The following is a 230,686-nucleotide window of genomic DNA, read 5'->3' as shown; positions in this document are numbered from 1 at the left end:
GCCCATTTTACTATACCTCTTTGACTTCCAATTCCCTGAATGTTCTCGTCATTCATCATTATTTTGTTAGCTGGCGTAACTGTAAGACCTAAACCTTTTGCAAGATCAGCAAATGGTTTGGTTTCAGCGTCCATTTCCATTTTAGATGCTTTAGTGAAAACTTCATCAGTAGTACCTTCAGACGGCTCAATTTTTTGAGCAATTGTAGCAAGTTGTACCGCTTCGTTTTTACCAGTAACTTTAATTACGTGGTAACCAAATTCTGTTTCTACAACACCTGTAGTTCCTATAGGATTATTGAAAACGAAATCGTTAAATGGCTTAACCATTTGTCCAGGAGCGATATTATCGTACTCTCCACCTGTTTGTGCAGATCCCGGATCATCTGTATTTGTTCTTGCAAGTTCTGCAAAAGCAGATGGATTTGCATTAACTTGTTTTAAAAGGTCATCAGCTTTAGCTTTAGCTTCTTCTTTAGTCCTTGTAATTGCAGGGTTTGGTGCTTTACCACCTTTGTAAGCAATTAGTATGTGACTTGCTTTTGCAGAAGCATTTCCTTTTTTGTTCATCATTTTAGTAAGCTTGTAGTAACCATCCTGAATGTATGGCCCAAAAACCTGACCTTTTCCAAGGTTGTAGATTTGCTCAGCATATTCTAAAGGAAGATCTTTTTTAGTTACATAAGTAGTATCATACTTAACATCTGAATGTTTGTTTACATACTCCTCAACGTTAGTAACGTTTGCAAAACCAGGAACAGTATCATTGGTTTTAGTAGCTTCATTAAACTCAACTTTAGCTGAAAGTAATGAATTGATCTCATTTTTCATTTCAGCCTCATCAGCAGTAGACGGCTTATTTTCGATCAATACAAATTCTAAATCACGTGATGCTTCAGACTTGTACTTCTTTTCGTTTTTCTTCATGTAAGCAGTGATCTCTTCATCAGAAACCTTAACCTGGTCATCATTGATAGTACTGTAAGGAACAAATACATAATCAAATGCAGCTTTGTCAGCATCCATTTGGTATTTAGCTTTTCCATCAGCATCAGTAGCGAAAAATGCTGCTTTAAGCATAGTTACATACAACTGTTTTTTAGCTGCATCTTCAACTAAACCTTTATTTTTTTCAATCATCTGCCATTGTGCAGGATTGGTTGTTTTCATGTTAACAAGGAACTCATTGAATTTAGCCTTATCAAATTTACCCAATGCATTTAAGAATTGAGGATTTTGAGCAACTTGAGGATCCTGAGCATATACATTGAAGATGTGATCTCTACCAACTCTTAGGCCAGCTTTATCATATCTTTCTTCAAAAAGTATGTTTTCAACTTCCTGACCCCATACTGCATTTGCTGCCTGAGAAGGACTGATTCCCTGCTGCCTTGCCTGAACTTCATTCACTTTTTGTAAAAATTCCTGTACTGGAATATCTTTACCGTTTACGCTTCCTATGTTTCGGGTAACCCCAAAACCACCGCTATTTATAATATCTCCTACTATAAAAGCCAATAAGCAAAAGCCGATAACTAGTATCAGAAGTAGCGAACGCTGCCTAATTTTTGATAAAACCGCCATGTTTATGTTTGTTAAAATTTTATATCAGTGGGCGAAAATACAATTATCTATTTAATAATAAAAGCAGTGGAGATATATTTTCGAAAGAAGATGCATTTTTTTTTATTTATTCTGCAAAGGCTCAATCTTTACTAGCTCTATCTTTTTATTTGAAGCCTGCTCAATGTAAATTTCAAAGTTCACAAAAGTCAGTTTTTCGCCTGTTTTGGGTATTTCTTTCGCATTATGCACTATAAATCCTCCTAAAGTAGCATATGAATCACTCTCCGGAATGCACAAATTATATTTTTCATTTATATACTCTACATCCAATCTTGCAGAAAACAAATAAGCGCCTCCTTCAAGCTGCTGTTCTATCATTTCTTCTTCCTGGTCATGCTCATCTTCAATTTCACCAAAAAGCTCTTCGATGATATCTTCAACTGTTATAATACCTGATGTACCGCCATACTCATCAAGTATAACCGCCATACTTTTACGCTTACGGGTAAGTATGTTTAAAAGTTCTTTAATGTAAATTGTTTCGGGCACATACTCTATCGGAATCATTACCGAGCGAACTGTAGCAGGTTTTTTAAACAATTCAAATGAATGGATATAACCAATGATATTATCTACACTTTCCTGATAAACAATCACTTTTGAGTACCCTGTTTCGATAAACAGCTGCCTTAGTTCAGCCACTGGATCATTGATATCGACAGCACTGATTTCTGTACGTGGCGTCATGATATCCCGTGCTTTTAAGTCGGAAAAACCTAATGCATTTTGAAATATCTGTATTTCAGAATCCACTTCTTCCTGTTCATCAGCACCATTCAACTGTTCTGTTATATAATTCCCTAATTCACCTCTGCTAAAAAAAGCACGATGACTATCGCCTTTGGTGCGCAACACTTTAACCAGTATAAAATCTGATATTAAGATAACAATTTTTGACACCCGGTTAAACAGGCAGTAAAAGGCATAAGCCGGCAGTGCAAAAAACTTGATAAGTGTATTTGCATAGACCTGAAAAAATATTTTGGGGAGAAACTCTGCTGTGAGCAACAGCACAAATGAGGAAACAACAATTTGAAGCAATAACTGATAAAAGACAGGCAAAGCAAAATCTGACGGATACAACCACTCTAACACCACATTACCCATGTAGTAAGAATAGATAACAAGGACTATTGTATTACCAACCAACATTGCTGTAATAAACTGCGTTGGCTTCTCTGTTAAGCGTGTAAGAATTCTTGAAATTAAAGTAGATTGCTTTTTTTCTACTTCGAGATAAACCTTATTTGAGGATACATAAGCTATCTCCATTCCTGAAAAAAAAGCAGAAAGAAGCAAACAAACTATGATCATCGCTGCTTCCATGATAAATTAGTTATCTCTTTTTTTATCCTGCATTTTTTTTGCAAACCTCATTCTGAAGAAAAACATAAAAACAGCAAGACCGGCAAACAGAAAGCTTAAAACATAACTTTCTTCGGTCTTTATTTTCATGACACCATCATAAATAAAGAAAACCGCTACAACCAGATATAAATATGATACAATTTTTAAATAACCCATTTTATTAATTTATTCAACATTATTAATCTCACCTTCACCCGAATTACGCTGCATGTTAAAGATTTTAAAGTCTTTACTAAAATCTATGCCGGGCCCCTGAATGAAACCGCCTGCACCATCTGTAAATTTAAAGTTTTTTTCGGTATAAAACCATTCGTTTTTTTGATCATAAAATAACTGGTCCGTTTCCAGCTTTTTTCCGTCGTTAGACGTGATTTTTACATTACCCTGCAAATCGATAATATCGGTCTTTGCATAAGTAATTGCATAATCAGAAACTACATGGCTTTCTTTACCTTTTTCATCAAATAGTGTTAGATGGATACCTTTAGGAAATTCATTAAAACCATATTCCAAATTGGAATAATCCAGCATAAGGGGACTTACAAGAATCGCTTTAACCCTGCCGGAATCGGTATACTTTAAATTAAGATTTTCGGTTTCTCCTGACGGACTAAAAGCAACACTATTGATGCGCTGCACATCTTTAAAATTGCTTTCGCATGAGCACAACAATGCTATAAAAACCAGTGATACTATGCCAATACTTTTATGCACTCTCATGTATTAAAAGTTAGGAACGGTAATTTTTTCATTAATCCAACAGCCATAGGCTATAATATCACCTTTCTTTTTACCTGCAGCTTTTGCCTCTGCTTTAGTAGGTAGTTTTTTAGTATATCTTTCTACTATTTTTGCAACAGTAGCTTTATATTTTGGCTCAGCCTTTTCCGCTTTTTTTGCTGCATCTATAGCAAGCCATCCAAGAGCTTTGCGATCAAAATCATTTATTTCACACTCTTTTGCTACATTACCATACATTTCTGCAAGCAATAAATAAGGCTTCCCTGATTTCGGATTAAAATCTGCGGCCTTAAGCGCGTATTTTTTAGCTTCTGCTTTATCTGAATAATTATAAGCAGACGCTATTTCATAATAAATATCCCCTCTTTTTTCAGGAACCATTTCAAGAGATGCTGCCTGTTCCAGATACTTTACTGCATCTTTTTTATTATTCTTTTTTAAAGCCAGATACCCTAAGCGATAAGCAGACTGTTTTGTTGGCTTTAAAGTATTAATAGCTAAAGCCCCTTTATTCATAACAGGAGAATTATAACACTTTTTACCATACAAAGCACTTACCATTGCTTCGAGCCATGCTAGATTAGCCTTATTTGCCTCATAACGATCGCTATAGTATGCTTCCATTTTATCGCAGGAAAGATAATCCCTGCTTGCACTGCTGATATTGTCATTTACAGCATCAAAAGAATCATGTGTCGATTGAGCATCTGCCAGAAACTGCTTTTCCTCATCGGTTAGCAATGCTGTTTCCTGCTTTAACAATAACGCCTCTTTATCGGCTCCTAATTTATTTTGAGCATAAACAATCTGGCCGCTTACCTCACCAAATTTTTCAATATACTGCTCATCTGTAATTCCTTTACCTGATTTGTACTCTTTTAAAAACAAATTGAAATAAGTCTCTAATGCATTAAAATCTGTAAAAGCCTGTCTGTTTTTAACAAACGATGCACTAAAAGCTTTGTAAGCATCATTTTCAGAAATCAAATTATTTTCCAGCTGCAATTGCGTCTTTTTAATATCTGCACCAGTTCCCGGAAAGTATTTTTCCTGTTCACCATACAATGCTACCAAATCATCTACAGCAAGCTGTCTTTCTTGAGGACTTAATGCGCCCTCAATTAAATATTTCAGTATCGCTTCACCATATTTATAAAGTTTACTATCCACTTTAGGGCATGACTTTCTAAGCTCAGGCAATAAAGCATAAGCTTCGCTGTATTCTTTAACTACAACTTTTCCTTCAAACACTTTGAAATTATCTTCGCATTTATAAGCCACCTGCGCCTGTACTGTTAAGCCAAGTGCGCATATAAAAAGAACCCATAGTGTTTTCATAGCTACAAAAGTTTTTAGTTAATCGTATTTCCTTTTTATAAACCATTTGTCATTTAAGGATAAACTTACCATTAAATTCACATAGTTTTCCTGAATAAGGTTTGCTTTAGTAGTACCTCTGCGTCCCAGCTCTAAACCAAAGTTAAGATTAGATCCACGAGTGGTACCACTTCCTAATGGCAAGCCTACACCAAATGTAAGCCCCATATCGTTAATGTCCTGATTATTTACAACAAGACCCGTTTTTTCAAACTTAAGTCCGGCTCTGTAAGTAATCCTGCTCAAATAACTTGTAAAGGACATGTATTTTGGTATGTAGTACCCTCCAAGCGATATTTTATGTGATGATTCAAAACCTGCTTTAGTAACTGCATCAAAACGGTTACCTAATGTATTAGCGCCCTGAAATGTGTATTCTAAACCGGCGAACCATTTTCTTGCCTCACCAACACCACTTCCTACACTAAACTTTGAAGGCATTTTTATATCATCATTAGCATAAACCTTATCAAGCTGATCCATAACTATTTCATTACCTTTAGTCGTAAGTGTAATTGTAGCTATTTGTCTTTCTGTAGTACTTTTAAGAGTGCTTTCAGGTGTAAAAGTTGCACTGGTATATAAATTTAATTTTTCGCTGACTTTCGTTTGGTAAGTTGCTCCAATATTAAATGATGCACCGCTATAATCTGATTTATTTATTTCACGTGTTGGATACTGCACTCCCAAATCCGGCACACCCACAATTGATTTTGTTTCGATGTTACCAAAATTATACTGGAAATCTGCCCCTATGCTGAATTTTGGCGTTATTTGATAAGCACCACCAAAAAACACACGGTTAACCCCTCCGCTTCCTTCAAATTGCCTGTAATAATTAACATTGTTTATTACTTTTTCATTTTGAATTTTATACCCTACAGATGTATAAGGCATCAATCCAAAAGCAAAACCAATTTTATTAAACGGCAGCGCTACTGCAACATAGTCTACGGTTGTTCTGCTTGCGCTGTCATCTGCAGATGATGTTTTAAATTTTGTACCACTATTACTTCCCGCAACAGTAAAGGTCGTTAGTTTTAGCGAACTGTATGTTGCTGGGTTTTGCAGATTGATATGGATACTATCAGGTAAGATCCCTACACCTCCCATAGACCTGTTTTCTACAGTACCTTTAAACTTTACATCTCCAATACCATAATAAGAATAGGGTGATGCATTATTTTCCTGGGCAAAACCAACGGTTGAGAAAATCAGGCAAGCGCCTGCAATAATTTTTTTAATCATTTGTGATCGTATATAAATATAAAAGATTCAAACTTTCTAATAAGAAATTTGAATTGGCAAATATGGTGTTTTTTAATCTTTTAGCCAAAAAATCAGCATCTCCACCTGTTAATATTATTGTTAACTCCTGATACTGTTCACTATACTGTTTTACAAACCCTTCCAGTTCATGCAGCATCCCGTTTACTACCCCCGAATGCATGGCCTGTTCTGTAGAGCTCCCAATGTAATGTAACGGTATTTCAGGATATAACAACGGAAGTTTTGCTGTAAAATTATGCATTGCATCATACCTTAATTGCAATCCGGGAGATATGGCACCTCCTAAATAATTATTATTACTATCCACAAAATCGTAAGTAACGCATGTTCCTGCATCGATAACCAAACGGTTTACGGACGGGTATTGTAAGACTGCTCCTGCCGAAAGTACCATCCTGTCTATCCCTAAAGTAGCCGGTGTTGCATACTTATTATGAAAAGGAAATGATGAATCACGATCTATTGTAACCAAACTGCTCTGTCTTTCTAATAAAGATAACAGCTCAAAATCGTCTTCCCCTACCGAAGCGAGTATACTTTTACTTATTGAAGGATATTTTTCGAAAATTTTTTCAATCTTTTTTTTTGCCTCAATTTTATCTAAAACAAATTTCTCCAAAAACGCAGTTCCCTCAAAAACAGCAGCTTTAATTTTTGTATTACCTATATCGACAACTAGATGCATTTTCCTTTTATTAGTGCTGCAAAGATAGTAATTGATTTTTTTTATCTTTTGTTTTGGATAATATAAAAATGGCTCTATATTTGCACCCGCAATGACACGGTACCTTAGCTCAGTTGGTAGAGCAATGGACTGAAAATCCATGTGTCCCTGGTTCGATTCCTGGAGGTACCACAAAAAAACCCATTCAAAAAGAGTGGGTTTTTTATTCCGAATTATTGAAAATTAATTCTATATTTGCGCACCGAAACAAAACGGTACCTTAGCTCAGTTGGTAGAGCAATGGACTGAAAATCCATGTGTCCCTGGTTCGATTCCTGGAGGTACCACAAAAAAGCCCACTCATAACGAGCGGGCTTTTTTTATGTAGAAAATTCAACCTTTGAATTGAATTATTATAATGACAATATAATTTTTCCTTGTTTTCATGTAAATTTATAGATCACTTAAAAAAACATCATGGCATCTATATCCGCTAACATTGAAAAAGAACTTTATCGAATTGAGATAAAAACACCAACCGGTAATATACTATTTGCCGACGAACCGATTGAAAAAGGCGGAAAGAACAAAGGTTTTTCTCCTAGAGAACTATTAGCTTCGTCATTAGCCGCATGCACTTGTGCCACCGTCCGTATGTATGCCGATCGCAAAGGTTGGGTTCTCGACAAAGTAAATATCACTATCGAACTTACTGAAGAAGACGGACAAACAAAATTTACGCGAAATCTGGAATTTATTGGTCAATTAGACGAAACACAACGCGCACGACTGCTAACTGTTGCTAATGCCTGCCCTATTCATAAAATACTTACCGGCAGTATTGTTATCGAAACTACATTGAGATAATCAAGTATTAAAATTTCCTGAATACTAATTAACAGATAAAACAATCTGTTTTTGTTTTACTAAATGCTTTTGCCGACGCTTTTGGTTTTAGTAATTTCGCATTCTTTTAGAAACGCATTATGAACGAACTTCACTTAGAAACCAGCCCCTACCTACTGCAGCACGCCAATAACCCAATATACTGGAAAGCCTGGAATGAACAGGCACTTGCTAAGGCAAAACAAGAAAACAAACTTATCATTGTAAGCATAGGTTATTCTGCCTGCCACTGGTGCCATGTTATGGAACACGAGAGCTTTGAAGACGATGAAGTGGCTGCAGTAATGAACAAACATTTTGTATCTATAAAGGTAGACCGTGAAGAACGCCCAGATGTAGACGCTACCTATATGAAAGCTGTACAATTAATGACCGGACAGGGCGGCTGGCCTATGAATGCTGTACTTCTCCCCGATGGGCGACCTGTTTGGGGAGGCACCTATTTTAAGAAAGACAACTGGATCGCCACATTAGAGCAGTTACAGGAATTATACTCAACGCAACCTGAAAAAGTAATAGACTATGCCGAAAAACTACTGGCAGGCATACAGTCACTCGTCTTATTAGGAGAAAACACTACCGACGAAATCGCATCAACCTCCAGTATAGAGCCCATTATAGAAAAATGGTCTAAAAGTTTTGATTGGGAGTTTGGCGGTTATGCCCGAGCTCCTAAGTTCATGATGCCAAACAATTACCTGTTTTTACAGCGTTATGGCTTTCAGGAAAAAAGACAGGACATTCTTGACTTTGTAGACTTAACCTTAACCAGAATGGCGTATGGCGGTCTCTTTGACACTTTAGACGGCGGTTTCTCCCGCTACTCTGTAGACATGAAATGGCATGTGCCTCATTTTGAAAAAATGCTGTATGACAATGGTCAGTTAATGAGTTTGTATGCTGAAGCTTATAAACGCACAAAAAACACATTATATAAAGAGGTTATCGAAAAAACACATCGTTTTATTCAGAAAGAACTAACCGACAGCAGTGGTGGTTTTTACAGTGCTCTGGATGCCGACAGCCTTAATGAAAAAGGCCATCTTGAAGAAGGTGCCTTTTATGTTTGGGAGAAACAGGAATTGAAAGATCTGTTGAAAGAAGATTTTGAACTTTTCTCAACCGTATTCAATATTAACGAATTTGGCTATTGGGAAGACGGACATTTTGTACTTATCCAAAATGAAACTATAGAGAAACTAGCGGCAGATGCCGGTATTACAACAGCAGCTTTACATCTGAAGAAAAAACGATGGGAAGAGTTATTGTATGAAATACGTGAAAAACGTGCCAAGCCGCGCCTTGACGACAAAACCTTAACTTCATGGAATGCCATTATGCTCAAAGGCTATGTTGATGCTTATAAGGCACTGAATAATAGTGAATACCTAATGGCAGCACATCGAAATGCCCAGTTTATAACCGATAATTTATGGCACAGTGATGGGCATTTATGGCGTACTTACAAAAATGGCACTGTAAAAATCAAAGGCTTTTTAGAAGATTATGCCCTTACTGCAGATGCTTTTACTGCCCTGTATGAAGCTACTCTTGAAGAGAAATGGCTGCTTTATGCAAAACAACTTACCGATTACTGCCTTGAAAACTTTTATGACGGGAAGCAGCATTTTTTTGCTTACACCTCTGCAAAAGAAGAACAACTTATTGCGGCTCATTTTGAAACCGAAGATAATGTTATCCCAGCATCAAACTCGATCATGGCAAATGTGCTGTACAAACTGAGCATACTTTTTGAAAACAGCCACTATGAAAAAACAGCACTACAAATGCTGCATCTTATCATACCTAATCTTGATTATCCATCAGCATTTTCAAACTGGCTGAATTTGTGGATGAACCTTTCGCCTCAAAACAGAGAACTCGCAATATGCGGAGCGAATGCGTCTGAAGAAATAAAAAAAATAAACAACCATTACCTTCCTCATGTTATTATAGCAGGTAGTACAAGAGCATCTGGCATTCCGTTTCTTGCCAACCGTTTTGTACAGGATGAATTGTTGTTCTATATTTGCCAAAATAAGGCGTGCGGCCTGCCTCTAACTACAACTGAGGAAACTTTAAACAATTTACAATCACTATGATTTCATTATTTTCAATAAATAAACTTGACAAGTTTATAGATACGCTTATTGACTCTTTAATTAATTACATCCCAAACGTAATTGGAGCAGCAATAACATTAATTATTGGTATAGTTATAATAAAAGTTTTTAGAAAAATTATAACCGGATTAATGGCCAAAAGGAACATGGACCCAACTTTTTTAAAGTTTGTGCTCGATGTTTGTACCTGGATATTCAGGGCAATACTCTTTATTACAGTTATAGGTCAGCTTGGAGTGCAAACTACCTCCTTCATGGCTGCCTTGGGTGCGGCAGGTATTGCAATAGGGCTTTCGCTACAAGGGTCGCTTTCTAACTTTGCGGGTGGATTGCTTATTATACTATTCAAACCTTTCCGTGTGGGTGATACTATTGAAGCCCAGGGACAATCAGGAACCGTTAATAGCATCCAGATATTCAGTACCCGAATTATTACATCAAACAACCAAGTGGTTTACCTGCCTAACGGTACACTATCTAACAACACTATAAAGAACTATTCGCAGGAGCCACTGCGCCGCGCAGAGATCATTTTAAGCGTAGCTTACACCTGTAATCTTAAACATGTAAAGGAGGTATTACACGATGTTATAGAGAGTGATCCAAAAATATTAAAAACGCCCGTTCCCGGAATTGAAGTGAAAAATCTTGCCGAAAATGCTGTTACTTTAGCTATACAAATATGGGCTGAACGCGGTAATCACGGTGCTATGGTATCTGATTTTTATGAGAACACTAAAATCGCTTTTGAAAAAGCAGCTATAGAGATTCCATTTCCGCAACGTGATGTACATTTAAAGACACTTCAAAAAGTATAATTGAGCTACAATAATACAACACACTGACCGTTACTAGATATGGCATGTTTTTTGGTTAATTATTTTTTAACTAAAAACATTTACTATTATTTTTTAAAAAGTATCTTTACCCCCTATTTTTTAGTCACACAAAAAAACTATTGAAAACAAAAAGAAAATGAAAAAAGAAAATTTAATTTACACGGCAGCACTTGCCTTTACGTCGCTGATTGCTACAGCACAGGTAAACCAGACACCAGTACACAGTAGTGGTGGTCAGATCATGGTAATGAAAGAGAAAAGTCAGGCTGCAACAGGTTCTATGTATGTTAACGAGAAATACATGCCTGCTAAAGCATCTAATAACGAGAAAACAATTTTAGCACGTTATAATGCTTATGGCGATAATTTTGAAATTAGCGAGCCTCAAACAGGATCATTTAGTGTTTTACCAAAGCAAGATGGTGTAACAGTAAAATTTGTAAGTACTGGAGAAGCTTATTCTTTACAACAATACAGAACAAGCAAAGATGAGACTATAACAGGATACCTTAACATTGTAAGCGAAACTCCTAATGTAAAGATCTTTAAGAGACAGAGAATATTCCTTCAACCTGAAGTATTCCCGGCAAGCAGCTACCAAACATACAAAGCCGCTAACTACAAAAAGACAGATGATGAATTCTACATCAAAATAAAAGATCAGGATGCTGTTTATTTTTCAAGCAAAAAAGACCTTGCTAAACTAGTACCAGCAAAAAGCAAAGAAATCCTTGAGTTTATCAAAAAAGGAAAACTTGATGTTGAAAAAGTAACAGATCTACAACAAATTGGTACTTATATCGACACTATCCTGTAATTATTTACCGGCAATAAAATCTTTCAAATAAAAAGGTTCAAAATAAGCGACATCAACAGTGTCGCTTTTTTTGTACTTATCAAATGACACTGCTGCCATTTGTGCTGCAGATGGGTATATTATTTCCTCATGATATACAAATCTTTCGGCATTTAAGAGTTCACGGCATTTTGCAGCACCATCTCCCACAAGATGTATTGTATCCTCAATTTCTTCAAAAGAAGTTTCGATAATAATCTCTGCTTTAGTATCTCTTAGCTTATTGTAATTTTTATCAAAAACAGCTGTATATACTTCCATACGGCGGGCATCAATCATTGGGACAATAACACCTTCGGCAACGGCTGTATTGCGCGCTAAAAGCTCAAGAGTATCTATAGCCAGCAAAGGTATATTAAGCGAATAGCAAAGCCCTTTCGCTGCCGAAACACCTATGCGAAGCCCGGTATATGAACCGGGGCCCATACTTACAGCAACAGCATCCAGCTGACTGAATGCAATGCCTGCTTTTTGAAGTGCTTCTTCTATAAAAACGTGTAATTTTTCGGCATGGCTGTAGCCTTCGCCTGCATGTTCTGTTAAAACAACAGCCTTACCATTTTCTGCCAGGCAAACCGAGCAGTTTTTTGTAGCTGTTTCAATATTTAAAATAAAACCCATTCCTTATTTTTATTTAGCACTCTTAGGTTTTACCTGTACCTTATCATTAGGGTTAAGCTCTTTAGAGACCACATTATAAGGTCCGGTAATTACTTCATCTCCTTTTTTAAGCCCTTTTATTACCTCGATATTTGTATCATCCTGAATTCCGGTAGTAATCACTCTTAATACCGCTTTGTCTCCAGATTTTACAAATACACATTCGAATTTCTTCTTAGTAGTACCCGTTTTATTTTCCTGTTCTTTTTCTTCAAGTTCTTTAACCACATCTTTTTTAACAGAAGTAGTATCTGCCTTTACTACCACAGCACTAATAGGCACAGAAAGTATATTTGCCCTACTCTCAGTAATAATATCAACTGTAGCCGTCATTCCGGGTCTGAATGGTGAATAGTTTTCAGGTTTACCTTTAGTCATATCTTCATATGACTCTTTAAGTATTCTTACTTTCACTTTAAAGTTTGTAACCTGATCGGCAGTAAGGGCGCTGCTTGCCGAGTTTGATATACTGGTTACAGTTCCTTTAAACTGTCTTTTCAGATAAGCATCTACTTCAATATTTGCAGCATCGCCTATTTCTATTTTAACGATATCATTCTCGTTAACATCTACTTCGACTTCCATATTGTTTAGGTTTGCGACCCTCATAATTTCGGTACCTGCCATTTGCTGTGTTCCTACAACACGCTCACCTAACTCTGCATCAAGTTTAGAAATTGTGCCGTCTACAGGGGCATAAATGGTTGTCCTGTTCAGGTTATCTTTTGCTTCAGTTACCGAAGCATTAGCACTTGCTACATTATAATAAGCCGATTGTTTTCCTGCAACAGCTACCTCATAGGCAGATACGATTTTATCCCATTCAGATTTTGATATCACTCCTTTTTCAAACAGGCGTTTGTTACGGTCATAATTTGCTTTAGCCTCTTTTAACTGCGCTTCAGCCTGGTTAAGACCCGCCTTAGTCGTAGATAATGATGCGGCACTTCTTGTTACACTCGACTCATAAATATCAGGATTGATGCGTACTAAAAGGTCACCTTTTTTAATAGCCTGTCCTTCTTTAACAGGAAGCTGAATGATCTCACCTGAAACCTCAGATGATATTTTGACTTCAATTTCGGGCTGAACCTTTCCGGTAGCCGATACAGTTTCTGTAAGGGTTATCTCTTTAACAATGGCTGTTTCTACTTCTTTCCCTTTATCATTATTACCTACTGCGCCGGTATTTTTAAGTACAACCAGAAGTACTATAATAAGAATTACTCCACCTAATAAAAAGTAAATTGTTTTTTTTGACATGGCTATTGTTTTTGATAAATTGGGATTCCAAAGTAAAATTCTAAGATCTTCACTTTAAAGATATAATCATATTTAGTACGCAAAACTTCAGATTGTGCGTTTACTGATAATGTTTGTGCCTGATTAAGGTCGAACACATTGATAAGTCCTACCTCATATCTTTCTTTTGCATAAGACAGTGATTCTTCTCTGGCATGCGCAGCAGATACAGCAGCATCATATGCTTTTAACGCACCCTGTGCATCAGTATATGCCGTGTAGACGTTTCTTTCAAGATCAAGTTCTTTTTGCTGAAGTGTAATTTGTGTACGTTCAAGATCGATTTTAGATCTTTGTACATTATTTCTAACCGTGAAACCGTTAAGTATCGGAATGTTTAATGATATACCAAAAGAGTGACCTTTGTTATCGTTAAACTGATCCAGGATAGGGTCTCTTTTCCCAAGTATCGGTTTGAAATTATTCTGAACTACATTTTGATTTGTACCTTCTACAAATCCAATTACCGACGTAGGATTGTTTACATCAGGACCCACCCCAACAACTTTATCAGAATAAGCAGCACGGGTAGCGAAGCTGTAAAAACCGGTCAATCTTGGCTGGTAAGCACCTCTGGCAATCTTAACATCTTTTTCTGCGACTTCAACATCGGCTCTTGCTGCTTTAAGATCTGTTCTTGTTTCTTTTGCTTTGGTATATATTGTAGATGGCTGCTCCAGTAAGACACTGCTTTGATCAGGATAATCGCTGTCTGTGGTGTCAAAATTCTGGAAGTCTTCCAACTGCATTAATTGCGCAAGGCTTAATTTTGAAATAAGTAATGCGTTTTCGGCTGCAATTTTCTTTTGCACATCGGCTGCAATTGTTGCTTTAATGTCAAGGAGATCGCCTTTTGGCACAGCTCCGCCTTCAACCAATTGCTCTGTACGCTCCATCTGTTTGTTATCGAATGCCAACTGCTGTTCCTGCACCTTAAGGTTTTCTTTATTAAAAAGAATCTGCAGGTAGGCATTTGCCACGTTAAGCGCAATATCTTCCTGCATTTTAACCAGTTTATATTGTGCTGCAACAATTGCCAGATTAGCTCTTCTAAGTCGGTTTTGGTTTTGCAAACCATTATAAATATCGATACCAACATTTAATCCCGCAGATGTAAACTGAGTCGTTTGGTTTTCAAGCAAACCTGTTGTGATATTCTGGTTCAAACCTATATTCCAGGAATGCGAACCCTGAACATTTGCTGTTGGCAAAAATGCTCCAATAGCATCACTCTTGGACACTTTTGTAGTTTGAGCATCAAGGCCTGTTAGCTTTATGGATATATTATTCTTGATAGCATAATCAACACATTCCTCCAATGTCCACTTTTTAGCCTGGGCATTTACCTGCCCTGCTGCGAGTGTTATAACAAAAAGGAATAGAGTACAAAACTTATTTTTCATAGGCTCCAATTGGAAAGTTTACAAATTTACCTAAATTATCTAACGTAAGTAATCGTATTATATTTTTATTAGACTTATTCCTGCTAAATTTGTTACAAATTAATCTTAATTTTGCGTCGTTATTTTTTCAACACAACAACAAATGAGAACCTTACTACTTTCGGGTGTTTTATTTTTTTCTGTTTTACTAACAGGATGTTCCACTACAAAGAGGATCGATGCACTAAAACCTGAGCCCGGCAACAACTCTCCGCTGGTATATCAAAATACTACTTCATTTATAAACCTGCCTGTTACTATGACCATTGCCGACGTAGAAACCCAGGTAAACAAAATCCTTACCGGACTTATATATGAAGACAAAGCGATAGAAGATGATAATATAGCCATGCAGGTTTGGAAAACTGCACCTATTAAATTTACAGAACAAAAGGGGAAACTCCAATCTATAGTACCCATAAAAATAAAAGCAAATATTAGATACGGTACTTCTGCCCTTGGCATGAACCTGTATGATACCCGCGAGGTTAACCTGGATGCTGTTGTTACCTTTAACAGTAAAGTAGGTTTATCTAACTGGAAAATGACAACCGATACTACTATCGAATCATTAGAATGGACTGAAAGTCCTACCATTACTATTGCCGGCAAAAAAGTAGCTATAACCTACCTTATAAATCCGGCAGTAAAATTATTCAAGTCAAAAATAGAGAAAGAACTTGATAAAGCCTTAGTAAAAACTACTGATTTTAAACCTCAGGTACTTGCTGCTTTAGAAAAATTGAGCACACCGTTTTTAACCAACGAAAGTTATCAGGCCTGGTTTAAACTAAATCCACTTGAACTTTATGTTACCGATGCCGTGCTTTCTAAAAAACAAATAACCATGGAAATGGGACTTAAATGTACTATGCTTACTATGGTGGGACAAAAACCGGCAAACAACTTTAAAAAAGAAGACATTACTTTAAAGCCGGTAAGCAAAATGCCCGACAATATAAGTGCTGTTGTAGCCGCTGTTTCTACTTATGAAAGTGCATCTAAGGTTATTACCAAAAACTTCCAGGGCCAGGAGTTTGGATCGGGAAGCCGAAAGGTTACTGTACAAAAAGTAGATCTATGGAATAAAGACGGTAAGATGGTCGTAGCGTTAGACATGACCGGAAGCATTAACGGAACCATATACCTTACAGGATACCCTAACTACAACGCTGTAACAAAAGAAATTTACTTTGACCAGATGGATTATGTACTTAATACCAAAAGCGTATTAATGAGAACAGCCAACTGGCTTGCTGAAGGTATCATCTTAAAGAAAATCCAGGAAAGCTGCCGTTACTCTATTAAACCAAATCTAGAAGAAGGCAAGAAAAACCTACTTCCTTATTTAAACAATTACTCACCAATGCCGGGTATCTATGTAAATGGCTCTCTTAACGATTTTGAGTTTGATAAAATTGAACTTACAGACAAAGCGATCATTGCCTTTATAAAAGGAACCGGGAAAATGGATCTTAAAATAGACGGAATGAAATAATAATCATTCTTATAGCTATAAAAAAAGCATCTGCCAAGGCAGATGCTTTTTTTATAGTCTTAAATTCCAGTTAACTATTATATTTATTCTGTTGCAGTCGCTGCCTGCTTTTTCTTCTTTCTAAGCCTGTACACTGCAAAGCCAACTAAAGCTACAAGCAGATAAGGAAATATCATAAGGTAAACAATACCATCGTTTACTGCTTCTGCTTTAATGTTTCCGTCGCTGCTTTCAAGCGCCGCACGACACATAGCGCATTGCGCATTTGCTCCTGCCGAAACAAGAAACAAAACCGCACCAAAAAAGACCTGTTTTATTTGTAAGCTCATAGCTGTAATATTAATGCGAGTAATAAGGAGAAATCATTAAGTATACAATTACACCGGTAACTGCAACATACATCCATATTGGATAAGTAATCCTGGCTAATTTTTTATGTTTATCGAAACGCTGTGCAAGCGCTCTAACATAAGTCACCAATACAAAAGGAATAATGATAATAGAAAGCAGGATATGCGTTATAAGGATAAAAAAGTACACATACTTAATTGCTCCTTCTCCGCCAAACTTAGTAGAATCAGCCGTCATGTGATAAGCAACATACATAGCAAGAAAAGCAATAGATAAACCTATCGCAAACTTCATCAGGTTCTCATGCAGCTTTCTTTTACCATTTTTTACTGCCCATACTGCCGTAAATAAAACAACAGCTGTAAGTCCGTTAATGGATGCATAAATAGGCGGTAGGAACGATAAAGGTTCTACATTGTATCCAAAGTCTTTTAACTTAACCCCAAACAGAATGGCAACTACTAATGGTATCGCAATAGAAACAACAACGATCCATTTGTTATACTTTGTCTCAATATTATTTTTAGCTGTATTCTCCATTATTCTTCCAGTAATTTTTTAATATCTTCTTTTATTGCCTTAACACCACTTTCTTCAAGACCATCATAATACAAAATCGGGTTCCCGTATTTATCTTTCCTACATCGGATGTTACCATCTTTATCAACTAAAGCAAAAGATCCTGAATGCTCAAAACCGCCCGCTACATTTTTGTTTTCTCCTGCATAAAGGTTAAATCCTTTTTTTGCCAGGTTAAGTATATAATCCTGATCTCCGGTTAAAAAATGCCAATTGTAATGTTTAACTCCAAGATGAGCTGCATGTTCTTTTAAAACCTGAGGCGTATCATGACTAGGATTAATCGTTATTGAAGCAACACCAAACTGAGGATTACCATAAAATTCCTTTTCAATTTTCAGCATATTCTCATTCATCTTTGGACAAATGGTTGGACATGTACTAAAAAAGAACTCTACTACATATACCTTGCCTAAATAATCTTTATCGGATATTTTTTTACCATCTTGATTGGTTAGTTCAAAAGCCGGAACAGGGCCAATTTCAACAAGATCTGATTTTTGGAATTTAGCCACAATTTTAGGCACTGCCCAGATACCAAATATCAATACGATAAATGATATCCCTATATATGAATATGATTTATTTTTCACGTTATATCTTTCTTTTATTGTTTTTCTTAAGCGCTAAACGATATTCTGCCAATACAACTTTTACATCATCGCTCATATCATTATGAAGATCGGCTGCAGAGAAGGTATTGTAACCTTCCTTATATTCTTCTTCACCTTTTCTATTAGCCCCTTTACGGCCTCTAAGGTTTCTGTCTTTATCAATGATAAACACGTTTGAAGTTCCCTTTTTATCATCAAGCTTACCAACAAGATTAAAAGAGTCGTAATATTTTTGGATTTCATCTGCAGGTGCAAATACATAGTGCCATCCTTTCATATCAGTAAGTCTGCTAAGCTCAGTTACAAGTTCCTTGGTTTGTGCTTCACTACCTTCAGGCACAAGCATTACCATTTGGAAGTCCTGGAACTTCATGTTCTTATTATAGATCTTCTGGCTTAGGTTAAAGGCATTTCCTTTATTGTGTAAAACATCCGCACCGGGAAAACCAAGTATGGTTATTTTCTCGGCTAGTTTTACATTTTCTCCCGAAAGAGATTTCCAGTCGGAGAACTCTTTCACATTAGGCGTTACAATAGGGAGCTTAGCAAAACTGTTAACTCCGGAGGCAAAAAAGAGGTAACAAACAATAGGAAGTGCGAACAAAACAAAAAGTACAATTGTCTTTTTCATAGTGAGGAAAATTTCAGGTACAAAATTAAAAAAAGGCGGTTGAAAAACCGCCTTTTTTATAATTAATATGTCTTAGAATATCCACTTATATTGTGCATCTCTAAAGACTTCAAAAATATAATTACCTTCTATCAGCAAGATGAACACTAAATAGATAATTAAGAACACTAAAGGCGCCACAATAGACCACCTTAAGCTGCTTTTTTCTCCTTCAAGGTGCATGAATGCCCACATGATATAATAGGCCTTAACAACTGTAAGGATTATAAATATCCAGTTCAATAAATTCATCTGGAATAAATTGCTCATGTATAATGATTCCGGTTTAGCTATACCTAAAATAACCTCTACGATAGTTATTACAGATAATAGTCCAAAAACGTACCATATTCTTTTTGTATTCGATTCGTGTGAATGTGCCATGGTGCTATTTTTTAATAATTAAACTAGGTAGAAGAATGTAAATACAAACACCCAAACTAAATCTACAAAGTGCCAGTAAAGACCAACTTTCTCTACCATTTCATAACTTCTTCTTTTTTCGTAAGTACCAAGTATTACATTAAGGAAAATAAGGATATTAATCATTACCCCAGAGAATACGTGGAAACCGTGGAAACCTGTAATGAAGAAAAAGAAGTTGGCAAATAATTTATGACCATACTCGTTTCTTATAAGGTTAGCGCCTTCTACAACATAATGAGCTTCAGCAAGTCTTTTGATAGACTGATCTCTCGTTAATATTGTTTTTTGTTTTTTATCTGTAAGGAATTCAGTTCTTACAAGAAGATTAGGATTCGCTTTGAAACCTTCAACTACTTCTTCTACAGTATATGTAGGTAAAGTAGCTCCATCCTGAAACCATATTCCGTTGCTTTTCTTCTTCTGAACCTGATTAGTTGGTAAATGTGCTGCAAAATCTGCAAGTTTCACTCTGTTTCCGCTTGTATCAACAAACTGAAGTATAGCTCCACCTTTAGTTTCGATTGCACCATATTCTCCTTTAATGAAGTTTTTCCATTCCCAAGCCTGAGAACCAAGGAAAATAAAACCACCTACAATGGTTAGCAGCATATATACAGCAACCTTTGTTTTTTTCATGTGGTGACCTGCATCAACTGCAAGAACCATCGTTACCGATGAGAAAATAAGTATAAATGTCATCAATGCCACATAGTACATTGGTGCATCTACACCATGCAAAAACGGAAAGTGATTAAACACTTCGTCCGCTATCGGCCAAGTTTCAATGAATTTAAATCTCGAAAAGCCGTAAGCTGCAAGAAATCCTGAGAAAGTAAGGGCATCTGATACGATAAAAAACCACATCATCATTTTGCCATAACTTGCCCCCATAGGCTCGTTTCCTCCGCCCCATGTTTTGCCTGTAGTAGCTGTTGTAGTAACTGTCGCTGCCATATAAAGTTATTGGTTAAAAAGTTTCCAAATTTACATTTTTTTTCTTTTAATAGAAATAGAAAAAGAAAAACAAATAAACCCACAAAATATCAAGAAAGTGCCAAAACATTGCACCCAACTCTATTCCAAGGGTTTGAGACGAATTGTATTTTTGTTTAAAATGATTATAAATTACAACCAGCAGCACAATAAGTCCTGCAAAAAGGTGAGCAAGGTGAAGCATCGTAACAATATAAAGGAACGAAGTAGTTACAGTACTCTCTGGTCCTGTAAAATAATAACCGTTCTTTATAACCTCACTAAAGCCATAAAACTGAGCTACAACAAATGCAATACCTAAGCCTAATGTAACTAAAAGCCACATTGTAGTTGCACTGCGGTCGTTCTTTTTCATGGTCACTTTTGCCATATGAAATGTAATACTACTCACAACAATAAGCACTGTACTTATTATAAAAGCCTGCGGTAAAACAAAATCATTTAACCAGTCCGGCCTTGAAGTACTCACAACATACGCACTGGTAAGTCCGGCAAACATCATAAACATGCTTACCATTGCAAACCATAACAACATTTTTTTAGACTTAGCATTCCTTTCGTTATGCTCTTCGAGTGTCATTTTCATACTATTATCTAATAAATTTATCTAAAACATATATTACCTGCAGCAATGAAATGTAAGAAACACTCACCAGCATTAACTTCCGTGCGGCAGGCGCGTCCATTTTTTTATATAACTTAACTGCATAAACCAGCATCCATAAGCCCAGCAGGAATACTATAACCGCAGATACTATGCTTAACTTTAATTCTCCTGTAAACCCGGTTACAGGCAGTAATGATGCTATAATTAACCATACTGTATATAATATGGTCTGCAAGGCTGTTTTTTTGTCCTTCTTACCTGTAGGAAGCATAAAGAAACCTGCTTTCTTATAATCGTCAAACAAAAACCAGCCAATAGCCCAAAAGTGGGGGAACTGCCAGAAAAACTGTATAAGAAACAATGTCCCCGCTTCGATACCAAAAACATCTGTAGCAGCTACCCAGCCTAACATAAATGGTATAGCACCCGGAAATGCACCTACAAATACAGACAATGGTGTCCTCGTTTTTAAAGGTGTGTAGATGCTTGTGTATAAGAATATAGATATTGCCCCAAACATTGCCGTTTTAGGATTAATACTATATAGTATACCAATACCTATAACAGTCAATATAGCTCCTACGACAAAAGCAGTTCGCACAGACATTTTTCCTGAAGGAACGGGACGTTTTTTTGTCCTGTCCATTAAGGCATCGAGGTCTTTTTCTATAATTTGGTTGAAAACGTTAGAAGCCCCTACCATACAATAACCGCCAAGGGCTAAAAGGAAAAGAGTCATCCAGCTAAAAGCATGTTCTTCTGACACGCCAAGGAGGTATCCGGCCACAGATGAAAACACAACACTAATAGCAAGTCTAGCCTTTGTTATTGCGATAAAATCTGCAAAAATGGATTTAAAAGAAAGTGGGTCTTGTTGAGCGTTCAAAATGATTTTCATTGGGGTTTACAAAACTTGCGCAAAGATACTCCAAAATTACATTTACTCAAAAGGATATTGGAAAAGAAGCAGTAAAATAAAAAATACTAAAAAAAATAACATTTCGACGCAACCTTTTTAATTTGTATGCATCTACTAGTTGTAGTTCCTTTTTAAAATCACTTCCCGAATCTTAAAAAGCTATTACAGAAAAGAAAATTTCGCTGGGAATAATTGCTATGAAAAAGAAATAAATCTCAAAAAGAAATTTGCTATGTGAAGAAATAACCTTCCCCAACCCGGGAAGGTTTTTTCATTTAATAACCTCCCTCTGCTTTACTTCCATCAGCTATAGATTTGGCAGACGACGTACCTATACGCTTTACACCTAATGCTATCATTTGCTGCGCTTCCTGCAATGTACGCACGCCTCCTGCAGCTTTAACAGGCAACGGAAAAGAATTTTCCAACATTAATTTTATTGCCGATAATGTGGCTCCGTTTGGCATACCGTCACGAGTTTTATAAAATCCGGTAGATGATTTCACGAATACTTTAGAATATTTATTCTCTTCAAAATTGGACAAAACGACATTCTTCACTAAAGCACTTAACTGCACAATTTCATGATCATTAAGTGCTGCCACCTCGATTATCCATTTTACAATTTTATCATTTTGAAGTCCTAAGTAGGTACATTGTAATACCTGTTCTTTTACAGTATCAACCTTTCCTGCTTTGAATCCTTCATAATCCAAAACAAAATCAAGATCATCAGCACCATCAACAATTGCTTTTTCGGCTTCAGCAAGTTTATTTTCCAGCGAACCTTTACCCTCCGGAAAGTCGATAACTGTACCGATACTAACTTTAGAGTTTGCGGCAGTGATTAGTTCTTTAGCCATTTTAACCATTTCAGGGCGGATCATGACCAGCTTGAAATTTTCAGCCATCGCTTCTACGATCGCACTAACAACCACTTGGCGGTTTTCTGCTTCAGAGATCCCTGCCTGTTCGGCAGTTTTTAAATATGTCGAATCAAGATATTGCTTTATGTCCATATTATTTTAAATAAAAAATCCCCTGCCTAAGCCGGGGATTATATAACTATTGTTTCTTTTTCTTTAAAAACCATAAAACCAAAACTGCCAAAGCACTTCCGGCTGTATTGGCCAGCACATCCATAATGTCAGCACTTCTATCGGCAGTAAATGCTCCCTGGCATACCTCAATGATGATACCATAAACTACTGCCATAAAAAAAGTCAATACTATTGTTTTACTGTAACTGTAATTCTTTTTTGACCAAAAATACAGACACCACAATAATGTAAAGACAAAATAAAAAATAAAATGAACCGCCTTGTCTTTATTTGGAATATTCAGCCAATTTGCCTGTGGAATCTGTGAAGACCCGGTTAGACAGAAATAGGTTAGAAATAATGTCCAGACGATAGCCGCCCAAAGAAATTTATTATGCACCTATTAGCTCTTTGTACTGATCGCTGCTTAGCAATTCACTTACTTCAGAGTCGTTCGATATTTTAATTTTAATCATCCATCCGTCTCCGTAAGGATCAGAGTTTACTTTTTCCGGAGTAGTTTCAAGAGAATCGTTAAATTCAATTATCTCTCCAGATAATGGAAGGAAAAGGTCTGATACTGTTTTAACAGCTTCTACCGTACCAAAAACTTCATCTTTATCAAGAGTCTGATCAAGAGTTTCTACTTCAACGTATACTATATCACCCAATTCTTTTTGAGCAAAATCAGTAATGCCTACTGTAGCTACATCACCTTCTATCTTAACCCACTCGTGGTCTTTTGTGTACTTTAAATTTGCTGGAATATTCATGTTACTTTGTTTTTCGCAAATGTATGTTATATAAAAATAACTCTAAAATGTTTTTCGATTAATTTCCGAAATTATACCTGATGGTAAATCCGGAACGTATATTAGTTAACGGATAAGAAGTAGATATTACCGCTTTCGAGAACGAATGGTCATAGTAGAATATCGCTGTTAAGTTTTTACTGAACGAATAATCTGCTGTAAACTTAACTGTCCAGATGTTCTGTCCACCACCTAACTGGTTGTTATCATAATCCAGGTAACGTATTATCGTTTCATTCTTCCTAAGTGAGAAATCCGTCTTAATGTTAATATCACTTCTAATAGTATTAGTAGGATTATCTGCTAGGCTGGAATTAATAATAACATCCTTGATACGGTAACCAAGCCCTACAATATATTCGTTTCCTCTAACCTCTGTAAGAAGGTTGTTATCAAAACTCATGTTCAGGGTTCTGTCTTTTCTTATCTCTGCTAATATTTTTATAGAGTTCTTCATCTCAAAATCTACACGGATAAGCGGACTGAACTGCTCTGTAAGGTTGATGTTTGATATAATATTTCTATTAATGAAGTTACCTTCACCGTTATTATCACGTTTTTCTGTATTACCCGGATCATAGTCTAAGTTAGAACGGAATGCATTAATGTTATAACTTGATTTATAACCGTGCTGTAAAGAGAAACGCTTAAACCTGTCTTTAAAGAATTTGTAACGCATAAGTCCGGTATACTTAACTACCCAGTTAGGCAGTGGTATATCCCTAAATGCACTTGTAGAAACTTTAGAAGCATCCTGTCCTGAATAAGCAGCAAGGAAAGACGGTAATAATACTGCCTGGCTGTTACGGCCATACCCTACCGGATAGCCAACATTTGCCTTAGCAAAATCACTGGCACCAGCTCCACCTTCATATCTAGGGAAAGCAGTTCCACCATAATGCTGTTCTGCAAGCCTGTTTGCAATATCCAGCCTGTTGCTTCTCATTTCGTCAAATGCTGCAGATCCATTTACATCGCTTTGGCTGAATGCCGTTTTGATAAGAATGGTAGATATCTGGAAATTACCAAATGAATATGGTGATAAGCTATTGTACCATGGCTGGTCTGAACCATCCGGTCTTGCAATAACTTCATACTGTTCAGAATAATTCTTAGCATAATTTCTGTCTGCTGTTAGATCTATTTTAAGATCAGGGAATAAATCTACTGCCGCAGTAAGGTTAAGCATTCTTGTATTAACCTGTGTATAGTTCTGATTGAACTTGTCGTATGTAGTTAAATATCCATGTCTCGCAGCTTCTTCCCTAATATCGTCCTGGTTACCAAACACAAATCCCATTGTAGGTTTTGAAGAGCCAAGGAAACCAATAGTAGGTAAATAGCCCGGTAATACAGTACCGTTTGTTTCTGTATAATTTATTTGTATGTTCTTAATACTGGTAGCTATACCAATAAGCCCATTCACGAAAACATTATCATTTGTTGTTGCAGTTGGCGCAGCAGCAATTTTCTCACCTGGTTTTGGAGCTGTTTTTGGCGGTGCATTTTTAACCGGCTTTTTAGCTGTAAGACCAACGTATTTGTACAACAAGTCCATATTTAATGTTGTATTCAATACATGCTTGTTTGAGTTTTGAACTGTGTTACCTAAATTATATACTCCTGTTTCGTCTTCAATTACAGAAAGTGCATCTGTAGAACGCTGCCAGTTATAATTACCTGTATAACTGTAGGTAGACTTAACAAAACTAAAAATTGGCAGTTTGTTTATCGGTATATCATAGTTTACTACAAACTGCTGAGTATGTGTATTAGGTTCTCCCGTATTCCAGAAATCTTCCCAGATAGTATAATCACTCTGTATCGTTTCATCTCTTGACATTGGATAATTTCTCACAATATTACTAGTCGCAACAGCATAGTTGAACTTAAGTGACTTTGTAATGTTATAGTTGAAACCATACTGATAGTTAAAGAAATAATTTCTTCTATACAATGGACTAATTGGAATACCTTCTACATCAATATTTCTAAATTGCTGTCTGTTAAACTGCCTGATGATATCTGTACTAAATGAAATATTAGTTGGCAGATAATTAAAATTAAAGTCGCTAAGCAGTTTCCAATACTGGCTTTTTTTCATGAAAGCAGTATTTTTTAACGGTTCAATAGGCTTTGGTTTAAAGGCATAACTATAATTCGCCGTAGTTCTTACCTGTTGATCCAGTAAGCTTTCAACCTCAAAATCATGGTGTTCTGTTTGATTAAATGAATACGAAAGTGTTATATTTTCCGGGTCATAAACATGTTGTTTTTGCTCCGCTCCTCTTTCTTTTTTAACCCCAATAAAGTTTATACTCTTTCTTTTTGTATAATCAATAGCCCTGTCACGCAGATTGTCTTTCTCTGCCTCACTTGCGGTAACATCTATAAGCTGCTGTAATTTAACATCCTGTTGGAAAGGGTCATACTCCGGAGTAATGATCTCTTCACCTACACCATAGTTAAATGGCAGGTTTATACCCCATTTCTTAGGAAGTAATTTACCTAAACTAATATTTGTAACAATGTCATATTGCTTTACATCTTCCCTGCTTCGTTCGTTAGGACTTTGTTCGATTGTTCCGAAACCAATCGTACTCATTCTACCGGTAGCAGATAGTGTTGCAAAATCGGCAAAGTTAGTATCCATACTTGCTACAGCTGCCATACCACCTTTATTGTCCATGTCAGACAGGCGAAGCTCATTGAACCACACTTCTCCTCGAATGGTTTTAGCACCGGGCTGCGTTAGACTGTAACTGTTCTTTACACCTAACATTAAGGTTCTTACATTACCAAAGTTAGGATTACCTTTAATACCTATTATCATATCCGGACTCAAAGACGAGTCTAATGATTGAGCCGTTACAAACACAATTCCATTTACATCCGGCGGTGGTACATTACCTCCAAGTTTCATGATCTTAAGCTTGGTAAGTGCGGAAAGTGATAATACGACCTCATTAGCATCCGGCCATACCTCTTCGGCTGTAACCTGATTTTGTCCTGTAACCTTAAGCTTCATCTCTACCTGATAGAAGTTATCTGTAAAGTCGTTACCAAAACGCAGGAAAGCCCTCATCTCATCGTCAAGCAATGGTACACCGTCTGTTGGTAATGCTTCAGCATGAAGGAACATTCTTAGTTTTTTAAACTGACGCATATCCACATTCACGTTTTTAAATACCGCACGTGAATCATCCGGTTCTAAACCGCCGTCTGTACCCAATGCAGAATAAGCTCTTAATGAAAGTGACTGCTCATTTTGATTAATTACTGCATTGTTACTATATAGCTGTTCTCTTCTTACACCCGGAGGTGAAACATATTTTATAGGTTTTCTATCGCCATTTTCCTGTACATTAAGTGATACAACATCAAAGCCTGTATTATCGTCCGTAAGTAATGGATCATTAGCGTCAAGTGTATTTGCAAAACGTCTCCATTCACCTCTTACAAGATCCAGTGCTCCAAAACGAAGTGTAACATCATTTTTAAAGCCTGTCATTAACAATCTCATAAAACGAATAGAACGTATACTACTTATACCTCCAACCGCTACAGCTCCCGGTCCTTCTACAGGTACTTTATACAATAGCCATCTACCTGTCAGCCTTGGGCCTGCATCTGTAGCTACGTCAAATTTTCTTTCATCTACTACATATCCTTCACCCGGTTTTACGCCCGGAGTAATAGGAATTTGATATCTAAAATAGGCATCAATAGTATTCATAGTATTGTCCCTGTTGATATCTTCAGTATCAGGCAGTGTAGTCGAACCTCTGTTTGTATTACCTACATCAACCGGTGAATTTCCCTGAGTACCGTTATAGTTTTTATATCTATCTAATATACCTCCTGTAGCAGATAAATAAAACTGGTAGTTATCTCCCGAAGGGTCATCAAGACCACCATATCCATGATCTGCAAATTTTGCACGTTCTTCATCATCCGTTAAACCATCAAAACCTACATCCTGAATGGCACGGTTTGCGTTATTTGTATCAAACGCATAGATAAGGGACTGCGAAACCGGAACATCTCCCCATACTGTAGAAAAAATTGCTTGGTTCGCATTTGCTTCAGGAAGTCCATTCTCGTACTGTTTCCTGTTATCTTTTAATATATCTTCAGATAATTCTCCAAGATTTATTTCAAGCATACCTGTATTATCCTGAGGTATAACATCATCAGGGTTACCCGAAAACGGGTCCATTATCCAAAACTGAATATATTCAACGTTTGTCTGCTCAAAATTGGTTGAATTGATCGCACGCATAATACCTGCCCAGTTTTGCGGAGCATCGGCCTCAGTAAATGTGAAATTATTTCCGGCATTTAACTCAATGTTATTAAAGTTATACGGGCCTCTTTCACGCGGGTAGTAACTAAGATCCAGTGTATTTACAACTCTTGTCTGACCAGGAGCAACATCTGTTACAGGATAAAGCTCATCATAATAAACACGTCTTGTCTTGTTTGAAGCCAAGTCTTGTTTACTGATTCCTGAAGGCTGTGAATTTGAAGCATAAAATATAGGATCAATACTGTACCAAGATAATTTTGATCTTCTAAATCCATATGCCAAATCGTTTGTAGGTGATATTTCACCTGGAAACAATGTTGCCGGTGCGCTGGAAAGTGTCCAACCCAAAGCAGAACGCATATCTATATTTGTTTGTGATCCTTCAAAATCGTCAATGTAGGTCGTTGCCTCACCATTGAACTGGTCAGCTTTAGAAGCTCCCGGCTGCAGGTAAGCAACCTCACCTCTAAAGGAGAAATTAGAAGGTACGTCTGTATCTAAATTTGGAAGTTTATTTACCATTCTTGTAAAGAAAGGTACTTCGGTAGAAAAAGTAGTATTTAAACCATAAATGGTATTGTTTACCGATTCCTGTCCGTAATTTGTTTTTTGGGTAAACGGCCTTTCAGACATATTAAGCAATGTACCGCCAATTAAAAACTTATCGCTGAATTTATGTTCGATGTTAAATCCTGCAAAACGTCTTGTCTGCTGTCCAAAAACAGAATTGTTTTCTACAGAGACTTCGATAGGCGTATTAGACGCCTGTAAAGAAGGGTCTATAATCTGTACTCTTCCTAATTGATAGTTTACCGTATAGTCTGTACCTTCTACAAGTACACGTCCTCCTGCTGTTACAACAACCGATCCCTGCGGAACGTTAAAAGCGCCTAAAGGTATGCCATCGCCTCCTGTAGATTTAAACCTACCTCTTAACTGGAACTTATTTTTCTCACTTTGTTGTAAAGCGTCAGCCTGTGTACTTTTGTACATACTACGATATACATATCGCTTTTGGTTAGGGTTAAATAATGTTTCAGGGTCAGTGTTATAATCCCCTGTTGCACCTTCTGCCTGTAGTTTATCGTATAAAAATTCTCCAAAAGGTTCTGCAGTAGTAAATATGACTTTTCCAAACTGCGGATCGATCGTCATTCCCGGTACAAAGTCAAAAAAACCATCTCCTCCCGGCTGAGGGTCACCCGCATAGGTTAGCCTGTCTACATTGAAAACATTTAGAAGCGGCGTATCTGCTACTGCTACATCAGGATCATCTCCACCCGGTAAAGGGAACCCATCAACCGGGCTAATGTAATTTAACGGTGACGGATCTGTATATAATATATTAAATCTAAAATCTTCCTGTGCTAATTGGAACGCTCCCGGTATCTGGTAAACGTTTTTCATCATCAAATCCCAAACCGGCTCCTCTACATTTACCAGGTTGCTCTTAAGCATTTTTAATATAAGACTCTGAGTAACCGGAATTGGCGGCGGTCCGCCCGGAGTATTTCCTGCCTGATTGTCTATCACAGTAGCCTCAATACCATCTGTACCAAATTCACCAACCTGGTGTACTTCCCTACCATCTGTATATTGATAAGCAACAGCAAGAACTTCGTCGTTATTTAACCTTTGATTTAAAGAGATATATCCTAACTGAGTATTAAAAGTATACTCACTAGGTGATAATTTCCTTGCATTTTCAAGTTTAGAATAATCCCGTCCTTCTTTTGCAACAAGACCATTTGTAAAACTTCCGTCATTAACCGTTACAATTTCTCTTATACTTGAAGCAAGCCAGCTTCCTGCATTAATTTTTTCAGGATCCAGTTTATTATTTTCGTTATCAGGCAGCGAGTTTGCCGGTACATTAAAGAATCCCGGAAGAGCTGGAGAAAAACCAATAATCTGGTCTGTAATATCAACTGACACGTTACCCGCTTTTGTAAGCGGTGCCTCACCTAAATCCTGTATTGCTATAATGTTCCTGGAATTGTTCTCGGCTGCATTTATCCTGTTCTGCCTGTTAGTTACCCATACCTCCATACGGGTAATCTGAACCCTGCTGGCAACAAGTGGGTATTTTTTTAACGCAAGATCATACCTTGTCCTAAAATATTGTGACAGGAAGAAGTGTTTATCTGCATCATAATCAAGCGCAAAAAGCTGGAAGTCCTGAATAGTACCTCCGCCCTGAGCCGTTACTGTTTTAGTTTGTGATTTTTGTTCAGAGAATACTCCTGTGAAAGTCGTTTTACCAAATTGTAATGCCAGCTTCACACCAAAAAGACTCTGAGCTCCCCTAACAAGGGAGTTAGATAGCGGGAAACTTACGTTACCTACTTCTATCTTCTGAATAATATCGTCTTCTGTAGGGGTATATTCCAGTTTTATAAGGTTCTGGAAAGCAAATGTAGATTCTGTATCATAGTTTGCCGTTACATTAAGCCTGGTACCTACTTTACCCTGAAGTCCCATCGAAATACGCTGATCGAAATCGAATGTAAATGTTTTACGGTTTCGTGGTGAAAGTGAAGGATTATCCTGTTTTGTGAAACGCACACCAAGATCTAACTCTACCGATCCCTGAGGTTTAATATCTATTGTATTCCCGCCAAAGAGAGTTTCGAAAAAGCTTGAATTTACATAATAACGAGGCAGCAGGTTTTTCTGCTGTTCTTCGGTACCTTTTCCATCTATTGCATTGGATTTTTCCTGAAAATAGGTACGCATCGATTCCCTTAATGCTAACTCCTGATACTGTTCAGGCGTAAGGATTATTGGATAGGTAATATTAAAACCGTCAAACTTATGGGTATAGATATAACGATTTGTAGCAGCGTCATAGGTATATGCCTCGACGATGCTTCTGGGGTTAGCTATTTCTACCTTACCTGTGTTATATCCCTTAATGGTATCTCGCGATTTGTCCTCCTCTTCATCTACCTGTGCCTGCGCTACAAAACCAAAAATTAAAAATACTACTGATAGGACGTATTTTAGTTCACTGCAAAAATCTTTAGAGTATTCTGTTTTCAAGGACTATAAATTTTTTAATGCTTGTTTTATAATTGTCTCTACACTGGCCGACGGATTTTCTTTAACAATTTTTTCGATCGCTTTTTCTGCTAACTTTTTGTTAAAGCCTAATACCTCCAAGGCAGATAACGCTTCATCTTTGTTTGTATTGTAACCCGCACCCGAAACTTCGTCTAAATCGTATAGTTTTAACACTTTATCCTTTAAATCGAGTATTACCCTCTGGGCAGTTTTAGTACCTATTCCCTTTATAGACTGTATAGTAGCTACATCTCCCGTACCTATAGAATGTATAATCTGTTTTGGGTCTAACGATGATAACATAGTCCTTGCGGTACCTGCTCCTACCCCTGAAACAGAAAGCAACAGCTTAAAAAGTTCCCTTTCGGCCTTTTCCACAAAGCCAAAAAGCGTGTGGGCATCTTCCTTTATTTGTAAGAAAGTATACAGCTTTATGTTTTCAAAATCAGGCAATAAGGAAAATGTATGCAGTGATATATTAACCTGGTATCCTACACCATTACATTCTATAATGACATCGGTAGGTGTTTTCTCTACTAATCTTCCCTGAAGGTGTGCTATCATATTATTTTTTTAAGCCGTTCCCAAAAATAGTAAAATTCTTTAACCTTGCGCCAAAAACTATTTTTTTGCCATTTTTAGGCGTTTTTCTTTCTCCTGAGCGTCTACAACCACGACTGCAGCCATATTTACCATCTCTTCAACACTGGCACCAAGCTGAAAAACGTGCACCGGTTTGTCCATACCAAGCATAATTGGGCCTATGGAAACAACTTTATCAAGTTCTTTTAGAAGTTTATACGTTATGTTCGCCGCATCCAAGTTAGCGAAAATAAGTGTATTTACTTTCTTACCTGCTAATTTAGAAAATGGGAATTTATCTTTAAGCATTTCTGAGTTTAAAGCGAAGTCGGCCTGGATTTCACCATCAACAATAAGATCCGGATGATTTTTGTGCAGATATGCTGCTGCTTCCCTCATTTTCACCGCACTTGGATCTGTAGACGACCCAAAGTTAGAGAAGGAAACCAATGCTAACACCGGTTCCATTCCAAACATACGTACCGTACGTGCTGTCATCAATGCAATTTTTGCAATATCATCTGCAGATGGATTTGGATTGATTGCCGTATCCGAAAGGAATATTGGCCCTCTCTTAGTAAGCATCATGTTTGTTGTTGCTATCTTAGTAACACCAGGTGCCCTGTCGATAAGCTGCATAATTGGCTTAACAGTAGATGGGTAACTTCTTGAATACCCTGTAAGCATACCATCAGCTTCGCCTTCATTCACCATCATCGATGCAAAATAATTACGCTCCCTCATCCACTTTTGAGCATCCAGAAGATTCACTCCGCGACGTTGTCTTGACTCCCAGTATGCTTGTGCATAACGCAGCCTTCTTTCGTCTTCTTCTTCTGTTTTAGGATCTATAATAGCAACTTCGGCATCAAAGCCTATTTCTTCTTTTAATTCGTTTATCGTCTCTCTGTTTCCTAAAAGTATTGGCGTACAGATACCTTCTTCCATAGCGATTTGAGCCGCTTTTAGTACCGAAAGGTGGTCTGCTTCAGCAAAAACGATTCTTTTAGGTTCTGTTTTAGCCCTGTTTGTAAGCAATCGCACCATTTTGTTATCGTTACCCAAACGTTCCAATAGTTCCTCCACATACTTATCCCAATCCTGAATAGGGTTTTTTGCAACGCCGCTTTCCATTGCAGCTTTAGCGACAGCTGGTGCTACAACAGCAATAAGCCTTGGATCGAAAGGTTTTGGGATAATATAATCACGCCCAAAGTTAAGTTTCGTCTCACCATAAGCAATATTAACCTGCTCCGGAACCGGTGCTTTTGCCAGTTCTGCCAAAGCCCTAACGGCAGCCATTTTCATAGCTTCGTTTATTTTAGTAGCACGTACATCGAGTGCTCCTCTAAAAATGTATGGAAAACCAAGTACGTTATTTACCTGGTTAGGATGGTCAGACCTTCCTGTTGCCATAATAATATCAGGACGTGTAGCTATTGCTACGTGGTAATCAATTTCCGGTATTGGGTTTGCCATTGCAAAAACAATAGGATCATTGTTCATGGTTAAAAGCATTTCTGATGAAAGTACATTCCCTACCGAAAGACCAAGAAAAACATCGGCTCCTTTTACCGCTTCGCCAAGCGAAAGGGCTGCACCGTCTTTAGCATATTTTCGTTGTAGGTCAGATATATCTGCACGGCTGTTTACCAGCATACCGTCTTTATCAAACATAATGATATTTGACGCCTTAACACCTAATAACAGGTAAAGGTTAGCGCAGGCAAGTGCAGCAGAACCGGCTCCTGAAACTACTACCTTAATGCTCTCCATTGTTTTTCCGGCAAGGTCTACAGCGTTTAATAATGCTGCCGATGAAATGATCGCCGTACCGTGCTGATCGTCATGCATTACCGGGATATCAAGCTCTTCTACCAGTCTTCTTTCAATTTCGAAAGACTCCGGTGCTTTGATATCTTCAAGGTTAATACCTCCAAAAGTAGGAGCTATATTTTTAACGGTTTCAACAAATTTGTCGATATCCTTAGTATCTACTTCAATATCGAATACATCGATATCAGAGAAGATCTTAAATAGAAGGCCTTTACCTTCCATAACCGGTTTAGAAGCTTCCGGGCCAATATCACCCAGGCCTAAAACGGCAGTACCGTTAGATATTACAGCTACAAGGTTACCCTTTGCTGTGTATTTATATACATTATTAACGTCTTTTGCAATTTCAAGGCAAGGTTCTGCCACACCCGGAGAGTAGGCCAATGACAGGTCTCTCTGAGTAGCATAAGGTTTTGTAGGCACTACCTGAATTTTACCTGGGTGTGGTTTCGCATGGTATAGCAGCGCTTCTCTTCTCTTACTGTATTGATTCATTCTGATTATTTATTTTCTGGAACCCACAAAGGTAACCCAATCAGAGAAATTGAGAAATTTTTAACGCTATTCTTTTACCAAAGGTTTTTCCCACGAAAAATGTATCTTTAAACAAATTTTAATGCCACATCAATCATGAAGAAAACATTTTTATTTCTTTTTGCACTAACAACGATCCTGCAATCGTGCGGTAAAAAAGAGCCTGTTACCACTGATAATAAAGAACTGGGCGAAACACTTCAGCATTACTATGAGGAAAGAATGAAGCTTTTCCCTATGGAAGCTACCATGGCAGGCGATAGCCTTTACAACAACATCCTGCCTAATACGCTTACGGATGATTATACCCAAAATGTAAAATCTTTTTTCACGAAGTACAAAGAATCACTGTCTAAATTTAAGGAAGATGATCTATCTGAAAATGACAAATTAAGCATATCGCTATTGAAATGGGAATGTGACATTAACCTGGAACAACTGGACTTTAAGGAGAACTTAATGCCACTTAACCAGTTCACTTCACTACCATTAACCATAGGGCAATTTGCAAGCGGTTCCAGTGCCCAGCCTTTTAAAACGGTTAAAGATTATAATAACTGGCTGCAACGCCTTGATGCTTTTAACGACTGGCTGATCACTGCCCAACAACGTATGAAAGAAGGCGTATCGAAGGGGTATGTTCTACCAAAATCGCTTACGGCAAAGTTATTACCACAGTTAAAAGACCTTGCTGAAACCGACTTAAAAAACCATTTATTTTACAGCCCGGTAAAAGCCTTCCCTGAAAGTTTTACCGATGCCGAAAAGAAAGATCTTACCGATAAATTCACTAAAATACTTAGCGACAAACTTATCCCGTCTTTTAAAAACCTTTACAATTATACCAATACCGATTATTTGGCAGCAAGCCGTACAACAAGCGGAATTTCTGCTATGCCGGATGGTGATAAATATTACAAGCATCTTATAAAGCGCTATACTACTACGAATATGACTGCCGATGAAATTCATCAGTTGGGATTAAAAGAAGTAGCCCGTTTATCATCTGAAATGGAAAAAGTAAAAACGCAGGTTGGCTTTAAAGGTTCTTTAAAAGAGTTCTTTGATTATGTGCGAAACAAAAAAGAGCTTATGCCTTTCACTGATCCGCAGCAGGTTATTGACAACTTTAATGCGATCCATGAAAAGATGAAGCCTAACTTAGATAAACTGTTCGATTTAAAACCGAAAACTCCTTTTGAAGTAAAGAGAACAGAAGCTTTCCGTGAGGCATCGGCAAGTGCAGAATACAATCAGGGTTCTTTGGATGGCACACGTCCTGGTATTTTTTATGTACCAATTCCTGATGTAAAGAAATATAATGTGTTTGCTGATGAAGATCTTTTCCTTCACGAAGCGATTCCGGGACATCATTACCAGATCTCTCTTCAACAGGAAAACACAGGACTTCCTGCCTTTAGAAAAACCATTTGGTTTAATGCTTATGGAGAAGGATGGGCTTTATATACCGAATCATTAGGTAAAGAACTAGGACTGTATACAGACCCTTACCAATACTTCGGAATGCTAAGTGCCGAAATGCACCGTGCGATACGCCTTGTTGTAGATACCGGAATCCATACCAAAGGATGGACAAGGGAACAGGCTATCAAATATTCTATGGAAAATGAAGCAGAGCCGGAAGAAAGCATTGTTGCCGAGATCGAGCGTTATATGGCAATACCAGGCCAGGCACTTTCTTATAAAATAGGTCAGCTTAAAATTCTAGAATTACGTGCAAAAGCCGAAAAAGAATTGGGAAGCAAATTCAGCATTAAAGAATTCCACAATCAGGTACTGGATGCAGGATGCCTGCCGTTAACGGTACTTGAAGATAAAATAGATACTTGGATAACCAGTAAGAAATAACACTTTTTAATACTGTTTACTAAAACAAGAAGTCCGGTTATATTGTATAATCGGACTTCTTGTTTATATACACTTTATCGTATATCCTTATGCTGTTTCGCAACTTGGATTATGAAGGATTGGAAAATTACAAGAATTTGCAATAAAGCACAATTGATTCGCTTTTTTGTGCAGGGCTAAAGCTTCTTCTTTTCTTTCAATATCTGCGATAATTACTTTCGGATTCAATACTACTTCTGTAAAGCGTCCTGATCCATCCAGTGCTACTTCCAGTGTGGCCACAGCATCATCAGAATATGCGAGCACTTCAATCCCATTTTGGGCACATACATATAAGTAAGACATCATATGGCAGGAGACTAAACTCCCCAACAGCATATCTTCCGGATTGTACAGCAATGGATCACCTTTAAAAGCTTTTGCTGCAGATACATTTAAAACCGGCTTCCCTTCTATAACTATAGTATGGCTTCTACTATAGCTTTTTATATTTTTATTTTTCTTCTCTGAAGACCAGAAAGCTTTTGCTTTAAATAAATGTTTAAATCCCATAATCTTATTCTGCATTAAGGTTTTAGGAAATCCAGATTCCTTTTAAGCCCCTCAAACTTCGTTCGTTTTACTGCCGAATTTTTAAACACGGCCCTAAAGGTATCTTCGGTTATCTCTTCCCAATCCTTTTTTGTCATCGATAACAAATCAGGATGTGGGTTAAAAAGTGGTTCGTTGTGTGGTTTCGAAAAGCGGTTCCACGGGCATACATCCTGGCAGATATCGCACCCAAATGCCCAATCGTCCATTTTACCTTTCATCTCATTCGGCATATTATCCCTAAGTTCAATGGTAAAATAAGAAATGCATTTGCTGCCGTCTACCACATAGGGTTCAATAATCGCCTCCGTAGGGCAGGCATCAATGCAGGCCGTACAGTTTCCGCAATGATCGGTTACTGCATGATCGTATTCTAGGTCAATATCAACAATAAGTTCGGCAATAAAAAAGAAAGAACCCACCTGTTTAGTTAACAGGTTACTGTTTTTCCCCCTCCAGCCCAAGCCACTTTTAGCCGCCCATGCCTTATCCAGTACCGGTGCCGAATCTACAAATGCCCTTCCTCCTACTTCACCAATATTTTCCTGCATGGAATGCAGCAGCTCTTTGAGTTTCTCTTTGATTACAAAATGGTAATCCTGCCCGTAAGCATATTTCGATATTTTATAAGAAGCATCCGTTTGGGTTTCGCCCGGGTAATAATTCAGTAGTAATGAGATCACGCTTTTAGCATCCTCAACAAGAAGTGTTGGGTCCAGACGCTTATCGAAATAATTTTCCATATACTGCATCTGGCCGTTACGGTTTTCATTAAGCCACTTTTCAAGACGGGGTGCTTCCTCTTCTAAAAATCCTGCTTTAGAAATACCACATGACAAAAAACCGAGGCGTTTGGCCTCGGCTTTTATAAACGCTGTATATTTTTGTTTGTTATCTATCACAATAACTTATCACTTTCATTTAATCAAATAAACCACCTTGTGGCCCTAACTTCATTTTACCAAGATGCTTATAAGCTTTCTCGGTTACTTCACGCCCTCTTGGCGTTCGCATTATAAAACCTTCCTGGATTAGGAAAGGTTCGTATACTTCTTCAATTGTTTCGCTGCTTTCAGAAACTGCAGTTGCTAAGGTAGATAAACCTACAGGTCCTCCTTTGAATTTATCGATAATCGTAGTAAGTATTTTGTTGTCCATTTCATCAAGACCATGTGCATCTACATGCAGTGCTTTTAACGAATAACGAGCGATTTCGATATCGATTTTACCATTCCCTTTTATCTGGGCAAAATCCCTCACACGGCGCAATAGTGCATTTGCAATACGCGGTGTACCACGGCTGCGACCTGCAATTTCTATTGCAGCTTCCATGGTTATAGGCATTTTTATAATAGCAGAACTACGCTCAACAATAGTTGTAAGCAATTCTGTGGTATAGTATTGTAAACGGCTTGAAATACCAAAACGCGCACGCATAGGTGCAGTTAAAAGTCCGGAACGAGTTGTTGCTCCTACCAGTGTAAATGGATTAAGTCCAATTTGTACCGATCTGGCATTGGGACCCGATTCAATCATTATATCGATCTTAAAATCTTCCATTGCAGAATACAGATATTCTTCTACGATAGGACTAAGACGGTGGATTTCGTCTATAAAAAGGATATCCCTTTCATCAAGGTTGGTAAGCAGTCCGGCTAAATCACCCGGCTTGTCCAGTACCGGTCCTGAAGTTATTTTGATACCTACACCCAGCTCATTCGCTAAAATGTTAGCCAGTGTTGTTTTTCCCAATCCCGGAGGACCGTGAAAAAGTGTATGATCCAAGGCTTCACCACGCATGTTTGCTGCCTGCACAAATATCTGCAGGTTTTCGAGTACCTGGCTCTGACCTGTAAAATCGTCGAATGAGAGGGGCCTCAATTTCTTTTCAAGGTCCAGTTCTTCGGCATTATAATTTGTGTTGGTAGGATCTAAATTCTCATTCATCCTGCAAAGATAATCGATTTTCCCTTTGCATTACATCTGGTATCCTTCAGATAAGATCTCACTCCATTCGGGATGCTCGTTTATATAATGTGCCACATACGAGCAGGACGGCACTACGGTAAGTCCGTTCTTCTTGGCACATTCTAATGTACGCTTTACGAGTTCCGCAGCAACACCTTTTCCGCGCAAAGCTGTTGGTGTTTCTGTATGAGTCAGATATATTTTCTCTCCTTCGCGGTAATATTCTAAAAAAGCCATACCTCCGTCTACATACAGTTCAAATTGTTTACCATCTTCGTTAACCTTAAAATTGTCTTTTGAATTTTCATTTTTCATGAGAAAGGATTTTTAATAAAGGTAAAATTATTATGCTCAACCTCCAATTGATATTGTGATTTCCTTATAACACTTTACAAACCGCAATAATTTAACACATAACCTAAACAAAGGATATTTTAAATATCTTTAACGCATCAACCAAACACCAATTATGGAAAAAGAAAACGAAGAAAAACACTTAAAACGTGAACTAGGCCTGCTCGACGGCACCATGCTCGTGGTAGGCTCAATGATAGGATCGGGTATTTTTATTGTGAGCGCGGGTATGACACAAAATGTGGGGAGTGCCGGATGGCTAACATTCATCTGGATCTTGTCCGGAATTATGACAATAATTGCTGCAGTAAGCTATGGCGAACTAAGTGCCATGTTCCCAAAAGCCGGCGGACAATATGTCTATCTAAAAGAAGCCTATAACAAACTTATTGCCTTTTTGTATGGTTGGAGTTTTTTTGCCGTTATCCAGACGGGAACTATCGCAGCTGTAGGTGTGGCTTTCTCCAAATTTACCGCCTATCTCTATCCACCAGTAAGTGATCAGAATATACTTTATGAGATGGGAGCGTTTAAACTGAATGCAGCACAATTGGTTTCTATTGCTACCATAATACTGCTTACCTATATTAATAGTAAAGGCGTAAAAAATGGAAAGTACATTCAAACCGTTTTTACAATTACCAAGATCGCTTCACTATTTGGACTTATCATCTTCGGATTCATCCTCGCTGCAAAAGCAGATATTTGGAATGCCAACTGGACGGATGCCTGGGCTGCTAAATCATTCAATAAAGACACCAACTCATGGGGGTCGATTGGAGGTGCTGTCCTGCTTTCAGCAATTGCAGCATCGATGGTAGGTTCATTATTCTCAAGTGATGCGTGGAACGGAGTAACTTTTATATCGGGAGAAATCAAGAATCCACAGCGCAATGTAGGGCTAAGCCTCTTTTTCGGAACGCTGATCGTTACTGTAATTTACATCTCCGCAAATATTATGTATGTTGCTGTAATGCCAATGGAATCAATTGCTTTTGCACCTTCTGAGCGGGTTGCTGTAGAAGCATCGCAGCATATCTTTGGTAATACAGGTACTTACATTATTGCTGTTATGATCATGATATCGACTTTTGGATGTAACAATGGCCTTATTATGGCTGGGGCACGTGTTTATTACACCATGGCAAAAGACGGTTTGTTCTTTAAAAAAGCTGCACATCTTAACGGATCGAGTGTTCCGGGTTGGGGATTGTGGTTTCAATGTATATGGGCATCGGCACTTTGCCTTACCGGCAAATATGGCGATCTGTTGGATTATGTAATGATCATTGTAGTGATCTTCTATATCCTTACCATATATGGTATCTTTATACTAAGAAAGAAAATGCCTAATGCAGAGCGTCCCTATAAAGCTTTTGGTTATCCAATACTTCCGATAATCTATATCATCCTTGCAGCAGCATTTTGCTTTTTCCTGCTTAAAGACAGAACAAGTACCTGCGGATGGGGTGTTTTGATCATGCTGGCAGGTATACCGGTTTATTACTTGACAAAACCAAAAGAAGCTCCTGAAAGCCAAGATCAGGAATAACATAAAACTTATCTGAGTAGAATATAAAACCCGAAGTAAACTTCGGGTTTCTTTTTACCTTTTACTATCAGGTCTCATTTAAATCTTAAACAGAGACCAAATTCATATTAGTTGAATGTTGTCAGATTGGAATATGTCAGCATGAAAACAACCTACAGTGGACAGTTAGCAACAATATTCCACTTATTCCACTCGATATAAACTAAAAGTGGAGCATTAGGATTAATCCACCACTTAAGCACTGGTTATCACCACTATAAAAAACTTAATTATTCCACCCCAAAATGTACAGATAGTGGAATATTAAAAACTGCTATAAAGCAAAAGAGGATGTCCTAACGGACATCCTCTTTTGCTTTATATATGGAGACGATATTAATGGTGTAAAACCTCTTCGCCTTCTTTCATTGGTACCGTTTGCATAACGAAATCTTCGTCATGACCTGGTTTACTGTAGTCATAAGGCCATCTGTAAACTTCAGGAATTTCACCTGGCCAGTTACCATGGATATGTTCTACAGGAGTTGTCCACTCAAGTGTGTTAGCTCTCCAAGGGTTTTGTGGAGCTCTTTTACCTTTGAATATACTATAGAAGAAGTTCCATAAGAATACGATTTGGAACGCAGCACCTACAATAGCAAATAAAGTAATAAGAACGTTAACATCAGCAAGATCATCAAATAATGGGAATGCTGTGTTAGTATAGTAACGTCTTGGTAATCCTGCAAGACCTATAAAGTGCATTGGGAAGAATACTCCGTAAGCACATACTGCAGTTACCCAGAAGTGGATATAACCAAGATTTTTGTTCATCATTCTACCAAACATTTTAGGGAACCAGTGGTAAATACCAGCAAACATTCCATAAAGTGCAGAGATACCCATAACAAGGTGGAAGTGAGCAATAACGAAATATGTATCGTGAACGTTGATATCAAGTGTACTGTCCCCAAGAATGATACCTGTAAGACCACCAGTAATGAACGTAGATACCATTCCGATAGAGAACAACATTGCAGGGTTAAGCTGCAGGTTACCTCTCCAAAGTGTCGTTATCCAGTTGAATGCTTTTACCGCAGATGGGATAGCAATCAATAATGTTGTAAATGTAAATACAGAACCTAGGAACGGATTCATACCTGATACGAACATGTGGTGACCCCAAACGATAGTTGAAAGGAAAGCAATTGCAAGTATTGAAGTAATCATCGCACGGTAACCAAAGATTGGTTTACGTGAGTTAGTTGCCATGATCTCTGAAACAAGACCCATCGCAGGTAAGATTACGATGTAAACTTCAGGGTGTCCAAGGAACCAGAAAAGGTGTTCGAACAATACCGGAGATCCACCTTGGTAATGTAAAACTTCACCAGCGATAAAGATATCAGAAAGGAAGAATGAAGTACCAAAGCTTCTGTCAAATATAAGTAGTAATGCTGCAGATAATAATACCGGGAACGAAACGATACCGATAACAGCAGTAATAAAGAACGCCCAGATAGTTAAAGGAAGTCTAGTCATAGACATACCTTTTGTTCTAAGATTGATAACTGTAACTACATAGTTCAATGAACCCATAAGTGAAGACGCAATGAAGATAGCCATAGAAACTAACCAAAGAGTCATACCTGTACCAGAACCAGGAATTGCTTGTGGCAATGCACTTAATGGTGGGTAGATTGTCCAACCTGCAGATGCAGGACCAGCTTCTACAAATAATGACATGATCATTATAACAGCTGAAAGGAAGAACAACCAGTAAGAAATCATATTCATGAATCCAGATGCCATATCTCGTGCACCAATCTGTAACGGAATAAGAAGGTTACTAAATGTACCACTCAAACCGGCAGTTAATACAAAGAATACCATTATAGTACCATGTATTGTAACTAATGCAAGGTAAATATCATTACGCATAACTCCGTCCGGAGCAAATTTATCACCTAAAAGAATTTCAAAGATTTTGAAAGATTCTTCCGGCCATGCGATTTGCATACGGAATAATAATGACATTCCCACTCCGATAACTCCCATGATAATACCCGTAATAAGGTATTGCTTGGCAATCATTTTATGGTCAATACTAAAGATGTACTTTGTTATAAAAGTATCTTTATGGTGGTGTTCATGTGCATCATGCCCGTGATCGTCGTGACCGTGTACTTCGTGTCCTACTGCTGACATATTTCTTTAATTTGAATATATTTAAAAAGAATTATTTTTTTATTACCTGTGCTACCATTGTAGAATCCGGTTTAGCAGCTGCAGTTGAGTCAGCTCCTTTTACAGGAACCGCTTGACCTGCTGGTTCAGCCGGTTTCGCTGCATCTTCTTTAGATTTCTTTACAGCAGAAGCAAGAGTTTCTTTATCGCTTAACCATTTTTTGAAATCAGCATCATCTTCAACAACTACCTTCATTTGCATGTTATAGTGAGAAGCTCCACAAATTTTGTTACACAATAGTAAGTAATCAAATGTATAAGGATCAAGAGCTGTTTTACCTTCAGCTACTAGCTGAGCACTTTTCTTAGATCTAATCTCATTAATGTTAGCCACTTTTTTCATAATACCTTCATCCTGACGCATGTCGTCAGTATTCACAGTAGGTACAAAAGCAAATTCTGTAACCATACCAGGAACAACGTTCATCTGAGCTCTGAAGTGAGGGAAATAAGCAGAGTGCAATACGTCCTGAGAACGGAATTTAAATACTACCTGCTTACCTTTTGGAAGGTGAAGCTCAGTAGCAACGATATCATCTTGTGCATTTGGATCAGACATATCAACACCTAAAGTGTTAACTCCCTCTATGTATCTAACGTTAGCTTTACCAAGAACTCCGTCCGGTCCTGCATAACGCACTTCCCAGCTAAATTGCTTCGCATAAACTTCTACTAATACTGTATCTTCTTTCTCCTGATCAATAAACATAATGTTTGTCCAAGCATACAATCCGTAAAGGATAAGACCTGCCAAAACGATTACCGGGATAATAGTCCAGATAAACTCAAGTTTATCATTATCTGCATAGTAAAATGCTTTATTACCTTCTTTACCTCTGTGTTTAAACGCAAAGTAGTGAAGTAAAAACTGAGTTAAGCCCTGAACGATAAAGATAAGCCACATAGAGATGGCCATAAGATTATCATAATCCGGTCCATGCTCAGAAGCTGGTGTACCTAATACAAGGTGACCCCATTTTAATAAAGAATAGATAGTGCCAATGTAGATAAAGCCTATGAAGCCAAACATTAGGTAACCATTTACATTATTATCTCTGTCGTTAGCTACTTCTGAAAATTCATCATTATTAGCTGCGCCAACCTGTGTAAGGTGAAATATTTTAGTTAATTGCCATATTGCAATGCCTAATAAAACTAAAACTATAATTACCAATAAACTTGTCATTTGTTTATTTCTTTAAATATTAATAATGAAAATGTTTACTTTCCTCAATCAATGGGTTGCGTTTAGCTAAAAGAGGTGCTTTTGCTAAAGTTGTAAATACAACAAATATAAATAATCCAAGGAAGAACATAATTGCACCTATTTCACCTGCTCCAATAAACCACTGGTCACCTACGGTAGCCGGCATAATCATGTTGAAGAAGTCTACATAGTGACCACAAAGGATTATGATACCTGCCATAACAACGATCCAAGATAAACGTTTGAAATCTGTGTTTAAAAGGATAAGTATCGGCAACACGAAGTTCATTACTACCATACCAAAGAATGGAAGGTTATATTTTTCAATACGTGTTATAAAGTAAACAATCTCTTCCGGTATATCAGCATACCATATAAGCATGAACTGAGAGAACCAAAGGTACGTCCAGAATACACTGATACCAAACATAAATTTAGCTAAATCGTGTATGTGGCTTGTATTTACATACTCTAAAAGACCTAATGACTTTAAGTATAATGTAATCATTGCAATAACAGTAATACCACTTACGAAGAAACTCGCAAATACATACCATCCAAATAATGTACTGTACCAGTGTGGGTCAACCGACATAATCCAGTCCCAAGACATTATAGATTCTGTTATAATAAAGAATACTAAAAATGCAGCTGAAGCTTTAAAGTTTTTCTTGTAAAAACGATTATCTGTAGCGTCATCCTGTGCTAATGAATTTTTTCTAGAATATTGACGGTAGAAAATCCATCCGCCCATAAATATTGCAGCTCTTATAAGGAAGAAAGGACCATTAAGGTATCCTGTCTTAGCCTGGATCAAATGATCTTTTGCAACAACTTCAGGATCCATCCATACAAAAAGGTGGTGCCATCCCATTACACCTGCAACTAATAATAAGAATACTATTATAGCGCCCGGTATAAGGTAGCTCGATACACCTTCCATTACCCTGAATAATACAGGAGACCATCCAGCCTGAGCGGCATATTGAATAGCATAGAAAGCAAGAGCTCCTAAAGATATAAGCATAAAGAATAATGCAGCAACATAAACAGCAGCCCAAGGCTTATTTTGCTGTTGATGTAAAACGTGCTCTAAATGTTCCTGGTGAGCAGCATGTGCATCATCATGGCCTTCGTGAGCAGCGTGTGCATCTTTAGCATGTGCATCATGATTATGATCATCATGTGCAGCTACTGCAGCGGCACCATGAACAGAATCATGAGCAGTTACAGCCGTAGTATCATGCGCTTTAACGGCATCATGAGAATGAGTCTCTTCGGTTGCAGAAGCGTGAGCATCATGAGCAGCGTCACCATGGTGTGCTGCATCAGCATGACCACCACCGTGATGGCTGTCTGCTGCTAATATTCTCTCTACGTCTTCAACGGTTTTGGGTGCAGTGAAAAAACTATAGCCTACCCCAAGGATACCTAATATCATCAGGACGAATGCAATTGTTTTTAATCTACTTGAAAATGTGTACATATATTTATGCTTTCAGTGTTCTACAATTATAATTCACTCTTAAGTTTCATCACATAAGCGGCAACTTGCCAACGCTCATGCTGAGAAAGTTGATTAGCATGCGAGCCCATAGAGTTTAATCCATAAGTTTCTACATGGAATACACTTCCTTCTGTAATAACTCTGTCTTTATAACTAGGTACCCCAAGGAATTTCTCTCTTTTAACAAGGTTTCCTTTTCCATCTCCCTTTTCACCGTGACAAATAGCGCAGTAAATATTGAAAAGTTTTGTTCCTTTTTCAAGGTTTACTTCTTCTGGAGTAAGTGGTGATTTTAAGTTTGCTTTAGCAAGCTCATATCCTTCAGTTGTATTTGGATACTCATAAGGAACAAATCCTCTTGGTATAGATCCTTTAGCCGGAAGCTGACCTTCTTTACCATTAGCAAAAGCTGCTGATTCAGAATATGTCTCATAAGCTACCGATTCGTACATGTTTGGGAAATACTGGTAATTGGGCTTTGATTTATTAAAGCAGGCAGTAAATACTGTAGATACAGTTACCAATAATGCTATTTTATATAACGCTTTCATAGTTCTGTTAATGCTTATCAATTACTTTTACTTCCACTGCTCCTGTTTTCTCAAAGAAAGCAACCATTTGGTCTTCATCGCCATGAACTGCAACTTCCATTAAGAAATGGTCATCTGTAGTTCTCACATCTGGATTTTCTGCCTCTTTAAATGGCCATAATTTACTTCTCATATAAAAAGTAATAACCATTAAGTGAGCTGCAAAAAATACAGTCATCTCAAACATTACCGGTACAAAAGCCGGCATATTTTGAATATAGCTAAAGCTTGGTTTTCCTCCAATATCCTGTGGCCAGTCTTGGATCATGATATAATTCATCATTGCCGTAGCAACAGATAATCCAACTAAACCATATAAGAATGATGTAATAGCTATTCTTGTAGGAGCAAGGCCCATTGCCTTATCAAGCCCGTGAACCGGGAATGGCGTGTAAATTTCTTCAATGTGATGATGCGCAGCACGAGTTTGCCTTACTGCATCCATAAGGATATCATCGTCATTGTATAGTACATGTATAACTTTATTACTCATGATCTTAGTGATGATTTTGTTCTGAATGTGAATGATTGTCGTGACCTCCCTGTTCTCTTAATTTTTTGTAAGTCTCACTTGAAGTCTTCATGATCGATTTAACCTCTGCCTGTGCAATTACAGGGAAACTCCTAGAATAAAGAAGGAATAATACAAAGAAGAAACCAATTGTACCAATGAAGAAACCTGCATCTACAAAAGTAGGCTGGAACATTGTCCATGATGATGGTAGGTAATCTCTGTGAAGTGATGTTACGATAATTACGAAACGTTCAAACCACATACCTATGTTTACAACAATTGAAATAACAAAAGAAACGAAGATGCTTGTTCTGATCTTTTTGAACCACATTACCTGCGGAGAGATAACATTACAAGTCATCATCAGTGCATAAGCCCACCAGTAAGGACCTGTAGCCCTGTTAAGGAAAGCATACTGTTCGTATTCTACACCTGAATACCAGGCAACGAATAACTCAGTAATATAAGCGATACCTACGATAGAACCTGTAATCATGATTACAATATTCATCAGTTCGATATGCTGTACAGTGATGTAAGCTTCAAGATTAGAGACTTTTCTCATGATGATAAGCAGGGTATTTACCATTGCAAATCCAGAGAAGATTGCTCCCGCAACGAAGTAAGGCGGAAGAATCGTTGTATGCCATCCCGGTATAACCGAGGTAGCAAAGTCAAAAGATACGATTGTGTGTACAGAAAGTACAAGAGGCGTGGCAAGTCCGGCAAGTACAAGAGATACTTCCTCAAAACGCTGCCAGTCTTTAGCTCTACCACTCCATCCAAAACTTAGGATAGAATAAACTCTTTTTGTAAAAGGAGTTATAGCTCTGTCTCGAAGCATTGCAAAATCGGGTAACAAACCTGTCCACCAGAAAACCAGTGATACTGAAAGGTAAGTTGAGATTGCAAATACGTCCCAAAGCAGCGGGGAGTTAAAGTTAACCCAAAGCGAACCAAACTGGTTAGGGATTGGCATTACCCAGTATGCTAACCATGGACGACCCATGTGGAATACCGGGAACATAGCTGCCTGGATTACAGAGAAGATGGTCATTGCTTCCGCAGAGCGGTTAATAGCCATTCTCCATTTTTGGCGGAATAATAAAAGTACTGCTGAAATTAGGGTTCCTGCGTGACCGATACCTACCCACCAAACGAAGTTGGTGATATCCCAGGCCCAGCCAACGGTTTTATTTGAACCCCATGTTCCGATACCTGTTCCAACTGTATAGGCGACACAAGCTATTCCCCAAAGGAAAGCAGCAAGCGCAATTGAAAATGCGATCCACCATTGCTTGTTTGCTCTGCCTTCAACAGGCCTTGCAACATCAACAGTTACATCATGATAATTTTTATCACCTATAATTAAAGGTTTTCTAATGGGTGCTTCGTAATGAGACGACATAATCCTTTATAGTGTTTCTTATTAATATTACTTGTTATTATGTATTTCTAACTTTTACGTGGTAGAATACATTTGGTTGAGTTCCAATCTGGCTAAGCAGGTGGTAAGCTCTCTCATCTTCTTTAAGGGCCACAATAGGATCCTCTTTTTCGTTTACGTCACCAAATACCATTGCTCCGCTGCTGCAGGCTGCAGAACAAGCCGCGGCATTGTGAAACTCACCTTTTGCAACCACTCTACCTTCACGTTTAGCCTTAAGGATAACCGCTTGAGTACCTTGGATACAGAATGAACATTTTTCCATAACACCTCTTGAACGAACGTTCACATCAGGGTTAAGAACCATACGGCCCAGATCATCATTCATATGATAATCAAATTCGCTGTTTTTATTATAAAGGAACCAGTTAAAACGACGTACCTTATATGGACAGTTGTTTGCACAGTAACGAGTACCTACGCAACGGTTGTAAGCCATTTGGTTTTGTCCCTGACGTCCGTGAGACGTTGCAGCAACTGGACAAACAGTTTCACATGGCGCGTGGTTACAGTGCTGACACATTACCGGCTGGAATGCTACCTGAGGGTTTTCTGACGGATCTTCCATTGCATTGAATGTAGACACTGAATCAAATAATCCTGAAGCACCTTCTTTACGCGTAACGTCTCCTGCAAATGTTTCTTCAGAAGAGTAATACCTGTCAATACGCAACCAGTGCATATCACGGCTTCTTCTTATTTCAGATTTTCCTACTACCGGTACATTGTTTTCAGCGTGACAAGCGATAACGCACGCTCCACAACCGGTACAAGCATTAAGATCGATAGAAAGGTTAAAGTGATGTCCTGTTGTTCTGTCAAAAGACTCCCAAAGATCTACCGATGCAGCAGGAACTTCTTTATGATCTAAAGACACAACCGGCATGATGTTCCATTCTGAAGCATCTTTAGTGTTGAAATCTTTAAGAACAGTTTCTTTAATGATATCTCCTCTACCCATTAATGTTTTTTGAAGCTGAACGCAGGCAAACTCGTGGTCACCGGCAGTTTTAGTCAGTTTCGCAGACTGGAATGAGTTAAGATTATTATATAATGTGTAAGCATTAACACCTACGATCATTTCTTTTTTCATGGCAGCTTTACGGCCGTAACCTAAAGCAAGACCTACAGTACCTCTAGCCTGTCCCGGTTGAATAATTACCGGTACATTTTCAAGTTTTTTCCCATTAACTTCAATAGTTACATAGCTACCGTTAAGACCACCGTTTGCAACATTGTAGTTTTCAAGATCTAATTTCTCTGCATCAAACTTAGATACAGTTGCATAGTTATCCCAAGATACTCTTGTAATTGGATCAGGGAATTCCTGAAGCCATGGGTTATTAGCCTGTTGACCATCTCCCATACCAACTTTAGTATACAATACCAATTCTAATCCGGCAGCTGGTTTTGCAGCAGCAAGTTTAGAAGCAGCTCCACTATAATCAGCAGCAGAAGCAGAAGCAGCAGGAAGCACTTCAGAAACATGAACACCGTCATGCACTAATTGTGTCCACGATTTTCCGTTTGCACTTGTAGCAGCAACAGCTCTTAAGTAATCGTAATACGCTAAACCATTACCCGCCCAGGCAAGTAACGCATCCTGGAATTGTTTTGTTTTAAACAACGGACGAATTGTAGGCTGCATGATACCATAGTATCCTTTAGCTACACTAACATCACCCCAAGCCTCTAAGTAATGAGGAGCAGCAGCAGCAACCGTTGTTAAAGAAGCAGTTTCATCTTCTTTAAGAGAGAAAGAAACCGATAATTTTACTTTTTTAAGACCCTCAGCGAAATCAGTACTGTTTGGCAAGGTATAAACTGGATTCACACCACTCATAATAAGCGCATGTACTTTACCAGCTTTCATATCGCTTACAAGTTGAGCAACCGCTTTTGCATCACCTTTTCTTGTAAGACGTGCAGCACCAGGATTGAAAGCCTGAGACTGTAATGTGTTATTAATAGCAAGCACTAATAACTGAGCATTAACATCATCAAGACCTGAAACTACTACTCCACGAGCACCAGCAGCCTTAACTTGTTTTGCAGCAGCCATAACTGCCTCACCGTATGCAGCATTAGCGAATTTTGGCACGCTAACAGATGCACCTGTAATAACATTATATATTGTAACAAGAGCATATTTTTGCTCAGTAACCGTCAATGGAATACGCTTGTCTGCATTAGAACCAGCTAAAGACATATTAGCCTCGATCTGGATATGCTTAGACATTTTACCTTGCTTAGGAATACGACCCGCAGAATAACCTGTATCAAACCCTCCACCTTGCCAGTCTCCTAAGAAATCAGCACCAACAGAAAGAATAACATCAGCTTTACCAAAATCGTAATCCGCAAGAGCTCTTTCACCATAAACCGCCTGGAAAGCATCCAATGCTTCTGATGAAGATACTGCATCATACACCACGTGTTTAAAACCTGGATATTTTGTACCGAATTCAGCAATTAACTTATCAGTTGAAGGACTCGCCGTAGTACCCGTAAGCACTACTACACTACCCGCACCTGCCGCTGCTTTAGAAAGACCATCCTTAACTTTAGCATCCACATCTTCCCAAGAAGCTGGTTTACCAGAAATTAAAGGTTCTTTTAAACGCATACTGTCATACAAAGATAATACCGATGCATGTACTCTCGCGTTAGCCGCGATTTTAGCCCCGGCAAGAACGTTGTTCTCAACCTTAATAGGACGACCCTCACGGGTCTTTATTACTATGTTAGCGAAATCGAAACCATCATTCATGGTTGTTGCATAGTAATCAGCAACACCCGGTACGATTTCTTCCGGCTGTATTACGTAAGGAATAGACTTGATAACCGGGCCCTCGCAAGCTGCCAATGATGCAGCTGCAGTACTGAACCCTACATATTTCAAAAAGTCACGACGGCTTGTAGATGAAGATGCTAGCGCTTCCTTGTCACCAAGAAATTCGTCAGTAGGAATCTGCTCTACAAATTCGTTGTTTCTTAGCGTCTCAACAATAGAGCTGTTTTCATTAAGCTCTTCAACACTTTGCCAGTATTTTTTGTTTGATGCCATGTTGTATATAGATATTAGCTTCTTAAAAATTGATTAATAGTGACATTTACCACACTCAGTACCACCCATATTAGCAGCAGTTAGCTTTTGTACGCCATATTTTTTGGCAAGCTCATCGTGGATTTTCTTGTAGTAATCATTACCTTCAACCTTAACATCGGTTTCACGGTGACAGTTAATACACCAGCCCATTGTTAATGGTGAATGTTGTCTCATTACCTCCATAGTCTCAACAGGACCGTGGCAAGTTTGACACTCTACACCAGCAACCGAAACGTGCTGTGAATGGTTGAAGTAAACGAAATCCGGAAGATTATGTACTCTAACCCATTTAACAGGTTTTTGTTTTCCTGTATATTTTTGAGCAGCTGCATCCCAACCAACTGCATCATATAATTTTTTGATTTCACCCGAATAGAACTCTTTTGAATGATCTACATACGTAGAATCTTTATCCCCTTGGAATTCAGAAACATTCTTATGACAGTTCATACACACATTAAGTGACGGTATACCTGAAGTTTTACTTACTCTCGCAGATGAGTGACAGTATTTACAATCAATACCATTATCACCAGCGTGAATTTTGTGAGAGAAGTGAATTGGCTGTATCGGCTCATACCCTTGGTCTACCCCTATTTGCATAAGATATCCGTAAAGGAAGTATGAAGAAGAAAGCATCAGCAATATAACAGTCACAAACACAAGGAACTGATTTTTAGCATAAGCCCTCCATAAAGACACCGAAGAATCTTTACTCACAACCTCTACACCATTAGCCGCAGATACTCTTTTTAATGTTCTTGTCACTAAAACAAGCATTATAATTAGTACCGCAAGAACTAATACAAGCGCAAAAAGCACAAGATCATTAGACACTCCTGTTTTACTTGTTTCACCAGCTGCAGCTGCGCCCGCCGGTTTTTCAACTACCGGTGCCGGTGCAGATGTATACGCAAGGATATTATCAATATCACCATGCGACAACTGCGGAAACGGAGTCATTACTGATTTGTTATTTTCAGCAAATAGTTTTACTGCTGCAGGATCTCCTGCCTTTATCATTTCACTGCTGTTTTTCACCCATGAATACAACCATGTACGAGCATGCCTGTCAGCAACACCTCTTAATGCCGGCCCTGTAGACTTGGCATCAAGTTTGTGACATGCAGCGCAAAGAGTATTAAACAACTCTTTACCCTTTACAGGATCACCTGCGCCCTCAGCCGGGGCAGCTGCCGCTGCATCAGCCGGAGCTGTTGCTGCCGGTGCCGCAGCATCCTGTGCATAAGATGTAATGGAGAATGACAGCGAAAACGCCAGACAAAACAATAAAATCCTTGAAAACGAATTATGGTTACCCACTTTTTTCATATTAAAAATGATTATCGACTTAATTAGGTAAGGTTTTTACATGCGTAGTGAGCAAACACCATGCTTTTTAAAAACTCCCACAAAAATACGACTTAAGAATTATTCTCAAACCCTAAACAAACCTTATCTCATAATTTATAACAATTCTAAATAAATTACTCTTGGAGGCATATAATAATTAGTCGTACTTTTGCGTTAAATACAGTTCATTATGAGAATTTTAAACCTCAGGTCTTACAATGCGGCCTTTATATTACTTACTTTTTTCGGGGTCGAATGTATGGCCCAGGAGTCCAATATTTCTGTTAATCAGGACCCACGATTCGAACAACTACTAGCAGAAAAGCGCAAAATCAACTCATCTATAACCGTAAATGATCGCTATAAAGTTCAAATATTCTACGGTGACAACGATAAAGCGAGAAAAACACTAGCTGAATTCAGAAGAGAATTCAAAAATTTAGATGGTACTATAATTTTCGAAAGCCCTACCTATAAAGTATGGGTTGGAAATTTTAAATCGCGTATTGATGCCGAAAGAAAACTAATCGACATCAAGAAAAAATACCCTTATGCACTGCTTATAAAACCAAATAAATAAGCAAAAATCAAACAATAAAATCCCGCAATTGCGGGATTTTTACATTATAAACACTTTTTATTTCAGCTATTTTTCATTTAGAATAATCTAAAACCAAATCAAGACTTAATTCAGCAAAGATTACTTTCCTCATCTAAGCCAATTGAAGACCTCCAAAAGCTTTTCCGCTACACATCCACCCAATGCCACGAATATTCTTCCCAACCCGGCAAAAAAGCTTCTAAACCCTCCCTGTTTAATGAACCAGGATCTTTCATTCAACAAAATTCATATAAAAAGAAAATCCCCGACTGCAATTACAGTCGGGGATTTTTATAATATTAAAAACTTAAATTATTTAAGCTTTTTCTTCACTTCTACTTCCTGGTAAGCCTCTATAACGTCAAGCTGTTGTATGTCGTTATAATTCTTGATCTGAATACCACAGTCATAACCTTTAGAAACCTCTTTAACATCGTCTTTAAAACGCTTAAGTGCCGTAAGTTCTCCAGTATAAATTACCACACCTTCTCTAATAAGACGGATTCTCGAGTTTCTGTAAATCTTACCATCAGTTACCATACATCCTGCAATAGTACCAATTTTAGATATTTTGAATGTTTCACGAATCTCTGCTGTACCAGTAACTTCTTCTTTCATTTCCGGAGATAGCATACCTTCCATTGCATCCTTAAGATCATCAATCGCATCATAAATGATAGAGTAGTTTCTGATATCGATCTCTTCTTTGTCGGCAAGTTGTCTTGCACTAGCAGAAGGACGAACGTTAAATCCGATAATGATGGCATCAGAAGCTGATGCAAGCAATACGTCAGATTCAGTAATAGCACCTACACCTTTATGTATAATGTTTATCTGGATCTCTTCAGTTGATAATTTAGAGAATGAATCTGAAAGCGCCTCAACTGAACCATCCACGTCACCTTTAAGGATAATATTAAGTTCTTTAAACTGTCCAAGAGCGATCCTTCTTCCAATCTCTGCAAGTGTAATGTGTCTTTGTGTACGTACAGACTGCTCACGCATTAACTGAGTACGTTTAGCTGCAATTTGTTTAGCTTCTTTCTCATCCTGGAATACACTAAACTTATCACCTGCTGTTGGAGCACCATCAAGACCTAAGATAGATATCGGCGTAGATGGACCTGCAACTTTAATACTGTTACCACGCTCATCATGCATTGCTTTAACTTTACCGTGGTGTTTACCCGCAAGTACATAGTCACCTAATTTAAGTGTACCACCCTGTACAAGCACTGTAGAAATATAACCTCTACCTTTATCAAGGAAAGCCTCTACTACAGTTCCAACCGCAGCTTTTTCAGGATTAGCTTTAAGATCTAAGATCTCTGCCTCTAACAATACTTTTTCAAGTAAGTCTTTAACACCAAGTCCTGTTTTTGCAGAAATATCATGCGACTGTATTTTACCTCCCCAATCTTCAACAAGAAGGTTCATACCGGCAAGTCTTTCTTTTATTTTCTCTGGATTAGCCGTTGGCTTATCCACTTTGTTAATTGCAAATATAATTGGCACACCCGCTGCCTGAGCATGGTTGATAGCCTCTTTTGTTTGTGGCATGATATCATCATCCGCCGCAATTACAACAATAGCAATATCTGTAATCTGAGCACCACGTGCACGCATCGCGGTAAACGCCTCGTGACCCGGTGTATCAAGGAATGCAATTTTCTGTCCATTATCAAGTGTTACACCATAGGCACCGATGTGCTGTGTAATACCACCCGACTCACCAGCAATTACATTTTCTTTACGAATATAATCCAGTAACGATGTTTTACCGTGGTCAACGTGACCCATTACAGTAACGATCGGGGCTCTGTGTACAAGATCTTCTTCTTTATCTTCTACTACCTGAATAGCTTCTTCAATATCAGTAGTAATAAATTCTACCTCATATCCAAACTCATCTGCAACGATAGTAAGTGTTTCTGCATCTAAACGCTGGTTCATGGTAACCATGATACCAAGAGACATACATACCGATATTACTTTAGTAATTGGCACATCCATCATGGTAGCAACTTCACCTACAGTTACAAACTCAGTAACTTTAAGTGTTTTACTTCCTTCATCAAGCATTCTTTGCTCATCATCAGATTTCTGACGGTGGCTATCTCGCTTGTCTCTTCTATACTTAGCTGCTTTCGATTTATTTCCTTTACCCTGTAATTTCTCAAGAGTCTCACGGATTTGGTTTTTAACCTCTTCTTCAGTAGGCTCAACTTTAGAAACAATTGCAGGACGTTTGTTAGGTCCGAATTTGTTAGCAGCAGGACCATTTGTATTTGGTCTTATCTGATTACCCGGAGGTCTTGGTCCGCTATTTTGCGTTTGCTGACCACCACCCTGACCCTGAGGCTTAGGCGTAATTCTTTTCCTTTTGTTCTTATCCTGGTTTTGCTGATTTGCAGCAGCAGTACCCGGCTTCGGAGCCTCTTTCTTAAACTCTTCTTTTTTCTTTTTCGGTTTATTGAACTGAGAAAGATCTATAGTTTGCCCGGTGAACGTTGCACCGGTAAGTTTTTGATATTGCGTTTTGATCTTCTCTTCTTCCGGAGCCGCTACTTCAGGGGTAGCTGCCGGTGTTACAGAAGGTGCCGAAGCAGCAGCTTCAGGCTGTGCTTTAGGCTCAATAACTGGCTTCTCTTCTTTTGCTTTTGGCTGTATAGCCGGCTCAGATTTTTTCTGAATCGGTTTAGATGTTTCAGCTTTTGGAGCTTCCGCAACTTTAGGTGCTTCAACCTTTGGCGTTTCAGCTTTTGGAGCCTCAACAGCTTTAGGTGCTTCAACAACCTTTGGTGCCTCAACTTGTACCTTTGGCTCCTCTACAACAGGGGCAGCTTTAGGCTCCTGCGCTTTTGCAGGAGTATCTGAAGAGGGTTCAGCTTTTTTAGCATTAAGGTCAATTTTGCCTACAGAAACCGGGCCAGATAGTGTAGCTCTCGCTTTGATCACTTCCTGTTTTTGTCTCTCTTCGTCCTGCTTCCTTTTTTCTTCAATTTCTTTTTCTCTCTCAATGCGAAGCGCTTCTTTTTCTTTGCGTTTCTCTTCACTTACTTCGAGAGAAGCAGCTTTCTTACCTTTGTCAGCAGAAAATTGATTGTAAAGGGCATTATATTCCTCATTGGATATCTTAGCGTTAGGACTCGATTCAATAACGTGCCCTTTGTCCTTAAGATACTCCACGGCCCTGTCCAGCGAAATATTTAATTCCCTTAATACTTTGTTTATTCTTATTGCTCTTTCTTCAGACATACAATCTTATTAATTTTATCTTCTTTGTTGTGTTGCGCTGTACCGTGTGCTAAACCTGTTTAATCCTCAAATTCTTCTTTAAGTATCCTCATCACCTCAAGCACCGTCTCTTCTTCAAGATCTGTTCTTCTTACTAGATCCTGTACATCCTGGTTTAGTATACTTCTTGCAGTGTCAAGGCCGATTTTTGCAAACTCAGCGATAATCCATGCTTCAATCTCATCCGAGAACTCTGTTAATTCAACATCCTCATCTTCAGCAAGTGTACCTTCACGAATAACATCTAACTCATAGCCTGTTAAAAGACCTGCCAGTTTAATGTTGTGACCTCCTCTACCGATAGCCTTAGAAACTTCTTCCAGCTTAAGGAATACTTCTGCCCTATTATTTGCCTCATCAATTTTAATCGACGATACTTTTGCAGGACTTAGTGCTCTTGATATATACAACTGTGTGTTTGTTGTATAATTGATTACATCTATATTTTCATTACCCAGTTCGCGAACGATACCATGGATACGTGAACCTTTCATACCTACACAGGCGCCCACCGGGTCAATCCTGTCATCATAAGAATCTACAGCTACTTTTGCTTTTTCGCCTGGAATTCTTACAACTTTTTTAACCATAATAAGTCCGTCAAAAACTTCAGGTATTTCCTGTTCAAATAATTTCTCAAGGAACAGTTCTGATGTTCTTGACATTATAATTTGAGGTTTGTTACCTTTAAGTTCAACGCTTTCTATAATTCCACGAACGTTATCACCTTTCCTGAAAAAGTCAGATGGAATCTGTTTTTCTTTAGGAAGAACGATTTCATTTCCTTCATCATCCACCAAAATTACAGCTTTTGGCCTAACATGGTGCACTTCTGCAGTATAAATATCACCTACTATATCTTTAAATTGCTTATATAGGTTTGTATTATCGTGTTCGTGTATCTTAGAAATAAGATTTTGACGCAGTGCTAATATAGCTCTTCTTCCTAACTGAATAAGTTTTACTTCTTCAGAAACATCTTCTCCAACTTCAAAATCCGGCTCAATTTTTCTTGCCTCAGAAAGGGATATCTCCTGGTTAGGATCCTCTACCTCACCATCTGCAACTACCACACGGTTCCTCCATATCTCCATATCCCCTTTATCAGGGTTTATGATGATATCAAAATTATCATCCGAACCGTATTTCTTTTTCAGTGCATTCCTGAATACATCTTCCAAGATCGCCATAAGCGTAACTCGATCTATAAGCTTATCATCTTTAAACTCTGAAAACGAATCGATTAATGCGAGATTTTCCATGCCAACTTTCTATTTTTTTAAAATTTTATTACAACAACTGCTTCTTTGATTTCCTTATAAGGTATTTCTACTCTTTTAAGTACTGTCTCTTTCCCTTTGCCTATTTGCTTAGGTTCGCGGGCACTCCACTCCAGCACGATGAAATCATCATTCGCTTCTGTAATTTCTGCCTCAATTTTCTCTGTAGCGGTTTTTACGCTAAGGGTCCTGCCTAGATTTTTTCTGTATTGCCTAGGAAAAGTTAATGGGCTTGCTGCTCCCGATGAAGCTACTTCAAGTCCAAAATCATATTCATCCTTATCAAGGTTATGTTCTATGGCCCTGCTTACGTCAATACAATCCTGTAAATTCACCCCGTTATCACCATCCAGTGTTACCAGTATCCTGTTTGCACTATCTATCGTGAAGTCAATAAGAAACAACGATGGCCGCTCCTCAAGGGCTTTATTCAACAAATCTGTAACTATTTCTTTAAATGTCATATCTGTATAAAAAGAGGGGACTCCTGTCCCCTCATTATTTAGTATTTATTAAATAACGGTGCAAATATACTATATTTTTTTATATCTTGAAAATCATTGGATAATGTAAAATTAATTCTTATCTTTATTATATAGATATTACAACCAAATTCTTGTTAATTACACACACAATTTATGAAGAAAATCTTAGTCCCAACCGACTTTTCAGACCACGCCGAATATGCCTTAAAGGTTGCAGCACAAATTGCACGCAAAAATAATGCTGAAATATACCTGCTTCACATGCTGGAATTACCATCACACGTTAGTGATGACGGAATAGGTGAAAGCAAAGCTGTAGGCGCAAGCGCAGGCGTACCGGAAGTTATGTTCTTTATGGAGAAAACCCGTGAGCGTTTTCAGGAAGTTCTTAATGAACCTTACCTACAGGGAATAACCATAGTTGAAGCAATACAATTTGAAAAAGCTTTTGACGGTATCATAAAACACAGCAAAAAACACGACATAGACCTTGTCGTTATGGGTTCTCATGGCGCCAGCGGCTTCCAGGAAATGTTTATTGGATCGAACACTGAAAAAGTAGTAAGAACCTCAGACATCCCTGTGTTAGTTATCAAAAAAGAACAAGGAGAATTTAATCCTCAAAAATTTGTTTTCGCCTCTGACTTCTCTGATGAAATAAAAAAACCTTTTGCTAAAGTGGTTGAATTCGCTAATAGCTTTGACACACACCTGCATTTAGTATTAATAAATACTCCAAGTGATTTTAAATCTACTCACGAAGCAGAAAAAACAATAAAAAACTTTGCAGCATCGTTCGATATAAAAAACAATTATACTGCTCATGTATATAATGACGTAAATGTTGAAAAAGGAATTTTACATTTCGCAAACAGTGTAAATGCCGATTTAATAGGAATGTGTACTCACGGAAGAAAAGGATTAGCTCATTTCTTTAACGGAAGCGTTAGTGAAGATTTGGTAAATCATGCCGTAAGACCGGTTATCACCTTTAAGATATAAATTACTCATAAAAACAAAAAAGCGGCTCTTGGGCCGCTTTTTTTATACCCTACAACAACTCATTTCGCAAAACAAAGTCCAGAGCCCCAATACAAACACAGAATTAAAACCATCAACTCCCAAGTAAAGTACCACCCAGAAGATCTAAAACCTTAAAGAAGATAAAAAAACCGCTTCTTATAATCAAGAACTCAATGACACGTATAACTTAGCGTTAAAAAACGCCTAATTCAAGTAAAAAACACTCTTTTTGAAATAGTTATAAACACAAAAAAGCCTCTCATTTCTGAGAGGCTTTTTCTGTTGGTCCACAAGGACTCGAACCTTGAACGACTGCACCAAAAACAGTAGTGTTACCATTACACCATAGACCATTATATCTTAATCTACCCCGAAGTCTCCTTGATATCAAAAACAACCACAAGATGTACTTACACACTCAATAAACAACAAATAACCTATTCCTAAACCAAAACACCTCTTCAAACCCAAAACCACACATCAAAAGATGCAATTTGATTTAAACTTAGCAAAAAAGCGATCTTTTTGAAACGGTTATAAATAAAAAAAGCCTCTCATTGCAGAGAGACTTTTTCTGTTGGTCCACAAGGACTCGAACCTTGAACGACTGCACCAAAAACAGTAGTGTTACCATTACACCATAGACCATTGTTCCTTCATTGCGGGTGCAAATTTAGCACATAATTTCAGTTTTACAAACTTTTTAAAGAAAAAATATTAAAATATTTTTTTTCGCGTTCTACATTCAATAAAGCTATTACTTTTGTAAGACATTTAAACCTTTCCGTACCAATTACATGACAGAATTTAACTTTAAAAAATGGAATACCATTTTAGGATGGTCGGCATTTGCCGCTGCGTTCATTATTTACTCTTTAACCGTAGAACGTACCCTTAGTTTTTGGGATTGCGGTGAATATATTGCTACAGCCGCAAAGCTGGAAGTAGGACACCCTCCCGGTGCTCCGCTATTCCAAATGGCAGGCGCTTTCTTTGCAATGTTTGCCACCAGCCCTGATAAAGTGGCACTTATGGTAAATATGCTGTCAGTAACATCGAGCGCCTTTACTATATTGTTCATGTTTTGGTCGTTAACCATACTTTTAAAGAATATGGTTTCAGGATTCACCACATTTAATCGCGATAACGCTATAATGGTACTAGGGAGTGCTTTCATTGGCTGCCTTGCCTTCACCTTCTCTGATAGTTTTTGGTTTAATGCCACAGAAGCCGAAGTATATGCTATGGCATCACTCTTTATATCTTTACTGCTATGGACGGGTTTAAAATGGGGAGAAGAAATGCATCAGCCAAGAGGCAACAAATGGCTATTAATTATCTCATTATTAATAGGTTTATCGTTTGGAGTACACTTTATGGCACTCCTTACCATTCCTTCTATAGGATTGATATATTACTTTAAAAACTACAAAACGATTACAATAAAGAACTTTATCATCGCTAACATGGTAATGATCGCAATATTGTTTTTTGTTTTTAAATTCCTTCTTCCTTACACACTGGCCCTTTTTGGAAAAACAGAGATCTTTATGGTAAACAGCCTTGGTATGCCATTCAACTCAGGGACAATTTTTATAACATTATTAATAATTGCTTTCTTTTATTTTGGACTGCGCTACACAAAAAAGAAAGGATTTGCTGTTTATAACACGTTATTGTTATGTATGCTATTTATATTAATTGGGTTCTCTACCTGGTTAATGCTTCCTATACGAGCAAATGCTCACGTAGTAATTAATGAAAACAGCCCTACCGATGCCGCAGAGGTACTTGCCTACTACAACCGTGAGCAGTATGGTGAACAAAAAACGTTCTATGGCCCGTTATATACTGAGAAGTATGCCAATCTTGACGAAGAGAATCCTTATAAAGATTCTAAACCCAACTATGAACGTGATTACAAAACTGGTAAATATGTAATTGTAAACAATTACAAAAATGCCCGACAAAATTCTGACTCCAATCACAATGGCTTTATGCCAAGAATGATAAGCAGCGATCATGCCGCTAATTATATGGCATTCAGTACACCTCCAAAATTCAGATTAAACCCTAATTATGATTATGAAAGGGAGTTAAAGAATTATGGCGTAGACGTTAATACACTTAGTGAACAAGAAGCCATGCAGGCTGTAGGTCAGATTAAAGGCGAACTGGAAAATATTATAAAGCAATTTAGGGATGGTTATAAAAAAGGTGAATTAGGTAATGAAGAGTATGATAAATTCCTGAAATCATATAAGCAATACCTTATTATCGAAAAACCAAGCTTTGGAGAAAACATGGCCTTTATGTTTGAATACCAGTTTGGTTATATGTACTGGAGATACCTTATGTGGAACTTTACAGGCCGCCAAAGTGACGTACAGGGTAAGTATGACACTATAGATGGCAACTGGATAAGCGGTATTTCTTTTATTGACGAAGCAAGACTAGGCCCACAGAACAGTCTTACCTCTGATATGAAAAACAATAAAGGCAGAAACACCTACTTTTTTCTTCCTTTCATTCTGGGGGTAATCGGAATGATATTCCATGCAAAAAAAGACCTTAAAAGCTTTTATATACTCCTAACATTATTCCTATTTACAGGTATTGCATTAAAAATATTCCTTAACGAAAGACCGTTTGAGGTTCGTGAGAGAGATTATGCTCTTGTAGGTTCATTTTATGTGTTTGCAATATGGATCGCCTTTGGAGTTTATGCCCTTTTTGACGGAATTAAAAAATACTTGCAGCCAAAGATTGCAATTCCGGTTGTATTGGGAGTAACCTTATTGGCGTGCCCACTATTAATGGCAAAAGAAAACTGGAATGATCATGATCGCTCGGGCAGGTATACTGCCTTATCTATGGCAAAATCATATCTGGACTCCTGTGAACCTAATGCCATATTATTTACCATAGGCGACAACGACACCTTCCCGCTATGGTATGCTCAGGAAATTGAAGGTTACCGTACGGATGTAAGAATTGTGTGTTCTACACTACTTCCTACTGACTGGTATATCGACCAGATGAAACGTCAGGCTTATGATTCGGCTCCTGTTCCAATTTCATTTACACACAAGCAATATGTAGACGGTACAAGAGATTTTATTTTTTATGCTCCAAAAACCGAAGAGCGTATGGATATTACCGACTTTATGAATTTTGTAAAGCTGGAAGACGAAAGAGCAAAGATCGAATTTAACAGTGGCCAAAAATGCAACTATTACCCTACCAATAAAGTTAGAATGATGGTAGACAAAAATGCAGTAATCAAAAATAAAGTTGTTGCACCGCAATACTATGATTCTATTGTACCGTATATCGACATTGACCTACCGGAAGAAGCAATATATAAGCACAACCTGATCATGCTGGATGTTATCCGTAACAACAACTGGAAACGTCCAATATATTTCTCGGGGGGCAGCATTGACCCGGAAGATTATGCCTGGATGAAGGATTACCTGGAACTGGACGGCCTGGTATATAAACTGGTTCCTATAAAAACAACTCCTCCTAAAAACAACCGTATGGATATGGGATATATCAATACAGATAAAATGTATGATATTGCTATGAAATGGGATTGGGGTAATAGTGGCAGCACTACGATCTATCACGATCCGCAAACGCTTAAAAACAGCTTTAATTACAGAAAAAACCTTGCCCGCCTAATGGAAGCTCTATTGAACGAAGGTAAAAAAGACAAAGCAGCAAAAATTATCGACCTGGTCATGACAAACATGCCGGTAGACTATTATGGCCTTTATTTCTTAACCGAACCATTTGCTGACGGCTATTATAAAACCGGGAACAAAAAAGCTGCAAGAGAACTCATTGCTAAACTTATTCAAAAAAGTAAAGAGAGCATTACTTTCTACAAATCATTACCCAAAGTAGATCAAAATGCACTTTTTAATGATATTTACAGAGAGATCGAAGGCTACAGAAGACTGCTTCTTATCATGAAAGATAATGGAGATACAGATCTTTATAATTCAGGCAAAGAAGATTTCAATAAACTGAACCAGGCTTTCAGGCGATTTGAAATAGAAGACGAATAAGACATCTTTTCAACACACCAACCAAACCACTTATGAAATATTTTTTTACTTTCATTCTCTTTCTCTTCACCATTATGGTGTCGACAGCCCAAACCGATAAACGACTGAAAGGCATCGAAAAAGAGCTTAATGCATTACTGAAAGCGACAAAAACTTCGGGATTTGCCGTAGCTGTGATAAAAAAGGATAAAGTGATCTATAGTTCAGGTTTTGGCTACAGGGATTATGAAAACAAAATTCCTGTAGACTCCAATACCCTTTTCGCTATAGGCTCAAGCACAAAAGCCTTTACCTGTGCTATACTGGGACAATTAAAAAATGAAGGCAAATTAACTTTTCAGGACAGTCCCCTTAAATATGTTCCGAATCTTAAATTTTACAACAACAGTCTTAATGAGAATATCATTATAGAAGACCTGATGTCCCACAGAACAGGGCTTCCGCGCCACGACATTTCGTGGTACCTATTCCCTACACACAGTAAAGATAGTCTTATCCAAAGGATACAATATATGGAACCCAGTACAGGGCTAAGACAGCAATGGCAATACAACAACTTTATGTTTGTGCTTCAGGGTGTAATCGCCGAAAAAATAACTCAAAAAAGTTGGGAAGACAATATAAAAGAACGCTTTTTCACTCCGTTAGGCATGACACGCTCCAACACAACCATACAGGAAATGAAGCAGGCATCTAATGCCGCTTTTGGCTACGGCCTCAAGGACGATGCTATCACTAAAATGGACTATTATGATATTGCTGGAATGAGTCCGGCGGGAAGCATTAACAGTAGTGTAAACGACATGGGAAAGTGGCTAATCTCGTGGGTAAATAATGGAAAATTCAACAATCAGGAAATCCTCCCTGATTCATATATTTCTGAAGCCATTAGTTCTCACGCTGTAGTAGGCAGTGACCTGCCAAGCAAAGAAATGCCAAATTCTTTTATGTCTAATTACGGTTATGGTTGGTTTATTTCATCATACAAAGGGCAATACAGTGTAGAACATGGCGGTAATATCGATGGTTTTTCAGCCAATGTAGCGTTTTTCCCGGCAGATGATATTGGCATAGTAGTACTTACCAACCAAAATAGCTCATCTCTTCCAACATTAGTAACGAACACTGTTGCTGACAGGTTACTGAATGTAAAACGCACAGATTGGGTAACATACTACAAAGAAAAACAGGAGAACCGCAAAAAGAGAAAAGAAGAGGCTGAGAAGAATGACGATAAAAAAGCAAACGAAGAAAGCCATACACCTTCGCATGCATTATCATCTTACACCGGACTGTATTCAAACCCTGGCTATGGTACCTTAGAGCTAATCATTAAAAACGACTCACTATTTGCTATACTAAAAAACACCAAATGCTACCTCAAGAGTAAATATTATGACATTTTTGATTCTTATGAAATTAAAAACAATAAGGTAGAAATTGATGAAAGTCTTTGCTTTAATTTTTCTACAAACGACGCCGGCGAGATATCGGGCCTTGCATTAAAATTAGAACCTACACTGGATCATCCCATACAATTCAAACGCAAACCAAAAGAAATCACCGTAGATGCCGAAACTTTAAACAAATATACCGGTGAGTATGCTATTAAAGGAATAACGATAAAAGTATCAGTAAAAAACAATAAGCTCAGAATGCTTGTTCCCGGACAACCTGAATACGAACTTATTGCAACGGAAAAAAACATGTATAAGATAACGACACTCGATGGTTTTAATGTTGAATTTATTACCAGTGAAGACGGGGCCGTAAAAGAGGTAAAGCTGCATCAGCCAAACGGTAAATTTACCGCTGTTAAAAAATAAACAGATTACTCCTAAAACAAGGCTGCCAAAAATGGCAGCCTTGTTTTATTTTAAGGAAGACTATAAAACAAAATCCTTAAAATTCACTTTTTGCAAAACTTTAGCCATTCCAGCTTGATAAAAACGGTTTTTAAACCCTTCCCTTTTGTAAAAAAATAGTTTCTTTGCATTAAGTAATAATCCCGAACAACGAATCATTACATGATAACATTCGATTTCAAAAAATGGAATACCATCTTAGGATGGTCTGTTTTTGCCATTGCACTACTGGTTTATTCATTAACAGTAGAACCTACCCTTAGCTTTTGGGATTGTGGCGAATACATCTCTACCGCTGCAAAACTAGAAGTAGGACACCCACCGGGAGCTCCCCTTTATCAAATGATGGGCGCTTTCTTTGCCATGTTTGCAACAGCCCCTGATAAAGTGGCACTTATGGTGAACATGATGTCGGTATTTTCAAGTGCCTTCACTATTCTTTTTATGTTTTGGTCATTAACTATAGTGCTTAAAAACATTGTAGCCAAAACTTCAGAACTAAACAATAATAATGCTGTTGTAATATTAGGTGCTTCGGCAGTGGGCAGTCTTGCTTATACTTTTACCGATAGTTTTTGGTTTAACGCTGTAGAAGCCGAAGTTTATGCTATGGCATCCTTATTCATTGCTTTACTGCTTTGGCTGGGTCTTCGTTGGGAACAGGAAATGCATACGCCAAGAGGAAACAAATGGCTGCTTATCATTTCGTTAGTTATTGGTTTATCGTTTGGTGTTCACTTTATGGCTTTATTAACCATACCGTCAATCGGATTCATCTACTACTTTAAGAATTACCAAAAGATCACTGTTAAAAGCTTCATTATTGCTAATGTGGTTATTGTAGCGATACTTCTGTTTATCTTTAAACTGCTATTGCCTTATACCATGGCATTATTCGGGAAAACCGAAATATTCATGGTAAATTCATTAGGGATGCCCTTTAATTCAGGAACTATATTCATAACACTTTTTATTATAGCGTTCTTTTATTTCAGCCTGAACTTTACAAAGAAGAAAAACCTTCCTTTTTACAATACCCTGATACTTTGTATACTTTTCATTTTTATAGGTTTCTCTACATGGATGATGCTACCTATTCGTGCCAATGCAAATGTGGTGATCAATGAAAACAAACCTTCGGATGCCGCAGAGGTACTTGCTTACTATAACAGGGAGCAGTATGGTGAGCAAAAGCTGTTTTATGGTCCTATGTATTCTGACGTATATGCCGGCCTTGATAAAACAAGACCCTATGAGGATGAAAAGCCAAACTACCAGAGAGATTACAAAACAGGTAAATATGTTATTGTAAACAATTATAAAAATGCAAAACAGAACACAGATGATAACCATAAAGGCTTTTTGCCTAGAATGTGGAGTACAGATCATGCCGTAAACTATATGCGTTTTACAAAACCCCTTGGATTTAAATTAGATCCGGGTTATGATTACGATAAAGAGCTTATGAAATATGGCCTTCCTATTGATCAAATGACTGAGGAAGACTATAATACTGCTATAATTCAAGTTAGAGGCGAAATAGAAAGTGTTGTATCTGAATTTAGGAACGCTTACCGTAAAGGTGATGTTGATCTTGACCAATACAATAAGTTCCTTAAAACCTACGGCGACTACCTTATTGTAGAAAAACCTTCTTTTGGAGACAACATGCAATACATGTTCGAATACCAGTTTGGTTATATGTACTGGAGGTACCTGATGTGGAACTTTACCGGAAGGCAGAATGACATTCAGGGTAAATATGACAATATTGATGGTAACTGGCTGAGCGGAATAACCCCGATTGATGAAATGCATTTAGGATCGCAGCAAAACCTGCCATCTGATCAATTAAATAACAAAGGGCGTAATATGTATTACTTCCTTCCATTCATACTGGGGCTTATAGGGCTTGCTTTCCACGCAAGAAAAGACCCGAAGAGCTTCTATGTACTTTTAACGCTATTCCTGTTTACCGGGATCGCGTTAAAAATATACCTTAATGAGCGTCCGTTTGAACCGCGTGAAAGAGATTATGCCCTTGTAGGCTCATTCTATGTGTTTGCCATGTGGATCGCATTTGGCGTATATGCCATTTATGACGGAATTAAAAAATACCTGCAGCCTAAAATTGCCGGACCGGTTGTTATAGCCGTTTCATTACTGGCAGCGCCTGTATTAATGGCAAAAGAAAACTGGGATGACCATGACCGTTCAGGTAAATACACAGCAATTGCAATGGCAAAAAGTTACCTGTCATCATGTGAGCCTAATGCTATATTATTTACTATTGGTGATAACGATACATTCCCGTTATGGTATGCACAGGAAATTGAAGGCTACCGTACTGATGTAAGGATCGTAAATACAAGTTTATTAATGACCGACTGGTACATTGAGCAGATGAAAGCTAAAGCTTATGAATCGGAGCCTATGCCGATAAACTTTACTTACGACCAGTACAAACAAGGTACCCGTGACTACAGCCTTTATGTTCCTGAAAGTAAAAATCGCTGGCCGCTTAAAGATCTTTTAGCTTTTATAGCATCGGATGACCCAAGGGTTAAAAAAGAGCTGAATAATGGTCATTTTGTTAATTTCTACCCTACAAACAAAATAAGTATTCCTGTAAACAGGGAAGAAATTATTAAAAATAAGGTTGTTTCACCTCAATTGTATGACTCCATTGTACCGTCTATAGATATCGATATTAAAGGGGATGCTATTTATAAAAACCGCCTAATGATGCTTGACATCATTAGCAATAATAACTGGAAAAGACCCGTTTACTTTACAGGTGGAAGCTTTGGTGATGACGATTACCTATGGATGAAAGACTATCTTGAATTAGATGGTATGGTATATAAACTTATCCCTGTAAAAACAGCTATACCTAAAGATGGCAGCCCGCTTGATATGGGTTATATTGATACTGAAAAAATGTACAGCCTTGTAATGTCATGGGATTGGGGCAATAGCGAAAGTCCTAAGATCTACCATGATCCTGAGACACGCAAAAACAGTATTACTTACCGTACCAATTTAGCAAGGCTTATGGAAGCCCTTATTAAAGAAGGTAAAAAAGATAAAGCTAAAAAAGTAATAGACCTGGCCATGACAAAAATGCCGGTAAAATATTATGAGTATTACACTTTAGTTGAACCATTTGCAACAGGGTACTATGAACTTGACGAAAAACAAAAAGCACGTGAGTTGTTAGACGAATTGTCTAAGAAGTACCAGGAGAACCTAACCTATTATGAAGGGCTGTCTATGGCAGACAGAAATGCGATCAATATGGATATTATCACAGCAATAGAGCGCTACAGAAGCCTTTTATGGATAATGAAAGACAGTGGTGATACTGAGTACTACAATAAGGCTAAAGTTATATTTAATAAATATAACAGTAAGTTTCCAAATCATAAAAGAGATAATGAATAGTTAACTTACTATTCTTAACTTTGAGATGCAGTACTTTTTTATATAGTACTGCATTCTTTTTTAAAAGTAATAGTATGAAATTGTATTGGGTAAAAACACGATGGTTTATAAAGAGATTCTTTTCCGGCTACGTTTGGGATATTCCTAATAACAACAAAACGGTTTATCTTACTTTTGATGATGGCCCAACCCCTGAAGTCACCGAATGGGTTTTAGGACAGCTAAAAACCTACAATTGTAAGGCTGTCTTTTTTTGTATTGGCAGCAATATAGAAAAGCACCCTGATATTTTCCAGAAAGTAATTGATGAAGGCCATACCATAGGCAATCATACCTATAATCATGTTAATGGCTGGAATACTGAAAACATGTCTTATTTAGAGAATATGGAAGCCTGTGAACAATCCATTACCAACAGAGCAAGCAACAGTAATGCAAAGCTATTTCGCCCGCCCTACGGCAAAATAAAAAAGCAGCAGGCAAAAGAAATTAGAGAGAAAGGCTATAAGATAATTATGTGGGATGTGCTTAGTGCAGATTTTGATACCTATATAACGCCAGAACAGTGTCTGCACAATGTTATAGATAATGTTACCGAAGGCAGCGTAATTATATTCCATGACAGCGTCAAGGCATTTCCCAATCTGGAATACACCCTTCCCAAAGTTTTAGAATATCTAAAAGAAAATGGATTTAGTTTTAGTACGATAAATTAGATCTGCTCCTGCACAAGTCCGATAATGGTATTGGCATCCAGTTCGCCCGACTGCCTCCATACCATTTGACCGTCTTTATAGATCATCAGAGTAGGAAGTCCTTTAATCCTTAACGCATCAGCCAACTCCTGGTTTTTGTCAACGTCAATTTTTATGACTTTTGCCCTATCACCAAGCGCTGCCGCAACATCCCTTATAACGGGGTGCATTGATACGGAAGGCTCATTCCACTCTGTATAAAAATCAATCAGTACAGGTACCTGGGAGTTTATAAGTTCTCCAAATTTTGACATAAAATTGAAATTTTAAAACTGACTTTAAAACTTTTTTGTAAGTAATTATTATACAAATATAACATTTTTACGAAATTAGCCTACTCTTTCGCCTTTTTTTAGTTCGATAACAGTAATTTCCGGCCAGATCCCTACACGACCAGGATAGGCATGAAACCCAAAGCCACGGTTAACATAAATATATCTACCTAAATTTTCATACAAACCAGCCCATTGTTTGTAGCGGTATTGAACAGGGCTCCATTTTATAATTCCCGGAATTTCTATACCAAACTGCAAACCGTGTGTATGCCCGCTAAGCGTTAACTGATAATTGTTTACATTGCTTTTAACCTCATATTCCCAATGTGATGGATCATGGCTCATTAGTATTTTAAAGTCTTCCGGCTTTACTCCTACCGATGCTTTAGAAAGATCGCCCGCCTGTTTAAAGCCTTCACCCCAGTTCTCTACTCCAACTAATGTTATTTGCTGTCCGTCTCTTTCCAGTTTTATATTTTCATTAAGCAATAGCTTAAAATCAATCTGCCTGTGCAGGTCTTTAATTGCATCAAAGTTGTCCTTCTTGTCTTTTTCCGATGGCCAGGTAACATATTCGCCATAATCATGATTACCTAATACCGAATATTTCCCCATAGCCGGAGTTTCAATACGTTTAAAAGCATCGATCCAGGGGTGCATTTCGGTAGCATGAGTGTTTACAATGTCTCCTGTAAACAATATAATGTCTGACTTTTGGGCATTGATCATATCAATAGCATGATTGATCTCTTCATGATCATCAAAACTACCACTATGAATATCTGAAATCTGAGTGATGGTCATTCCATCAAAATTATCTGGAAGATCCGGGAAAAATATAGTCTGCTTAATAACCTTGAAATTGTACTTCCCTTTTGTCATACCATAAAGCAATGATAAAAACGGAATAGCCGCCAGTCCTAATGCTGCCTGGCTTACAAACTTTCGCCTGTCGGGCAGGAACGATTCATTACTGTTACCCAAAAACTCTTTCATAAAGCCATCGAATACCCTAATCACATCTTCACCAAACATTACAACTGTAATGATTATTTTAGGCAGGAACGTTATAAGCAGCAAACCCAGTGTAAGCATGGTTTGTTTTGTCTGCCCTACACTCCTGTCAAACTGAGTAAACTGATAAGCAATATAAATAATGATGAGTAGTGAAACGACAAGATAAGTATACTGAACCCATCTTATTTTTGTGAGTGTTTTTACAGCCTGAAAGGTATAGATTTCAATAAGAGCAACAAAAACAATGAATAATATCCAACGAAACATAATGTCTTTTTTTTATTAACGAATAAAGCAAAAAATTGTTACAAATAATCTATTTGGCGGTAACACCATTAATAATACGTTGCCTGTGCTGTATGCCCCAGTTACGCAGTTCTTCTATCACTTTATCCAATGAGTATCCATATTCTGTAAGCGAATATTCAACCACCACAGGAATAGTGTCGTAAACAGTACGCTTCACGAGTCCATGCATCTCAAGGTCACGCAATTCCTTAGAAAGCATCCTGTCGGTTATTTTAGGTATTTCTTTAGCCATTTCGCCAAACCTCTTTTTACCTAAAGTAAGAGAAATTAATATCGGCAGCTTCCATTTACCATTCAACACATCGAGGGCATCTCTAACGGGAAGTATCATCCCCATGCATTTCCCTATTTCCAAATGTTCTGTATCTCTTCTCATCACTATACCGGTTGATAGCACTATACACAGGTATAGTACTTACTTTCGTATAGCAAATGTAAATACATTTGTTTCAACAAAAACACTAAAACCCAAAAAAATGAAATACACCCTTTTAGCAGGGAGAATATTATTCTCTTTAATTTTCCTTTTATCGTCTTTTGGTCATTTTTCCGAACCTTCAATAGGCTACGCAGCTTCAAAAGGTGTACCAATGGCTTCGTTCCTTGTTCCTTTATCAGGAATTATAGAACTAATTGGTGCACTAAGCATAATCTTAGGCTATAAAGCAAAATATGGCGCATGGCTTATTATCCTGTTTTTACTACCTGTAACAGTTATGCTTCATAATTTCTGGACAATCTCAGACCCAATGGCGCAACAAATGGATATGGCGGCATTTATGAAAAACATTTCTATGATAGGCGGCGCACTAATTATAGTCCATTTCGGTTCAGGTCCACTTAGTCTTGGCAACAGGAATAGCAGTCGTGCTTCCGTTTAATACTTATTCTTTCTTATTCACTTTTAAAGCCGCATCAAACGATGTGGCTTTTGTTTAAAGTTTCATTATACAGGTACTTCTTATTCTGCATCGGTTTGCTTATTTTTACACCAAATTGATTTTACATGTCACAGAAAAGACTCTTCCTACTTGATGCATATGCCTTAATCTTTCGTGGTTATTATGCCTTTATAAAAAACCCAAGGATCAACTCTAAAGGAATGGATACCTCGGCTATTATGGGGTTCATGAACTCGCTTCTCGATGTTATAAAACGTGAAAAGCCCGATCACCTTGCCGTAGCATTTGACAAACAGGGAAGTTTTGTGCGTACCGAAATGTTTACGGCTTACAAAGCTAATCGTGACGAAACACCCGAAGCCATAAAAATTGCAGTTCCTTATATTCAGGAACTATTAAAGGCAATGCACATACCTGTTATTGAATTAGCAGGATGTGAAGCGGATGACCTTATTGGTACAATTGCAAAACAGGCCGAAAAAGAAGGCTATAAGGTGTTCATGGTAACACCCGATAAAGATTTTGCACAATTGGTTAGCGAAAACATATTCATGTATCGTCCGGCACGTATGGGTAATGGTATCGAAATTTGGGGTGTTCCGGAAGTTCTGGAACGTTTTGAAATTGAAAGACCGGAGCAGGTTATTGACTTTTTAGGAATGATGGGAGATGCTGTAGATAACATTCCCGGATTACCGGGTGTAGGTGAAAAGACTGCTAAAAAACTGCTTAAAGAATATGGCTCAATGGAAAATCTGTTGGCCAATACCCATGAATTAAAAGGTAAAATGCGTGAGAACATTGAAGCAAATGCCGAACAGGGTATTATGTCAAAAAAACTTGCTACCATTATAATTGATTGTGACGTTACCTTTAACGAAGAAGATTATGAACTTACAAAGCCAGATACCGAAAAGGTAGAAGCTTTATTCAACGAACTTGAATTCCGCCGAATGGCAGAACAGTTTCATAAACTGTTTGTAGATGGCGAAAATAGTAGTGATACTCCTGTATTGACTCACGCTCCATCTAAAGCTGCTGCAAAAAATGACCAGCAATTTGATTTATTTGGAGGAGACAGTACCGATGAAACTGCTGCTGCAACTACATCCGGCTTTTACAATACTATCGAGAACACCGATCATTTTTACCAGGCCGTACAAGGCAATATTGCTACCGGACTATTACTGCGTGATCTGCAAAAGCAAACCAGCGTTTGTTTTGATACCGAAACCACAGGTGTTAATGCCCTTACTGCCGAACTGGTAGGAATGTCATTTTCATGGGAGAAAGGCAAAGGATTCTATGTTCCATTCCCTGCAGACCGCGACGAGGCACAGGAACTGATCAATAAATTCATTCCGTTTTTTGAAGATGAAGCTATTGAAAAAATAGGCCAGAACTTAAAATACGACCTTGAGATACTAGCCAATTATAACATCACGGTAAAAGGTAAATTATTCGACACCATGATCGCGCATTACCTTATAAATCCGGATATGCGTCATGGAATGGATATATTAGCAGAGACTTATCTAAAATATTCTCCTGTTGCTATTGAGACCCTTATTGGTAAAAAAGGTAAGGGACAAAAATCGATGCGTGATGTAGAGATTGAACTGATAAAAGAATATGCTGTTGAAGATGCCGATATAACACTACAATTAAAAGAAGTATTTGCTCCAATGCTGGACGAGACAGATACCAAAAAACTTTTTGACGAAATAGAGATCCCTCTTATGCCGGTACTTGCTGCCATGGAACAGGAAGGTATCAACCTGGACACGGCCTATCTTAAAGAGTTATCAGCAGAATTATCCAGTGACATTAAAAGGCTGGAACAAAAAATATATGAAACTGCCGGAGATCCTTTTAATCTTGCTTCGCCAAAACAATTGGGTGAAGTATTGTTTGACCGACTTAAAATAGGCGGCAACAAACAAAAGAAAACTAAAACAGGTCAATATGCTACAGGTGAAGAAGTACTTTCTTACCTGGCAAATGACAATCCTATTGTACAGGAGATACTGGAATGGAGACAGCTTGTTAAATTACAAAACACCTATGTAGAAGCATTACCATTACAGGTAGAGCCAAAAACAGGGCGTGTACATACTGACTATATGCAGACAGTAGCTGCGACCGGACGTTTAAGTTCTAACAATCCTAACCTGCAAAATATTCCTATCCGTACTGAAAGAGGAAGACAAATTCGAAAAGCATTTATAGCACGCGATGAAGAATACACGATTGTATCTGCCGATTACTCGCAAATAGAATTACGTATTATTGCTGCATTGAGTGGTGATCCGGAAATGGTCCGTTCGTTCCAGAATGGTGAAGACATTCACGCAGCTACAGCAGCAAAAGTATTTAATGTACCCTTAGCCGAAGTAACCCGTGAGCAGCGTAGCCATGCAAAAACGGTAAACTTTGGTATTGTATATGGTGTATCGGCATTTGGACTGAGTAACCAGACTTCATTAAGCCGATCTGAATCTAAAGATCTTATTGACGCTTACTACCAAACGTACCCAAGGCTTAAACAATATATAAGCGAACAGGTAGAAATAGCAAGAGAGCAGGGTTATGTACAAACTATATCGGGCAGACGCCGTTATTTAAAAGACATTAACTCTCAAAATATGGTCGTTCGAGGCGGAGCTGAGCGTAACGCCGTTAATGCCCCTATACAGGGAAGCGCTGCCGATATTATAAAAATAGCCATGATCAATATCCAAAAAAGGCTTGTAAACGAGAACTGGAAAAGTAAAATGTTACTTCAGGTACACGATGAGCTTGTTTTTGACGTTCATAATAGTGAGTTGGAACGCATCAAACCAATGATAAAAGAAGAAATGGAAAGTGCTTTTGTACTTGATGTTCCTTTGGAGGTAGATCTTGGAGAAGGCCGAAACTGGCTGGAAGCGCATTAATTCCAATCGATTATACTCGTTTTATCGTCAATTTTACTGATCATGAAAATACCATTTTTAACCTTATTTACTTTATTATTTGCCCTCACTGGCTTTGCTCAGCATGAGGGTGCAAAATTTGAGAAGATAGACAGTCTATTAAACTACCTGTATCAAAACAACAAGTTCATGGGCTCTGTTGCCATACAGGAAAAAGGAGAGATTGTTTTTGAAAAAGCATATGGCTTTGCTGATGTCGAAAACGGTGTTGCTGCCACTCCGGTAACAAAATACAAAGTAGGTGCTGTTACAAAAATATTTACTTCTTCTATTATTTTTCAGTTGGTCGAAGAGAAAAAACTAAAGCTGGACACTAAACTTTCGGAGTTTTTCCCAAAGATTAAAAATGCAGGCAAAATTACCATTGCTGATATGCTAAACCACAAAAGCGGTATTTTAAACTATACTGCCGATGCACAGTTTTTGGTTTATCGAAACAAACTGCAAAACAGGAAAGATATGGTTACAAGGCTGGAATCTTACAATGCCGCTTTTGAACCGGGAGAAAAAAGCGATTACAGTGATTCAAATTATCTTCTTTTAGGATACATTATACAAGACATCACTAAAAAATCATACAAAGACAATGTAATGGAAAGGGTGGTAAAACCTGCCGGACTAAAAAATACGTACTACTTTACAAAAATAAACCCTAAAAAGAATGAGGCCTACTCCTACTCTTTTGTGAATGGAAAATGGGTTAAGGCAGACGAATGGCACGAATCGGTTATCGGAGCATCCGGTGCTTTAGCGTCTACCGCCAGTGATATGACTAAATTCATTAAAGCGCTGTTTGATGGGAAGATCGTTAAAAAAGAATTACTGGATATCATGACCCGTACTGATATGGCTTATGGCAGTGGCATCTTTGCTTTCCCATTTATCGAAAGAAAGTTCTTTGGTCATAATGGAGGGATAGAATCATTTAATACAGTAGTTGGATATTACCCTAAAGACCAGCTTGGCTTTGCGCTTTTGGTAAATGGCGATAATTACAACTATAATGATATTGTCATGGGTGTTTTGAGCTGCTATTACAAACTGCCTTATCTTTTCCCTAACCTCAACAGTGCAAAGATCGACGAGACAGTTTTAAAAAGTTACGAAGGTATTTACAGTACACCATCACTGCCTTTTAAAGTAAATATCAAATTAGTGAATGGAACACTTATAGCCCACGCTACCGATCAGGGATCTTTCCCTTTGAACCCGCTTAGCGAAACAATATTTAATTTTGATCCTGCCGGGATTACAATGACCTTTAGCAAAAAAGGATTCATTTTAAAACAAGCAGACGGTATGATTACCGAATTTAAGAAAGAATAAAAAAAGGACTCGATTGAGTCCCTTTTTTGTTATAGTTTACGTGTGGATTCACGTTGTCTTAATTCTGTTTTAATCACCTTGGTTATGTATGGTGCGGGTTCTTTCGATTTATCTTCCAGTCGATTGATAAGCATTTCGGCAGCTGTTTCACCAATCTCAGGTGCGTGCTGGCTTACTGTAGAAAGACTCGGCGTTAATCTTTTTGACCATACGCCATCGGCAAAACCAATGATCTGTAATTCTTCAGGAATTTTTATTCCTTTCTTGATCGCTGTTTTCATAGCCATTACAGAGGCATGCTCATCTAATGCAAAAACACCATCAATTTTTTTAGTATCAAACATTACCTTAAGTTTTTCATCAAATTCATCAGTATTGTCTGTACACAGTATTATATCTTGATTCACGGTATAGCTATTATCCTTAAGTGCTTTCTTATACCCCTGAGCACGAAGCTTACCTACACTCAAATTATCTATGGTAGATACCAATGCAATGTTTTTACACTTTAGTTTTATAAGGTGGTTTGTTCCATTGACTGCAGAATCAAAATCGTCAACAATTATTTTATCACAGTTTACCTCATCGGAAATCCTATCGAACATCACAATAGGCAGATCATCGGCAATAGCCTCTTTGAAATGTTTAAAGTTCTGTTCTTTTTGAGTTTCTTCAGATATTGAAAGTATAAAACCATCTATAGTACCATTACTAAGAACTTCCATTGCATGTATCTCCTTTTCAAGCGATTCGTTAGATATACACGTAATCACATTATACCCTCTGTCATTAGCCGCTTTTTCAATACCGCTAAAAACCTTAGCAAAAAAAGGGTTAAGTATATTAGGAATTATTACCCCAATGGTCTTAGAACTTTTATTCTTAAGGTTTACAGCAATATTGTTTGGCTTATAATTTTTAAGCTTAGCAAATTCCTGCACTTTTATTTTTGTAGGCTCACTTATTTCCGGGCTGTTACTTAGCGCTTTAGACACTGTAGATATAGATACGTTAAGTTCTTTTGCTATCTGTTTTAATGTAGCTTTTTGTTTCATGGCCTTCTATAAAATTTATACCGTAAAGTAACGAAAAAAATGAAAGTTTAGCCTGGCTATTGAAAACAAAACATTTTATCAAAAAATAAAGCTCTAAAAACCAAACAAATACAAACGCCCAAATGTTAAAGGAATTCTAAATTTATATAGGTTAACCTACATAAATTCCATAATTACAAAAACAGCATCATTTTAGTTAAAACAACACTACACAAGCTACCCCATGAATTACCAAGTTGATGTTTTCATAAAATATACTTAAAAAACATAACAACTTGCTATTTACAAAAAACCATAACAAACTAATTAGCGTAAGTAAAAGTATATTTTATAAAAATCAACGAATCAAGCTGCCACACCTATCACATTATTAACCTATTAATTTTCTTAGATTATGAAAAAAGTAAAAGTAGAGGAAGTACGATCTAACCTGCAGAACAGGCGAAACTTCCTTAAAATTAGCGGGCTTACCATTGCAGGTGCAGGGCTAATAATGGCCGGATGCAGCAGTGACGATGATGGCGGAAGTAAACCGGACAATCAGCTTCCCGGCGTTAGAAACGGCATCTTTGATCTTGGGGGAGGCGACTTGGGCATACTTACTTATGCTTATGCATTAGAGCAGCTGGAAGCCGATTTTTATACCAGAGTAGTAAATGGCAACAATTTTGGAAATGTATTTAACAGTGAAGAACAAGCTGTACTTACTGATTTATACAGACACGAAGTAATTCATAGAGAGTTTTTTAAAACAGCAATATCAGGAGTTATTACAAGTCAGGATCAATTGCTTCCTAACCTGCAATTTGATTATGGCCAATTGAATTTTAGCAGCAGAGATCAGGTTCTGGGCACTGCTAAAACACTTGAAGATACAGGAGTAGCGGCCTACAATGGTGCAGGAAGATATATTACCAGTGCTAACTACTTATTAATTGCCGGTAAAATTGTTTCTATAGAAGCAAGACATGCATCGGCAATAAGGAGCCTACTTAATCCGGGATCTGGAGATTTTGCCGGAGATGATGTTGTTACAGTAGCAAATGGTTTGGGCCAGGCCAAAAAACCATCGCAAATTATTACTGCAGTATCCGGACTGGGTGTTATCAAAACAGCATTCTCGGCTCAATTCTTACCATAACCAAACCCTTAAAAACGCGACATCATGAATATTATAAAATTTATAGAGTCATTTACTAACGAAGGCATGATAAACAGCCTTGCAAATAAAGGCTCAAGAAGAGATAGCTTATTACAGTTCCAAAAAATGGGATCTACTGCTGCAATGGCGGCCGTACCACTTGGACTGGCAGCATTATTAACTCCAAATAAAGCGAATGCATCTATAACTGCATTTTTTGGACCTACAGCAACGCCTACATCTGCGTTACAACTGGCGCTAACACTGGAATACCTGGAAGACGAATTTTACGATATAGCACTAAGTACAGCTGGACTAATCCCTACTGCTGACCGTGATATTATTGCACAGATATCCAAACACGAAAATGCTCACGTAGCATTCTTAAAATCGGCACTTGGTGCTGATGCTCCGGCAAAACCTACATTTGACTTTACAGGAGCAAAAAGCGTAAATGGCGGAGGACCATTTGATGCATTTGGAGACTACCCAACTTTCCTTGCCCTATCACAAGCTTTTGAAGATACAGGAGTACGTGCCTATAAAGGACAGGCAGGTAATCTTATCTCTAACGGAGACCTTCTTACTGCTGCATTGCAAATACATTCTGTAGAAGCGATGCACGCATCACAAATAAGAAGACTTAGAGGCCAAAAAGGATGGATTGTAGGTAATGACCGTGGTGGATTACCCGTACAGGCTCAAGCTGTATATAATGGTGAAGAAAATGCAATACAGGCAGGATTCAATACTTCAGGAGTAAACGGTATACCTGCAGGAGCAGGACCGGAATCTTTTGACGAACCGATAACAGGAGACGAAGCAGTTACTATTGCAAGTCTGTTTATAGTTGGATAATACTAAAATTGGTTTATGTTAAAACAGCCCGGGGTGTTGGTTCCCGGGCTGTTTTTTTATTTTATTCTCTTATACTTGTTTTATCTTCAAGTGTCATTTTAGCGATCTCATCTTTTCTCTTAAAACTAACACCAGTATGTGTTTGGATATACTTAACAATATCCTGCGTTGCTTTTACCATTTGAGGTGATCCGCCTATACGATCATGAAAACTAATAGACATCTGCCTGCGCTTAAATTCTGATTCTGCATACAACTGATCGAATTCCATTTTAACCTGATTCACAAATTGATCTGTCGAAAAGTTTTTACCTTCGATAAGCAGGATATCATTACAGCGCAAAGTATAGGGTACAACTGCAAAATCTTTATTATTGACTTTAATAATAAAAGGCTCGTCGCGGCTCAAATCGTCTATATGGTATAAAAAGCCTAACTCCTGCAATATTTTAAGTGTGTTCTCACCCCTGCGCAGCCAGTTAGCATTATATCCAACAGGTGTAAAACCTGTTATATTTTTTACCGCATCTACCCCATCTTTAATAAATTTCTTCTCAGCTTCATAAGACAGATTATACTGTGATGACCAGTCCATACCATGCGCTGCAGCTTCATGTCCTCTCAGCACAATTTCTTTCGCCAGCTGAGGGTTTTTTAATACTGCCGACCCTACCATGTGTGATGTTACCTTTATACCCAGCTTATCCCAACTATCCAGCATACGTGGAATACCTTCTTTATACCCATAAGCATACCAGGTAGCCGAAGGAAGATCTTTATATCCTTTTTCAAGGTTTTGAGGAAATGGGCTTTCGGCATTATCAGGCTGACCACCCGCTTCAAACTGCATGGATACTGACACCACCATTCTTGAACCATCTGCCCATTTTGTTTTTTCTGAGAACAATGGTTTAGTATTATTATTCTCCGAAACAAAAAGCGATGTATTAGGTAGTATCATTCCGGCAACACCAAGAGTCCCTGCTTTTTTTATAAAATTCCTTCTATCGGTCATGGTTTATTTTTTAATAAGGTTATCTAACGCAAATGAGTTGTTTCGAATAAAATGAATGAGCACTGCAAAAAATGCTGCATGTATAAGTTGCGAGGGTACTGCCTCCCAATTCTCTGTAAGGCAGCTGCCAAAAACGAGCAGTACCATAACAAAACCACCCGCAAGACCTACCCGTTTTATGAACAAACCCAAAATCAGCATTATACCTATAGTAAACTCTGCTACTGGTAAGACATAACTAAAAGGCATTACAATTTGCTGTGGCAGCATAGAATTTCTAAAACTATCAATCATCCACTCACTAAAAGCAGTTAGCTTAGGCAGGCGTACTAAACCGTGCCCCAGCATACTAACGCCAACAGCAAGCCTTATAATCAGAAAGCTATAAGCATTCATATTATAAAGTTACTACTATTTTACCCACAGTCCTGCCGCTTTCTATATACTGGTGAGCTTCATGCATTTTATCAAAAGGAAACGTTTTAGAAACATGCGATTTCAGTTCGCCTCTTTCAAGCTGTCCTGCCAGGGTTTCCATATCCTTCCCATTTGAAGTTACCATAAACTGGTAGCCATTAATACCTAAAGCTTTTGCTTTATCCATAACTTCTCCATTCAAATTGGACGGAAGACTAATTATACTCCCTCCATTCTTAATAACTTTTAAAGAACGGTCAATGTTATCACCTCCAATAGTATCATACACAAAGTCAATATCGCTTACTACATCTTCAAAACGATTTTCTTTATAGTCGATATGTTCATCGGCACCAAGCCCAAGCACGAAATCCCTGTTTGCAGAAGATGATGTACCTATAACATAAGCTCCCAGGTTTTTAGCGATCTGAACAGCATAGTGTCCAACACCTCCCGCTGCCGAATGGATAAGTACTCTGTCTCCTTTTTTTATTTTAATGAGATGGCTGATCGACTGCCATGCCGTTAATGCTGCAAGTGAAGCAGCGGCAGCCTCATTATGAGAAACGGATGCCGGCTTTAGAGCTAATTGATCTTCTGGTGCGGCAACATATTCTGCATAAGCTTTTCCATGTCCCGGAAAATTTACCATTCCAAAAACAGCATCGCCTACTTTAAACTTTACAGCTTCAGGTCCGGTTTTAGTAACAATCCCCGAAACATCCCAACCCAATATAAGCGGCATAAATTCTTTAATCTTTCCCGCAATACCAATACCTGCTCTTGTTTTTGCCTCTACAGGATTAATACCAATTGCTTTTACCTCTATCAGTACTTCGTTTCCATTTAATTCTGGCAAAGGCAGTTCTGTATATTCCAGGTTCTCAACGCCTCCAAATTCTTTTATTATAATTGTTTTCATGATTTATATTATTTTATAAAGCAAATTTATACCGTAAAAAAAACAAATAATGGTATTATTTTTCTATAATATTGTACTTTTGTGCCATGAATAAAGAACATCTATACCAGCCGTTTGAGATTGTTTATAAATCGCTGGACGAATGTCCTAAGGGAGAACATAAACATATGTTTTTTGAATTAGTATATATCATATCAGGGACGGGAAGACAGTGTATTAATAAAAATAAATTTGATTACCGCGCCGGACATATGTTCCTCATTACACCTGAAGATTGTCATTCTTTTGAAATAGATACCACTACAGAGTTCTTTTTCCTGAAGTTCAATGACATTTACATTAAATCAAAAGCCTTTCATTCTGAAGATATAGAAAGACTGGAATATATACTAAACAATGCTAACCATCAGCCCGGATGTATTTTAAAGAACATTTCCGATAAAACACTGGTGAAACCAATTGCAGAAGCTATTATTAGAGAATATGTTAATCGCGACATATACAATAAAGAACTGATACAGCAGCTTGTAAATACTTTGATAGTAGTTGTTGCCCGTAATATTGCTAAATATTTACCTGCGGCCGTAGACGAAAAGACAGAAGAAAAAGCACTGGATATAATTAATTATATCCAAAAGAATATTTATTCTCCAGCTCAGCTTAGAACAGATATAATGAGTAGCTATTTTGGTATTTCTGAAACATACTTAGGTAAATATTTCAAGAAGAATACAGGCGAGACCATACAAAAGTATATAATCAACCATCGTATGAAGCTTATAGAAGCACGCCTTAAATTCAGCGACAAGCGAATTAATGAAATATCGGGTGAGTTTGGCTTTACCGATGAGAGCCATTTTAATAAGTTTTTCAGGAAGAATAATGGTGTAAGCCCCTCTGTATACAGAAAAGAAGCCGCACAGTTACTAACAGCATAAACCTAAAAGCTTATCGGCGTAGTTTATCTTTAAGGAAATCCAGCCAAACCGATTCCAGTTCATGAACAAGATCAGGTTTAATAGCAATGCCTGATGATTGTGTAGACCAATGCTGCGAAGCTAAAGCACCCGACTTTAATACATCTAATGCCAATATTTCTTCTTTATAAGGATCTAGCAGCCTGTCAAAATTCACTAATATTCGCATCCTTGGCTGGCCACGATGATTTTCACCTATAAATGGCTCTGATGAAATAAATCCGGATCCCATAATTCCTTTAGGCTCTTTTCCCAATTTAATAAGGTAGGCTTTATCTCCTTCGCGTACTGCTTTATGACTTGCACAGCTCCAGGCATCCACAAATATACCGGTTTCAGCAAGGTCTTTAACATCTTGTTCCAAATCAGGCCATTCCCATTTATCAGGATTCCAGGCAAATAAAAAAGCACGCATATTGTATAATTTTAATCCTGAAGATACAAATTATACAAGGTTACAGCAAAACACTTTAAAAAAATCAGGGAATAAAAAAGCCTCTGAGACATCAGAGGCTTTTGAGTTGTGCGGGTGAAAGGACTCGAACCTTCACACCGTGAGGCACCAGATCCTAAGTCTGGCGTGTCTACCAATTTCACCACACCCGCAGGCAGATAATAAAACCGATAATTTGTTTCATTATGAGAGTGCAAATATACAACTACTTTTGTAATTTCAAAGCAAACAAAGGCTGAATTATCTCAAAAAAGTAAAAAAATTATTAGCGAATATTGAGGGGATATAATAGAAAAAGCCTCTGAGACATCAGAGGCTTTTAAGTTGTGCGGGTGAAAGGACTCGAACCTTCACACCGTGAGGCACCAGATCCTAAGTCTGGCGTGTCTACCAATTTCACCACACCCGCAGGTCGATAATAAAACTGATATATTCGTTTCATTAATACGGGTGCAAATATACGCATGTTTTCTTATCATCAAAGAAAAAATTCAATTTTTTTGCACTTAATTTTTTCGTAGTTTTGACCTACAACCGTATATCATTAATTTAGAATGGATAACATAAAAAACTATGTCCAGGAAAACAAGGACAGATTTATAAATGAACTAATTGAACTGTTAAAAATACCATCTGTAAGTGCCGACAGTGCTTATTCACAAGATGTAATTAATACTGCCGACGCTGTAAAAGCAAGTTTAGAAAAAGCTGGATGCGATTTCGTTGAAATTTGCGAAACTCCGGGCTACCCTATTGTATATGCAGAAAAAACAATAGACAAAAACCTGCCTACTATATTAGTATATGGACATTATGATGTTCAGCCTGCCGATCCAATAGAACTATGGACTTCCCCTCCTTTTGAACCGGTTATCAAAAAAACCGAGCTTCACCCGGACGGTGCCATATTTGCCCGTGGTGCCTGTGATGATAAAGGTCAGATGTACATGCACGTAAAAGCACTGGAGTACATGGTTAAAAACAACACTTTACCATGTAACGTGAAGTTTATGATTGAAGGTGAAGAAGAAGTAGGATCACCAAGCCTTGCATGGTTTGTAGAACGCAACCAGGAAAAACTTAAAAATGATGTTATCCTTATCTCCGATACAGGAATGATATCTAATACCCAGCCTTCTATTACTACAGGACTAAGAGGTCTTAGCTATGTAGAGGTTGAAGTTACAGGACCAAATCGTGACCTACACTCAGGTTTATATGGTGGTGCTGTGGCAAATCCTATAAACATACTGGCTAAAATGATTGCTTCGCTACATGACGAAAATAATCATATTACCATTCCTGGATTCTATGACAGGGTTGAAGAACTTTCCCGTGAAGAAAGAGATGAAATGGCTAAAGCTCCGTTTTCACTTGATGCTTATAAAAAAGCTCTTGATATCGAAGACGTATATGGTGAAGCTACTTACACAACAAACGAAAGAAACTCTATCCGTCCTACGCTTGACGTAAATGGCATTTGGGGTGGTTATACAGGTGAAGGTGCTAAAACAGTTATTGCAAGTAAAGCATTTGCTAAAATATCGATGCGCCTTGTTCCGGATCAGGAATGGAACGAAATTACCGAACTGTTCACAAAACACTTTGAAAGTATCGCTCCTAAAGGCGTTACTGTAAAAGTAAAACCTCATCACGGAGGTCAGGCTTATGTAACTCCTATTGACAGTATTGGTTACCGTGCTGCTGCCAGTGCTTATGAAGAAAGCTTTGGCATCAAACCAATCCCTGTGCGTTCAGGAGGCAGTATTCCTATCGTAGCCCTATTCGAAAAAGAATTGAAAAGCAAAACCATCATGATGGGCTTTGGTCTTGATAGTGATGCCATCCACTCCCCTAACGAACATTTTGGTATATTCAACTACCTGAAAGGGATTGAAACTATCCCATTATTCTACAAATATTTTACAGAGATGTCTAAATAATTTTAGGCTTTATGATATTAATCCGCCCATGTGGCGGATTTTTTTGTACCCGTTCCAACCATCTACTACTTAATCTGCATCTTTACTATAAATACCCTATTTCATTTTAAACAACTTGTTAGGAAACAGAACCATTTGCATATTTGATAAAACACACGTCTAAAATTAATTAATGACCGATAAAGAACTCATTTCAGGATGCCTGAAACAGGATCGATTAGCTCAGCACCAGGTGTATAAAAACTATGGCACTAAAGTTATGGGCATATGCAAACGCTACATGAAAGACAGAGAACGGGCAGAAGAAGTAGCAATGAATACTTTTATTTTGGTTTTTCAAAAGATAGAACAATACAAAACGGAAGGTAGCTTTGAAGGATGGATTTTAAAAATAGCGGTTAACAGCTGCCTGATGGAACTGCGGAAGAAAACCCGCTTTAACCTTGAAGTATCTCATGATGATGTACAGCTATCAACTAGAGATGAGGGTTTGACAGATGCGTATAATAATGATATCGAAGCAATGCTTAAAACCTTACCCGAAGGCGCACGGATTGTTTTTAATCTCTATGCCATAGAAGGATACAAGCATAGCGAGATAGCCAAACAGTTAGGTGTTTCTGAAGGAACATCGAAATCACAATTGCATTATGCCAAAGAGAAATTGAAAAGAACTTTTTTTAGTTCGGCTAACTTTAATACAGTAAATCATGGAAGATAAAGAACTCTATACTTTTTTTAAAAACCAAAAGCAGGTATTTAACGAAGTACCGAGCGATTCGCTTTGGGAAAAAATAGAATGCGGACTTGATACTAAAATACAACAAAAACCGAAGCCTAATTCTTTAGTGTTATTTATAAAAGTTAGTGTTATTGTTGCTGCACTTGTGATCGTTGGCATAGCTTATAATGTTTTTACACCTAAAAAAGAGCATACAGCCCCTATTAAACAGATTGTAGAACAGAACTTACCTATTAAAAAAACAGAGAACATAATCCGTACTATACCAGTTACCACACACCAAAAAGAATTACAAAGTGTGCAGCAGAATGCGAATGACACTGTAAAGAGAAAGAAAATTAAACCTGAAACTGTTAAGGCAATACATTTTAAAGCTTTTACTGCTATACTATCGCCAGAAACAGACAGTATCATGAAAAGCCGCACTACTGTTATTACCCCTCTTATTACAACAACAACTTCGCCAGGACGTATAATAATAACAACAAAAGACAAGATCTCAAAAAACCAGTTTGACGAGCTTACTTTAAAAGCATTAGAAAACAATAAAAATGCATCGGGTACTATGATTATTGTTAGAGCTCCGGGACATAAAATATTCAGGAAGGTGATACAAATACCTACAAGTAATTTTAATATTCAAAATCAGGATACGGTATTGAATGGTATAACTCTAAAACGATATTACACTAGCGGGGAGACGCTATTAATAGGCGAAAAAAATAAAATTTTAGAAACTAAGGAAGCTAAAACACCTAAAAACGATACGCTGAAAATTTCATTCGAAAACTGAAAACAGACACAAAACCTATAAAAAAACCCAAATAAACAACCTAATACCAGTTAGTTACTCCGCCCTTAGTGGCGGTTTTTTTATTTATATTTATAAAATTTTTTACTAAAAAGTTGCACATGTTATTTTTAACTCTACATTTGTAGAAACAATTCTAATATTGTAGAGCATGCAACTTACAAAAACCGAAGAACAGCTAATGCAATTTCTGTGGAAACAGGAAAAGGCATTCATGAAAGACCTGCTGGATTTATTTCCAGACCCGAAACCTGCAACCACAACTGTAGCCACACTTTTAAAAAGAATGACCGATAAAGGGTTTGTTGGCTATAAAGAATATGGTAAATCGAGAGAGTACTTTCCTTTAGTAGAAAAATCAGATTATTTCTCTAAACAGGTAAACGGAATGATAAAAAGTTTCTTCAACAACTCGGCATCACAATTTGCTTCCTTCTTTACTCAGGAAACCAATATGTCATCCGCAGAACTGGAAGAACTCAAAAAAATCATCGACAAGGAGATCCAAAAAAAGAAAAAATGATGGAATTTCTTTTGAAATCATCACTGTGCCTGATGGTATTGCTTGCCATATACCGTCTCTTCCTGGAAAGGGAGAAAATGCACCGGTTTAACAGATTCTATCTGTTGTTTGCATTAGCTTTCTCACTAACAGTTCCTTTTGTCACTATCGAAATTGAGCCTAATGACGTGATAAATCCAATTGCAGCGACTGGTATGATTTTAGAAAAAGCTACTGTGCCGTCTCAACTAACTATAGTAGCGGAAACATCAACAAACTATATCGCTATTACAACATGGTCACTATATAGCTTAATAACAATTTTACTGCTTGTTAGATTTATTATAAATATAAATCATTTTATAAAAAAGAGAAATAAAAACCCTTTACTAAAATATGGTCCGGCAACATTAGTTCTCATTCCTGAAAAAGTTCTCCCACATACTTTCCTTAGTTATATTTTTATAAACATAGAGGATTATGAAGCGAATGCTATTGAAAATGAATTATACGCACATGAGCTAACCCACGTAAAACAAAAGCATACTATAGACATACTATTCATTGAAATACTAAAAACAGTCTTCTGGTTTAATCCATTATTGTATTTCTATAAAAAAGCAATACAGCTTAATCATGAATTCCTTGCCGATGAAAAAGTTGTTAGTTCTTTTGATAATGCTGTTTTCTACCAACAACTTTTATTGGAGAAAGCAGCAATCGGCAACCCATTTTACCTTGCAAGCAATCTGAATTTTTCATTAACCAAAAAACGATTACTTATGATGACTAAATCCACCTCAAAAACTAAGTCGACCATCTTAAAAGCAGTACTTATACCCGTAGTAGTAATTGGCCTTTTATTTATATCAGCATTAAAAACAATAAATACAGAGAATAATAATCCTGAAACAATAAGTAAAGCGAATTATTATAAAAATACAAACTTTAGTTACACTGCCTCAAATGGCGATGTAAAAGTTAAAAAATATAATGATTTCACTGAAACCGAAAAGAAAAATCTACCTGCTCCTCCACAATCATCTGAAGGAAATCATCCCTCATTAAAACAATGGAATGAGTGGAAAAATGACGCGAATATGAGTATTTGGGTAGACAACAGAAAAATAGAAAAATCTGACCTGGATAGCTTTAACCCTGCAGACCTTACTTCCTATTCCGGTAACGATTTTGTTTACCGTGAAGTAAATAACAATTATGCTAAACCGCAGGTTTTTCTTTATACAAAAAAAGGTTTCGAAAATCAATACAACAGCCTCCAATGGCCTAAACCAATAGAATATAAAGAACTGGCTCGCTATAAGCCTGCAAATACAGATTGTTAACTCCATAGATAACCATTTTAAAAGAACAGATCATGATTGAATTCCTTTTAAAATCGACAATTACTATGGCTGTTTTATTGGGCTTGTATTACCTATTGTTTGAAAGGGAAAAAATGCATCAATTTAACAGGTTCTTCCTGATTTTTGCCCTGGTATTTTCATTAGTACTACCTTTTATAACACTGCCTTTATATAATGAGGTATTTGCCCGGCCGCTATCTGTTATTTCACTGCCTTCTCTTAAGTTAAACAGTGAAAACAATGAAGCATCGGCGAATTATTTACCATTCATATTATGGAGCATTTATGGATCTATCACCCTTTTACTGGCAATACGATTTATACATAACATAAGAGCATTTATAAAACGGGCAGCTTCAGGCGAAATAATAGATCATGAAACAGCTAAACTTGTGCTTCTTGATGAAAAAATACTTCCTCACACATTCTTGCAGTATATCTTTTTAAATAAAGAGGACTATGAAAACAGGACCATCGAAGAAGAATTATACACCCATGAACTGGCACACGTAAACCAGAAACACACATTAGATATATTATTTATAGAAACCCTGAAAGTATTCTTCTGGTTCAATCCTTTACTTTATGCATACAAAAAAGCCATACAGCTTAACCATGAATTCCTGGCCGATGAAAAAGTAATAACGTTATATGGCGATGCTATTCCTTATCAAAATATATTATTACAAAAAGCCTCTTTTGGGCATACTGTTAATCTTGCAAGCAACATAAACTTTTCAATAACAAAAAAAAGATTCATTATGATGACAAAGAAAACTCCCCGCTTTGAAATACTAACAAGGCAAATTACATTAATTCCGGTTTTCGGTGCCCTACTATTGATTTCATGTTCTGGGAACAATGAGCCAAACCAGGATACAAATTCAACCAACGTAGAAACTACTACTCCGATAAAAGAAGATAGCTCTGTTTATTCCTCAGAGAAACTAAGTACCCAGCCCGAATTTCCGGGGGGGATAGCGGCATTTTACAAACACGTGAATACTAACTTTAATATCCCGGAAATAAATCAGGATCTAATTGCCAAGATCCATGTATCGTTTGTGGTAGAAAAAGACGGAACACTGTCTGACATTAAAGTACTAAGAGATCCCGGACATGGATTGGGTGACGAAGCGGTGCGCGTACTTAAATCAATTAAAGATAAGTGGCAGCCTGGAACAATGAATGGTAACCCTATAAGAGCTTCCTATACACTTCCAATTACAATTAATATAAAAGCATAACCTACTTCTCTTTTTTAATCCGCCCATCGTGGCGGATTTTTCTTACCTAAAAGAAAACATATCAGCACTTTATACCATTTTATTAAAAAACGCGTTATTTTTGTACCATCAATCATCATCAAAAATCAAATCACTATGTTAAAGCGTTTTTTTATTATCTGTTCGGGGGCAGATAAAGACCTCATCTACAGCTGTTCGAATGGAGAACAGAACAAGTATGCAGGTATCGGTGCCACGGTATTCTTTACTGCAATTATGGCTTGGATAGCTGCGAGCTATGCTCTTTACACTGTTTTCGACAATGTATTTATGGCTACATTTTTTGGACTGGTTTGGGGGCTGCTTATTTTTAACCTTGACCGTTTTATTGTTTCTACCATCCGAAAAAGAGACCGTATAGGTCAGGAATTCCTTCAGGCTACACCGCGTATTCTTTTAGCCATGATCATTGCTATTGTTATCTCCAAACCGCTTGAAATTAAAATTTTTCAAAAGGAGATCGACACCGTGCTGCTTAAAGAAAAGAACGATATGGCACTGGCAAACAAAAAGCAGGTTGCCAATTTTTTTCAGGGAGATCTTGCTAAGAACAAAGCAGAAACTGACAGCTTAAAATCGGCAATCACCAAAAAAGAGAAAGAAGTTAACGAACTATACGGCACCTATATTACCGAAGCTGAAGGCACAAAAGGCACACTGAAATTAGGCAAAGGGCCCGTGTATAATGAAAAGCGTCAGAAACATGATGCAGCGCTACTGGAACTGGAAGCGTTGCGTAAAACCAATCTAGACAAGATCGCGGCTAAAGAGAAACAAGGCGAGACATTACAGGCCGATCTTGATAAAAAAGTAATCGATAGCCAGCCTATTATTGATGGCTTTGATGGACTTATGGCACGAATTAATGCGCTTAACAAACTGCCATGGCTGCCATCGTTTTTTATAATGCTGCTGTTCCTTGCTATAGAGACATCGCCTATTATAGCCAAATTGCTTTCTCCAAAAGGTGAATATGACTTTAAGCTGGAAGACAGCGAAATGGCTATTAAAACAAACCTGGCTCAGAATAACTACCAGCGTGAATTAATGCGTACTACCGATGCCGGCATCTATGATGACGTGTATGGAGAGATAAGGGAAGACAGGGAACTCTACAATTACAAAAAGAAAAGAGCCATTGAACTTCTTGAAATGCAGGCTGACAGCTTCTCGAATAAACAAAAGAATGTTATGTAATAAAAAATCCCACGCTAAGCGTGGGATTTTTGTTTTCTGTTATTTCGTTTCTTCCGGCGTTTGCGGAGCTTCAATCCTTATACTCATCCATGAAGCTTCTAATACAACATCATCTCCAACATAAGCTTTACCCTGCTGTTTGATGATCTTTTCGCTAAGGCGTAAGTTCTTTATTATATATTTTACCTGTATACCATACTCAACTCCTTTAAGAAATTGAGCCGTCTCTATATGTGCCAGTGCAAAAACACCATTGGTAATTCCAAGAAGCCTTACTCCTGCTCCACCACATTGTGCCATCGATTCTATAAGGATTGTACCCGGTATAAAATTAAATCCCGTAAAACTTCCTTTCAGTAAATCGTTCTCTTTATCATCGAATGTATTTACAGCAACAATCTCTTCATTACTTACAGACAATATTTCATCTACAAACAAAAATGGTGCTCTGTGCGGAATAAGTTCTTCAATAGCTTTACTCATAACACCTATCAAGATTATAGGTAAGCCAATATCTCTCTTTTCAAGGCGTCATATTCGCCTTGCAGGATCAGGCCATTATCCAGCAGTTTTTTATAGTTCTGCAATTTATCAAAAAGCTCTTCTTTACTAAGTTCGCTCAATGTTTTGTCTTTACCACTTTTTTCCTGTGCAGGTGCAGCAGGTTGCGCAGGTACTTCATTGTATACCGGTGCAGCAGGCTGCATTCCAGTATTGTTTATTATTTCGGCAAAGTCGTTCACTTCTTCTGTCTCTACTTCCTCAATTTCTTCAGCCTCTTCTACTACAGCAGCAGGTTCAGGAGTAACTTGTGGCTCAGTGTAAACAGATTCAGGCTGAGCAGGTACATGGACTTCTTTTAAAAGCTCCAGCTGCTCTTTAGCAAACGTATTTATTTTTCTTGCCTGTATCTTTGGTATGTAATCTATAGAAACTGTAAGATCTGTTGTTGTTGTGAAAGAGAATTCAGATCCCAGTATGTTTTCTTTTACAAATGTTGCCGAAACCTGCGTCCACGGAAAATCTGTAAAGTCCATTGACAATCCAAGATTTTTTGGCTTACAAATAATAATCCTTTTATTAGTAAGCACAATACTATCAGGAAAAACATTGATCGCCGGCTTTTTCTGAACGCCTATATAGCCGATCTCTTCACCTCTCATCAAAATATCATTAAGTTTTGATGTGATCTTTTCTACTGCTTTAGGGTCCTGCTCTTCGTTAAGGAAGTTTTTTATATGCTCTTTCATATTGATTTACAAAGTAATTAGGGAGTCAAAGTTACAAAGTGATTGCCTAATTTGCTAATTATTAATTTCCATTATTTCTGCCTGTATCTTTTTTGTGAGGCTTTTAAAAACAAGATCATACGAATGGTCTATCAGTTCTTTAAGCAGCGACAGCGATACATCGCCATGAACCGTTACTGTGTTCCAGTGCACTTTACTCATGTGGTAGCCCGCCTCAATAGCTTCATACTCTGCTCTTAACTCTAAAGCCCTTTCGGGATCGCATTTAAGGTTTATAGATGGTTCTCCTTTTTCCCATTGCTTAAGGGATGATAAAGCAAACATCTTTCCGCCTACTTTAAATACCAGTGTTTCTTCATCAAACGGAAAATGCTCGGTTACTCCCTTCTTGGATAAACAGTAATCATAAAAGGCCTGTATGTTCATATTTAAATTGATAAGGTTCTACAAAGCTACAGCATAATATTAAGCAATAACAGATGAATGAAATTTATCAGAAGAAAAGGCTCACATTACATCAAAATATTGTTAATTTACTTACAAGATTTTGATAAATGGAAAAGCTAAAAGGTAAATATGAAATCATTCTAGGATTTGTCACACTCGTGTTATCCTTTAGTGCATTTAAAGAGGAAATCAGTAAAATAATATTAGATTTTGGATATGTACAATTGAGTCTTGCTGACATTTGTTTGGCATGTATTATTGGTTTTTCAATATCTTTATATTTCTATGTGTTGGAATTAGCACTAAGAGATACTAAAATTGGAGGGTGGAAACTTTGGAACATACTTATAAAAGTCGGATTTATAATTTTTTGCGTCATATTATTATCGCCTATTATAATTGGATTATGTTTTTTAGTAAGTTTTATTATTAAAAATAGCCAGTCAGATATATACAAGATATCTATAACAACATTAAGTTTCATATTAATAATTGTCCAATTATATAGAACCATATTGCAAATTAGCGAAGCAAGAAAACAACGCACAGAAGAACAAAAAGCAATTAGCGAAATTGACCATTTAGAACGTGCTAAGAATTTAATTAACGATAGCTATTATCATCATGCTATTCTTGAAATGTATAATGTTTTGATCGCTTCTATTAAAAGAAATTTAGAAAAGAAAGGTCATAGAGCTTCTGAATATAGATATAATGAATTCATGTCTTTTATATTAAAAGAAGGTATATTAGACATAAGTGAGGTTCAATTTCTTTCTGCTCTGAGAAACCAAAAGAATAAGGTGGTACATGCAGAAGGTAGTACTGAATTTGAAGTTTCTGATGCTACCAAAGTACTTGTACAAGTATCTCAAATATTACAAAAATTACAATGATAGGCAAGAATCTGATTTTTAACAGACTGGAAGGAATGGGATTGTGTATTGCACTTATTATTGCAGCGACACCAGCAATTTATTTCTTTCCTGCCACTGATATTCCTCTTGATAGCAAACAAAAATTTGAATTTGGTGTCAACATCGCACAATTAATAGCTCCACTATTTACACTTATTGGCTTCATATTAGTTTATGTTGCTTTTAAAGAACAAATAAAAGCTAATAGACTCACCCAGAATCAATTTATACATAGTCAGGTAGCTGGGATGTTTGAAAGCCTTAGAAACAACATATCAAATTTTGTAATTGATAGAGGAGGTGAGGAAATCAAGGGGTATCATATTTTCAGATATATTCTAAAGGAATATATAATGAATCAAAAAGAAATTATCTACAGAGAAAATTATGTTTTTTCAATATTATCAAGCATACCAGAAGAGGTTAGTGATTCAGATTATGCACAATTCATTAGTTTATATGATAAAAGGGTATATAATGAAGAAGAGCGAATTATAAAAGGAAGAGAGTTAAGAGAGTATTTGATTGCCAACAGGAATGATAATTATTTGTATGATAATTTTGGAAATGAAGAATACACAACGGAAGAAACTGATATGGCGAGAAGTAAGTATTGGAAAAGAATTGCCAATATTTATTTTTATTTTTTAGATTTTGAATCTAAAATAGATGTTTATGAAAGAGCATACAGAGTAATTTACAAAGAATACGAAATATTTTTGGATGCCTATTTCAATCAGGTATATGCGATTTTTGATTTATTATATCATTCTCAACCAGAAGAAATTAATACACAGCGATATATTAAAAATGCATTCACCAATCAAGAAAAAGTTCTCTTATATAACAAATTAATGACTGGAACATCTACAAGAGAATTTGGCCAATATTTATTGGAGTTAAAAGTATTCAATTTTGTAATGACAAAAGAGTTATTTTTAACAGGCATGAATGTAATCCAATGTAACAAAGAAATCGAAAATATTAAACTATTAATATATAAAACAGATCAACAAACCAATTAAAACCACCAACTATGAGTTACGATGAATACTACGAAGTAAAAAAAAGCCAGTTCAAGGCTTTGATTAAAAAAGATTCTGATGAAAATGTACAAGAGTTTTTGATATTTGTACAAATTGAAATGATGAGAGAAATGACAGGAACAATGAATTCTCTCAAGTTCCGTTTAGGTGAGTTGGAACAAGCAATATACAGTCAGCAATAAGAAAAGCCAGCAGTTGCTGGCTTTTATAATATTATCTTATCTGCTTTTTCGGCATTGGTATTCTCATGGACATTCTAATAGCACCCACCCCATTTTCTACTAAGTTACCAGCGTTTCTTCATCAAACGGAAAATGTTCGGTTACTCCCTTCTTGGATAAACAGTAATCATAAAAGGCCTGTATGTTCATATTCTTTTAAAATTTCTTAGTTAATGAGATGTCTAAATCTCCTTACTTAAAATCTATTTCCCGATTTCGCCTAAATGGGTAAACTTAAACCCTTTTTCATATTTAAGTCCATATCCCAGCATCCTGTCGAAACAGGAATGCGAAAATAAAATGACCCCTGCTAGCTGTAAAGCAGTATTGTTTAGATAGATCCCGACAAGGTACATGATTACAGCAACGCCTCTATGGTGTACAATATTGTATGTCCATGCCCCTGCTCTATTCCCAAAAGCATAACCTATCATAGAAAGATCAGGCACAAGCAGTAATGCAGGAAACCACCACCAGGTATAATCCAGCAGGCTGAATAAATAGATACCCAAACCAAACAACATTGCTTCTTCGAGCTTTATTATTGTGTTCATTATAGTTTGTATAATGTAGGTTTACTTGGACTTGCATCGTTTTCAAAAGAAGCGATCTGTAAATTAAGCAGGTAACTACCATCTTTAACCTCATCTTTTATAAAAACCATTTCGGTTATTGTAGCATCATGTCGAGCATCGGCATTAAGACTGTTTACATCTTTAACATTCCAAAATGCTTTGTGTGCTAACAACTTACCTTCATCCTGTTCCCTGTCTACACTTGGCAGGTCGATCAGTAAATGTTTTATGCCGCATTCGCGGATGTATACAGCTCCAGCCTCTTCAATGTAAGGCGGATTGGTATTACTGTAATTCTTTGATTTTTTGTCTAACGTATTAGGAAGTGTTTGGATGACCAAAGCTTCAGGTGTTTTACCGTTCAATGCCTTTTCAATTTGTAATTTGGTAATTACAAGATCTTCACCCTGTTCTTCCGGTTGTACCGATACAAGTTCTGCTATAAAAAAAAACTGTTTCAGTGCCTGATTGATACTGTAAAAATCGCGGGTAATATGCCCCAGGCATTCGGTATGCGTACCGTGACCGTGCGGGTTAAAGAAAATATTATTAAAGTTGGTCGACGAGCCTTCACTAACCTTTCCTATCCAATCACCCATTTTTACAGGCTCTATAACCGGCTTATCAATGTACCAGGCAATAGGATTCTGCTCATTATTCGTGAGAGGGATCGATATATCTATGGGCTGAGAAAGGTCAACAGTGAATGTTGCCCCATTATGTTGTATGGTTGCTTTCATTGGAATGTGTTTCAGTCCAAATTTATAAAAAACAGGTCACTTGCAATCCCATCGGCTAAAAACTTTCCTTTTTTAGTTGTTTTTATAATACCCTCAAGATTCTCTAATAATCCCTGTTCAATAAATCGTTCTGATTCTGCTATCAGATAATCCTTGTACATTTTACCCAATTCAGTTGCTACACGTTCTACAGATACACCCCATATCGTTCGGAGTCCAGTCATAACGTATTCGTTATAGCGATCAGCAATGGTTAATTTTTCGGTTTCGGCAGGACGCATTCCTTCGTCCATACCTTTAAGGTAAAGCGCGTTATTGGCAACATTCCAGCTTCTGGAGAAGCCATCATAACTATGTGCCGACGGACCAATGCCTAAATATTTCTTACCTAACCAGTAGGCGGTATTGTTGCGTGAAAAATAACCTTCCTTACCAAAATTAGATAACTCATAATGCACAAAACCATTAGCTTCTAGAGTATCAACCAATAACATAAAATGCTCCTGGGCTGCCTCATCACTGGGCTGTGCAATAACTCCTTTTTTTACGAACTTATCCAGTGCCGTTTTAGGTTCTACGGTAAGTGCATAACTCGAAATATGAGGGATTCCAAAAGACAATGCCTTTTGTACATTGTGCAGCCAGCGCTCGTTTGTCATTCCGGGAACACCATAAATAAGGTCGATAGAAATATTATCAAAATACTTGACAGCTTCAGCAAGACAAACTTCTGCTTCCATGGCATTATGAGCACGGTTCATCATTTTAAGGTCATCTTCAAAAAAAGACTGAACTCCAATACTAAGTCGGTTAATTGGCGAACTTGCTAATGCTGAAATCCTTTCTATGGATAGATCGTCAGGATTAGCTTCTAAGGTAATTTCCGGGTTATGAGCAACCGTAAAATTAGAATATACCGCGTTGATAATAAATTCTATTTCGTCGTTAGACAACACCGATGGTGTTCCTCCTCCAAAATAAATAGTATCTATCATTTCACCTGCTAATTCGTCTTTTCGCATAGCGATCTCTTTGGCAATAGCCAAAACCATCTCGTCTTTCTTTTTCATCGATGTAGAAAAATGAAAGTCGCAATAATGGCACGCCTGCCTGCAAAAAGGAATATGAATATAAATACCTGCCATTGAAATTCTATACGGCTGCTGCCTTATTTTTTTACCCGCTCTTCATTTTGCTTTACAAAAGCATCCCAACCTGTGTAATTTTTACCAACAGTTACCTTACCCGAATTAAAGAAATGGCATACAGCTGCTGCCAAGCCATCTGTACTATCTAGGTTCTTAGGTAATTCTTTAAGCCCAAGAAGCTGCTGAAGCATTTTTGCCACCTGTTCTTTACTAGCATTACCGTTTCCGGTAATAGCCATTTTAATTTTTTTAGGTTCGTATTCTGTTATGGGTATCTGGCGTGACAAACCAGCTGCCATAGCAACACCCTGTGCCCTGCCTAGTTTAAGCATCGACTGCACATTTTTCCCGAAGAAAGGCGCCTCGATAGCAATTTCATCAGGGTGATGGGTTTCAATAAGTTCTATTGTACGCTCAAAAATGATTCTAAGCTTTACATAATGGTCGTCATACTTGCTGAGTTGCAATTCATTGAGCTGCAGGAATTCCATCTTTTTATTAATGACTTTTATAAGGCCAAAACCCATAATGGTCGTACCCGGATCTATACCTAATATAATGCGTTCGTTTGCCAATGTATTTTCTTTACTTTTGCAGCATGTCTGCCACTACCCGCAAAGCTAAACAATTCCTCGTTGTCATTATCAAACTTTTGATAGTGGGTGGGGCTTTTTATTTTATATACGACAGGATCGCTAATAATGAACAGCTGGACTGGGTACGTTTTACCGATGCACTACAGCAAAAGCATTCCTTTTGGATCGTTTTCCTGATACTGCTGCTCACCTTCCTTAATCGTTTCCTGGAAATATTAAAATGGCAGAATCTGGTTTCTTATATTCAGCCGCTTACATTAGGAAAAGCTACTGAGCAGGTGCTTGCTGCTGTTACCGCAGCACTGTTTACACCAAACGGTATAGGCGAATATGCCGCCAAGGCCATGTATTACAGTAAAAAACAATCCAAGACTATATTAATGCTAAACCTGGTTTGCAATGGCATTCAGCCAATATATACTGTCGTATTTGGATTGTTCGGATTGTTTTTCTTTAATTTTCTTTACAATGCGATACCAGCTAAAGTGCTGTTTCTCATTTTTGCTATTGTATTCACCCTACTATTTGTTTTTTTCTCAGCCCGAAAAATGACTATTAAAGGATATTCGCTACATAAACTTTTCCAGAAGATAAACGAAGTACCAAAATCAATACATCGTAAAAATATTCTTTTGGCGTCAGGACGTTATCTAAGCATGATACACCAGCATTACCTTTTGTTTCTAGCCTTCGATGTAGCCTTGCCCTACCCTATAATGATAAGCGTTATTGCCTGTGTTTACTTTTTAGGATCCTCATTGCCATCCTTCCAGTTTTTGGATTTTGCGGTAAGAGGAAGCGTTGCTGTGTATTTCTTTGGGATACTTGGGGTAAACGAGTGGATCGTAGTTTTTGCTGCAACACTACAGTGGCTGCTTAATATCGTCATACCGGTAACTATAGGAAGTTATTTTGTGTTCCGATTCAAATCGGCAAGGACAGATAGTGATGAAGACATCACTATTTCACATCCAGAATAACCGGTAGTATAAATTGGGTTGTTACGGGAACCCCTTCTTTTTGCGCAGGCTCTATTGCAGGGAAATCAACCAAACGCGCTTTGATTATACTATCCACCTTTTCTTTATCATATTGCACACTATCCTTTGGCATCTCTGGCTCAAATTTCAATGTAGCATTAGAAAACACTGTAACCTTAACCTGTATGGTATCTATTTCGGGATAAAGCATAGCAATAGTATCTACACCCAGTTTTTCCTGTACCAGCCGTGCCATACACGAGAAAAAGCATTCTTTTTTCATCTCCTTATCTGTTATGGCGTCACATTCTCCAATAGATGGGTAAGTACTCACCTCTTTCCAGTTTATTTCCTGTAAGCGCTTTTTAAGCAACTCTTCTTCGTCAGGCACCTGACCTTCGAAGAACCGGCAGGAGCTTAATAGTAAGAGAGAAAATAATACCACAAATTTTTTCATTAATAACAGAGGTAATCAGAGTGAAAGATCAAAAATAAGGAAAATATTTAAGAAGGAATAATATACGTAAAATCTATGGAGGTTATACGTTTTCACATCGTTTAGCCTCTTATTTGTACTACATAACATTAACTACACTATTCCTTAAATAATATAAACAAAAAAAGTCACGCTATTAACGTGACTTTTCCCAATTTAAGCGGTCTGGACGGGACTCGAACCCGCGACCCCATGCGTGACAGGCATGTATTCTAACCAACTGAACTACCAAACCAGTGCTTTATTGCGGGTGCAAATATACAACACATTTTTCATTTTCAATACATTTTTTTGAATAAAAATCATTAAATATTTGAATCAACTAAAAGACAAGTCTTTACAAATAATAATAATTTTCGTTTTAAATATAAAGTAGTTTTAAATCAAAAAAGCCCCCCAACTAAATGGAAAGCTTTTCATTGGTCTAACTACTAAACCGTATCACGTCAAGCGTGATTTAAACAACACAACTATCTTAAATATTTTAGGCGAAAAAAGCCCCGCGATATGCGAGGCTATTTTTTCCTTTACTGGCGGTCTGGACGGGACTCGAACCCGCGACCCCATGCGTGACAGGCATGTATTCTAACCAACTGAACTACCAAACCAGCGTTTTAAACTTAGCAATAATGCTTCGTTATTACGAGTGCAAATATACCACTGTTTTCAATATTTCCAAACGTTTACGGATATTTTTTAAAAAAAACTCACAACCTATCAGCCAAACTTTTGTTTCTCAACAAGGTATGTCGTTAAAATTTTTTCAAATTTTTCATCTACCGATACAGGAACATACTTAATTCTATACTGTATACAGGTTTCCGCTACTTTTTTAAAGTAAGCATCTACCAATTTTTCATATTCGCTTTTTACATTTTCAGCAAAAAGGTTCACTTCTTCACCCGTTTCTACGTCTATGAACTTTCGCGGAGCGTTGTCAAAATCAAAGTTAAGTTCAGTCTTCTTGTCGATAACATGAAACAAAACCACTTTGTGCTTATTATGTTTTAAATGCTGCAACGCATTAAAAAGTGCTTCATCATTACCCGGCTGGAACATATCTGTAAACAGTATAATCATAGAGCGGCGATGCATCTTCTGGGCTATCTGGTGTAAAAAGGTTGTAGTATCAGTCGCTTTATCGCGCCCAGGAGTATCCAGTATACTTTCCAGCTTGCTCAACAGCATCCTATGATGCCTGCCACTACCCTTCTCGGGCGCATAGAACTCATAATCGTCAGAATACACACTAAGCCCTACTGCATCACGCTGGTGCTTTAAAAGCTCCATAAGTACAGCAGAAGCCAGCACCGAAAAACCTATTTTGTTTTCATAAAACTGCTGCCCTGCTTTTAGCTTGGGATAGTGCATAGACGATGAATTGTCTACAATTATATGACAGCGCAGATTCGTTTCCTCTTCATAACGTTTTGTATAAAGCCTGTCTGTACGTGCATACAGCTTCCAGTCAATATGCTTGGTACTTTCACCTGCATTATACACCTTATGCTCAGCAAATTCTGAGGAAAACCCATGAAACGGACTTTTATGCATACCCGAAATGAAACCTTCCACAATTTGGTTGGCTAACAGTTCAAGATGCGAAAAACTCGATATTTTTTCTAATTGACCTTCAATCTTCATATTTCAAATGTAAGGAATTGACTTAAATTAAACTAATAGATTGACAAGTTCAAAATGCCATTAAAACAGAAAGATCTGAATGGCCATAACCACACAGATCTTTACAAACTGATATTTAATATAACGACTGAAGACTCGCTGTATCAAAAGCCTTTAATTCATCAAAACGCTGCATTTTCACTTTCTGAACCCATTCCGGATCCTGAAGCAAGGCGCGTCCTATAGCTACCATATCAAAATCGCCACGTTCAAAACGGCGAAGCATATCGGTCATCTCGGCAGTTCCTGCACCTTCACCACGCGTAAACAATCCCATAACATCACTGCTTAGCCCTACAGATCCAACTGTAATAACCGGCTGTCCTGTTACTTTTTTAATCCATCCTGCGAAATTCAGGTCACTACCATCAAATTCGCTTTCCCAATACCTGCGCTGCGACCCGTGGAAAATATCTACTCCTGCCTCTACCAACGGAAGTAACCATTCTTCCATCTCTGTTGGATTTGCTGCCAGTTTTACATCAAAATCCTGTTGTTTCCATTGCGAAAGACGCAATATAATAACCATGTCAGGACCTACTGCCGCGCGCATAGCCTTTACTACATCTACTGCAAAACGGCTTCTTTCTTTTAGTGTCTTTCCTCCATATTCATCAGTACGGTTATTGGTTGTCTGCCAAAAGAACTGATCGATAAGATATCCATGTGCGCCATGTATCTCAAAAGCATCAAACCCTAAAGCCTTTGCATTTCGTGCGGCATCTGCAAATGCTTTAATCGTATCTTCTATATCCTGCGATGTCATTGTATCCGGACTTTCAAATGGAGCGGGAGCATCCCATCCCATAGGCGTATTTCCAACATGCCATAATTGTGGTGCAATTTTACCATTAACAGCATGCACATCTTCAACAACTTTTTTCCAGCCATTTAAAGCGGCATCACCATAAAAATCAGGAATATCTTTTTGATTTTTAGAGGATGGACGATTGATAACCGTGCCCTCGGCAATAATAAGGCCAACCTCAGCAGCAGCTCTTCGGGCATAATAATCGGCTACAAGTTGTGTCGGCACACCATCAATAGAGAATGTACGTGTCATAGGAGCCATTACAAACCTGTTTTTCAGGTTAAGGCCTTTGTATTGAAAGGGAGTAAAAAGCGATTCGAAATTCATTTTTATAGCTTATTAAATTAACGACAGCATCCTGCTATCTATCTTATATCATTTTATATTGCCAAAGTTAAAACATAATAGTCTACATTTGTAACTATTAATAGTATATAGTGGTAACCTCTAAGTAACCTAAAATGAAAAATGACGTATTTAGATACAGTAACTGCCCCATGCACCGCTCTATGGCGATACTGGGCACCAAATGGAAACCTATAGTTATTTATGTTTTGAGAGCACGCACAGCGCGGTTCGGACAAATTCACGCCTCCATAGGCTCTATCTCTAAGAAAGTACTTACCACAACCTTAAAGGAACTGGAATCTGATGGCATATTACTAAGAGAAGAATTTAAAGAACTTCCGCCAAGGGTTGAATACAGCCTGACCGAAAAAGGAAAAACGCTTTTACCCATCATTATCGAACTCGCCAAATGGGACAACGAGCACTATGACCATAAAAAAGCATCACACCCTAAAACAGAAGAAACCGTTACAGCAGATGTATAATAAAAAAGTCCCGCAAAAGCGGGACTTTTTTATCTTGTTGCAATGCGTCGATTATAGTAATGCGTCGATTGCGTTAGTATACGTTTGTTTTTGAGCAACACCTACTTGTCTGCCAACAACTTCTCCATTTTGGAAAACCAATACAGTAGGAATGTTTCTTACACCGTATTTTGCAGCAAATTCCTGGTTAGCATCTACGTCTACTTTACCAACGATAGCTTTACCTTCGTACTCAGCTCCAATTTCATCAATGATTGGTCCTACCATACGACATGGTCCACACCATGCTGCCCAAAAGTCTACTAATACCGGTTTATCTGATTTTAATACCACTTCTTCAAAAGTAGCATCAGTTATTGCTTGTGCCATATTCTAATTTCGTTTGATTTTTAGATAACAAAAATAATCATTATTTATTGAAAGACCGTTAAAGATATATTAGTTTTCCCTATGCCCGTATAGACGAAATTTATTTGCAAAATTAATTCAGTTTAAAGTTAACCTGAAGCTTATCCAGCTCCTGCAATAATTCATTACTTATTTTCACCTTTAACTTCCTGCTTGGCATAATAAGTTTAGTAACCACCTGTATGTCTTCTACATCTGTTATAACAGCCTGCGAAACCTCCTGATCGAATTCATTCTCTTCACCATCATCTGTAGGTTCTTTTAAAATCGGGCTTGCAGCGATCTCTACCTTTTTCATTACTTTTTGCAGTTCCATAACTTCAAAAGTTACTCCGTTATCTCCGGCATTATTGCGGAATAACTCACTTAGCGATGCTATAAGCCGCTCCTGCAAATCGACCACATTAAACTGAATGATCAGTTTTTTAGCAAATGTTGTTAATACATCCTGTAGGTATTGAATAGCAACAAATTGAATTCTAGGCTCCCCTTTCTTACCTTCCTGGTTTACCCAGCCTTCTTTTATCAGTACCCTCATAAACGTAAAATTATTCCCTATAAGGAAATGCCTGAACTTAAGATATTCTTCACCATATATCCTGAATTCATAACTTTCGTCATAGCCTTCCAGTACAAACGATGCCCAGCCTTTACCATTCTTGGCAACCCTGTGCTGCACGTTTGATATAATACCGCCAAAACTAAGATTCTTGGTTACATGCTGCTCTAAATTTTTAAGTGCTTCAAGTTTTGCATTGCAAAAATATTTCATCTCAAACTTATAGTCATCCAGTGGATGCCCTGAGATATAAATACCTACAACCTCTTTTTCCTTGGCTAATTTTTCCATCGTGCTCCATTCTTCACAAGGCGGAACAACAGGCTCAGGAATCTGTACTTCGCTGGCTTCACCAAAAAGACTTACCTGCGATGAGTTTTCATTCTCCTGAAATTTCGATCCATAACGCATTGCTTTTTCAAGAAATGAGATATTTTCACTGTTGTCCATATGGAAATACTGCCCTCTATGAGTCGTTGTAAAACAATCAAATCCTCCTGCAAGAGCAAGATTCTCAAAAGCTTTTTTATTGGCCGCGCGCAAGTCTATACGCTTGGCTAGATCAAAAATCGACTTATATCTTCCGTCTTTTCTGTTCTCTACTATCGTTTGTACCGCGCCTGATCCTACTCCTTTTACCGCACCCATACCAAAACGAACGGCGCCCAGATCGTTTACCGTGAATTTATAGAATGATTCATTCACATCAGGCCCCAAAACCTGTAAACCCATTCGCTTACATTCCTCCATAAAGAAAGTAACCTGTTTGATATCATTCATGTTATTGGATAGTACTGCTGCCATATATTCTGCCGGATAATGCGCTTTTAAGTAGGCCGTTTGATAGGCAATCCACGCATAACAGGTAGAGTGGGATTTATTGAAGGCATAACTCGCAAAGGCCTCCCAGTCTTTCCAAATTTTTTCCAATGTCCCCGGATCATGACCTTTTTCGGCAGCTTGCGCTACAAACTTAGGTTTCATTTTATCCAGTACATCCTTTTGCTTTTTACCCATCGCTTTACGCAAAACGTCGGCCTCACCTTTAGTAAAACCCGCCAGCTTTTGCGACAGTAGCATCACCTGCTCCTGGTATACGGTAATACCATAGGTTTCTTTTAGGTATTCCTCACAGGCATCAAGGTCATATTTTATTTCTTCTTCCCCATTTTTTCTTCTAACGAAACTAGGAATATACTCCAAAGGTCCCGGACGGTATAAAGCATTCATGGCAATAAGGTCTCCAAAAACCGTAGGCTTAAGGTCCTTCATATACTTTTGCATTCCAGGCGACTCATACTGGAATACTCCTACAGTTTCACCGCGCTGGAAAAGTTCGTATGTTTTTACATCATCTATCGGAAATGCTTCCGGATCGAGTTCTATATTGTGCTTGTATTTTACAAGCTTAACGGTATCTTTTATAAGGGTAAGGGTCTTCAACCCCAGGAAGTCCATCTTAAGCAACCCTGCACTTTCTACGACCGAGTTATCAAACTGGGTAACATAAAGATCAGAGTCTTTTGCTACCGATACCGGAACGAAGTTGGTAATATCATCCGGTGTAATAATTACACCACAGGCATGGATACCCGTATTTCGCAACGATCCTTCAAGCACTTTCGCTTGTTGAATGGTTTCAGAACTAAGATCATTCCCTTCAGCCAAAGCAATAAGCTCCACCACTTTTTCATACTCCTCAGCACGCATTGCTGCTTTAAGCGCAGCGGGATCAAGACTGAATATTTTAGCCAGCTTAAGATTTGGAATCAGCTTAGCAATTTTATCGGCTTCAAATAACGGTAAATCCAATACCCTTGCCGTATCACGGATAGACGATTTTGCCGCCATGGTACCGTAGGTAATGATCTGAGCTACCTGGCTTGCGCCATATTTGTTAATTACATAATCCATAACACGACCACGGCCCTCATCATCAAAATCGATATCAATATCGGGCATGGATACACGGTCCGGATTCAGGAAACGCTCAAAAAGCAAGTCGTATTTGATAGGGTCTATATTGGTAATCCAAAGACAATAAGCCACAACTGATCCAGCAGCAGATCCCCTTCCCGGCCCTACCGATACATCCAGTTCACGAGCCTTGGCAATAAAATCCTGTACAATAAGAAAGTATCCCGGGTATCCACTATTCAGGATAGTATTAAGCTCGAAGTCAAGACGTTCCCGAATGGCATCGGTAATTTCGCCGTAACGCTTTTCTGCACCTTTATAAGTAAGATAAGCAAGATATTTATTTTCACCACGCTTACCTCCGTCTGCTTCATCTTCTGGAACAAGAAATTCATGCGGAATATCAAATTTCGGAAGAAGTACATCTCTGTATAAAGAGTAAATTTCCACCTTATCTACAATCTCCTGAATGTTGATAATAGCCTCAGGTGTATTGGCAAAGAGTTTTTTCATCTCTTCACCTGTCTTAAAATAGTATTCGTTATTTGGAAGTCCGTAACGGAATCCTCGACCACGGCCAATAGGTGTTGCCTGTTTTTCTCCGTCTTTTACGCATAGTAAAATATCATGGGCATGAGAATCTTCTTTATTAACGTAATAAGTATTGTTTGTAGCAATAAGTTTTACATTATTCCTCCGCGCCAGCGCTATTAGTGTCTGATTTACACGGTTCTCATCTTCCTGACCATGGTTCATCAACTCAATATAAAAATCATCACCGAAGGTTTTAGACCACCATTGCAATGCTTCTTCGGCCTGATTTTCCCCCATGTTAAGCACCTTATTAGGCACCTCTCCAGACAGGTTCCCGGACAATACCATGATATCATCCTTGTACTGTTCTATGATCTTTCTATCTATCCTTGGCACATAATAAAAACCTGCCGTATAAGCGATAGATGACATTTTTGCCAGGTTATGATAGCCCTTTTTGTTTTTAGCCAAAAGTACTATCTGATAACCGTTGTCTTTTCTTGTTTTATCTTTATGATCTTCGCATACAAAGAATTCACATCCTACAATAGGTTTCATAATCACCTCTGTAGGCTCTTCACCATTTTCTACCGCTGCTTTGTTTTTAGCTTCAGCTGCTTTGTTATGGTTAAGCACATTACTCACAAAATGAAAGGCCCCCATCATGTTCGCATGATCGGTCATCGCAACAGCAGGCATTTTATATTTTGCAGCAGCCTTAACCAAATCGGGCACCGAGATGGTAGATTGCAGTACCGAAAATTGAGTATGATTGTGCAGGTGCACAAAATCCAGATCGGCAAGATCCTGCTGTACAGAAGGTGTCTGTGTATGTAAAACTTCGGCAGTTTTCAGTTTTTCAAGACGCTTTCGCACCTCTTCTGAAGCCTGTTTTAAGTTGATATGTTTTAACCCTATCAGTTGTATTGGCTGTGGGTTTTGGATATTAAATTCTTCGAAATAAGATGGTGAAACATCAAGTTCCTGTGGCGTAAAAATTTGTTTTTTAACCAATTCAAGGAAACAACGTGTAGTAGCTTCAACGTCGGCAGTAGCATTGTGCGCCTCAGAAAATGGCACTCCAAAAAGATACTGGTGCAACTCTGTAAGTGTAGGTAGTTTAAACCTTCCGCCACGTCCACCCGGAAGCTTTAAAAGATCTGCAGTAACCTCGGTACAGGTATCCAATACTTTCATTGTAGAAAGATCAGTCTCTATACCCATGCGGTAAAATTCAGACCCCATGATATTAACATCAAAGCCTACATTCTGACCAACAATAAATTTAGATTTAGACAGTGCTATATTAAACTTCTCTAATACTTCATCCAAAGAGATACCTTGTTCAGCAGCAAGTTCTGTAGAAATTCCGTGAATACGCTCTGCGTCATAGGGTATATTAAAACCATCCGGCTTAACCATATAATCCTGATGCTCAATAAGCCCACCCATTTCATCATGCAGCTGCCATGCTATTTGTATACAGCGAGGCCAGTTATCGGTATCTGTAATTGGGGCATCCCATCGTTTGGGTAATCCGGTGGTTTCAGTGTCAAATATCAGGTACATACCAACTAAGGATTTTGGAAGTTAAAAAAAGAAAGCCTGCCCTAAAAAGGTAGACTTTTCAAAAATACGTTATTTTGAGGTATAGAAAAAATAGATTTATGAACAAAAAAAAACCACCCGATGGGTGGTTTTCTGTAACTAAAGCCTTTATATTAGTAACGGCTGCTTCCGCCACGGTTGTATCCGCCACGGTCACCACCTCCACCACCACCGCGGTTGTTGTCTCTATTGAAACCTCCACCACCGCTACGGTTGTTGTTAAAAGTCCTTCTCTCACCTTCCGGTCTTGGCTCGCTTTTGTTTACAACGATAGCTCTACCTTGAACAGTTGCTCCGTTAAGCTCGTCAATAGCTTTTTGAGCTTCGTCATCGTTTGGCATCTCAACAAAACCAAAACCTTTACTTCTGCCAGTAAATTTATCTGTAATTATTTTTACAGACTCTACAGCACCATAAGCCTCAAAAGACTCTCTTAAATCTGCCTCCTCAATACTGAACGGAAGGCTTCCCACGAATATATTCATAAAAAAAAATTATTTGTTCGGTGTTTATACCATACAAATGTAAACTTATTTCGTTATAAAACAACTTATTATTTTTTTTTAATACAATTTTATCAACCTATCTCCCTGATAACCATAAAAAAACCGCCTTAAAGGCGGTTTATATATAATTCGGTTTACTTATGGCGCAACCTTAATTGGCACTTTGTAAAACACACCTTCCTGAAAATTAATTGTAACCCCTGCATCACTCACAGCGTTAAATCGAAAAAAGCCCGATATATACCCTTTAGTTGTATCGGTATTATCTGCAGAAATAGTTATAAGCCCATTACCCAGATCTGTACCTGTTTGATAAAACTCTTCAATTCCATCTACAGATAAAGCATATGTTGCCTTATTTGCCACTCCTGTTCCAAGTACATACTCACCAGGTGTTACAGATGTTGTTTTTAATATCACTGTTTCAAAACCATTTGTAGCTGTCAGCGTTAATGCATTGCCTGTTCTAACTGCAGAAAACTCTGTAGCTTTCCACAATACTTTCTCTGCACCTGTACCTTTAATAGACTGCACTGCCGGGGTGTTGAACTTTACATCTTCTTCACATGAGGTAAACGCAACCAACAATACTAAGAGTGATAAAATTTTTTTCATTATTAAAAAGTTAGAAGGGGTAATTCAAATTTTACAACGACAAAAATAGTTTTTTATGGAATATATCCTAATCAAAATAAAATAAATCACAATAAAAATTAATTAATCAAGAAATCTATGCCGTAAAAATCATAAAAAACGACACACAAAGCATTTGTTTGCTAAACTTTTATATCTTTGCACCCTTAATTAACAGAGGTCGTGTACCTCAAAACTAATCTTAAAGATTATGCCTGTAAAAATTAGATTACAAAGACACGGTAAAAAAGGAAAACCTTTTTACTGGGTAGTAGCAGCGGACAGCCGCTCTAAAAGAGATGGTAAATTCCTTGAAAAAATAGGAACTTACAATCCAAACACTAACCCTGCAACGATTGATTTAGATCTTGACAGTGCTGTACAGTGGTTACACAATGGTGCACAACCTACTGATACTGCAAAAGCAATCCTATCTTACAAAGGAGCTTTACTTAAACACCACCTTGATGGAGGAGTTCGTAAAGGTGCCCTTACTCAAGAACAGGCTGATGCTAAATTAGCTGCATGGCTTGAAGAAAAAGCTGGAAAAGTTGGTGCTAAAAAAGACGGACTTACATCTGCACAAGCTGACGCGAAAGCAAAAGCTTTTGCTGCTGAAAAGAAAGTAAACGAAGACCGTATTGCTGCAGCTAAACAAGCTGAAGCTGACGCTAACAAAACAGAAGAAGTTGCAACTGAAGAGGCTGCAGAAGAAACTGTTGCTGAAGCGACGTCTGAAGAAAGCAACGAAGAAACTCAAGCATAATTTTTTAAAAGCGGTACATGCGTAAAGAAGATTGTTTCTATTTAGGTAAAATCGCTAAAAAATTTAGCTACAAAGGTGAAGTCCTTATCTATCTGGACACTGACGAACCTGAGTTATACGAAAACATGGAATCGGTGTTTGTTGAATTCAACAAACACCTGGTTCCATTTTTTATTGAAAGCTCCTCACTACATAAAGGAGACTTTTTAAGAACCCGATTTGAAGATATCGACAATGAAGAAGAAGCAGACAAAATAATGGGATGTGAAATATACCTGCCATTATCTGCATTGCCAAAACTGGAAGGTGATAAGTTTTATTTCCATGAAGTTATAGGCTTTGACGCCGAAGATCAACGTCTTGGTGTTATTGGTAAAATTGTTTCTATTAACGACAGTTCTGCCCAGCCTCTTTTTGAAATACTAAAAGGCGATATCGAGATTTTAGTTCCAATGATTGATGACTTCATTGTAAAGATAGACCGCGAAAACAAAAAGGTAGTACTTAATACTCCCGAAGGTTTAGTAGATCTTTACCTTAATAGTTAGATATTTATTGACACGGTTAAATCCGTCTCATTTCATTACTCATTCTCAATATTCAAAATGTTCCAATTCAAGCAATTCTCTGTTAATCAGGACAAATGCGCCATGAAGGTAGGCACCGATGGTGTATTACTTGGTGCATGGAGCCCACTGGAAAACATACCTTATAGTATATTAGATATTGGAACCGGCACCGGAGTTATCGCTCTTATGCTTGCACAGCGCAGCAATGCCGAGCAAATTGATGCGATGGAAATTGATGATGATGCCTACGAACAAGCTGTAGACAATTTTGAAAACTCTCCTTGGGGTGACCGGCTTTTTTGTTATCATGCCGGCTTGGATGAATTCATGGAAGAGCCGGAAGACGAATATGATCTTATTGTTTCTAATCCCCCTTTTTATACCGAAGATTACACTTCCGGAGACGAACAGCGTGACAAAGCACGCTTTACAGCATCACTCCCTTTTGAAGATCTCATTGAAGCTGCCGATTTATTACTATCCGAAAATGGCATTTTTTGTGTAATTATCCCTTTTAAAGAAGAAGACAGTTTTATTGCACTCGCTAAAGAGTTCGATCTTTTCCCTTTTAAAATTACAAGAGTTAAAGGCACACCTACTAGCGAAATTAAGCGAAGTATGATTGCTTTTAGCAGGAATAAACGCGAAATAATAATAGACGAGCTTATTATTGAAACTGCGCGTCATGAATATACATCTGAGTATATTGCACTCACAAAAGATTTTTATTTAAAAATGTAATCCTATTTTGGCCACATTACCTGATAAGGATATGTTTCGTAAACAGCATTATCTTCATTAATAGTAAAACCGCTTTTAGCATTTGCCCTAGCTTCTTTAAATAAACTCTTAGCTTCCTGCTCTTTTCCCTGCTCCATAAGAATAATTGTCTTATAATATTTTACATCTGAAAATTCAGCATATATTTTAAGCGCCCTGTCAAAAACAACCAACGCTTCATCATACTTCTTTTTCTCATATTTACATATCCCTAAATAGAATAAAGCATTGGGATGCACCCAGTCTTCTCCATTTTTTTGCTGCATATCATTTATATAATTCGTCAGCAGCTTTTCAGCTTCATCGAATTCGTTAAGCTGTAAGTAACAAAGTGCTATATAAAAATCATACGTATGATCCATTACATACCTGTTTCCATACTCCTTTTTACAATCACTAAAATCTTTTAGTGCATCCCTGTAATTTTTAGAAAAAATACATTTTATAAACGCTCTGTAATCAAGATATCTTTCTCTATCATACATAACAGCTCTATCAAGATCAATCATACCAAGCTCATACTTGCGCTGTTTAAAACGAGGCATGGCTTTTTGCTGCCATAAATAGGCAATAGTAGGATCAATTTTAAGACCGGCATCAAGGCAGTCCTGCCATTCTGAAGAAAAGTAATGATGTTTTTGAGCACAATTATCAGCATACTCTTCTACTATAGCCTGCTGCTTCTCTTTTATTGTTTTTATTCCTGTTTGTGCACGACCCGGAATTACAAATAGAAAAAATGGAATTATAATTCTATACATTAAATATTTAATTAGAATGATTAGCAGACCTATTTATTAAGAATAGCCGTCTAAAACGTTTTCGATGTACAAATTATTTGATTTTTTATCGGAAATACAACAAATTTTTATTGATTTGTTAGAATACTTAATTACTTTTGCTCCTGTTTAAAAACTAAAGCAAATGAGACCCGATCTATTCCAGGCACCCGATTATTACCTTTTAGACGAACTTCTGTCTGACGAACATAAAATGGTGCGCGACGCAGCCCGTGAATGGGTTAAGCGTGAAGTATCTCCAATTATAGAAGACTATGCCCAAAAAGCTGAATTCCCTAAGCAAATCATTAATGGTTTAGCCGAAATTGGCGCTTTTGGTCCTTATATCCCTGAAGAATATGGCGGAGCAGGTCTTGACCAAATTTCTTATGGCCTGATCATGCAGGAAATAGAAAGAGGTGATAGCGGCGTTCGTTCTACAGCATCAGTTCAATCATCTCTTGTTATGTACCCAATATGGAAGTACGGTAACGAAGAGCAACGTATGAAATACTTACCTAAACTTGCTTCTGGTGAATTTATAGGCTGTTTTGGTCTTACCGAGCCTGATTATGGTTCTAACCCAGGTGGTATGGTAACTAACTTTAAAGATAAAGGTGACCATTATTTACTTAACGGTGCTAAAATGTGGATATCTAATGCACCTTTTGCAGACATCGCAGTAGTATGGGCTAAAGATGAAAGCGGCCGTATTCATGGGCTAGTAGTAGAGCGTGGCATGGAAGGTTTTACAACTCCTGAAACTCACAATAAATGGTCATTAAGAGCTTCTGCTACAGGAGAGTTGATTTTTGACAATGTTAAAGTTCCTAAAGAAAACCTGTTACCTAACAAATCTGGTCTTGGCGCACCACTAGGATGTCTTGACTCTGCACGTTATGGTATTGCATGGGGCGCTATAGGTGCTGCAATGGACTGTTATGATACTGCTTTGCGCTATGCAAAAGAACGCATTCAGTTTGACAAACCTATCGCTGCAACACAATTACAACAGAAAAAACTTGCTGAAATGATCACTGAGATCACTAAAGCGCAATTATTAACATGGAGACTTGGTGTACTTCGTAATGAAGGAAAGGCTACTACAGCACAAATCTCTATGGCAAAAAGAAACAACGTAGACATGGCTATCAACATAGCTCGTGAAGCACGTCAGATTCTTGGCGGAATGGGTATTACTGGTGAATACTCTATCATGCGCCACATGATGAACTTAGAAAGTGTTATTACTTATGAAGGTACTCATGACATCCACCTGCTAATTACAGGTATGGATATTACAGGCCACGCTGCTTTTAAATAAAATTATCACTGCACTTTGTGCACACAAATATAAAATCCCGCTACTGAATTTCAGTAGTGGGATTTTTTTTTGGATTTCATCGATAAAAACCTACAAACAACTGATTATCAATTCAAAAAACACGTGTCATATTTTTTTTATTTATCTTCAATTAGAGTTTATTTTAAACCTGTATTATCAACCAAAACCAACATAATTATGAAAAAAACAATTTATGGATTATTATTCCTTTCTTTAGCCGGAGTTGTTTCCTGTGAAAAGGAATCTTTCGAACAAAACACAGAAGCAACAACAGGAACTCGAGAAAATTTAGAAAAAGCCAACACCAAAAATTATGCAATAGGGTCAAATCCTATAAGTTTGCAATTACTAAGAAAGCAGTACACTTTTGGTACTCCCTCTGTCTTTGGCTCCGGAGCATCATTAAATGATTTATTATATTATGGCGTGGGAGCCTATGATGATGATATAGCCGCATTAGGCAGAACAGACACTAACTTTTCAGATATTACATATCGATCAGGAATAGGAAACCATAAATACGGTCTTGTAAAACTTAACGGAGCAGATTTTTTGCTGGATGAAATAGAATTAATTGACGATGATATTAATAAATTATTTGGACTGCGTGGCGGACGCATCTATAAATTAACATACAATACCAGTACAACAAATTTTGACGCCTCTTTACTATTTACTTATCCTGGTCCGCCTTTAGATATTGCGTTGAGAAGATTTACAATTGCCCCATATGCTAACAATAGTAATTTCATAAGAATATATAGTGCAAAATCTATTGCTTCGCAACAGGGGCAGCCGCCAGCAATGACTACATTAAGCTATATTAATCTAAATACAGTATCCTTACTTCAGTCTCAACCCATAAATGTTACAACACCAATACCCGGAATGGGCGATTTAAGTTCATTTACAGCTATTGATTACCTTAATACATCTGGGATAGCACCACAATATTATATTGTTATTGAAAAAGAAATTTTTCAGATTGTATCAACAGATTTGATGGTTACATCAATCTATTTTGACAATCCTGTAAATGATTGCAGTTTTTATAACCGCTAATATTTGTAATATTCTTTTCACAAGAGCCATTCACAAACAAGTGAATGGCTCTTTGGTTTAAAAAAAAAGTTTTCAACAGAAAACCTTATCGTTATTATAGACGTAAATTACAGCAAACTTTTAACTCAATATTATTAAGCTATTTAGCGTTATAAATACGCATCAAGCAAAATTAAGGCACTATTCTTGTATTGATAAAATCGATATAAAAAAGACCTATAATAAATTAAGCTTTTTTAAATTTGTAAAAATTTCTGCTATGAACATCGCTACTATTAACAATAGCATCCAGCCCCAAAAGGAACTACTGTTACAACACTCTTTATATGGCAACGTAAAAACCATAGATGACCTTAGACATTTTCTTGAAGGACATGTATATGCCGTTTGGGACTTTATGTCACTGCTTAAAGCACTCCAAAGTAAACTTACCTGCACAACCACACCGTGGCTACCAGTGGGCAATCCTGAAATTCGCTATCTTATTAACGAAATTGTATTGGCAGAAGAAACCGATATTAATAGTGAAGGAAAAAGACAAAGTCATTATGAAATGTATCTGGATGCTATGAAAGCCTGCGGAGCAGACGTTATCGCTATAGAAGATTTTTTAAATGATGTAGAAGCAACTCAAAACATCTTTGTATCTATTAAAAAGAGTAATCTGCACGAAGACATTAAAGCATTTATAGATTTCACTTTTAGAGTTATAGAACAAGGTAAGCCTCATGAAATTGCTGCAGCTTTTACCTTTGGGCGTGAAGACCTCATACCTTCTATGTTTACCGAAATACTGAAGAACTTTCAGAACAATTTTCCGGAAACCAATCTGGACAAACTTATCTATTATTTTGAAAGACACATAGAACTGGATGCAGACGAACACGGGCCAATGGCCATGCAGATGATCTCAGAGCTATGCGGCAGTGATATCCAAAAATGGAAAGAAGTAGAAGATATATCCATCATGGCGCTCGAAAAAAGAATAGGGCTATGGAATGCACTTGAAGAAAATATAGTACATCACGATATGGCATCGCTATAAAATATCTAATCCCGGTCTTTCCGGGATTTTTTATACTACTCAATTACCACTTAGTTATTGGTAAAGTAAAAATGTCCCAATTTTACAATTTTAAACACTCATTCATTCTCATTTTTGCATAGATTAATAAAGTTAGTGCAACACCTAAATTTATTTAACATTTAAAAAGCATAATTAATAACGGTACCCGAAAAAAACTGTAATAAAACCACTACAATACAGTATTTTTGGCACCAGATAAATCTATTATTACCAATGAAAATGAATACTACTTTAAAAACAGGTTTAGTTGTTTTTGCCAGTTGTTTTAGTCTTGCAGCACATGCACAGCAAACGCCCTCAGAATCAAAAAAATTTGGCAAGCCCTTTATTACCGCTTCAAAATACTGTGGAACGGTTGAATATGAAAAACAATTAAGAGAGAACAACCCTAAAAGAGCCGAAAACGCAGCATTTGAACAATGGCTTGCACCAAAAGTAGCCGAAGTAAAAGCAAAAAGACTTCAAAAAAACGGACAGGGAACAAATCAGGTTGTTACTATTCCTGTTGTATTTCATGTTATACATAATGGAGATGCTGTAGGTGAAAATGAAAATCTTTCTGAAGAACGTATCCTTTCTCAAATAAGAGTATTAAACGAAGACTATAGAAGAGCTGCCGGCACCCCTGGATTTAACAGCAACCCTGTAGGAGCAGATATGGAAATTGAATTCTGCCTTGCAAAGCGTACTCCCGAAGGATTACCAAGTAATGGTATAGTGCGTTATAATTTTGGCGACGATAACGGATGGCTTCAAAATGAGGTAGAATTAATAAAACCACAAACACAGTGGGATCCTTCAAAATACCTTAATATATGGGTAGTTCAGGAAATTGTTACTCCGGGCGGATGGCTTTCAGGATATGCACAGTTCCCTACAAGCTCAGGATTACAGGGAATAGACGAAGTTGAAGGGTTAACATTTACTGCCAATACAGATGGTGTTGCGATAGGCGCACGTTTTGTAGGTTCTGAAGATTATGCACCGGAAGGCCCTTTTGAAGAAACAAGAAATATGGGTAGAGTTGCAACGCACGAAATCGGTCACTTCTTTGGTTTAAGACACATTTGGGGAGATAGTGACAGCTGTGATACAGCTACCGATTTTTGTGATGACACTCCAACTGCGCTTCATTCAAACTATTTCTGTCTGCCTAATCTTGACTCATGCCCTGACAATCTGGGTTTAGATATGATACAAAACTACATGGATTACACTCCGGACGACTGTCTTAATATATTTACCCAAAACCAAAAAGACAGAATGCTGGCTGTATTGGCAAATTCGCCACGCAGAAAAACCCTTGCAACTGCAAATAGCTGTACACCCGGAACTGCAACCCTTAATAATGAAGGCGGCATTTATTTGCTTCCTTTCAAAACCAATTGTGGTAATGCTTTCTCTCCTGTATTCTCGCTTCGCAATAATGGAAGCAATGCTATAACATCTGCAGTTATCAATTATAAAATAGATAATGCTGCACCTACAACATATACTTGGACAGGAACTCTTGCTGCTGGTGAAGATACAAGGATTGAGCTTCCGCAGCTTGCTGTACAGCAAGGCAGCCATACCTTTACTATAACTTTAACAACTGTAAATGGTCAGGCAGATACTATTGCAGCAAACAATACAAGAATAAACGAATTTACATTCAGTCCGGTTCCACAGGGATCTATTTATGAGACAGAAACCATTACCGTTACTGTACAGACTGATGCAGCCGCATCTGAGGTGTCATGGTTACTAATGGATTCGAATCAAACTGTAATAGCTCAGGGAATATATGAAGATAATCCTGCGGGAGTACTTGATGTACGTGAAATACCTGTAGGTGAAAATTCATGTTATGTATTCCTTATAATAGATGCAGGAATGGATGGAATACCTGGCGGTCATTATTCTGTAAAAACAAGTAATGGAACTACAATCCTGGACAAAGACGGTGACGATATCCAATACATTGACTACGTACAATTTGCGACAAACATCGTTTTAAGCAATAAAGACATCGAGAAAACGCTAAATAATATTAAACTTTACCCTAACCCGGCAAACAGCATACTTAATATTACAGTATCAGACAATAATATGCCTGAAGGGTATACAGTGTACAACAGCCTTGGGCAGGTAATGGACAGCGGTGCTATCACTACCACAACACAAAGCCTTAATATTGCTGGCTATGCAAATGGGGTTTATTTCGTAAAACTGGCTAAAGATGACCATTCTAAAACACTTCAGTTTATTAAATATTAAACCTATAATACATTAAAAAAAGGTCCGTAGCTGAGCTACGGACCTTTTTTTAATGTATTCAATTTGAAAAAGCTTAAACTTTTTTTATGAAAAATTTAAGAAATAACAATTTATCATATTCATAAAGAATACAGTTTTTAACAAATAAAAAATATCTATTTAGCATTAAATCGCGTGTTTTATTACTTAACATAACAATTATTTTACCAAAATTTAAGCATTATTTATAAGAGTCTTATTATAAACCACCCTCAAACATAGAAGTACCATTATAATTTAACTATATTTTTTTTTTATTTATACTGAATTTGAATAACTTGCCCCACTTTAAAAAAAACTAATAACTGAAAATGAAAAAAAACATTACTCTTAGAGGTGCAGCATTAGCGGCATTTTTATCGGTTTCATTCATGTCTCAAGCACAGGAACAGCCAAGGAAATTTGGAAAGATTCCGATGACTCTTAATGAATATGGAGCTATCAGATGTGCAACTACTGAAAACGAACAGATTCTTAGTGAAAGTTATTCTACAAGAGCAGATAAAGCACAATTTGAATCATGGATATCACAAAAAATGCAGGAAGGCGCATTAGAGCGTGATCCAAAATCAGGTAATGCAATTTATATGATTCCTGTTGTTGTTCACGTAATCCATAATGGAGATGCTGTAGGTCAGAATGAAAACATTTCTGATGCACAGGTGGAATCTCAGATTAGAGTATTAAATGAAGACTTTGGAGGAATGATAGGAACTCCTGGTGAAGATTTATCCGGAGGACTGGGAGGAGATACTCAAATAAGATTTTGTTTAGCCAAAATAGATCAATTTGGAAGCCCTACAAATGGCATTGACAGAGTTAATGGATTCGTTGCTACTTACAATGACAGAGATTCTGTAGAAGGTATAAAATCAGATACTTCTTGGGATCCAACAAAATATTTTAATATCTGGGTAGTAAACTGGGGTGGACAAATTTCAGATTTATTAGGTTATGCACAGTTCCCTACACAAACAACTTTACAAGGTGTACCTCCTGGAGGATCAAATTCAACTGACGGTATCGCCATATGCTATAGAAATTTTGGTTACACAAACCCTTCGAGTGCAGCACCTTATAACAGAGGTAGAACTGCTTCTCACGAAGCGGGTCACTTTTTGGGTCTAAGACATATTTGGGGTGATGATGGCGGTTGTAACTCTACTGACTATGTTGCTGACACTCCGGTTGCTAAAGAAGAAAACAGAGGTTGTAATGAAGGATATGATTCATGCCCTACTCAACCAGGACTTGATATGGTTCAAAACTACATGGACTATACAAATGATGCATGTATGTATCTTTTCACTAAAGGACAGGGAGTAAGAATGAGAACAGTACTTGATAATTCTCCAAATAGAAAGAGCTTACTTACTTCTGGGGTTTGTGGAACTGCATCGTCTCAAGAATTCCAATACTTATTAGAAACAACAGTATATCCTAATCCAACACAAGATGTATTAAACATTTCTGTTGCTAGTGAGAACATGCCAGACAGTTATACAATCTTTAACAGCCTTGGACAAACGATCACAACAGTTAACAATGTTACAAATGCTAGCCTTACTGTAAACACTTCTGCTTACAGCAATGGTATCTACTTTATTAAAATAAATAAAGGTGCTGAGTCTAGAACAATCAAATTTGTTAAAAACTAACGATAACAATCGTACTCTATAAAAAAGGCGTTCCATAACTGGAACGCCTTTTTACTTTATTAATAACTGTATTAAAAACAGACTCTAAATTATATTCTTCTCTTATTCCGGGGCAAGTTCCAGTTCAAGCCCATCGAGCTCTACTGTAATAGGTATCTGGCATCCCAATCGGCTGTTAGACTTTACGTAAAATGCTTCAGCAAGCATTGCATCTTCATCCTGACCCATTTCAGGCAATGCTACATCATTAAGCACATAACACTGGCAGGATGCACACATAGCCATACCACCGCACACACCAATAGTACCTTCTGGTGCCAATTCGTATGAACGGCAAAGTTCCATAACATTCATAGCCATATCGGTAGGTGCCTGTACTTCGTGCACAATACCCTCCCTATCGGTTATTTTTATTGTAATATCCATATTATGTTTAAGGTTAACCGTTCAGTAACTTAGACTTACATCTTCAAAATCCTAATCTCAGACTAACTATTCTATCGATTTAACTACTTGTTTTTCGGCTTCCTTTCTTGTACCGTCAAAACCATCAATACCACTCACAGTAGTATATTTAAGGACATATTTCTTGCCCGGATTAAGCTTATTAAACACACTCTGGCACATTAATGTTGCTTCATGGAAACCACAAAGTATTAACTTTAATTTGCCTGGATAAGTATTAATATCACCTATGGCATATATACCTTCAATATTCGTTTGATAGTCTAATGCATTATTTACCTTGATCGCATTTTTCTCTATTTCAAGACCCCAGTTTGCAATTGCACCAAGTTTTGGTGTAAGTCCAAATAGTGGAATAAAATAATCGGTTTCAATAGAGCTGTGTGCGCCATCAATTTCAAGATCAAGTGCCTCTACACGCTCAGCACCACGAATACCGGTAACTTCAGCAGGAGTAACAAGATGAATTTTACCCGCTTTTTTAAGTTCTTGTACTTTTTCTACAGAATCCAATGCTCCCCTAAACTCATTCCTACGGTGAACAAGTGTTACATGAGAAGCTACATCGGCAAGGAAAATACTCCAGTCCAGTGCAGAGTCACCACCACCGGCAATAACAATGCGTTTATCACGGAAAAGTTCAGGATCTTTTACAAAATACTCAACTCCTTTATCTTCATAAAAAGCGATATCTTCAATAAGTGGTTTTCTTGGTTCAAAACTACCAAGACCTCCGGCAATAGCCACAGCCTTAGCATGATGTTCTGTACCTTTATTAGTTGTTACTATAAAAGTGCCATCTTCCAGTTTTTGTATGGTTTCGGCTTTTTCATTAAGTGTAAACCCAGGCTGGAACTGCTTAATTTGTTCCATAAGATTTGTTACCAGGTCACCAGCAAGTACTGATGGAAATCCGGGAATATCAAAAATTGGTTTTTTAGGATATAATTCTGCTAATTGGCCACCCTGCTGAGGAAGAGCATCGATAATGTGGCATTTTAATTTTAGCAATCCAGCTTCAAATACGGTAAAAAGCCCGGTAGGACCTGCACCGATTATTAATATATCTGTTGTGATCATTGTTGTTATAGGGTAAACAGTTCTAAAGCAAAGATCTTTAAAACCATTTTTAATATTTATGATAATTATCAGCTTTATAAAAAAGCCGCCGGTACAACGTTAATTTACTAAGCTACGTTTACAACCGTTTCTATTTGAGGTACATGTTTTTTAATAGTAGTCTCTACACCTGCCTTCAATGTCATTTGATTAACACTGCAGCCTACACAGGCACCTTCCAGACGTACCTTTACATGCTTGCCGTCTTCTATACCAACAAGTGTAATGTTACCTCCATCTGACTCAAGAAAAGGACGAATCTCATCAAGAGCCCTTTCTACACTAAGCGTAATTTCTTCTGTAGTCATTATTATTTCTTTTTAACTGCTGAACAGCCAGCCATTGTAGTTATTTTAATTGCCTCAGTAGCCGGAAGGTTTTCATTCCTGTTTACAGTTTCCTGTACTACATTACGGGCTAGTTCCTCGAACGAGGCCTCAAGAGGAGTAGCGGTTTGTAAAGCTGCGGGACGACCATAATCGCCTGCTTCACGAATGCTTTGTACCAATGGAATTTCTCCTAAAAATGGTACATCAAGATCTTCGGCAAGGTTTTTTGCACCTTCTTTTCCAAAGATATAGTATTTATTATCAGGAAGCTCGTCCGGAGTAAAATAAGCCATGTTTTCTATAATTCCCAGCACCGGCACATTAATGCTTTCCTGCTGGAACATAGCAACACCTTTCTTTGCATCGGCTAAAGCTACCGCTTGCGGTGTACTTACCACAACAGCTCCTGTAATAGGCAGTGACTGCATGATAGATAGGTGAATATCTCCTGTTCCCGGAGGAAGGTCGATCAACATAAAGTCAAGCTCACCCCAATCAGCATCAAAGATCATTTGATTAAGCGCTTTAGATGCCATAGGTCCACGCCAGATTACCGCCTGTTCCGGGCTTGTAAAAAAGCCTATAGACAGTATCTCTACACCATAACTGGTAATAGGTTTCATTTTTGATTTTCCGTCAACCATTATAGATATAGGGCGTTCTCTTTCTACATCAAACATAATAGGCATAGAAGGTCCGTAGATATCAGCATCCAGTACACCTACTCTAAAACCCATTTTTGCTAATGTAACAGCAAGGTTAGCTGTAACTGTAGATTTTCCAACACCACCTTTACCAGATGACACAGCAATAATATTGCTTATACCTGGTATACCCTTACCTTTAATTTCGGGTTTTTCCGGTGCTTCTACTTTTACATTTACCTTTACTTTCGCATCGGCAGATACTTTTTCATGAATGGTTTTAACAATATCAGCTTCTGCTCTTTTACGAATGTGCATAGCAGGGGTTTGCATAACAAGTTCTACCACTACCTCATCGCCAAAAGTAAGCACGTTTCTCACAGCGCCGCTTTCTACCATATTTTGCCCTTCTCCGGCAAGTGTTATAGTTTCAAGTGCCTGGAGTATCTCTTTTCTATCAAGTTTCATAATATATAGCTTTCATTTACAGTCTTTTATTAAGACTGATTTCAAATTGCAAAGATAGTAGGAAAACTTGATACAATAAAGTTTTGTGACTTAATCATTTTATTGTTTTTTCTTAATTAACACCCCACTTCCCTATATAGTACTCATAGTAAAAAAGACAATAAAAAACACATCTATAATTTGCTGATTATATAGCACAAACCCCACCCCTTTTTTAAAGCGTCACAAATAGCAAGATGAATGAAATTAAAAACAGGTTTTACATACTACACAGGTATGTCAGATAGAAATAGGAATAAAAAATTAGACACCCAGCTCTTTAACGGGATCCCAAAGGCATTTTTCAAAGTTAACAACCTTGTGTTCTTTTACTTTTATTCCTTCACTTTCCAGCAGTTGCTGCATAAGGTTCGTTCCTTGAAAATGATGTTTTCCGGATAGTAATCCTACGCGGTTTACCACACGATGTGCAGGTACATCTTCACGACCATGACAGGCATTCATAGCCCATCCCACCATTCTTGCCGATCGTGCTGCTCCAAGAAATTTTGCAATAGCTCCATAAGACGTTACTCTGCCATAAGGTATCAGCCTCACTACATCATATACCCTCTCAAAAAAATTATCTTTGTCAGGCATAATAGCAGTTTAATGGTTACGAATCATTTTTATGATAGTAATAATCGAAATAAGCCCTGTGACCGAGCCCAGAAGATAATTGATGTTTTCCATAAAAAAATCGGTCTTGTGTTCAACTTTTTTAAAGAAAACAATATACAGGTAGAATACAGAGAACGATCCTGCCACTACTCCGATAACGAATAAAAAAATAAATAACGGAGTAAAATAAAAATAGCTGTGCTTTGAAAGTGATACACTAACAAAGACATAATAAGGTATTGGAAAAAAGTTAAGTGCAGAAAGTAATGCGCCCAGAAAAAAATTACCGGTACGGCTGCCCGGCTTCACCACTTCCTTATCTTTTTTCTTCTTCTTTTTCTTGGCAATAAAAAAAAAGAAAATGGTAAGTGACGCAAAAATAATCAAGCCGGCTTCCTCGAGTATATATATTATATCGGGTCGGCTATTAATAAATTTTGCAAAAGATACCGCAATATACGTTTGAAAAAAAACAACGGTTGTTGCTCCAAGAGCAAATATAACAGCCCGTTGTCTCCCCTCCTTTAGGCCAATTTTAGCTGCAGTCATATTAATAAGCCCCGGAAGGGCTATACCTGCAGCTGAAATAACGATACCTAAAATTAATGGAAGGATTATCTCCATATTACTTGATTTTAAACCTGATGTAAGTTATAGGTTTATTTTGTTCAAGATACTGCTTTTCATAAAATGTTTGTATAGCAGTAACAATTTCCGGACTGCCTTCGTTTTTATAAACATTATGATTAGCATATACCACTTCATGACCTTCACCATGAAGGAGCCCTAGTGTATAACCATGCATAAATTCGCTATCGGTTTTAAGGTTTACTACACCATCCGGTTTTAGTATTCTTTTATAGCGCTGTAAAAATTCGGTATTGGTTAACCTGTGTTTGGTTCGCTTGTATTTTATCTGCGGGTCCGGGAAAGTAATCCATATCTCAGACACTTCGCCTTCTGCAAAGAAATTCTCTATAAGTTCGATCTGTGTGCGAAGAAATCCTACATTATGCAGGCCATTTTCTACAGCAGTTTTAGCTCCTCTCCAAAAACGGGCGCCTTTAATATCGATACCAATAAAATTATTTTCAGGATAACGTTCTGCAAGACCTACAGAATATTCGCCTTTACCACAGCCCAGCTCCAGTATAATAGGATTCTCGTTTTTAAAAAAATCACTACCCCATTTTCCCTTTAGGTGAAAGTTTCCCTGCACAGCTTCTTCCCTTGACGGTTGCAGCACGTTGCCAAATGTTTCGTTTTCCCTAAAGCGCTTAAGTTTATTCTTGCTTCCCACTACTTAATTTAAATTTTTGGTAAAATTAGGGAAATATACGACACTGGAAATAATTTTAGATTGCACTTATTAAATAGTTATTAAAAACACGCAATTGATACTGAAAAAGAGAATCCTTGTTGCCCCGCTCAACTGGGGTCTTGGCCATGCCACACGCTGCATACCGATTATAGAAGCCCTGGAAAATCACGGATTTGAACCCATTATCGCATCAGACGGTGCTGCCCTGGCACTGTTAAGAAAAGAATTCTCGCATTTAACTGCGCTCGAACTGCCTTCTTACCCTATTGAATATGCTAAAAAAGGACTCTTTTTTAAACTAAAAATGATCAGCCAGACGCCTGATTTCCTTAAAGCTATAAAAGAAGAGAAAAGAGCCATACGCAAAATCGTAAAAGAACATGCAATTGGCGGTGTAATATCAGACAACAGGCTGGGCGCTTATTCCAATAGTGTACCATCGGTAATTATAACACACCAGCTTAATGTGCTAACCGGAACTACAACATGGATTACTTCCCGAATACACCATATATTCATTAAAAAATATAGTGAGTGCTGGGTACCCGATGTTGATAATGGACTTAACCTGTCGGGTAAAATAGGCCATACCTTTAACGAATCACTTAATATAAAATACATAGGCCCTTTAAGCAGGCTGCATAAAAAAGCGGTTGCTAAAAAATATGACCTCATGGTAATACTGTCAGGCCCTGAGCCACAACGTACTTTTTTGGAGGATAAACTAAGAATAGAACTTAGTGATTTTACAGGCAAAGCGATCTTTATAAGCGGTGTAGTAGAACCTAAAGAAGTTATAACCGAGACAAAGCACATTACCTTTCATAACTTTATGAATAGCGCAGCACTGGAACAGGCTTTTAATGAAAGTGAACTTGTAGTTTGCAGACCGGGCTATACTAACATTATGGATTTAGCACAACTGGGTAAAAAAGCATTTTTTATACCTACGCCCGGGCAGTATGAACAGGAGTACCTGGCCAGAAAATTAAAGAAGTCCAGATTAGCACCATATGCCACTCAAACCGACTTTAAAATAGAAGATCTGCACAAGGCAGATCTTTATAAGGGATTAAAATATGTAGCAGATGATGTAAAATGGAAAGACTTATTTTGTCTTTTCGAGGGTAAATGAAAATTCAGATCCCACTCCATACTTACTCTCTACATACATTTTTTCTTCATGAGCTTCTATAATGTGCTTAACGATGGCAAGGCCAAGACCTGAGCCACCTTCTGTACGCGCACCACTTTTGTCTACACGGAAAAAACGTTCAAACAAGCGTGGTATATTCTTTTTCTCTATACCCTCACCATTGTCTTTTACTCTAATGATGATTTTATTATTCACCAGATCTTCAATACTCACCTCTGTAGTACCATTCTCTTTACCATACTTTATAGAGTTGACAACAAGGTTTGTTACTACCTGCTGAATTTTTTCCTGATCACCATATACCATTATTGGCTTTATGTACTTCATGTCAAACATAAGCATAATACCTTTTATATCGGCCTTCATTTCAAGCAGGTCAAACACATTTTGTATTACCTCAACAATATTAAATCGTGTAGAATTAAGGTTAATAGTACCTACTTCCAATTTCGTGATCATATCAAGATCCTGCACAATATAAATAAGGCGTTCAACTCCTTTTTCGGCACGCTGCAGGTACTTTTTACGAAGCACCTTATCGTTCATTGCTCCGTCAAGCAGTGTCAGTATATAACCCTGAACGGTAAATAACGGTGTTTTTAGCTCGTGCGATACATTCCCTAAAAATTCCCTACGGTATTCTTCACGAATCTTAAGAGTTTCTATTTCAATTTTCTTATCTCTGGCAAATTTCTCTACCTCTCGGGTAAGGGTAGCCATATCTGTAGTAATTGATTTGTTTCTAAAAGAACTCGATTCTAGTAAAGAAACGTCATCATATATTTTTTTTACCCTGCGGTAAATAAAACGTTCTACCCTGTATTGCAACACAAAAAAAGAGAATATAAAGAGTGAAATGGAAAACAGCAATACAAAATTCCAATTTAACTCCATTAGATAATACATCAAAACCGCCAGGAAGGCGGTAGAGAATATTGAAATATAAAGTGCCGATTTTACGGCAAACCTATATGTTTTTTTAAAATTTATCGCCACTAAACTTCGAGTTTGTACCCCACTCCTTTTATAGTTTTAAACAATTCTTCGCCTATTTTTTCACGAAGCTTTCTAATATGCACATCTATGGTTCTTCCACCTACAACCACTTCATTACCCCATACTTTATCAAGAATTTCTTCTCTCTTAAATACTTTACCCGGTTTTGACGCCAGCAGGTAAAAAAGTTCAAATTCTTTTCGCGGAAGCACAATTTCTCTGTCTTCCATAACAATTTTGTACTCTTCGCGGTTAATCTCTATAGTTCCTACGCGCAGTACATCTTCTTTAGCCTCATCATCTTTAAGCCTGCGAAGTAAAGCTTTCACTTTGCTTACCAATAATTTTGGCTTAATAGGTTTTGCTATGTAGTCATCAGCACCGGCATCAAAGCCAGCCACTTGTGAGTAATCTTCGCTTCTTGCAGTAAGAAATGTAATGATTACGTTACTAAGCTCCGGTATTTTCCTAATGTTCTCTACCGCTTCCATCCCGTCCATCTCTGGCATCATCACGTCTATGATAATAAGATGAGGAAGTTCTTTCTTAGCTTTAGCTACGGCTTCTCTTCCATTGCTTGCTGTGGTAACCTGGTAGCCTTCCTGAGTAAGGTTATAGCCTACGATTTCTAGGATATCCTGTTCATCGTCAACCAGTAAGATCTTGATCTCTTTTTTCTTCATAATGGCAATTCATCTATGTTTTGTGGCCGTAAAGGTAAAGATAATACAAAACCATCAAACGTGTTAACGGTAATTTAATGTCTTAACAATTTAATAATAAAACCTAAATCCAAACGTAACTATTAAGTAACATAGCATTTGAATTGTGGCGGTTACTTTGCACCAAAATTATAACACACGAAATGAAACTTAAATTTTTATTAATTGCACTGTTTACCTTATCATTGAGCTTCGCTCAAAACAAAGGTACTGTCTCTGGCACGATCACTGACAAAGACATGAACAATGAAACACTACCATTTGCAAGTATTGCAATAAAAGGCACTGCCACTGGCACAAATGCAGATGAGAATGGAAAGTACTCTCTTTCTGTACCCGCAGGAACACATACTATAGTGTTTGGGTTTTTAGGATATGAAAGTGTAGAAATGCAGGTAACTGTTAAAGAAGGAGAAACAAGAATTATAAATAAAGCACTTGCTTCTTCAAGTGTACAACTACAGGATGTAGTAATTGAGAAAGTAGTTAACCGAGAAAAAGAAACGGCATTACTACTGGAACAGAAAAAATCTGTAGAGATCAAGCAAAGTATAGGTGCACAGGAATTATCCAGAAAAGGTATTGGAGATGTTGAAGAAGGCCTTACTAAAATTACAGGTATTACAAAAGTAGGATCACGTGGTATTTTTGTTCGTGGCCTGGAAGACCGTTACAACAGCCTTTTAGTAAACGATCTTGCTGTACCGTCTAATAACCCATTCCAAAAAATTATCCCTCTTGATTTATTCCCTACAGATATTGTAGGAGTTGTGGATGTTTACAAAACATTTACTCCAAACATCTACGGTGATTTTGCAGGTGGTACATTTAACATTGCAACTTCAAAAGGAAACAACGCTATTACGAAACTTAGCATAGGTGTAGGCTACACAACAAACAACAGCCTTTCTGACTTTAAATTTGCTGAAGACACACATTCTACAAAAGGCTTTTTTGGTTTTACAGGAAAAGACAGAAAAATGCCTTCGGTATTTGGTAGTACTCCAACAAACCCAACACTAACACCTGACGAATCTAAAGAAGCTTTCAAGACAGGATTTAACGCTCATTCAGGAAAAAGCCCCTTGAATACAAGTATAGGTGTTCTTCACTCAGAAAGATTCGATCTTAAAAATGATGCACGATTTACTTACTTACTATCGTTAAACTTCGACAACAGTTATACTGTACGTAATGGAGTAGACCGTACATTTGTAGGTACAGATGCCGGAATTTTGAGCGGTAACGATTTTGAAACTACAACTTACAACTACAAAACAAATACATCAGCTCTTTTAGGTCTTAACTACAAGAGAGATCGTTTTGAAATTTCATCAACTACTTTCTATTTAAAAACAACAGAGAGTTTTATACAGGATCAGCTAGGTGTATCTGAAAACAACGTAAACAACAAGAACTATCTTATACGTACTAATCAGTTAAACCAATCAGACTATCTTACTTCTCAGCTTAATGCTAAATATTACCTTAACGAGAACAAAGACCAGTTTATCCGCGGTGGAGCATCTTTTTCTAAAACATCTTACCAGCAGCCAGACCGTAAATTCTTTGCAGGAAGTAAAGAAGGAGAAAACATCATTACAAATGCAGGTGGTAATAACTTCCTTAGACAATATTTTGATGTAGACGGAAACATGTACTTCTCTGGATTAGCAGAATACACTAAGAAATTTGGTCCGCAAAACGATGCAGGAGAAAAAAGACACCAATTTAGTGTAGGATACAACGGATACATGAGTAAAACGGAAACTTCATACCGTTTTGTAAGTACTGAGAGCGGTTCTATATTCACAGCGCCAATTGATAATGTAGACAACGAATTCAACAAAGGAATCACTTCAGGAGCTTACCACTTTAGAGAAAGTTCAAATGCACAGTACAAATCTAAACTTGAAGATCTTTCTAATGCAGGATACGCTTCGGTATTACTTCACTTTGGCGACAAATGGGAAATTAATGGTGGGGTAAGAGTAGAACAAACAGGAAGACATATAAAATATCGTGAAAACGACTTCTTTGATGCAGATTTCCTTCCTATTGATAGAGATAAAACTTATGTATTACCGGCAGCAACAGTTAAATATGCAGTAACTGAAAAAGCAAACATTCGTTTTGCAGCAGGACAAACATATACAAAACCTGTAGTAATGGAAGTTTTACCTATTACTTACATTAACCCTGACGGAACATCTGTAAGTGGTAACCCTTACCTTGTAAACAGTGACAACTATAATGTTGACCTAAAATATGAATTTTTCCCAACCAATACAGAAACGTTCTCTATAGGTGTATTTGGTAAAAAAATAAAGAATGCTATAGAAAGAACCTACCAGCCTAATGCAGGTGGAGCAATAACAACATTCCTTAACACGGGCGATGCTACACTTTACGGTCTTGAAATGGATTTTATCCTTGACCTTGCAAGAGTAAGCGACAACCTTAAAGATTTGTCATGGGGCTTTAACACCTCTTTAATGACAACTAACGTAAGTGTTAACGAGAATTACATTAACAGTAATGGTAATGCTTCTTCATCTATCGAAACACACCGTGACCGTGACTTACAGGGAGCATCTAAATGGTTAGTGAATTCTGACCTTAAATATCAGTTTGGTTTCACAAATACATGGACAAACAACATCTCATTAGTATATGGTATCTTCGGAAAAAGGATCTACAGTGTAGGTACTAACCGTATCGATCATATTTATGAGTTACCAGTTAGCAAACTGGACCTTGTTTGGGGTAGTAAAATCAACGAGCATTTTGATGTAAAATTATCTGCAGATAACATTTTGAACCCAAAAGTTCGTTTTGAAACAGGTGATGAAAATGCAGTTATATTCACTCCATTGTCAAGAATGAACAAAGACTATAAAAAAGGTATAGGTTTTTCATTAAGCCTTAACTACACATTCTAAACGCTCACAACCCCAGTATACAAAAGGGCTGCTATTTTTAGCAGCCCTTTTTATTTACATAACCTTTTGATACTTAACATTAAACTAACCTTAAAATCAACATTCAATAACCATATCATAACACTGCTATAACTCACATGATGAAGGCTCAGACTACTTTTGGAACATCAAAAATTAACAAAATAAAAATTAAGAATCATGAAAAAATTTCTTTTAGGACTAACACTTATCGGAGCAATGTTTACAAGCTGTAGCGACGACGATTCTAATGGGCCAAAAAAGCCGGTAGAAGGAGAAATAACAGGTGTTATAACTACTAACCAAACGTTTGCTTACGGAAACTACACATTAAAAGGAATTGTGAAAATTGCTTCTGGAGCAACAGTAACATTCGAAAAAGGTTCTACAATTACTGCTAACAAACAAACTGGAGATAACGCTCTTGTTGTACTTAATGGTGGTAAACTTATCATTAACGGTACTGCTGCTGAGCCTGTAGTATTCACAGAAGCTTCAAAAATTCCTGGATCATGGGGAGGTATCATTATGTATGGTGATGCTCCAATAAAAGCGATCAACGCTGCTACAACTGCTACATCAGAAGATGGTAACAACCAGTCTTACGGAGGTGGTAACGCTGCTCACAATGGTGGTTCACTTAAATATGTACGTGTAGAGTATGCTGGTGCTAAACTTGCAGATGGTACAAAAGAAAACAATGCATTCACATTCTACTCTGTAGGTACTGGAACAACTCTTGACCACCTTGTAGCTTATAAAGGTGCTGATGACGGTTTCGAATTTTTCGGTGGAACTGTAAGTGCTTCAAACCTTATTTCTTTCGGTAACTATGATGACGCTTTTGACTGGCAAGATGGATGGCAAGGTCAAAACAACACTAACTGGTATGCTTACCAAGAAGTGAAAGGTAACTTTGGTATGGAGATCGAAGCTTCAGGAAACAACAATACTTTCTTCCCTAAAGTAACAAACGTAACACTTAAAAGAGTTGCAGGAACTGTTCCTGAAGTTGCAGGTGCTATCGAAATAGATGCTTTCCAATTCAAAAAAGAAGGTAACGGAGATTTCAATAACGTAATCATCGACGGATACGGAAACTATACTGAAGGTGCTAAAACTTACGAAGGTGCTGCTATCAAAATTCAGGATGCTCCTACAAACACAGATCAGGTTAACAACTCAAGAATCAAAATAACAAACGCTAAAATATCTAACACTACTAAAGAAGTATTAGGTGCATCAGATGCAATTGTTGTTGGATTCCCTAATGGAACTTTCACAAAAAGCGCTACAGCTACAGGTGCTAGTCTTGAGACTGGTAACTGGGCTACAGTAGGCGGAGCTTCTCTTATAAAATAATTCAGCTCAAAATATCTTAAAAAGCCCCTATATTAGGGGCTTTTTTGGTTAAACACAATAATATCCATAAACAATCTTATATCTACTTCGGAATAATTTTAACATTTAAGTTTTTTGGTATAGTATTTGAAATATATTTTATATCTTTACACAATCAATCACTCTTATGGCAAAAAAATACTTTTATATCACCGTCCTCTTCCTATTCCTGTTTTCTTTTGGGGCTGTAGCTCAGGAAAACAAAGGGATCGCATCTGGTAAAGAAGCAATAGAGGGACTCAACATTTACCCTAACCCGGCAAGTGCTGACAGGATTTATATTACTACCGCAAAACCTGCGCAAAGTAAAGAAGTAGAAATATTTGATGTTCTGGGGAAAAAGATACTTCAGGCAACACTTACCAGCAAAGAGCTTAACATCTCCGGGCTTACACCCGGCGTATACATCATCAAAATAAAAGAAGGTGATGCAACTGCAACAAGAAAACTTATCGTAAAATAATTACTATAAAATATATTTAGAAAGCACTGCCCTCCGGCGGTGCTTTTTTATTTGTATTTTTGCCAAAACATTTATCAATTGGTTACTGCACAAGACATATTTACCATATCCTCAAAAAAAGAGTTCGAAAAAATCACCCTTAAAGTATTTCGTCATCAATATGATAACAATACCATATACCGTGATTTTTGTAACTTTCTAAACAAGGATAAGCAAAATGTAAAATCAGTAAAGGAGATTCCATTTCTTCCAATACAGTTTTTCAAATCACACGAAGTACTAAGCAGTACAGATCCGGTTCATGAGACGTTTACCAGCAGTGGAACAACAGGAACAGTAACCAGCCGTCATCTTGTAACCGATCTAAGCTATTATGAGCAAAGTTTCCGTAAAGCATTCTCGCAATTTTATGGCAACATAGAAGATTATGCCGTTTTAGCACTACTCCCTTCTTACTTACAGCGCGAAGGCTCTTCATTAATCTATATGGTAGATGATCTCATACAGGCTTCGAACAACCCTGACAGTGGCTTCTATTTGAACAATTACGACGAACTTATAACAAAGCTCACCGATCTGGACAATGCAGGACAAAACGTATTGCTTATAGGTGTTACCTATGCCCTGCTCGATTTGATTGAAAAGCAAGACTTCAGCCTTAAGAATACTATCATTATGGAAACCGGAGGCATGAAAGGCCGCCGTAAAGAAATGATTCGTGAAGAACTGCACGATGTACTATGCAAAGGATTTGGCTTAAGCGAAATCCACTCAGAATATGGCATGACCGAGTTACTATCACAAGCCTATTCTCTTGGCAACGGTATCTTTGAATGCCCACCCTGGATGGACATACTTATCCGCGATACTGAGGATGCATTGAGCTACATTGATTATGGTAAAACAGGAGGCATAAATGTTATTGACCTTGCCAATATCAATTCCTGCTCATTTATAGCCACTCAGGATCTTGGTAAAAAATACACCAACCAATCTTTCGAAGTACTGGGCCGTTTTGACAATTCAGATATTAGAGGCTGTAACCTGATGGTCTATTAATTTTTCGAAAATTATAGAATATTTGAAATTCCTGCCCTGGCCGAAATGACACTTATTCACCTACAATACAAAAAAAAGGAGCCCTAAAGCTCCTTTTCACTATTTACATGCAATTTACACGTTGATTATGCTTCAACTGGAATTACAAAATTCTTTTTCTTGCCAAAAGACACAAGGATAAACTTGCCTAAAATAACATCAGCGGCAGACAATCCGTAAGCCTCAGTAATTTTTACTTTGTTTATCGCAACAGCATTTGCTGCCAGTGCTTTTCTTGCTTCACCACGTGACGGGAATATGTTCGTCTGATCAGCAAGTATTGTTATGATATCAGTATCAGCAGACAATTCAGCCTGAGTAAGACCTTTCACAAAAAACTCTTCAAAAATATCGGTAAAGAACTCCTCGCTAAGACCTTCTAAATCTTCACGCGTGTAGTTCGAAAATACAAATTCTGACTTTTTGATGGCATCCTCAGTATCTTCTGCTGAATGTACAAATGTTGTAATTTCTGCAGCAAGCCTTTTTTGAAGCAATCTTAAATGTGGCGCTTCATTATGTTCTGAAATTAATTTTTCTACTTCTTCTTTAGCAAGGAAAGTAAATATCTTAATGTACTTTTCTGCATCGGCATCACTGGTATTCAACCAAAACTGGTAGAATTTGTATATTGATGTTTTATCAGCATCCAACCAGATGTTACCACCTTCTGATTTTCCAAATTTAGAACCGTCTGCTTTCGTGATCAACGGACAGGTCATAGCATAAGCTTTAGCCCCTTCATCATTCATTCTACGCACAAGTTCTGTCCCTGTTGTTATGTTCCCCCACTGGTCACTACCACCTAGTTGCAGCAAACAGTTGTATTGTTTATGTAAATGGTAAAAATCATATCCCTGGATAAGCTGATAGGTAAACTCAGTAAATGACATACCCGATCCTGACTCGCCTGTAAGACGTTTTTTAACCGAATCTTTAGCCATCATATAATTCACCGTTATACGTTTGCCCACATCGCGCACAAAACCTATAAACGAGAATTCTTTCATCCAATCATAGTTGTTTACCAATATTGGAGCATTAGCCTCTGTTGAGTTAAAATCAAGGAAACGTGATAGCACGCCCTTAATACCTGCAACATTTTTTTCAAGCGCAGCTTCATCAAGAAGATTACGCTCATCTGATTTTCCAGATGGATCGCCAATCATTCCGGTAGCACCTCCTACTAATGCCATAGGTCGATGTCCACATTTTTGCAAATGAACCAGAATAATAATAGGTACAAGGCTGCCGATGTGCAATGAATCTGAAGTTGGATCAAAGCCTATATACGCCGTGGTCATTTCTTTATTCAATTGCTCTTCAGTTCCCGGCATAATGTCGTGTACCATGCCCCTCCATCTTAGTTCTTCTACAAAATTTTTCATGTCTGGATTTTAATAAGTCGCAAAAATACAAACCTACACGAAAAAAAGTGAGATTTAAATGATATTTGTATAAATAAATCTCAACTAAAAATTACATTTGTATCTATGATTTTAGTTACCGGCGGAACAGGATTAGTAGGTGCTCATTTACTGCTTCATTTAGCAGAAAGCGGGCAAAAAGCGCGTGCGTTATATCGCACCGAAAAAACTATCGCAAAAACCAAAGATCTTTTTATACACAACAAACGCCTCCCCTTATTTGATTCTATCGAATGGATGCAGGGCGATATTATCGATGTTCCGTCTTTAGAAGATGCCTTTCAGGGTATTGACACCGTATACCATTGTGCGGCCTATATTTCTTTTGAACCTAAAGACGAAGAAATGCTTAGAAAAGTAAACATCGAAGGCACCGCAAATATGGTGAATTTTGCACTGGCCTACGGCATAAAAAGATTTTGCCATGTAAGCTCTATTGCTGCGCTGGGCGATGCCAAAGAAAACGAAGCCATTACAGAAGAAACAGAATGGAATCCAGAGGTTAGGCATGGTGATTATGCTATAAGTAAATATGGGGCAGAAATGGAAGTATGGCGTGGCTGGCAGGAAGGGCTCAATGTGGTAATAGTAAATCCAGGGCTTATTTTTGGTAACGGATTTTGGGATCAGGGGAGTGGTAAAATATTTAAAGTGGTAAAGAGAGGACAATTCTTTTACACCAAAGGCACTTGTGGCATTGTAGCCGTAAAAGACGTTGTAAACGCAATGATACAACTCACAGAAAGCAGCATTAACGGCGAACGGTTTACACTGGTAGCCGAAAATGTTTCCTATAAAGATATTCTTGATATTGTTGCTGACGGAATGAGCAAAACGCGTCCCGCATTTTATGCCTCGCCACTAATGACTTCTTTTGCATGGCGTATGGACTGGCTATTCTCTAAATTATTCATGAGAAACAGAATGCTCACCCGCAGTATGGCAAAATCATCACACAATCATGAAAACTACGATAACAGCAAAATAAGTAATGTAATTGCTTTTCGCTTCACAGAAATAAGAACGTACTTAAAACAACTGGCAGAAAGCTATCCTCTCAAAAATCAATAGATCAATTTTATAAATAAAAAAAGCCGGAATATCTTTCCGGCTTTTTTATTATTTTACAGCAGCTTTTGCTTTTTTATGCGAGAGAGTATCTAAAACTTTTTTACTAAGACTATCCATCTTAGCAGCAACTTTAAACTTTTTGTTCTCTCCTTTTTTCAAAGGCTTAGCTTCATCTTTTTTTGCTTTAAATTTTTCTTTTTCTTTCTTGACCCTTTCTGTCAGTTTTGACTGTATCGACTCATACAGCTCTAGTTTAGACGCATAATAAGCCTGATTTTGCGCAAAAGTAAGACTATCAATATTATACTTTTTGTAAATATAATTCTTAGCATCTACTTTACCTTCTTCCAGCGCCTGACCCTGATAGGACTTAATAGCCTGCAGTATCGAAATATCATACAGTATATTAACCATATCACCTTCTTTTAGCAGATGATCAGGTTTTGGCACAGTCTCATTACTGCACGCAAAAGCTAAAAACGATACCAGAATAAATGCCAGTTTTTTCATATTACCTATCAAAAAGCAAACGTTCGCCACAACGAAGGTCTTTTACCTTAAAGTTGTTATAAACAAGCGTTCCATTTACAAATGTATGCGTAATTCTCGATTTAAAGTTAATTCCTTCAAACGGAGACCATCCGCATTTATATAAAATATTTTCTTTCTTAACATTCCAAGGCAATCCGGGGTTTACAAGAACAAGATCGGCATAATAACCTTCTTTAATAAATCCGCGTTTTTCGATTTTAAAGATCTTAGCGGGGTTATGCGCCATTTTCTCTACAATCTTTTCTACAGATATTTTCTTTTGATGATATGCCTCAAACATAGCCACTACAGCATGCTGAACCAGCGGCCCGCCTGATGGTGAACTAGTGTAAGGATTTTTCTTTTCTTCCAATGTATGAGGAGCATGGTCTGTAGCAACCACATCGATCCTGTCATCCAGTAAAGCATCCCAAAGCGCTTGTCTGTCTTCCGCAGTTTTCACTGCCGGATTCCATTTAATAAGCGCACCTTTTTTCTCATAGTCAGCATCGCTAAACCATAAGTGGTGGATACAAACTTCTGCCGTGATCATTTTATCTTCAAGCGGAATCTTATTCGTAAATAAATCTGTCTCCTTAGCTGTAGAAACATGGAACACATGCAGTCTTGCACCTGTTTTCTTTGCAAGCTCTACTGCGCGCGATGATGAGATATAACAAGCCTCAGCACTTCTTATAAGCGGATGGAATTTTACAGGAATATCATCTCCGTATTCTTCTTTATATTTTTCAAGATTTTCTCTTATAGTCGCTTCATCTTCACAATGCGCGGCAATAAGCATTTTTGTACTGGAGAATATTTTTTCCAGTACTGCCTCGTCATCAACCAGCATATTACCGGTAGAAGAACCTAGAAACAGCTTAATACCTGCTACATTTTTAGGGTTGGTTTTTAAAACTTCTTCAAGATTGTCATTTGTACCACCCATCATAAACGAATAGTTAGCATAAGACACTTCTGCAGCTCTTTGGTACTTTTGCTCAAGCAGTTCCTGTGTTACTGCATTTGGCACTGTATTAGGCTGCTCAATATAAGAAGTAATACCACCTGCAACAGCAGCTCGGGATTCAGTTTCAATGTTTCCTTTATGAGTAAGTCCCGGCTCACGAAAATGCACCTGGTCATCAATAGCACCCGGTATCAGGAAACTTCCTTCAGCATCAATAATCTTCACATCAGAAGATTTAGCACTAATACTTTCGGCGATTTCTTTTATAAACTTGTCTTCAATTAAAAGGTCACCCTCAAAAATGGATCCTTCATTTACAATCTTCGCATTCTTAATTAAAATCCTGTTCATTTATTCTTTTCTATAGTCGGTTAAGCATTTTTTTTATTCGTAGTGATATCACTCCCAGTATCGCCTCTTTAAAGATGGCGCTACTCATTTTAGATTCGCCTTTCGTACGGTCTGTAAATATTATAGGTACTTCCACAATATTAAACCCATTAGCATAGGCACGGTATTTCATTTCAATCTGAAAGGCATAGCCCACAAATTTTATTCTGTCAAGAACTACACTCTCAAGCACCTTTCGGCGGTAACATATAAAGCCTGCGGTAGCATCTCTTATGGTCATTCCCGTTATTGCACGCACATAACTGGATGCAAAATAAGACATTAACACCCGACTTAAAGGCCAGTTCACTACATTTACTCCGGTAACATAACGCGAGCCTATAGCAACATCAGCACCCTTAACACAGGCAGTAAGCAATTTTTCAAGATCTTGCGGATTGTGTGAAAAATCAGCATCCATCTCAAAAATATATTCATACTTACGCTCAATAGCCCATTTAAAACCATGTACGTAAGCAGTCCCCAATCCGGATTTTCCTGGTCTTACCTCAAGAAAAAGCTTTTCAGGATATTCCTGCTGCAGCTCCATTACTTTTTGAGCTGTACCATCAGGCGAATTATCATCTACAACCAATATATTAAAAACTGTTTTAAGTTCAAAAACAGCCCTTATAATGGTTTCTATGTTTTCAATTTCGTTATAGGTAGGAATTATAACAACACCTTCGCTCATGTGATACCCTGAATTTTTGTGCAAAAATAATGTATTTCTAACGAGCTTAGCATAATTAAAGTATATTTAAAATAACCGATTGCAAAAAATACTAATTTTGCACCATGATGGATCTGGTTTACAACGAACGAATAATAGGCGGCAAAGATTGGGCTACAATTCTTTTTGTGGTCTGTTTCGCGCTTATAGCACTTAACCGTACGGTTTTCGAAACACGCTTCTCCGAATTCATAAAGCTAGGAGTATCAGACAAGTATACAAAGATATATAAAGATAGCGGTAACATGCTAAGTTGGTTTACTATTTCTTTTTTCTTTATTCAGGTTGTTTCATTTACCTTTTTACTACAATTTATATTAAGCTATTTTAATCTGGCACAAAAAACAAGCTGGATATCATTTATTCAAATATTTACCTTAATAGGTGCGTTTATTCTTTCGAAATACCTAATTGAAAAGATAATTGCCACATCTTTTAATATAGAAGAATTTAATGAGCAGTTTAATTTACACAAAGTTAACTATAGAACATACATCGGATTGCTATTATTGCCTGTAAACATTTTCTTATTTTACAATGATATACAGCATCCTATTGTGATTTATACAATCATTACCCTAATAATTGCAGCAACAATAATATCCTACCTCGTTTCATTAAGGATATATCAAAATTTGATAGTGAGTAAATTATTCTATTTTATTTTGTATCTTTGCGCACTTGAAATAGCACCCTATTATTTCATGTATTATTGGTTTACAAACAGTTAGTATACAACATGTCAAATATGAAAGTGAAAACAATTTTGGTTTCGCAGCCGGAGCCTAAAGTAGAAAATTCACCATACTTCGAAATTCAACAAAAGTTGAAGGTAAAGGTAGACTTTAGACCTTTTATTCACGTTGAGGGTGTAAGTGCCAAGGATATAAGACAGCAAAAAGTAGATTTAAACAACTACACTGCGATTATCCTTACGAGCAAGAACTCTATTGACCATTTCTTTCGCGTAGCCGAAGAAATGCGCTACAAAGTCCCGGAAACCCTTAAATATTTCTGTCAGAGCGAAGCTATTGCTTTCTACCTGCAAAAGTATGTGGTGTACCGCAAAAGAAAGATCTATGTAGGTCAGAAAGATTTTGCAGATTTATCACCTCTTATTAAAAAATACAAGGACGAGAAATTCCTTCTCCCTTCATCAGATCAGCTGAATTTCGATATTCCGCAAACCCTGAACAACCTGAAGGTAGATTGGACAGCAGGTACTTTTTACAAAACAGTAATGAGCGACCTTAGTGACCTTAAAGATGTTTATTATGACATCCTGGCTTTCTTCAGTCCAACAGGAATCAAGTCGCTCTTTAAAAATTTCCCAGATTTTGAGCAAAACAACACACGCATAGCCGTGTTTGGAAGCACAACACAAAAAGAAGCCTTGGAACACGGCCTAAGAGTCGATATTATGGCGCCAACACCTGGTACACCATCTATGACCATGGCACTGGAAAAATACATTACAGAAGCTAATAAAGGGAAATAATCCTTTTATACACATAATACAAAAAGCCACCTATCGGTGGCTTTTTGTATTATTACATACTGTGTTTTTATTTTAAAAAACCTTTAGAATTTACATGGTAGCCAAGTATTTTAGCCTCATCATTCTCATCTTTCCTAACAATAACTACTGTCTCTATAGCCGGATAATTTTCATATATTACATCATAAACCAGTATACATTTTGACATTTCACCGCCATTACCACCAAAAATGCGTGTAGAACTCCATTACTAACAACAAAAAAGCCGTCCCCTTTAACAGGGACAGCCTTCTTTCCAAAAAACATCTATTCTAAAATTCACATTATGCCAACGGTCCGCCGGCCATAATCTCTTCATTTGCAAATTCCTCAAATTTTGCAAAGTTTTTTCTAAATGCTTCAGCCAATTCTTTAGCTTTTGCATCATATGCATCTTTGTCTGCCCATGTATTCCTTGGATTAAGAACTTCATCCGGCACGTTAGGACACGTTTGAGGTTTGGCTAAACCAAACAACTCATGGTTTTTATATTCCACATTATCAAGCTCACCATTAAGTGCAGCTGTGATCATGGCTCTTGTATATTTTAATTTCATCCTTTCACCAGTGCCATAAGCGCCTCCGGTCCATCCGGTATTAATAAGCCATACATTTACGCCAGACTCTTTCATTTTTTTGCTTAACATTTCAGCATATTTTGCAGGATGAAGCGGCATAAACGGCGCTCCAAAGCAAGCAGAGAAGTTAGGCTGCGGTTCGTTAATACCTGCCTCTGTACCTGCAACTTTTGAAGTATAACCAGAGATAAAGTAATAAGCCGCCTGACCAGGAGTCAGTTTAGAGATTGGAGGCAGGATACCAAATGAGTCGGCACTAAGAAAGAATATATTCTTAGGATTATGACCCACAGATCCTGGCTGTATGTTATCGATATGATAAATAGGATAACTAACACGTGTATTTGGTGTGATAGAAACATCATCAAAATCCACCTCGTTAGTACCTGCTTTAAATATTACGTTTTCAAGGATCGCTCCTCTTTTTATAGCTCTGAAAATATCCGGCTCGTTTTCTTCAGTAAGGTTAATTACTTTAGCATAACAACCACCTTCAAAATTAAATACCGTGTTATCATTTGTCCATCCGTGCTCATCATCTCCGATAAGTTTACGTTCCGGATCAGCAGAAAGCGTTGTTTTACCAGTACCAGAAAGACCAAAGAAAATAGCAGTATCACCTTTTTCTCCTACGTTAGCACTACAGTGCATTGGTAAAGCGTCTTTGTCTACAGGAAGTATAAAGTTAAGCGCAGAGAAGATACCCTTTTTCATCTCTCCTGTATAACCTGTACCACCTATAAGAGCAATTTTTCTTGTGAAATCTAATATTGCAAAATTATGCTGACGTGTACCATCTACAGCAGGATCTGCCATAAAACCCGGTGCACATACCACATGCCAGTCGGCAGTGAAGTTCTCTAATTCTGATTCTTCCGGACGAAGAAACATATTATAACAAAACAGGTTAGACCATGCAAATTCGGTCACAACTCTTACGTTAAGTCTATAATCGTTGTCCGCACAAACATAGCTGTCGCGAACAAATACCTCTTTACCAGACAGGTAATCAGTAACCTTATTATATAGTGCATCAAATTTAGCACTATCAAAAGCTATATTTACATTACCCCACCATACTTTATCCTCGGTAATGCTGTCGCGAACAATGAAACGATCCTGAGGCGATCTTCCGGTAAACTCTCCAGTGTTAACTGCAAGAGCACCCGTGTTACTTTCAACACCTTGGCCTTTTTCAATTGTGATATCATGAAGATCATCCGGAGACAACTGATACCTCACATTAGCATTTTTAATTCCCAAGTTCTCTAACGAAATCGTTTTCGTTGAAAGGCCGTAGTTATCCATACTTTTAGATTAAGTTGCATTGTTACAAGGCACAAAAATAAAATATTTTTTTTACATTGTATCGATTTACAACAAAATTATCTCTTTTGTTTAATAAAATGTAAAAATAAGGTTAACCAGGCACCTATTAATAACAATCCTCCAACAGGAGTGATCATTCCAATTTTCTTGAAGTCAAAGGAAAACAGTGAATTACAAGCTAAAAAGTAAATTGACCCCGAAAAAAGCGCCACCCCTGAAACAACCAGTGTTAAAATAATTTTCTTTATTTTATCGCTTATTAGAGCAGTACTGCCTACAAATAATAAAAATAACGCGTGATACATTTGATATTTTACACCCGTTTCAAAAACAATGATCGATTCCTGCGAGATAAGTTCTTTTAGTCCGTGAGCCCCAAAAGCCCCCAGTACGATAGCAACAGCACCTAAAATAGCAGCTATTGCAATTACTTTTTTATCCATTCTTAATTATTTATTATTCAGTAAAATTAAAAACTTTAACTAATTTTTTGCAGATAAATTTTTTATAAAAATAACAAATTACTACTTTCGTGTGATAATTCATTACATCGCTATGAGGAATATTTTTATTATCGGGGCGGGGCGTTCAGCTTCATCACTGATAGAATACTTACTAAACAAATCAGAATCAGAAGATTTACACCTTACAATTGGCGACCTTTCTGCCGAACTGGCACTAAAAAAAACCAAAGGACACCCACGTGCTACCGCTATAGCTTTTGATATTTTTAACGAACAACAACGAAAAGAAGAGATCAGTAAAGCCGATATTGTAATTTCAATGCTCCCGGCACATCTTCATTTTGAAGTCGCAAAAGACTGTATAAATTACAAAAAACATATGGTCACGGCTTCTTATATAAGCCCGGCCATGCAGGAACTTGATCCTCTTGTAAAAGAGAACAATCTTGTGTTTATGAATGAGATTGGCCTTGACCCGGGCATCGACCACATGAGTGCCATGAAAATCATAGACGAAATACGCAGTGAAGGCGGTAAAATTTTATTGTTCGAATCGTTTTGCGGCGGACTTGTAGCTCCGGAAAGCGACAACAACCTGTGGAATTACAAATTTACCTGGAACCCGCGCAATGTAGTACTTGCAGGACAAGGCGGTGCTGCTAAATTTATTCAGGAGGGGAATTACAAATACATCCCTTACAATAAGTTATTTCGCAGGACAGAGTTTATGGAAGTAGAAGGCTATGGCCGATTTGAAGGCTATGCTAACCGTGACTCACTAAAATACAGAAGTATTTACGGTCTTGATGATGCACTTACTTTATACCGAGGTACACTTCGCAGGGTAGGCTTCTCAAAATCATGGAACATGTTCATCCAACTGGGTATGACTGATGATACTTACACCATCGAAAACTCAGAAACCATGAGCTACAGGGAGTTTACCAACTCATTCCTGCCTTACCACCCTACCGATTCTGTTGAATTAAAACTGAGACATATTTTAAAGATCGATCAGGATGATATTCAATGGGATAAGCTTGTTGAATTAGATCTTTTCAATCCTAAAAAAATAATAGGGCTACACAATGCTACTCCTGCACAGATACTTGAAAAAATATTGTCTGACAGCTGGACATTGAGTCCTAACGACAAAGACATGATCGTGATGTACCATAAAATTGGATACGAATTAAACGGTCAGAAAAAACAAATTGATGCTACAATGGTATGCACGGGTGAAGACCAAACGTATACTGCAATGGCAAAAACCGTAGGATTACCTGTTGCCATAGCAGCCCTACAGATACTTAATAAAAATATTACAACACCAGGTGTTCAACTTCCGCTTAACAAAGAAGTATACCTGCCAATATTAAAAGAACTTGAAGGATTTGGGGTCGTTTTTCATGAAAAAACAGGCAGCTATATGGGCTATAACCCAAACAATGTAGCGAGCTAAAGCCTCTTAACTAACCCAATTTTGCAAGAACCTTCCCTTTAACCGGGGAAGGTTTTTTTATTAACTGACATTCAACTAATGTAATTTATAGCAAAACAGGAATCAAATACTTATATTTATCTTTCAATTTGAAATCAAATGAAAGTAAATCACCTACAGGTAGAAATAGACGGAATTGATAAAGAGATACTGCGTTACCTCATGGAAGACGCCCGAAAGCCCATACTTCAGATCGCAGGGAAAATAGGCATATCGGGAGCAGCCATACACCAACGTCTCCGCAAACTGGAACAGGCAGGTGTTATAGCGGGTTCAAAGTTTATTGTAAATACCCGAGTACTGGGTTACAGCACTATGGCGTTTGTAGGCATTTATCTTGAAAAAGCAGCCAGTAACCTCGAAGCGGTAAAAGAGCTCCGCAAAATACCCGAAGTACTGGAATGCCACTACACTACAGGAAACTGGTCTATATTCATAAAGATCATCTGTAGGGATAACGAGCACCTAATGCAGCTTCTTAACCACAGGATTCAACCTATAGATGGCGTATCACGTACCGAAACTTTTATCTCCTTAGATCAGCAAATAGAAAGGCAGATACAGTTATAGACATGAAATATTTGATATGAGAAGTGAGAAGTTCGATTTAGAAGATTTGATGTACTTTAAGATAACGATATTCCCAAATAATCTTTATCCAAAACAGGTTCAATCCAGTTTACGGTACCTTTTTCACTATTGATGTTAATTGCCGTATGTTTAAACCTACTGTTTGGCGATGCACCATGCCAATGTTTAATACCCGGAAGAATATTTATTACATCGCCTACACGAATCTCCTGAATAGGAGATCCCTCTTCCTGATAGTAACCAACTCCTTCTGTGACAATTAATATCTGATTACTTGGATGCGTATGCCAATAATTTCTTGCTGATGGCTCAAATAGAACGTCGGTAATAGTACAATTCGTTATTTCATCTGGTTTTACCAATGGTTTTAACCATGCTGTTCCCGTAAAATATTCCTGTGGTGCCTTGATATAACCTTCCGGCTGAATACCATTATTTTGATTTTCCATATTTTTAATATTTACCTATTTACAAAGTTATGGAGAACATTCCCAGATCGATAAAAGAATCAAAGCAAATCATTGTCTAAATCAAACAATAAAAAAAATCCGCCCGGTTGTTACCGAAGCGGATTTTCCCACTCTATATATAGAAAGGAATTAAATTAATTCCTTGATCCGCCAAATACCTGAAGTGCCCAAAAAACAAGGCTGGCCAATGCTCCAATTGCAGCTACTAAATAAGTACGCGCTGCCCATTTAAGCGAATCTTCTGCCCCGGCATATTCCTCTTGGGTTAACATATTTTTATTTTTAAGCCATGCCAGTGCACGGTTACTTGCATCATATTCTACCGGAAGTGTAATAAAACTAAACACTGTAGCAAGCGCCATTAATACCAACCCGGCTACTGCTATATAGTATCCTGCACCAAATCCTGATGCCGCACCTAAAATAAGACCACCAAAAACAAGCCATTGCGACATGCCTGAACTAACACTTACAACAGGCACCAGTCTGGAACGCAATTTCAGCATATCATAAGCTGTAGCGTGCTGCACAGCATGCCCTACCTCGTGAGCTGCAACAGCTGCCGCAGCTGCATTTCGCTGGTTATAAACAGCCTCACTAAGGTTTACCGTTTTATCTACCGGATTATAATGGTCAGTTAATCTACCTGGCGTAGAAATAACCCTTACATCATAAATACCATTGTCGCTAAGCATTTTTTGTGCAATCTCCGCACCGCTCATACCATTACGTAAATGTACTCTTGAGTAAAAGTCAAATTTGCTTTTTAGCTTTGAACTTACTGCAAAACTTACCAAAGCAATTATACCGATCAATATATAATATCCTATCATTTTTTAAAGTTTTGGTTTCCTAGAACATATCAAATTTAAAGCCAATCTCTCCGGGAGTAGTGTTAAATGAAATTTTGTCAGTGGCTGTCAGCCGTTTAAGTATAAAAAAACAAAGGCCGGTCTCTTCAAGACCAGCCTTTGTTTAAAAATATAACTATGAATTAAAATCCTATCAAAACTTTAGCATAGAAACTCCCCTGGCCGCTTTCGTTAACCGTATTAGCAAGATCTGCAAAATCAGATTTCCATTTACCTCTTGTTACGCCAATATTATAACCAGCATTTATGCGAACAGGAAAACTTTGCTGAAAAAGGCCTAAAGCAACAGATGGCCCTAAAGTAAGCTGTCCGTTTCTCATGGAAATATGCCCGGTGTGGGTTGCTGGATTAAGATTATTAAGATCTATAGTATTTCCTCTCGAATACAGGTTGATCCCCGTTTGTGCATATCCAATATCAAGACCTGCAGAAAAAAACATATCCTGTTTGTCTATCAATTTATACTGCACCCTCATTTTTACATTAGCTACGGTTGTTTTTATCCTGTTACCTGCTGTTTTCTCATCCATGTAGCCTAAACCAGCTTCAATATCATGATAAAATCTGGAATCGGAAGGAACAAAGCTGAATCCAAAAGTAAATTCGGGTGCTGCATTTGCAATTTGAGGCATCCCGGATGCTTTTAGTTTGTCATTCATTTTATAATCTGACAAAACATTCACACCAAACCCATAATAAAAGTTGGGACGGTCTACATTACGACGTTTAATCTGAGTTTGTTCATTGGTAGTGGCTGCAGGTGTTTCTGTTTCCTGAGCGATTACGGATAATTGAACCCCAAGAACCCCAAGGGCAATAAATACGATTTTTTTCATAAGGTTTTATAGTTTATAGGTTGTCTTTAATTCTGCAAACATCACGCCAATAATTCTTGTTAAAAATTAATAAGACATAACATCAGCCTATTTAAATTCAGATGATAAAGATATATACCTATCTGTCTATGAAAATTGTAAAATTGGGACAAGGATCTAAATAAAAAACTCCTCAGAAACAGTAGTAAGTCCTGTTTCTGAGGAGTTCTATTTAAAACTATAATGCCCCATGAGCAAAAGCGCTACATTACAATATTTATAATTTTACCCGGCACTACAATTACCTTTTTAGGAGCACCTCCATTAAGCTGTTGTGCAGTCCTGTCATCGGCAAGAATGGTTTTCTCAATTTCTGCAGCACTCATATCCATTGGAAGTTCAATTGTAAAACGGGTTTTACCATTAAATGACACCGGATACTCTTTACTGCTTTCTACCAAATGCTCCGGATTGAACAATGGGAACGGTACTTGGGAAATACTCGTTTGGTGTCCTAATCGGTACCATAATTCTTCAGCAATATGTGGTGCATAAGGTGAAATCAAGATTGCCAGCGGTTCTAATATCGTACGCTCATGACAATTCATTGTTGTAAGCTCATTTACAGCAATCATAAAAGAACTCACTGATGTATTGAATGAGAAATTCTCAATATCATCCTGCGTTTTCCTGATCGTTCTGTGTAATGTTTTCAAAGCCTCTTTACTTGCCGGATTAGTATTCACGATAAGACCGTTATCATCAAAGTATAATTTCCATAACTTTTTAAGGAAACCCGAAACACCTGTAATACCTGCAGTATTCCAAGGTTTTGCCTGTTCTAACGGGCCAAGGAACATTTCATACAGCCTTAGTGTATCAGCACCATATTGATCGCAGATCAAATCAGGCGTTACAACATTGTATTTCGATTTCGACATTTTTTCAACTTCACGTGAAACCATGTATCTGTCGTTTTCATCCGTTAAAAACACAGCCTCAGATAAATCTTTATCTAAAGCGCTTTTTCTAAATGCTTCAATATTTAATTCATCTGTAAGCCCCTTTAATAAGGATATATCCACATTTCTTTTTATTACATCCGCAGGAGTAAAAACAATATCAAAACCTCTTGTTTCTTTATCTCCATATTTTTCAGTAACCCAATTTTCTATAGTATTAGAATTTCTTCCTGCCAGAATATTGGTATAAATTTTCTCTGAAATCATTATCGGTATACGTCCCGGTAAGTTTACATCATCTTCAGAGTTTACAACACAGTTCAATAAATAAACATGTACAAAAGCACTCATCCCCAGGATCATCCCCTGGTTAATAAGTTTCTTGAATGGCTCATCCTGATTGATAAATCCTCTGTCTTTTAAAAATTTATTCCAAAAACGGCTGTATAACAAGTGGCCTGTTGCATGCTCGCTTCCTCCAATATAAAGGTCAACGTTCTGCCAGTAAGCTTCGGCATCCTTATCTACAAAAGCATCGTTGTTAAATGGATCCATATAACGCAACCAGTACCATGAGCTGCCTGCCCATCCCGGCATTGTGTTTAATTCTAATTGGAATACATTTACTTCATCAATAAGATCGTTAGATACTACCTTATTTTCAACAATACTCCATGCCCACTCCTTAGAGTTTCCTAAGGGCGGCTGCCCATCTTCAGTAGGTAAATATTTCTCTACTTCAGGAAGGCGGATAGGTAAATATTCAGTAGCAATTAATTGCGGCATACCATTTACATAGTACACAGGGAATGGCTCACCCCAATACCTTTGGCGGCTAAATACAGCATCGCGCAAACGGTAGTTGGTTTTTCCTTTACCCTGACCTAAATCTTCTAACGATTCGATAGCTTTTTTAGTAGCCGTTTTATAATCCGATCCGTTTAAGAAATCAGAATTTTTAAGCTTTATATTTTCTTTAGAGCCATAAGCTTCCTCAGAAATATCTATGCCCTCAAATATATTTTTAATCTCAATGTCAAAATGTTTTGCAAAATCATAGTCGCGCTGATCACCAGCAGGCACAGCCATAACTGCACCTGTGCCATAACCCGCCAATACATAATCGCCTATCCATACCGGAATTGGCTCTTTTGTAAACGGATGTTCGGCATAAGCACCTGTAAACGCACCCGATATTGTTTTTACATCAGCCATACGCTCACGCTCGCTGCGTTTTGCAGTAGCCTGAACATAACTTTTTACAGCTTCCCTTTGTTCTTCTGTAGTAATTTTAGCAACGAGTTCGTGCTCTGGAGCCAGCGTCATGAATGTTACTCCAAAAATGGTATCAGGACGTGTAGTAAACACCTCGATACTATGATCACCGGTATCATCTCCGGTCAATAAAAACTCAACACTGTTTCTTTCTTCTTTAGAGTCTTTTACTTTAAAAGTAACCGATGCTCCTACCGATTTTCCTATCCAGTTACGCTGACTTTCTTTTAATGATTCGGTCCAGTCAATCGTTTCAAGTCCCTGCAATAAGCGCTCGGCATACGCCGAAATCCTCATGCTCCACTGTGTCATCTTTTTACGAATAACCGGATGGCCTCCCCTTTCGGAAACACCATTTATAATTTCGTCATTCGCCAATACTGTACCCAATGCCGGACACCAATTTACTTCGGTCTCTGCAAGGTAAGTAAGCCTGTATTTTAAGAGTATACGCTCCTGTTCTTCTTTAGTGTATCCTTTCCATTCGGCAGCAGTAAATACAGCAATATTATCATCGCTTACAGCATTTACCTTAGCGTTACCTTTAGTTTCAAAAGTTGCAATAAGTGCATCAATACTTTCGGCTTTATCAGCGTCAATATCATACCACGAATTGAACAATTCGATAAAAATCCATTGTGTCCATTTGTAATATTCAGGACTGGAAGTACGTACTTCACGATCCCAATCAAACGAAAAACCTATTTTATCCAGCTGCTCACGGTAACGTGCAATATTAGCTTCGGTAGTAACAGCAGGGTGCTGTCCTGTTTGTATAGCATACTGCTCTGCCGGAAGTCCAAAACTGTCATATCCCTGCGGATGCAGCACATTGAATCCCTGATGGCGTTTGTAACGCGCATAAATATCTGATGCTATGTAGCCCAGCGGATGGCCTACGTGCAGCCCCGCCCCCGACGGGTAAGGAAACATATCGAGTACATAATATTTTGGTTTATCAGAGCTGTCCTCTGCCATAAATGTCTTGTTCTCTGCCCAGTATTTTTGCCATCTGGCTTCAATTTCGTTTGGATTATATCTCATTTTTCTATAAAGGTTCTTAGTTGCTTTGATACTAAGGTTCTTAGATTTTATGCCCGGTTCTGTAAAAACCTCAGCTACTCATTACTTAAGAGCCTCAGCTACTCAAAGAGCACAAATTTACGCTTATTGTACGAAAGTCAAAACTTTGACCGTTATAAACTACGCTAAACAAAATACTTTATTTATTTTTACGGCTAAATTATAACCTATGGCATCATCTTTTGAAAAGTTCCAGAAAAGACGGCTCATCTCCTCTTATTTTTCTGTTGTACTGTGCATCTTTATAGTGCTGACGCTTTTGGGCGCATTAGGACTATTTGTGATCAACACCGAAAAAATATCGAGTTACGTTAAAGAGAACATACCGATGACGGTTTATTTTAAAAGAGAAGCGACCGACAGCACTATGCAGGCTTTTGGTGCACAGTTAAAAGGTGCACATTATATAAAAGATGCTGTTTATGTTTCCAAGGAAGCTGCCGCAAAAAACAACCCGGATATTGTAGGTGATTATGAAACCATGCTGGACAGCAACCCACTGTTAAACTCGTATGACATTCACTTAAAAGGCGGTTATGTACAGCCGGACAGTATCAAAAACATAGAAATTCAGTTAAGAGCCAACCCTGATGTGGGCGATGTGAGCTACGACAGTATGCTTGTAGAAATGGCAAATGATAACATTAAAAAAATAACTTTCTGGATATTAGTACTAAGTAGCATATTAGCCTTCATATCGATGCTTTTAATTAATAGCTCGCTTAGATTATCTATTTACTCCCATCGTTTTATCATCAAAACAATGCAGATGGTAGGCGCTACAAAATCGTTTATTCGTAAGCCGTTTGTATGGCGTGGTATCAAGTTAGGACTTATAGGCTCGGGCTTAGCTATCCTAGCATTAATATGGATGGTATACTATCTTGACAGCGCATTCCCTATGCTTAACATTTGGGAAGACTGGATACCAACTGCTATAGTGCTTTCCGGTGTATTGATATTTGGTATCATCATAACAACGATCAGTACATTTTTTGCAACACAGCGATTCCTGAATTTAAGAACAGACGATCTTTATTAAATTTGAGGAATAAACGAAAGACAATAAAATCATAACACTATACTTTCGACATCCCACTTTGGACGTCGAACAAAAAACAAAACAATGAAATCGAACAACGAAATAAAAACGCATTTCCTTTTTGAAAAGGTAAACTACAAACTCCTTTTAATTGGACTAGGCATAATCGCTCTTGGTTTTATATTAATGTCTGGTGGTGGCAGTGACGATCCTAAAGTATTTAGTGATGCTATTTTTGACTTTAGAAGAATAAGACTGGCTCCTACTGTAGTACTTATAGGCTTTGGATTTACCATCTATGCCATTCTTAAAAATCCTGCTGCTAAAGCTGCTGAAACTACAACCCAAGGCGAAACTTTTCCGGAAGATGCCGCAATTAAAAATTTTAAAAAGAATAATAAATAATGGATTTTTTCCACGCCATTATCCTTGCAATTATTGAAGGACTTACCGAATACCTACCTATTTCGTCTACTGCTCACATGATCTTTGCCAGTTCTTATTTTGGCATTCAGGAAGATGACTTTGTAAAACTTTTTCAGGTATCCATACAATTTGGAGCCATTCTCGCCGTAGTGGCACTGTACTGGAAAAAATTCCTTGACTTTAGTAAATTCAGTTTCTACATAAAACTGGCTTGTGCCGTAGTACCTGCACTGGTACTGGGCTATATTTTTGATGATATGATAGATGCCGTTTTGGGTGATCCTATTCCTATTGCAATCGTACTTATACTTGGCGGTGTTGTATTACTATTTATCGAGAACTTTTTTAAAAGTCCAACTGTCTATAAAGAAGAAGATATTACTATTAAAAAAGCGGTCACAATTGGTTTATGGCAGTGTCTTGCCATGATGCCGGGCACAAGCCGTGCAGCAGCTTCCATCATTGGAGGTATGCAGCAAAAGCTTACACGTGAAACCGCTGCAGAATTCTCTTTCTTCCTTGCTGTGCCTACTATGGCAGCAGTAACGGTATACTCGGTATTTTTAAAGACGTACCACCAAACCGGACTTAAAGGTTATGAACTGCTTACGCAAAACAGCGACAACATTAAAATGTTCTTACTGGGTAATGCTATCGCATTTGTTGTAGCTATAGTTGCCATTAAAGGCTTCATTGGCGTTATTAAAAAATACGGCTTCAAACCTTGGGGATGGTACAGGATCATAGCCGGTATAGCGCTTTTAGCTTATTTTGTAATTAACAAATAACAGTATCGTGACTACACCCGAAGAATTCATCGAAGGACAAGTTGTACTTATCGATAAACCGTTAACATGGAGCTCATTTCAGGCGGTAAACAAGATAAAATATGCCTTAAAAAGCTATACAGGAGTTAAAAAAATAAAAGTAGGCCACGCAGGAACGTTAGATCCATTAGCTACTGGTTTACTAATTGTATGCACTGGTAAATTCACCAAACGCATATCAGAGCTTCAGGGCATGGAGAAAGAATATACAGGTACGTTTCTCATTGGCGCTACTACTCCTTCTTATGACCTGGAAACCGAAATAAATGCTACCTTCCCTACCGAACACATTACCGAGGAACTTATCCATCAAACAGTGAAACAGTTTCTTGGCGAGATAGACCAGCAGCCTCCTGTTTTTTCTGCTATTAAAAAAGATGGAAAAAGACTATACGAACACGCTCGTGCCGGCGAAGAGGTAGAGATAGCTTTTAGAAAAACCACCATACACGAATTTGAAATTACCCGCATTGCATTACCTGAAATCGATTTCAGGGTAGTTTGCAGCAAGGGTACTTACATCCGTTCACTTGCTTTCGACTTTGGAAAAGCAATGCAGTCGGGAGCGCACTTAACGGCATTACGCCGTACGAAAATCGGCACTTACACTGTTGAAGACGCTATAACTCCTGAAGCATTTGTTGATGGCATCACTTCATAAACTTTTCTATTTACTATTGCTTTTTTGCAGCTGTTCTTTTGGACAGACCGTTTTTATTACATCTGAAAAAGAAAGACCTAAAGAAAAGAAAGAAGACAAAATCCATGATGGCAGCTATAAATTTATACAGCATGCCTTCTCCCTGTCATTTCGCGCAAATCCGGATGCTCATAAAGTAGATGAATATACCCAGGAAAAAGGATCTTGGTTTCTTCCGGATGGATTTAGCTATCACGCAGGCTATGGTACACACCTTAACCACTGGCTGGGTGTAAGCATTAATTCAGGTATAGATACAAGCCTGAATGAAAAACTGGTTGCTGTACCAGTATATGCAAGCTTTTTTCTTAATCCGCACTTTAATGAAGACAGCAGTATACTGTTTCAGGCCGGTTTTGGGCAATCTTTTGCCTTAGGGCGTGGCAACCTTAATGGTTTTTATCAAAAATACCGGCTAGGTATTATGTCGGAAGATGAAATATGCCTTTTTGTAGATCTAAGCTTTTACGGCTATTCACCACACAACATCAATCAAACTTCCACTATCAGTTTGGGTATCAGTGTGCTAAATTTCTTTTAAACTATGAAAATACTACTACTTTTCTTTTTAGGTATAACTTCACTATTTGCTCAAAACAAAGTAAATCTGCAAGATGGCGACTTGTTATTTCAGGATATGGATTGCGGCCCTCTTTGTGATGCCATAGAAGCGGTTACTGAAGGCTACAACGGTAACGATTTTAGCCATATGGGTATGGTATACCACAGAAACGATACTATATATATTATAGAGGCTGCGGGCAAAGCTGTTCGACTAAGCACATTGGAGAAATTCTCTAAGAATACCAGTAAACCGATGCCGGTAGGAAGACTGAAAAAGAAATACAAAAAACTTATTCCGGGGGCTATTAATTTTTCTTTAAAACAATTGGGGATACCTTATGATGATGAGTACGTATATAATAACGGAAGTTATTATTGCTCTGAACTAATATATGATGCCTTTAAGGTTGCTAATAAAAACAAACCCTTTTTTGCACTATTCCCGATGACTTACAAACAACCCGGAACCAATAAATTTTTTCCGGCATGGGTAGACTACTATAAAGAAATAGGCAAAACTATTCCCGAAGGACTTCCAGGCTGTAACCCTGGAGGAATGTCTACCTCTGATAAAATCGAGATGATTGGGAGTTTATAGTTAATTGCTGGAATTTGAAGCGGTCATTCCGAATCAAAAGAAGCGGAATTGAGAAATATATATTTAAGACTGGAGAGATTATCATCTACATTCCTTTAAAGACTACTATAAAACAAAAAAGCTCCAGTTTGGAGCTTTTTTGTTTTCTGCGAATGCCATATATTACATATTCTCTGCATTTTCAAGCAATGTAACAATCTCTTCCATTGTACTTAAACCTTTATCCTGCAGGTACCATTTTTGTAATTCGGTTTTTGCTTCCTGATCGATCACACCAAATTTCTCTTTGTAATCCAATATCAGCTTTAATGCTCCATGCGGTCGTGGTCCCCAGCTTCCTCTAAGAGTATGAGTGCCCTTATCAACCAATATTAATTTAGGTATAGATCTTGCTCCATTCGTTAAGAACTCATCCATAAGGGCAAGGTTTTCATCGCGAAGCACTAACTTAAGTTCAAGATTTTCTGTTTCTCCTACTATTTTATTCATCACCGGAACAATTTGCGCAGCATCACCACACCATCCTTCAGAGATCACTAAAAAGATATACTGTTTTTTAAGGTCCGCAAGCCGGTCTTTAATTTCCTGAGGCACATTTATTGTCTTATCAAGACGGTTCATGCGCACCTCATTAAGTGTACTGTAATTAAAAAGATCTTCGCTCTGTGTGTCACCGGTAGATAAACCTTCCAGTAACAACTGAGAAACATGATTCCTGTATTCAGTATACGAAAAACTGTTTGGCAGGCTGTTTTCTATTAATGAATTCATAATTGAAATTTTTATGTGCAAAAGTAATTGTAACTTTTAGTATAGCAAAAAAAACGCCATAAGGAAAAAGCTGTAATTTAGTCAGTAAATTAGATAACGAATGAAATTTGACGGAAGCACCATTGGTCTGATCCTTTCGGGCGGGGGCACAAAAGGTATAGCGCATGCAGGCGTATTGAAATTTTTTGACGAAATTGGTCTTAAACCTACACATATTGCCGGTACCAGTTCGGGTGCCATTGTGTCGTCTCTATATGCCTGGGGTAAAAAACCCGAAGAGATATTAGAATTTTTTAAATCCATTTACTTTTTCCATTGGAAACATTTTACCTTTCGTAAGGCAGGTTTTATCGATTCAGATGCCTTTAGGGATTATTTCTATTCGGTATTCAAAGATGCAACCCTTGGAGACATCCCATTTAAAATGCAGCTCACTGCTACCGATCTCGTTTCGGGTAAATTGAAGATCTTTGGTAAAGAAACTAAAATTGCCGATGCTGTTTTAGCCTCTTCAGCATTTCCCGGAGTCATCTCTCCTTATGAGATCGATGGTAAATTATATAGCGACGGAGGCATCATCAATCACTTCCCATCCGACATTTTACAGGGACGCTGTGAAAAACTCATAGGCATCTATGTAAGCCCGATTCAAAAAATAGAAGCCGGGGATCTTAAAACGATCCGGTCGGTTACTACCCGTGCCTACGATTTGCTTTCGGCCAATAATAATATGCAAAAACTAACGCTATGCGACTGGGTTATAAGCCCTGACGAACTGGCATTGTACAGCACATTTGAAACCAGCAAACTTAAAATGGATCAGATTTTTCGTATAGGTTATGAGTCTGCAAAAAAATCATATGAAGACCTGATTACATAGTATAATAGAGGTATAAAATTGTATTTCAGGAAAAACATTTATTACTATATTTGCACCAGTCAAAATATACCCTATGAAATACAAAAGAATCCTGTTAAAGCTAAGTGGCGAAGCCCTGATGGGCGACAGGCAATATGGCATTGATCCTAAAAGACTTGCCGAATATGCTGATGAGATTAAGCAAATACACGCAAAAGGTGTACAAATTGCAATTGTGATAGGGGGCGGTAATATTTTTAGAGGTGTTGCCGGTGCCAGCAATGGTATGGACAGGGTTCAGGGAGATTACATGGGTATGCTAGCTACCGTAATAAACGGAATGGCTTTACAGGGCGCCCTTGAAGATGCCGGTTTACCTACCAGACTGCAGACAGCGCTTAAAATTGAAGCAATTGCTGAACCTTATATCAAAAGAAGAGCAGTACGCCACCTTGAGAAAGGAAGGATCGTGATTTTTGGTGCAGGAACAGGTAATCCTTACTTTACTACAGATACCGCTGCCGTATTGAGAGGTGTAGAGGTAAATGCTGATGTAATCCTAAAAGGTACACGCGTTGACGGTATTTATACTGCTGACCCTGAAAAAGATCCAACAGCTGTAAAATATGACACTCTTACATTTAATGATGTACTTAAAAAAGGTCTTAATGTAATGGATACTACTGCCTTTACACTAAGTCAGGAAAATGAACTGCCTATTATTGTTTTTGATATGAACAAAGAAGGTAACCTGGCAAGAGTATGTGACGGAGAAGTAGTAGGAACTACTGTAAACGTTTAATTTTTAAAAGAATAAGAATTACACCATGGAAGAAATAGATTTTATTTTAGATAGCACAAAAGAGTCGATGAGCGGCTCTGTAGCACACCTTGAAAAAGAATTTCTAAACATCCGTGCCGGTAAGGCAAGCCCTGCAATGCTGGGCAGTGTTAAGGTAGATTACTATGGCGCTCAAACACCACTTTCTCAAATAGCAAACATTAGTGTTCCTGATGCAAGAACTATTACGGTTCAGCCATGGGAGAAAAACATGCTGCACACTATAGAGAAAGCGATCATGATTGCTAATCTTGGTTTTAACCCAATGAACAATGGTGACATCATTATCATCAACGTACCACCGCTTACAGAAGAGCGCAGGAAAGATTTGGCAAAACAGGCTAAAGTAGAAGCAGAAGATGCTAAAATCGGTATTAGAAATGCCCGTAAAGATGCTAATACTGAAATAAAAAAATTAGAAAAAGACGGTATGTCTGAAGATGTTTGTAAAAGCGCTGAAGACGAAGTACAGGAACTTACTAATAATTACATTAAAAAAATTGATGAACTTCTTGCACACAAAGAAGTTGAAATCATGAAAGTATAATTGAATCCGCCCTTGTGGCGGATTTTTTATTTATACACTATCTTTGTCGTAACAAATTATCATATCTTTCGTTTAGTTATAAAGACTCTATGAGAATCCTTACATTTTTGTTCTTTCTTTTATCCTACACATGCGTGGCGCAGACAGCCATTACAGGTGTTGTGAAAGACGGCAAAAATAATGAGGTATTACCTTTTGCCACCATCATTCAGCAAAATGGGAAAAGTATGATTACTGACTTTGACGGTAAATTTGTACTGGAAAACGCCATCCTCCACGAAATTTTTACGGTAAGCTACATTGGCTATGAGAACCGTTCGCTTAAAATTACTCCCGGCAGGCATTTCTATACTGTTTACCTGGAACCACAGTCAAAAATCCTGAATGAAATTATCATTAATGGTGAAAATCCTGCAAATGAAATTATTGGCAAAGCTATACGCCGTAAATCTATTAACGATCCGCAGAAAAAACTAAACAGCTTTAGCTATAAAAGCTATGAGAAACTTGTAGTAACCGCCAATCCTGATTCTATATCAGGTGCGCTCGATTCTATATTTGCCTACGAAAAAGCAGGCCGCCTGTTTAAAAAGATAGACTCTACCGATTATAAGTTCAAAAAGCTTGTTGAAAAAAGGCACATCTATCAAACAGAAAAAATATCCGAGTTCATGTTTAACCGAGGACAAGGGCTTAAAGAAAACATACTTGCATCAAGAATGGCAGGTTTTAAGCAGCCTTTGTATGAGTTAATGGGACTCAAACTACAGTCCTACTCCACTTATACAGATCACATAGACCTCATAGAAACAAAATATGCAGGCCCTTTGGCCATTGATGCCTTTACCGAATACAACTATAAAATACTTGATACCGTTTCTATAGATAACCGAAGTGTTTATATGGTTCATTTTTCGCCAAAGCGAAAAAGAAAAAAGAAAAAACTGGAAGGTGTTTTATATATTGACACTATCTCTTATGGTGTAGCTAAAGCGGTTTTCAGAGTGAGTAATGTGCTCAATATTACCTCAACCCATTTCTTTAAATACGTAGATGACAAAGGTATTTGGTTTCCCGATAGAAAAACCCTTAAAATTGTAAAAGGCAATAACAAGCAGGATATTAAAATACTGGGAGAAACCATAAAATTTGATGCTGTAAACAGTCAGAAAAGAGAAAATGAACCATCAGACCTTATCTACCTTTATTCTGAATCAGCAAATTTTGATACGAAGTTTGATATCCCTATAACGGTAAGGCGTTCCTCTGTAGCAATCGAAATAAATAAGAACGCTATTAACAGGCCTGAAAGTTATTGGAATAACTTCCGTACTGATACACTCGATACCCGCAGCATTACTACCTATACAGCTATGGATAGCCTGGTGGCTAAAGATAACTTGGAACAAATTGTTATTAAAGGACGACGCATTATTAATGGCTATTATCCCCTAGGTCCTGTAGACATCGAGTTGCAGCAACTTATTAAATACAACAACTACGAAGGCTTTAGACCCGGACTGGGACTAATAACTAACAATAAATTTGCCGAAACAATCAGGTTAAGCGGCTATGGTGCTTATGGAACAAAAGATGGTCAGTTTAAGTACAATTTCGGAGCTGCAGTAAGAATAGGTAATTTCACTAACTCGTGGGTGGGAGGCTCTTATACTGATGACGTAAGCGAAATTGCAAGCACTTCGTTTGCCACAGATAAAAAGGTCTTTAAAATTTATGATCCTCGACCTATTAACCTTTCTACTTTTTACAACCATCAAACCTATCAAGCCTACATACAAACCAAAATAATACCCCGAACCGAGAGTATGTGGCAGCTAACCCGCAGTCGTATTGACCCAAAATTCGGTTATACTTTTAATCCGTTTGGTCAGTCTTACAACCTATTTTATCTTACTATGGCATCGGTATCCATTCAATGGAATCCTTTTAGCGATTTTATGCAGACACCAATAGGAAGAATAGAAACCGAAAAACGTTTCCCTAAATTTGCATTTCAATATACACAGTCTATCTCTAATGTACTGAATAGTGATTTTACCTTTGGTAAATTTGACTTTAGAGCCGACTATGAAAAACAATACCTTAACGGACATAAAACATCGGCACTTATCCAAACAGGAGTAGCTATGGGTAACACACCCCTTACCCATCTATACAGTACATCGCCAAACAACCTTAATAAAGATGCGATACTAAGGCGTGTCACTTTTGCCGGAAAAAACAGTTTTGAAACCATGTATTTCAATGAGTTCTTTTCCAGCCAATACATTATGGTTCAAATAAAACACGGCATCGGTAAATTCACCATAATCGATAAAATTAAAGTAGCACCAGTGTTAGTTACCAGAGCAGTATGGGGCAATATGCGCGACAAAGCCGAACACCAGGGTATTAACTTTAACACCTTGGAAAAAGGGTATTATGAAAGTGGTATTGAGCTTAATGAAATTTATAGCATTATAGGAATTACAGCCTTTTACCGTTATGGCCCTTACCAACTGCCGGGATTTGACAAGAACATATCGATAAAAATATCGTTTGTCATTAATTTATTTTAAAAATTAAGGCATTTAGTCTAATTCTTATCCAAAACACATTTTACTTCTTTGCGCTTTTTATTACATTTGCAGGCATTTGTATCCTGCAAAGAAAAAGGATGCGTACTTATCTTCAATAAACAAGATTAAATTTTAAAAAATGAAACACACAAAAGTTAAAGACCTGCTTAACAGCGCGAAGCCTGTTGATGATGTATTAGTAAAAGGATGGGTAAGAACTTTTAGGAATAATCAGTTTATAGCCCTGAATGACGGATCTACTATAAATAATATTCAGTGTGTTGTTGATTTTGAAAATACGCCTGCCGAAACATTAAAACGCATTACAACCGGTGCTGCCGTAGCTGTTAAAGGAAATTTGACAGAAAGCAAAGGTGCCGGACAAAAATATGAAGTACAGGTTACAAGCCTTGAAATTTTAGGAGATTCAGATCCTGAAAAATTCCCAATGCAGCCTAAAAAACACTCTCTTGAATTCTTAAGAGAAAATGCCCACCTTCGTGTGCGTACTAATGTATTTGGTGCTGTAATGAGAGTACGTTCGGTACTTTCATTTGCAATACACCAATACTTTCAGGAAAAAGGATTTGTATATGTAAATACACCTATCATTACAGGAAGTGATGCAGAGGGTGCAGGCGAAATGTTCCAGGTAACATCGCTGCCTCTAAACAATGCTCCTTTAAACGAAGAAGGCAAAATAGACTACAAACAGGATTTCTTCGGAAAAGAGACTAACCTTACTGTATCAGGACAGCTTGAAGGGGAGACTTTTGCAATGGCTTTGGGCCAGATATATACATTCGGACCAACATTCCGTGCAGAAAACTCTAACACGTCACGCCACCTTGCAGAATTCTGGATGGTAGAGCCGGAGGTTGCTTTTAATGATCTTGATGCCAACATGGATCTTGCTGAAGATTTTATCCAATATGTTATTAAGTATACAATGGAAAGATGCAAAGACGATCTAGCATTCCTTGACCAGCGTTTAACAGACGAAGAAAAAACAAAACCTACAGCAGAGCGCAGCGAGATGTCACTTTTAGAGAAACTTCAGTTTGTACTGGAAAACAACTTTAAGCGTGTTAGCTATACTGAAGCGATCGATATCCTTAAAAACTCTAAGCCAAATAAGAATAAAAAATTCAACTATATCATAGAAGAATGGGGAGCTGACCTTCAGAGTGAGCACGAGCGTTTTCTTGTAGAGAAACACTTTAAATGCCCGGTAATTCTTTTTGATTATCCTGCAAACATTAAAGCATTCTATATGAGGCTTAATGAAGACAACAAAACCGTTCGCGCTATGGACATACTTTTCCCTGGAATTGGAGAGATTGTAGGTGGGTCACAAAGAGAAGAGCGTCTTGATGTACTTCAGCAAAAAATTGCAGAACTGGGCATCGACGAAAAAGAACTATGGTGGTATCTTGATACCCGTCGTTTTGGGACTGCTGTACACAGTGGATTCGGACTTGGTTTCGAGCGTCTTGTTCTTTTCGTAACCGGAATGACAAACATCCGTGATGTGATTCCTTTCCCAAGAACACCACAAAATGCTGAGTTTTAATTTACATCCTCACAATATTAAAAAGGCATTACAGTTTAAATTGTAATGCCTTTTTGCTTATTTTTAAATCCGAAAGTTTTCATGAAAACCGCAAACTATACGAGGTTTGAAACTTCCTGTCCGATAAAATTTTAACAGAGAACGCTTTCCACAAAAACTGTACCTCTTCTTTTATAATTATTATTTTTATGTAAAAGCACGCGCTTTGTAAACTGTGTTTTTTGTATCTTTATCCTATAAAACGTCCATTTTTATTATGCTCAAGCAGAATTTACAATTAAAGTTATCCCAGAAATTATCCCCGCAGCAAATCCAGCTTATGAAGCTGATCCAATTGCCTACGCAGGCTTTTGAACAGCGCCTTAAAGAAGAAATGGTAGAGAATCCTGCCCTTGAAACAGGTAAGGAAGATGAGTATGAAAAAGATGAATATGATACTACCGAGGATTTTGATGACTATGATGACTATGATAACGAAAGAATAGATACTGACGAGATTAACATAGACGAATACCTTAGCGACGACGAGATTCCGGGTTATAAAACCCAGGCTAATAACTATAGCGATGACGACGAAGACAGGAGTATGCCTTTTGCTGCATCTGTGAGTTTCCACCAAAGCCTTATCGATCAGCTAAACACATTTATTCTTAGTGATGAAGAAAGGGAAATTGCCGAATTTCTTGTAGGCAGCATCGATGATATGGGATACATCCGTCGTAGCATCCCTGACATTGTAGATGATATGGCATTTACCCAAGGTATTTATACCGATGAGAAAACTACCGAGAACATCCTGCACATCATTCATCAACTGGAGCCATCCGGTGTAGGAGCACGTGACCTGCAGGAATGCCTGTTACTGCAGTTAAAACACAAAACACCAACAAGTTCTATAGAACTTGCCATAAATATACTAGAGAATCAGTTTGATGCCTTTACTAAAAAACATTACGACAAACTGCTTCAGAAATATGACATCTCTCAGGAACAACTGCGCAATGCAATAGACGAAATCGAAAGGCTTAACCCGAAACCGGGTGGTGCTTATGAAAGCAACAGCTCTAAAGCAGTAGAACACGTTGTTCCCGATTTTGCTATTAAGATCGTAGACGGCGAACTGGAACTTTCCCTGAACGGAAGAAATGCTCCCGAACTCCATGTCTCTAAAGATTATCAGGAAATGCTGCAAACCTATAAGGATTCCCGTGATAAATCGAACTCTCAAAAAGACGCTGTACAGTTTATAAAACAAAAACTGGATTCGGCAAAATGGTTTATTGATGCGATCAGACAACGTCAGGAAACCCTGTATGTAACTATGAATGCTATTATGCACTATCAGGAAGAATATTTCCTTGATGGCGATGAGTCCAAACTACGCCCGATGATCCTTAAAGATATTGCAGACACAATAGGTCTTGACATATCTACCGTTTCGCGTGTAGCAAACAGTAAATATGTAGAAACACCTTATGGCACAAAGCTGATCAAGGAGTTTTTCTCTGAAGCCATGAAAAATGACCAAGGTGAAGACGTTTCGACTATCGAAATTAAAAAAATACTGGAGACTGTAATTGAAGATGAAGATAAAAGAAAACCATTACCAGACGATAAACTGGCTGAAATATTAAAAGAAAAAGGCTATCCTATTGCCCGTAGAACGATTGCAAAATACCGCGAGCAGCTGGATATTCCTGTTGCCAGGATGAGAAAGAAAATATAATACCTGCATGAAAAAATTTCTTGCCTTCTTTTCTTATATTTTTCATCCGATCTTTATACCGGTGTATGCCACGCTATTTTATTTTTTAATAGCCAACAGTTTTTTTTATAAGCACGAAATCTATCTTACTTTTATACAGGTACTGATACTTACTGTATTGTTACCCTTATCATTATTCTACCTGCTTCGCTCCTTAGGTTTCTTAAAATCTAATATGAACGAATCTAAAGAGCGAAGACTCCCGTTAGCCATATACTCATTATTATTACTGGCACTTATAAAATACAGTCTTTCAATAGTAGTGATCCCTGAACTCTATTATTACTTTTTAGGCACACTTATAAGTACTGTAGTTGCTTTGGCCTTGTTATTAACAGGGCATAAAGCCAGTCTTCACATGATTGCTATCTCTTCGTTTACGCTGTTTATAATAAGTATCTCTGCTTATTATCACATACGATTTTTAAACGTAATTGCCTTCTTTATTATATGCTCAGGATTAGTAGCTTCATCAAGGCTTCAGGCAAAAAACAATTCGGTGGGTGAAGTAATTCTAGGAACTCTAATAGGTATCATTCCCCAAGTTGGTCTTTGGTTTCTATGGTTACTGCCATCTGTTTAAATCCTAAATATACAGCGCAACTATCGCGTTAATTAAACGTTAAACCCTCCTGTTGCCATGTCCTGCTCAGATGCCACACAACAAAACCGTAAGAAATATTTTAAATTATTTTTAACAAAAACCCCGCTATTGTCAGCTCTACTGTAATTATTCAGTTTTTGAATGTTTACTGTTTATTGTATTTTTAAAAATTATAATTCAATTTTTACAGCATGAACACACTAATAAAAAGCACTATTAAAAAAGCAGTTATACTTCCGGTACTGCTTCTTTTACTAACCGCTACGGGATGCAGCGATGACGACGGAGGAAAAACAAACACCAATCCATCTACAGAACGTTACCTAACCTGCAAAATAAACGGACAAGAACGCAACTTCAGTTACAGAGTAAGTGCCAATGATCCCCCTTCTGAAGATATTATCCATTTTGTGAGTATTGGCGGGCATGAAGCAGAAGATTTGAATTCCCCTGGATTTGGTTTCGATCTTATCTCAGAAGAAGGTGCTGCCGTGGGCACAACCTATACTGCTCCAAGCTCTGAATTACATGGTAACTTTACATACAGAATGTTGATAGCAACGGAAACGTTACAGGAACTACCAGCTACTCCGGGAATGGATATGATGGAACGGGTTTTACTTTAAACATCACCAAACTTGACTATTATGGTGTAGAAGGAACATTTTCGGGTGTGCTGCAACTAATTCCCGATGGTGAATTCGTTACCGTTACCGATGGCAAATTCTCTGCTCCCTATAACTACAGAAATTAATTATTTAAAAATTTATCTATATTCAAAAAGGCTTTATACCGTGGTATAAAGCCTTTTTGAATTTTATCAGGAACCATACTTGTTATTTTTTAAGCTGAGCCAGTATAGCTTCTCCCACTCCTTTAGCCGATTGTGGATTCTGCCCTGTTACTACTCTATTGTCTACAGTTACGTGAACCTGCCATAAACCTGATTTTTCAAATTTGGCTCCATGTTTAATTAGTCCATCTTCCAAAAGAAAAGGCACTACCTTTGTAAGTCCTACAGCCTCTTCTTCTTCATTGGTAAATGCATTTATTTTTTTTCCATCTACCAGATATTTGCCATTAGATAGTTTAATATTTACAAGTCCCGCAGGACCGTGGCATACTGCGCCTACGATTCCTCCTTTTTCATAAATAGTTGCTGCAATTTGCTGTAGTGCTGTATTATCTGCAAAATCCCACATAGCACCATGTCCACCGGCATAATATATAGCAGCATAATCGCCCGCCTTAACTTCAGACGGCTTTAAAGTATTCTCGATTTTTTTATGGTATTCTGCATTTTCCCAAAATTTCTTGTTTACGGGATCAGTAAGATCAAAACCATCTACGGGTGCTTTCCCTCCTTTAGGACTCACAAAATCGATTACATATCCTGCATCATGAAGCACTTCCCATGGGTGTGCAGCTTCTCCAAGATAAAATCCGGTTGGTTCTCCGGTACTTCCTTTTTTGTCATGGCTTGTTACCACAAACAGAATCTTCTTTTCCATATTCTTTGCTTTTTTAGTTTGTGCTGCTGCTCCAAATGGCATCGCCGACACAAACGAGATAAGTACAATTACTATTATTTTTCCTAAACTATTTTTCATGATTTTGTATTGAAAATTACTATGCAAAATTCTGAAGAATAAGAACGCCTGCACAGGACATAGGTCACAAATAAAAAGTGATGTAGATCACATTATGAAGAAAGCCTGCTGAGTGTTTCGCGGGATACTCCAAGATAAGAAGCAAGCAGCGTTTTTGGCACTCTTTGAAAAAGTGACGGATATTGACCTAGTAATTTCACGTAACGTTCTTTAGCACTGCTATTTAGTAAAGATAAGATTCTTTGTTGAAGGGCAATGTATCCTGAGTTTGATTTTTTTCTAAAAAAATGTTCGATCTTATGAAGATCAGCACAAAGTCTTTCGCGGTTTTCTAACGATAAGCAAAATACTTCTGTATCTTCTATACAGTCTACCATTAGTGTTGCCGCTGTCTGACTAAAATAAGCCTGATAATCACTAATCCACCAATCTTCCATTGCAAACTGCATAATATGTTGTTTGCCTGCCTCATCAGTATGGCTCGATTTTACAAGACCGGAAACAACAAAAAAATCGAAAGTAACAGGCTCACCCTCCTGAATAAGAAACTGATGTTTCTTAAACTTTTTTAATATAAAGTGAGAGAGTACATGCTCAAATTCAACATCTGTAAGCGGTATTATCTTTTCAATGTGTTCTCTTAGACCTGAATTCATAGCAAATTATTTTAGCAGTTATTTGCTAAAGAATATAGAAAATCAACCCGAGATTAAGCGAATTCATAGTAAGCTTTTGTCTATTATCCCCTTCAAAAGACGCAGAGTTGTATATTGGGGTTAACCCATAATATGCATAAAGATTCCATGTATTCCATCCCACTGAAATGTAAGTACCATAAACAAAAGTGTTTATGTTTTTATCATTACGAACCTTTATAGTTGTATTGCCATCCGGCTCATACTGTGCCTTGTCGTAAAACAGATAACTAATTTTAAAACCTAAATAAATACGCCAAAACTTATGATCCAGTGCGGTAGAATTTCTCCAGCGAAGTTCTATAGGAAGTTCCAGATAATGAAGTACCAGTTTATTTTTATCAAAATCGGCCTTATCAGCTGTCTGATAAGTATTTTCGCCATTAATATTTATAGCCGCAAGATTGTGTTTTATATTATTATAAGAATATCCTAATCCAGCTGCTATAGCATAAGTACGGTTTTTATTAATCGGCATATCCCTTAAAAAACCTACTGTTAATCCTGTCGAAAAAGAATATTGCGAATATCCGGGGGGTTTACCCTGCATAATATTATAGGAAAGAGAAGCATAAACCTGATCTTCGCGGTACTTAAGGTCTGCCACAGGTACTATACTGTCCAGTTCAATGGTATCGCGCACTTTAGGTTCAAAAACCTGTGCCGATGCTGTAAAAGCATAAAAAAAGAAAATAAACAGAGTGGTTAGCCTCATAATTGTATATCCGGAGATTCTTAGTTCTACAAAGATGCAAAAGTTTAGGCTTACTCTCAAAAAATTCATTCATATTTCGTTCAGCAGTAATTAAATAAAAAAGCCACTGTATAAACAATGGCTCTTCTATAAATAGACACGCTGGAATTATACCATTCCGTTCATGGCCTTAAATGCCATTTCGGGATCGGCAAGGCTCAACTGGTAAATATCTTCCGTTGCCCCTGTACGGATCTCAAACCTGTTATTAGCCATTGCATCCAGTACATCTTCTGCAACAACCGAAGGTGCAATGCCTTTCTCGCCACCAATTTCACTAGAGAAATCCGTATTTACCATTGGAGGCATCAACTCAAATACTTTAACCGAGGTTTCGGCAAGTGCCAGCCTAAGCGATTGCGTATACGAATGCAGGGCTGCCTTAGTCGCAGAATAGGTAGATATGTAAGCATTAGGGGCATAAACGGTTATTGAAGAAACATTAACTACTGCCGCTTCTGCCTGCTTTTCTAATAACGGCAATAACTTTTCGGTAAGGCGTATTACAGAAAGATAGTTTGTCATCATCTCATCGGTTGCTTTTTCATAAGCTCCAGCTTCACCGGAAAGGTTATAAGCAAATGCCCTTCCCGCATTATTGATCAGCACATTCAGCTCCGGAAAATCATCTGCTACCCTTTTAACCAATACGTTTACATCGCTTTCTTTGGTTACGTCAAAGGTAATAGCAATAACATTGCCTAATTGTGCAGCAGCAGCCTTAAGCCTGTTCTCATCTCTGCCTGTTATAATTACTTTATTTCCATTGGCTACAAACAAGCGAGCCATTTCTAACCCCATTCCTGCGCTTCCGCCTGTTATCAAAATTGTATTTCCTGTTGTTCTCATTTTATTTGTATTGAATTGTATATTAAAATTTATTTATTCTGCTTTTTTAAATAATGTGCTGGCTGTATGTCCTCCAAAACCAAAGGTGTTGTTAAGTGCATAATTAATCTTCTTCCTCAAAGGAGTATCAAGAACAATGTGCAGCCCTTCCGGTATCAATGGGTCTAAATTTTGAGTATTGATCGTTGGTGGAATGATATCGTTTTTAACAGCCAGTATGCTTATTATACTCTCTATTGCGCCTGCAGCACCAAGCAAGTGCCCCGTCATGGATTTTGTAGCACTAACAGGTACATTCAATCCTTTAAAAACGGTGTGTATCGCATTAAGTTCACTAAGGTCTCCTTGTGGAGTAGAAGTAGCATGAGCATTTATATAATCAACCGCATCAGGTTGTATTCCGGCTTCTGCTAATGCTTTTTTCATACCCAATGCAGCACCAAGCCCGTCGGCAGGTGTACCGGTTAAGTGGTAAGCATCGGCTGCCATACCTCCACCTACGATCTCAGCATAAATAACAGCTCCTCTGGCAACAGCATGATCCCAGTCTTCCAGTACCAAAGCGCCTGCTCCTTCACCTGCTACAAATCCATCACGGCTTACATCAAACGGACGTGAAGCCGATTGCGCATCATCATTACGTTTTGATAAAGCCTGCGAAGCATTGAACCCTCCGATAGAAGATGCTGTTATAGCTGCCTCGCTGCCACCGGCTATCATAACTGTTGCCTTACCTAAACGTATGGTGTCAAAAGCAGCAATAATTGCGGTATTAGATGAAGCACAGGCCGATACCGTTGCATAGTTTGGACCATGAAGCCCATAACGAATGGAAAGTACTCCTGCCGCTATATCTACGATCATCTTAGGAATAAAGAAGGGATTAAAACGGGGTGTACCATCGCCGGAATGAAATTCTTTGAGCTGCTCTTCGAATGTACCGATGCCTCCATTTCCCGATGCCCATATTACACCTACTTCAAATCGCTGTTCCTGAGACATGGCTGTAAAATCAAGCCCGGAATCCTTAATAGCTTCATCGGCAGCAGCAATCGCATATTGGGTAAAGAGATCATACTTTTTTATTTCCTTTTTCTCGATATGATCTTCAGCCGTAAAACCTTTTACCTCACAGGCAAAATGCGTTTTGAATTTAGAGGTATCAAATTTGGTTATAGGCCCTGCACCGCTTTTACCAGCCAGGATGTTTGCCCAAAATTCTTTTACCGAATTACCCAGGGGAGTTATTGCCCCTAAACCTGTAACTGCTACTCTTTTCATTGTATTTTGCTTTTATTCCCTCCTGTATTTTCTTTAAGAAGGTATTCTACAAACTGTTCTACTCTTGGTGCTATAATAAGTATGGCCGGTATAACGATCACATAAGTCATTGCCCATGATTTTAGCCATATTACCATGAACTTTGGCACAAAGCCAATATTAATGCTAATCAGGGAAAACGATATTATCCCTGTAGTTACCACACCCATTATCAGGGCAAATGCCAACTTCTTTTTCATGGTTTATTTTTTAATCTCTGTTTTTATCAGATTGGTGTAGCCTTTTGCAATAAGCCTTGTTTTGTCGGCATTCCATACATCACATTGTGCATTCACGATTTGATTGCCTTTTTTAATCACCGTTGTTTCTGCAACAACTACATCTCCTTCTCTTGCCGATGCGATATAATCGATCACCAAATTAACCGACACATAAAAATAAGGTTCGCCATATGATATAAGCGTAGCTCCTATAGAGTCGTCTATAATGGCTGCTGTAACGCCGCCATGCAGCGTACCGAACGGGTTTGTCATTTCTTTTCGAATCGTATATTGAAATGCAAGACTGCCCTCTTCTACCTTTAGAATAATTGGCTTTAACCAACTCATAAACGGTGACGGTGAATCGCTTACTTCTTTGCCTATACGCTCTTTTAAAAATGCTGATGCTTCTGAATACATACTTATTAGTTTTGTAAATTTTCTATCACTACTGCCGATGCACCGCCGCCGCCATTACAAATAGCCGCAACACCATACTTACCACCTTCCTGTGCAAGAACAGAAATAAGCGTGGCAATAATTCGTGCGCCCGATGCCCCGATAGGATGCCCCATAGCAACACCACCTCCATAAACATTAATTTTATCAGGATCAAGACCTAATATTCTTTGATTTGCCAGTATGACCGATGCATACGCCTCGTTGATCTCAAAATAATCAATATCATCCTGGGATAATCCCGCCTGTTTTAATGCTTTTGGTATCGCAACAGATGGTGATGTCGTAAACCATTCCGGTGCCTGTGCAGCATCTGCATAGCCAATAACCTTAGCCAGCGGAGTAAGGTTGTATTTCTCAAGCATTTCGGCAGATACCAATACAAAAGCAGCTGCACCATCGTTAAGATTACTTGCATTTGCTGCCGTTATTGTTCCACCTTCTTCAAATGAGGGTCTAAGCGTAGGTACTTTTTCAGCAATCAGTTTGGTTACATCTTCGTCCTGTGTTATGGTTACTGTCCCTGATTTTTGTTTTACCTCAATTGGAATGATCTCCCTGTCAAATTTTCCTGCTGTAAAAGCTTTTGCAGCCCTGCTGTAAGAAAGTAACGCATATTCATCCTGCTCCTCGCGGCTTATGTTGTATTTACGAACGCACATTTCGGCTGCATTACCCATATGGAAGTTATTATATACATCCGTAAGACCATCTTTCAGCAAACCGTCTGTAATAACACCATTACCCATTTTATTTCCCACACGCTGATTAATGTAATGCGGTACGTTACTCATACTTTCCATACCTCCTGCAACCACAATAGTATCTACTCCCAATTGTATTTGCTGCGCTCCCAGCATTACTGCTTTCATGCCTGCCGCACATACTTTATTTACCGTAGTTGCATCAGTATGATCATCGATTCCTGCAAACTTAGCAGCCTGCCTTGCGGGCGACTGTCCTACATTAGCAGACAATACATTCCCCATGTATACCGAATCGATATCATTTTTTGGTATGCTTGTTTGTGCCAATGCGCTTTCAATAGCTATACGACCTAATTCTGTTGCCGACAGATGAGAAAGATTTCCTAAAAAACCTCCTATTGGTGTTCTCTTTGCTGCTACTATAAATACTTCTTTCATATTGTTTTCGTTTTATACCGTTCGGTATATTTTAAATCAAAAAAATGGTTTTATGTCTTATTTAAATTTACAATCACTCACTATATACCGATTGGTATATTTTTCAACAAAAATTTTTACGCTGTTATTTCGTTTATCATTTTTTCACACTGCTTCATCGCCGCTTTAAGTCCGTGCATTTTACCTGTTACTTTTGCCAGCATAATACCGCCTTCAATTAAAGCAATAAAGGCTCCTGAAAAATCTTTAGCATTTGTTCCCTGTTTAATCTGCCCCTTCTCGACACCTTCCTTAATAATATATTCTAGTGAAGCATACCATCTTTCAATAGCATTTACAGCTTTCGCTCTTAATTCGCCATGAGTATCATCGGCCTCAATTGCTGTATTTAATACCGGACAGCCTCCATTTAATAAGGTAGGGAGACTGGAAAAATCAGAAAACACATTTAAATAAACTTTTAATTTATCTATTGAATGGCTCTTAGCAGCGATCCGATTCTTTATCGTACCATATACTAACCCGAAGTTATAATCAAATGCTGCCAGGGCAACTTCGTCCTTATTTTCAAAATTACCATAAATACTTCCCTTAGTAAGGCCGGTTGCATCAGTAAGGTCATTGATCGAAGTTCCGGCATACCCCTTCTTGTTAAAGATAGGCGCCGTTTTCTCAATAATATATTGTCTGGTCTTTTCTGCTTTGGTCATGTTCATGTTCATTTTCAGTAAACAAAATTATACCAATCGGTATAATAATCCTAACGCATGTCTATTTATTTTTTTTATAGCATTATAGAGAATATCAATTGCTAATCTTATGCTAACTAAGGCAGTATTTCAGGGAAATTGTTTAAATTTACTGTAAGAATAATCAAAAAAAGACAACATGCAAATACAATTTAATATCGACAACAGTATTGAGGGACATGAAAGAACAGAGAATTATTTCACTCCTATTTTACAGGATGCCCTTAAAAGATATGAAGACAAAATAACACGACTTGAAGTACACTTAGCTGATGAAAATGGAGAAAAATCTACTCCTGATGATAAACGCTGCCTACTGGAAGCACGCGTTGCTAACTTAAAGCCAATAGCTGTTACAAATCATGCTGATACGGTTGAGAAAGCTATTAAAGGCGCTACAGATAAATTAAAAAATGCGTTAGAACACAGTTTTGGTAAACTTCAAAATCACTAAGATTTCGAACCATAATAAGACAACCCCTTTAGCAGTAGCTAAAGGGGTTTTTTAATGCAAATACTTTAAGTTTGTAATTGTAATCAAAACCAAAATGTAATGAGTGCTCTTAAAGATATTTATTCGCCTGTTTTTTATGATAAGCTGAGTGCTATTCTAGACCGTGCACTACCCGAATTTGATAAAATTCGCTTTATGAGCCGCATATACAGGGATGGTTTTGAACATAAAGAACTTAAAGACAGGATGCGTCATACGGCTAAGGCAATGCATTGCTTTATGCCCGAAGATTTTAATGAAACCGTACCCGTTCTTCAACACATCATAAAACATTTAAGGGAAGCGACTATTGGCGAAGACAGCCTGGCTTATATGTTCCTCCCTGATTATATAGAAACCTATGGCATTAATAATTATGATGCTGCCATTAAGGCCTTAGAATTTACTACTCAATTTACCAGTTGTGAATTTGCAGTACGTCCATTCCTGCTGCAGTATCCTGACCAAATGATGGATCAGATGAAAGCCTGGTCTTTGCATGAAAACCATAAAGTAAGAAGACTTGCCAGTGAAGGTTCCCGTCCCCGCCTGCCCTGGGCAATGGCAATTCCATATTTAAAAAAAGACCCTACAGCTGTTTTACCATTATTAGAGAATTTAAAGAATGATCCGTCAGAATGGGTACGCAGAAGTGTAGCCAACAATATTAATGATATTGCCAAAGATAATCCGGGCGTAGTAATTGAACTGGCAAAACAATGGAAAGGCAGCAGCAAAGAAACCGATGCCATTATAAAACACGGATGCCGTACCTTATTAAAACAGGCACATCCTGAAGTATTACGAATTTACGGACTTGATAGTACTCATATGATATTATCTAATTTCGAGATTATCACCCCAACAGTAAAAATGGGAGATAGTGTTGAATTTACTTTTATGATCGAGAACAGAGATTCAACGCCCCAAACAGTACGATTGGAATATGGCCTTTATTATAAAAAATCGAAAGGACATCTGGCACGAAAAGTATTCAAGATCAGCGAAAGGATCTTTCAACCGGGAGAGAAAAGTACTATTGTAAGAAAACAATCGTTCAGACCTATAACCACCCGTGTATTCTATCCCGGAGACCACGAACTATCGCTAATTGTAAACGGCGAAGAAAAATCAATTGCAAAATTCGAATTGATATAAACATGAAACAGCCTTTAAAAGGCTGTTTCATGTTTACTGGATAGCTGTTTTAACAGCTCAGGAACTTCATTCCAATGGTCAATTCTTTGATGATGATTTAAGTGAACATTATGATATGCTGTGAACATAAGCGGCTTTCCTTTACAAAAGTCCAGGTTTTTGCAATAATCATCAATCATAAAATCGGTATCGATGATGCTCTTATCTCCACAAAAAATGATGTTCTTCCAACTAATAAAAGGAAAGTGCTCACTAAGCCATTCTTTTTTCTCAAACAATGATAACGGGAATTCCATTGCCGCCGAGACGATAAAAATTTCATATTCCTCCATCAACGCTTTAACTGTTTCTACAGCCTTATCCATCACAGGTACTGTCCTAAAGAAAGATGGTGAATTTAAAATTTTAAGTATGGCTCCTTTGTTCGAAAAAGCCTCATGTTCATTTAATCCTCTAATTGTCTCTTTTGCTGTTATAATACCAGTTTCTTTTTGGTACCATTCAATAAGATGTGGCTCTATGTCGGCTATTACGCCGTCCATGTCTATGGCAATCGATTTTTTCATATTTGCTTTAATTTGCAACAAATTTACGATATTTTGCAACATAATGCAGTGTTTTGCAATGTTAAATTTTATATATTTGCAACATATTGCAATAAAATGGTAAAAGAGGAACGTTTACAACTAATACTTAATCGGCTTTCAAAAGACAATAAGGTACGTTTGGACCAGCTTAGTCAGCTGCTCAATGTATCTGAAGATACTGTGCGAAGGGATATTAAAGAGCTGGACTCTCAAGGACTCCTAAAAGCTGTTAGAGGTGGTGCTATGGCACATTCTCCTATTCCCCATCATTACAGGGACAGGGAAAAGTATGACTTAGGGCAAAAGCAGGTAGTTGCCCAAAAAGCACTAAACTTTCTTAGAGATGGACACGTTGTTTTTTTTGATGGAGGAACATCCGTTGTAGCATTAGCTGCAAGCCTGCCAAAGAATTTAAAAATTACAGTTGTAACAAATAGCTTCCCGGTAGTGAATGTATTGGAAGACCATCCCAATGTCGATGTGATCTTTGCAGGAGGCAGACTCTACAAAATATCATTTACAACTATTGGCGAGGATGTGCTGAATACCCTAAGAAATATAAGAGCAGACATTTGTTTTTTAGGTATTTGCAGCATTCACCATACAATGGGTATAACCGCCATGGATTATGAAGATTCTCAGGTAAAAAAGCTAATGATGGCACAAGCCGTTAAAACCATTGCTTTATCTACTCTTGAGAAAACAAGTACTGTAGAAGCTTTTTATATTTGCCCGGTAACCGATCTTGACGTAATTATCACAGAAACCGACCCCACAAATACAGCTTTAAAAGCCTATAAAGATTTAGGTATCGAAATAGTTTAAAAATCAAACCGTGTAAGATATGTCCATCAGACGTAATAAATAAAATCCCGGTTGTATAAACCGGGATTTTAATTTAAGTATAAACTGTACTATTTCTTAACAAGTTTTTCCAAATAAATCTTATTGTCGCTTCCCGTCACTGTTATTATATAAATACCAGCCGTATAACCTGAGACATCCAGCACATAAGACTCTTTATCTACACCTCTGGAAACCAATTGTTTCCCGTCACTAGAATAAACAGCCAGTTCCTTAATAATTATACCCCCAACCGAAACTGTAACTATATTGGCTGATGGATTAGGATACAAAATCATTTTCCCATCATTATTTTCAACGTTTATAGTATAATTTACCGGTTTATAATCACTTTTCCCCCTTATTGGAAGAGCAGCAGCACATTCTTCAATCTTAGCAAGAAAAAGGGATCCTGCTTTTATAAACGAATTAGGCTTTATTTCTATAAATGATCCTGCTTTTAAAGTTATATTTTGTCCATTGCTTACAGTATAGCTATTGTTTGTAGTAATAGATGAACCCGCATGATGTATTGCATTATTCTCTTCCGGAAATCCTAAAGTCATATACTCAAAACATCCGCCGTTTGACGGATTTAGTATAGGAACAAGTGGTGGAAGACAGATGCCACTAGCACTGCTTAATTGAAAAATTGCATCCATAAATAACCCAGTCTGGTTCACACTACAATTTTGATAAGAGTCCGGGTTATTAATCATTCCCAAATATTTCCAGTTTGGATAAGAAGCATCTCTTGATGTATATATTACATAGATTTCTCCATTTGCCGCTCTTTGCGCAGAACCTCCATGTGTAATATAATATAGATCCGTTTGATATCCTTGATTTATTTCTTTACCGACCCCATTAAATACGTCAAAGGCCATAGTACGCTGTCCAAAAAAGTTTACTGTATACAACACTTTTCCGTCTGATGAAAATTCGGATGAATATGGATATATATCAGTTATATTCATAAAATAATCTGGCGTTATTAATCCTGTACTATTATCAAAAGAGCACACCCTTGTACCATAATTATACACAGGCCAACTTATATTGCCAGGCCACCTGGAAAGAGCTATAAGGTTTGAATATGGGAGTCCAAGGTCTGATGATAAATTTGGTGATACCCTGATATGTATTTGTGTTTCCGTCGGATTCACAGGAGCAGGAAGATTACTAACTAAAGGAGTTGAGTGAAATCCCTGAGTATCTAAATGATAGCTATATAATTTTGAACCATTGGCAAACAATATCCAATAGCTTTTATTATCCGCATGTGGAGTCATTGTAATCGTTTCCGATTTTAATGTAAATGCATTACCAAATTCGTCAAGTAGTGATATGTTTTTTGCTGCAGTAACTACCCCTCCTAAAGGAAGCCCGTCAGTACCCATACTTCCTAATGACATATCTACAATTGTATAGTTACAAAAATTCCCCGGAAGAGGAGATAGCTTTACATCACTTGTCGTAAAAACGTAATAAAGAGTATTATTACCGGGATAAGGAGCAATTACAACATGCTGTGAGTCATATCCTCCTACTAAATCAGCGCCATTCAACATAACCTGATGGTTTCTATTCCATATGGTTTTACCATCTGTATAAAAAAGCAGTGAACCATTAGCTCTGCTTATACTCGCAACACCTTCAAGCGTTTGCATTGAACTACCCGATAAAACCGTAGGTGGATTTGAAGCAAAATTTAAGCCTGTATAGGGTCCAAAATACCAATTGTTATTTTCGCCCTGTGCAAAACCTAGGAGCCCGCTAAGGAGAAATAAGTAAATGATGATTTTTTTCATATATTATTTTTTCTCCATTAATACTTTCATTTGTGCTTTTAGCACCTCAATCTCACTTTGCTGTTCGTTAAGAGCTTTCTTCTGCTCTATTACATATAAAGTAAGTTCTTCAATTTTTTCCTGCTGAACTTTTGCAATATCTCCCAGCGATATACCCTCTTCAGCAACTTGTTTTGCCGAAGGTACATTAGGTAAATGTCCGTTCTCTGCAATAAAACACTCTACTTCTTCAAGTGTAGGCAATGCATAGTTGTCTTCAAAAACGTAGTCGGCCCATGTTGTAGCTACCCTTACTTCTTCGGCAAGTACTCCTCCTTTAACAAACAACTGGTAATTAGTAAGGTTTGCACCTCCCGCAGCAGTAGGAAAAGCCGTTACACCGCCAACACCAACTTTGCCATTCAGTTTTACCTGATCTAAAGCAAAATCACCCCAAATTAAAGGTGTAGCAGTACTTGTATTGTCTATAAATAATTTATCATTTTCGGTAGATTGACGACCCGCAGCATTTCCTAAAAATACATTTCTTGAACCGAGGCTGCCTTGGCCCGCTGTATATCCTAAATGTGTGTTATTCATTGATACTGCTCCACCTCCTCCGGAATTACAGCCTAAAAACACATTTCCATTACCTGTTTTATTACTCATACCTGCAAAATAGCCAATAGCAACATTTTCATTTCCAGTAGTATTTCCATTTGAGGCATTGGTCCCTAAAAACGTGTTAAATTCACCTGTAGAATTATTAATTGCCGTATAAGAACCCATAAAAATATTATAGCCTCCAGTAGTGTTTTTTGCCCCTACATTCTGTCCAATAAATGTATTTCCACTTCCGGTTGAATTTATTGGTCCTACTATATATCCAAGAAAGGTATTAGCACTTCCGGTACTAACCTTACCTGCTTGATGGCCATAATATGTACTGCTGCCTCCAGCTGTGCCCGCACTATTCCCTCCGCTAGTCAAATTTGCTGTTGATGCCACATTTTGTGCGTTCATAGAAAAGATCCCTCCCGTTAAAAGAAGGCCCATAAGTAATTGGTTTGTTTTCATAATTTAAATTAGATTAAGTAGATTTTTTATAAATGTAGCCAAAAACTCACTTATTTATTCAGGCATAATTATAAATATTTTAAAAAAAACGCACTTATATAATTCAAAAAATAGATATTTATAAAAAACAACATGCTGTCATTATATCGGTATTATCTAAATTATAACTACTCTATGTAAATGTATTTTGTGATAATTTCATAAAGGATCACAAACTGCTTTTTTACATAAAAAAAACCTCTGCAACAAAAGCTGCAGAGGTTTTTTTATTTATTGCTATACTGTATTAAAAAGCAGTACTTATAGAAAGGGTAAATCCTGTACTCTCAGGTACAAAACGGCATACACCACCCACACATACAAGACCACCACGCTGCCTTCCGTAATTAGCTGCGATACGGGTTGCTCCTATACGGTAAGCTCCACCCATATTGTAGTAATGTGTTCGTTTACTGCTATCATCATTTCCGTAATTGTAAATATCCCATACATATAAAGAATACTTATCGTTAAGGTTTAACTCTAATGTTCCGCCTACCCAGTTTTTCTTATCAGCATCAGCCCACATGTGCTCTCCTTCCAAACGGATCGATTTTGATGGTGTAAAATTATAAGTAGCTTCAGCACAAACAATATTTGTCTTAACAACTTCTCCGCCTTCAAGCCATGCTTTATTATAGTATTGGTTAATGTATTCAATACCTGTTATCCAATTTTCAGAAAATCTCTTTTTGATCTCAACATTGTAATCCGAGAAATATTTGTTCCCTAATCCAAAAAAGTCAGTACTATAGTCTGAAGGAGTCAATCTGTAAGCTCCCGGTAAATTGTACCAGCTTGAAAGGTTAGCCGATATTTTTGTACCATACTTACCACCTATTGCCGATCCTTTTTCGAAATCATAGAATACATCTATCTGTCCGCCTGTTTCACCGGCCTTCATGATCGTTGGGTCTATAAAGTCCACTTTACTCTGCGCCTGGAACACATATATATTAGCCAGATTTGAGTGATGCTGTTTTGTTAATGCAGGAGTAAAGTTAAGTACCTTATCATTAAAGTTAAGGCTCGTTGTAATTCCATCACCGGTACTTGTAGGTGTTCTTTCAGAAAGTATTTTCATATTTTCCATTCTGCGCAAAGTAGCATCGATACCTAAACCTGATTTAGAATAACCAAAGTTTAAGATAACAGCATTACCCGGTTTCACAAAATTATTGCTAAGCGTGTTCTGAGTACCTAACACGCCATCTTTCTCTTTATAATTATACTCACCCGACACATAAAATGCATCGTGAATAAAATTAAATCGAACAGCAGTCATGTTTGTAAGCGCATTAAATGTTGGGTCAGGCAGGTCTATTTTTTCATAACGCCCTACATAACTAACACCTAAAGAAAGATCAGACTCTTGAAATTTAAGCAGGCTGCTTACATTAAAATCAGAATCAAATCCAAAGATATCGCCACTGGTTACTTCAAAACCACTACGCTGTCTACCATATAAAGCCGTAAGCTTAACATTATCACTAGGCCTGTAAATTATTCTACCTCCCCTAAGTGCTGTATTAATACCCAGTGCTCTGTCTTCCCATGCACGTAATAGCATTCCGCTGCCAAACTGCTCATAGAAATATCCCGCTGTAAACTCAAACTTACTCGTTTTATAGCTGGCATAATAAGTACCGATATCTGTACCCTTAAAACCCGGATTATAATTTAATAGTGCATTAGGCTCATAAGACTCCACTTGGATACCTGCCGAAAATCCATCTATTTGATAGTTCACTAATAAATAATTATTAGAGCGTATAGGATCTTCAGGATGCTTTATCCCTCTTCCCTTATCATTAAGATACCATTGAGCATTAGATTCAAATCCTCCAAATATTTTACCATAGTCTTTTTTCTGCACAGTATCATTTTCCTGTGCGTGCAATGAGCCTATAGTAAATGGCAATAGCAGCAAAAGTAATTTTTTCATCAATCTATAGTTGCTTCAGTTTATTGTATAATTCTTTTTCAGCACCCTGGCTGTAACCGTTATGTATGTAAACGATCTTTTTGTTTTTTACAACAACAGTATAAGGTACATTTGCAATAGACAGTCCTCTTTTTAGATCCTGGTTTGTATCTAATAATACGGTGTAAGGCCATTTTTTTCCATTCAATAAGGGTTTAACACGTTTTTGTGTACGTGTATCATCTATAGAAACCGCTATAACCTCCATATTAAGTTCTTTTGTCCATTTAGCATAATTATCGTTTATGGCATCAAGCTCATTAATACAAGGCACACACCATGTAGCCCAAAAACAAAATACATATAATTTATCTTTTTCGGCAAAGTCATTTTTAACGTTAAAGCTTTTATTATTCTCTGACTTGATCGTTACACTTGGCATTTCTTTTTGCGCATAAGCCGAAACCGTAAGGAATAAAAACAGTAGTGCTAATTTTTTCATAGTTATTAAATTTTAATGGGCATTTTAATTGCGTGGACAATATTAAAAAAAAAATAACAGCTAATAGTAATACGTATGATTAAAAATGAAAAAGAATGCTATAAAAAGCCAAAAATATTGCATTTTTCGTTGATTAAACTCTATAGGATTAGTAGAATTATCAAAAAAAACATCAAATTTCAACTTTTTTTTGTGTTATTTATCTAAAATGTTTTGTGGTGTTATTTTTTTGTATAATTTCGAAAAAAATTACATTTAGTTTATATATGCTTAACGCATAGAAACTTAATTTGATTCATTTAAAAAAAACTAAAAAACTATTAACCATTCTTACCATGAAAAAACCTTTACTCTTAGGATTGCTATTAGCAGCTGGTCTTAGCGCTAATGCTCAACTTGCTGACGGGTCTATAGCTCCGGATTTTACAGCTACAGATCTTCTAGAACAAGAACACTCATTATATGCTGATTATCTTGATAACGGAAAAAGTGTTATCATCGATTTTTCTGCTACATGGTGCCTACCATGCTGGAACTATCACCAAACACATGCAATGGCAGATCTTTATGAAGCTTACGGACTAAACGGATCTGATGAAATTGGTGTATTCTTTATAGAAGGTGATATTCAAAACACTGTTAAAGATAACTTGTATGGAATTCAGGTTGCTGGTAAAGCAGTTACAAGAGGTAACTGGACTCTAGGAAGCCCTTACCCTATTATTGAAGATACCGCAGCAATGAACCTTGGTGCTGACAACAAATATAAAGTAGAGTATTTCCCTCAGATGTACAGAATTTGTAAGGAAACAAAAACTACAAAACTGGTAGATCAGGAAACAGCTCTTGAACTTAGAAACAGTATCCAGGAATGCCAAACCTTAACAGGTATTGCTAACCATGGAAAAATTGAAAGCGGTTCTAAAATAACAATCTGTGCTTCCGGAGAAACTCAAAATATAGTAGCTAAGCTTAAAAACTTTGGTAATAACAACGTTACCGGTGCTCACGTAGTATTGAAAAAAGACAACGCTATTATTGCTGAACAGGACTATACTGGTAACCTTGCTCAATTTGCAACTCCTGCATCTATTACATTTAACAATGTAACTCTAGATCTTGGTGCAACTTATAAAGTAGAGCTTACTTCTCTTAATGGTGGTGCAGCTGCAAATGCAGAGCTTACTGTTGCTACAGTTGATTTTGGATACCCAACTGCAGCTGAAAATAATATGCTAAGAGTTGATGTATTTACAGATAACAAACCAACTGAAATAACTTGGGAAATTAAAGATGAAGCAGGTACAGTTGTTGCTTCTGGCGGACCTTACACAGCTGCCGATGCTGACAAAAGAATGACAAGCTGGGTTACTATCCCGGGAACAACTCCACAATGCCACACTGTAGTTATGAAAGACAGTGGAAACAATGGATGGAATTCTGGAAACAGTGAATTAGGACATGGAATGATCATCTATTCTAACGACGCTCAAGTATTCCTTCAGGGAGTAGGTAACTTTGGTGCATCAACAAGCTTTAACAAAGCATTCAGAACTAATGGTGTATTAGAGAATGAAACTTTTGCAGATGCTAGTTTTACAATGTTCCCTAATCCTACAACAGGTATCGTTAACTTTACAACTCAGGAAACTCTTAATGTAACAGTTATCGATATGACAGGAAAAACTGTACATACTGCTAAAGATATTAAAGATGGTGATTCTATCAACTTAAGTACTTTACAAAGCGGTATCTATATTGCTAAAATAAAAGGTGAAAAATCTCAAAGAGTTGAGAAAATTATCATCAAATAAGCTGTAACGCTTTAACAAGAATATCCAAAAAGATGCTACCGGAAAAGGTTTCCGGTAGCCTTTTTAATTAAATGCGAATACAAATAAAATTACTTGATTATGAAAAAAATTATCCTGATTGCAAGTTTATTACTTACTACTTTAACGCAAGCACAAATTTCTGTAGAAGGAAATGGCGAGCCTATACCAAACGGTTATGTATACACAACTAACAAGCTACTGCCGATGGCAGCAGCAGAATTGAGATTAACTGTAACCAATACTTCTAATGCTCCTATCAATCTTAAATTAAGAATTGAAGAAATGACTAATGCCTCAGGATCTGAGGTGCAGTTTTGCTTTGGTGAACAGTGTTTTGATAACGTTACAGTAGGCAAAACCGTGCCATCAAACAATACAGAAGGTGGATTCGGATTGACATTAGCACCGGGCGCATCAAATAATGAAGTAGATCACTTTTGGAATAACAACCCAGGGATAGATACAAATGTTCCTGTAAAATACAAAATCGCTGTTATACAATATACTAATGAAGGTGTAATTATTGGAGAACCTTTATTTACTTTCACCTATATTTACGATAAGAATTTTACTGCCGGTACAGCTGATTTTGCTTCATTAAAAAACATAGGGATTACATTAAACAGTACTGTAGTTAAAAATAGTTTAGATGTAACTGCAACACAAAATGCTAAACTTGAAATGTTTAACATTAACGGACAGATCATTAAAACTGCTGCAATTATAAATGGTTCTCAATCTGTAGATGTTTCTGGCCTTTCGAATGGTGTATACATTACAAGATTCACTAACGAAGAGAACAAAACTTCACAAATAAGAGTTGTTAAGAACTAATTTACTCCATCTTAGCGTTGTTAATTACTACTGCGCACAATAAATAATACAATGAAAAAGAATCTTATCCTGCTTTTTATCGTTTCGCTTTTTGCAGGCTGCTCTACAGATTATGAAATATTAAATTCATATGATGCTATTATACTTACTGCAGACAGCTCAGTGAAAAAATTTGGTGAAACAATAACTTTTACCGTTAAAGACAAAGAAGGTAATGACCTTACCGATGACGCGGAATTTTTTATAGATGGCGCTCCAATAGAAGGCAATACATTTAGTTCTGCAACTGTTGGCAATTTTGAAGTTACAGCCAAGTATTATACTGTAACATCCGATCCATTATTGATAAGCTTCCACGACGGTACTGTTATTAATTTCAGGAAAAAGATGCTTATTGAAGACTATACAGGTGTATGGTGTGGCTATTGCCCACGTGTAGCTTATGGGGTAGAACTTGTACATCAGCAAACAGAAGATGCTATTGCAGTGGCAATACACAGGCCAAGCTCTAACGTATCTGATGCTAATTATGACCCTTATAACTATGATGCACAGGAACTGGAAAACATTTTAGGTGCAGATGGGTATCCTAAAGGCTTCCTGAACCGTACTACACAATGGAAGTTCCCTGAACCAAACAACCTTAACCAGGCTATTGGTATGACCCAGGGCATAAACCCTAGATTAGGGCTTGCCATGACTTCATCAGTAGCTAATGGTACAATAACTATGGATGTTAATGTGATGTTTGGTAAAGACTTTACAAACAACCTTAAGCTTGTAGTATATGTATTAGAAAATGGTCTTATTTATGATCAGCATAATTATACTACTTACTACAATGGTGAAGATATCCTTAAAGACTTTGTACACAACCATGTACTTCGTGCCTGCCTTACTCCTATTTTAGGAGAAAGTATTGACGGAAGCCAGACAACTTTTTCCAACACATACAAAAGATCATTTAATGTAGCAGTACCTGCTAATGTTGCTAATACTTCTAAAATAGAATTTGTAGCTTTTGTAATCGATGAAAACGGAAAAGTAGTTAACGTAAGAAGAACAACTCCGGGTGAAGATCAGGAAATGGAATTACTATAAAAATACCTTTGTTTATAATAAAAAAGGCAGCCAATTGGCTGCCTTTTTTATTATAACTATTATTCAATACTGCTTTCCCAAACAGTACCGCTAATATCTGTAAGCAAGACTTTGTGTCCTGAATGTTTACTCTCAAATACAACATCTTTAAATTGAAGTTTGGCCTTTGCTCCCAGCGGAATAATCATACTGTGTTTACCCGGTTTTACTTTTGCCACATATTTATTGATGATTGCTGTTTTAGGTAATTGAGATAAGGCTTTACCGTCTAAATCAAAGACAGGATTATTCTCTTTATCAACAACCGTTATACCAATTAAAAATGAACCATAAACATCTGCACCTTCTACACGATTAACTGTAAATGACAACATTCCGTTTTCGATTTTAGCATCGGTAACTTCTACTTTCGGCTTAACCGATTTATTGTGCAGCGTTCCATATACCCCGCCATGAAAATACTGATTGGTAAAAAGGGTCATGAAAAGTATAGCTACAGAACCGGCAAATACAATTTTATAAAATCTATTCCACTGAACAGGCAAGTTTCCAGATCCCAAGAGGGCAAAAACTTTTTTATTCGTGAAGGGATATCCTTTACACATCATCCAGTTATCAAAGGAATATTTACCACTTCCTGATAAAAATAAAGTAAATCCTCCGGCAATTCCCAGGACACCTATCTGCCATTCGTCAAGGCATGTCGTACCTAACCACCCTGACCCTAGAAGGATACCCATTGCCAAAGCAAAAACACCAATACTCATAAGCCTAGTAAAAAGTCCAAGTATCAAAAACAAGCCTACTATCGCTTCTACAATTGTAAAGATGGTCATCGCCCACCATAAAGCATCGGGATTAAGTACGAGGTATTCTATAATGGGTTTGATCCCTAACGCATTTGGTAAAAAGTGATTAAACTTTTCGCCTATGTATCCTGCTGCCTCCTGATCTAATTTATTCTCTAAGACCAATCTTCTCCAAAAAGCTGAGAAATAAGTCCATCCAATAACCATTCGCAAAGCAAAAGTTATACTCCCGGCTACATAAAAGTTGTTTTTTAATTCAATATTTTCTGATTTCATTTTTACATTTATTATAATAAAACATGCGCCACATCTTTAAAAAGGCGGCTTACTAACTCAACTTTAAGTATCTAAACGATAAAGTCTTTTATGTTTTGGTATAAAATGTAAAAAGGAATTTTCGAAACATTACCTGGTTGATTTTGTTTATAAATCTCAACAGGTTTGTTTACAAAAAGTAAAGGATCACTAAAGTCCCTTAGATGAAAAGGTAATAGAACCTCTAATTTTTTGACAGATTTTAACTGTTTAACAGTATGATGCCCGTAAACGTTACAGGTTTTATAAGTACCGGAAGAAACCGACTTAGAAGGGTTTAAAGTCTTGGCGATTGGCAGGTCTAAAATCTCTGCGATACTGTTCTTAACAGGGCAGGAAACAAAAAATAATAACAAAGACACTATCGCTACAGTTAAGCAGCTGATGATATACCTTTTACTATCTCTTTTGTTTTTCATACCGGGCAATATAGAGCAATTAATTTAAAAATGTGCCTATTACAAACAGTTTAACAAAAAAACCGCCTAACGAATTAGGCGGTTTCAAAAACAAAGAAAATTCAGATTATTTCTTTATGATTTTTTGTGCCGTAGATTTTCCATTTGTAAAATCTACTTTTATAATATATGTACCCACAGATAAATTTTCGATATTAATTGTATTGTTATTCTCTATAGCCATTGTTTGTCCAAGTAAATTGTAAACTGTTACTGCAGCAACTTCTAAAACCGATTGTATGGTTAGAACAGCTTCTGCCGGATTAGGATAAATAACAAATTGTGCTTTAGTTACTTCATCTATTCCTAACACCTGATTGCTGATAAGGATCTCAATTGTATCTAAAATTGTAGCATCTTCTGTACTTACTGCCTGAATTGTTACTATTCCGTTAGCCGTAGCAGTTATAAGACCCGTTGCATTTACAGTACCAAACTCAGCTCCCGATACCACACTCCATATTACATTTTGAGTTGCAGCAACCGGTAAAACCGTTGCTACTAATTGTAAAGTTCCGTTTGCTGTAGTAATTGCAGGAGCAGCATTATTTTCTACCGAAATTACAACACTTGCAACTGGTGTAATTTGTCCGCTGATAGCGATCTCAATTGTATCTAAAATCGTAGCATCTTCTGTACTTACTGCCTGAATTGTTACTATTCCGTTAGCCGTAGCAGTTATAAGACCCGTTGCATTTACAGTACCAAACTCAGCTCCCGATACCACACTCCATATTACATTTTGAGTTGCAGCAACCGGTAAAACCGTTGCTACTAATTGTAAAGTTCCGTTTGCTGTAGTAATTGCAGGAGCAGCATTATTTTCTACCGAAATTACAACACTTGCAACTGGTGTAATTTGTCCGCTGATAGCGATCTCAATTGTATCTAAAATCGTAGCATCTTCTGTACTTACTGCCTGAATTGTTACTATTCCGTTAGCCGTAGCAGTTATAAGACCCGTTGCATTTACAGTACCAAACTCAGCTCCCGAAACTACACTCCATATTATATTTTGAGTTGCAGCCGCTGGTAAAACCGTTGCTACTAATTGTAACGTTCCGTTTGCTGTAGTAATTGCAGAAGCAGCATTATTTTCTACGGAAATCACAAGGCTTACAACTGGTATAATTTGCCCGCTGATAACTACTTGTATTATATTAAACACAGCCGCATTTACAGTACTTACTGCTTTTACAGTTACTGTACCATTAGCCGTTGCTGTAATTTGCCCGCTTGCGTTTATGGTTCCAAATTCACTACCTGAAGTAATACTCCAAATAACATTTTGATTTGCTGCTGTAGGTAAAACTGAAGCTATTAGCTGTAAAGTTCCATTAGGTACTGAAATTTGTGCAGGCACCGCATTTTGTGTTGCGATAGCAAGGCTTACAGGTGTATTGTTTGCTTCAATTTTGAAGTTATCAAAGGAAAGGTCAAAATCTCCGGTGGTTCTTGCAGCCTTTATTTTTACCGATACATACATGTTTTCATAAGCTGAAAGAGGATATGTTTTTGCCATGTAGCTTCCTGTACCCGCTTCATTGGTTATAGCTGCCAGGGATGTCCAGGTAGCTCCAAAATCTGTTGAAACCTGTACTTCAAAATTCCCCCAGTCTGTTAATGGTGTATATGGGGAATTATAATTACCTTGTTTATAATCAAAGCTTAATACTGAATTAGCAGGCAGCGGACCAACATTTATTGTACTAAACTCTCCTGCAGGTGTTGTTCCAAAGAGGTTTTTATAAATATTCCTTCCGGTATTTCCTGTAGCACTTCTGTCAGCACCAATAGTCCAGCCCGTTGTAACCCATCCTGGCAAAGAAGTTCCCGTGAAAGTCTCGGTCCATGGTGCAGGCGTGGTAAGTATTGTTTTAAAATCAATCACTTTCCAGGCACTTTTATTGGCTGAAGAACACACACTTCTCACAAAAACATAATGAGCAGTACCATTGGCCAATAATGCAAGATTAACAGTTGTAGAATTTGTTGATACAACTACATCAGTCACAGTAGGTGCTGTATTTGTTGTAGACACAAAATACTCATATCCATCAGTTGGTGCTGTACTATGAGCATCAAAATTCCAGCTAACCGTTGCACTATTAGGTGCAATTGCCGACACTGAAAGATTTAAAGGCTCAAGACATGAAGGAGCTTCTTCCCATATAACATCGTCTATAAATATATTTGTATTTGCTGCCGATCCTTTTCTTTTAAACCCTAAAAATTGGTTTGTTGTATTATTACCTGTCAGGTATACTGTATATTCTTTATATTCTGTTGTCAGTACAGTTACTCCGCCAACAGCTGTAAATACAGCAGTAGCAGAATTATCTGAAAGTGTACCAATCTGTATATCGTTCCCCTCTACAGCTGTACCTCTTTTTGCTTTAAACCTCAACCTGTGCGTTCCTGCATTAAGGTTACTAATTGTAGGTGTTACAAGTATAACATCTACGCCATCGGTATTTGTGTTTGCGCTAGAGTTATAAAGGTTTATCGCAGCAGGGAGGCTGAATCCGGCACTCACACTTGCTCCAACGCTAGCTGAAGATGTACCTGATCCTCTTATAATCTTGCTCCAACAGGAAGGCAGTACACCAAAAGTAAGAGCATCAAAATTTTCATTCAATGCTGTAACTGCTACACATAGTGTTGTTACATTTTTAATAGAAGAAGCTAATCCTGTACCGCAGCTTGTAATAGCTTTTATACGATAGAAATATTTTGTTGAAGCTAATAAACCCGGAATATTAATTGAAGCCGCTGGTGCCGCAACAGTAAATGGAGATCCTGGTATCTGGGTAGCAAAATCTGAAACGGTAGAAACCTCAACACTGTAGGTTAAAGGTAGTGCATTGCCATTATTAGGTGTCCATACGATACCAAATGATGAACTTGATACATTCGCCGAATCCAACGTATTTATAGGCCCTGGACATGTGGTTATATCAGCAGTAAGGGGACTTATTGCATTGTATATAGGACCGCCAATACACGCAGTACTAACAGCATAAACAGTATAAGTATAGTCTGTATTACCTAATACACCATTAAATGCATTATCAGTAAAAGTTGCATTGCTCCCTATGTAAATTACATTAGCATTTAAAGCAGTATTAGCAGCAACTGTATAAACAGTTCCATTCACTGGTGTATTAGGTACTGTACCTGTTGGTGTACGCAGTACTAAATAACTATCTGCTGCCGGAACAGCCTTTGTAAATGTTCCTGTAATAATAATACCCTGGCTCGAAAGATTAAGTACTGTTGGCTGTACTACAGGTGATATACACGGCAACGGTGATGACCAGTTGTAGCTAAATCCTGATGGAGGAAGTGTTCCGGAATTAACAGTAGTAGTTGAAGTTGCTGAACTTCCTGCTGTAGATGATGTCCAGTTACTCGAAGATGTACCTGTCGAATAACGGTTACTATAATCAGTAGCCGATCCTGTTCTGATACCCACCTGAACCAAAGCACTTGTAGGTGTACCTGTTACTTTCATATCATAAGCAATAGAAATACCGTTGTTTTCTTTAAGTCTTATCTGGAAATTCCAGTCAAACAGACTTGAAGTAGAAGTTGAACTTAAGTAAGGTCTGAAATGCTCCCACTGGATAACAAACTCACGGTTTGGTGCTACGCCTTCAGTTTTGTAACTAATACTCCCTGTAAGACCATTCAGGTCATATAAAGCATGAATATCTGCTGCTGCTGCCGAAACTGCACCCGCATACTCTGTAACAGCATTTGATATAGGCGAACTTCCATTGATAAAATTTGGTCCAAAAGTTACAAACCCATCGGCATAAACATACAGTCCTGTAAAAGACTGGTTACTGATTGTAAAAGGGAAAGGTATTGTTCCTGCAGGAAGCTCATACTTTTGAGAATCAATACTATTAGTTCCGGTTAATGCCCCAGCTTGTGCAATTATCGTAGCTCCGGTTAAAGGAACATAAGTTCCCTGATTTTGTGTAAAACCGTAGGCCGAAGCCTGTGCAAAAGATAACTGTGTACAAAAAAAGAACAGCATTACTGCTGCCATTGCTTTGCCAAAAAGATATCTTTTATTTGACTTTTTGTAAAATTTAAACATAATCTACTATTAATTTTTATAATTCTAAAAACCGTGAGTTTTTGAAAAAACTGACAGTAACAAATTTATTTTATTTAGACTCGTTAAAAATAGCGAGCTATATTTATCCGAAACTTTTTTTATTTTATGACAACCCTCCTTTGCATTGACTAAATTTTAACACAAAAAAGCTATTCTTTGAATATTTTCATATCATCTGTTGAATAAAAAAACCAACAAAAATGAGTATTCCCGTTATTTTTGACCGCAAAAAGGGAGTATTAAAGCAGAATATAACAGATGCAATGATAGTACTCAATTGCGAAGGTTTGTTTTGTTGAGCACTGTAAAAATTTACAATTTTAAAAACAGGTAATTACACCTGCTATCAACAGTTGGGCTTTCAATAAATTTGATATGTTTTTGCTGCCGTGCATTAATCATATTCTAAATTACACCTTACAACAATTTAAATTCATTCCCCATGGACAGAAGTCTAAAAGTCTATACGTCTACCGGCCATCTTTTTGTAGAATTTACATTTAATTATGACCATAAAAATCAGGCTTCAGGTAAATATACACTGTACCGAAGGTTATATGATGATAATGAAGAAGACGAAAACAAATCGGTATATCCTTTATATGAAATGGATCTCTATGTGAACTATAGAAAGTTTGACTCGATAGAGCATATCAAAAAACATGACATTGAAGTTGTTCAAAAGAGTGTGGGCCGTGATATGACCGATCCAAAAGGATACACCTATGTATATTCTCCCGAGAAAGTACTACTCCGTTATGTAGCAGCAAACCATCTGGGCTGTATTGGGCTTATTGACATCAGATTTAGCTTTATTGATAATTCAAAAGAAATGAAATTCATGTCGGCTTCTAACCCACGTTTTGATTTTGAGCTGTCTACAAACAGCCTGGAAACAAACCTTGACTGTATTGAACAAATACCCATGTATAACAAATGGGGTGAACCCGGAGAAATATCAACCCATGATTTAACAAGACTGGAAGCATGGTATTAATATTTTAATCCGATTAAACATTATATTAAATAAATCTAAAAGATTTTCATTAGATAGCACATAACCATATTTAATTCTAATTTTACTTATTATTCACAAAAACATAAGTAGATGAGGCAGGCAACACCATTTTACACCAAACTGGCGCATATATTAATTAGTATAATATGCCTGTTTTACCTTGCAATTATTGGAGAGACAGTGCTAGCACCTTTATTATTTGCTTTGCTTTTTGCACTGCTGCTGCTGCCCTTTGCCAATTTTTTAGAACACAAATGGAAAATTCCACGTTCAGTATCTTCCATATTAGTACTGCTAAGCCTTATTGTTGTAATCTCTGGAACCTTTGTTTTATTACTAAGCCAGCTTAGTGAACTCACGAACGATCTCCCTGCATTTAAAAAACAAATCTTAGTGGCGTCTACCGATATCCAAACGTGGATATATAATACTTTCCACATTAACAGTAAAGACCAGATGGGCTACGTCGATACTGCAACATCTGAGATGTTAAGCAAAGGAACAGGTCTCTTAGGCAGTACCCTTTTATCGGTATCCTCCATTATTTTATTCCTTGTGTTTATCTTTTTATATACATTTTTTATACTGCTCCACAGACGATTACTATTAAAATTTGTGGTGTCGCTTTTTAAAGATGAGCACGCAATAGTTGTTCATGACGTTGTAGCCCAGATCCAGTATATTGTAAAAAAATACATTACAGGTATATTTTTACAGATGCTTATCGTTTCGACATTAGCCTGTATCGCATTCGAAATCATTGGGATAAAATATGCCTTTTTATTGGGTATAATTACCGGAACATTTAATGTGATTCCTTACATAGGCATCCTTACTGCTCTGCTCATCGCACTGCTTATTACTTTTGCTACCATGGGAAGTACCGATGTGTTTTTCGTTCTGATCTCCGGAATAGTTATCCATATTATAGACGGAAATTACATAATGCCCAAGATCGTAGGCTCTAAGGTTAAGATCAATACGCTTGTAGCGCTTCTTGGATTAGTAGTCGGCGAAATGGTATGGGGCATTAAAGGGATGTTCTTATCGATCCCAGTCATAGCCATTGTAAAAGTTATTTTTGACAGGGTTGACGGACTTAAATCCTGGGGAATGGTACTTGGTGAAGAACATCCTCCGGAAGTAGTCCCTGTAACTCCCGAAGAACTTAAAGAAGATCAATTGTAAAACACTACCCTATAAATATGAAAAACCCGCTTTTCAGCGGGTTTTTGTTTTATTCTTAATTTAAATAGTATTAGCTATCTATTATTGAGCATAAAAATAAGCCTGAAACTTACTCCCTTCACCCAGAAGATAAGTATTACTAGCTCCATTGGTTAATATTGGTGCTTTGAAAGGCCCCATAGATTTACTATTTGATAGATTATTCGTTGAAGGCACCAATGCATACCATTCATTTGCAAAAGTCATTGGAGCACCGCTTTGCATCATCGTTGTAGCACCAAGAAGATTATTTACAGGCTTAAAACTGGAGTACCAGTCTCTCTCAAAAGTATTCCATACTACACTCAGGTCACTATTAAATAAAACCTGTCCCTTATCAACCGTAACCCATTGATTTGTACTTTTTGTACTCGTTAAATGTTTTGAAGAATCGTTTGCAGGCCAATTGTTATATAGTGTTGCCCAGTTATTTCCTCCTGTATTTTTAAGTGCATGGAAATAAATTTCAGATTTACCTGATTTTTCGTAACGGTGTTTAATATTAACCTGACGGACACATATTTTTTTAACAAGCGGCCCTCCTATTGGTCCCGTTGGACCATTACCCACAGGACCTAATACTTTAGGATCAAGTACCAATGAAAAAAAAGCGCCCATTGTAGCAAATGTTCCTGCTTCACCTTCTGTTATTTTTATAGGATCGGCAGTAAGGTTAGCACCTTTGTACCATGCCATTATCTGGTCTTCTCCGCCTTCTTCATCGTTCAATTCTGCTCCGGGTGTAAGAATAAAAAACTCGCCGCCTGGGTTCGACTCAAGATTATAGATGTATACTCCCAGATTATAGTCAATTCCTTCTCTGCTCATAACGCTTTGGATCTTATCGAAAGAAGAGAAATCATAAGGACAGGAAGGAAGACTTTGAGTGCTTAGCTTCTGATCGATCATAGCTTTCATGCCCGGGAACAGTCCAAATATCTTATCAAAAGTTACCGTTTTAACACCGTTGATTTTTGCATAATTTGTTATTTGAGCAATCGCTGCTGCATTTATCATATCTTTTAAAACTTTCCCTAAGGCATACCTTCCCATGTCGATCATTTCATAGTTCGGATCTTCAGGAAACAAATAGACTTCCTCTTCTGTAAGATTTAACGCTCTGGCATTAAAATCCGGAGGAACGGATGAACTGGAAAGTCCACCATTTTTCGGAGTAACATTTTGGGGTTCTGATTCCGACATTTTGTCTGATTCACAAGACAACAGAAAAACCATTAATACTCCAGTGAAAACTACTGAGTAAGACTTAATAAAGCTAATGTAGCACTTTCTCATAATTAAAAATTTAAAATGTTAGGTTGGTGATTATTACATTAAAGTACACATTATGAAGTTATAACATGAACGAAAGTATGATAATGAGATTAAATGCAACATATGAACGATAAAGTGTATTTTCCTAATTTTCAGCACTTAGTAATATTAAAAAAGCCCTGCTGAACAGGGCTTTAAAATTTTAATGAAGAAATAATTATGTGCTGCGCTGCAACCTTTTCATCCGGTACATTTGGAGTACTAACGAAAGTACAATAAGTGACAAACCGATATAAAACCCTGCCGATAATCCTTTATCTTCATGATAGATCAGGATTGCAAGGATAATGGTATAAATGGGTTCGAGGTTATAGCTCAGGCTTACGGTAAACGACGAAATATGTTTTAGCGACGCTGTGATCAAGCTGTACATAACCACCGTACATACTACCAATAAAACAAACAGCCAGCCGAAATCTTCTAAAGACGGTAAAATAGTCTCGACAGGGGATACATATAAAAAGAGGGGCATAATAATAGAGATCCCTACAAAGCCGCCTAGCATTTGGTACAATACTATTGTACCGCTTTCATACTGTTTTGCCTGTTTCTCATTATAAATAGTATACAACGCCCCAAATATAGACGAGATGATACCCAATACTATTCCCGTTCTGTAACTAGCATCGAGCCCGAATATAAAACCAATACCGCATACCGTGATTCCACTAAGTAGCAGCTCCTGAATGGAGAGCTTCTTTTTGTCGATAAGCGGGGAAAGTATAGCATTAAAGAAACTGGTAAGGGCAAAACAAATAACCCCTACCGATATGTTGGCGTACTTAATACTACCGTAAAAGAACAGCCAGTGAAGCCCAAGTATCGTTCCCGACACCGCCAGACTCATTTTATTCTTTAAAGTAACATTGTGCTTTTTCCCTGTAATGGAATAGAACAGCAAAAGAACCAGACCCGAAAGCAGTAGCCTGTACCAGCTTATTAGTCCTTCGTTAAGAGAGATAAGTCGGCCGAAAATTCCTGTAAATCCTGCCAGCACGAGTGAAGCGTGCAATTGTATATATGCTTTTTTCATTGTATATAATAGATAACTCATACCTTTAAAAAGGTATGGTATTGATAAATTAAAACGAATTGAGTAAGTATATAGCAATACCAGCGCAGCTAATTAAGGTTAGCTCGCTGCATAAAATGCTAATATAACGGAGTGTTATATTAAGCTGTTGGAGGAGGCAGGCAGGTTCTGTTCATAATGTCTTGGTCTAAATACAGAATTTAGAACGCTAAAGTTAAACAAAAAAGCTTCACCAATTTGTTTAGCTACGCTATCATTTATCTACCTTTATGCGTAAGGAAAGTAAACGAATCCAGTAATGAAGCAGTTACAAAAAGGTACATTTTACGGACAAACAAATGAGACCATAGCTTTGGAGGGGTTAACGTTGACCGATACTGTTTATACCCATAGCAAGGTAGACTGGCATTATCATGAGCATGCCTATTTTACTTTTATTATTGAAGGGAATGTTATTGAGGGGAATAAAAAGGAAATCTATAACTGTAAAGCAGGAGACCTGCTTTTTCATAATTGGCAGGAACCGCATTATAACATTAAACCTGATGGTTTTACCAGAGGTTTTCACGTTGAAATTGAACAGCACTGGTTTGATACTTTAGAGCTGACAGAAAACAACTTACAGGGCAGCATTAATATCTCAAATCCGGATATAAAGTTTTTAATGTATAAAGTTTTCAGGGCTGCTAAAATTGAAGGCACTGCTGTAGACTTTTCCATACAAACACTGCTGATAGAGATCTTATCGAAACTGGAGCAGCACAACAAAACGCTCCTGTATAAAAACCCAAAATGGGTACAGTGTATCGATGAGGCTCTTCACGACCAGGTTGGAGAGAAAGTCACTTTAGAGTATTTATCTAAAATAGCCGGCATACACCCTGTTCACCTTTCACGGGATTTCTCTAAGTACTTTCACTGCACTTTAAGTGAGTATGTAAGAAAGTTAAAAGTAGAAAAAGCACTGTCGCTCATCGCTTTAAAAAAACTATCATTAACCGAGATCGCTCATGAATGCGGCTTCTCCGATCAGAGTCATTTTACCCGATGCTTTAAAGAAGTGAACGGCCTAAATCCTTCGGAACATTTAAAATTACTTTTGGCTAAATAAAATACAAATGTTAATCCTGTACAATTTTTACTGTTGGCTATAGCCTATTTTTGTTTCCTATCTAATAAATCCAATACTGATGCGAATAGTTGTACTGCTCATAATCAATCTTTCTTTTCTTATTGCGTCTGCTCAAAATACCGAACTGTTTAAATCGGACGGCGTTACCAGCGAACTGCATAGGCAAAACATGGGTAAGGTCACTTTTATGAATGGAAATATTCCGTTAGATCAATATAAAAGTACTGACTTTCTTACCTCTTTTAACCTCACCTATAAGTCAGATCTTAACATCAGGTTTTTTATGGATAATTCCATAACCAACTACCTGCACCAGTTAGCGCCAAATTTATCGGCTGAAGAACTTGTCAAAATAGGCAACCTACAGTTTACTTTTTACATTGACGATACGTTCATCTATAAAGAGAATATTAATAACGGCTGTAATTTTGGGTACAACAGCAGTAAAGACACCTCAACAGCGCTAAGGGTTCCGCTTACGAGCTCTAAAAGCGAAAATTTATGGGGACTCAACATGTGGGAAAGATTCAAACTAAATGGAGGTGAAAAAGCGCTAACGCTCGGCAGCCATAAACTTAAGATCGAAGTACGGCCTTATATTATTACCAATGATAGCAAAGAAGCTAAAGTGGGTAAACTAATAGCCTCCGGAGAGATTAAACTAATTATAAAAACACCCGAAGTAACCGCAAAGCAAATGGCGATCCAGCCCATAATGCCCAACAGCGGATGGGAAATTTCCAACCTGCAGTTTGACAGGAGCAAAATCGAACTGCTGAATAAAGATATTGCAGCCTATAACCTAAAGGAGATAACCAGCGTAGTTGCTGTTTATGATGGCAAGCTTTTACTGGAAGAATATTTTAATGGTGCCGACAGGAACACGCTGCACGACACCCGTTCAGTAGGGAAATCGTTTGCTTCTACCCTTATGGGCATTGCTATAAATGAAGGCTATATTAAAAACGATAAGCAAACCTTACATTCTTTTTATAACCTAAAGGAATATGCGAATTACAATGTAAAAAAAGACAGCATTAAAATAGCCGACCTGCTGACTATGAGTTCAGCTTTTGATGGTTCGGATGCAGATAGCGATTCGCCCGGAAATGAAGAAAACATGTACCCTACCGATAACTGGGTGAAATTCACGCTAGACCTGGCTGTCGATTCTGCCAAAACCAACGGTACCAAATGGGATTATTTTACTGCCGGCGTAGTACTGCTAGGCGATATTTTGAACAAAAATGTTCCGGGAGGATTAGAGAAATATGCCGATGAAAAACTTTTTAAGCCTTTAGGCATTACCAATTATCAGTGGCAATACACACCACAAAAGGTCGCGAATACTGCGGGCGGTCTGCAAATGCGATCGTTGGACAACGCAAAATATGCCCAGCTGTATAAAAACAATGGAGTGTGGAATGGCAAGCAACTACTACCTGAACAATGGGTAAAAAAAACGCTGACAAAAAAAATCCAAATACAAGGAAGGGATAACGAGTTCTATGGTTATTTGTTTTGGAATAAAACGGTAACGTATAAAGGTAAAAATTATGAAACGTACTACTGCTCAGGAAATGGCGGAAACAAATTTATAATTTTTAAAACCCTGCCGCTTGTCGTTATCATAACTTCTAAAGCGTACAATAAGCCGTATGGCCATGCACAGTCAGACAAAATAGTGAGCGATTATTTACTGCCTGCAATTTTAAAATAAAAAGGCTCTCCGGAAAGTGTCATTTTGAGCGGAGTGCAACGCAGTCGAAAAATCTTTGTTTGAGATTTGCTTCGCCAGTCGGCTTACAGCCTCTAGCCTCCTATCGTCGAAATGACAAAAACCTAAATAAGAATGTCATTTTGAGCGCAATGAAACTTTTATTAATAGCCTTTTTTCAATTTCTATCAAATGTTTTTGGGATAGTGTTTTTATCTGTTTCTCCGCAAAATGTCCAGGAAATAATATACCAACGATTGTTTTCAAAAATGAGCTGAATACTATTAATTCCTCTTCTTTCCACCTTTCCGCCTTTTTCTAATCTTGTTTCATAAGTACTCCAAACGTGAGCAACATTACCAAATAGCCTCACCTCCCTGTTAATTTCATTTTCATAAAAGGCAGTGTCAAATACCATATCATCTGTTTCTTTATGAAACTCCTGCAATGTCATGGTTGATTGTTCTTGTTTCTGCCTGTCAAAGTAAGAATATACCGCTTTGGGATGATGCAAATAATCATCTCTTCCCCATTGACGTTTTGCTCCTTTTTCGCCTGAAACAACCTCATAGCTTGCCTTTATTAGCGCTTCGATTGTTTTTACGTCTTTTTCAAAATCTCTGTTTTGTGCATTTAAATTATTTGCTGTCATAATGGTTAGGAGTGTTAGACAAGATAGTAATTGCTTCATCTTGTTATTTTATTTGCACAAAACAACTCACATTCTGAATGTTATAAAAATAAATTATTTAGTCGGCATAAATTTTTATTCAGAATGTCCAATTCCGTATTTACAACAGCAATTTGTCAATCCGGTTTATTAAACATTCCCTGTAGCTTTTAGCAATTGAGATCTTATGATCAGCAATTATTAAATGATTATCTTCAATGTAGTCTACCCTCTTTAAATTTATAATATATGAATTATGAACCCTCATAAATTCATTGGGTAATTTGTCGATAAGGTCTTTTAAAGACTTGTAATAAATGTATTTTTTATTATCCCTTACAAAGATCTCAACATAATTCCCTAATCCCTTTATGAGCAAAATATCATCAAAACTTAATTTGATTAATTTTTTGTCGGTCTTTATAAAAGTGTAGTTAGGGTCGTTTGTCATTTTTTGCTAATAAGGGAGTTAGTGATTATAGCCTGCAATTTAGAAATAAAATACTGTGTGAGATTTGCTTCGCCAGTCGGCTTATAGCCTCTAGCCTCCTCACGTCGAAATGACAGAACGTAAATAAGTGTGTCATTTTGAGCGGAGTGCAACGCAGTCGAAAATCTTTTATTCGGAATGACAAAATACAAAAAAGCCTCCATAATATTGGAGGCTTTTTTGTATTTTGTCATTCCGCCTTTCATTTTCATTATGATAACAGCTTGATGCCTGTTACATCTGCTTTCCCATTTTTCAGGAACTCGTAAGTCATTCGATCTGCCTCACAGTCAATAAAGCGGATTTGCTTCAAACTCCTGCTTTTAAAGAAAATATTAATCAATTTTGAATTTTGGAATGTGACTTTAGAAAATGCGCTGTTTTCAAAATAGCAATCCTCCAATGTACCCTCAAAAACCATATTATCAATTTGTGTAGCATTAAAAGAGGTGCGCTTCCATACTGCATTTGCTATCACATTTTTTTGAAAAGAGCACGATTTAAACACCACTCCGGTAAAATCGGCATCAGAGAAATCGCAGCCTTTGATATGGCTCCCTGAGAATTCGGTTTCTTTGAGCAAACAATCCTTAAAGATATTGTTGACCATATGGGAGTTATGAATATGACTGCCACTGATATCGGAACCTGAAAAGTCGCAGTTCTCGACATTATTGTTTTTTAGAAGAAGCCCGGACATATCTGAACCAATGAACTTACTGCGCTGCATATTAGAAGAACTGAATTTTTCATGCAGATTTTTCAATCCTGAAAAGTCGGCATCCACCCAGTTACCGCGTGACATATCCCAGCTAAGTTTTTTTTCCTGCGTTTCAGATTCCTCCGGTTTTTTAACCTGTTCGCCATCTGTGGCTACCGACTGGAAGTTTTCTGAAAAATAATTAAGATCAACACCCAAAATTTCTGCAAGACGGTTTAAAGTAGTAATATCCGGCATAGATTCTCCACGCTCCCACTTTCCTACCGCCTGCGGGCTAATGAATAAACGCTCTGCAAGCTGGGCTTGAGATACATTTATTTTCCTTCGTGCTTCGGCAATTTTATTGCCTATCGTTTTAGTACTTAACATAGGTTCTGATTTTTTTGTTTATTCTTTTCGACATTACAAAGGTATTTCGATGCATTTCCGGAATCAAAAAAACACCAAAACTTATAGTTGTATTTGCGCTACTTATAGTTGTTATTCACCACTATAGGTAGGATTTAAAGGAATTTAAGGTAAACAGAATGTACGGCAACAAAAAAGCCTCAATACTATGAGGCTTTTTATATTATTTGGTAAGCTTTTCAAGATAAGCCAGCTTATCTTTTTCGGCCTGTAATAAACGTTCGTAAAGCTTTTTGTTCTCTTCTACCACTTCCATTAATTTATCTAACGGATTAAAAGTGCACACGTTGTGGTTTCCAAAGTTACTGCTTGAAACAGCCTCATTGAAGGTGTTAAAATAATTTATTGCAGCTTCTTCAGAAAAGTTTTTAATAGCATCAGGAGTGACACCCAATGCTTTTGCCACTTCTACAAGTTTTTCTTCATCTATGGTTTCGCTGTTCTCAATAGCCGATATTGCCTGTTGGTTTGTACCTAAAGCCTGTGCCAAAGCTTCCTGCTTCATGTCACGAAGTTCTCTAATACGGCTTATCTTTCTTCCTATATGGTTTGTTGCTGTGCTCATACTTCAAATATAGTAATTATTTCTTTCAGGAGTTTTCTGTTGGTAAAAAACAGGTGGAGTTATGTGTTTTACGGGTGAGAAAATCATTAGCTACTTTAAATATCAATGCAGTCTGTAAAGTTTGAGACTAAAGTAAGCCATTATTCGAATTTATTTGAAACATCCCAAATACAAAACCATCTTCCCATTAATCCAATTGACCAAATCCATTGTAGTAGCTGTTAGCCGTAGTCATGTAATCATTCACAATTTTCTTTTTCCAACTCTTTGATAGCATCTTGATAAACACTATTTAAGTCCGTTTCCGTTGCTTTAGTGAGATTTTCACAAACCAATTCCTTTTTGTTCATCATAGAATAAACTATAGCAAGATTTAAATATCCGATAGGTTGTTTTGAGTCTAATTTAATGGCTTTATTTAAATCAGCTATTGCTTCTTCATAATTATCCAAATAACTATTAGTAATTCCACGATTAATTAATGCTGGAAAATAATTAGGATCTATTTTTAGACATAACGTATAATCTTGAATAGCATAATCTAATTGTTCAAGTTCTCTATATATAATTCCTCTATTAAGTGAAATAATAACCAACTGACCATATTCTTTTTCTGCTTCATCAAATTTTTCGATTGCTTCCTCACGATTTCCTTCGAATCCCAACTCGATAGCTTTTTGAATAAGTGGATATTTTTCTCTATCAAAATCTCCAACAATGTTATTGTCTCGTGTTGACTTAATATTTCTTGGATCTTTATTTTCACAAGAAAATATACAAAATGTAATGAGTAAAAGAAATAATGTTCTTAACATATGATACACGTCTTTATGATTACCACTAACTCGTTTATATGCAAAACAAACCTTCGTATATACACCAAAATTACCAAGGTTTATTTCATTTTATAGACTCTCAAATGTAATGTTTTTTTCTTACAAATTTGCAATGGAAAGCCATGAAGGGTACAGCTACTTAACTATGCCTTAAAACAAAAAATGCTCCCTGATGGGAGCATTCATTTTTTGCAGAGAGGAAGGGATTCGAACCCTCGATACCCTTTTGGAGCATACACGCTTTCCAGGCGTGCGCCTTCGACCGCTCGGCCACCTCTCTAAATTATTGTGCGCGCAAAAATAGGATTTTAAAATGGATTTTAAAAACTTAATTACGACAATTCCCCACGCTGTGCCGTTTCAAAAAGGCTTTTAAAATTTGCATCCGGAGTATTTTGTCCCAACAGGTACATCATCTTCGTTATTGCTGCTTCTGTTGTTATATCAGCACCCGATATTACCCCTATTTCCTTTAGCATGGTACTGGTCTCATAATGACCCATATTTACACTACCTCCGGAACATTGTGTTACATTTACTATGTGCAGGCCGCTGTCTATCGCCTTTTTAAGAATGTTAATGAACCAGTCTTCAGACGGCGCATTTCCTGACCCGTAAGTTTCAAGCACCATCCCTTTTAATCCCGGAATGGCTACAATAGCAGACATTACTCTTTCGTTAATACCAGGGAACATTTTAACGATAACTACGTTATCATCCATTTCCTTGCTAACAATAAGGTCTTTGCCTTTGGTTTGTGGCAGCAGCAGGTCATTACTCACCTTTAAATGCACCCCCGATTCGGCTAATGCCGGATAGTTAGGCGATGTAAAGGCATTGAAATGCTCAGCGCTTATTTTTGTGGTTCGGTTCCCTCTGTACAGTTTGTATTCAAAGTACAGGCACACCTCCTGTATTACAGGCAGGTGCTTGTGTTTAAGCGATGCTATCTGGATGGCTGTGATCAGGTTTTCTTTAGCATCGGTACGCAGGTCGCCAATAGGCAGCTGCGAACCTGTAAACACTACCGGCTTTTCAAGGTTATCGAGCATAAAGCTCAATGCCGATGCCGAGTAGGACATGGTATCTGATCCGTGAAGGATCACAAAACCATCAAAGTCGTTATAATTATCTTCTATAAGTGCAGCGATCTTTACCCATTCCGTAGCATCCATGTTGGATGAGTCTATGGGCTTTTCGAAAGAAACCGTTTCTATATGACAGTCCAGCTGTTTTAACTCAGGTATGCGCTGAAGCAGTTTTTTAAAGTCGAAAACCTTTAGTGCTCCGGTCTCAAAATTCTTGACCATGCCTATAGTTCCTCCGGTATATATCAATAAAATACTGGGTTTAGACTGCATTTTGGTATTTCATTTTATTTACCACAGGATTGGCATACATAGCAAGGAAACCTTCTCTCACGATCTTGTTCTCTATATCGATACGCATCTCCAGCCTTCTTTCAAAAAGAAGTTTTTCTTTTTCTGTATAGTGGCTTGCAAACTGATTTGTTTCATTGAGCAAATCGTAAGCAATATAATTGGTAGGCCATAGCTTGTAGCTGCTCAGGATAGAATCGTCTATTACCTGGGCAAGGGCCTGTATTTGTTTGTTTTGATTTCCCTGTCCTTCTGCGATCTTATCCAGTTCTGTATCCAGTACATTGCCTACTTCGATATGTATCCTTTTCTTCTGACCCATGATACCACTGATTAGCGTCATGAAATCTTCATTCTTTTCTTTGATGTATACCTCATCGTTAGCTTCTGCCATAAGTCGCGGCATTTTAAGCATATCGGTTGGGTCGTACTCATACGAAATAGAAACAGGTACAATTTTGATCTTCTTGAAGTAATCCATCAGGTTTTCTTCGTCAGATGCCATTGCAAGCATTTTAAGCACGCCCTGCTGAGTGGTATCGTTACCATCTTTAGTACGTCCTTCACGCTGTGCAATCCACACCGATCTGTTTTCACGCAGCAGCAGCTGGTAAATGTATTCTGACATCTGTTTGGAGCTGTGCAGTAATTCTCTTGGCGAAAGGCCACGCTGTACCAGGAAATTCCTGTTTAAGCGCGACAATATATGCAGGAAGGCTTTTTGCACCAGATTATCACCAATAGCCGACGCCGTCATGACAAGGCCATGATCGTACAGCGACACATTGATTAATGATGTATCAAGAATAATATCCCTGTGATTGGAAATGTATAGGTAAGGTGTATGCTTATCCAGTTTCTCGAAACCGGAGGTTGTAAGCCCATCGGAACTTTTTTCCAGTACTTTTTGTACTGCCGGATAGATAAAATTAACCTGGAAATCGCGCTTAGAATGTGTTTTCTTAAGCTGCTCTGCCCAGACAGATTCTTCCACATCCGGGAACGCAAAGCTCATGAGTGCCTTCATCATAGGATGCTGTACCACACTACATATAGCCTCATTTACTTCACTGTCATAAAAAGGCCGTATATGATCAAATTTCGACATGTACTTCTTTAAGGTTAAAACAATTCACAAATGAACAAAAAATTTATGAATTTAACTGACATTCTTTGTTAAATCCCGTAAACACGCTTAGAATTCTGAGTGGTTATTTCTGCAATTTCTTCAACAGGAACGCCATAAATAACCGAAAGTTTTTCTGCCACCAAAAGTGTATAGCTGCTTTCGTTCCTTTTTCCTCTGTGAGGCACAGGGGAAAGATAAGGCGAATCGGTTTCTAACACTATGTGTTTAAGATCGATATCGGCAAGGAACTGATCTATCTTACCATTCTTAAAAGTAGCCACCCCTCCTATTCCTAATTTCATATTATAGGATATCGCTTTTTGAGCCTGATCGAAATCGCCGGTAAAACAATGAAAGATCCCAAACAGATCGTCTCCTTTTTCGCTTTCTAAAACCTCAAAAACGGCATCAAAAGCATCACGGCAATGGATATTTATGGGTAATTTATACTTTTTAGCCAGCTGAATTTGGTGTTTAAACGCATATTGCTGTTCGGCAAGGCGTGTTTTGTCCCAAAAAAGGTCGATCCCGATCTCTCCCACAGCAGCAAATTTTCGGGTTGCTAATTGCTCTTCTACGTGCGCCAGCTCTTCTTTGTAATTCTCTTTTACATAAGTAGGATGCAGTCCCATCATCAGGAAAATATTATCCGGATACTGCGCCTGCAGCTCATACATCTGTGTTGTATAAGAGGAATCGATAGAGGGCACAAAAAGACGTGTTACACCAGCATCAAAGGCACGCTGTATCATGGCATCGCGATCTTCGCTAAATTCTTCGCTGTATAAATGGGTATGGGTATCGGTAAGGATCATTATTCTGCTTTTGGACTGCAAAATTACAAAGTTGCCTCGTCTTTTACTGTAATTATATTAGAATTTAAAGTATTTTTGATTGAAAGCAAATCTTTAAAATGGAAAACCTTCACCATACCTTAAAAGAAAAAGGTTACACACGGGTAAAATTCAAAATATCTAAAACACAGCATTTATTAATAAAAGCCAAAATAAACGGTATTGAAGGTACTTTTATATTAGACACAGGTGCTTCAAACAGCTGTGTGGATTTTAAAGGCATTGCCCACTTTACACTTTCGGCATCCGACTCGGATACTAAAGCAGCAGGTGCTGGTGCTACGGGTATGCTTACGCAGACTTCTGTAAAAAATACACTAAAAATGGGCCGATGGTCTACCAAGGATTTTGGATTGGTCATTTTTGACATGTCGCACGTTAATGAGGCATTACGCCAATACAAAGCAAAGCCTGTTCACGGTATTATTGGTGCTGATATCCTTATGAAAGGAAAGGCCGTTATAGACTATTACAACCATTGTGTTTATTTGCGATAAAAAGTATAAAATTCCGATATCAAGCTTTTGTTAAACTATTTGCCTCGGGTGAGAACAAAACCCTAAAGATCATTAAAGAATAATATAAACTACAACGCAACCTTTTAGAATTTCTATCATCTGATAATCATACAACATGCTTATTACGATATAATATTCTACCAAAAGGTATCGCTATATATGTAAAAACCCTGCTAAGTAGTTAGCAGGGTTTTGTTTTAATTATAAGTACCAGTGTTGAGATATTGTTTTACTAAAGTTCCTAATTGTTTTAATCCGTTTTCTCTTTTAGCATTCCATATTGTACAGCTAATCCTTAAATAGTTTTCATATATTCCACTGTTGGAAAATAATGTTCCCGGTGCAAAATCAATATGCTGTTCCCATGCCGCTTTTTGAAGCACAATAGTGTCAATATTCTGTGGTAATTCTATCCAAAGTACTAACCCTCCCTGAGGCCTGCTAATTCGGGTACTTTCAGGGAAATATTCTTCTATTGCTTTTGTGGTTAACAACACCAACCGGTGCATTTCAGGGCGCAATTTTCGTAAATAGCGGTCATAAGCTCCTGTTCTTAATAGAGAAAGCAACGAAAGCTGAATAATACTCGCTGTGGCTACATTAGTAACCGCTTTAAGACTTACTACTTTATCCTTAAATCTTCCAGGGGCACACCAGCCTATTCGCAGTCCGGGTGCTAATGATTTGGAAAAAGAAGAGCACAACATTACCCATCCTTCGGTATCATATGACTTGATATTTGACGGACGTACAGTTCCATAATGTAAATCACCATAAATATCATCGTCAATAACCGGAACTTTCATACAGTTAGCGAATTCAGCTAAAGCTTGTTTCTTTTCATCACTTAGCAGCATCCCTCCCGGATTATTAAAATTAGACATCAATACACATGCTGCTATTTTTTGCGTGCTGCATAGCTGCTCTAGCCTTTTTATACTTATTCCTTCCTCACCATTACCTGTTACTTCAATAACTTTTAAACCTAATGATTCAATGGTTTGCAGTACTCCAAAATAAAAAGGCGTTTCAATAATTATGGTATCTCCCGCTTTAGCCACAGCACGAAGGCACAAACTAACCGCCTCTAAAGCTCCGTTTGTAATTATAACATCGTCTGTCGCCAATTTCCCATTCCATTTAAAAGAACGTTTCGCTATTTCCTGTCGTAACATGGTATTCCCGGCAGGCTGTTCGTATTGAAGGTGTGCTCCCGTTAGATCTCTGGAAGCTTGCTGCAGGCTCCTTCGGATTGCATTAAACGGTAACAGATCACTATCCAGTACCGCTCCAAAAAAAGACACATAATCTTTACCTGTTTTGTTCGCATAAAGGGTTTTACTCAATGTTTGGGTTATAGCAACATCCTGTATACCTAAAGTACCCTTAATACTTTGGGGTAACAGAGATAACTTTGTCGATTTTCGAAGCACTACATACCCTGACCGTTCTCTTCCATTGATCAACCCCTTATCTTCAAGCAGCATAAATGCTTTAAGAACTGTTCCCACACTCACGTTATACTGCTGGCATACATTACGCAGCGAAGGCAGTTTTTCTCCAACTGGATATGTATTCTTATTAATTAGTCCTTCCAGTTTCCCGGCAACGTTTATATAATGAAATTCTTTCATCTGTTACAGTAAAATATTCATTTATTGTATCTGTTATAGTTTTTCAAAGGTACATACTTTTGTTTTTATTGTTATTTCTATAAAAGAATCTAAAAAATCATAGCATGAAAAAAATCGGACTTGTAGGTGGCATTAGCTGGACATCGACTGTAGATTATTACCGTTATATTAATGAAGGTATCAATGAAGGGTTAGGCGGCTTAAATTTTGCCGAATGCCTTATTTATTCGGTCAATTTCGACGAATTCCAAAAAAGCAATGCGAATTACGACTGGGACACCACGTATGAGCTACTTCTTAATGCCGCTGAAAATCTTATAAAAGCCGGAGCAGAAGCTATTGTATTGTGTGCCAACACAGCACACATTGTTGCAGATTGTATTCAGGAAAAAATCCAGCTGCCGCTTATCCATATTACTACCGCAACAGCAAATGCCATTCACGAAAAAGGTTTAAAAAAAGTAGGCCTTTTGGGAACTACTTATACAATGGAGCTGGATTTTTATAAAGACAAACTACGTACCCACGGCATTGAACCGATTACTCCTGATGACCAAGCCGACAGGGATTATATAGAAGAGACCCTATTACACGAATTGGGACGTGGTATTTTAAATCGCGAGACCAAAAAAAAATACATTGGAATCATTAATAAACTAATTGCACGCGGAGCTGAAGGCATTATTTTGGGCTGTACAGAAATACCTTTACTAATACAACAGGAAGATGTTGCCGTTCCCGTTTTTGATACTACAAAAATCCATTCGCTGGCAGCTGTTAAATTTGCATTATCCTGATTTTACATAAAAGGGTAATCTTGTTATTTGATAAGGGTAAAATTATTAAGTATTTTTACCCTGTGTTTCCACTTATTGATATTTAATGGCTTAGGGAAACATAAAAAAATAGTATGAAAACACAGATTACACTTTTTTTACTTTGCTTAACTTCATTAAGCATGTTGGCACAAACAGCATCTAAACCATTTGTGTTAGGCTCTATAGAAACCATACATTCAAAACTGTTAGGTGAAGACAGGGTGCTAAATATTTATCTTCCTGAAGAATATAACAGTACAGCTAAATATCCGGTGATCTATTTATTGGATGGATCGGCAAATGAAGATTTTATTCATGTGGTAGGTTTAGTGCAGTACAACACTTTCGCGTGGATTGATAGGGTTCCAAAATCTATTGTTGTGGGTATTGCTAATATTAACCGCAAGCGCGATTTCACCTCCCCAAGTGATCGTGAGAGTGATAAAAAATTAGTTCCTCCCGGAGGCGGATCGGCAAAATTTATATCTTTCCTGGAAAAAGAGTTACAGCCATACATAGAAAACAAATACAAAACAGACGGACACAAGATGATTATTGGCCAGTCATTGGGGGGGCTTTTAGCTACAGAAATACTCTTTACAAAACCACAACTTTTTGATAAGTACGTAATTATTAGTCCGAGTCTTTGGTGGCGTGACGGCTATTTGCTAAAAGACAATCCTGTCATTTTACAAAAAAACTATAATGTAACTACTGATGTTTATATTGGTGTGGGGAAAGAAGGTTCTATAGACGGCTCAAAGAACCATATTATGGAAGAAGATGCTAAGCTTCTTTTTGATAAAATTAAACAGGGTAAATCTAAAAACGTGAAAGTATTCTTTGACTATTTACCCGAAGAAGATCATGCTACGGTTACACACCCGGCGTTATTTAATGCATTCAGGACATTATATCCAAAAAAAAACTAAACCGTTTAAACGGTTTAGTTATACCTTTTCGTGTAAAATTTTTGATCCGACTTCTATAATTTCACTTTTATAAAAATCAAACAAAAACACTTTATTAAAGCCGTGCTCAAAAGTATCTGCAAAGATCGTTTCGTTAAAATAGAAGTAATCGCAGTTATTATCAAAAGAGCTTAAAACCATAATTAACCATCTGGGCTCAGAAAAATCAAGAAGTGTTTTTTTAAGATGTTTCTTAATACTTTCAATAGTACATTCTACTACTTTAAAATTATTAGCATGTACTATCAAACTCTCTGAAGGCATCTTTACAATTTTTGAAACATAATTATACGTAATAAGTTCGCCTTTAATAGCCGCTATAATTTCATGTTTTACCTTTTGTAAACGAGTATGATTAAAATTAATTTTACTGTCGTAAAAATCAATATGGTATCTGCCAATATATTTTGTATTATCTGCCAACTCCACCTCTATTTCATTTAGCATTTGTCTTGCAATATCTTTATCGGATATGAAATCGACACACTGAACATTTACAACTTCCCTTATACCGGCATTGTTTTTTATCAACAGCCTGTCCGGACTGATCATGTCTAACTTCCTGATCTCAGTAAATTTCCAAACATCAGTTACATTCTTTATTTCGATCTGCTGTTTCTCGGCAGTAAGCCCGGATAATTCAATGTCAGCAATCCAGTCATCAATGTTTTGAATTTGAGGTGTCATAACTTTTTTTTATCAAATGTAATCGCAATGATTAATAACAATCCGTTTTTTATACCAACCCAAAACTATTTTATACTAAAGACGTTATTTAGGGGGTAAAAAAGTAGTAGCTTAGGGTTTGGTATAAATAAAACACGGGTTAGTATAAAATAAATAGATGCTAATTTGTTTTTATCTTAATTCGCATCGTGGTAGTTTCACAAAATAAAGAGATGGAAAAAATTTATTGCAATAAGAACTGGTTTGTAGATTTTCTTATTATGCCTAAGTATAGGATATATAGGCATTTGCTTGTGCTAACCTATGCTGCAGTCCTTTTTTACGACCCTGAAAAACCTAAAGAATTTAGTGGTAGTCATCAGTTTTTTTATGATTTCACCTGGATCTTTTTCTATTTACTTATGGTATATATAAACATGTACGTATTTGTACCGAAGTTATTATTCAGAGCCAAATACTTTAGTTATTTATTTAGCCTTGTAATAATGATTGTATCAGGCTATTTGTTTATAAAACGGATTTTGATAGAAGATTATTTTAACAACTACAGAATTGCTACACTTACATTACCTCGTGCTACAAGCGAATTCAGGGAAATAATAGGAATCACAAATTTATTCGTGCTTTTAGTTTTTTCATCGACATCAGTAAAACTATTCCAACGATGGAGCAGGGATACAAATCGTATAAATGAGCTTGAAAAAAACTCGCTTCAAATTGAGTTACGGGAACTCAAAAACCAAATTAATCCGCATTTCCTGTTCAATATGCTGAACAACGTGAATGTGCTGGTAAGAAAAAATCCGGATAAGGCTTCGCTTGTTATATTGAAACTCTCCGATTTTTTACGCTACCAGCTCTATGACAACAACCAACAGGAAGTACTGCTTTTATCTGAAATACAGTTTCTGAAAGATTTCATGGGACTGGAAAACATCCGTAGAGATGACTTTAGCTTTAGCATTACTGTAGAGAATGAAAGTAGTAATAAAGAACAGCTTTCCCAATTGCTTTTATCTCCAAATTTATTCACCACGTTTGTAGAGAATGCGATTAAACATAGTGCAGATCCTGATAATTCTTCTAAAGTAAAAATTGTTTTTAGTGTCTATGATGAAAGTCTTGTATTTTTATGCGAAAATACAAAGCCGCAAGAACCTCTTTTTTTTGGCGAAGACAGCGGCTTAGGACTGGTAAACGTGAAACGCAGACTGGAACTTTTATATGGAAACAATTTTGATCTTGAAATGGAAAATCTCGAAAAAACGTTTAAAGTAACTTTAAAAATACCGGTATGAACTGTATAATAGTTGATGACGAACCATTGGCAAGGGAAGGGATGCTATTGTTAATTCAGGATATTCCGGAAATTAATGTTATCGGGAGCTTTAATGGAGTGAATAAAGCACGGGAGTTCATGAACAATAATACCGTCGATCTTATTTTTCTGGATATACAGATGCCGGGAGTTAACGGATTGGAATTTGCCCAGACCATTACAGACGAAACCCTTATAATTTTTACAACAGCCTATTCTCAATATGCTTTAAAAAGTTATGAGGTAGATGCTATTGACTATCTTGTAAAACCAATAATTAAAGACCGTCTCGAAAAAGCCATAAAAAAAGCGCTCGTATATCATAACCTACTGGCAAAAGGAAACGACAAAGGAACCATTGAAAGTACCGAAAGTGATTTTATACTTATCAAGTCAGACCGAAAATACCATAAGATTCTTTTTAAGGAGATTGTTTATATTGAAGGATTAAAAGATTATGCTGTAATGTATGTAAACGACCATAAGATCATTACTGCAATGAATCTAAAAACCATTTCGCAGTACCTTCCTGAAGAAACATTTATAAGAGTGAGTAAATCATACCTTGTAAACAGTACTCATATCGATTCGTTTGACAATCATACAATATATATTAAAAACACAGAAATTCCTATTGGCGAAGTATACCGTAAAAAGTTCCTTGATCAATATTTAGGGAAAAATACGTCTGATAAATTGTAGAAAAATACCTTTTCAAATTACCAAACCTCAAAAAACAACTAAAATGAAAAATGATTTTTTATTTTTAATGACCTTGCTGTGCCTTACCGTAAACGCTCAGGACGATGGTAAATTAAAGAAAACGGTGCGTCAGGAAATTACAGACAGGTTCCCTTCAACCCGGGTGTTTAATATTCAGTACCAGCAATATGCCCCTACTGATTTTAATTCAGAACTATTGGATAAAGACTTTCAAAAAGGAGAAATAAGTAATCATTCTAAGCTAAGTTTTGCAGCCAATATTCCGGTATTTTCTAAACCAAGGTGGACTATAACCTCTAGCTTACGATATAAATATGAGACTTTTGAAACTAAAAACGTTACTACTTATCTACCAGAAATAACTCCTCTATCTTCAAAAATGGAGTATCACTATCTATCGGCTGCTTTAAGCTTTACCTACTATGCTAAGCTGTTTAACAAGCCATTCATATATAACATAAGTGTAATAGGTGACGGTACAGAAAAAGATGCAGAGCGTGTAAAAGCTATAGTTGGCGGAAGCATAATATTAAAACGTACAGAAAGGACGACTATTGGTGTTGGTCTGGTTGTTTTTATAGATCCAACGTCTCAGGTTCCGGTAGCGCCCACATTCATAATGAACCATACTTTTTTAAATTCTCCCTGGACACTTGATATTATCCTGCCTCAACGTGTACTCCTAACAAGGCCTTTATTCGCAAATGGTAAACTGTCACTGGGTACAGAATTAGTTGCCGATGGTTTTTACACTTATACCAACCAACCCGGTTTTGCTCACGTTTATGATTACAGACAGTTGGAAATAAACTCCGGAATAACCTACGAGCACGTACTTCACAAAGATTTAATTGCCACTTTTAAAACGGGGCTTGCCAATGTGTTTAGTTCAAGAGCTTCCGAAAGAGGAAAATCTACAAACGATTATATATTTTCATCAAAACAAGATGGCACTGCTTATTTTAACCTTGGCTTTTCATACAATCCTTTCTTAAAAAGAAAAAAATAAAATATTCAAATAAGCACATACCTATTAAAAAAACAAAAAAGCCTTGCTTACTTCTAAGCAGGGCTTTTATTCTAACTAACTAAAAATCTGATTTTAAACACTAAAAAAGCTAATTAGAGAGTATCAATAATCTTTCCAAAGTTTCTCTTTTAATAAAACCTTAACAATCTGATAACCAGTTACAGATAAAAACGATCCGTTTAAAGAAAACATCAACTGTGTTTTAATTACTTGTTTATATTCGTTTGGTCATAAATAGCAGTAACCTATTAACCATGTGTTATTTATGCTTTAATTTTTTTAATAACCAATCAATTTAATTAAGTAATTTTATGAAAACACACCTACTTTTTAAGGCTGCAATCGTGGCTTTAATCTTATCTGCCTGCAGCAGTGAAGAAAATTTGACAAAAACAGACGACTCGGGCAGAAATGCTAAAGTAAACGAAAGCCAGCTGGCTGTTTTACAGCGAGAAGCTAATGCAAAACTAACTCAGCATTTCACCTTTAATACAAATCAGGGACCGGTTGTCCTTAAAACGAAAAGCGGGGTTCAAATACGTTTTAATCCTAAAAAATTTACTGTTAGAGGTATTCCTGTGCAAGGACAGGTAAAAGTGGAATACAAAGAAATATTTAAAGCCGGAAATATGGTCACTGCTAATAAAACCACAATGGGAATAGCACAAGACGTACCTCAAAACCCGGATGATATTCAACTACGCCCTCTTTTAACAGGCGGGGAGTTCTTTATAAACATGACCAACCAGGAAGGACAAAATCTTGATAATGGTAATCCAATCGTACTTACCGTACCTACTGCGCTTACCGACGACAATGGAGGTAATACCGGAGGAATGACAGTATGGGATGGAAAAGTTGCAGATACTGATGGCGATGGTGTTCCAAACCCAGAAGGTAATGTTACATGGAAAGAAAAACAAGGCCCTGAAGGAAATCCTGACTTAGTACCAGCTCAGGGCGGATCTTACACATTAGGAGTTACTCAATTTGGATGGACGAATATTGATGTACTTTATAATTTACCTGATCCTAAAACTACAGTTTATATAGAGGTACCTCCAGCTTATAACAATACCAATTCAAGCTGTTATATTGCTTACTATAATGTATCAAACTCGATAGCACCAATGGATAGGTTTGATCCGACTACAAATATGTTCACTGAACATTACGGACAACTGCCTATTGGAATGTCATGTTATGCTATCTTCGTTTCAGCACAAGGAGGTGTTTGGGAATATGCTATAAAACCAGTTGTAATTTCGCCAAGTGGAATAATTACAATAACAACTGCAGACATCCTTACAGGAACAGAAGCAACTGTCATTGCTGCTATAGATGCATTACCATAAAACATACCTTATAAACAAAAAAATCCCGCTCCAAAGAGCGGGATTTTTTATATATAATCGGGGAATATATTATAGTTCCAATGCTTTTTTAGGATTGTTATCCATAAGCAATTCTGTAGGGTTTTCCAACGCTTCTTTAACAGCTACAAGGAAACCAACTGACTCACGTCCGTCAATAATTCTGTGGTCATAAGAAAGAGCTACATACATCATTGGGTGAATTTCAACTTTACCGTTTACAGCGATAGGACGCTCGATAATGTTATGCATTCCAAGGATACCAGACTGTGGAGGGTTAATGATAGGTGTAGAAAGCATACTTCCAAATACCCCTCCATTTGTGATCGTGAAGGTACCACCCGTCATATCGTCTACAGTAATTTGTCCGTCACGTGCACGTAGTGCAAGACGCTTAATTTCTGCTTCAATACCACGGAAAGAAAGTGTTTCTGCATTTCTTACTACCGGTACCATAAGACCTTTAGGTCCGGATACAGCAATAGATACATCTACAAAGTCATAAGAAACTTTATAGTCACCATCCATCATTGAGTTAACATCAGGGAATAGCTTTAAAGCTCTTACTACCGCTTTCGTAAAGAAAGACATGAAACCAAGACCTAAACCACCGTGCTTCGCTTTAAAAGCATCTTTATACTCATTTCTAAGCATGTTAATAGGTGTCATGTTTACTTCGTTAAACGTAGTAAGCATAGCTGTTTCATTTTTAGCCGCAACAAGACGCTCAGCTACTTTCCTGCGAAGCATAGAAAGCTTTTGGCGCTCAGAGCCACGTGTACCACCAGTAGGAGTTCCCATAGACGGTACTGCATTAACAGCATCATCTTTAGTTATCCTTCCACCTTTTCCGGTTCCGGAAACGGCAGCAGTACTAATATTTTTCTCGTCTAATATTTTTTTAGCAGCCGGAGATGGTGTTCCTGATGCATAGCTTTTCTCAGCTGGTGCAGGAGCAGCAGCTTTAGGCTCTTCTTTCTTAGGTTCTTCTTTTTTCACTTCAGCCTTCTCCTCTTTTGCAGGAGCAGCATCACCGCTAGGTTTAGCACCGTCAGTATCGATAAGACAAACTACCTGTCCTACTTTTACTGCGTCACCTTCTTCAGCTTTAAGCGTAATAATACCTGCAACTTCTGCAGGAAGCTCAAGGGTTGCCTTATCTGAATCAACTTCAGCAATTGCCTGGTCTTTCTCTACATAATCCCCGTCTTTTACCAGCCATGTTGCAATTTCAACTTCTGTAATCGATTCCCCTGGTGAAGGAACTTTCATTTCTAAAATCATGTCAGTATAATTTTATTTGTGTTTTTATCTTTTCGAAAAATCAAAAATACGATATTAATTAAATAAGTCCTTGTTAAAAACCATCGCAATAGCAGCTGCGTGACGTTTTTTAGAACGTGTGTAACTACCTGCCGCTGGTGCACTGTATGCTTTTAATGCCGCTAACCTTAGTTTTACCTCAGTAAAGTTCATTAGCATGTAGCCATAAGCCCCCATGTTTCTTGGCTCTTCCTGTGCCCAAACATAATCATCTGCATTAGGATATTTAGCAATAACTTCTTTTAGCTGATCTACCGGTAGTGGGAATAATTGCTCTATTCTTACAAAAGCAACATCATCTCTCTTAAGGTTTTCTCTTTCAGCTATCAGGTCGTAGTAGAATTTACCGGTAACAAATACAAGCGTTTTAATTTTCTTAGCATCTGCTGCAGGATCGTCAAGAACTTCCTGGAATGATCCGTTAGCAAACTCATCTACAGTAGAAACCACTAATGGATGACGTAGTAAGCTCTTAGGTGTAAACACGATAAGCGGCTTACGGAACGTTGTTTTCATCTGCCTTCTTAGCAAGTGGAAAAAGTTAGCCGGTGTTGTACAGTCTGCCACATACATATTGTGGTTAGCACAAAGCTGCAGGTAACGCTCCATACGTGCAGACGAATGCTCTGCTCCCTGGCCTTCATAACCGTGAGGCAATAGCATTACAAGTCCGTTCTGGTTGTTCCATTTATCTTCTGCTGCAGAGATGTACTGATCTAACATGATCTGTGCGCCGTTAGAGAAATCTCCAAACTGTGCTTCCCAGATCGTTAATGTTTTAGGGCTTGCAAGAGCATAACCGTAGTCAAACCCTACAACGCCATATTCAGATAATAGTGAGTTATAAATATGGAATTTACCTCTTTGGTCTTTCAACATATTAAGCAGCACTACCTCTTCTTCAGAATCTTCTACTTTTACAACAGCATGACGGTGCGAGAATGTTCCACGCTCTACGTCCTGCCCAGACATACGCACATCAAAACCTTCGGTAAGAAGTGAACCATAAGCTAATAATTCGGCCATAGCCCAGTCTAACTTATCTGTATCAAAATACATTGTTTTCCTATCATTGATAAGCTTTTGTATTTTGTTGATGAACTTTTTATCTGACGGTAACTCGGTAATAACCTTCGCAATATCAGTAAGTATATCTTTTGAGAATGCTGTATTTACTTTTTGAAGCATTTGCTCTGCTTCTGCCTGTACATAACCTTCCCACTCATTTTGCATGAAAGGAGTAATTATGGTAAGGTCTTTTTTCCTTGATGCTTCAAGGTTTTCCTCAAGCATTGCTTTGTACTCTTTTTCAAGCGTACCCACATATGTGTTATCTATAACTCCGTCAGCAATAAGCTTCTCGGCATAGATGTCTCTTGGATTTTGGTGCTTAGCAATAGCTTTGTATAATTTCGGCTGTGTAAAACGAGGCTCATCACCTTCGTTGTGTCCATATTTCCTGTATCCAAGAAGGTCGATAAACACATCACTGCCAAATTCCATTCTGTAATCCAGAGCAAAAAGCATAGCATGTACTACTGCTTCGGCATCATCTGCATTTACATGAAGAACCGGCGACAATGTAACCTTAGCCACATCTGTACAATAAGTAGATGTACGGGCGTCTAAGTAGTTTGTAGTAAATCCAACCTGGTTGTTTATTACCATGTGGATAGTACCCCCTGTTTTATATCCGTCAAGATTTGCCATCTGTACGATCTCATACACAATACCCTGTCCTGCAATAGCGGCATCACCGTGTAGTGCAATAGGAAGTACTTTAGAGAAATCGTCCTGGTAATACTTGTCTTGTTTAGCTCTTGCTATACCTTCTATAACTGCACCTACAGTTTCAAGGTGCGAAGGGTTTGGAGCAAGATTGATATTTATTTGTTTACCGCTTCTTGTTTTTTTATCTGCCGTAAGACCTAGGTGGTATTTTACGTCACCATCAAAAAGAGCATCATCATCATAATCCTTACCGTCAAATTCGCTAAATATATCTGATGTAGATTTACCAAAAACGTTAGCCAGTACATTAAGACGGCCCCTATGAGCCATACCCATAACAAACTGCTCTACACCTTTATCTGCTGCTGCTTCAATAAGCGCATCCAGTGCCGGTATAAGAGATTCTCCACCTTCCAGTGAAAAACGTTTTTGTCCAACATATTTTGTATGAAGGAAGTTTTCGAAAGAAACAGCCTCGTTTAATTTACCAAGGATATTTTTCTTTTGATCAACTGAGAAATTAGGTTGATTGTTATTTTCTGTAATCCTGTTCTGAATCCATTTTCTTACTTCCGGATCACGGATATACATATACTCAATACCAATATGCTGGCAGTATACTTTTCTTAAATGGTCTACGATCTGTCTTAAGGTTGCCTGCTGTAAGCCCACTTCTTTACCCGCATCAAAAACCGTATCAAGATCGGCGTCAGAAAGTCCAAAAGTATCCAGAGCCAATGATGGCGTGAATATCCTTCTGTCTCTTACGGGATTGGTTTTTGTAAATAGGTGTCCGCGGGTACGGTAACCGTCGATAAGATTTAAAACATTAAATTCTTTTTGTAATTTTTCCGGAATGCCGGAATAATCAGATACCGGTTGAGCCGCCACTGAGGCTGCTTCCCGGGGCACATCGAGCGTTTCATATCCGTACTCAGAAGAACCAAAATCAAATCCCTGGAAAAAACTTCTCCAGCTTGGCTCTACACTATCCGGATTTTCAATATATTGATCGTATAAATCTGCGAAAAAAGCAGTATGTGCTGCGTTTAAAAAGGAAAACCTGTCCATACTCATGTCTTTAATGACCTTGTTTGTGAAAAATTTTATGCAAAAGTACAATATTTGTAATATCATACCGTCTTTTTTATACATTTATATTTCTAAATCATTTACATTACACATCATGAAATCAGGCATCTTTAGTTTTTTAACAAAACCGGCACTGGTTGTGGGATTATGCCTCTCGCTGATACCTGTAAATGCACAGAGCGGTTCTGAATTTTGGAGCCATGTAAGGTTTGGCGGCGGACTTGCCGCCGGATTTGGAAGCGGCTACACCGATGTTACTGTTGCGCCCGGAGCAATCTATCAATTTAATGAATATGTAGCGTTGGGAGTTGGTTTACAAGGCACCTATGTAAATCAAAAAAATTACTTTTCTTCTTTTATGTATGGCGGTACTGTATCGGCATTACTTAACCCATTTCCGCAACTGCAATTATCCGCAGAACTGGAACAATTAAGGGTTAACCTTGATGTAGATAGCCGTTTTGGTCAGCGGGATGGCTATACCAGAGATTTTTGGAACACAGGTTTATTTTTGGGAGCTGGTTACCACATGAATAATGTAACCGTAGGTGTAAAATACAATGTGCTTTTCAGCGAAAAAGATATGGTATACAGCGATGCATTTATGCCTTTTGTCAGGGTTTATTTTTAAGCGGTTCTCGTAACCAGTTACGACTACAAATAATATTTTGCAATACGATTCTAAATAGTTTTATTTGTAGCTGAAAAATCATTCGACTAACCAAGGACCTAAAACAAAGCATGATAATATTCGGATCTGCCGGCAAAGAAATTGCCCGCGATAAAATAAGGGCAGCCTGTACTAACTGCCAGGAGCAAAACAGCATAACCATGTATATAGTACAACGTTATACGCATATATACTGGATCCCGTGTTTTCCTGCCGAAAAAAAAGCCATTTCAGAATGCACCAACTGCAATCAGGTACTGGAAACAATACAATTTCCTGAAAGTTACAAAAGCTATTATAAGAATATAAATCTTCGTACCAAAACCCCTTTATGGATGTTTACAGGTCTTGGTATTTTTGCAGTTATTATGGTTGGTGCTTTTATAGCCAGCCAACAAAACAATACTGAAAATACCGAACTTGTTCTCTTGCCTAAAAAAGGTGATATTTATGAGATAAAGCTATCTGATGAAAAATATACGCTTTATAAAGTAGACATAGTAGAGGGCAATGCCGTATACATGCTTGAAAATGAATATATCACAGATAAAGAAGAAGGTATGGGAGAACTTTTACTAAAGCCGTTTTACAAAGAAAGCTCACCTATAATGAAAAGTGACCTTAAAATCATGCTTGAAAAAGGCGAAATCATAGATATTGAGAGGTAGTCAACATTTTGTCATTTAGAGCAAAATGAAATGAAGTCGAGACTCGAAACTGCAAACCGACGGGTGAAGCAAATCTCATTATTTCGAATGTTTAGAACCACTTTTACACTATTGAGATTTCTCCATTACGCTGCGCTTCACTCGAAATGACAGAGCTACAAAACTCTAATACTTGTTCCTAAACCATACTTTTTGCCATTCCCTTTTTAATATCAGAAAGGTTACCTGCTCAGCCAGTTCGGCAATATCATTACCGTTTAGTGCTTTTATATCTTTTTCAGGCACATCTATTATATATAAAAGATTAAGGTATTCTGCAAACTTGTGCTGTATCAGGTTGTATATTTTATCCTGCACGCCCAGCTTAATATCTATGGGCGCACTCTCTATGGCAAAATCTACCGTTTCATTCGCAAGAGTAAAATCTTTGTTTATCTGCTCTATCAATTTTGTGTAGAGTTTTTCTTTTTGAGCTTCAGATAAAAGCAGGTCGGTACTAAGGGGCGCAGTGTAGGATATCATACTTTTCTTTGCATAAGGCTTTCGCCGAAGTTTTTCAGCATTAGCTTTTTATCGGTATCAACATTTAGTTTTTCAAATGTAGCAAATGCTTTATAGGTATATTCTTCAATTGCATTTTTTGTAGCAGCATCTGCTCCTGAATTTCTAAAGATATCTTTAACCGCAGCAATTTTATAAGTACTATCTTCAGGATGCACAGAAAACCAGTGAACCAAACCTTCACGTTCACTTTCATTTGCCTGCTCCAATGCCTTTAAATAAAGGTATGTTTTTTTGTTTTCTATAATATCCCCTCCCACCTGTTTACCAAAGGTTTCAGGATTACCAAAAGCATCCAGGTAATCATCCTGTAGCTGGAACGCTATACCAAGATTAAGTCCGAAATCATAAATAAGATCACAGTTCTCTACCGATGTCTGCGCAACAATACCTCCCATTTTCATGGCAGCAGCTACAAGTACAGCTGTTTTATATTCAATCATTTTAAGGTATTCCGGTATGGTAACGTTGTCACGTTGCTCAAAATCCACATCCCATTGCTGGCCTTCACAAACTTCAAGTGCTGTTTTGCTAAAGAGCTTTGCCAGTGACCTGAAAATTTTCGGCTCATATTCTTCAAAATACTGGTAGGCTAATATGAGCATTGCATCACCCGAAAGGATGGCCGTATTAAGATTCCATTTTTCATGGACTGTTTGGTTACCACGCCTAAGTGGCGCGTCGTCCATGATATCATCATGCACCAGTGAAAAATTATGAAACATTTCTACAGCTATAGCTGCCGGCAATGCTTTGCGGCAATCGGTATCAAATATTTCTGCCGTCATTAAAGTAAGTACCGGACGCATACGCTTACCGCCAAGTGACAGTATATATTGTATAGGTTGGTAAAGATTAACGGGGTCTTTTTCTATTGATGTTGTTGCAAAGTATTCAGAAATAATTTGCTGGTAATGACCAATAAGCTGCATGAATATATTTTTTTGCTAAAATACCCCTTTTCTTTTTCTTAATCAAAAGATTGTTGAGCCGTCAAAAAAAATTATTAAAAACTTTGGAAACTTTTTTGGTTTTAAAAGTTTCCTGAATTACATTTGCCCCTGTAAAACGAAAAAATGAAAGAGACTATATTAAAAAAAGCAACAGATATGTTCCTTACGTTGGGCTTTAAAACCGTAACGATGGATGATATAGCCGCTGAATTAGGCATCTCTAAAAAAACAATCTACCAGCATTATACCAATAAAAATGATTTAGTAGAAGACAGTGCTATGATGGTCTTTGAAAAGATTTGCAACGGCATTGATGAAATTAGCGAAACAAGCGTAAACTCTGTTGAAGAAGTATTTGCTATACATAACTTTTTAATGATACACCTTAAAGGCGAGAACACGGCTCCTTTATATCAGCTTCAAAAGTTTTACCCTTCAACATACACAAATTTGATGGCCAAACAATTTGAAGTCATGCACAGCTCTGTGATTGTTAACCTTGAAAAAGGAATTAAAGACGGAATTTTTAGAGATAATATAAATGTTGATTTTGTTTCCCGTATCTACTTTAAAGGAGCGACCAGCATAAGGGATCGTGAAATTTTCCCAGAAGATGTTATTACAGTATATGCAGCCACAAGATATTTTATTGAATACCATATGCGCGCTATTGTGACTTTTTATGGATTAGGAATACTGGAAGAAGCACTGACAAAAAACTTTGAAAATATTTAATATAATTTTAACATTGTTGAATTTCAAAAAGGTGTTAAATTTGCATTGACAAAAATGTCAAACAAAAAAGTTAAACAAATATGTCAGCTAAAGTACAGGATCAGGATACCGAAAATTTAATTAAGGAGACTGCTAAAAGAATCTTCTTTGGCGAAGGCCGTTTTAACGCCACCACTCAGGAGATTGCCGATGCCGCCGGAGTGAACCGTACATTGATAAATTATTACTTCAGGTCAAGGGATAAATTATTTGAGATTGTATTTCAGGATGCACAAAAATGTGAGGATGAAATGACCAAACTGATCATATTTTCAGATTTACCTCTTAAAGAAAAACTTGCCAAACACCTTGATATGTTCTTTGAACAAACAAAACAATACCCTTATCTGGAAATATATATGGTTACCCAAATGAATCAGGGAAACTGTTACAAAGACCCGGAAATGATGAGTACAATGCTTGGTAAATTCTATGACGAAATAGAAGCCGAAATGGATAAAGGGACTATAATACGAATGCGGCCGGAACAATTTGCCCTGAATTTTATATCGCTGGCATCGTTTCCTACCTCAATGAGACCCTTACTGGAGCCAACAATGGGATTCACCAAAGAGCAATTTGACACTTTGCTTGAAGAACGTAAGGACATAATACTTGATACACTTTTTAAACAATAATCATCAATCAATAAACACAGTTAACCATGAGAATCATAAATGATTTTAAAAGCTTTTCTGCAAAAGGACTTGCTTTGCTAATGGTACTTTTAGCTGCCCCTACCCTGCAGGCACAGGTGAAGGAGCTAACGCTTAAAGATGCCATTACGTATGCCCTGGAAAACAAGGCAGACTCCCGCAAAGCAAAGCTGGCTATAGAAAACAGCGAATATCAAATACAGGAAGTACGTGCAAGAGCGCTGCCAACTGTTACCGCAAACGGGAACGTAACTTACAACCCGATCCTGCAGCTTAATGCGCTTCCTGGCGACTTTTTTGGAGCACCGGGAACTACTATCCTTGCACCGTTAGGCCAGAAATGGACCTCAACGGCAGGTGTAAACCTAACGCAAAATATCTTTGACCAATCGGTATTTACAGGATTAAAAGCTGCAAAAACAACCCGTGAGTTTTATCAAATAAATGCACAACTTACAGAGGAACAGGTTATAGAGCGTGTAGCTAATAACTACTACCAGGTTTTTGTACAGCGTCAAAAACTAGCGGTTATAGACAGCAACTTTGTAAACACAACTAAGGTTAGAAACATTATTAAAGGCCAATATGAAAATGGCCTTGCTAAGAAAATAGACCTTGACAGAATGAATGTTAACCTGTCTAACATCAACACGCAGCGTCAGCAATTGATCAATGCGGTACAGCTTCAGGAAAACTCACTTAAATTTTATATGGGTATGCCTATAGAAACACCTATAAAAATACCTAACACACAATTTGAGGTTACTCCTTTAGCATTAAGCGAAGCTCCGGATGTAACGCAGAGAACTGAATATCAATTGTTGAAAAAACAGGACGAACTTTATAACTACCAGAAGAAATCGATAATTGCAGAGTACTACCCTACGCTTGCTTTAACTGCCGGATATAATTATATCGGACAGGGACCTCAACTGCCTTGGTTTGCTACTCCTGCTGATGGTGTTCACTGGTCAGACTATTCTGCTATCGGACTGAATCTTAAAGTGCCTATTTTTAATGGTTTTGGCACACGTGCCCGTGTTAGAAAAGCAACTATAGACATTCAAAAGAATGAGGAAGATATTAAAGATACCAAACTATCGCTTGACCTTGCTTTTGAAAACGCAAAGACACAGATAAATAACAGTATTATTACAATCAACAATCAAAAAGAGAATGTAAAACTGGCACAGGAAGTTCTTGACAATACACAGAACAACTACCAAAACGGACTTGCCACTCTTACTGACCTTCTTGACTCTGAGAATTCTTATATAGAAGCTCAAAACAATTATACAACAGCTCTACTTGACTTTAAACTTGCCGAAATACAACTTATTAAAGCAAAAGGCCAATTAAAAACTCTTTTAAACTAACCCCATGAAAAAAGTAATATATATAGTAATCGGTGTAGCCCTTGTAGGACTTGCGGCTTTTATACTAAAAGGTAATAAAGACAAGAATGAAGCCGAAACGGCTCTTATCTCAAAAACAAACAGTTCTGTAGCCGTTAGGATTGATACTGTGAAAACAGAGATCCCTAATATGGATTATGTAGCAAATGGAAACTTTGCTCCATCTCAGGAACTAAGCTTTCCGGCTGAGAATTCCGGAAGGGTGATTAAAGTATTAGTAGACGTGGGGGATGCTGTAAAAGTAGGCCAGACACTTGCTGTTATAAAAGGTGACCAGCTTTCTATCGAGTTACAAAATACTCAGGCTGCATACCAAAATGCATTAACAAACAGCCAGCGTTATGAAAACGCTTTTAAAACCGGCGGTGTAACTAAACAGCAGTTAGACCAGGCTAAACTTGATTTAGTAAATGCTAAGGCAAGACTTGACCAGGCTAAAATAAACTTTGGTGATGCAAGTATTAAATCGAGCATTAACGGTATCGTTAATAAACGCAGCATCGAACCGGGATCTGTAGTATCTCCGGGTACTGAACTATTTGAACTTGTAAATGTTTCTAAGCTTAAACTTAAAGTTAATGTAGACGAGCTACATGTTGCAGGATTAAAAGTAGGCAGCCCTATTAAAGTAAAAGCAAGTGTTTACCCTGATAAAGTGTTTGATGGTAAAATAACTTTTATTGCTCCTAAAGCAGATGGTTCTTTAAACTTCCCGGTAGAAATAGAAATTGCAAACAACCCTGACAAAGAACTTAAAGCGGGTATGTATGGTACTGCAATTTTTACTAGTGGTGCAACGCAAAAAACACCTATCAAAACAATTCCAAGAACAGCATTTGTAGGCGGTGTTGCAGGTAACCAGGTTTTTGTTGTTAAAGACAGCGTTGTTAAATTTACTAAAATCGTTTCAGGACGTATTTTAGGTAATGAAGTAGAGGTACTTAGCGGTCTTAACGAAGGTGACATTGTTGTTACCAGCGGACAGATCAACCTTACTGACGGATCTAAAGTAACTCCTATAAAATAAAGTAATCCCTTTGCCCCCAGGGAATGCTTAAACCGATAAAAACATATCAATGAAAATAGCAGAAATATCCATAAAAAGACCAACGCTTATTATAGTGTTGTTCACCATACTTACGCTGGGAGGGCTTTTTAGCTACAGCAGCCTGAGCTATGAACTTATCCCTAAGTTCGAGATCAATGTGGTTACCATATCTACAGTATACCCTGGTGCATCGCCCGGTGAGGTAGAAAACACGGTTACCAAAAAAATTGAAGACGCCGTTTCGTCACTGGAACTTGTAAAGAAAGTAGAATCTAAATCCTACGAAAGCTTATCGGTAGTTATGGTTACCCTTGAGCCGGAAGCAGATGCCGACTACTCACTTAATGATGCCCAAAGAAAGATCAACGCGATAGAGAAAGACCTTCCTGATGATGTAGATCCGCCATCCCTGAGTAAATTCTCTTTAAGTGACCTTCCTATTATTACCATTGGTGCTACGGCTAAAATGGACGAAGTAGCTTTTTATGACCTTCTTGACAAAAAGATCGAGCCTATTCTTGCCCGTGTACAAGGTGTTGCCCAGGTAAACCTTATTGGTGGAGAAGAGAGAGAGATTCAGGTAAGCCTTGATCAGGAAAAACTTAAAGGATATGGCCTTTCTATACCAATGGTACAGTCTGCCATTTTAAGTTCTAACTTAGACTTCCCTACCGGTAATATCCAAACCCGTGACAATTCTATGCTTGTGCGTCTTTCAGGTAAGTATAGAAATGTTGAAGAAATGAGAAACCTCGTGGTTTCATCTAAAAATGGTATACAGATACGTTTAGGAGAAATTGCCGATGTACAGGATTCACAAAAAGAAGTAGAGAAAATTGCACGTGTAGACCGCAAAAGTGCAATTGTTCTTCAGATCTTAAAACAAACCGACGCGAATGCCGTGGCAGTGAGTGAAGAGATCAATGCAGCTGTTCAAAAAATACAAAAGGACTATGAGCAATTTGACCTTAAACTTCAAATTGCCGATGATAGTAGTGAATTTACCCTTGCTGCTGCCGACTCTGTAATACACGATTTATTTATTGCGGTATTCCTTGTGGCTTTTGTGATGTTGTTCTTCCTTCACAGTTTAAGGAATGCATTCATTGTAATGGTATCGATCCCTGCATCGCTTATTGCTACGTTTATTGGTATCTACCTTATGGGGTATACCCTGAATTTAATGAGTTTACTTGGACTATCGCTTGTGGTAGGTATCCTGGTGGATGATGCAATCGTGGTACTAGAAAACATTTACCGCCACATGGAGATGGGTAAAAACAGGATACGTGCTGCCTATGATGGTACTGCCGAAATTGGCTTTACTGTAACAGCTATTACTATAGTAATTATAGTGGTATTCCTTCCTATTGCAATGAGTACCGGCCTTGTAGCAAACATTATTTCGCAATTCTGTGTTACCGTTGTAATTGCTACCGCGCTGTCCTTACTTTCGTCATTTACATTAATACCATGGTTGTCTTCCCGTTTTGGTAAACTGGAACACCTTACAGGTAAAAACTATTTTGAGAAAATTATCCTTGCATTCGAAAGAGGTCTTGATAAATTTACACATAAAGTAACCGATATTCTTGTATGGTGTCTTGGTCATAAAAGATGGACGCTGCTTATTGTAGTTGTGATGTTCTGCTCTTCTGTAGGTCTTTTATTTGCCGGATTTATTGGAGGTGAATTCTTTCCTAAACTGGACAGGGGTCAGTTCATGGTACAGATGGAATTACCAAAAGATGCTTCTATAGAGCAAACTAATCTTATAACACAAAAAGCAGAAGAATACCTAAGCGGTAAAAAAGAAATAGAAGGCCTTATTACAACTGTAGGTTTAACCAGTGAAGGTATGGGTGCTACACAATCTACCGCTTACAAATCAGAGGTCAAAGTAACCCTTGTTGACAGAAAAAAACGAGAGGACAATACGTTTGTATTTGCTGCAAAAGTTAAGCGTGAACTTGAGAAAAAGCTTGTAGGTGCTAAAATTAAAACCGTTCCTGTAAGTATTATGGGTGGTGCAGATGAGGCTCCAATTTCGCTTACCATTACCGGACCTAGCTTAGACAGTGCTGTTGAATTTGCTAACGCAGCTGCAAAAAAACTAGCCGAGACACCAGGAGCTACAGCCATCAAACTAACATATGAAGGGGGTAGCCCGGAGGTAACTGTTCAGGTAGACCGCGATAAGATGTCTGCTTTAGGGCTTTCATTACAAACCGTTGGTCTTACCATGCAGACAGCCTTTAACGGTAATACCGATGGTAAATTCCGCGCCGGAGAATATGAATATGATATTAACATCCGTTTTAATGAATATAATCGTTCTAACATAAATGATGTAAAAGACCTTGTATTTATTAATGATGCAGGACAACAAATAAAACTATCTCAATTCGCCAGTGTAACCGAAAGTTCAGGTCCAAGTTTCCTTGAGCGTCGTGATAAAAGTGCATCGGTAACAATACAGGCACAAAGTGCCGGACGTCCAAGTGGTGATGTAGCAACCGAATGGGAAGCTAAATTTTCCAAAATAAAACGCCCTACTGGCGTAAACTACCTTTGGGGTGGAGATGTGGAAAATCAGGCCGAAGGTTTTGGTACGCTTGGTATCGCATTACTCGCAGCAATTATATTAGTATACCTTGTAATGGTAGCACTTTATAACAGTTTTGTGTATCCGTTTGTGGTATTGTTCTCAATACCCCTATCGTTCATTGGAGCATTGATGGCACTTGCATTAACAAACAATTCCCTGAACATCTTTACTATATTAGGGGTAATCATGCTTATTGGTCTTGTGTGTAAGAACGCAATCTTACTTGTAGACTTTACCAATCATAGGAAAGAACAGGGTGAAACAACTAAAAATGCATTGATACAGGCCAACCATGCCCGTCTTCGTCCGATTCTTATGACCACGATCGCGATGGTATTTGGTATGATCCCGATTGCATTAGCATCCGGCGCAGCAGCAGAGATGAACAACGGTCTTGCATGGGTTATTATTGGTGGACTTATCAGTTCGCTTTTCCTTACCCTTATCATTGTACCGGTTGTGTATTCAATATTTGATATCATTTTAAATAAATTCTCTAAAGGCAAGACTATAGATTATGAAAAAGAAATGACTGCTGATTATGATCACACTGAACTAAGTGAAGATGGTTTCACAACGAAACATATTCAATAATAAAAAATTAGCTTTTAAAAGCCCCAAACAATGTTTGGGGCTTTTTTTATACAAAAAACTTAAAAAAGTGTCAAGATTTTAACACTAAGAAAAAACACACAGGATTGACATCATCTGCAATATTTTAAAATTTTAGTTCAATTATATTTAAAAAAATTAAGCTAAAATTATCCATACTATATTTTTTAAGCACTCTTATTCTTATTTAGAATAAGTAAAAATAATTTGCATAGTAATTTATTCACATTTACTTTTGCCGCAACAAATCAAACAAACAAAAATGAATACAATTGCATTTAAGAAAATTTTATTTTTACTGATCTTCTTCAGTAGCATAGCCTTATGGTCGCAGGATCGAGGCAGAATAAGTGGTAAAATTACTTTAAACAACAACGCCGCGGCCGAAAACATCACGGTAACACTTAAAGGTACCTCCTACTCTGCTGTGAGTAATCAACAGGGGCAATATGAAATAAAAAATATTAAACCCGGTACTTATGTACTTCGTGCTTCGGCAGTAGGTATTGCAACAATTGAGGATAATATCATTGTTGTTATCAACACTACGGTAGTTAAAAACTTTACATTATCAGAAAGCCAGGAACAACTGGACGAAGTAGTAATTCAGGAAAAGAAAAACAAGTATAAAACAGGCAAAATATCATCATCGCTACGTTTAAATACTCCTGTTTTAGAGATTCCTCAAAACATTCAGGTAGTAAGCAACCAAACACTAAAAGACCAACAGATCATCAGCATGAGTGACGGAGTTATCCGTAACGTGAGTGGCGCTGTGCGTTTAGAGCATTGGGGCGACATGTATACTAACATTACCATGCGTGGTTCTCAAATACAGGCATTTCGTAATGGATTTAACGTAGTATCCTCTTTTTGGGGACCGCTTACAGAAGACATGAGTTTTGTAGACCACATTGAGTTCGTAAAAGGCCCGGCAGGTTTTATGCTTGCTAACGGTGACCCTAGCGGACTTTATAATGTAGTTACCAAAAAACCAACAGGCGAAACAAAGGGTGAAGTATCTGTTATGGGCGGAAGCTATGATTTTTACAGAGCCAGTGCCGACCTTGATGGTAAACTTACTAAAGATGGCAAACTGTTGTACCGCCTTAACCTGGCAGCACAAAAAAAAGGATCACACCGTCCTTATGAACATAATGACCGTTATGTAATTGCTCCGGTACTATCCTACCAGGCAGATGACAAAACTAAAATAACTGCCGAATACAACTATCAGCGTGCGAATATGACTGAGGTAGGTTCGTTCTATGTTTTTGGACCCGAATCAAGAGGTTATGCTTCTACTCCAAGAGACCTAACACTAACCCAGCCTGGTTTGCCAGACACAAAAATGAACGATCATAGTGCTTATTTAATGTTAGAGCATCAAATTAACAGCGACTGGAAGATTACAGCACAAACATCTTACTTTAAATACCTTCAAAAAGGATACAGCTCATGGCCATCAGCCGTTGGATCTTTAAAAAACAAAGAGGGTGAAACACTATTAAAAGAAGGAGAACTAATAAGGAACGTAGGGATCTGGGATGCTGAAAGCACTATGTACTTAGGACAGTTTTTTGTAAACGGTAAGTTTATGACGGGTGCTGTAAGCCACAAAATATTAGGTGGTGTAGATCTTGGCAATAAAGAATATATTGCAGACTGGGGTCAATCTCATGATCTGGATACATATGATAAACCATTTAATATCTATGCTCCAAACTATGGACCTCCAGCTAATGGTTTTCCTGATTTTGACCGTGATACACCTCTTAAAGAAAGAGCTGGCGGTATAATCACTTCTAAGTATGCAGCCGGTTATTTCCAGGATGAGCTTGGATTTTTTGAAAACAAGCTAAGATTAACGCTTGCGGGAAGATATACATATGTAAGTCAGACAAGTTTTGGAGAAACTTCATCTGACAACCATTTTAGTCCACGTGTAGGCTTAAGCTACTCTATTGATAAAAACACAGCTGTTTATGGCTTACATGATCAGGCTTTTACACCACAAAGTGGTATAATGAGAAATAAAGAGAGTATAAAACCACTTACGGGAAACAATACAGAGTTTGGTATTAAGAGAGATTGGTTTGACGGATCTTGGAGCACAACACTTTCTGTTTATAGAATATTAAAGAAAGATGAGCTTACTTCAGATCCTGATAATAAACCTACTGAGGTCTTTAAAATTATATTAGGTGAAAAAAGAGCACAGGGAATTGAATTTGACGTAAGAGGTAAAATTATAGACGGCTTAAATGTTATAGCCAACTATGCATTTACAGAAGCCATTGTTACCGAAGTAGCACCGGGTGTGACAAATATTAAAAAAGGCGATGTAGTACCCGGATATTCAAAGCACACAGCTAATGCATGGGTAAATTATACAATTCAGGACGGTAAGCTTAAAGGCTTGGGAGCATCAGCCGGGTTCACTTATCTTGCCGACCGTGCTACTGATAACTGGGGAGCAGGCAACGAGAAACTACCAAATTACTTTAAACTGGACGGGGGACTTTCTTATGAAACAGGAGCTGTTAAATTCACAGCAAACGTATTTAATATTCTTGATAAATACCTGTATACCGGTTCGGCCTATTCATTTGGAGACGTAAAATCGTACTACTGGCAGACCGAACCGCCAAGAACATTCAGGGTTGGCATGTCTTATAAGTTTTAATTTCAAACAAAATCAGCTATCATCCTTCTCTATAAAGGGTGATAGCTTTTACTCTAAAAAATATGAAAAAATCAATTTTTGCAGTACTACTGCTACTGGTATCTCTTAATAGTTTTGCTCATTTTATGTGGGTAGAAACCAACCCTGTTGGCAAGATTAACAAAAAACAGGATCTAAAAGTTTTCTTTGGCGAATATACGTATGGTGTACAGGAAAAGGTGAACGAAGAAGCTTTTGGCAAAATGAAAAACTTCACGGTTTGGGTAATTAGCCCTAACGGAGAAAAAAACCAGTTGCAAATGCAACCGGGTGATTTGTTTTACAGCGGATCATTCGAACCAAAAACAAACGGCACCTATACCGTTGTACTTAACAACAATAAAATAGATGTGGTAGATTATACTCAGTATGATTTTGGCATCTTTAAGACACATTACCACGCCACTGCAAAAGTAGAAGTAGGTAACAAGGCTAACGAAACTGCTGGAGTAAATCCTGAAGGAATGGCAATTGTAGACCTTACTAAAAAAGCACATACCGAAAATGGTGAGGCGGTTTTTAAAATTCTGTATAAAGGGCAGCCTTTAAAAGAATCGGAGGTTACCATTTTTGTTTCAGACCTATGGTCTAAAAAAATAAATACCGATAAGGATGGTATTATAAAATTCAGCCTGCCATGGAACACTAAATACATAATGGAGGTTACCAAAAAAGAAGAAGTACCAGGAAGCTATAATGGAAAAGACTATGGTTTTATATGGCATTGTGCAACCTACTGCATTCCTGCTGTTAAAAAATAGCTTTAAGGATGGCGAAGACAAAAAAGAAAAAGACCTTTAAACAATGGGTTGGTAAGATCCATCTTTGGCTCGGGCTTGCGTCCGGGCTTATTGTTTTATTACTGAGTATAACAGGATGCCTTTATGTTTTTGCAGAAGAAATAACCGATGCGCTTCGCAGTGATGAAATGTATGTAGAACAGGTAAAAGAAACTTCTATACCCCTAAGCCGTTTATGGAACGAAACACAAGCCATGCTTGGGCCTGATAAAAAAATAAACAGTGTAAACATCTCTAAAGATCCTGAAAAAACAGTGGTGTTCCATTGCTATGAGGGTGTTGAAGGTGCTATTACTTATTTTGGCAGCATAAAACATTACCTCTCTATTTACGTAGATCCTTATACCGGTAAAGTAAAAGGCATCTATGATGAAGAAATGAATTTTTTCAATATCGTAAAAATGCTGCATTGGAGTCTTTTGCTAACTATACCTATCGGTCAGCAAATTATAGGGTGGTCTACTTTTATATTTGTGGTCATGCTTATTTCGGGTATCATTCTATGGTGGCCCAAAAACAAAAGTGCCCGTAAACAGCGCTTATGGTTTCAGTGGAAAGACACTACAAAATGGCGAAGAAAAAACTATGACCTCCATAATATCTTTGGCTTTTACATTGCTTCCATTGCTATTATCATTGCCTTTACAGGTATGGTTTGGGCCTTTACATGGTTTCAGGCACTGGTATATGTAGCAGGATCCGGTACTTTGACCCAGCCGGAAATAGAACAAGGAAAGTCTGTAGTTACAGATAACGGCAATAAAACAGCTGCTTTCGAAAAAGCCTACG

General features: G+C 37.5%; 205 protein-coding genes, 9 tRNA genes and 2 pseudogenes (2 of these 216 only partly in view). 92 read left to right on the top strand and 124 right to left on the bottom strand.

Going from position 1 to position 230,686, the window contains the following annotated elements; translation table 11 throughout:
* The 7 genes from EPI11_RS01575 to EPI11_RS01545 form a co-directional block, all read right to left on the bottom strand.
* Nucleotides 1–1,583: the 5' portion of a peptidylprolyl isomerase gene (locus EPI11_RS01575; protein WP_128388197.1), read on the bottom strand. Its footprint begins 523 nt before the window's first position; the window shows 1,583 of its 2,106 coding nt (coding positions 1–1,583); it begins with the start codon at nucleotides 1,581–1,583; its stop codon lies beyond the left edge, outside the window.
* Between the two features lie 102 nt (nucleotides 1,584–1,685).
* On the bottom strand, nucleotides 1,686–2,951 hold the full coding sequence (locus EPI11_RS01570) for a hemolysin family protein (protein ID WP_128388196.1): 1,266 nt from the start codon (nucleotides 2,949–2,951) through the stop codon (nucleotides 1,686–1,688).
* Nucleotides 2,952–2,957: 6 nt separating this feature from the next.
* Nucleotides 2,958–3,149: a hypothetical protein gene (locus tag EPI11_RS01565; RefSeq protein WP_128388195.1), complete on the bottom strand. Its 192-nt coding sequence runs from the start codon at nucleotides 3,147–3,149 to the stop codon at nucleotides 2,958–2,960.
* A 9-nt stretch (nucleotides 3,150–3,158) separates the two neighbouring features.
* Nucleotides 3,159–3,713 carry an LPS export ABC transporter periplasmic protein LptC gene (gene lptC, locus EPI11_RS01560; RefSeq protein ID WP_128388194.1) on the bottom strand — a complete coding sequence of 185 codons (555 nt, stop codon included), beginning with the start codon at nucleotides 3,711–3,713 and terminating at the stop codon, nucleotides 3,159–3,161.
* Nucleotides 3,714–3,716: 3 nt separating this feature from the next.
* Nucleotides 3,717–5,072 carry a tetratricopeptide repeat protein gene (locus EPI11_RS01555; protein ID WP_128388193.1) on the bottom strand — a complete coding sequence of 452 codons (1,356 nt, stop codon included), beginning with the start codon at nucleotides 5,070–5,072 and terminating at the stop codon, nucleotides 3,717–3,719.
* Nucleotides 5,073–5,090: 18 nt separating this feature from the next.
* Nucleotides 5,091–6,359 (bottom strand): hypothetical protein, encoded by a 1,269-nt coding sequence (locus tag EPI11_RS01550; protein ID WP_128388192.1) that lies wholly within the window; start codon nucleotides 6,357–6,359, stop codon nucleotides 5,091–5,093.
* Nucleotides 6,352–7,086 carry a type III pantothenate kinase gene (locus EPI11_RS01545; RefSeq protein WP_128388191.1) on the bottom strand — a complete coding sequence of 245 codons (735 nt, stop codon included), beginning with the start codon at nucleotides 7,084–7,086 and terminating at the stop codon, nucleotides 6,352–6,354. The genes EPI11_RS01550 and EPI11_RS01545 overlap by 8 nt, the downstream gene beginning before the upstream one ends.
* A 98-nt stretch (nucleotides 7,087–7,184) precedes the next feature.
* Between EPI11_RS01545 and EPI11_RS01540 the strand changes: the two genes are divergently transcribed.
* From EPI11_RS01540 to EPI11_RS01515, 6 genes are all read left to right on the top strand, one after another.
* Nucleotides 7,185–7,257, top strand: a tRNA-Phe gene (locus EPI11_RS01540).
* A gap of 82 nt (nucleotides 7,258–7,339) precedes the next feature.
* Nucleotides 7,340–7,412 (top strand) — tRNA-Phe (locus EPI11_RS01535).
* 130 nt (nucleotides 7,413–7,542) lie between these two features.
* Nucleotides 7,543–7,932: an OsmC family protein gene (locus EPI11_RS01530; protein WP_128388190.1), complete on the top strand. Its 390-nt coding sequence runs from the start codon at nucleotides 7,543–7,545 to the stop codon at nucleotides 7,930–7,932.
* Between the two features lie 119 nt (nucleotides 7,933–8,051).
* Entirely contained in the window at nucleotides 8,052–10,073 is a 2,022-nt protein-coding gene (locus EPI11_RS01525; RefSeq protein ID WP_128388189.1) for a thioredoxin domain-containing protein, read from the top strand.
* The gene (locus tag EPI11_RS01520) at nucleotides 10,070–10,912 is read left to right on the top strand and encodes a mechanosensitive ion channel family protein (protein ID WP_128388188.1); all 843 of its coding nucleotides are present in this window, start codon (nucleotides 10,070–10,072) and stop codon (nucleotides 10,910–10,912) included. Before EPI11_RS01525 ends, EPI11_RS01520 begins: the two co-directional genes overlap by 4 nt.
* 157 nt (nucleotides 10,913–11,069) lie before the next feature.
* Nucleotides 11,070–11,750: a hypothetical protein gene (locus tag EPI11_RS01515; protein ID WP_128388187.1), complete on the top strand. Its 681-nt coding sequence runs from the start codon at nucleotides 11,070–11,072 to the stop codon at nucleotides 11,748–11,750.
* On the opposite strand, the gene tsaB is transcribed toward EPI11_RS01515, so the two are convergent.
* From tsaB to EPI11_RS01500, 3 genes are read right to left on the bottom strand one after another with little or no spacing between them, the layout of a single operon-like run.
* Nucleotides 11,751–12,410, bottom strand: a complete 660-nt coding sequence (gene tsaB, locus EPI11_RS01510) for a tRNA (adenosine(37)-N6)-threonylcarbamoyltransferase complex dimerization subunit type 1 TsaB (protein WP_128388186.1) — start codon at nucleotides 12,408–12,410, stop codon at nucleotides 11,751–11,753.
* A gap of 9 nt (nucleotides 12,411–12,419) precedes the next feature.
* Entirely contained in the window at nucleotides 12,420–13,712 is a 1,293-nt protein-coding gene (locus EPI11_RS01505) for an efflux RND transporter periplasmic adaptor subunit (protein WP_128388185.1), read from the bottom strand.
* A gap of 2 nt (nucleotides 13,713–13,714) precedes the next feature.
* Nucleotides 13,715–15,154, bottom strand: coding sequence for a TolC family protein (locus EPI11_RS01500; RefSeq protein ID WP_128388184.1), 1,440 nt, complete (start codon nucleotides 15,152–15,154; stop codon nucleotides 13,715–13,717).
* 142 nt (nucleotides 15,155–15,296) lie between these two features.
* Here EPI11_RS01500 and EPI11_RS01495 point away from each other — a divergent pair, with 142 nt between their 5' ends.
* The gene (locus tag EPI11_RS01495; protein ID WP_128388183.1) at nucleotides 15,297–16,691 is read left to right on the top strand and encodes a DUF4403 family protein; all 1,395 of its coding nucleotides are present in this window, start codon (nucleotides 15,297–15,299) and stop codon (nucleotides 16,689–16,691) included.
* Nucleotides 16,692–16,774: 83 nt separating this feature from the next.
* Here the strand turns inward: EPI11_RS01495 and EPI11_RS01490 are convergent, their stop codons facing one another.
* The 14 genes from EPI11_RS01490 to EPI11_RS01425 all read right to left on the bottom strand — a co-directional run bounded on the left by EPI11_RS01490 (nucleotide 16,775) and on the right by EPI11_RS01425 (nucleotide 33,987).
* Nucleotides 16,775–17,020 carry a hypothetical protein gene (locus EPI11_RS01490; protein ID WP_206619082.1) on the bottom strand — a complete coding sequence of 82 codons (246 nt, stop codon included), beginning with the start codon at nucleotides 17,018–17,020 and terminating at the stop codon, nucleotides 16,775–16,777.
* A 10-nt stretch (nucleotides 17,021–17,030) separates the two neighbouring features.
* Entirely contained in the window at nucleotides 17,031–17,582 is a 552-nt protein-coding gene (locus EPI11_RS01485; RefSeq protein WP_128388182.1) for a DUF420 domain-containing protein, read from the bottom strand.
* Nucleotides 17,582–18,214: an SCO family protein gene (locus EPI11_RS01480; RefSeq protein WP_128388181.1), complete on the bottom strand. Its 633-nt coding sequence runs from the start codon at nucleotides 18,212–18,214 to the stop codon at nucleotides 17,582–17,584. The genes EPI11_RS01485 and EPI11_RS01480 overlap by 1 nt, the downstream gene beginning before the upstream one ends.
* A gap of 1 nt (nucleotide 18,215) precedes the next feature.
* Nucleotides 18,216–18,866: a hypothetical protein gene (locus EPI11_RS01475; RefSeq protein WP_128388180.1), complete on the bottom strand. Its 651-nt coding sequence runs from the start codon at nucleotides 18,864–18,866 to the stop codon at nucleotides 18,216–18,218.
* A 72-nt stretch (nucleotides 18,867–18,938) separates the two neighbouring features.
* On the bottom strand, nucleotides 18,939–19,289 hold the full coding sequence (locus EPI11_RS01470) for a cytochrome C oxidase subunit IV family protein (RefSeq protein WP_128388179.1): 351 nt from the start codon (nucleotides 19,287–19,289) through the stop codon (nucleotides 18,939–18,941).
* 18 nt (nucleotides 19,290–19,307) lie between these two features.
* Nucleotides 19,308–20,285: a cytochrome c oxidase subunit 3 gene (locus EPI11_RS01465; RefSeq protein WP_128388178.1), complete on the bottom strand. Its 978-nt coding sequence runs from the start codon at nucleotides 20,283–20,285 to the stop codon at nucleotides 19,308–19,310.
* A 46-nt stretch (nucleotides 20,286–20,331) separates the two neighbouring features.
* Nucleotides 20,332–20,910, bottom strand: coding sequence for a cytochrome c oxidase subunit 3 (locus EPI11_RS01460; RefSeq protein WP_128388177.1), 579 nt, complete (start codon nucleotides 20,908–20,910; stop codon nucleotides 20,332–20,334).
* 4 nt (nucleotides 20,911–20,914) lie between these two features.
* Nucleotides 20,915–21,817: a heme o synthase gene (gene cyoE / locus EPI11_RS01455; RefSeq protein WP_206619084.1), complete on the bottom strand. Its 903-nt coding sequence runs from the start codon at nucleotides 21,815–21,817 to the stop codon at nucleotides 20,915–20,917.
* Nucleotides 21,818–22,125: 308 nt separating this feature from the next.
* Nucleotides 22,126–22,869, bottom strand: coding sequence for a deoxyribose-phosphate aldolase (gene deoC, locus EPI11_RS01450; protein WP_128388175.1), 744 nt, complete (start codon nucleotides 22,867–22,869; stop codon nucleotides 22,126–22,128).
* A 46-nt stretch (nucleotides 22,870–22,915) separates the two neighbouring features.
* Nucleotides 22,916–23,290 carry a VanZ family protein gene (locus EPI11_RS01445; RefSeq protein ID WP_128388174.1) on the bottom strand — a complete coding sequence of 125 codons (375 nt, stop codon included), beginning with the start codon at nucleotides 23,288–23,290 and terminating at the stop codon, nucleotides 22,916–22,918.
* Nucleotides 23,283–23,663: a glycine cleavage system protein GcvH gene (gcvH, locus tag EPI11_RS01440; protein WP_128388173.1), complete on the bottom strand. Its 381-nt coding sequence runs from the start codon at nucleotides 23,661–23,663 to the stop codon at nucleotides 23,283–23,285. The genes EPI11_RS01445 and gcvH overlap by 8 nt, the downstream gene beginning before the upstream one ends.
* Nucleotides 23,664–23,721: 58 nt before the next feature.
* Complete coding sequence (sov, locus tag EPI11_RS01435; protein WP_128388172.1) at nucleotides 23,722–31,053, bottom strand: T9SS outer membrane translocon Sov/SprA; 7,332 nt, start codon at nucleotides 31,051–31,053, stop codon at nucleotides 23,722–23,724.
* Nucleotides 31,054–31,056: 3 nt separating this feature from the next.
* Complete coding sequence (gene ruvA, locus EPI11_RS01430) at nucleotides 31,057–31,638, bottom strand: Holliday junction branch migration protein RuvA (RefSeq protein ID WP_128388171.1); 582 nt, start codon at nucleotides 31,636–31,638, stop codon at nucleotides 31,057–31,059.
* Between the two features lie 57 nt (nucleotides 31,639–31,695).
* Nucleotides 31,696–33,987: an NADP-dependent malic enzyme gene (locus EPI11_RS01425; protein WP_128388170.1), complete on the bottom strand. Its 2,292-nt coding sequence runs from the start codon at nucleotides 33,985–33,987 to the stop codon at nucleotides 31,696–31,698.
* A 135-nt stretch (nucleotides 33,988–34,122) separates the two neighbouring features.
* Here EPI11_RS01425 and EPI11_RS01420 point away from each other — a divergent pair, with 135 nt between their 5' ends.
* Nucleotides 34,123–35,895: a DUF885 domain-containing protein gene (locus EPI11_RS01420; RefSeq protein WP_128388169.1), complete on the top strand. Its 1,773-nt coding sequence runs from the start codon at nucleotides 34,123–34,125 to the stop codon at nucleotides 35,893–35,895.
* 87 nt (nucleotides 35,896–35,982) lie between these two features.
* Here EPI11_RS01420 and EPI11_RS01415 read toward each other — a convergent pair whose 3' ends face one another.
* Genes EPI11_RS01415 through EPI11_RS01400 form a run of 4 tightly spaced genes read right to left on the bottom strand, consistent with a single transcriptional unit; the run spans nucleotide 35,983 to nucleotide 38,769 of the window.
* On the bottom strand, nucleotides 35,983–36,447 hold the full coding sequence (locus tag EPI11_RS01415; RefSeq protein WP_128388451.1) for an OsmC family protein: 465 nt from the start codon (nucleotides 36,445–36,447) through the stop codon (nucleotides 35,983–35,985).
* Nucleotides 36,448–36,461: 14 nt separating this feature from the next.
* A complete protein-coding gene (queG, locus tag EPI11_RS01410; RefSeq protein WP_128388168.1) occupies nucleotides 36,462–37,388 on the bottom strand; it encodes a tRNA epoxyqueuosine(34) reductase QueG in 927 nt (308 codons plus the stop codon).
* 19 nt (nucleotides 37,389–37,407) lie between these two features.
* The gene (gene ruvB, locus EPI11_RS01405; RefSeq protein ID WP_128388167.1) at nucleotides 37,408–38,433 is read right to left on the bottom strand and encodes a Holliday junction branch migration DNA helicase RuvB; all 1,026 of its coding nucleotides are present in this window, start codon (nucleotides 38,431–38,433) and stop codon (nucleotides 37,408–37,410) included.
* Between the two features lie 30 nt (nucleotides 38,434–38,463).
* Nucleotides 38,464–38,769, bottom strand: coding sequence for a GNAT family N-acetyltransferase (locus EPI11_RS01400; protein WP_128388166.1), 306 nt, complete (start codon nucleotides 38,767–38,769; stop codon nucleotides 38,464–38,466).
* Nucleotides 38,770–38,923: 154 nt separating this feature from the next.
* Between EPI11_RS01400 and EPI11_RS01395 the strand changes: the two genes are divergently transcribed.
* Nucleotides 38,924–40,360: an APC family permease gene (locus tag EPI11_RS01395; RefSeq protein WP_128388165.1), complete on the top strand. Its 1,437-nt coding sequence runs from the start codon at nucleotides 38,924–38,926 to the stop codon at nucleotides 40,358–40,360.
* A 375-nt stretch (nucleotides 40,361–40,735) separates the two neighbouring features.
* On the opposite strand, the gene EPI11_RS01390 is transcribed toward EPI11_RS01395, so the two are convergent.
* The 8 genes from EPI11_RS01390 to EPI11_RS01355 are packed head-to-tail and all read right to left on the bottom strand — an operon-like array spanning nucleotide 40,736 to nucleotide 52,292.
* Entirely contained in the window at nucleotides 40,736–42,547 is a 1,812-nt protein-coding gene (locus EPI11_RS01390; protein WP_128388164.1) for a cytochrome c oxidase subunit I, read from the bottom strand.
* 31 nt (nucleotides 42,548–42,578) lie between these two features.
* The gene (locus tag EPI11_RS01385; RefSeq protein ID WP_128388163.1) at nucleotides 42,579–43,772 is read right to left on the bottom strand and encodes a cytochrome c oxidase subunit II; all 1,194 of its coding nucleotides are present in this window, start codon (nucleotides 43,770–43,772) and stop codon (nucleotides 42,579–42,581) included.
* 19 nt (nucleotides 43,773–43,791) lie between these two features.
* A complete protein-coding gene (locus EPI11_RS01380; protein ID WP_128388162.1) occupies nucleotides 43,792–45,279 on the bottom strand; it encodes a cation-translocating P-type ATPase in 1,488 nt (495 codons plus the stop codon).
* A 26-nt stretch (nucleotides 45,280–45,305) separates the two neighbouring features.
* Entirely contained in the window at nucleotides 45,306–45,851 is a 546-nt protein-coding gene (locus EPI11_RS01375; RefSeq protein ID WP_128388161.1) for a c-type cytochrome, read from the bottom strand.
* Between the two features lie 7 nt (nucleotides 45,852–45,858).
* The gene (locus EPI11_RS01370) at nucleotides 45,859–46,383 is read right to left on the bottom strand and encodes a DUF3341 domain-containing protein (protein ID WP_128388160.1); all 525 of its coding nucleotides are present in this window, start codon (nucleotides 46,381–46,383) and stop codon (nucleotides 45,859–45,861) included.
* 4 nt (nucleotides 46,384–46,387) lie between these two features.
* Nucleotides 46,388–47,812 (bottom strand): NrfD/PsrC family molybdoenzyme membrane anchor subunit, encoded by a 1,425-nt coding sequence (gene nrfD / locus EPI11_RS01365; RefSeq protein ID WP_128388159.1) that lies wholly within the window; start codon nucleotides 47,810–47,812, stop codon nucleotides 46,388–46,390.
* A gap of 37 nt (nucleotides 47,813–47,849) precedes the next feature.
* A complete protein-coding gene (locus EPI11_RS01360; RefSeq protein ID WP_128388158.1) occupies nucleotides 47,850–50,918 on the bottom strand; it encodes a TAT-variant-translocated molybdopterin oxidoreductase in 3,069 nt (1,022 codons plus the stop codon).
* Between the two features lie 33 nt (nucleotides 50,919–50,951).
* On the bottom strand, nucleotides 50,952–52,292 hold the full coding sequence (locus tag EPI11_RS01355) for a cytochrome c3 family protein (protein WP_128388157.1): 1,341 nt from the start codon (nucleotides 52,290–52,292) through the stop codon (nucleotides 50,952–50,954).
* A gap of 211 nt (nucleotides 52,293–52,503) precedes the next feature.
* Between EPI11_RS01355 and EPI11_RS01350 the strand changes: the two genes are divergently transcribed.
* On the top strand, nucleotides 52,504–52,893 hold the full coding sequence (locus EPI11_RS01350; RefSeq protein ID WP_128388156.1) for an SPOR domain-containing protein: 390 nt from the start codon (nucleotides 52,504–52,506) through the stop codon (nucleotides 52,891–52,893).
* Between the two features lie 333 nt (nucleotides 52,894–53,226).
* Here EPI11_RS01350 and infB read toward each other — a convergent pair whose 3' ends face one another.
* The 3 genes from infB to rimP are packed head-to-tail and all read right to left on the bottom strand — an operon-like array spanning nucleotide 53,227 to nucleotide 57,955.
* Entirely contained in the window at nucleotides 53,227–56,172 is a 2,946-nt protein-coding gene (infB, locus tag EPI11_RS01345) for a translation initiation factor IF-2 (protein ID WP_128388155.1), read from the bottom strand.
* Between the two features lie 59 nt (nucleotides 56,173–56,231).
* Nucleotides 56,232–57,473, bottom strand: coding sequence for a transcription termination factor NusA (gene nusA, locus EPI11_RS01340; protein ID WP_128388154.1), 1,242 nt, complete (start codon nucleotides 57,471–57,473; stop codon nucleotides 56,232–56,234).
* Between the two features lie 17 nt (nucleotides 57,474–57,490).
* Nucleotides 57,491–57,955: a ribosome assembly cofactor RimP gene (gene rimP / locus EPI11_RS01335; RefSeq protein ID WP_128388153.1), complete on the bottom strand. Its 465-nt coding sequence runs from the start codon at nucleotides 57,953–57,955 to the stop codon at nucleotides 57,491–57,493.
* A gap of 174 nt (nucleotides 57,956–58,129) precedes the next feature.
* On the opposite strand from rimP, the gene EPI11_RS01330 reads away from it, so the two are divergent.
* Nucleotides 58,130–58,978, top strand: a complete 849-nt coding sequence (locus EPI11_RS01330; protein ID WP_128388152.1) for a universal stress protein — start codon at nucleotides 58,130–58,132, stop codon at nucleotides 58,976–58,978.
* A 303-nt stretch (nucleotides 58,979–59,281) separates the two neighbouring features.
* Here the strand turns inward: EPI11_RS01330 and EPI11_RS01325 are convergent.
* A tRNA-Gln gene (locus EPI11_RS01325) sits at nucleotides 59,282–59,352 on the bottom strand.
* A 224-nt stretch (nucleotides 59,353–59,576) separates the two neighbouring features.
* Nucleotides 59,577–59,647, bottom strand: a tRNA-Gln gene (locus tag EPI11_RS01320).
* 149 nt (nucleotides 59,648–59,796) lie between these two features.
* Between EPI11_RS01320 and EPI11_RS01315 the strand changes: the two genes are divergently transcribed.
* From EPI11_RS01315 to EPI11_RS01300, 4 genes are all read left to right on the top strand, one after another.
* A complete protein-coding gene (locus EPI11_RS01315; protein WP_128388151.1) occupies nucleotides 59,797–63,075 on the top strand; it encodes a glycosyltransferase family 117 protein in 3,279 nt (1,092 codons plus the stop codon).
* 32 nt (nucleotides 63,076–63,107) lie between these two features.
* Complete coding sequence (locus tag EPI11_RS01310) at nucleotides 63,108–64,901, top strand: serine hydrolase (protein WP_128388150.1); 1,794 nt, start codon at nucleotides 63,108–63,110, stop codon at nucleotides 64,899–64,901.
* A 201-nt stretch (nucleotides 64,902–65,102) separates the two neighbouring features.
* Nucleotides 65,103–68,384: a glycosyltransferase family 117 protein gene (locus EPI11_RS01305; RefSeq protein ID WP_128388149.1), complete on the top strand. Its 3,282-nt coding sequence runs from the start codon at nucleotides 65,103–65,105 to the stop codon at nucleotides 68,382–68,384.
* Between the two features lie 74 nt (nucleotides 68,385–68,458).
* Complete coding sequence (locus EPI11_RS01300; RefSeq protein ID WP_128388148.1) at nucleotides 68,459–69,100, top strand: polysaccharide deacetylase family protein; 642 nt, start codon at nucleotides 68,459–68,461, stop codon at nucleotides 69,098–69,100.
* Here the strand turns inward: EPI11_RS01300 and EPI11_RS01295 are convergent.
* The 3 genes from EPI11_RS01295 to EPI11_RS01285 form a co-directional block, all read right to left on the bottom strand.
* Nucleotides 69,097–69,393 carry a thioredoxin family protein gene (locus tag EPI11_RS01295; RefSeq protein WP_114756316.1) on the bottom strand — a complete coding sequence of 99 codons (297 nt, stop codon included), beginning with the start codon at nucleotides 69,391–69,393 and terminating at the stop codon, nucleotides 69,097–69,099. The genes EPI11_RS01300 and EPI11_RS01295 overlap by 4 nt on opposite strands.
* 75 nt (nucleotides 69,394–69,468) lie before the next feature.
* On the bottom strand, nucleotides 69,469–70,701 hold the full coding sequence (locus tag EPI11_RS01290) for a metallophosphoesterase (RefSeq protein WP_394343626.1): 1,233 nt from the start codon (nucleotides 70,699–70,701) through the stop codon (nucleotides 69,469–69,471).
* 46 nt (nucleotides 70,702–70,747) lie between these two features.
* Nucleotides 70,748–71,116 carry a winged helix-turn-helix transcriptional regulator gene (locus EPI11_RS01285; protein WP_128388146.1) on the bottom strand — a complete coding sequence of 123 codons (369 nt, stop codon included), beginning with the start codon at nucleotides 71,114–71,116 and terminating at the stop codon, nucleotides 70,748–70,750.
* Here EPI11_RS01285 and EPI11_RS01280 point away from each other — a divergent pair.
* From EPI11_RS01280 to EPI11_RS01270, 3 genes are all read left to right on the top strand, one after another.
* Nucleotides 71,076–71,621 (top strand): DoxX family protein, encoded by a 546-nt coding sequence (locus EPI11_RS01280; RefSeq protein WP_128388145.1) that lies wholly within the window; start codon nucleotides 71,076–71,078, stop codon nucleotides 71,619–71,621. The genes EPI11_RS01285 and EPI11_RS01280 overlap by 41 nt on opposite strands.
* Before the next feature lie 125 nt (nucleotides 71,622–71,746).
* Nucleotides 71,747–74,578 carry a DNA polymerase I gene (gene polA, locus EPI11_RS01275; RefSeq protein WP_128388144.1) on the top strand — a complete coding sequence of 944 codons (2,832 nt, stop codon included), beginning with the start codon at nucleotides 71,747–71,749 and terminating at the stop codon, nucleotides 74,576–74,578.
* Nucleotides 74,579–74,620: 42 nt separating this feature from the next.
* On the top strand, nucleotides 74,621–75,943 hold the full coding sequence (locus tag EPI11_RS01270; RefSeq protein ID WP_128388143.1) for a serine hydrolase domain-containing protein: 1,323 nt from the start codon (nucleotides 74,621–74,623) through the stop codon (nucleotides 75,941–75,943).
* Nucleotides 75,944–75,972: 29 nt separating this feature from the next.
* On the opposite strand, the gene EPI11_RS01265 is transcribed toward EPI11_RS01270, so the two are convergent.
* Entirely contained in the window at nucleotides 75,973–76,998 is a 1,026-nt protein-coding gene (locus tag EPI11_RS01265) for a LacI family DNA-binding transcriptional regulator (RefSeq protein WP_128388142.1), read from the bottom strand.
* A gap of 391 nt (nucleotides 76,999–77,389) precedes the next feature.
* Between EPI11_RS01265 and EPI11_RS01260 the strand changes: the two genes are divergently transcribed.
* Entirely contained in the window at nucleotides 77,390–78,139 is a 750-nt protein-coding gene (locus tag EPI11_RS01260; protein WP_128388141.1) for a ferritin-like domain-containing protein, read from the top strand.
* Between the two features lie 24 nt (nucleotides 78,140–78,163).
* Complete coding sequence (locus EPI11_RS01255; RefSeq protein WP_128388140.1) at nucleotides 78,164–78,997, top strand: ferritin-like domain-containing protein; 834 nt, start codon at nucleotides 78,164–78,166, stop codon at nucleotides 78,995–78,997.
* 61 nt (nucleotides 78,998–79,058) lie between these two features.
* Here the strand turns inward: EPI11_RS01255 and EPI11_RS01250 are convergent, their stop codons facing one another.
* The 3 genes from EPI11_RS01250 to EPI11_RS01240 are packed head-to-tail and all read right to left on the bottom strand — an operon-like array spanning nucleotide 79,059 to nucleotide 81,351.
* On the bottom strand, nucleotides 79,059–80,012 hold the full coding sequence (locus tag EPI11_RS01250; protein ID WP_128388139.1) for a polysaccharide deacetylase family protein: 954 nt from the start codon (nucleotides 80,010–80,012) through the stop codon (nucleotides 79,059–79,061).
* A gap of 3 nt (nucleotides 80,013–80,015) precedes the next feature.
* Complete coding sequence (locus EPI11_RS01245; RefSeq protein WP_128388138.1) at nucleotides 80,016–80,408, bottom strand: DoxX family protein; 393 nt, start codon at nucleotides 80,406–80,408, stop codon at nucleotides 80,016–80,018.
* Nucleotide 80,409: 1 nt separating this feature from the next.
* Nucleotides 80,410–81,351, bottom strand: coding sequence for an NADP-dependent oxidoreductase (locus tag EPI11_RS01240; protein ID WP_128388137.1), 942 nt, complete (start codon nucleotides 81,349–81,351; stop codon nucleotides 80,410–80,412).
* 86 nt (nucleotides 81,352–81,437) lie between these two features.
* On the opposite strand from EPI11_RS01240, the gene EPI11_RS01235 reads away from it, so the two are divergent.
* Nucleotides 81,438–82,289 carry an AraC family transcriptional regulator gene (locus EPI11_RS01235; RefSeq protein WP_128388136.1) on the top strand — a complete coding sequence of 284 codons (852 nt, stop codon included), beginning with the start codon at nucleotides 81,438–81,440 and terminating at the stop codon, nucleotides 82,287–82,289.
* A gap of 10 nt (nucleotides 82,290–82,299) precedes the next feature.
* Here EPI11_RS01235 and EPI11_RS01230 read toward each other — a convergent pair whose 3' ends face one another.
* From EPI11_RS01230 to EPI11_RS01220, 3 genes are all read right to left on the bottom strand, one after another.
* Complete coding sequence (locus EPI11_RS01230; protein WP_128388135.1) at nucleotides 82,300–82,743, bottom strand: hypothetical protein; 444 nt, start codon at nucleotides 82,741–82,743, stop codon at nucleotides 82,300–82,302.
* Nucleotides 82,744–82,852: 109 nt separating this feature from the next.
* Nucleotides 82,853–82,934, bottom strand: a tRNA-Leu gene (locus tag EPI11_RS01225).
* 175 nt (nucleotides 82,935–83,109) lie between these two features.
* Nucleotides 83,110–83,191: transfer RNA gene (locus tag EPI11_RS01220), tRNA-Leu, on the bottom strand.
* Between the two features lie 145 nt (nucleotides 83,192–83,336).
* On the opposite strand from EPI11_RS01220, the gene EPI11_RS01215 reads away from it, so the two are divergent.
* The 7 genes from EPI11_RS01215 to EPI11_RS01185 all read left to right on the top strand — a co-directional run bounded on the left by EPI11_RS01215 (nucleotide 83,337) and on the right by EPI11_RS01185 (nucleotide 90,630).
* Nucleotides 83,337–84,725, top strand: coding sequence for a dipeptidase (locus EPI11_RS01215; RefSeq protein ID WP_128388134.1), 1,389 nt, complete (start codon nucleotides 83,337–83,339; stop codon nucleotides 84,723–84,725).
* A gap of 172 nt (nucleotides 84,726–84,897) precedes the next feature.
* A complete protein-coding gene (locus EPI11_RS01210; protein ID WP_128388133.1) occupies nucleotides 84,898–85,446 on the top strand; it encodes an RNA polymerase sigma factor in 549 nt (182 codons plus the stop codon).
* Nucleotides 85,436–86,260 carry a hypothetical protein gene (locus tag EPI11_RS01205; protein WP_128388132.1) on the top strand — a complete coding sequence of 275 codons (825 nt, stop codon included), beginning with the start codon at nucleotides 85,436–85,438 and terminating at the stop codon, nucleotides 86,258–86,260. Before EPI11_RS01210 ends, EPI11_RS01205 begins: the two co-directional genes overlap by 11 nt.
* Nucleotides 86,261–86,429: 169 nt before the next feature.
* On the top strand, nucleotides 86,430–86,801 hold the full coding sequence (locus tag EPI11_RS01200; RefSeq protein ID WP_128388131.1) for a BlaI/MecI/CopY family transcriptional regulator: 372 nt from the start codon (nucleotides 86,430–86,432) through the stop codon (nucleotides 86,799–86,801).
* Nucleotides 86,798–88,126: a M56 family metallopeptidase gene (locus EPI11_RS01195; protein WP_128388130.1), complete on the top strand. Its 1,329-nt coding sequence runs from the start codon at nucleotides 86,798–86,800 to the stop codon at nucleotides 88,124–88,126. Before EPI11_RS01200 ends, EPI11_RS01195 begins: the two co-directional genes overlap by 4 nt.
* A gap of 32 nt (nucleotides 88,127–88,158) precedes the next feature.
* The gene (locus EPI11_RS01190) at nucleotides 88,159–89,394 is read left to right on the top strand and encodes a M56 family metallopeptidase (protein ID WP_128388129.1); all 1,236 of its coding nucleotides are present in this window, start codon (nucleotides 88,159–88,161) and stop codon (nucleotides 89,392–89,394) included.
* Nucleotides 89,395–89,529: 135 nt separating this feature from the next.
* Complete coding sequence (locus tag EPI11_RS01185; protein WP_128388128.1) at nucleotides 89,530–90,630, top strand: DUF4407 domain-containing protein; 1,101 nt, start codon at nucleotides 89,530–89,532, stop codon at nucleotides 90,628–90,630.
* Nucleotides 90,631–90,669: 39 nt separating this feature from the next.
* On the opposite strand, the gene EPI11_RS01180 is transcribed toward EPI11_RS01185, so the two are convergent.
* The 3 genes from EPI11_RS01180 to EPI11_RS01170 are packed head-to-tail and all read right to left on the bottom strand — an operon-like array spanning nucleotide 90,670 to nucleotide 92,306.
* Nucleotides 90,670–91,113: a 3-hydroxyacyl-ACP dehydratase FabZ family protein gene (locus EPI11_RS01180; protein WP_128388127.1), complete on the bottom strand. Its 444-nt coding sequence runs from the start codon at nucleotides 91,111–91,113 to the stop codon at nucleotides 90,670–90,672.
* A gap of 14 nt (nucleotides 91,114–91,127) precedes the next feature.
* Entirely contained in the window at nucleotides 91,128–91,880 is a 753-nt protein-coding gene (locus tag EPI11_RS01175) for a PH domain-containing protein (protein WP_128388126.1), read from the bottom strand.
* A gap of 54 nt (nucleotides 91,881–91,934) precedes the next feature.
* Complete coding sequence (locus EPI11_RS01170; RefSeq protein ID WP_128388125.1) at nucleotides 91,935–92,306, bottom strand: MmcQ/YjbR family DNA-binding protein; 372 nt, start codon at nucleotides 92,304–92,306, stop codon at nucleotides 91,935–91,937.
* A gap of 128 nt (nucleotides 92,307–92,434) precedes the next feature.
* Here EPI11_RS01170 and EPI11_RS01165 point away from each other — a divergent pair, with 128 nt between their 5' ends.
* Genes EPI11_RS01165 through EPI11_RS01155 form a run of 3 tightly spaced genes read left to right on the top strand, consistent with a single transcriptional unit; the run spans nucleotide 92,435 to nucleotide 94,472 of the window.
* The gene (locus tag EPI11_RS01165; protein WP_128388124.1) at nucleotides 92,435–93,223 is read left to right on the top strand and encodes a hypothetical protein; all 789 of its coding nucleotides are present in this window, start codon (nucleotides 92,435–92,437) and stop codon (nucleotides 93,221–93,223) included.
* Entirely contained in the window at nucleotides 93,220–94,269 is a 1,050-nt protein-coding gene (locus EPI11_RS01160) for a hypothetical protein (protein ID WP_128388123.1), read from the top strand. The genes EPI11_RS01165 and EPI11_RS01160 overlap by 4 nt, the downstream gene beginning before the upstream one ends.
* 11 nt (nucleotides 94,270–94,280) lie before the next feature.
* A complete protein-coding gene (locus EPI11_RS01155; protein WP_128388122.1) occupies nucleotides 94,281–94,472 on the top strand; it encodes a hypothetical protein in 192 nt (63 codons plus the stop codon).
* A gap of 105 nt (nucleotides 94,473–94,577) precedes the next feature.
* Here EPI11_RS01155 and EPI11_RS19115 read toward each other — a convergent pair.
* From EPI11_RS19115 to ruvC, 5 genes and pseudogenes are all read right to left on the bottom strand, one after another.
* Nucleotides 94,578–94,661, bottom strand: a pseudogene (locus EPI11_RS19115) (MmcQ/YjbR family DNA-binding protein); the annotation flags it as partial.
* Between the two features lie 53 nt (nucleotides 94,662–94,714).
* Nucleotides 94,715–95,065, bottom strand: coding sequence for a DUF4260 domain-containing protein (locus tag EPI11_RS01145; RefSeq protein WP_128388121.1), 351 nt, complete (start codon nucleotides 95,063–95,065; stop codon nucleotides 94,715–94,717).
* A complete protein-coding gene (locus tag EPI11_RS01140) occupies nucleotides 95,065–95,826 on the bottom strand; it encodes a cyclase family protein (RefSeq protein ID WP_128388120.1) in 762 nt (253 codons plus the stop codon). The genes EPI11_RS01145 and EPI11_RS01140 overlap by 1 nt, the downstream gene beginning before the upstream one ends.
* An 11-nt stretch (nucleotides 95,827–95,837) precedes the next feature.
* Entirely contained in the window at nucleotides 95,838–96,971 is a 1,134-nt protein-coding gene (hemW, locus tag EPI11_RS01135; protein WP_128388119.1) for a radical SAM family heme chaperone HemW, read from the bottom strand.
* Nucleotides 96,972–96,994: 23 nt separating this feature from the next.
* On the bottom strand, nucleotides 96,995–97,549 hold the full coding sequence (gene ruvC, locus EPI11_RS01130) for a crossover junction endodeoxyribonuclease RuvC (protein WP_128388118.1): 555 nt from the start codon (nucleotides 97,547–97,549) through the stop codon (nucleotides 96,995–96,997).
* Between the two features lie 23 nt (nucleotides 97,550–97,572).
* Between ruvC and EPI11_RS01125 the strand changes: the two genes are divergently transcribed.
* Entirely contained in the window at nucleotides 97,573–98,550 is a 978-nt protein-coding gene (locus EPI11_RS01125; protein WP_128388117.1) for a lysylphosphatidylglycerol synthase transmembrane domain-containing protein, read from the top strand.
* On the opposite strand, the gene EPI11_RS01120 is transcribed toward EPI11_RS01125, so the two are convergent.
* From EPI11_RS01120 to EPI11_RS01100, 5 genes are all read right to left on the bottom strand, one after another.
* On the bottom strand, nucleotides 98,531–99,007 hold the full coding sequence (locus EPI11_RS01120) for a hypothetical protein (RefSeq protein ID WP_128388116.1): 477 nt from the start codon (nucleotides 99,005–99,007) through the stop codon (nucleotides 98,531–98,533). The two genes, EPI11_RS01125 and EPI11_RS01120, sit on opposite strands and share 20 nt — an antisense overlap.
* A 200-nt stretch (nucleotides 99,008–99,207) precedes the next feature.
* Nucleotides 99,208–99,281 (bottom strand) — tRNA-Asp (locus EPI11_RS01115).
* 296 nt (nucleotides 99,282–99,577) lie between these two features.
* A tRNA-Asp gene (locus EPI11_RS01110) sits at nucleotides 99,578–99,654 on the bottom strand.
* A gap of 109 nt (nucleotides 99,655–99,763) precedes the next feature.
* On the bottom strand, nucleotides 99,764–100,690 hold the full coding sequence (locus tag EPI11_RS01105; protein WP_128388115.1) for a DUF58 domain-containing protein: 927 nt from the start codon (nucleotides 100,688–100,690) through the stop codon (nucleotides 99,764–99,766).
* Nucleotides 100,691–100,805: 115 nt separating this feature from the next.
* Nucleotides 100,806–101,867 carry an NADH:flavin oxidoreductase gene (locus EPI11_RS01100; RefSeq protein WP_128388114.1) on the bottom strand — a complete coding sequence of 354 codons (1,062 nt, stop codon included), beginning with the start codon at nucleotides 101,865–101,867 and terminating at the stop codon, nucleotides 100,806–100,808.
* Between the two features lie 134 nt (nucleotides 101,868–102,001).
* Here EPI11_RS01100 and EPI11_RS01095 point away from each other — a divergent pair, with 134 nt between their 5' ends.
* Nucleotides 102,002–102,373 (top strand): winged helix-turn-helix transcriptional regulator, encoded by a 372-nt coding sequence (locus tag EPI11_RS01095; RefSeq protein ID WP_128388113.1) that lies wholly within the window; start codon nucleotides 102,002–102,004, stop codon nucleotides 102,371–102,373.
* A 51-nt stretch (nucleotides 102,374–102,424) separates the two neighbouring features.
* On the opposite strand, the gene trxA is transcribed toward EPI11_RS01095, so the two are convergent.
* From trxA to EPI11_RS01075, 4 genes are all read right to left on the bottom strand, one after another.
* A complete protein-coding gene (trxA, locus tag EPI11_RS01090; RefSeq protein ID WP_128388112.1) occupies nucleotides 102,425–102,742 on the bottom strand; it encodes a thioredoxin in 318 nt (105 codons plus the stop codon).
* A gap of 112 nt (nucleotides 102,743–102,854) precedes the next feature.
* Complete coding sequence (dnaE, locus tag EPI11_RS01085) at nucleotides 102,855–107,360, bottom strand: DNA polymerase III subunit alpha (RefSeq protein ID WP_128388111.1); 4,506 nt, start codon at nucleotides 107,358–107,360, stop codon at nucleotides 102,855–102,857.
* Between the two features lie 152 nt (nucleotides 107,361–107,512).
* Nucleotides 107,513–107,884 (bottom strand): RNA recognition motif domain-containing protein, encoded by a 372-nt coding sequence (locus EPI11_RS01080; protein WP_128388110.1) that lies wholly within the window; start codon nucleotides 107,882–107,884, stop codon nucleotides 107,513–107,515.
* A gap of 159 nt (nucleotides 107,885–108,043) precedes the next feature.
* Nucleotides 108,044–108,520: a DUF6252 family protein gene (locus EPI11_RS01075; RefSeq protein WP_128388109.1), complete on the bottom strand. Its 477-nt coding sequence runs from the start codon at nucleotides 108,518–108,520 to the stop codon at nucleotides 108,044–108,046.
* A 229-nt stretch (nucleotides 108,521–108,749) separates the two neighbouring features.
* Between EPI11_RS01075 and EPI11_RS01070 the strand changes: the two genes are divergently transcribed.
* From EPI11_RS01070 to EPI11_RS01060, 3 genes are read left to right on the top strand one after another with little or no spacing between them, the layout of a single operon-like run.
* Entirely contained in the window at nucleotides 108,750–109,304 is a 555-nt protein-coding gene (locus EPI11_RS01070; protein WP_128388108.1) for a 30S ribosomal protein S16, read from the top strand.
* Between the two features lie 17 nt (nucleotides 109,305–109,321).
* Nucleotides 109,322–109,852, top strand: coding sequence for a ribosome maturation factor RimM (gene rimM / locus EPI11_RS01065; protein WP_128388107.1), 531 nt, complete (start codon nucleotides 109,322–109,324; stop codon nucleotides 109,850–109,852).
* 57 nt (nucleotides 109,853–109,909) lie between these two features.
* Nucleotides 109,910–110,614, top strand: a complete 705-nt coding sequence (locus tag EPI11_RS01060; protein ID WP_128388106.1) for a tRNA1(Val) (adenine(37)-N6)-methyltransferase — start codon at nucleotides 109,910–109,912, stop codon at nucleotides 110,612–110,614.
* A gap of 2 nt (nucleotides 110,615–110,616) precedes the next feature.
* Here EPI11_RS01060 and EPI11_RS01055 read toward each other — a convergent pair whose 3' ends face one another.
* Nucleotides 110,617–111,414, bottom strand: coding sequence for a tetratricopeptide repeat protein (locus tag EPI11_RS01055; RefSeq protein WP_128388105.1), 798 nt, complete (start codon nucleotides 111,412–111,414; stop codon nucleotides 110,617–110,619).
* Nucleotides 111,415–111,577: 163 nt separating this feature from the next.
* Here EPI11_RS01055 and EPI11_RS01050 point away from each other — a divergent pair, with 163 nt between their 5' ends.
* From EPI11_RS01050 to EPI11_RS01030, 5 genes are all read left to right on the top strand, one after another.
* Entirely contained in the window at nucleotides 111,578–112,756 is a 1,179-nt protein-coding gene (locus tag EPI11_RS01050; RefSeq protein WP_128388104.1) for an acyl-CoA dehydrogenase family protein, read from the top strand.
* Nucleotides 112,757–112,954: 198 nt separating this feature from the next.
* Complete coding sequence (locus EPI11_RS01045) at nucleotides 112,955–113,839, top strand: hypothetical protein (protein WP_128388103.1); 885 nt, start codon at nucleotides 112,955–112,957, stop codon at nucleotides 113,837–113,839.
* Nucleotides 113,840–114,098: 259 nt separating this feature from the next.
* Complete coding sequence (locus EPI11_RS01040) at nucleotides 114,099–114,884, top strand: DUF3050 domain-containing protein (RefSeq protein ID WP_128388102.1); 786 nt, start codon at nucleotides 114,099–114,101, stop codon at nucleotides 114,882–114,884.
* Nucleotides 114,885–115,139: 255 nt separating this feature from the next.
* A complete protein-coding gene (locus EPI11_RS01035; protein ID WP_128388101.1) occupies nucleotides 115,140–117,185 on the top strand; it encodes a M43 family zinc metalloprotease in 2,046 nt (681 codons plus the stop codon).
* 350 nt (nucleotides 117,186–117,535) lie between these two features.
* Nucleotides 117,536–118,882, top strand: coding sequence for a M43 family zinc metalloprotease (locus tag EPI11_RS01030; RefSeq protein ID WP_128388100.1), 1,347 nt, complete (start codon nucleotides 117,536–117,538; stop codon nucleotides 118,880–118,882).
* Nucleotides 118,883–118,984: 102 nt separating this feature from the next.
* On the opposite strand, the gene EPI11_RS01025 is transcribed toward EPI11_RS01030, so the two are convergent.
* The 7 genes from EPI11_RS01025 to trmB all read right to left on the bottom strand — a co-directional run bounded on the left by EPI11_RS01025 (nucleotide 118,985) and on the right by trmB (nucleotide 123,867).
* The gene (locus EPI11_RS01025; protein WP_128388099.1) at nucleotides 118,985–119,308 is read right to left on the bottom strand and encodes a 2Fe-2S iron-sulfur cluster-binding family protein; all 324 of its coding nucleotides are present in this window, start codon (nucleotides 119,306–119,308) and stop codon (nucleotides 118,985–118,987) included.
* Between the two features lie 66 nt (nucleotides 119,309–119,374).
* Nucleotides 119,375–120,427 carry an NAD(P)/FAD-dependent oxidoreductase gene (locus tag EPI11_RS01020; RefSeq protein ID WP_128388098.1) on the bottom strand — a complete coding sequence of 351 codons (1,053 nt, stop codon included), beginning with the start codon at nucleotides 120,425–120,427 and terminating at the stop codon, nucleotides 119,375–119,377.
* 107 nt (nucleotides 120,428–120,534) lie between these two features.
* The gene (locus tag EPI11_RS01015) at nucleotides 120,535–120,774 is read right to left on the bottom strand and encodes a NifU family protein (protein WP_128388097.1); all 240 of its coding nucleotides are present in this window, start codon (nucleotides 120,772–120,774) and stop codon (nucleotides 120,535–120,537) included.
* Between the two features lie 2 nt (nucleotides 120,775–120,776).
* Nucleotides 120,777–121,907, bottom strand: a complete 1,131-nt coding sequence (locus tag EPI11_RS01010) for an Mrp/NBP35 family ATP-binding protein (RefSeq protein WP_164879093.1) — start codon at nucleotides 121,905–121,907, stop codon at nucleotides 120,777–120,779.
* A gap of 303 nt (nucleotides 121,908–122,210) precedes the next feature.
* On the bottom strand, nucleotides 122,211–122,546 hold the full coding sequence (locus EPI11_RS01005) for an MGMT family protein (RefSeq protein ID WP_128388095.1): 336 nt from the start codon (nucleotides 122,544–122,546) through the stop codon (nucleotides 122,211–122,213).
* 9 nt (nucleotides 122,547–122,555) lie between these two features.
* On the bottom strand, nucleotides 122,556–123,191 hold the full coding sequence (locus tag EPI11_RS01000) for a LysE family transporter (RefSeq protein WP_128388094.1): 636 nt from the start codon (nucleotides 123,189–123,191) through the stop codon (nucleotides 122,556–122,558).
* 1 nt (nucleotide 123,192) lies between these two features.
* Nucleotides 123,193–123,867 carry a tRNA (guanosine(46)-N7)-methyltransferase TrmB gene (trmB, locus tag EPI11_RS00995; RefSeq protein ID WP_128388093.1) on the bottom strand — a complete coding sequence of 225 codons (675 nt, stop codon included), beginning with the start codon at nucleotides 123,865–123,867 and terminating at the stop codon, nucleotides 123,193–123,195.
* A gap of 94 nt (nucleotides 123,868–123,961) precedes the next feature.
* On the opposite strand from trmB, the gene EPI11_RS00990 reads away from it, so the two are divergent.
* Nucleotides 123,962–125,023: a glycosyltransferase gene (locus EPI11_RS00990; RefSeq protein ID WP_164879092.1), complete on the top strand. Its 1,062-nt coding sequence runs from the start codon at nucleotides 123,962–123,964 to the stop codon at nucleotides 125,021–125,023.
* On the opposite strand, the gene EPI11_RS00985 is transcribed toward EPI11_RS00990, so the two are convergent.
* Entirely contained in the window at nucleotides 124,997–126,040 is a 1,044-nt protein-coding gene (locus EPI11_RS00985) for a sensor histidine kinase (protein WP_128388092.1), read from the bottom strand. The genes EPI11_RS00990 and EPI11_RS00985 overlap by 27 nt on opposite strands.
* On the bottom strand, nucleotides 126,040–126,723 hold the full coding sequence (locus EPI11_RS00980; RefSeq protein WP_128388091.1) for a response regulator transcription factor: 684 nt from the start codon (nucleotides 126,721–126,723) through the stop codon (nucleotides 126,040–126,042). Before EPI11_RS00980 ends, EPI11_RS00985 begins: the two co-directional genes overlap by 1 nt.
* Before the next feature lie 182 nt (nucleotides 126,724–126,905).
* Between EPI11_RS00980 and EPI11_RS00975 the strand changes: the two genes are divergently transcribed.
* From EPI11_RS00975 to EPI11_RS00960, 4 genes are all read left to right on the top strand, one after another.
* Nucleotides 126,906–129,704, top strand: coding sequence for a TonB-dependent receptor (locus tag EPI11_RS00975; protein WP_128388090.1), 2,799 nt, complete (start codon nucleotides 126,906–126,908; stop codon nucleotides 129,702–129,704).
* Between the two features lie 198 nt (nucleotides 129,705–129,902).
* Complete coding sequence (locus EPI11_RS00970; RefSeq protein ID WP_128388089.1) at nucleotides 129,903–131,084, top strand: hypothetical protein; 1,182 nt, start codon at nucleotides 129,903–129,905, stop codon at nucleotides 131,082–131,084.
* Between the two features lie 166 nt (nucleotides 131,085–131,250).
* The gene (locus EPI11_RS00965) at nucleotides 131,251–131,586 is read left to right on the top strand and encodes a T9SS type A sorting domain-containing protein (RefSeq protein WP_128388088.1); all 336 of its coding nucleotides are present in this window, start codon (nucleotides 131,251–131,253) and stop codon (nucleotides 131,584–131,586) included.
* Nucleotides 131,587–131,664: 78 nt separating this feature from the next.
* Nucleotides 131,665–132,645 (top strand): LuxE/PaaK family acyltransferase, encoded by a 981-nt coding sequence (locus tag EPI11_RS00960; protein WP_128388087.1) that lies wholly within the window; start codon nucleotides 131,665–131,667, stop codon nucleotides 132,643–132,645.
* A gap of 125 nt (nucleotides 132,646–132,770) precedes the next feature.
* Here EPI11_RS00960 and tyrS read toward each other — a convergent pair whose 3' ends face one another.
* Nucleotides 132,771–134,072 carry a tyrosine--tRNA ligase gene (tyrS, locus tag EPI11_RS00955; protein ID WP_128388086.1) on the bottom strand — a complete coding sequence of 434 codons (1,302 nt, stop codon included), beginning with the start codon at nucleotides 134,070–134,072 and terminating at the stop codon, nucleotides 132,771–132,773.
* Between the two features lie 105 nt (nucleotides 134,073–134,177).
* Between tyrS and EPI11_RS00950 the strand changes: the two genes are divergently transcribed.
* The gene (locus EPI11_RS00950; RefSeq protein ID WP_128388085.1) at nucleotides 134,178–135,182 is read left to right on the top strand and encodes an NAD-dependent epimerase/dehydratase family protein; all 1,005 of its coding nucleotides are present in this window, start codon (nucleotides 134,178–134,180) and stop codon (nucleotides 135,180–135,182) included.
* A gap of 48 nt (nucleotides 135,183–135,230) precedes the next feature.
* Here EPI11_RS00950 and EPI11_RS00945 read toward each other — a convergent pair whose 3' ends face one another.
* Genes EPI11_RS00945 through EPI11_RS00935 form a run of 3 tightly spaced genes read right to left on the bottom strand, consistent with a single transcriptional unit; the run spans nucleotide 135,231 to nucleotide 137,767 of the window.
* A complete protein-coding gene (locus EPI11_RS00945; protein WP_128388084.1) occupies nucleotides 135,231–135,692 on the bottom strand; it encodes a DUF4296 domain-containing protein in 462 nt (153 codons plus the stop codon).
* A gap of 1 nt (nucleotide 135,693) precedes the next feature.
* The gene (locus EPI11_RS00940) at nucleotides 135,694–137,034 is read right to left on the bottom strand and encodes a dihydroorotase (protein ID WP_128388083.1); all 1,341 of its coding nucleotides are present in this window, start codon (nucleotides 137,032–137,034) and stop codon (nucleotides 135,694–135,696) included.
* 10 nt (nucleotides 137,035–137,044) lie between these two features.
* Complete coding sequence (locus EPI11_RS00935; RefSeq protein ID WP_128388082.1) at nucleotides 137,045–137,767, bottom strand: polyprenol monophosphomannose synthase; 723 nt, start codon at nucleotides 137,765–137,767, stop codon at nucleotides 137,045–137,047.
* 104 nt (nucleotides 137,768–137,871) lie between these two features.
* Between EPI11_RS00935 and EPI11_RS00930 the strand changes: the two genes are divergently transcribed.
* Together EPI11_RS00930 and EPI11_RS00925 are read left to right on the top strand one after the other, a co-directional pair.
* Nucleotides 137,872–138,537, top strand: a complete 666-nt coding sequence (locus EPI11_RS00930; protein ID WP_128388081.1) for a DUF4271 domain-containing protein — start codon at nucleotides 137,872–137,874, stop codon at nucleotides 138,535–138,537.
* Between the two features lie 17 nt (nucleotides 138,538–138,554).
* Nucleotides 138,555–139,304, top strand: a complete 750-nt coding sequence (locus tag EPI11_RS00925) for a uroporphyrinogen-III synthase (RefSeq protein WP_128388080.1) — start codon at nucleotides 138,555–138,557, stop codon at nucleotides 139,302–139,304.
* 67 nt (nucleotides 139,305–139,371) lie between these two features.
* Here the strand turns inward: EPI11_RS00925 and EPI11_RS18905 are convergent, their stop codons facing one another.
* From EPI11_RS18905 to EPI11_RS00915, 3 genes are all read right to left on the bottom strand, one after another.
* The gene (locus EPI11_RS18905; protein WP_164879091.1) at nucleotides 139,372–139,512 is read right to left on the bottom strand and encodes a hypothetical protein; all 141 of its coding nucleotides are present in this window, start codon (nucleotides 139,510–139,512) and stop codon (nucleotides 139,372–139,374) included.
* 115 nt (nucleotides 139,513–139,627) lie between these two features.
* Complete coding sequence (gene pckA, locus EPI11_RS00920) at nucleotides 139,628–141,229, bottom strand: phosphoenolpyruvate carboxykinase (ATP) (RefSeq protein WP_128388079.1); 1,602 nt, start codon at nucleotides 141,227–141,229, stop codon at nucleotides 139,628–139,630.
* 77 nt (nucleotides 141,230–141,306) lie between these two features.
* Complete coding sequence (locus tag EPI11_RS00915; protein WP_128388078.1) at nucleotides 141,307–141,693, bottom strand: DUF423 domain-containing protein; 387 nt, start codon at nucleotides 141,691–141,693, stop codon at nucleotides 141,307–141,309.
* 112 nt (nucleotides 141,694–141,805) lie between these two features.
* Here EPI11_RS00915 and EPI11_RS00910 point away from each other — a divergent pair, with 112 nt between their 5' ends.
* The gene (locus tag EPI11_RS00910) at nucleotides 141,806–143,176 is read left to right on the top strand and encodes a saccharopine dehydrogenase family protein (protein ID WP_128388077.1); all 1,371 of its coding nucleotides are present in this window, start codon (nucleotides 141,806–141,808) and stop codon (nucleotides 143,174–143,176) included.
* A gap of 138 nt (nucleotides 143,177–143,314) precedes the next feature.
* Nucleotides 143,315–143,785: an Lrp/AsnC ligand binding domain-containing protein gene (locus tag EPI11_RS00905; RefSeq protein ID WP_128388076.1), complete on the top strand. Its 471-nt coding sequence runs from the start codon at nucleotides 143,315–143,317 to the stop codon at nucleotides 143,783–143,785.
* 56 nt (nucleotides 143,786–143,841) lie between these two features.
* On the opposite strand, the gene EPI11_RS00900 is transcribed toward EPI11_RS00905, so the two are convergent.
* From EPI11_RS00900 to EPI11_RS00885, 4 genes are all read right to left on the bottom strand, one after another.
* Nucleotides 143,842–144,255, bottom strand: coding sequence for a (R)-mandelonitrile lyase (locus EPI11_RS00900; protein WP_241657559.1), 414 nt, complete (start codon nucleotides 144,253–144,255; stop codon nucleotides 143,842–143,844).
* Nucleotides 144,256–144,410: 155 nt separating this feature from the next.
* Nucleotides 144,411–145,109: a zinc metallopeptidase gene (locus EPI11_RS00895; RefSeq protein WP_128388074.1), complete on the bottom strand. Its 699-nt coding sequence runs from the start codon at nucleotides 145,107–145,109 to the stop codon at nucleotides 144,411–144,413.
* 161 nt (nucleotides 145,110–145,270) lie between these two features.
* A complete protein-coding gene (locus tag EPI11_RS00890) occupies nucleotides 145,271–145,984 on the bottom strand; it encodes a hypothetical protein (protein ID WP_128388073.1) in 714 nt (237 codons plus the stop codon).
* Between the two features lie 242 nt (nucleotides 145,985–146,226).
* Nucleotides 146,227–149,244 carry a leucine--tRNA ligase gene (locus EPI11_RS00885; RefSeq protein ID WP_128388072.1) on the bottom strand — a complete coding sequence of 1,006 codons (3,018 nt, stop codon included), beginning with the start codon at nucleotides 149,242–149,244 and terminating at the stop codon, nucleotides 146,227–146,229.
* 208 nt (nucleotides 149,245–149,452) lie between these two features.
* On the opposite strand from EPI11_RS00885, the gene EPI11_RS00880 reads away from it, so the two are divergent.
* From EPI11_RS00880 to EPI11_RS00855, 6 genes and pseudogenes are all read left to right on the top strand, one after another.
* Complete coding sequence (locus EPI11_RS00880; protein WP_128388071.1) at nucleotides 149,453–150,325, top strand: cell division protein FtsX; 873 nt, start codon at nucleotides 149,453–149,455, stop codon at nucleotides 150,323–150,325.
* Between the two features lie 84 nt (nucleotides 150,326–150,409).
* Nucleotides 150,410–150,643, top strand: a pseudogene (locus EPI11_RS00875) (DUF3098 domain-containing protein); the annotation flags it as partial.
* An 86-nt stretch (nucleotides 150,644–150,729) separates the two neighbouring features.
* Nucleotides 150,730–151,539 carry an undecaprenyl-diphosphate phosphatase gene (locus EPI11_RS00870; protein WP_128388069.1) on the top strand — a complete coding sequence of 270 codons (810 nt, stop codon included), beginning with the start codon at nucleotides 150,730–150,732 and terminating at the stop codon, nucleotides 151,537–151,539.
* Between the two features lie 4 nt (nucleotides 151,540–151,543).
* A complete protein-coding gene (truB, locus tag EPI11_RS00865; RefSeq protein WP_164879101.1) occupies nucleotides 151,544–152,239 on the top strand; it encodes a tRNA pseudouridine(55) synthase TruB in 696 nt (231 codons plus the stop codon).
* The gene (locus EPI11_RS00860; protein ID WP_128388067.1) at nucleotides 152,223–152,819 is read left to right on the top strand and encodes a hypothetical protein; all 597 of its coding nucleotides are present in this window, start codon (nucleotides 152,223–152,225) and stop codon (nucleotides 152,817–152,819) included. The genes truB and EPI11_RS00860 overlap by 17 nt, the downstream gene beginning before the upstream one ends.
* Before the next feature lie 3 nt (nucleotides 152,820–152,822).
* Nucleotides 152,823–153,440 carry a YiiX/YebB-like N1pC/P60 family cysteine hydrolase gene (locus tag EPI11_RS00855; RefSeq protein ID WP_128388066.1) on the top strand — a complete coding sequence of 206 codons (618 nt, stop codon included), beginning with the start codon at nucleotides 152,823–152,825 and terminating at the stop codon, nucleotides 153,438–153,440.
* 162 nt (nucleotides 153,441–153,602) lie between these two features.
* Here the strand turns inward: EPI11_RS00855 and EPI11_RS00850 are convergent, their stop codons facing one another.
* Nucleotides 153,603–154,211, bottom strand: a complete 609-nt coding sequence (locus EPI11_RS00850) for a thioredoxin family protein (RefSeq protein ID WP_128388065.1) — start codon at nucleotides 154,209–154,211, stop codon at nucleotides 153,603–153,605.
* Between the two features lie 100 nt (nucleotides 154,212–154,311).
* On the opposite strand from EPI11_RS00850, the gene EPI11_RS00845 reads away from it, so the two are divergent.
* The 8 genes from EPI11_RS00845 to EPI11_RS00810 all read left to right on the top strand — a co-directional run bounded on the left by EPI11_RS00845 (nucleotide 154,312) and on the right by EPI11_RS00810 (nucleotide 163,605).
* A complete protein-coding gene (locus tag EPI11_RS00845) occupies nucleotides 154,312–155,091 on the top strand; it encodes a patatin-like phospholipase family protein (protein WP_128388064.1) in 780 nt (259 codons plus the stop codon).
* Between the two features lie 73 nt (nucleotides 155,092–155,164).
* A complete protein-coding gene (gene pyrH, locus EPI11_RS00840; protein WP_128388063.1) occupies nucleotides 155,165–155,872 on the top strand; it encodes a UMP kinase in 708 nt (235 codons plus the stop codon).
* 25 nt (nucleotides 155,873–155,897) lie between these two features.
* Nucleotides 155,898–156,458: a ribosome recycling factor gene (frr, locus tag EPI11_RS00835; RefSeq protein WP_128388062.1), complete on the top strand. Its 561-nt coding sequence runs from the start codon at nucleotides 155,898–155,900 to the stop codon at nucleotides 156,456–156,458.
* 89 nt (nucleotides 156,459–156,547) lie between these two features.
* Nucleotides 156,548–159,037, top strand: coding sequence for a DUF5686 family protein (locus EPI11_RS00830; RefSeq protein WP_128388061.1), 2,490 nt, complete (start codon nucleotides 156,548–156,550; stop codon nucleotides 159,035–159,037).
* Between the two features lie 139 nt (nucleotides 159,038–159,176).
* Nucleotides 159,177–160,610: an asparagine--tRNA ligase gene (gene asnS / locus EPI11_RS00825; RefSeq protein ID WP_128388060.1), complete on the top strand. Its 1,434-nt coding sequence runs from the start codon at nucleotides 159,177–159,179 to the stop codon at nucleotides 160,608–160,610.
* A gap of 256 nt (nucleotides 160,611–160,866) precedes the next feature.
* Entirely contained in the window at nucleotides 160,867–162,336 is a 1,470-nt protein-coding gene (gene rpoN / locus EPI11_RS00820; protein WP_128388059.1) for an RNA polymerase factor sigma-54, read from the top strand.
* A 7-nt stretch (nucleotides 162,337–162,343) separates the two neighbouring features.
* Nucleotides 162,344–162,958 carry a hypothetical protein gene (locus EPI11_RS00815; RefSeq protein WP_128388058.1) on the top strand — a complete coding sequence of 205 codons (615 nt, stop codon included), beginning with the start codon at nucleotides 162,344–162,346 and terminating at the stop codon, nucleotides 162,956–162,958.
* Nucleotides 162,959–163,170: 212 nt separating this feature from the next.
* Entirely contained in the window at nucleotides 163,171–163,605 is a 435-nt protein-coding gene (locus EPI11_RS00810; protein ID WP_128388057.1) for a hypothetical protein, read from the top strand.
* Between the two features lie 210 nt (nucleotides 163,606–163,815).
* Here EPI11_RS00810 and EPI11_RS00805 read toward each other — a convergent pair whose 3' ends face one another.
* From EPI11_RS00805 to EPI11_RS00765, 9 genes are all read right to left on the bottom strand, one after another.
* Complete coding sequence (locus tag EPI11_RS00805) at nucleotides 163,816–164,589, bottom strand: type 1 glutamine amidotransferase domain-containing protein (protein WP_241657558.1); 774 nt, start codon at nucleotides 164,587–164,589, stop codon at nucleotides 163,816–163,818.
* 92 nt (nucleotides 164,590–164,681) lie between these two features.
* A complete protein-coding gene (locus EPI11_RS00800; protein WP_128388056.1) occupies nucleotides 164,682–165,245 on the bottom strand; it encodes a Crp/Fnr family transcriptional regulator in 564 nt (187 codons plus the stop codon).
* A gap of 25 nt (nucleotides 165,246–165,270) precedes the next feature.
* Nucleotides 165,271–165,999, bottom strand: a complete 729-nt coding sequence (locus tag EPI11_RS00795; protein WP_164879090.1) for a porin family protein — start codon at nucleotides 165,997–165,999, stop codon at nucleotides 165,271–165,273.
* 147 nt (nucleotides 166,000–166,146) lie between these two features.
* Entirely contained in the window at nucleotides 166,147–166,887 is a 741-nt protein-coding gene (locus EPI11_RS00790; RefSeq protein WP_128388054.1) for an SDR family oxidoreductase, read from the bottom strand.
* A gap of 33 nt (nucleotides 166,888–166,920) precedes the next feature.
* A complete protein-coding gene (gene fabF / locus EPI11_RS00785; RefSeq protein WP_128388053.1) occupies nucleotides 166,921–168,168 on the bottom strand; it encodes a beta-ketoacyl-ACP synthase II in 1,248 nt (415 codons plus the stop codon).
* Nucleotides 168,165–168,407: a DUF2798 domain-containing protein gene (locus EPI11_RS00780; protein ID WP_128388052.1), complete on the bottom strand. Its 243-nt coding sequence runs from the start codon at nucleotides 168,405–168,407 to the stop codon at nucleotides 168,165–168,167. The genes fabF and EPI11_RS00780 overlap by 4 nt, the downstream gene beginning before the upstream one ends.
* Before the next feature lie 3 nt (nucleotides 168,408–168,410).
* On the bottom strand, nucleotides 168,411–168,848 hold the full coding sequence (locus EPI11_RS00775) for a PaaI family thioesterase (protein ID WP_241657557.1): 438 nt from the start codon (nucleotides 168,846–168,848) through the stop codon (nucleotides 168,411–168,413).
* Nucleotides 168,849–168,853: 5 nt separating this feature from the next.
* Nucleotides 168,854–170,032 (bottom strand): acetyl-CoA C-acyltransferase, encoded by a 1,179-nt coding sequence (locus EPI11_RS00770; protein WP_128388051.1) that lies wholly within the window; start codon nucleotides 170,030–170,032, stop codon nucleotides 168,854–168,856.
* A gap of 116 nt (nucleotides 170,033–170,148) precedes the next feature.
* A complete protein-coding gene (locus EPI11_RS00765) occupies nucleotides 170,149–170,742 on the bottom strand; it encodes a TetR/AcrR family transcriptional regulator (protein ID WP_128388050.1) in 594 nt (197 codons plus the stop codon).
* A 178-nt stretch (nucleotides 170,743–170,920) separates the two neighbouring features.
* On the opposite strand from EPI11_RS00765, the gene EPI11_RS00760 reads away from it, so the two are divergent.
* Both EPI11_RS00760 and EPI11_RS00755 read left to right on the top strand, forming a co-directional pair.
* Entirely contained in the window at nucleotides 170,921–171,235 is a 315-nt protein-coding gene (locus EPI11_RS00760; RefSeq protein WP_128388049.1) for an HPF/RaiA family ribosome-associated protein, read from the top strand.
* Nucleotides 171,236–171,334: 99 nt separating this feature from the next.
* Nucleotides 171,335–172,432 (top strand): DNA alkylation repair protein, encoded by a 1,098-nt coding sequence (locus EPI11_RS00755; RefSeq protein WP_128388048.1) that lies wholly within the window; start codon nucleotides 171,335–171,337, stop codon nucleotides 172,430–172,432.
* 14 nt (nucleotides 172,433–172,446) lie between these two features.
* On the opposite strand, the gene EPI11_RS00750 is transcribed toward EPI11_RS00755, so the two are convergent.
* Nucleotides 172,447–172,998, bottom strand: a complete 552-nt coding sequence (locus EPI11_RS00750; protein ID WP_128388047.1) for a 5' nucleotidase, NT5C type — start codon at nucleotides 172,996–172,998, stop codon at nucleotides 172,447–172,449.
* 96 nt (nucleotides 172,999–173,094) lie between these two features.
* On the opposite strand from EPI11_RS00750, the gene EPI11_RS00745 reads away from it, so the two are divergent.
* Nucleotides 173,095–173,844 carry a DeoR/GlpR family DNA-binding transcription regulator gene (locus EPI11_RS00745; protein WP_128388046.1) on the top strand — a complete coding sequence of 250 codons (750 nt, stop codon included), beginning with the start codon at nucleotides 173,095–173,097 and terminating at the stop codon, nucleotides 173,842–173,844.
* An 89-nt stretch (nucleotides 173,845–173,933) separates the two neighbouring features.
* Here EPI11_RS00745 and EPI11_RS00740 read toward each other — a convergent pair whose 3' ends face one another.
* The 4 genes from EPI11_RS00740 to EPI11_RS00725 form a co-directional block, all read right to left on the bottom strand.
* Nucleotides 173,934–175,673, bottom strand: coding sequence for a T9SS type A sorting domain-containing protein (locus tag EPI11_RS00740; RefSeq protein ID WP_128388045.1), 1,740 nt, complete (start codon nucleotides 175,671–175,673; stop codon nucleotides 173,934–173,936).
* Between the two features lie 3 nt (nucleotides 175,674–175,676).
* Nucleotides 175,677–176,729 (bottom strand): hypothetical protein, encoded by a 1,053-nt coding sequence (locus tag EPI11_RS00735; protein WP_128388044.1) that lies wholly within the window; start codon nucleotides 176,727–176,729, stop codon nucleotides 175,677–175,679.
* Nucleotides 176,730–177,015: 286 nt separating this feature from the next.
* Nucleotides 177,016–178,713, bottom strand: coding sequence for a DUF6029 family protein (locus EPI11_RS00730; RefSeq protein WP_128388043.1), 1,698 nt, complete (start codon nucleotides 178,711–178,713; stop codon nucleotides 177,016–177,018).
* A gap of 4 nt (nucleotides 178,714–178,717) precedes the next feature.
* A complete protein-coding gene (locus EPI11_RS00725) occupies nucleotides 178,718–179,194 on the bottom strand; it encodes a TlpA family protein disulfide reductase (RefSeq protein WP_128388042.1) in 477 nt (158 codons plus the stop codon).
* A 335-nt stretch (nucleotides 179,195–179,529) separates the two neighbouring features.
* Between EPI11_RS00725 and EPI11_RS00720 the strand changes: the two genes are divergently transcribed.
* The 3 genes from EPI11_RS00720 to EPI11_RS00710 all read left to right on the top strand — a co-directional run bounded on the left by EPI11_RS00720 (nucleotide 179,530) and on the right by EPI11_RS00710 (nucleotide 182,964).
* Entirely contained in the window at nucleotides 179,530–181,008 is a 1,479-nt protein-coding gene (locus EPI11_RS00720) for a T9SS type A sorting domain-containing protein (RefSeq protein ID WP_128388041.1), read from the top strand.
* A gap of 99 nt (nucleotides 181,009–181,107) precedes the next feature.
* On the top strand, nucleotides 181,108–181,863 hold the full coding sequence (locus EPI11_RS00715; RefSeq protein WP_128388040.1) for a T9SS type A sorting domain-containing protein: 756 nt from the start codon (nucleotides 181,108–181,110) through the stop codon (nucleotides 181,861–181,863).
* A gap of 51 nt (nucleotides 181,864–181,914) precedes the next feature.
* Complete coding sequence (locus tag EPI11_RS00710) at nucleotides 181,915–182,964, top strand: Omp28-related outer membrane protein (protein ID WP_128388039.1); 1,050 nt, start codon at nucleotides 181,915–181,917, stop codon at nucleotides 182,962–182,964.
* A gap of 59 nt (nucleotides 182,965–183,023) precedes the next feature.
* On the opposite strand, the gene EPI11_RS00705 is transcribed toward EPI11_RS00710, so the two are convergent.
* From EPI11_RS00705 to EPI11_RS00695, 3 genes are all read right to left on the bottom strand, one after another.
* On the bottom strand, nucleotides 183,024–184,049 hold the full coding sequence (locus EPI11_RS00705; RefSeq protein WP_128388038.1) for a TQO small subunit DoxD: 1,026 nt from the start codon (nucleotides 184,047–184,049) through the stop codon (nucleotides 183,024–183,026).
* A gap of 71 nt (nucleotides 184,050–184,120) precedes the next feature.
* A complete protein-coding gene (locus tag EPI11_RS00700) occupies nucleotides 184,121–184,507 on the bottom strand; it encodes a hypothetical protein (RefSeq protein WP_128388037.1) in 387 nt (128 codons plus the stop codon).
* A gap of 106 nt (nucleotides 184,508–184,613) precedes the next feature.
* Entirely contained in the window at nucleotides 184,614–188,654 is a 4,041-nt protein-coding gene (locus EPI11_RS00695; protein ID WP_128388036.1) for an Ig-like domain-containing protein, read from the bottom strand.
* Between the two features lie 463 nt (nucleotides 188,655–189,117).
* On the opposite strand from EPI11_RS00695, the gene EPI11_RS00690 reads away from it, so the two are divergent.
* Both EPI11_RS00690 and EPI11_RS00685 read left to right on the top strand, forming a co-directional pair.
* The gene (locus EPI11_RS00690; protein WP_128388035.1) at nucleotides 189,118–189,672 is read left to right on the top strand and encodes a hypothetical protein; all 555 of its coding nucleotides are present in this window, start codon (nucleotides 189,118–189,120) and stop codon (nucleotides 189,670–189,672) included.
* Between the two features lie 111 nt (nucleotides 189,673–189,783).
* Entirely contained in the window at nucleotides 189,784–190,881 is a 1,098-nt protein-coding gene (locus EPI11_RS00685; protein WP_128388034.1) for an AI-2E family transporter, read from the top strand.
* 81 nt (nucleotides 190,882–190,962) lie between these two features.
* Here the strand turns inward: EPI11_RS00685 and EPI11_RS00680 are convergent, their stop codons facing one another.
* Both EPI11_RS00680 and EPI11_RS00675 read right to left on the bottom strand, forming a co-directional pair.
* On the bottom strand, nucleotides 190,963–192,123 hold the full coding sequence (locus EPI11_RS00680; protein ID WP_128388033.1) for a hypothetical protein: 1,161 nt from the start codon (nucleotides 192,121–192,123) through the stop codon (nucleotides 190,963–190,965).
* A gap of 289 nt (nucleotides 192,124–192,412) precedes the next feature.
* The gene (locus tag EPI11_RS00675; RefSeq protein WP_128388032.1) at nucleotides 192,413–193,288 is read right to left on the bottom strand and encodes a DMT family transporter; all 876 of its coding nucleotides are present in this window, start codon (nucleotides 193,286–193,288) and stop codon (nucleotides 192,413–192,415) included.
* Between the two features lie 298 nt (nucleotides 193,289–193,586).
* Between EPI11_RS00675 and EPI11_RS00670 the strand changes: the two genes are divergently transcribed.
* Together EPI11_RS00670 and EPI11_RS00665 are read left to right on the top strand one after the other, a co-directional pair.
* Entirely contained in the window at nucleotides 193,587–194,399 is an 813-nt protein-coding gene (locus EPI11_RS00670) for a helix-turn-helix domain-containing protein (protein ID WP_128388031.1), read from the top strand.
* A gap of 79 nt (nucleotides 194,400–194,478) precedes the next feature.
* Nucleotides 194,479–196,140 carry a serine hydrolase domain-containing protein gene (locus tag EPI11_RS00665; RefSeq protein WP_128388030.1) on the top strand — a complete coding sequence of 554 codons (1,662 nt, stop codon included), beginning with the start codon at nucleotides 194,479–194,481 and terminating at the stop codon, nucleotides 196,138–196,140.
* 175 nt (nucleotides 196,141–196,315) lie between these two features.
* Here the strand turns inward: EPI11_RS00665 and EPI11_RS00660 are convergent, their stop codons facing one another.
* From EPI11_RS00660 to EPI11_RS00620, 9 genes are all read right to left on the bottom strand, one after another.
* Nucleotides 196,316–196,828 carry a hypothetical protein gene (locus tag EPI11_RS00660; protein ID WP_241657556.1) on the bottom strand — a complete coding sequence of 171 codons (513 nt, stop codon included), beginning with the start codon at nucleotides 196,826–196,828 and terminating at the stop codon, nucleotides 196,316–196,318.
* A gap of 100 nt (nucleotides 196,829–196,928) precedes the next feature.
* Nucleotides 196,929–197,258, bottom strand: a complete 330-nt coding sequence (locus tag EPI11_RS00655) for a LytR/AlgR family response regulator transcription factor (protein ID WP_128388029.1) — start codon at nucleotides 197,256–197,258, stop codon at nucleotides 196,929–196,931.
* 250 nt (nucleotides 197,259–197,508) lie between these two features.
* Nucleotides 197,509–198,387 (bottom strand): helix-turn-helix domain-containing protein, encoded by an 879-nt coding sequence (locus EPI11_RS00650; RefSeq protein WP_128388028.1) that lies wholly within the window; start codon nucleotides 198,385–198,387, stop codon nucleotides 197,509–197,511.
* A gap of 202 nt (nucleotides 198,388–198,589) precedes the next feature.
* The gene (locus tag EPI11_RS00645) at nucleotides 198,590–198,991 is read right to left on the bottom strand and encodes a helix-turn-helix domain-containing protein (protein ID WP_128388027.1); all 402 of its coding nucleotides are present in this window, start codon (nucleotides 198,989–198,991) and stop codon (nucleotides 198,590–198,592) included.
* 239 nt (nucleotides 198,992–199,230) lie between these two features.
* The gene (locus EPI11_RS00640; protein WP_128388026.1) at nucleotides 199,231–199,806 is read right to left on the bottom strand and encodes a tetratricopeptide repeat protein; all 576 of its coding nucleotides are present in this window, start codon (nucleotides 199,804–199,806) and stop codon (nucleotides 199,231–199,233) included.
* Between the two features lie 213 nt (nucleotides 199,807–200,019).
* Nucleotides 200,020–200,107, bottom strand: a tRNA-Ser gene (locus EPI11_RS00635).
* 52 nt (nucleotides 200,108–200,159) lie between these two features.
* Entirely contained in the window at nucleotides 200,160–201,188 is a 1,029-nt protein-coding gene (locus EPI11_RS00630; RefSeq protein WP_128388025.1) for an asparaginase, read from the bottom strand.
* Entirely contained in the window at nucleotides 201,178–202,314 is a 1,137-nt protein-coding gene (locus tag EPI11_RS00625; RefSeq protein WP_128388024.1) for a 1-acyl-sn-glycerol-3-phosphate acyltransferase, read from the bottom strand. The genes EPI11_RS00630 and EPI11_RS00625 overlap by 11 nt, the downstream gene beginning before the upstream one ends.
* Before the next feature lie 68 nt (nucleotides 202,315–202,382).
* On the bottom strand, nucleotides 202,383–203,150 hold the full coding sequence (locus EPI11_RS00620) for a TatD family hydrolase (RefSeq protein WP_128388023.1): 768 nt from the start codon (nucleotides 203,148–203,150) through the stop codon (nucleotides 202,383–202,385).
* A gap of 98 nt (nucleotides 203,151–203,248) precedes the next feature.
* Here EPI11_RS00620 and EPI11_RS00615 point away from each other — a divergent pair, with 98 nt between their 5' ends.
* On the top strand, nucleotides 203,249–203,686 hold the full coding sequence (locus EPI11_RS00615; protein ID WP_128388022.1) for a retropepsin-like aspartic protease: 438 nt from the start codon (nucleotides 203,249–203,251) through the stop codon (nucleotides 203,684–203,686).
* 218 nt (nucleotides 203,687–203,904) lie between these two features.
* Here the strand turns inward: EPI11_RS00615 and EPI11_RS00610 are convergent, their stop codons facing one another.
* Nucleotides 203,905–205,341 (bottom strand): aminotransferase-like domain-containing protein, encoded by a 1,437-nt coding sequence (locus EPI11_RS00610; RefSeq protein WP_128388021.1) that lies wholly within the window; start codon nucleotides 205,339–205,341, stop codon nucleotides 203,905–203,907.
* Nucleotides 205,342–205,445: 104 nt separating this feature from the next.
* On the opposite strand from EPI11_RS00610, the gene EPI11_RS00605 reads away from it, so the two are divergent.
* Nucleotides 205,446–206,138, top strand: coding sequence for an aspartate/glutamate racemase family protein (locus EPI11_RS00605; RefSeq protein ID WP_128388020.1), 693 nt, complete (start codon nucleotides 205,446–205,448; stop codon nucleotides 206,136–206,138).
* Nucleotides 206,139–206,251: 113 nt separating this feature from the next.
* Nucleotides 206,252–207,091, top strand: a complete 840-nt coding sequence (locus EPI11_RS00600) for an alpha/beta hydrolase (RefSeq protein WP_128388019.1) — start codon at nucleotides 206,252–206,254, stop codon at nucleotides 207,089–207,091.
* A gap of 18 nt (nucleotides 207,092–207,109) precedes the next feature.
* On the opposite strand, the gene EPI11_RS00595 is transcribed toward EPI11_RS00600, so the two are convergent.
* On the bottom strand, nucleotides 207,110–207,817 hold the full coding sequence (locus EPI11_RS00595) for a hypothetical protein (protein ID WP_128388018.1): 708 nt from the start codon (nucleotides 207,815–207,817) through the stop codon (nucleotides 207,110–207,112).
* A gap of 212 nt (nucleotides 207,818–208,029) precedes the next feature.
* Between EPI11_RS00595 and EPI11_RS00590 the strand changes: the two genes are divergently transcribed.
* The 4 genes from EPI11_RS00590 (at nucleotide 208,030) to EPI11_RS00575 (ending at nucleotide 212,243) form a co-directional block, all read left to right on the top strand.
* Nucleotides 208,030–209,115, top strand: coding sequence for a sensor histidine kinase (locus tag EPI11_RS00590; protein WP_128388017.1), 1,086 nt, complete (start codon nucleotides 208,030–208,032; stop codon nucleotides 209,113–209,115).
* A complete protein-coding gene (locus EPI11_RS00585; protein ID WP_128388016.1) occupies nucleotides 209,112–209,837 on the top strand; it encodes a LytR/AlgR family response regulator transcription factor in 726 nt (241 codons plus the stop codon). The genes EPI11_RS00590 and EPI11_RS00585 overlap by 4 nt, the downstream gene beginning before the upstream one ends.
* Nucleotides 209,838–209,880: 43 nt before the next feature.
* On the top strand, nucleotides 209,881–210,867 hold the full coding sequence (locus tag EPI11_RS00580) for a hypothetical protein (RefSeq protein WP_128388015.1): 987 nt from the start codon (nucleotides 209,881–209,883) through the stop codon (nucleotides 210,865–210,867).
* Between the two features lie 332 nt (nucleotides 210,868–211,199).
* Nucleotides 211,200–212,243, top strand: a complete 1,044-nt coding sequence (locus EPI11_RS00575) for a hypothetical protein (RefSeq protein ID WP_128388014.1) — start codon at nucleotides 211,200–211,202, stop codon at nucleotides 212,241–212,243.
* Between the two features lie 69 nt (nucleotides 212,244–212,312).
* On the opposite strand, the gene odhB is transcribed toward EPI11_RS00575, so the two are convergent.
* Nucleotides 212,313–213,545 carry a 2-oxoglutarate dehydrogenase complex dihydrolipoyllysine-residue succinyltransferase gene (gene odhB / locus EPI11_RS00570; protein WP_128388013.1) on the bottom strand — a complete coding sequence of 411 codons (1,233 nt, stop codon included), beginning with the start codon at nucleotides 213,543–213,545 and terminating at the stop codon, nucleotides 212,313–212,315.
* Between the two features lie 54 nt (nucleotides 213,546–213,599).
* Nucleotides 213,600–216,386, bottom strand: a complete 2,787-nt coding sequence (locus EPI11_RS00565) for a 2-oxoglutarate dehydrogenase E1 component (RefSeq protein ID WP_128388012.1) — start codon at nucleotides 216,384–216,386, stop codon at nucleotides 213,600–213,602.
* A 115-nt stretch (nucleotides 216,387–216,501) separates the two neighbouring features.
* Here EPI11_RS00565 and EPI11_RS00560 point away from each other — a divergent pair, with 115 nt between their 5' ends.
* Both EPI11_RS00560 and EPI11_RS00555 read left to right on the top strand, forming a co-directional pair.
* Nucleotides 216,502–217,038 carry a hypothetical protein gene (locus EPI11_RS00560; protein WP_128388011.1) on the top strand — a complete coding sequence of 179 codons (537 nt, stop codon included), beginning with the start codon at nucleotides 216,502–216,504 and terminating at the stop codon, nucleotides 217,036–217,038.
* Nucleotides 217,039–217,148: 110 nt separating this feature from the next.
* A complete protein-coding gene (locus tag EPI11_RS00555; RefSeq protein ID WP_128388010.1) occupies nucleotides 217,149–217,745 on the top strand; it encodes a hypothetical protein in 597 nt (198 codons plus the stop codon).
* A 165-nt stretch (nucleotides 217,746–217,910) separates the two neighbouring features.
* Here the strand turns inward: EPI11_RS00555 and EPI11_RS00550 are convergent, their stop codons facing one another.
* Together EPI11_RS00550 and EPI11_RS00545 are read right to left on the bottom strand one after the other, a co-directional pair.
* Nucleotides 217,911–218,267, bottom strand: coding sequence for a hypothetical protein (locus EPI11_RS00550; protein ID WP_128388009.1), 357 nt, complete (start codon nucleotides 218,265–218,267; stop codon nucleotides 217,911–217,913).
* A complete protein-coding gene (locus tag EPI11_RS00545) occupies nucleotides 218,264–219,238 on the bottom strand; it encodes a polyprenyl synthetase family protein (RefSeq protein WP_128388008.1) in 975 nt (324 codons plus the stop codon). The genes EPI11_RS00550 and EPI11_RS00545 overlap by 4 nt, the downstream gene beginning before the upstream one ends.
* Nucleotides 219,239–219,382: 144 nt before the next feature.
* Between EPI11_RS00545 and EPI11_RS00540 the strand changes: the two genes are divergently transcribed.
* From EPI11_RS00540 to EPI11_RS00505, 8 genes are all read left to right on the top strand, one after another.
* A complete protein-coding gene (locus EPI11_RS00540) occupies nucleotides 219,383–219,994 on the top strand; it encodes a TetR/AcrR family transcriptional regulator (protein ID WP_128388007.1) in 612 nt (203 codons plus the stop codon).
* Between the two features lie 80 nt (nucleotides 219,995–220,074).
* On the top strand, nucleotides 220,075–220,671 hold the full coding sequence (locus EPI11_RS00535; RefSeq protein WP_128388006.1) for a TetR/AcrR family transcriptional regulator: 597 nt from the start codon (nucleotides 220,075–220,077) through the stop codon (nucleotides 220,669–220,671).
* Nucleotides 220,672–220,751: 80 nt separating this feature from the next.
* Nucleotides 220,752–222,065, top strand: coding sequence for a TolC family protein (locus tag EPI11_RS00530; RefSeq protein ID WP_128388446.1), 1,314 nt, complete (start codon nucleotides 220,752–220,754; stop codon nucleotides 222,063–222,065).
* 4 nt (nucleotides 222,066–222,069) lie between these two features.
* Nucleotides 222,070–223,131, top strand: a complete 1,062-nt coding sequence (locus tag EPI11_RS00525; RefSeq protein ID WP_128388005.1) for an efflux RND transporter periplasmic adaptor subunit — start codon at nucleotides 222,070–222,072, stop codon at nucleotides 223,129–223,131.
* Between the two features lie 49 nt (nucleotides 223,132–223,180).
* Complete coding sequence (locus EPI11_RS00520; RefSeq protein WP_128388004.1) at nucleotides 223,181–226,354, top strand: efflux RND transporter permease subunit; 3,174 nt, start codon at nucleotides 223,181–223,183, stop codon at nucleotides 226,352–226,354.
* Nucleotides 226,355–226,634: 280 nt separating this feature from the next.
* Nucleotides 226,635–229,058 carry a TonB-dependent receptor gene (locus tag EPI11_RS00515; protein WP_128388003.1) on the top strand — a complete coding sequence of 808 codons (2,424 nt, stop codon included), beginning with the start codon at nucleotides 226,635–226,637 and terminating at the stop codon, nucleotides 229,056–229,058.
* Between the two features lie 62 nt (nucleotides 229,059–229,120).
* Nucleotides 229,121–229,858, top strand: coding sequence for a DUF4198 domain-containing protein (locus tag EPI11_RS00510; protein WP_128388002.1), 738 nt, complete (start codon nucleotides 229,121–229,123; stop codon nucleotides 229,856–229,858).
* Between the two features lie 8 nt (nucleotides 229,859–229,866).
* Nucleotides 229,867–230,686 carry the 5' portion of a PepSY-associated TM helix domain-containing protein gene (locus tag EPI11_RS00505; RefSeq protein ID WP_128388001.1) on the top strand. Its footprint extends 350 nt past the window's final position, so 820 of the gene's 1,170 nt are visible here — the first part of the coding sequence; it begins with the start codon at nucleotides 229,867–229,869; its stop codon lies beyond the right edge, outside the window.

Origin of the sequence: Flavobacterium cerinum, from assembly GCF_004028155.1 — a bacterium.
GTDB lineage: Bacteria > Bacteroidota > Bacteroidia > Flavobacteriales > Flavobacteriaceae > Flavobacterium > Flavobacterium cerinum.
Note: the sequence above shows the minus strand (reverse complement) of the source record. Positions and strands in the feature narration are given on the sequence as shown.

Excerpts from the sequence above, each read along its gene's own strand:
- EPI11_RS01570 (WP_128388196.1), bottom strand. The coding sequence starts at position 2,951 with ATGGAAGCAGCGATGATCATAGTTTGTTTGCTTCTTTCTGCTTTTTTT.
- EPI11_RS01565 (WP_128388195.1), bottom strand. The coding sequence starts at position 3,149 with ATGGGTTATTTAAAAATTGTATCATATTTATATCTGGTTGTAGCGGTT.
- lptC (WP_128388194.1), bottom strand. The coding sequence starts at position 3,713 with ATGAGAGTGCATAAAAGTATTGGCATAGTATCACTGGTTTTTATAGCA.
- EPI11_RS01555 (WP_128388193.1), bottom strand. The coding sequence starts at position 5,072 with ATGAAAACACTATGGGTTCTTTTTATATGCGCACTTGGCTTAACAGTA.
- EPI11_RS01550 (WP_128388192.1), bottom strand. The coding sequence starts at position 6,359 with ATGATTAAAAAAATTATTGCAGGCGCTTGCCTGATTTTCTCAACCGTT.
- EPI11_RS01545 (WP_128388191.1), bottom strand. The coding sequence starts at position 7,086 with ATGCATCTAGTTGTCGATATAGGTAATACAAAAATTAAAGCTGCTGTT.
- EPI11_RS01530 (WP_128388190.1), top strand. The coding sequence starts at position 7,543 with ATGGCATCTATATCCGCTAACATTGAAAAAGAACTTTATCGAATTGAG.
- EPI11_RS01525 (WP_128388189.1), top strand. The coding sequence starts at position 8,052 with ATGAACGAACTTCACTTAGAAACCAGCCCCTACCTACTGCAGCACGCC.
- EPI11_RS01520 (WP_128388188.1), top strand. The coding sequence starts at position 10,070 with ATGATTTCATTATTTTCAATAAATAAACTTGACAAGTTTATAGATACG.
- EPI11_RS01515 (WP_128388187.1), top strand. The coding sequence starts at position 11,070 with ATGAAAAAAGAAAATTTAATTTACACGGCAGCACTTGCCTTTACGTCG.
- tsaB (WP_128388186.1), bottom strand. The coding sequence starts at position 12,410 with ATGGGTTTTATTTTAAATATTGAAACAGCTACAAAAAACTGCTCGGTT.
- EPI11_RS01505 (WP_128388185.1), bottom strand. The coding sequence starts at position 13,712 with ATGTCAAAAAAAACAATTTACTTTTTATTAGGTGGAGTAATTCTTATT.
- EPI11_RS01500 (WP_128388184.1), bottom strand. The coding sequence starts at position 15,154 with ATGAAAAATAAGTTTTGTACTCTATTCCTTTTTGTTATAACACTCGCA.
- EPI11_RS01495 (WP_128388183.1), top strand. The coding sequence starts at position 15,297 with ATGAGAACCTTACTACTTTCGGGTGTTTTATTTTTTTCTGTTTTACTA.
- EPI11_RS01490 (WP_206619082.1), bottom strand. The coding sequence starts at position 17,020 with ATGAGCTTACAAATAAAACAGGTCTTTTTTGGTGCGGTTTTGTTTCTT.
- EPI11_RS01485 (WP_128388182.1), bottom strand. The coding sequence starts at position 17,582 with ATGGAGAATACAGCTAAAAATAATATTGAGACAAAGTATAACAAATGG.
- EPI11_RS01475 (WP_128388180.1), bottom strand. The coding sequence starts at position 18,866 with ATGAAAAAGACAATTGTACTTTTTGTTTTGTTCGCACTTCCTATTGTT.
- EPI11_RS01470 (WP_128388179.1), bottom strand. The coding sequence starts at position 19,289 with ATGGCACATTCACACGAATCGAATACAAAAAGAATATGGTACGTTTTT.
- EPI11_RS01465 (WP_128388178.1), bottom strand. The coding sequence starts at position 20,285 with ATGGCAGCGACAGTTACTACAACAGCTACTACAGGCAAAACATGGGGC.
- EPI11_RS01460 (WP_128388177.1), bottom strand. The coding sequence starts at position 20,910 with ATGAAAATGACACTCGAAGAGCATAACGAAAGGAATGCTAAGTCTAAA.
- deoC (WP_128388175.1), bottom strand. The coding sequence starts at position 22,869 with ATGGACATAAAGCAATATCTTGATTCGACATATTTAAAAACTGCCGAA.
- gcvH (WP_128388173.1), bottom strand. The coding sequence starts at position 23,663 with ATGAATATTCCAGCAAATTTAAAGTACACAAAAGACCACGAGTGGGTT.
- ruvA (WP_128388171.1), bottom strand. The coding sequence starts at position 31,638 with ATGATAGCACACCTTCAGGGAAGATTAGTAGAGAAAACACCTACCGAT.
- EPI11_RS01425 (WP_128388170.1), bottom strand. The coding sequence starts at position 33,987 with ATGAATCAATACAGTAAGAGAAGAGAAGCGCTGCTATACCATGCGAAA.
- EPI11_RS01420 (WP_128388169.1), top strand. The coding sequence starts at position 34,123 with ATGAAGAAAACATTTTTATTTCTTTTTGCACTAACAACGATCCTGCAA.
- EPI11_RS01415 (WP_128388451.1), bottom strand. The coding sequence starts at position 36,447 with ATGGGATTTAAACATTTATTTAAAGCAAAAGCTTTCTGGTCTTCAGAG.
- ruvB (WP_128388167.1), bottom strand. The coding sequence starts at position 38,433 with ATGAATGAGAATTTAGATCCTACCAACACAAATTATAATGCCGAAGAA.
- EPI11_RS01400 (WP_128388166.1), bottom strand. The coding sequence starts at position 38,769 with ATGAAAAATGAAAATTCAAAAGACAATTTTAAGGTTAACGAAGATGGT.
- EPI11_RS01395 (WP_128388165.1), top strand. The coding sequence starts at position 38,924 with ATGGAAAAAGAAAACGAAGAAAAACACTTAAAACGTGAACTAGGCCTG.
- EPI11_RS01390 (WP_128388164.1), bottom strand. The coding sequence starts at position 42,547 with ATGTCAGCAGTAGGACACGAAGTACACGGTCACGACGATCACGGGCAT.
- EPI11_RS01385 (WP_128388163.1), bottom strand. The coding sequence starts at position 43,772 with ATGACAAGTTTATTGGTAATTATAGTTTTAGTTTTATTAGGCATTGCA.
- EPI11_RS01380 (WP_128388162.1), bottom strand. The coding sequence starts at position 45,279 with ATGTACACATTTTCAAGTAGATTAAAAACAATTGCATTCGTCCTGATG.
- EPI11_RS01375 (WP_128388161.1), bottom strand. The coding sequence starts at position 45,851 with ATGAAAGCGTTATATAAAATAGCATTATTGGTAACTGTATCTACAGTA.
- EPI11_RS01370 (WP_128388160.1), bottom strand. The coding sequence starts at position 46,383 with ATGAGTAATAAAGTTATACATGTACTATACAATGACGATGATATCCTT.
- nrfD (WP_128388159.1), bottom strand. The coding sequence starts at position 47,812 with ATGTCGTCTCATTACGAAGCACCCATTAGAAAACCTTTAATTATAGGT.
- EPI11_RS01360 (WP_128388158.1), bottom strand. The coding sequence starts at position 50,918 with ATGGCATCAAACAAAAAATACTGGCAAAGTGTTGAAGAGCTTAATGAA.
- EPI11_RS01355 (WP_128388157.1), bottom strand. The coding sequence starts at position 52,292 with ATGAAAAAAGTGGGTAACCATAATTCGTTTTCAAGGATTTTATTGTTT.
- EPI11_RS01350 (WP_128388156.1), top strand. The coding sequence starts at position 52,504 with ATGAGAATTTTAAACCTCAGGTCTTACAATGCGGCCTTTATATTACTT.
- infB (WP_128388155.1), bottom strand. The coding sequence starts at position 56,172 with ATGTCTGAAGAAAGAGCAATAAGAATAAACAAAGTATTAAGGGAATTA.
- nusA (WP_128388154.1), bottom strand. The coding sequence starts at position 57,473 with ATGGAAAATCTCGCATTAATCGATTCGTTTTCAGAGTTTAAAGATGAT.
- rimP (WP_128388153.1), bottom strand. The coding sequence starts at position 57,955 with ATGACATTTAAAGAAATAGTTACAGATTTGTTGAATAAAGCCCTTGAG.
- EPI11_RS01330 (WP_128388152.1), top strand. The coding sequence starts at position 58,130 with ATGAAGAAAATCTTAGTCCCAACCGACTTTTCAGACCACGCCGAATAT.
- EPI11_RS01315 (WP_128388151.1), top strand. The coding sequence starts at position 59,797 with ATGACAGAATTTAACTTTAAAAAATGGAATACCATTTTAGGATGGTCG.
- EPI11_RS01310 (WP_128388150.1), top strand. The coding sequence starts at position 63,108 with ATGAAATATTTTTTTACTTTCATTCTCTTTCTCTTCACCATTATGGTG.
- EPI11_RS01305 (WP_128388149.1), top strand. The coding sequence starts at position 65,103 with ATGATAACATTCGATTTCAAAAAATGGAATACCATCTTAGGATGGTCT.
- EPI11_RS01300 (WP_128388148.1), top strand. The coding sequence starts at position 68,459 with ATGAAATTGTATTGGGTAAAAACACGATGGTTTATAAAGAGATTCTTT.
- EPI11_RS01295 (WP_114756316.1), bottom strand. The coding sequence starts at position 69,393 with ATGTCAAAATTTGGAGAACTTATAAACTCCCAGGTACCTGTACTGATT.
- EPI11_RS01280 (WP_128388145.1), top strand. The coding sequence starts at position 71,076 with ATGCATTTCCCTATTTCCAAATGTTCTGTATCTCTTCTCATCACTATA.
- EPI11_RS01285 (WP_128388146.1), bottom strand. The coding sequence starts at position 71,116 with ATGAGAAGAGATACAGAACATTTGGAAATAGGGAAATGCATGGGGATG.
- polA (WP_128388144.1), top strand. The coding sequence starts at position 71,747 with ATGTCACAGAAAAGACTCTTCCTACTTGATGCATATGCCTTAATCTTT.
- EPI11_RS01270 (WP_128388143.1), top strand. The coding sequence starts at position 74,621 with ATGAAAATACCATTTTTAACCTTATTTACTTTATTATTTGCCCTCACT.
- EPI11_RS01265 (WP_128388142.1), bottom strand. The coding sequence starts at position 76,998 with ATGAAACAAAAAGCTACATTAAAACAGATAGCAAAAGAACTTAACGTA.
- EPI11_RS01255 (WP_128388140.1), top strand. The coding sequence starts at position 78,164 with ATGAATATTATAAAATTTATAGAGTCATTTACTAACGAAGGCATGATA.
- EPI11_RS01250 (WP_128388139.1), bottom strand. The coding sequence starts at position 80,012 with ATGACCGATAGAAGGAATTTTATAAAAAAAGCAGGGACTCTTGGTGTT.
- EPI11_RS01245 (WP_128388138.1), bottom strand. The coding sequence starts at position 80,408 with ATGAATGCTTATAGCTTTCTGATTATAAGGCTTGCTGTTGGCGTTAGT.
- EPI11_RS01240 (WP_128388137.1), bottom strand. The coding sequence starts at position 81,351 with ATGAAAACAATTATAATAAAAGAATTTGGAGGCGTTGAGAACCTGGAA.
- EPI11_RS01235 (WP_128388136.1), top strand. The coding sequence starts at position 81,438 with ATGAATAAAGAACATCTATACCAGCCGTTTGAGATTGTTTATAAATCG.
- EPI11_RS01230 (WP_128388135.1), bottom strand. The coding sequence starts at position 82,743 with ATGCGTGCTTTTTTATTTGCCTGGAATCCTGATAAATGGGAATGGCCT.
- EPI11_RS01215 (WP_128388134.1), top strand. The coding sequence starts at position 83,337 with ATGGATAACATAAAAAACTATGTCCAGGAAAACAAGGACAGATTTATA.
- EPI11_RS01210 (WP_128388133.1), top strand. The coding sequence starts at position 84,898 with ATGACCGATAAAGAACTCATTTCAGGATGCCTGAAACAGGATCGATTA.
- EPI11_RS01205 (WP_128388132.1), top strand. The coding sequence starts at position 85,436 with ATGGAAGATAAAGAACTCTATACTTTTTTTAAAAACCAAAAGCAGGTA.
- EPI11_RS01200 (WP_128388131.1), top strand. The coding sequence starts at position 86,430 with ATGCAACTTACAAAAACCGAAGAACAGCTAATGCAATTTCTGTGGAAA.
- EPI11_RS01195 (WP_128388130.1), top strand. The coding sequence starts at position 86,798 with ATGATGGAATTTCTTTTGAAATCATCACTGTGCCTGATGGTATTGCTT.
- EPI11_RS01190 (WP_128388129.1), top strand. The coding sequence starts at position 88,159 with ATGATTGAATTCCTTTTAAAATCGACAATTACTATGGCTGTTTTATTG.
- EPI11_RS01185 (WP_128388128.1), top strand. The coding sequence starts at position 89,530 with ATGTTAAAGCGTTTTTTTATTATCTGTTCGGGGGCAGATAAAGACCTC.
- EPI11_RS01180 (WP_128388127.1), bottom strand. The coding sequence starts at position 91,113 with ATGAGTAAAGCTATTGAAGAACTTATTCCGCACAGAGCACCATTTTTG.
- EPI11_RS01175 (WP_128388126.1), bottom strand. The coding sequence starts at position 91,880 with ATGAAAGAGCATATAAAAAACTTCCTTAACGAAGAGCAGGACCCTAAA.
- EPI11_RS01170 (WP_128388125.1), bottom strand. The coding sequence starts at position 92,306 with ATGAACATACAGGCCTTTTATGATTACTGTTTATCCAAGAAGGGAGTA.
- EPI11_RS01165 (WP_128388124.1), top strand. The coding sequence starts at position 92,435 with ATGGAAAAGCTAAAAGGTAAATATGAAATCATTCTAGGATTTGTCACA.
- EPI11_RS01160 (WP_128388123.1), top strand. The coding sequence starts at position 93,220 with ATGATAGGCAAGAATCTGATTTTTAACAGACTGGAAGGAATGGGATTG.
- EPI11_RS01155 (WP_128388122.1), top strand. The coding sequence starts at position 94,281 with ATGAGTTACGATGAATACTACGAAGTAAAAAAAAGCCAGTTCAAGGCT.
- EPI11_RS01145 (WP_128388121.1), bottom strand. The coding sequence starts at position 95,065 with ATGAACACAATAATAAAGCTCGAAGAAGCAATGTTGTTTGGTTTGGGT.
- EPI11_RS01140 (WP_128388120.1), bottom strand. The coding sequence starts at position 95,826 with ATGAAAGCAACCATACAACATAATGGGGCAACATTCACTGTTGACCTT.
- hemW (WP_128388119.1), bottom strand. The coding sequence starts at position 96,971 with ATGGCAGGTATTTATATTCATATTCCTTTTTGCAGGCAGGCGTGCCAT.
- EPI11_RS01125 (WP_128388117.1), top strand. The coding sequence starts at position 97,573 with ATGTCTGCCACTACCCGCAAAGCTAAACAATTCCTCGTTGTCATTATC.
- EPI11_RS01120 (WP_128388116.1), bottom strand. The coding sequence starts at position 99,007 with ATGAAAAAATTTGTGGTATTATTTTCTCTCTTACTATTAAGCTCCTGC.
- EPI11_RS01105 (WP_128388115.1), bottom strand. The coding sequence starts at position 100,690 with ATGAAGATTGAAGGTCAATTAGAAAAAATATCGAGTTTTTCGCATCTT.
- EPI11_RS01100 (WP_128388114.1), bottom strand. The coding sequence starts at position 101,867 with ATGAATTTCGAATCGCTTTTTACTCCCTTTCAATACAAAGGCCTTAAC.
- EPI11_RS01095 (WP_128388113.1), top strand. The coding sequence starts at position 102,002 with ATGAAAAATGACGTATTTAGATACAGTAACTGCCCCATGCACCGCTCT.
- trxA (WP_128388112.1), bottom strand. The coding sequence starts at position 102,742 with ATGGCACAAGCAATAACTGATGCTACTTTTGAAGAAGTGGTATTAAAA.
- dnaE (WP_128388111.1), bottom strand. The coding sequence starts at position 107,360 with ATGTACCTGATATTTGACACTGAAACCACCGGATTACCCAAACGATGG.
- EPI11_RS01080 (WP_128388110.1), bottom strand. The coding sequence starts at position 107,884 with ATGAATATATTCGTGGGAAGCCTTCCGTTCAGTATTGAGGAGGCAGAT.
- EPI11_RS01075 (WP_128388109.1), bottom strand. The coding sequence starts at position 108,520 with ATGAAAAAAATTTTATCACTCTTAGTATTGTTGGTTGCGTTTACCTCA.
- EPI11_RS01070 (WP_128388108.1), top strand. The coding sequence starts at position 108,750 with ATGCCTGTAAAAATTAGATTACAAAGACACGGTAAAAAAGGAAAACCT.
- rimM (WP_128388107.1), top strand. The coding sequence starts at position 109,322 with ATGCGTAAAGAAGATTGTTTCTATTTAGGTAAAATCGCTAAAAAATTT.
- EPI11_RS01060 (WP_128388106.1), top strand. The coding sequence starts at position 109,910 with ATGTTCCAATTCAAGCAATTCTCTGTTAATCAGGACAAATGCGCCATG.
- EPI11_RS01055 (WP_128388105.1), bottom strand. The coding sequence starts at position 111,414 with ATGTATAGAATTATAATTCCATTTTTTCTATTTGTAATTCCGGGTCGT.
- EPI11_RS01050 (WP_128388104.1), top strand. The coding sequence starts at position 111,578 with ATGAGACCCGATCTATTCCAGGCACCCGATTATTACCTTTTAGACGAA.
- EPI11_RS01045 (WP_128388103.1), top strand. The coding sequence starts at position 112,955 with ATGAAAAAAACAATTTATGGATTATTATTCCTTTCTTTAGCCGGAGTT.
- EPI11_RS01040 (WP_128388102.1), top strand. The coding sequence starts at position 114,099 with ATGAACATCGCTACTATTAACAATAGCATCCAGCCCCAAAAGGAACTA.
- EPI11_RS01035 (WP_128388101.1), top strand. The coding sequence starts at position 115,140 with ATGAAAATGAATACTACTTTAAAAACAGGTTTAGTTGTTTTTGCCAGT.
- EPI11_RS01030 (WP_128388100.1), top strand. The coding sequence starts at position 117,536 with ATGAAAAAAAACATTACTCTTAGAGGTGCAGCATTAGCGGCATTTTTA.
- EPI11_RS01025 (WP_128388099.1), bottom strand. The coding sequence starts at position 119,308 with ATGGATATTACAATAAAAATAACCGATAGGGAGGGTATTGTGCACGAA.
- EPI11_RS01020 (WP_128388098.1), bottom strand. The coding sequence starts at position 120,427 with ATGATCACAACAGATATATTAATAATCGGTGCAGGTCCTACCGGGCTT.
- EPI11_RS01015 (WP_128388097.1), bottom strand. The coding sequence starts at position 120,774 with ATGACTACAGAAGAAATTACGCTTAGTGTAGAAAGGGCTCTTGATGAG.
- EPI11_RS01010 (WP_164879093.1), bottom strand. The coding sequence starts at position 121,907 with ATGAAACTTGATAGAAAAGAGATACTCCAGGCACTTGAAACTATAACA.
- EPI11_RS01005 (WP_128388095.1), bottom strand. The coding sequence starts at position 122,546 with ATGCCTGACAAAGATAATTTTTTTGAGAGGGTATATGATGTAGTGAGG.
- EPI11_RS01000 (WP_128388094.1), bottom strand. The coding sequence starts at position 123,191 with ATGGAGATAATCCTTCCATTAATTTTAGGTATCGTTATTTCAGCTGCA.
- EPI11_RS00980 (WP_128388091.1), bottom strand. The coding sequence starts at position 126,723 with ATGAAGAAAAAAGAGATCAAGATCTTACTGGTTGACGATGAACAGGAT.
- EPI11_RS00975 (WP_128388090.1), top strand. The coding sequence starts at position 126,906 with ATGAAACTTAAATTTTTATTAATTGCACTGTTTACCTTATCATTGAGC.
- EPI11_RS00970 (WP_128388089.1), top strand. The coding sequence starts at position 129,903 with ATGAAAAAATTTCTTTTAGGACTAACACTTATCGGAGCAATGTTTACA.
- EPI11_RS00965 (WP_128388088.1), top strand. The coding sequence starts at position 131,251 with ATGGCAAAAAAATACTTTTATATCACCGTCCTCTTCCTATTCCTGTTT.
- tyrS (WP_128388086.1), bottom strand. The coding sequence starts at position 134,072 with ATGAAAAATTTTGTAGAAGAACTAAGATGGAGGGGCATGGTACACGAC.
- EPI11_RS00950 (WP_128388085.1), top strand. The coding sequence starts at position 134,178 with ATGATTTTAGTTACCGGCGGAACAGGATTAGTAGGTGCTCATTTACTG.
- EPI11_RS00945 (WP_128388084.1), bottom strand. The coding sequence starts at position 135,692 with ATGAAAAAACTGGCATTTATTCTGGTATCGTTTTTAGCTTTTGCGTGC.
- EPI11_RS00940 (WP_128388083.1), bottom strand. The coding sequence starts at position 137,034 with ATGAACAGGATTTTAATTAAGAATGCGAAGATTGTAAATGAAGGATCC.
- EPI11_RS00935 (WP_128388082.1), bottom strand. The coding sequence starts at position 137,767 with ATGAGCGAAGGTGTTGTTATAATTCCTACCTATAACGAAATTGAAAAC.
- EPI11_RS00930 (WP_128388081.1), top strand. The coding sequence starts at position 137,872 with ATGATGGATCTGGTTTACAACGAACGAATAATAGGCGGCAAAGATTGG.
- EPI11_RS00925 (WP_128388080.1), top strand. The coding sequence starts at position 138,555 with ATGAAAGTGAAAACAATTTTGGTTTCGCAGCCGGAGCCTAAAGTAGAA.
- EPI11_RS18905 (WP_164879091.1), bottom strand. The coding sequence starts at position 139,512 with ATGTCAAAATGTATACTGGTTTATGATGTAATATATGAAAATTATCCG.
- pckA (WP_128388079.1), bottom strand. The coding sequence starts at position 141,229 with ATGGATAACTACGGCCTTTCAACGAAAACGATTTCGTTAGAGAACTTG.
- EPI11_RS00915 (WP_128388078.1), bottom strand. The coding sequence starts at position 141,693 with ATGGATAAAAAAGTAATTGCAATAGCTGCTATTTTAGGTGCTGTTGCT.
- EPI11_RS00910 (WP_128388077.1), top strand. The coding sequence starts at position 141,806 with ATGAGGAATATTTTTATTATCGGGGCGGGGCGTTCAGCTTCATCACTG.
- EPI11_RS00905 (WP_128388076.1), top strand. The coding sequence starts at position 143,315 with ATGAAAGTAAATCACCTACAGGTAGAAATAGACGGAATTGATAAAGAG.
- EPI11_RS00900 (WP_241657559.1), bottom strand. The coding sequence starts at position 144,255 with ATGGAAAATCAAAATAATGGTATTCAGCCGGAAGGTTATATCAAGGCA.
- EPI11_RS00895 (WP_128388074.1), bottom strand. The coding sequence starts at position 145,109 with ATGATAGGATATTATATATTGATCGGTATAATTGCTTTGGTAAGTTTT.
- EPI11_RS00890 (WP_128388073.1), bottom strand. The coding sequence starts at position 145,984 with ATGAAAAAAATCGTATTTATTGCCCTTGGGGTTCTTGGGGTTCAATTA.
- EPI11_RS00885 (WP_128388072.1), bottom strand. The coding sequence starts at position 149,244 with ATGAGATATAATCCAAACGAAATTGAAGCCAGATGGCAAAAATACTGG.
- EPI11_RS00880 (WP_128388071.1), top strand. The coding sequence starts at position 149,453 with ATGGCATCATCTTTTGAAAAGTTCCAGAAAAGACGGCTCATCTCCTCT.
- EPI11_RS00870 (WP_128388069.1), top strand. The coding sequence starts at position 150,730 with ATGGATTTTTTCCACGCCATTATCCTTGCAATTATTGAAGGACTTACC.
- EPI11_RS00860 (WP_128388067.1), top strand. The coding sequence starts at position 152,223 with ATGGCATCACTTCATAAACTTTTCTATTTACTATTGCTTTTTTGCAGC.
- EPI11_RS00855 (WP_128388066.1), top strand. The coding sequence starts at position 152,823 with ATGAAAATACTACTACTTTTCTTTTTAGGTATAACTTCACTATTTGCT.
- EPI11_RS00850 (WP_128388065.1), bottom strand. The coding sequence starts at position 154,211 with ATGAATTCATTAATAGAAAACAGCCTGCCAAACAGTTTTTCGTATACT.
- EPI11_RS00845 (WP_128388064.1), top strand. The coding sequence starts at position 154,312 with ATGAAATTTGACGGAAGCACCATTGGTCTGATCCTTTCGGGCGGGGGC.
- pyrH (WP_128388063.1), top strand. The coding sequence starts at position 155,165 with ATGAAATACAAAAGAATCCTGTTAAAGCTAAGTGGCGAAGCCCTGATG.
- frr (WP_128388062.1), top strand. The coding sequence starts at position 155,898 with ATGGAAGAAATAGATTTTATTTTAGATAGCACAAAAGAGTCGATGAGC.
- EPI11_RS00830 (WP_128388061.1), top strand. The coding sequence starts at position 156,548 with ATGAGAATCCTTACATTTTTGTTCTTTCTTTTATCCTACACATGCGTG.
- asnS (WP_128388060.1), top strand. The coding sequence starts at position 159,177 with ATGAAACACACAAAAGTTAAAGACCTGCTTAACAGCGCGAAGCCTGTT.
- rpoN (WP_128388059.1), top strand. The coding sequence starts at position 160,867 with ATGCTCAAGCAGAATTTACAATTAAAGTTATCCCAGAAATTATCCCCG.
- EPI11_RS00815 (WP_128388058.1), top strand. The coding sequence starts at position 162,344 with ATGAAAAAATTTCTTGCCTTCTTTTCTTATATTTTTCATCCGATCTTT.
- EPI11_RS00810 (WP_128388057.1), top strand. The coding sequence starts at position 163,171 with ATGAACACACTAATAAAAAGCACTATTAAAAAAGCAGTTATACTTCCG.
- EPI11_RS00805 (WP_241657558.1), bottom strand. The coding sequence starts at position 164,589 with ATGAAAAATAGTTTAGGAAAAATAATAGTAATTGTACTTATCTCGTTT.
- EPI11_RS00800 (WP_128388056.1), bottom strand. The coding sequence starts at position 165,245 with ATGAATTCAGGTCTAAGAGAACACATTGAAAAGATAATACCGCTTACA.
- EPI11_RS00795 (WP_164879090.1), bottom strand. The coding sequence starts at position 165,999 with ATGAGGCTAACCACTCTGTTTATTTTCTTTTTTTATGCTTTTACAGCA.
- EPI11_RS00790 (WP_128388054.1), bottom strand. The coding sequence starts at position 166,887 with ATGAGAACAACAGGAAATACAATTTTGATAACAGGCGGAAGCGCAGGA.
- fabF (WP_128388053.1), bottom strand. The coding sequence starts at position 168,168 with ATGAAAAGAGTAGCAGTTACAGGTTTAGGGGCAATAACTCCCCTGGGT.
- EPI11_RS00780 (WP_128388052.1), bottom strand. The coding sequence starts at position 168,407 with ATGAAAAAGAAGTTGGCATTTGCCCTGATAATGGGTGTGGTAACTACA.
- EPI11_RS00775 (WP_241657557.1), bottom strand. The coding sequence starts at position 168,848 with ATGTATTCAGAAGCATCAGCATTTTTAAAAGAGCGTATAGGCAAAGAA.
- EPI11_RS00770 (WP_128388051.1), bottom strand. The coding sequence starts at position 170,032 with ATGAAAGAAGTATTTATAGTAGCAGCAAAGAGAACACCAATAGGAGGT.
- EPI11_RS00765 (WP_128388050.1), bottom strand. The coding sequence starts at position 170,742 with ATGACCAAAGCAGAAAAGACCAGACAATATATTATTGAGAAAACGGCG.
- EPI11_RS00760 (WP_128388049.1), top strand. The coding sequence starts at position 170,921 with ATGCAAATACAATTTAATATCGACAACAGTATTGAGGGACATGAAAGA.
- EPI11_RS00755 (WP_128388048.1), top strand. The coding sequence starts at position 171,335 with ATGAGTGCTCTTAAAGATATTTATTCGCCTGTTTTTTATGATAAGCTG.
- EPI11_RS00750 (WP_128388047.1), bottom strand. The coding sequence starts at position 172,998 with ATGAAAAAATCGATTGCCATAGACATGGACGGCGTAATAGCCGACATA.
- EPI11_RS00745 (WP_128388046.1), top strand. The coding sequence starts at position 173,095 with ATGGTAAAAGAGGAACGTTTACAACTAATACTTAATCGGCTTTCAAAA.
- EPI11_RS00740 (WP_128388045.1), bottom strand. The coding sequence starts at position 175,673 with ATGAAAAAAATCATCATTTACTTATTTCTCCTTAGCGGGCTCCTAGGT.
- EPI11_RS00735 (WP_128388044.1), bottom strand. The coding sequence starts at position 176,729 with ATGAAAACAAACCAATTACTTATGGGCCTTCTTTTAACGGGAGGGATC.
- EPI11_RS00730 (WP_128388043.1), bottom strand. The coding sequence starts at position 178,713 with ATGAAAAAATTACTTTTGCTGCTATTGCCATTTACTATAGGCTCATTG.
- EPI11_RS00725 (WP_128388042.1), bottom strand. The coding sequence starts at position 179,194 with ATGAAAAAATTAGCACTACTGTTTTTATTCCTTACGGTTTCGGCTTAT.
- EPI11_RS00720 (WP_128388041.1), top strand. The coding sequence starts at position 179,530 with ATGAAAAAACCTTTACTCTTAGGATTGCTATTAGCAGCTGGTCTTAGC.
- EPI11_RS00715 (WP_128388040.1), top strand. The coding sequence starts at position 181,108 with ATGAAAAAAATTATCCTGATTGCAAGTTTATTACTTACTACTTTAACG.
- EPI11_RS00710 (WP_128388039.1), top strand. The coding sequence starts at position 181,915 with ATGAAAAAGAATCTTATCCTGCTTTTTATCGTTTCGCTTTTTGCAGGC.
- EPI11_RS00705 (WP_128388038.1), bottom strand. The coding sequence starts at position 184,049 with ATGAAATCAGAAAATATTGAATTAAAAAACAACTTTTATGTAGCCGGG.
- EPI11_RS00700 (WP_128388037.1), bottom strand. The coding sequence starts at position 184,507 with ATGAAAAACAAAAGAGATAGTAAAAGGTATATCATCAGCTGCTTAACT.
- EPI11_RS00695 (WP_128388036.1), bottom strand. The coding sequence starts at position 188,654 with ATGTTTAAATTTTACAAAAAGTCAAATAAAAGATATCTTTTTGGCAAA.
- EPI11_RS00690 (WP_128388035.1), top strand. The coding sequence starts at position 189,118 with ATGGACAGAAGTCTAAAAGTCTATACGTCTACCGGCCATCTTTTTGTA.
- EPI11_RS00685 (WP_128388034.1), top strand. The coding sequence starts at position 189,784 with ATGAGGCAGGCAACACCATTTTACACCAAACTGGCGCATATATTAATT.
- EPI11_RS00680 (WP_128388033.1), bottom strand. The coding sequence starts at position 192,123 with ATGTCGGAATCAGAACCCCAAAATGTTACTCCGAAAAATGGTGGACTT.
- EPI11_RS00675 (WP_128388032.1), bottom strand. The coding sequence starts at position 193,288 with ATGAAAAAAGCATATATACAATTGCACGCTTCACTCGTGCTGGCAGGA.
- EPI11_RS00670 (WP_128388031.1), top strand. The coding sequence starts at position 193,587 with ATGAAGCAGTTACAAAAAGGTACATTTTACGGACAAACAAATGAGACC.
- EPI11_RS00665 (WP_128388030.1), top strand. The coding sequence starts at position 194,479 with ATGCGAATAGTTGTACTGCTCATAATCAATCTTTCTTTTCTTATTGCG.
- EPI11_RS00660 (WP_241657556.1), bottom strand. The coding sequence starts at position 196,828 with ATGAAGCAATTACTATCTTGTCTAACACTCCTAACCATTATGACAGCA.
- EPI11_RS00655 (WP_128388029.1), bottom strand. The coding sequence starts at position 197,258 with ATGACAAACGACCCTAACTACACTTTTATAAAGACCGACAAAAAATTA.
- EPI11_RS00650 (WP_128388028.1), bottom strand. The coding sequence starts at position 198,387 with ATGTTAAGTACTAAAACGATAGGCAATAAAATTGCCGAAGCACGAAGG.
- EPI11_RS00645 (WP_128388027.1), bottom strand. The coding sequence starts at position 198,991 with ATGAGCACAGCAACAAACCATATAGGAAGAAAGATAAGCCGTATTAGA.
- EPI11_RS00640 (WP_128388026.1), bottom strand. The coding sequence starts at position 199,806 with ATGTTAAGAACATTATTTCTTTTACTCATTACATTTTGTATATTTTCT.
- EPI11_RS00630 (WP_128388025.1), bottom strand. The coding sequence starts at position 201,188 with ATGCAGTCTAAACCCAGTATTTTATTGATATATACCGGAGGAACTATA.
- EPI11_RS00625 (WP_128388024.1), bottom strand. The coding sequence starts at position 202,314 with ATGTCGAAATTTGATCATATACGGCCTTTTTATGACAGTGAAGTAAAT.
- EPI11_RS00620 (WP_128388023.1), bottom strand. The coding sequence starts at position 203,150 with ATGATCCTTACCGATACCCATACCCATTTATACAGCGAAGAATTTAGC.
- EPI11_RS00615 (WP_128388022.1), top strand. The coding sequence starts at position 203,249 with ATGGAAAACCTTCACCATACCTTAAAAGAAAAAGGTTACACACGGGTA.
- EPI11_RS00610 (WP_128388021.1), bottom strand. The coding sequence starts at position 205,341 with ATGAAAGAATTTCATTATATAAACGTTGCCGGGAAACTGGAAGGACTA.
- EPI11_RS00605 (WP_128388020.1), top strand. The coding sequence starts at position 205,446 with ATGAAAAAAATCGGACTTGTAGGTGGCATTAGCTGGACATCGACTGTA.
- EPI11_RS00600 (WP_128388019.1), top strand. The coding sequence starts at position 206,252 with ATGAAAACACAGATTACACTTTTTTTACTTTGCTTAACTTCATTAAGC.
- EPI11_RS00595 (WP_128388018.1), bottom strand. The coding sequence starts at position 207,817 with ATGACACCTCAAATTCAAAACATTGATGACTGGATTGCTGACATTGAA.
- EPI11_RS00590 (WP_128388017.1), top strand. The coding sequence starts at position 208,030 with ATGGAAAAAATTTATTGCAATAAGAACTGGTTTGTAGATTTTCTTATT.
- EPI11_RS00585 (WP_128388016.1), top strand. The coding sequence starts at position 209,112 with ATGAACTGTATAATAGTTGATGACGAACCATTGGCAAGGGAAGGGATG.
- EPI11_RS00580 (WP_128388015.1), top strand. The coding sequence starts at position 209,881 with ATGAAAAATGATTTTTTATTTTTAATGACCTTGCTGTGCCTTACCGTA.
- EPI11_RS00575 (WP_128388014.1), top strand. The coding sequence starts at position 211,200 with ATGAAAACACACCTACTTTTTAAGGCTGCAATCGTGGCTTTAATCTTA.
- odhB (WP_128388013.1), bottom strand. The coding sequence starts at position 213,545 with ATGATTTTAGAAATGAAAGTTCCTTCACCAGGGGAATCGATTACAGAA.
- EPI11_RS00565 (WP_128388012.1), bottom strand. The coding sequence starts at position 216,386 with ATGGACAGGTTTTCCTTTTTAAACGCAGCACATACTGCTTTTTTCGCA.
- EPI11_RS00560 (WP_128388011.1), top strand. The coding sequence starts at position 216,502 with ATGAAATCAGGCATCTTTAGTTTTTTAACAAAACCGGCACTGGTTGTG.
- EPI11_RS00555 (WP_128388010.1), top strand. The coding sequence starts at position 217,149 with ATGATAATATTCGGATCTGCCGGCAAAGAAATTGCCCGCGATAAAATA.
- EPI11_RS00550 (WP_128388009.1), bottom strand. The coding sequence starts at position 218,267 with ATGATATCCTACACTGCGCCCCTTAGTACCGACCTGCTTTTATCTGAA.
- EPI11_RS00545 (WP_128388008.1), bottom strand. The coding sequence starts at position 219,238 with ATGCAGCTTATTGGTCATTACCAGCAAATTATTTCTGAATACTTTGCA.
- EPI11_RS00540 (WP_128388007.1), top strand. The coding sequence starts at position 219,383 with ATGAAAGAGACTATATTAAAAAAAGCAACAGATATGTTCCTTACGTTG.
- EPI11_RS00535 (WP_128388006.1), top strand. The coding sequence starts at position 220,075 with ATGTCAGCTAAAGTACAGGATCAGGATACCGAAAATTTAATTAAGGAG.
- EPI11_RS00530 (WP_128388446.1), top strand. The coding sequence starts at position 220,752 with ATGGTACTTTTAGCTGCCCCTACCCTGCAGGCACAGGTGAAGGAGCTA.
- EPI11_RS00525 (WP_128388005.1), top strand. The coding sequence starts at position 222,070 with ATGAAAAAAGTAATATATATAGTAATCGGTGTAGCCCTTGTAGGACTT.
- EPI11_RS00520 (WP_128388004.1), top strand. The coding sequence starts at position 223,181 with ATGAAAATAGCAGAAATATCCATAAAAAGACCAACGCTTATTATAGTG.
- EPI11_RS00515 (WP_128388003.1), top strand. The coding sequence starts at position 226,635 with ATGAATACAATTGCATTTAAGAAAATTTTATTTTTACTGATCTTCTTC.
- EPI11_RS00510 (WP_128388002.1), top strand. The coding sequence starts at position 229,121 with ATGAAAAAATCAATTTTTGCAGTACTACTGCTACTGGTATCTCTTAAT.